This is a genomic window from Acinetobacter sp. CIP 64.2 (assembly GCF_000369645.1).
In the GTDB taxonomy this organism is placed as follows: domain Bacteria; phylum Pseudomonadota; class Gammaproteobacteria; order Pseudomonadales; family Moraxellaceae; genus Acinetobacter.
Map to the genome: position 1 here is coordinate 882,595 of NZ_KB850122.1, position 230,686 is coordinate 1,113,280.

Below are 230,686 nucleotides of genomic sequence, written 5' to 3' on the forward strand. Positions count from 1 at the left end.
AATAAAAAGCGTGTACACAGTGCACTGGGTTATGTATCGCCTTTTGAGTTTGAAGCAATGTACTATGATAAGATTAACCCGTTAGGTCAGGTGGCCTAACTTAAATAAAAAAGTCTCCGACAAACCCGGTACGGTTCAATATTAACTGTAGATAACATAGTTTTATCTGGTCTGCGCACGTTTGAGAATAGCATCCCAATCTATCTGCACGAGATTCGATAATTCAGTTTTGAAGTAACTATCATGGTGCCCGATATATGCGGGAAAATTTATTAATGTATGAATATTCCATTGTTGAGCAAACCATTGCTCTATCAGTGTTGACGCAGTTGCCCAAGGATCAACTTCATCCCATTCTTCATCATTGGCATAATTATCGTAGTCATATATCTCCACAGGAATTGCAATCGTATTATCCATTAGAAAGTCATGTGTATTAGAATTAATAGAATTACCGCACTCATCCATCGCCCATAAGCTCACAGAAAATTGACTATCAAACTGTGATGAATCGTATTCTATAAGCAAGAACTTTGTTGCCTCATGCCATGATCGATTAGACAACATGGCTAACTCTTTGTTTAATTGATGTTCTATAGATGTTAAATGTGCTTGCGCAACCTTAATAAACTTCTTTTTATCAATACTCATTAGGATCGCTCGACATCGATTCAATATGTTTGAAATATTAAGATTTATAAGAACAAGGCAAAACTCTTGACTAAAAAACGATTTCATATTGCCTTCAAGAACATAAGACTTCTCTTGAAGAGGATCTTCTGGTTCTATTTCGTAAACCCTGTAAGAAATAAAATTATATCAAGGAAAGAACCTAAAAAAGCTTCTGAATGTACTAGATTATTGAACAAAATAGGCCATTTAAAAGAAAATATAAAAGCATGGTTCAATGGTTACAAATTGACGATCTCTGACTGTACTAAAGCTTCAGTGATCCAGCACGGTTGAGATAAATGATGGACATCACAATTACTGCCACCACCAATACGATCAACAACTAAAAAATCACTATCTGCTTCCAAAGTAATTAAAGGATGATGCCATACCCCTTGATGGTAGGTAACTCCCTGCTGCCCATTGCTGATAAAAGCTTGAATCCGTTGTTCATCAGGTCCTGTTTGATCAAATGGCAACGCCACAACAACAATAAACTGCTGTTGCTGCAATGGAATAAAAGACTGTGAACCATAAGGATGTCGTTCTAACATCTCAATCTGAAATGGAATGGGAGTTGCAAATAGATTATGAAAAATGCTCATCCCTACAGCAACTTGATCGCCTGATACTTGCGCCAGAGATAAGGCATGATAGCGTTCAGTGAGTCCCTGATTAATCGGAATAAAGTCTTTGTTACTCTTTTCAATCACATCCCCAAAAGCAGCAAAACTGTCTTGAGTTAAAGGCCGAATTTCAATATTTTTTTCATGCATAGCCATTCTCTTTAATACAAAGAAATATTAGCTAAAATCTCACTTATCTAAATGAAAATCATAGTAATATTTCACTATCGTGGTTGGCGGTATGGATGCCGCCTGTTTGGCTGTGGTATCAAGGACGTACCATCAGCCAATGAGCAGCGGCTAAAGCTGCGAAAGATTTTTGCCTTGCGCTGTTTCACAGCTCATCATCCTTAAAAAGTAAAATAACACCTATATAAAAACCAGCTTATAAACTGCCAATTTATGAGATCGTACAATCGTACTAAATAATATAATTTAACTTATTCAACTACTTTCCCCCATAAACGAATCCGACTAATCCCGCCATCAGGAATCATATTGACGCGGATATAATTCACTTTTTGATGCTGAAGCACTTCTGCAACATATTCATGAATATTGTCCATCGTCAAAGGCTGCTGTTCCAATAAAAAAGGCCAGAACATACTCTGCGGAATAAGTTGTGCATCGGTCGCATCTTTAACATAAGCAGCTTGAATCGAACAAAATGCAGGAAAATTGCCTTTGAAATAGGCGGTATCGACGTCAATTTTTTCAATCTGCCCGGTTTGACCCAAAGCAATAATGCACCAATCAAAACCTGGCGCACGACGACGTTTGGTCTCCCAACCATCGCCCATATTTAAACCACGATCAGGGCTGAGTAGATTATTCGGATGCCCAAAATGCGCATCGCTAAAGGCCACAATACGCCCGCCATTTTTTAAACCAATCAAATCCATCTGCTGGGTTGTATCAACATTTTCGAGCAGCACACGACCATAGACTCTTAAACGCGCAATGCCGCCATCAGGGAAAATATTAATGCGAATATGGGTAATTTTCTGAGCAGCGCAGTCGAAAAAATGATGCTGATCTGGAGATAAAACCGAATTTTCTAATAACGTCGTCCAAGTGATACCTTCTAATTGATTATCTGGTGCATAGCAGCCCTCAATAGAAGCAGAGGCTGGATAATTACCTGTAAAGAATGAGGTATCAATATCAAATCCAGATACAAACCCTGTTGCACCTAGACGAACAATGCACCAATCATAACCGGACTCACGTTTACGCCGCGTTTCCCATCCATCCATCCATTTACCATTGTCATCATATTTTCCTTCAATGAATTGAGCGGGTGTGCTTTGCAACATTCTTGCCGCTTCTGCAAAAAACTCATCGGAACAACTTACGATAGTTGCACCAATTCTGGCATCAGCAAGATTGGTGAACGCCTGCAAATGGGTCGGTAAAGCTACGGTTTTAGCAACATGCACTGTCATTGATCATTCCTAAAGGTTTCATTTCTATTCTATTATGCAAGATCCAGTCCAACTGGTCTGACCTGTTGTTAAAAATATAGCTATTTTTAAGCAACAGCACCAACAAAAAGATAAATTTTGTGTAGAATCAAACTGTTTATTTTGATATTTAAGGTACGTTGCAGATGAATCCACAGGCGATGCTCAATGGAAAATCATCTCAGGTGACTGAGCAAGCGGTGGAAGTGATTCATCAACGCATTCAACAAAATACGTATGTAGTCGGTTCTGCCTTACCCTCGCAACGTGATCTTGCGCTCCAGTTGGGAATCAGTCGTGCTTCTTTACGTGAGGCATTAACCCGTCTTGCCGCTTTAGGCTTATTGGAAATCAAGGCAGGTAAAGGGGTTTATGTAATTTCACAGCATAGCCAAGCGGCAGAACAATGGGATGGCGAACACCGTGTTTCGCTTAAAGATTTCTATCAATTACGTTATGTACTAGAAGGTTTCTGTGCCCTGCTGGCCTGTGAGTACTTAACCGAAGCGGATAAGTCGACCCTGCAACAACACTACCAGTCTCTTGCCAATGCAATCAAACAACAGAATTGGCAGGCAGCCTCTGAATTCGATTATGCATTTCATCAACATATTATTGAACTCAGCCATAATCAATCAATTATTCAAACACTTAAAATGCATACCGAATGGATTAAAAAAAGCCAGATTCTGCCTTTTGTTCAACCTAATCTGGCATTTAAAACCATTCAAGAACATGAATTAATTCTGCAAGCCTTATTTAATCAGGATGCAACAGCGGCTGAAAAAGCCATGCAAGCGCATATTATTGGTGCTGCACAACGGGCGGGTGTGTACTTTTCTCGACATGAGAATGTGTAAAAAGTCCCTTATTTAATTTGAATATAAGCATCTATTCACTATCGTGACTGGCGGCATGGATGCCGCCTGTTTAGCTGTGGTATCAGGGAAGTACCATCAGCTAATGAGCAGCGACTCAAGCTGCGAAAGATTTTTTCCTTACGGAATAAATCGTTCCTCTTCAAAAGTAAGGTAAAAAACTATCGTATTAAAGTCTACCGAAGCACATTATTTATAATGTGTTTTAAACATATATACCCTTTCGCAATCACACTCGTTTAAGAAAAATCTTACTTGTGTTTTAGATAAAAACTTGAACTTTTATTCATGCACCACTTTGCCCCATGCTTTGAACCATATCCATGCAGCCTTTCTATTTTTGCTTTTTAATAAAGCAAATTATCTGGTATGACCAGTAAAACCAGTTACTAAAATTGGCACACTTCTCGCTTAGAACTGTTTAGAAACTTATTTATATTTTAGGGTCTGAACGATGAATATTGCGATTGTAGGTGCAGGTATGGGCGGTTTGACTGCTGGTATCGCTTTAAAAAAATTTGGTCATCAGGTCACGATCTATGAACAAGCAGCGGAAATCTTACCCGTCGGTGCAGCCATTTCACTTTGGTCAAATGGGGTGAAGTGCCTCAACTATCTGGGCTTAACCGATCAAATTCAGGCGCTTGGTGGACAAATGGAGTCTCTGGCTTATGTGGATGGACTGAGCCAGCAAACCATGACTCAATTTAGCTTATCACCTTTATATAAAGAAGTTGGGCAACGTGCCTACCCTGTCGCCCGAGCTGATCTACAACAATTACTCATGCAGCAATTTGGTCTGGCAGATATCAAACTGGGCATGAAAATGATCGAGATTGAAAGCCATCAAGATGATGTTACCCTTCATTTTCAAGATGGCTCACAAATTACAGCTGATTTGTTGATTGGTGCAGATGGCACACACTCTCTCACTCGAAAATTTGTCCTCGGTTATCAGGTAGAACGCCGCTATGCCGGTTATGTAAATTGGAACGGTTTGGTTGATATTGATGAAGCGATTGCACCTGCCATGCAATGGACGACGTATATCGGTGAAGGTAAGCGTGTCTCACTGATGCCAGTTGCCCAAAATCGTTTCTATTTTTTCTTTGATGTGCCGTTAGCGGCTGGATTGGAAAATCAGCGTGAGCAGTACAAGCAAGACCTGAAATTCCATTTCAGTGGCTGGTGTGAACCTGTACAAAAACTGATTGAACGTCTAGATGCACAAAAAACCAATCGTGTCGAAATCCACGATATTGAACCATTTATGAATTTTTATAAAGGACGAGTGGTGCTACTCGGTGATGCAGCGCATAGCACCACGCCAGATATCGGACAAGGCGGCTGCCAAGCCATGGAGGATGCGATTTATCTCGCCCGTGCCCTACAAATTAACACCTTTGGTTTAGAGGATGCATTGGCACGTTATCAAAACAAGCGCAATGATCGTACCAAAGAAATGGTACTTCGGGCACGTAAACGTTGCGATATCACCCATATGAAAGATCCACAAGTGACTGAAGAATGGTATCAATCTCTGTATCAAGAACAAGGTTCACATATCATGCAAGGCATCATCAGTAATATTATTGGCAACCCACTCGATTAAATTAAAAAAGGGGGCACTTATCAGCCCCCTCATTTTAAATCAATAACAATTTTTTAAGCCGCCAGTAAGGCTTTTGCTGCAGCACGATGTTTTGCTTTCAGTTGTTCTAAATCCAGCCCTTGAATCTCGCCCTGTTTAACTTGCCATTGGCCTGCAACCATCACATGCTCTGCTTTATCTGCACCACACAAGAGTAAGGCTGCAATCGGGTCATGGCTACCTGAGAATTTCAATTCATCGAGCTTATAACAGGCTAAATCGGCCTGATAATCAGGTGCAAATTGTCCTAAATGCTGTCCACGCCCTAATAGCTGTGCGGAACCATGAGTTCCCCAATGCAAGGCCAACTCAGGAGTAATCTGTTCAGCACCATATCTTAAACGCTGTAAATACATGGCCTGACGAACTTCCAGAATTAAATTTGAAGCATCTCCAGAGGCAGAGCCATCAACGCCCAAACCCACCTTGGCACCTGCCTGCATTAAATCGAGGGTTGGGCAAATCCCTGAAGCGAGGCGCATATTTGAATGTGGACAATGACAAATCCCTACTCCAGCCTGCCCTAAACGCTGAATTTCATCTGCATTAAAATGAATACCATGCGCCAGCCAAGTCCGTTCATTTAGCCAACCCACGTGTTCTAAATAATCCACCGTACGCATGCCAAATTTTTCCAGACAGAAGCTTTCCTCATCCAAGGTTTCTGCGAGGTGTGTATGCAATCGAACATCCAGTGTCTGAGCGAGTTGCGCGCTTTCTCGCATAATCTCCTGTGTGACCGAAAAAGGTGAGCATGGGGCCAAGGCAATATTAACCATACCGTTATCCCCGCGTTGATGATATTTCTGCACCAAGCGTTCACTGTCCCTTAAAATGACCTCCATGCTTTGTACGGTGTGCTGTGGCGGCAACCCACCCTGTTCTTGTCCGAGACTCATCGAACCACGGGTTAACATCACCCGCATTCCCAATTGTTGCGCCGCATTGACTTGAATATCAATCGCATCGGTCAACTGTTGCGGGAATAAATAATGATGATCCGCGGCAAAGGTACAGCCCGATAATAACAACTCCGCCAAAGCCACTTGGGTCGCCACATGTAACTGCTCTGGATTGAGACGTGCCCATACCGGATACAAATTAGCCAACCATGGAAATAAAGGTAGATTAACCACAGGAGTCCAAGCCCGCGTCAAGGTTTGATAAAAATGATGGTGGCTATTCACCAACCCAGGAATCACCACCAAGTCTTTGGCATCGAATATGTCATCACATGGCAGACTGGGTTGCTGATCCTTTGCCAAAACCTCGACAATTTTATTATTTTCAATCACCAAGCCATTACTCGCGTCGAGTTGATTCGCGGTAAAAATTGCGAGTGGTTGTTTAATCCAGATTCTTGAACGGCTATTTAAGCTGGCCATCATGACTATTATCTCGTCCTTTAAAATTTGTAGCTCAGTGCAAAACGGTTTTGTAAGAAATTCTTGTCATAACGCGGAGAAGTCTGAATCCCTGCAAAATTACTGACACTAAAACCTTTCAAAGCACCCGTGAAGTTATAAATGCCAAACAGTATGTATTCAGATTGATTTTGACTGGCAACATTCTCTGCCTCTTTTAAATCCATAATAGATAAAAAGCAGGATGCAGTTTGAACATCCAATCCTGAATCCGTGATGATCAATGCCCTGAATTCAAGGGCAAGCTGGCTACTTGCATTGATTTTTTAGTGAATGGAAGATGATTGAAAATGATGTTAAGTAGAATTGCTGTAATACAGGTTGAACTAATACCAGAGTGTAATAACATCTGCACAGAAACAGGGAACTGCGCATAAAATTCATGGTTTACAATTGGAATCATGCCGATCCCCAATGAGGTTGCGACAATGATCAGATTCTTATGCTCGTTATAATCCACTTTTGCTAAAGTGCGAATTCCACTGGCTGCGACCGTTCCAAACAGGACAATCCCCGCTCCGCCTAATACTGGCATCGGAATCGATGCGACTAAGCGCCCGACAATCGGTAGTAAACCTAAAACAATCAGGATTCCCCCTGCCGTTGCCACCACAAATCGGCTTTTAATTCCAGTAATCGCCACCAGTCCAACATTCTGTGCAAATGCCGTTTGCATAAATGAGCCGAAGATCGGTGAAATTGCACTCGATAGCATGTCTGCACGTAAACCATCCCCAATACGTTTGGAATCGACTTTGCTGCCAACAATTTCACCAATCGCAATAATATCTGCAGTGGTTTCCGTCATCACCACCAATGTCACAATCACCATGGACAGAATGGCAGAAAACTCAAAGACAGGAAAACCGAAGCGGAAAAAGCTCGGCAATGCAAAAATAGAACCTGAACCGACATTGGAAAAATCAGTGAATCCTGCAAAATAAGCCAGTACAGTTCCCAGCACAATGGCAATCAAAATCGCAAGCCGACGTAAGATCTGACTCCGCAACATACTAAAAATAATCACAATCGCCAAGGTCATCAATGCCAAACCAACATTGGCTGGATCACCCCAGTTTTCAGCTTTTGGATTGCCGCCCATAATCCAGCGGATTGCCACTGGTGTTAGCGAAATACCGATCATGGTAATCACACAACCCGTCACCACGGGTGGAAAGAAACGGATAATTTTTGCGAAAAATGGTGTGAGCAACAGGCCAATAATCGACGCAACAATCACAGCACCAAACGCTGAGGCCAAGCCACCGCCTGTGGTCACAATGGCTAGAATGGTAGCGACACCTGCGAAAGAGACCCCTTGAACAATCGGCAATTTTGCGCCGAAATGCTTAAAACCAACAGTTTGCAAAACGGTGGCAATTCCCCCAATAAATAATGCCGCCGCCACCAATAGTCCAATTTCAGAGGCCTGCAAGCCTGCCGCAGCACCAATAATTAATGGCGGTGCAATGATACCGCCATACATGGTCAAGACATGCTGCAAACCATAAATGAGGTTTTTGTTCATGCCTAAATATTGATGTTCTGCTGATCCGTGAGCCTCACGGTCTAGGTTGTCTTGCTGCATGGGTTAATTCCTCTAATTTAATTCATGATGTCCACATTGCTTGAGTTGATTTAGCTGCCACGATAGGTTGAATATGAAAAAGGACTGATTAATAAAGGCACGTGATAGTGCTGTTGAATATCAGCGATCTTAAAATCAATACATACACGTGGATAAAAACTTTCGGTATTTAAAGCTTGAAAATAATCGGCAACTTCAAAAATTAATTGATAATTGCTTTGCGCAAATACCTCGATATTAAATGTTTTAATACGGCCATCTGCATCAGTATATTGTTGGTCCAATAACATATAGTTCTGATCCACTTGTTGCAGTAATTTCACCAGAACCTTTGTCGCAGGCTGACCCAGTGATGCATTTAAAATATGTGTACTGATACCCGCCATTATTGAATCTCCTGATTTAAACGAAGCAGCGCAATTTCAGCCAATTGCTGTTTCACTTCTGCCTGTTCCTGTTCTGCTGTATTTTTAAGTCGGCGTTGCAACTCTGACAATATCTGCTGCCCTGAACGACCTGCCGCACGAATCAAATAGATATGCCCAAATTTGTGCTCATAGTCTAAATTGCCCTGATAAAGTGCCAATTGCAGGACTGCATCTATTTGGATCTGCCCTTGTTCTTGCTGAGAAAACTGCTGTTCTTTTTCAGACAACACCGCTGCTGCTTTTTTCTCGCCAATACGTGGATGTTGCGCCAAAGCCGCAGTGATTTCAGGCCATTGCCAGGTTTGAGCTTGTGCCAGCGCAGTTTGATAAAGCTGTGCTTTAGAGCTGTAAGGACGTTGCTGTAGCAGCTCGGAAATCCAAGTGGGAATGTGCACACAGCCTTGCAAGACCCGTTGGGCCGCATCTGAATCGAGCTGATTGAATGTTTCGAGTTGCATCACTGCTCCAAATTAATGCATTGTCTGACTGGTCTGACCAGATATCATAAATGAAGCAATGAATATGCCAACTCTACTTACCCACACGCAATATCGACTTTCTGACTGTAATGTACGAATGATTTAAACTAGAAAATACGGCATCTAATTATTTATTTTTATTTAAAATAATATTTAAAAATAGAACCCTATATTTATATTAAAACTATTTGACTATCAAAATATCCTCTGCTAGTTTTTTAAATGCTCAAACGATCTTATATATTTAGAGCACTTACATAATAATTTAAGATCAAATAAAAACCAAAAATCATGATTTATTCTAATAATCAAAAGAGAAAATAATATGTGTACCGAGTTTATTCTACCTCAAGCAACAGGCTATCGTATCTCTGGACGTACCATGGATTTTGCCGCCACCTTTACTTGGCAACTGGCTGCAATTCCATTGGCAACCCCCTTAAAAGCAATTGATACTTTAAGCCCAAATGCACCTGCCTATCACTGGACAACAAAATATGGCTTTATGGGAATTGGGATTAAACTCCCATTAAACCTGTTTGACACCAAACTATGCGATGCCATGAACACAGACGGATTTTCCGCAGCTGCACTATGGCTACCGCCCTCCCGTTATCCTAACAAAGCTGGTGCACCACCAAATGCCAAACTGATATCAGCACTGGATATTTGTGGCTGGGCTGCTTCTAACTACAATTTAGTTGAAACACTAAAACAGGATTTATATGCCATTCAGCAAGGACAGCCGACGTCTCTTGGAGAAGTCTTATATTTTTGGGATCCGCTACAGTTTTCTGAACTTAGCGAGTTCAATCACACGGATGAGCTCAAAAATTTAATCCCGATTCATTTCCAGTTTCACGATAAAACTGGCGCAAGTCTGGTGCTTGAATTCCGTGATGGGCAATTAGCAATTACTGACAATACCGATATTGGAGTCATGACCAATACCCCGTTTATTGAATGGCATCGTACCAACTTGGAAAATTATCTGGGCGTTACCAATGTTGAAACGGACAGCCAGACCATTATTGGTCTCAATGTGAATAAAGCTGGTAATGGTGGGGGTTCGATTGGACTGTCTTCTTCTGTATTGCCTTCTGATCGATTCTTACGTACAGCCTTCACGCTGAATTACTCTATTCCTTGGTTAAACCAAACACAACGCCCAAGTAATACTGCTGCGATTGCCCATGTAATGAATGTGATTAAGGGCATCTATGTCACACGCGAACAATGCATTGACCAAAGTGGCAATATCAAAGGCGACTATACTCAATGGGAAATTGTTCGTGATCACAGCAATCAGGTTTTCTATATCTCAACAACCGCAAGCTTAGGTTTCTGGCAAGTTAACTTCTCAGATTATCAACTGGGTCAAAATGCTCAACCACAATTTGCAGTAATTTCTGATGCTGTACAGATGCCCGTGTTAAAAGCGACAGCTTAAGATCAGTTCAATGAAAAAACGGCAATCATAGAGATTACCGTTTTTTAAGTCAGTTTAAACAGCTTAGTTCAAGCTATACGCAATCACATAATCACCATGATCAGGCGACTGGCGTGCACCGCCCGCAGTAATCAACACATACTGTTTACCGTTTTTCGGAGACACATAGCTGATTGGGGTACCTTGACTCCCTACAGGTAAACGCGCTTTCCATAACTCTTTGCCTGAAGACGAATCCAATGCACGTAAATAATAGTCTTGTGTTGCAGCAAAGAAGACGATACCACCTTGAGTTGCCATTGGCCCACCAATAGTAGGCATTCCAATCGGTGCTTTAAGCCCCATTTTGATGCCCATTGGCCCTGTATCCTGCACGGTTCCCATTGGAACCTGCCAAGCAATTTGACGGGTTTTCATATCAATTGCGGTCATGGTGCCATAAGGTGGTTTTTGGCATGGGATATTCAACTTTGACCAGAAACGATCTTTGTTGACTTTATAAGGTGTGCCTTTCATCGGCACTGCACCCATGCCTGTATTGACTTTCTCTCCGCCATTGGCTTGAACAGCCAAATCTTCTGGGGTTTGTTCAATCAGCTGAATCCATAAACCTAAGCGCATATCATTGACGAACATATACTGATGACTTGGATCAAAGGCGATACTGCCCCAGTTCATGCCGCCCAAAGAACCCGGAAAACTTAAAGATTTATCCGTATCTGGCGCAGTAAATAAACCTTCATAACGCATCGATTTAAAGTTAATTCGGCACATCAACTGGTCAAATGGCGTTGCGCCCCACATATCCGATTCGGTTAAGGTTTGATTGCCAATCTGTGGCATTTCCACCGAACGCGGTTGAGTTGGGCTGTATTGCTCACCTTTGATATCAGCAGGTTTCACTGGCTGCTCAATCACTTTGGTGAGTGGTTGGCCTGTGACACGATCCAAGACAAAGAACTGACCTGATTTGGTGCCAATCACCACAGCGGGTTTATTGCTGCCATCTTGCATTGGGAAATCCACCAAGCTGGGTTGCATTGGCAAATCAAAGTCCCATAAATCATTATGAACAGTCTGATAAACCCACTTTTCCTGACCTGTGGTCGCATCTAAAGCCAATACGGATGAGTTGTATTTATGGTCCAATGGTTGACGATTACCGCCCCATACATCAACAGATGAGCTCCCCATTGGCAAGAATACTGTGTTCATTTGCGGATCATAAGACATCGCTGCCCAAGAGTTAGCAGAACTGCGCTTATAGGTTTCACCTTCTTTTAACACATGGTTTGGATCTGGATTACGTGGATCAAAGGCCCAACGTAATTCACCTGTAATGACATCGTATGCACGAATCACCCCACCTGGCATATCGGCGGCAAAGTTATCGGCAATACGACTCCCCACCACGATCACTGTCCCCGCAATGGTTGGTGCAGATGTCACCTCAAAACGTGGTGCAGTTGTGCCCTCACCCAAACCTTTGAGTAGGTCAACGGTACCTTCTACCCCAAAGTCTTTACAACGCTCACCTGTATCTGCATTGACTGCAATCAGGCGACCATCTGGTGTATTGGTATAAACACGGCGTAGACATGAGGTGTTGTTTGCGACAGCTTTTACAGGTGTCGCACCTGCTAAGGTTGGCTGAACCAAGGCTTGGGTAGAATCGAAATACGCAACCCCGCGACAACGTTCCCATGCATCTGACTTGGAGTTGACTTCGGCTTTCCAAAGTTGTTTACCAGAGTCCGCTTCCAAGGCAAAAATATTGTTATGCGGCGTACACAAGAAAATCTTATTGCCTACTTGTAATGGTGTCATTTGGTCTTCTGCACCATTTCCCGAACCCGTGGTGAAATCACCCGTACGGAAACGCCAGACCTCTTTTAATTGATGTACATTGTCTCGTGTGATCTGATCCAATGCAGCAAAACGACTACCACCTGTATCTTGACCATAATGCTGCCAGTTGCTCTGTTTCATATCAGTTTTCACAGGAACCAAAGGCAAGGCCTGTCCAGAGGCCGCAACCGTTGGATGTGGCTGGAACATCTGATAAAAACCGATTACCATGCCAATCACCGTTAATATCCCAAGACCATAAGCAGGTAGATCTGCACTCGGCTGAAATTGATAACGGCGAATGGCAGGTAAAGTAAACATCAGCGCAGCAAATAAGCTAGCTGGGAACATCAGTCTTGAAAATAAAGGCCAGAATTCCCACCCTGCATCGATCAATGACCAGATAATCGTTCCTGCAAAAACCAGACTGAATAACCAGACACCCAGCGCTTTTTTCTTAAAAATAAAAACAGCAGAGATCAGCGTGAATACACCCGAGATCACGAAATACCATGATCCACCCAACGTCGCGAGTTGAAACCCACCGACTGTAGAAAACAAGCCTGTGAGTAACAAAACTAGCGCCAAAATAAAGCACCATATTTTCAGTATAATATGCGAGCTTGAAGATTCAGACATCTGGCATACTCCTGTATTAAAAATTCAGCCCAACTGAAATACCAGCTACCCAGACATTATCACGAGACTGATTGCCGCTTGGCTGATAAACATACTGGATATTGGGACGGAACATCACTGCTGGGGAATAGTTGTAAACATAGTTCAGTTCAACATTCATCTCATCATCACGATCGCGATTGGCTGCCACCTGATCATTAAATTTATAACGCCCTACACCAAAACCGATCTGGTCGGTTGGTCGTGATGGCAAGGCTCCCTTGTACCAGAAGGCGATTTGCTGAGTATCAGAAATATTGGCGGTTTTATCATTGTTCCAGACCAGATTCACGGCGCCATATACCCCCCCCTTTGAATCCGTGGCATTGCTGCTCAACTGTTGCTGGGTATTAAGCCAGATGGCTGATTTTGGATCTTGTCCTGCTTGTGCATCAACTCGATCATAGTCATGACTACTCCAGAAACCGCCAACTTTATACTCGCCCGCCAAACCGTTTAATTTATTGGTTTTCCAAGCCAACTCGACAGGAATCAAGACACCTTTTGCCCGATCCGTAGACAGGTTGAAATTTGCATTGTCCTTCACTTCAGTATTTTCGGGATTATTTTCATAAACGCCGACACCAAATGTCCATTCAGGCATAAACTGGTATTTCACATTTGCAGCCCACCCACTCACAGGGCCGTTATACCAGACATCGCCCTGACTCTTGCCCACTTGGCCACCACATAAAATCAAACTCTGAAAATTACAGTGTGAGCTATTAAAGTCCTCAGACATTCCCATACGCCCCAATTTAAACTGCAGGGTATTGTCTAGAAATCCTGTTTTAATCCATGCTTGCGTCAAGCGCCAGATATTACCGCGCCCATAAATTTCCGTTGGACTACCGTTCATGCCTATATTACTTGCAATATTACGTCCATCCCGTTTGGTCACAGTTAGAGCGGCTGTCGTGTTGGGTAATCCTGCAATTTTAGCCAAATCAAAATTTGCGCCCAATGCCACCTGATTGGCATTTTTGGTGGGATGATGTTCCAGACCGTCCAGCACTGTTGCCGTTTGGTTCATGACATTCAGGTTAAATTTATAGCCCTCTTTTTCCAGTTGCTGACGCTGACCATTCCAGTCGCCGAGGAGCCATTGACGCTCTGGTGACCATGGCTGATCCGCAAAACTAGATTGAGCAACACATACAGTAACTGCCAGACAGCTCAGTTTGAGCAATAATGCATTCGACTTCATATTCGGCCTCCTTGCCGTTTATTTCAGTTTTACAGCTGAACTGAGTTCAGATGTTGCACCTACACGGTCAGTGATCGTTGCTGTCACTGAAGCCACTTGGGTTGTTGGTTTCCAAGTCAGCGTTGCGGTTCCTTGTGCATTGGTTGCAGCAACCGCTGAACCTAAATAAAGCTCTGCTTCATTTGAATTTACTGATGTGTTGCCAAAAAACTCGACCTGATAACGCTGGTTCGGCTGGCCTTTGACTTCGACTGCAATTTGTCCTTTGGACAAGCTTAGTTTCGGTGCCTGAATATTCTGGTTCGGTTGAGCATTACAGCCTTGCTCATCTGGTTTGTTGCAGGTTTTTTGCAAGTTGGCAGGATCAATCTTGACCCCATGACCACGTGAACCGACGAAATGTGCATGCTCTAATCCTGGAACGTCAAAGATAATCGCGCCAACACGTTGATTCGATACGCAACTTCCACCCGCCTCACAACGTTTAATGTCTTTGCCATTATTCCAGATTAAGTTTTTGGTCAGGGTAATGTGTGCATTGGCATCTTTTTCAGAACGGATCGCGATTCCCACCCGATTGCCATGTACTTTATTGCTGTCAAAAATGTTGCCATCACCCGTCAGGTTAAAACCGTTGGAGTTATTGGTCAGCTCGTTATAAGCAATATAGTTGCGTTTGCCCCAGTTGATCTGTAGGCCATCCGAATAGTTTTCAAATTTATTGCCGACGACTGCATTGTCATTGCCCCACAAAATTTCAATCCCTTGTGATGGTTCAGGATTTGCGGCTGTTGATATAAACTGGTTATTGGCAACCAAGTTAAATGCTGCACCACGGGTCAGTTCAAGCCCGTCACCATTGTCCTGAAAATAGTTGTTCAATACTTTGTTGTTATTGGTGGTGGTCGCGGTTGGATTACCCTTGCCATCATCTCCTGTCAACATCACCCCTGCGCCACCATAGTTATGCATGATACGGTTATTTTGAATCAGGTTATTGCTGGCACGGTTCAATAAAATTCCGATACAGAAATGACGGATTTCCAAACCTTGGATGGTGACCCCATTGATATCGCGTAATACGATGCCCGGCAAAGTCGTCGTCCGAACATTGGTCCCGAATTGTCCTTCGACTGCACCTGGGCAGGCTTCGACCCCTGTACCTTTAATATAATTTGATCCATCGACTGCAATAAACTCCCCTGTTTTTGCCCATTGCGTTCCGATAATTTTTACTGGTACTTTGATCTCAGGTAATGGGCTATTCACCTTAATGGCATAAGGGGCTTTGCCGACTGCCTGAATCAGAATCTCGCTGCTTTCTGTCGGCTTGCTGTTGGCTTGTTGAATTGCCCAGCGTAAAGAACCTTGATCCGCATCATCCTGATAACGATCAACAATATACGTTTGTGCTGCTGCCCAACCCGAAACAGCCATCGCGATGGCTAAAGTACTTAAACGTACATAAGTTGCTTTCATGTCTACAAATCCTTTTTGAATTATTGTGTTGGTTGAACCGTTTTTAAAAACTGTTTTAGTGGAGTCACGTCAATCTGCCCCGGTGCAGATGCTTCGCCAATCATGCCAAAGCTAAAGCTACCGCCCATATTGGCCGTCGCGATGCGGGAAATGGTGCCGAGTTTCCCCATCGACATGGTGAGCAATGGCTTTTTAGATTGCTGACTCACTTTTAAAGTCGCATTCATGAGGGTAAATACATCCTGTTTGCTTTGCGGCATCACTGCAATTTTAAGAATATCGGCACCTAACTCATCCTGCTTGAGTAAGCGCTGGATGATTTCGGCCTCAGGTGGTGTTTTTTGAAAATCATGATTGGACATCACAATCAGCACTTTTTTTGCATGCGCCAATTTGACGGTATTCTTCACAACTTGCTGATCACGGAACATTTCCACATCAAGAATGTCCATAAATGGCTGCTGTAAATACGCTTGATAGGTCTTGCCATAATCTGCATCGCTAATGGTTAGCTGTCCGCCTTCGTTATGAGTACGAATCGTGGCAATCATCGGCTTAGCGCCCAGAATCTGTTTTAGCTCTTGCCCCAAGGCAATCACTTGCTTGCTATCATTGGCAAAATTGAGTAAATCAATCCGAAACTCCGCGAGATCAGCATCTGGATTCGCGGCAATCACTTTTGCCTGAGCAATTGCCTGCTCTTTGGTTTTGGCTGTGATTGGCACAATAGTTTTGACAGGCAGCTTTGCCAGTTCAGATAATTCAACCTGCTTTGGCAGATTGTCTTGAGCTTGTATTGTTTGAACCGTAAATAAAGGGCTAGCAAGCAGCATCACCGCTGCCAGTGTTTTCATATCCATGAATATTTTCCTTAGTCAAAATTATTGTGTTGTTACGCTGCGGCGTCTTGCTAAGTTCTCATCCAATTTTCGGATAAGCTTTCAGCTGGACTTACTTTGGTTTCGCCCAAAGTAAGCAAAAGCATTGTCATCCCGTAAGGTTCACTTCTGATACCACATTCGTAGCATAGCTACTCGTCTTGCGCTCAGACAAAGCGTTGCTTTGTTTATCTTCGCTCAGGTTGCAGATGACATTCCCGAGTAGCTAATTTCTACATACGTTTCTTTAATTTATTTAAATATCAAAAAACACGGTTTCATCATCACCCTGAATACGAATATCAAAGCGATACACCACTTCACCCTCCACTTCACTGCGTTTAGCGATCAGCGTTTGGCGACGTACAGCCCACTCAATACTGTTTAAAACAGGATCATTGGCATTTGCGTCCACTTCATCTTCAAAATAAACACGAGTGTGTAAGCCAATATTGATGCCGCGCGCAAAAACGGCGACTGCGATATGCGGTGCCTGAATTGAGCCTTTACGCCCAGCAACAGCGCCCGGTTTTACTGTATTAAAGCGCCAGAAACCTGTTTCAAAATTGGCACCTGTACGGCCCCAACCCTGAAAATGTGGATCGGCTGTTTTGCCTTGGGTATCGGCCTGACTTGGATAAACCCCATTGGCATCTGCCTGCCAGATTTCCAGTAACACATCTCGTAATGGCAAACCCAGCCCGTCAAACACCTGACCTTCCAGACGAATACGTTGTCCTTGAGTTTGCTCATTCACCAACTGGTGATTAAAGTTATGCTCAAATACTTCAATATTGGCTTGTTGCGGTAATAAACCGATATGCACATAAGGACCACCTGTTTGTGATGGGGTTTCCTTTAATTCCTGAAAATTCCATGCATTCATCGTATGTCTCCCTTAAGTCAAATCATTTTCAAAATAAGTCGCACGACGACCACGAAGATGAATATCAAAGCGGTAACAACGACTATCTGCTTCGATGAAGTTGTTTTTATCTTCCAGTGCAATCAAGGCACGACGCTGATCTTCCGACGGAATGGTTTTTAAAATCGGACAAGTATCAATCAGCGTAGCGCCTTCAAAATAGAACTGTGAAATTAGGCGCTGCGCCCAACCATCTGCAATCAGGGAGAAATGAATATGCGCGGGACGCCATTCATTAATCCGGTTGCGCCACGGATAAGGGCCAGGTTTGATGGTACGGAAAATATAAAAACCATTTTCATCAGTTAAAGTACGACCACAGCCCCCAAAGTTAGGGTCCATCGCTCCAATAAATTTGTCATTTGGATGACGATAACGGCCTGATGCATTGGCCTGCCACACTTCTAATAAGGCATTTTTCACAGGACGACCGAACTGATCACGCACATAACCATGCACAATAATCCGTTCACCAACAGGCAGGCCTTCTTTGGCATAGTTCAGGATCAGGTCATTATCTTTAGGACCAAAAATACTCGGTGAAAAATGTGGTGAAGTGACTTCAGTCAAGGTTTCATTAATTGAGATCAAGGCATTCTTTGGCGAGCGTAATACACTGGTCTTATAACCGGGTGTATATGCTGGCGGATGATCATCGGTATTACGTTGTGGGTATGCCCCTAATGTATGCTTTAACATGCCTGTCTCCTTAATCCTGTGGTTGTGCTGCAATAGGCTGCACGTCGATGCCAAGTTCTTTAAAGACGTCTTCGGCCATATGCATGGCTGCATTTGCTGCGGGCAAACCCGCATATAAAGCACTATGCAAAATCAGTTCTTTTAGTTCGTCCTTGGTGACACCATTGTTGAAGCAAGCACGTAAATGCATTCTGAGCTCATCTTCTCGCCCTAATGCCAATAAAATGGCAATCGTGACCAAACTACGGGTATGACGCGGTAAGCCTTCACGTGACCACACTTCGCCCCACGCAAAACGACTAATAAAGTTCTGGAAATCCTGATTGAAATCATTGAGGTTGGCTAAAGAGCGGCCGACATGTGTTTTACCCAACACTTCGGTACGGACTTTTAGTCCTTGTTGATAACGTTGTTCATCATTCATGGATGTTGCTCCTCATCTTGAAAATATGAGCCTTAGGTTGCATCGGTATGAGCAACGAGAGATTTAACAAAAATTGCGATGGCCGCTGCCGTAGCAGGAATCATCAGCAAGCTGAGAATGGCGGTAAAAGACCAGTCATTGCCCAATAGCACTGCACCAATCCATGCACCAAATACGGCACCGAAACGGCCAATCCCTGTCATCCATGCCACACCTGTTGCACGGCATTGGGTTGGATAGAAACGGGCACTTAAGGCTGGCATAGACGATTGCGCACCATTAATGGCAATGCCTGCACAGAGCACTAAGATCGCCAATAAAGTTGGATTACTGAGGCTTTGCCCAACCGCAATTGCAAACAGACCAGCGAGAAAATAGAAACCTGAAATAATGCGGTTTGGATTGAAACGATCCATTGCCCAGCCAATGAATAAGGCACTGAGTACCCCACCAAACTGGAATAAGCCACCAATAAATGCTGCACGCTCCATGGTTGCACCTGTTTCACGCATCAAAGTTGGTAACCAACTGGTGAGCAGGTAAACCACGACTAAACCCATGAAATAAGTAGCCCACAATAAAACCGTACCTTTGGCATATTGTTGGGAGAACAGCATGCCAAATACATTTTTCTTTTCTGCCACAGCAGATTGTTCTTCTGGGATATGAAAGCTTTCGGCTGCTTGTGCTTTCTCAGACGCAATATGATTTAAAATTTTGCGAATTTTTGCTGAATCTCGACCTTTGATAATCAGAAAACGATAAGATTCAGGTAAAAATAAAATCACCAGAACCATGAGAATCAATGGTGTCCAGCCACCCAATAAAAATAAGCTGTGCCATCCAAATGCTGGAATCAGCCAGCTACTGATAAAGCCCCCTGTTGCCATACCGAGGTTATAGCCACAGAACATACAGGTCACCATTAACGAACGTACCCGTGTTGGACAATATTCAGAGAACAAGGTGGCTGCATTTGGCATCGCTGCCCCGAGACCGATCCCCGTTAAAAAACGTAAGACCACCAATTGATTCAGGTTTTCAGCATAAGCAGATGCCAAGGTAAAACCACCAAAAATCAACATTGCAACAGTTAAAACAATCTTGCGCCCAAAACGATCAGCGGTTGGACCTGACACCAGTGCTCCAATAATCATGCCACCGAGTGCTGCACTCATCACCGGTCCAAGCTGAGAACGGTCAATGCCCCAGTCCTGAGTTAATGCTGGTGCAATAAAGCCCATTGCCGCAGTATCGATTCCATCGACAAATACAATGAGAAAACAAATGATTGCGATCATCCACTGATATTTACTTATCGGTGCATTATCAATTAATGCCTGTGCATCTATACTATTTTTTGATACAGCAAATTCCTGTGCCATAGTTGCCTCCTTGTAAGCGAATTCCTTGCTAACCCTGATGGTTATATGTTTTGAATAAACTTGGACAGTGCCTGATTAAACACTTGGGGTTGTTCGATATTGGATAAATGCGACGCCGCCAAGATCTCAAGCTGACTGCTTGCAATGAGTTGGTGCATAAACTCTGCATCTTGAACCGTTGTGACAGGATCGTACTGTCCTGCAATAATTAACGTTGGAATCTGAATCTGGCCAAGTTGCTCCCGAACATCTGCATCAGCTAAAGCACGACATGCATTGGCATAACCTTGTGCAGGTGTCAGCGCAAGACTCTGAATGGTCTTTTGTGCCAAAACATCATGCGCATAATCAAAATGTTCACTAAACCAACGTGTATGCGTGGTCTTTACAATTTCAGCCAAACCGTTTTGTTCAACACTCTCTGCACGGCTATTCCAAGCTTCGGCAGTACCAATTTTTGCAGCTGAATTTGCCACGCTAATACTTTGAAAACGTTCGGGATGTTGAATGGCTAAAGCCAATGCAGTAATCCCGCCCATTGAAATGCCACAGAAATGAACTTTTTCAATGGCTAGGGCATCTAGAATATCGACCACATCTTCAGCCAGATTTTGCAGGGTGCTATTGACAATGACTGCACTCGCGCCATGCCCACGTGTGTCATAGCGAATAATTTGATAATGTTCAGCCAATGCGGCAACTTGCGCCTGCCACATACCGTGGTCAGTTCCCAAAGAGTTGGAGAACATAATGATTGGTACATCTTTTAAACCTTCGACCTGAACAGCTAGAGGATGTCCTTGACGATTATTGATATGCGTGATCATGCACTTACTCTCCTTGTGCTGCGTGTAGTACGGCATCAATTTGCGCCTGAATATTGCCGAGGTAAGTTGCGGGCTGGAACAGCTCATCCAAAGCCTGATTATTAAAATGAGCGTTGACTTCATCCATCGCTGACAAAATGACTTTTAAATGCTGCTGTTGGGCAATCGCTTGCTGACAGGCCTGTTCAACCAGATGATGCGCATGTAAACGTCCAAGCTTTGGTGCCAGTGCCATCATCACCGCTTCGGCCATGATCAAACCTTGTGTGCATTCTAGATTGCGTTGCATCGCATCTGGATTGACTTGCATATGTTCAATCACATCACAACTACGTTCTAAAGCACCTGCACATAACTGGAAAATTTCTGGGATTGCTAACCATTCTGCATGCCAAGCCCCCAAAGCACGTTCATGTTCTTGCACCATGCTTTGATACATACTTGCCATTAAGGCAGGCACACGATTAGCTGCGGCAAGAATTGAGGCTGCTGCTACAGGATTACGCTTATGCGGCATGGTCGATGAACCACCTCGCCCTTTTGCTGCTGGCTCGAAGACTTCTGCGATTTCGGTTTGCATCAGCAATGACCAGTCTTTTGCCATTTTGCCGACATTTCCAACGATCAAAGCAAGCGTACTGGCAAGCTCAACCATACGGTCACGTTCACCATGCCAAGTGCATTCAGGAGCAGTTAAATCGAGTTGTGCAGCAAAAGCTTGAACTACCGCTGAACCTTGATCTTGTAGCGAGGCCAATGAACCTACTGCACCACCGAGTTGTGCAGTCAATACGCGAGGTTTCATTGCTTGCAGACGATCAAGATCACGTTTCAAGGCTGCTGCCCATCGGGCAAATTTATGTCCCAAAGTAATCGGCAAAGCTTGCTGTAACCAAGTCCGTCCAATCATGACCTGATGGCGGTATTGTTGGGCTTGCTTTAAGCTCACTTGATACGCCTGTTGCAATTGCTGTTCAATCAATGCCAAGGCATCACGGCACTGTAAAATCGTTGCCGTATCAATCATGTCTTGACTGGTCGCACCCCAATGTACATAGCGCGAAGCATCTTCATCTTGCTGTTTCACCAAAGCGGTGAATTGCTTGACCAATGGAATCGCAATGTTACCTGCCAGTCCTGTTGCTGTAGCCAATGCATCCATATCGATTTGCGTTACGGCATTGTGTCCAACCTGCTCAACCATCGTTGCCGCTGAAGCGGGAATGACATCGACCTGCGCCTGAGCTTTGGCTAAAGCCACTTCGGCTTGAATCATATAACTCAATAAAGCTTGATCACTAAAAATGGCAGTGACTTCAGGCTGATAAAATAAACTGGCGTATAACTGGCTCATGGCAAACCTCACTCAACACGTTGAATAATCAAGGCAATACCCTGACCGACACCAATACACATCGAACACACGGCGTACTGACCTTTGATCTGTTCAAGCTGATTCAACGCGGTGGTGACTAGACGTGCACCAGAAGCACCCAACGGATGACCCAAAGCAATCGCACCACCATTCGGATTAATTCGTGCATCATCATCACTCAAGCCTAAATCACGAGTCACTGCTAAAGCTTGTGCTGCAAAAGCTTCGTTAAGTTCAATCACGTCCATTTGTTCTAGAGTGAGATTGGCCTGTTTCAGTAATTTCTTGATGGCAGGTGCAGGTGCAAAGCCCATAATCCTTGGCTCAACACCAACGGTTGTAGCAGTAATGATTTTGGCACGGGGTTTGAGCTGGTATTTTTCCACCGCTTCATCTGAAGCAATCAATAAGGCAGCAGCACCGTCATTAATCCCAGAGGCATTACCCGCTGTGACGGTTCCTTCGGCTTTAACCACACCCTTGAGTTTGGTTAAGGCTTCTAACGTGGTTGATGCACGTGGATGCTCATCTGCATCTACCACAATCGCATCACCCTTACGCTGTGGAATCGTCACAGGCACAATTTCATTGCTGAAGAAGCCTTTGGCTTGCGCCGTTGCAGTACGTTGTTGGCTGTTAAGCGCAAACTGATCTTGATCGGCACGATTGATGTTGAACTGTTCCGCCACGTTTTCAGCCGTTTGCGGCATGCTATCGACACCATACATGCCTTTGAGTTTTGGATTGATAAAACGCCAGCCCATAGTGGTGTCTTCAATTTTTTGGCTACGTCCAAAAGCACTGTCGGATTTGCCCATCACATAGGGCGCACGGCTCATGCTTTCCACACCGCCTGCAATGATTAAATCCGCTTCATTGGCTTTAATGGCACGGGCAGCCATCGCAATCGCATCTAATGATGAACCACATAAACGGTTCACTGTGGTGGCGGGTACTTGATAAGGCAAACCTGCTAATAACGCTGACATACGTCCCACATTACGGTTGTCTTCACCTGCCTGATTGGCACAGCCATAGATCACATCATCGACGTGTTGCCAATCGACACTTGGGTTACGTTGCATCAGAGCCTGAATTGGAATCGCTCCCAAGTCGTCAGCACGTACTGGGGCTAATCCACCCGCATAACGACCGAATGGGGTACGAATAGCATCGATGATATAAGCGTTTTTCATTTTAAATATTTTCCTTTATCTAAAATCCCTCCCAACCTCCCTTTAATAAAGGGAGGAGTTCCCCTCTTTAAAAAGAGGGGTTAGGGGAGATTTATTATCCTTACGTCGCATCAATCAACTGGGCACCCGTCAATGCCTGTAACTCTTCAAAGCTCAAACCATCCACTTTCTCAATCACTTTTAAACCGTCTGTAGTCACATCAATCACACACAGATCGGTATAAATACGATCGACACATTTCAATCCCGTTGCTGGATATGAAAGAGTTTCAACAATCTTGGGTTCACCTTGTTTGGTGTTGTGATCGGTGGTGATAAATACTTTCTTGGCACCCACTGCTAAATCCATGGCACCACCCACCGCAGGAATCGCATCTGCTGCACCGGTATGCCAGTTGGCGAGATCACCATTGGCTGCCACTTGGAAAGCACCTAGTACCGCAATATCCAGATGTCCGCCACGCATCATGGCAAAGGAATCACCATGATGAAAAAAGCTTCCGCCCTTCAGCATGGTCACATATTCCTTACCTGCATTGATCAACTCAGGGTCTTCTTCACCTTTGGCAGGCGGTGGCCCAAATGCCAGCAAGCCATTTTCAGAATGCAGGAATACATCTTTATCCGCAGGAAGATAATTGGAAATCTTGGTTGGTAGGCCAATACCGAGATTGACATAAGCGCCATCAGGAATGTCTTGTGCCACACGTTCAGCAATCTGGTCACGGCTTAGTTTTTGATAGCTCATTGTTCTGCTCCTGTGCCAATCGTCGGATCAACAGCGACCACATGCTGTACAAAAATCCCCGGGGTAATGATATGTTCAGGATCAAGCTGACCGAGTTCGACCAATTCAGACACTTGAGCAATGGTGACATCCGCCGCCATCGCCATGATCGGGCCAAAGTTACGTGCAGATTTGTTGTAGACCAGATTGCCCCAACGGTCGCCCTGATGGGCTTTAATCAAGGCAAAATCAGCTTTGATCGGATACTCAAGCACATAGTCTTTACCGTCGATATGACGGGTTTCTTTGCCTTCCGCCAAGAGGGTTCCAAAACCTGTTGGGGTAAACACAGCACCGAGTCCCATACCTGCCGCTTGAATACGGCACGCCAGATTGCCTTGCGGCACCAGTTCCAGTTCAATCTTGCCAGCACGATACAGCTCATCGAATACCCAAGAGTCAGACTGACGTGGGAAGGAACAGATGATTTTGCGTACTGCACCTGTTTTAAGCAGTTTGGCCAAGCCATAATCACCATTACCAGCATTGTTATTGACGATGACCAAGTCCTTGATGCCAAGTTCGATTAATCCATCAATCAATTCAGCGGGTTGTCCTGCGGTGCCAAAGCCGCCAATCATGATGGTGGCGCCATCCTTGATCTGTGACAGTGCCTCGGTGAATGAGGTGCTACTCTTATCAATCATCTGACTACTTCCTGTACGATGTATCACTCGTATTTTCATCCTGAAAACCGATGAAATTAAGTCGAGTGCTTTGTTCGGATTTCTTCTATTTATTCTTGATAAATTCGGCGCTCACTTCTAGGCTTAGAAGTGCATTTTGTTCGATGATTAATTTTTATGTTCGATGATCGAACATTATCCAAGTAAATTGGTTATCTTTCGCTTAGAATGTTTTTGATAGAAAAACCGTTTTAGCAAGGATGTCTAAATTATGGAAAATGATCAGGAAAAGAATCCGCGTTTGATTCATCATACCGAAAACAAAAAAATGATTCGGCACGAGGATTTTATTGCAGGTATTGCAAAAGGTCTCAGCATTTTGGAATGCTTTGGACCTGATCGCCACCGTCTCAACATGAGTACCGCAGCAGAAAAAACAGGCATGACGCGTGCCGCTGCGCGACGGCATTTACTGACGCTAGAATACTTAGGCTATTTGGATTTTGATGGGCACTACTATTATTTATCGCCCAAGATCCTTAAATTCTCTGGGGCTTATTTAGATGGCTCCCCGCTTCCTAAAATCTGTCAGCCTTTATTAAACCTTTTAACCAATCAAACTTCGCTGATTTATTCGGTGATGGTTTTAGATGGTTATGAAGCAATTACCATTGCCCGTAGCGCCGCTCATCAACAAACCGATCGGGTCAATCCTTATGGTTTACATTTAGGCAATCGACTTCCTGCCCATGCGACTTCCGCTGGAAAGATTCTACTGGCACATTTAACCCCTGAAGCACAAAAACGATGGTTAGCAAAATATCCCTTAAAACGTCTCACCAAATATACTCATACCGAGAGTGAGGCTTTTTTAGCCTTACTACATGAAATCAAAGAGCAAGATTGGTGCTATTCCTGTGAAGAACATGAATTAGGCGTGCATGCGGTCGCAGTGCCAATTTACGACTCTAATGCGACCGTCGTTGCTGCCTTAAATATCGTTTCTCCCACCATGCGTACCACCAAAGATTATTTAATTACTCACATCTTGCCCTTATTACAGGAAACGGCGCGTGATCTACGCCAAGTGATTTAACTCACAATCAAAATATTAAGGCAAAAAAAAGCCACATCTGGAAATGTGGCGAAAGGTGTATTGCGACAACAATTGTGTCGGTATGTTTAAGTTAATCACCTTTGCTTAAATGAACATTAATTTTCTGATGATTGTGCTGTTTTATTATTCAGTTATTTCAAAATCCCGAATACTGCTTCATTAAAATAAATAATATTTAAGTGAAATTTTAATTCCCATAGTTTATGAGTTAGATCTAAACGTTTATATTTGATGACAAATATGAAAATTAAATGTTATGAGGATTTAATATTTTTTCTTTAATGTGATATTTATCTCACACTTTATACTTTACGACCCTAAATGTTATGTTTTGTATGTAAAAATTACATATTGTAATTAACACCACAATGTTTAAATTTTCTACCAAATTTCTTCTTAAAGTATTCAAATAAAAAATTGATATATAAATAATTTTTTAAAAAAATAAAGCTAAAAACCAGCTCATTTGTATTAGCGTGAGAAGCATAGTATTTTAAAAAAACATTAAAAATAAATAACTTTAAACCTAAAGATATATCGAATAATAACAGTGAGATCAAATAATGATTGAATGGTTACAAGGCGAATTAAAACATAGTCCAGAGATATTACTGTTCTTGTCTTTGGCAATCGGTTTCTGGATCGGTCAGTTTCAATTCGGAAAATTTCAGTTCGGTGGTGTAGCAGGCTCTCTACTTGTTGCAGTGGTACTCAGCCTCATCGGTGTCCCAGTCGACAACGGCGTCAAGGCCATTTTATTTGCCTTGTTCATTTATGCCGTTGGTTTTGAAAGCGGTCCCCAGTTCTTTAAATCATTAGGCCCTCAATCAATCAAGGAGATCTTGTTAGCCGTATTCATGGCAGTGAGTGGTTTGATTACCGTGTTGGTGTTGGCGAAACTGTTCCACCTCGATAAAGGTTTAGCCGCAGGACTCGCTGCAGGTGGCATGACCCAATCTGCAATTATCGGTACTGCAGGTGATGCGATTTCCCGTCTCGACCTCCCCTTAGCTGAGATTCAAAAGCTGCAAGCCAATGTCGCAATCGGCTATGCCGTGACTTATATTTTCGGTTCATTGGGTGCCATTATTGTCTGCGTGAATATCCTGCCTAAATTTATGGGCAAAGAAATTCATGATGATGCGTTGAAAGCCCAGTCAGAACGGCTCAAAGGTGCTTTTGAATTATCCCCAGGTCAAGAACTGGCGATGCCTGAAATTGTTGGCCGTATTTATAAAGTTAAACAAGCCAGTGGGCAAACTGTGGCAGAGCTGGAAGCAAAACAAGCCAGCATCACCATTGAACGGTTAAAACGTAAAGATCAACTGATTGATGTAGCACCAGAACTGACTTTACAAACCGATGACGTGATATTGCTGGTCGGCCGTCGTGCCAGTGTGGTGGCTGTTTCAGATCAAATTGGTACTGAGTTACAGTCTTCACAAGGCATGGAAATGATTATGGATACCACCGATGTAATCCTGAGAAATTCCAAATATATCAATCGTAGTTTAGGCGATATTAAGACCAATACCCCTGACACTTTAAAACATGGGATTTACGTACTGGCAATTAAACGTAATGATGAAACCCAAACGTTGAGTGATGATACCGTGCTGCAACAAGGCGATGTCATTACTGTTTATGGCACCAAAAGTGATCTTGATCGTTTAGTCAAAGAAGCAGGCACGGCCTTGCCAGAAAGCTTAAAAACCGACTGGATTTTTCACGGTGCAGGCCTTGTGGTTGGCTTACTGATTGGTCTGTTTGTGATTCGTATTGGCGATGTCCCTTTAACACTGGGTGCAGGTGGCGGTGCATTGCTCTCAGGGCTTCTATTTGGTTGGCTACGCAGCCGTAATCAGGTTCATGGCAATATGCCTTTAGCTGCTTCGCAACTGCTTAAAGATTTAGGGCTTGCAGGTTTTGTCGCTGCTGTAGGCTTGCAATCTGGTCTACAAGCCATTCAAACCATTAAAGATAGTGGTCTGTCCCTATTTATGATTGGCGTCGTGGTTACCTTAGTTCCACTGATTCTTTCCATGCTTTTCGCCCGTTATGTGCTGCGTTATGACAATGTTGCGGTTATGGCAGGTGCCTTATCAGGTTCGCGAAGTGCCAACCCTGCCTTTGGTGCGATTTTAGATAAAGCTGGAAATTCCATTCCCACGGTTCCATTCGCCATTACTTATGCACTGGCAAACGTATTCTTGACTTTGCTAGGCCCCCTCATCGTCGGCCTTGCCTAAAGATGATTTGTATTCAACTACTTATTGCTTCAACTATAATTAAGGAGACTTCCCATGGGGAACGTTGATTATTCAAAATACTCAAAACTTAGTCCATTCGAACTAAAAGATAATTTAATCGAACTTGCCCAAAGTAAAACAGACAGAATGATGCTGAATGCAGGGCGTGGCAATCCGAACTTCTTAGCCACGATTCCACGTCGAGCCTTCTTTCAATTGGGGCTGTTTTCCACCACCGAATCAGAGTTTTCGTTCTCTTATATGCCAGAAGGTTTAGGCGGATTCCCTCGCCCCGTTGGTTTACAGTCTCGCTTCGACAGCTTCATTATGCATAATCGGGATAAACCCGGTGTAGTATTTTTAGGCAAAGCCATTTCCTATGTCCGAGATCAGCTCGGCTTAGATCCTGATGCTTTTTTACTGGAAATGGTTGAGGGGATTTTAGGCTGTAACTACCCTGTTCCAGACCGCATGCTACGTATCAGTGAATCCATCATCAAAGAATATATCCTGCGTGAAATGGGCGTCCAAGGCATGCCCAAAGAAGGCTTGGACTTATTTGCTGTCGAAGGTGGAACGGCGGCAATGGCCTATATTTTTAACTCCTTAAAAGAGAATAAAATTATCGCCAATGGCGATCGTATCGCGATTGGTGCACCCATTTTCACTCCGTATTTGGAAATCCCGAAACTGAATGACTATCAACTGGAAGAAGTCCTGATCGAAGCTGATCCAAAGCTAGACTGGCAATATCCAGAATCTGAATTACGGAAATTGGAAGACCCATCGATTAAAGCGTTCTTCCTTGTCAATCCAAGTAATCCACCTTCTGTAAAACTCAGCGATGAAGGTTTGGCGATCTTGGCGGATATCGTGAAAAAACGACCTGACCTGATTATTTTAACCGATGATGTGTACGGTACTTTTGCAGACAACTTCAAATCACTATTTGCGATCTGTCCAGACAATACCATCTTGGTGTATTCATTCTCGAAATATTTTGGGGCAACCGGTTGGAGATTGGGCGTGATTGCGCTCTCAAACAATAATATTCTGGATCAAAAGCTAGCGGCACTCTCGAAAAAAGACAAGAAAGAACTGGAAGAACGCTATTCATCTTTAACTACCGATCCTGCCAAGATCAAATTTATTGATCGTCTAGTGGCGGATAGCCGCAATGTGGCTCTGAATCACACGGCGGGTCTTTCTACACCGCAACAAGTGCAAATGGTGCTGTTTGCCCTGTTCAATATGATGGATTCTCAACAGAACTATAAAAAAGCAGTTAAATCCGTGGTGCGTGAACGTGATGCTGCGCTATATCGCCAGTTAGGGGTTGAAGTGCCTGTCGATCCAAATTCGGTCGATTACTATACTTTGGTGAATTTGGAAAACACCTCTCGAACATTGTACGGAGATGATTTTGCAGATTGGGTGATGAAAAACAAGAATCCGACCGAATTATTATTCCGCGTCGCAGATGAAACAGGTGTAGTGCTGTTACCCGGTTCAGGCTTTGGGGTACAGCACCCTTCTGCCCGTGCGTCATTGGCCAATCTGAATGAATACCAATATGCTGCAATCGGAGACTCATTAAGACGCTTTGCCGAAGAAGCCTATCAAGAGTACTTAAAAACCAAGAAAGGCAAAAAATAAATCTGAATCAAGGTTTCAGTCAATAAAAAGCAGCTTCGGCTGCTTTTTATACTTTAAAAATCAACGTTTAAAATTAAAGATCGAGTACCAGTTTTTTACCTTTGGCACGCGACACACAGATCATCATCGATTGCTGTGAGGCTTTTTCATCATCACTCAAGTACTGATCAAAATGTTCGGCTTCCCCTTCCAGAATCATGGTTTCACAGGTGCCACAAACCCCTTCACGACATAAACATTCCACATCAATATTGAGCAATTCAATTGCTTGTAAAATGGTTTGATTGCCTTGCACTTCGACTTGCTGATTGGATTTTGCCAAGACCACCGTAAACGCTTCACCTTCTTCGGGTACAGTAGATGCAAATTGTTCCGAATGGATATATTCATCACGATAACGATGGTAATTACAACGATCAATCACCGCATCAATCATCGGCTTAGGCCCACACACATAGACGTGCGTGCCTTTCGGCTGAGATCCAATCAGTTGATCTAGATCCAGAGATTTTCCATCCGAATCGATATAGCTAAAAATATGTTCAGCATGTTTTTGCTTGAGTTCTTCTAACAGCGCGGCATGCTCTGGAGAACGATAGGCATAATGCAACTCATAGTCAGCACCACGTGCAGCCAGTTCATCCATTTGCGGCACAAACGGGGTGATGCCAATTCCACCCGCAATCAGAATATGTTTCTCCCCATCTTCTGCTAGTGGAAACAGATTCTTCGGTTCAGAAATCAGAATTTCACAGCCTTTATTGCACTGATCATGCATATAGACTGAACCGCCTTTACCTTCAATATCTTTACGGACACAGACTTGGTAAGTTGAAAGATCTTGAGCACAGCTCATCAGTGAATAGGCATTGGATAGCTGGTCATTCATTTTCACAATGATATGACTGCCACCATTGAATTGAGGGAAATTTTGTCCGTCCTGACGTTTAAATGTAAACCGTTTGATCAGTGGGGTCAGTTGCTCTACGCGTGTGACCACTGATGCAAACATTTCATAATGACTAGCCATGTCTAAATCCTCTTTACCGCATGCTGCTCATCTAAGCATTTTCTAATTTTAAGCGCATATTGCCTGCCGGACCGTCCATCAAGAGAGTCCAAACAGGCATTGTTGCTATAACCCTAAACACATATATTTAATGGTCATGAACTCTTCCAAACCATATTTAGAGCCTTCACGACCAACACCTGATTGTTTCACCCCGCCAAATGGCACCACTTCGTTGGAAATCGCGGTTGAGTTCATCCCGACCATGCCATATTCCAGCTGTTCAGCGACACGCCAAATCCGTGAAATGTTTTCGCTATACACATAAGCGGCCAAACCAAAAATAGTATCGTTGGCTTGTGCAATGACATCAGCTTCCTCAGTAAAGCGGATTAACGGCGCGACTGGCCCAAAAATTTCTTCCTGAACAATCTCCATATCACGAGACACATCGGTTAAAACCGTTGGTTCAAAGAAAGTCTGACCCAGTGAATGCTGTTGACCACCACAAGCGACTTGTGCACCTTTGCCACAGGCATCATCAATCAACTGTTTTGCTTTCAGTACCGCCTTGTCATTGATTAACGGTCCGATCTGCACATTAGATTCCAAACCATTGCCGATTTTGAATTTCTGTACCTCTTGTACAAATTTCTCGGTAAATGCCTGATAAATCTTGTCGTGTACATAGATTCGATTGGCACAAACACAGGTTTGTCCTGCATTACGGAACTTGGCAAAGATTGCACCTTGTACCGCTTTATCCAGATCTGCATCATCAAACACGATCAGTGGTGCATTGCCACCCAGTTCTAAAGCCAACTTTTTAATGGTGCCTGAACATTGCTGCATCAATAAACGCCCCACAGGTGTAGATCCGGTAAAGGTCAATTTTTTGACTTTTTCATGGCTAGTAAATACCGACCCAATCTCTTGTGATTTGCCAGTGACGACATTCACTACCCCTGCCGGAATACCAGCCATTTCCGCCAGTTTGGCAAGCGCAAGTGCACAATACGGCGTTTCATTGGCGGGTTTAATCACGATGGTACAGCCTGCCGCCAAAGCAGGTGCAGCTTTACGGGTAATCATCGCTATCGGGAAATTCCACGGCGTAATTGCCGCAACCACACCGACAGGTTCTTTGGTGATAATAAATCGCTGCTGGCTATTGGTGGTTGGAATCACATCACCATAAACACGCTTGCCTTCTTCGGCAAACCATTGGATAAACGAAGCCGCATATTTCACTTCACCCAACGCTTCAGCTAAGGGTTTACCCTGTTCAATGGTCATCATTCGCGCCAGTTCATCGGCATGTGACAAAACCAATTGATACCAAGCCAATAACAGGTCTGCACGTTTTTGTGCTGTCAAGCCTTTCCACGCTGCTAAAGCCTGATACGCCGCTTCCACCGCGACAGTGGCTTCGTCTGCCCCCATATTGGGAATGACACCAATTTCCTCTCCTGTCGCAGGATTGGTCACAGCAATGGTGGCATCGGATTGTGCACTGACCCATTGACCATTGATCAATCCGCGCTGTTGAAATAACGGACTTGCTTGCAAACTTGACATGTCATGTTCCTATCGATTGAAGCAAGGTACGGCCTGATCACCGCACCTTAAATTATCTAATGCCTGAGACAAAATTACTTGTGATGTTGCGCAACCAGATTCTGGAAATAAGCAATACCGTGTTCACTGATTCCTGAACGTTGCTTGTCGGTCATGATACGCCCCTGACCACGATAACCCCGTGATTTTAAACCACGTTGTACGCTTTCAACCAGTTCAAGGTCTTCAGGGCGGAAGACATTGCGATACCATTCAATCAGATCTTTCTGATCTTGGGTCAGCTCTTCATTGGTGAAGAAAATGTCATAGTGCTGCAAAGTGGTTTCCGCATCCATCGGGAACTCATAGATCACCGTCATGAAGTTTGCACCCGGCGGTACGTTAAACATGGTGCACGGCCACGTCCAGAAACCACTAAAGGTCGGATCTTTAACCGATGGATCAAGCTTGAAAGATTTTTCTGAAGAACGTGCATAACCATATTGCAGCGTCCAGTTTTGATGGGTGGTGTGCCAGTATTTATCCACCTGTACCGAGTCAGCAAAACCCGGATGCGCTGGACCACAGTGATAACATTCTAAATAGTTATCCACGATCACTTTCCAGTTCGCAGGTGTTTCCGTTACAAAACGTGCCGCCAGTTTCAAGTCTTTGATGACCGCACAAGCCTCATTCAGTTTTTGTGCAAATTCAGGCAACTGATCTTCGACACAGGTGGCATTTTCATCCATATTAATAAAGATAAAACCACCGTATTCTTCAACTTTTAACGGCACCATGCTGGAGTTTTGCTTGTCAAAAGACTCAACATGATCACAGTTGCGTGCCAGCGCCAAACTACCATCCAGCTTAAAGGTCCATGCGTGATACGGACAGGTAATCACGTTTTTGGCTTTACCACTGCCGCTTAATAACTCATGACCACGATGCGGGCAGACATTATAAAAGGCACGTAATACGCTGTCTTTACCGCGAATCACGATGATATTTTCCCCAATCACCTTACGGGTAATATAGTCATTCGCTTGGGCAACTTCACTGCCATGTGCCACGCAAATCCAGCTTTTCGCAAAAATTTCTTCTTTTTCGCGCTCAAACACCTGAGATGAGGTATAGAACACCTTTGGAAATGTCCATGCCACATCTGGGTTTGAACAGAAATCTTCTGGTAATTTTTCAACTGCATTCATGGTTTTACTCCATTAAACTGTTTTGTCCTAACGACCGTTTTATCAAAATTGGCTGATGTCCAAATCACTTGAACATTTGCTTTAACGAACTCAGCATGTGCTGATATAAATCCTGCACTACAGGACAGTCCCGTACTAAACGTAAACTGCCATGTAGTAATCCTTTGCCGAGATAAAACTCGGCGGCAATATTGGCTTGCTTTAACTTGTCCACAAAAATACGTCCGTCATCACTTAGTGGATCGTATTCCGCCACCGCAACAAAGCTGCGTGGCATATCACTGAACTCTTCTGCCAAAAGTGGTGCTAAACGTGTGTCCTGCCAGTCACTTTCATTCGGTGCATATTCCTTCAGGTAATAATGCATTTCCTCGAGCGTCAATAACGGCGCATGTGCATGCTGCTGGCAAGACGCGGTATCAAAACTGCTGCCCAAACATGGGTAGATCAAAGCCAAACCACAAGCCTGATTGCCTGTATGCTGTAACTGAACTGCCAGTGCTGCAGCTAAATTGCCACCTGCGCTATCACCTGCTAATACCAACTGCGCTGGATTGATGTTCCAGTCTGCGCCATGCGTGCGAAGCCAGTGATAGACTGTTTCACAATCCTCATAAGCGGCTGGAAAATGATGTTCTGGCACCAAACGATAATCCACACTCAGTACCGCAACATTCAGATCACGACATAAATAACGGGTGATAAATTCATGTGAATCCAGATTGCCCAGCATCCAGCCACCACCATGGATAAACAACACGCAAGGCCAACCCTCCGCGGGTGCTTGGCCTAATGGTGAATACAACCGAACATTGACGGGATGAGTCGCATGCGCAACGGTTTTATCTTCAATATTGACCGTTCCATCTCGTGGCAAGGTGTAGTGCAAGCACATGGCATCATAGGCTGCACGAATTGAATCAATATCGTTATCCGCTGCTGAATAAATGCTGCTCCAGTACACCAGACTTTGCATTTCTTCGCTTAACGCATCGCGCGTGTTCGGTTGTGCTGTCATGACAATTCCTTTTGACTGCTTTTATGCGCAACTTGAGTTGCCGCAATATCAATCTGCATCTGTTGATTGGAGTCAGTGTGCTCAAGCGCTTCCAAGTCATTAAAGCTATTCTGCTCAATCAAATGCGATGGCACTTTGGAGTAATCCTCGATCAGCCATTTCACCAAGCCGTAAGTCTGTACCAGAATAATCACAATAAATGGCAAGGCAGTCACAATGGTGGCGGTTTTCATGGTATCTAATGGCGCTTTAGAGAAAATCATCGCAATCGGCACTAGGGTTAACATCAGACACCAGAATAAACGTGCATTCGGTGACGGGTCTTGCCCTTCACGCAGACCTCGGGTACAAGTGGCAGAGACCGCATAGCCCACTGCATCCATATGTGCTGCGAGGAAAATCACCATAATGCCAAGGAATAACCACATCATCAGCTTGCCTGCGGGCAACAAACCCAGCAGTTGACCAATCGCTACTTCACCACCTTGCTGACTCAAAACTTGCGGTACATTGACCATGCCGTGAATAAAACTATAGACACTGTAGTTCTCAAACACACCGAAGATGAACCATAAACCAACGCTACCGCCGATGACCATGGCAAGAATCACTTCTTTAATGGTGCGACCTTTAGATACACGGGTCACAAACAAAGCCACGCCCGGTGCATAAGAAATCCACCACAACCAATAGAATACGGTCCATTCACGGGTGAACTTTCCATCGCCCATCGGGTCGGTAAATAAACTCATATCGACAAAGTTGGTCGCCATCAGACCAAAACTCATCAATGAATTATTCATAATGAACTGGGTTGGCCCAAAGCACAGCACATAGATCGCAAACAGCACCACGCCCAAACACACCATATGGCTTAAACGCTGCATCCCTTTATCCATTCCAACATAAGAGCTCAGTGCGAATAAGATGGATACCGCCAAGATGATGATGACTTTGGTCACGAAGGTGTTGGGAATACCTGTTAGCTGCGACAGAATGTTGGTAAAGGTCACCGCAGTCAGTACCAGTGAAATGGTCAAGGCACCAAACATACACAGCAAGAACATCAGATCAACCACACGACCAACTGGGCCAGTCGCTTTAAAGCCCGTCACCGCTTCAATCACAGATGCCAGACTCAGCCCTTTATTCTTTCTGACATGGTAGCTGTAGCACAATGAAATCGACGCCAAGGCATAGATCGACCATGCGCTTAGACCAGAGTGAAAGAAGGAATAGGCCACACTGTATTTCAGTGCTTCTGCCGATTCAGGGGCTAAATTCAAACCCGGCGTTTGATAATAATAGGCCCAGTCTAGAAAGCCCCAGTACAAGGTGGAAGACCCAATCCCCGACAAAATAAACATGAAAATCCATGACATGGTGCTATATTGGGGCTTACCTTCACCGAGCTTGATTTTGCCGTATTTACTAAAGGCCAAACCGAAGGTAAAAATAATTGATAAAAAAGCAAATAACAGGACTGGCGTGGTGAACATCGAAGTGGTCCACTGCATCCATTTTGCAGCCAGTTGTATTGATTCAGATGAGTAGATTGCCAGACCAGCTACCGATGTAAACACAACGGCAAGACTGGTGATCGCAAGCGTCTTATCTGTATAAGGTTTTGTAATTTGATTATCCATATCTATTCAATCCATCTCGGATAGTGACTATTCCCTAAGAGATACTTACTCCATCGCGAATAAATCCATTTTCTGCTCAGTCACACAGGAGGCAATCGCATCGCCCACTTCATAGGTCTTGGCAGTACCACCGACATCAGGCGTTTTTGGACCATTTACCAAGACATGTTCAATTGCCTGCATGATTTCCTGTCCTGCCTGAATCACCTGCTCATCTCCATCTGCCAAGAAATCCAGCATCATGGCACCCGACCAGATCGCCGCAATCGGATTGGCAATCTGTTGTCCGTAAATATCAGGTGCTGAACCATGTACAGGTTCAAATAGCGAAGGAAACTTACGTTCAGGGTTTAAGTTTGCCGAAGCCGCCAAACCAATAGTGCCAGTACAGGCAGGTCCTAAATCCGACAAGATATCCCCGAATAAATTCGACGCTACCACCACATCAAAACGCTCAGGCTGCAAGACAAAACGTGCTGCTAAAATATCAACATGCTGCTTATCAGCCTTGATCTGCGGATAATTTTTTGCCATTGCATCGACACGTTCATCCCAGTACGGCATGCTCACCGCAATACCGTTGGATTTGGTTGCAGCCGTGATTTTTTTAGCCTCACGCTGATCCGCAAATTCAAAGGCATATTTCAAAATACGATCGACGCCATGACGGGTAAACACTGCTTCCTGCAACACAAACTCGCGATCGGTGCCTTCAAAAGCTTTACCACCAATGGCAGAGTATTCACCTTCGCTGTTTTCACGCACCACATAAAAATCGATATCGCCGGGTTGTTTGCCAGCCAGTGGACATTTCACCCCAGGCATTAACCGAACAGGCCGTAAATTCACATACTGATCAAAACGACGACGGAACTGCAGCAATGATCCCCACAGTGAAATGTGATCAGGCACCTTTTCAGGCCATCCCACCGCACCAAAGAAGATGGCATCATATTCCTGCAGAACCTCAAACCAGTTATCCGGCATCATTTTGCCGTGTTCAAGGTAGTAATCACAGCTGGCCCAATCGAAGCTATCCATTTGAAGTTGAATGCCATATTTGTCTGCTGCTGCCTTTACAACCTTGATGCCTTCTGGTAGAACTTCTAAACCAATCCCATCACCCGCAATCGTGGCAACTTTATACTTTTTTGCCATAACGCACCCTTACACCTTTGGTTAATATCCTTAGCTGTAAACATGCTGTTTTCAGCAACAATGATCAATAAGAAAACTATCACCCCAATGGACACGGATCGTGAATAATCTACCTAACCTATCGGATTTAAAGGTTTTTTGCACAGTCGCAAAACGCAAGAGTTTTGTCGATTCAGCTGAGGAGCTGGGTGCTTCACCTGCATTTATCAGTAAACGCATCAACATTTTAGAAACCAACCTGAACTGCAAGCTGTTTCATCGCAGTACCCGTCATGTCAGTTTGACTGAAGATGGCAAACTGATTCTGGATCGGGTTTCGAATATTCTGGATGAATTTGATGAAATCAGTGAGCTGGTGAATAACCCCTTAAGCACACCAACAGGTCATCTCGATATTGTCAGCAGCTTCGGTTTTGGCCGTAAACATGTTGCGCCTATTCTGTCTAAATTGATGACCATGTACCCCAAACTGGAAATTCAATTTGATACCATCGACAACACCAAGGACCTGATTCAACACAGCATTGATCTGGATATTCGCATTGGCAACGACATTGCCCCGAATATGATCGCGAAAAAAATGGTCTCAAATTTTCGGATTTTCTGTGCAGCACCCAGTTATCTGTTAAAACATGGCATGCCTGAAAGTCTGGAGGATTTACGTAACCACGATTGCCTGACCATCAGTGAACGCGATCAATCCTCTGTGTTATGGAAATTACGTCATCCTTCGGAAGATCGGTCGGTGCATGTCACACCGCGCTTTATCTCCAATAATGGCGAAATTATTCATCAACTGGCTATTGAAGGACATGGCATTATCTTACGTTCAATCTGGGATGTCGCCGATGAACTGATTAGCGGTGAATTGCAGCATATCTTGCCTGAATACTGGCAAGATGCGGATGTTTGGGCAGTGTATCCTTCGCGCTTAAAAAGCTCATCTAAATTACAGACCTGTATCCTGTTTATTCAGAATGAACTGATCAACCGCTTACAGCATGTTCAGAATCTGACTCGGGGTCAATTGATCCAGCCCATTGAGTCAATCAATCCGAATACGGAGAAAGTATTTCTATAATCGCAATCAGCTGCCTGCTTTCTTTTTTCAACCATATCATGCACATTAGCAAGATCATGAATTAACAGGCAGCTTATGAGCACGGCAATATTTGTCCTTATTTTAATCGCAGCGGTATGCCATGCTACATGGAATGCCATTGTAAAAGCAGGCACAAATAAGTTTCTAACCACGGTATTGGTCACTGCCTCAGCAGCAGTTTTAGCAGCGCTGCTCTTGCCCTTCTTCCCAATGCCGCACAGCGACAGCTGGTCTTATATTCTGGCGTCTACCACTATACAAATTTTCTATTTTGGACTGGTGGCTAAAATCTATCGCATCGCCGATATGGGACTGACCTACCCGCTAATGCGTGGCACTGCACCATTGATTGTGGCAATTCTAGGTACATTTTTGCTGCATGAACAACTACAATTCAATGCATGGCTTGGCATCATCACCATTTCCGTCGGGATCTTATCCATGATCTTGGCTGCTCCCCAAACGGGACGTAAAGGTATTGGTCTAGCTTTGCTGAATGCCGTCCTGATTGCAGGCTATACCTTGCTGGATGGTCATGGGATTCGCCTGTCGGGTTCGCCAATTGCTTATATCCTGTGGAGTTTCGTGCTGTCTGGTCTGATCTTTTTTATGTTTGCCTTGAGAATGCAATATCGTCAGATGGGTGCATATTTCCGTCGTAATTGGCATCTGGGCTTAATCGGTGGCATTGGTTCATTTTTCTCTTATGGCTTGGCGCTATGGGCGATGACCTTTGCGCCTGTTGCCGTTGTGGCGGCACTACGGGAAACCTCAATTCTATTTGCTACATTAATCTCAATTTTTATTCTAAAAGAACGCATCAATGCGGTACGGATTATTTCCTCTTGTCTCATTTTAATTGGGGCTTTGATTCTAAGAATCGCCTAAACAAAAAAGCCAGTCTATCTCAAACAGACTGGCTCATTTTCAGTGCTGAGTTTAGAAGTAATAACCCAACGATAAATAGAACAGTTTATTCCATTGATTGCTGTCCCCTTGCGCTAGTCCATCTGCGCCACTACCCGTCATTGGGTCATTACGGCTCCAGATATATTCGCCCTGTATGCCGACTTTTTTATAGTTAAAATATAGGCCTGCGATTAAGCGATCTGAATCTTGATAGCCTGATTCATCTTTATAAAAACGGCTATACGAGACATAAGGTTTAATATTTTCTAACTGATGGAAAGGTTTGGCAAAGGTGTAGTTAATTTCATTGGCCATATATTTGCCTTTGTTCGCTACTTGATAAGGATAATCAAATGCGCCAATGGTCGAACTTTTCGGTAAAAGATCATCTGCATTTTTAATATTCTGCTCTCCTGCCAAGAACAACCATTGCCATGCCTGATAATTGGTAGTGCTAAAGATACTCCATGTACTACGATGCCCATCTTGGTTGGTACGATTATTTTCCAATTCCGAATACCAATAAGAACCACCAATTTCCGTAGAGAAGTTCTGGGATTGATCGAGCTCAAACTTTCGGGATAAGCGCGTCACCCACATATTCTTTTCATCAATATCGGTACCTTGGGTCAAATCATCGGCTCGAACAAAGTTACCGCTATAACGACTTGAATCTTTGGAGGTGCCTTTGTAATTACCACCATCCGTCGGGTAAAAACCAAGAATGAAATTATACAGATTGTCCTTAAACTGATATTTCACTCCAAGGTTTTGAATGTCTTCCAGTCCAACGGTATTCAGCAAAGTTTCATAATAGCTATTGCCCCATAGTCGTCCAAAGCCAAAATCAACCGATTGAAAACCGACTGTCAGTCGTTGCTGATCTGAAAACTTATAGCCTACCCAAGCATCTTTTAAAAATAGTGCATCACATAAGCGGTCATACTGGTAGCAGCGTACATCCATCGATGCAATCCAGTCTGGGTTTTCATAACTGAGTACCGCTTTAATATCTGCCAGCCGCCAGTCATCATTTTTGGAGCCTTCATTGGCTTCGACAATATAGTCTTTATGGATATAGCGGGTACGGATGGCGCCCGTCAGTTTCAGTTCACCCGCTTGTGTTTTCGGATCACCGATACTGAAATCGGCGGCCAAGACTGGCGTATTTGCCAAGATACCCATTGAACCCAAGAGAAATAGTGCTTTTTTCATTGTTGTACGTCCTTGTTTAACCTCATAAGAAAATGAAGAAATTCATGCAGACAAACAACGCTTAAACTATAAAGTCGGTCTTTACGGAGTGTGTTTAATGAAACAGGATTAAGCTCAGACAAGTATGGAATATCCTTTTAGATAGATAAAATTATCAATAATTGAATTACAGCCAAAAGAGCATAACTGAGCTTATAACTATCGTAGAACCAAAAAAAACAGATAACTTAATATAAAACCATAACTTTTTATGCTGCTCTACCACTCTCATAGCCGAGCTGAAATCCAAGACATAGAATAGTTTTCTTTTTTCAAAAAAAATTTTTAAGCTCTTCTCAGAAAATAAGGAAATTATATTAACAAAAGTAACACTTAAAATTACTGCTTCAATATTAGCAACATCCATTTGCCTGCGTTGTCGAATTTGGTTGGACTACGATGTGCTTCGTGAATCCGACCAACTACAAAGGGAGGATCATTTTCAAAATAACTACTATTAAAAATCAGTTATTTCTCATATTTAATATTGTAAAAACTAAAGTATAAAGAGCTAAAAAAATACACCATAAAATTAAGTAGATATTATGATCAAACTTAACTGTATTAATAATGAGTTGGTTTAAAGGATCACTATCGGTCATGAGTGCACATAAGAACAGGAATACATAAGCAAAAAAGCCAACTCTCAGAACATATATAATATTCTTCACAAAGAACATTATAGTACCAAGAATAACACTTACAATACCGAAGAACCAAAGGAGTACGCTTTCATCTTCGTTTGAGCCTTCCATTTCCCTCAAATAGACAAATCCTCCCCCGCCATGAGGCACGTAAGTGACAAAACCTTTTGTAAGAGATTCAAAACAAATAGCCAAGATACCTGAAAGAATCAGAATAAGCGCCAAGTAATGTTTTAATGTTAAATTTTTCATAGTCCTGAGTAGCGTGTCCAATATTTATATACTGTGCGTGGAGTTGCAGGGCTTTGTTGCACAAACCTATCTGTAAAGGCTTTTTCAGCGATATAATTTTCAAATGAAGAAGCCTACACACAAAATCTACCGCACAACCAATTGGCCCGCATATAACCGAGCACTCATTAATCGCGGAAATATTGCCCTTTGGTTTGATCCTGCTACGCAATGGTATGCTCCATCAAAAGGCAAACAAGGGCGAAATCAAACCTACTCCGACGCAGCCATCCAATGCTGCTTAATGATTAAATCCTTATTCCGTCTATCTTTACGTATGGTCACTGGCTTTGTGCAAAGTCTGATTAAACTTTGCGGATTAAATTGGACCGCACCAGATTACAGTACGCTTTGTAGAAGACAAAAGCATATTGATATTGCAATCAGCTACCAAAAAAGTAGCGATGGGCTGCATCTACTCGTAGACTCTACAGGGATGAAGTTTCTAGGTGAGGGCGAATGGAAACGCAAGAAACATGGAGCTGAATATCGTCGCCAATGGCGTAAACTACATATTGGTATAGATGCCAAAACCCTACAAATACGCGCTATTCAGCTCACAACCAATAATGTCTGTGATTCACAGGTGCTTGGTGATTTACTTAATCAGATTCCACAAGATGAGCAGATTGACTCTGTTTATACCGATGGAGCTTATGACACCAAGCAATGCCGTCAGGTCATTGCAGATCGGCAAGCACATGCGGTGATTCCACCTAGAAAAAATGCGAAACCATGGAAAGATACAAAGAGTAGCTCGCTAGAGCGAAATGAATTACTTCGAACAATTAAACGTTTAGGTAGGACACTATGGAAAAAATGGTCAGGCTATCATCGCCGAAGTTTGGTTGAGACTAAAATGCACTGCATCAAATTATTAAGAGATAAACTCAGTGCAAGGAGCTTTGATAGCCAAGTCAATGAGGTTCATGCACGTGTAGCAGTCCTCAACAGATTTACGGAATTAGGTCGACCACTTACCCAAGTTACGCCTTAAATTTGGCTCAATTAGGGGCGCTTTGCCTTTCAAATCTTTGTGCAACAAAGCCGAGTTGCAGTACAAGCACTGGCTTAGAGTAAATAATTCCTCGTAAAGCTTCATTACGATTCACATATCTTGCTGCTAATTGATGAAAAATAGCCGCAACATTAGCAGATTCAACTTTTTTATTTAGGGTAATCTCTCCAAAATAGCTTTTTTATGTCCTTCAACCGTTTTAAGATAATCAACTCTAGCAACCTGAACTTGCAATAATAAAGCAAATTAAATTCAATCCAGAATAAGGGCTACTATCATAAACACCCCCCAAAGCATTACAAAAAAATATATTAAATATTGGAGATAAAAGAAAATTTTATACTTAGCTAACATTTTATTTAATTTATATTTATCTACTGGATAGTAAAAATCTTTACCATAAAGTTTTTTAAATTTAACTTCTTTTTTTATATTTAAGACTTCACGCCAGAAGACTATTGGTAAAACACTGACAAAAAAGAAATTAAAAGGCTCCAAGGGGACTTTAAAATATTTTTCCTCATTAAAAATAACTTTACACATCCCCTTTAAATGATAAGATACATAAAAATATTGTATAATATAAAAAAAGAAGAAAAGGAATAAAAAAAAGAATGAAAGAACAGAAAATAAAAATTTCCTATCATTAATAAGTAAATCAAAAATATGATTCATTTATTTACTCGCTTTATCATATATATATTCTGAAAGAATACCAGCTCCTTCTCCACCAGCCCATCCAAGAAAAGCAGATGTTCCAGCAGCTAAGCCTAACACAACTAGTGAAGTTCCCCCTGTAGCAACAGTTAATACAATAAAGGCTCCAGCAGCACCTCCAGCAAGTCCTCCAGCAATTTTAGATGTTTCAATTACTGTAGTTTTAGTTTTTTCCTCAGGTTTCGCATTGGCAATTGCATCACCTGCATTATAAACATCAATTGCTAAAAATAAGTATCCCCCACCTTTAATGACTTTGCTCATTCTCCCTAACTCAGCCATTTTTTCTACATACTCTTTCATACCACCTTTATAAGTTGTTCCTCTGGCCAAAGAGGATTGACTAATCATACGTCGCATATTATTAGTTTTGATAGACTGATCCCACTTAAAAATTCCTTTTGAATATTCATGATCTAATTGCTTATATAGATCACTATATTTACGCCTAAAAGCCTTAAAGTTTTTAGGATTTGCTAGTCCTGATCCTTTTGCTCTTTCTTCAGCCATTTTTAATGCTAATTGACCATGAATTTTATTCATTCTTGTGGCTGTACCTTCATGAAATGCTAAAGTTGCATCAATTCCACCTTTAGCAATTGCTCCCCATGCTATTCCGCTATCATTTGAAGGCTTTTCAAATTTTTGGACTAAAGGATGATCGTTATTTTCAAAGATATTTTTATATGTAATCTCCGTTCTAGTATCAATCAAGGCGTCATAAAAAAATTCATAGTTCTGGGCGAAGAATTCTGCATCAAAATTTTTATCTTTTTTCATAAGCTCAATATTAGTCTGAGCTTTTTGTGCATCATTTTTATATTTTTGTAATTCTTTTGCTGATGTTGAATTTGAAAGAATCACTACCATCCCTGGGGTCAGAAGCCGAATAGGTGCTATATTTGAAATATGCGGATTATTGGCCTTTAGCGTATCCCAATCTGATGCAATCAATGGTTTTTTAAAAACTCTTTTCGACCAATCTAACATTGTTTCAGTTTTTTTAATTAAATACCAAGCCACCTCTCCATCATTAAGATAAATTTCCTTAATATTTTCTTTTAGATTTTTAGTTATTTCCGTCGTGGTCTTAATCGTAAACGTACTATGTGTCTTTTTATTAGAATAAGCCTTAACTGCAATTTTTTGAAGAAGTTCTCCACGGAAATAAACAGCATAAATTAAGGAGGTATTTAAATTATATATTTCAGTCCAACCTGTTAAACCTTGCTCATCAAAATTACCTTCAAATGTTGTTGTTTTCTTAGTCGTATTATTAATCACAAAAAATTTATAAGTTAAATCTTTCAATTTGAGAGGGGCTTGAACACTGAGCTTCAGACGACTGAAATAGGTACTCATAGTTGATCTCCCGAGTCTTCTTCTCCAGCTTGCTCAATTTCATTCATCATTACTAAAGTCGTAATTTGTTGAGCAGATGGTGATGTTTTTAGCTTCATAAATCCTTTTTGGTCAGTTTTGCCCTTTTGAACATTTCCCTCTTCATCAAATAATATGTAAGGTTTATCAGCTATGACCTGACTTTCTTTATTTTTTACCAAGTATTGTAAAACATAAGGATTTTCTACATCCGGTAATGCTGAAATAACTGTATTTACTTTCGCCCCACCCATAAACAAATGCTGCCCTGCTTTCACCTCAAACTTGCCACTGGTCACAGGAAAAATACCTGAACCATTAATTTTAATTTGAGCGTCTTTAGTCGTAATTAAAATTTCTTTAGGGCTAGTAATTTCAATCCGATCTTCAGTCGAAATAATCTGAATGCCTTGCTTGGCAAGTAAATCCATACCATCCCCTTGAGCATGCACTTCAAACTTACCTTTGGCGGCAACCTGTTTAATCCCATTCTGCGCTGCAAACACACTGATTCTGTTTTGCGCATGGGCAACCAAATTCTTTTGTGTACTTAGATTGATACTATCGCCTGCAAACTGGTTAATCTGTCCATCGGCAGAGAGATGAATATCTTCATTGCTACTTAAACCAATGCCCGCAGGTGAGTTCAGCAATAGTAATGATTTTTTAAACTGGGCGATTTTTTCTTGAATCTGCTCCGCAAACTCTTTGAGTTGATCCAGCGATTCAATCTCATCGGTCTGCTGGTTCTTAGCCACTTCACTTAAGGCTTTGGCATTGCTCTGGTTGCCTTCAAGCTGTTGCTTGGCAGGTTGGGCATCGAGGTGTTCACCTTGGGCTTGATCCTGTTTATGTGTGGAAAGCAGTAAACCCTCACCTGCTCGTACTGCACCCCATTGGTCGGTACGCAGCTCAAAACCTTCACCGCGGTCTTCACTTTCGGCTTTGTCTTTAGGATGGCTCAGTTTCCCCAGATTCAGTTGACTGGCAGCATGACTGCTTTGCAACTGGGCACTGATCTGTCCTGTGGTGTCATCAAAACGCAGTTGGTTATAGCCTTCACCTTGGTACTCTTTAGATTTGATCCCTGCCAGTTTCTTGGTGTCTGGCAGCTTACCTACATGATCAAACTTGGTTGGGCTACGATGGCCTTCGTGAATTCTTCCCACCACAAAGGGACGGTCAATATTGCCATCAAAGAAGTCGATGACCACGATTTCATCAATACGCGGCAAGAAGCGTGCGCCATAGCCTTCACCAGCCCAAGGCGTGAGTACATCAACCCAAGCTGAATCGGTGTCATTGTCATTGGCACCTGCACCGCCATCATGGCTGTGATCATCGTTACGGGTAAACAGGAAACGGACTTTGATTCGTCCCCATTCATCCACATGGATTTCTTCGCCACTTGGCCCAACTACTTTGGCACGTTGCGGTGAAGCTGCTGGACGGTGTTGTAATGGATTAAATTCGGGTACGGTTTTAATACTGCGGCGTTGTAGCGTCAGTTGATTGGCTTGGCGTTCTTCATTATTGGTTTGGGTTGGCTGCCAGTTGCTTTGTGCTAATAATTGGTTGATTTGCTGATTGAGGTCTTTAGGCAAGTTGTTTTGGTTATAGAAGTTTTTTCCTGTAATTAGAAATTCTTTATCGCTGCCATCGTGTTGATCAATTTCAGGATGTTCGGCCAATTCAAACCAGTAACCGACATGGGTATCGCGGACGGTGCTATCGGCGATAAATTGCTTTGATTGTTGGTCGTAATATTGACCCAAGTTCTGATTCAGTTTTTCAATCTGTGCATTGCCCGATGCGGTTGCACCATCTTCTCCATTCAGGTCTTGCATCCAAGCAGGTGAAAAGTGCCATGCCTGTTCTAGCCCTAAACTGGCATTGTCGTATTGAGCACTGTGTTTATGCGTGCTTTGTACGCTGCCGGCACCATCTTCTTGTTCTAAAGCATCGGCTTGCCAACGCTGTACATGTACGCTACTCGGCTGTAAGCTGCGTTGCCCGACCAAACTGGTCATGCTGTCGTATTGTTCGGTGGCACTGCTGCGGTGGTAACGAATCTGTCGACGATCAAGGGCTTGGTACTGGCTATTGTCATCAATCAGGCGTAGTTTTTGTGGTTGGATTTGTTCATTGATACTACTTACCTTAAGCTGAGCTTCGTCAATTAGCCAGTTAATCCCTTCGCTACGCATCAAGGATGTCAAAAATGCTTCATCTGATTGATTATATTGCATAATAAAAGGACGAATATCGTAGTCTTGACTCAGTCCGCTTAAATCCAGAGTCAAACTGGAAGCGAATAAGGGACTCTTTTGCTGCCACTCCTTGAAGACAATTTGCACGACATCAGGCACGCTCTTGTTCATAAACACGCGACTGTTACGGCGTTGTTTCCACAGTGCGGTTGGATCTTCTAAAGTCAGTTTATATACCGTGAGGCTACCATCCGATTGCCCTTGCAGGGCTTGGGTGATAATGCCCATCAATCCGTTGCAGGAACACTTGAGTATTTAAATTTTGATTGGAAAACTGAATATGGATTGCACGTCTCTGTGCGGTAAGGCCCAAACTTTCCAAGGCCTGAAATATATTACTCAACATTATTTTATAAAAAATCAACTTAAATTTACGCTATTCTATAAACAGCATACAAATCTGTCTATATTTTTAATGTTATATTCTGCAACGAATTTAGGAATAAAGATTTTATTTTAATATAAGTGACTAGAATGACTAGCAATAATTTTTTTAAGACTATCAAATCAAAATACATATTAATCAGTATATTTTATCAAATAAGGCCAATTGTCCTTATTTGATAAAACAGCGTTTACTTTAAACTAAATTGTTGCTTTAAAATAATCCTCTTTGGGCATATCAATCACTTCAACACAGAGCTGAACGGGATAGCTGACCTCAGCTTGCATATAGCTTTTTTGCTCTAGTTGACGCAACAATGCTGCACCCGCGGCTTGCTTCTGTGCCTGCGTTCGTCCACTCAATATATACAGCTTTAAATGAATATAGGCCGCTTCTGTTTCATTCAAACCAATTAAAAACACCTCATCTTTAAATGCACGGGATTTAATATCATGTGCGACAAATAAATCCGTTTCAACCAATGCAATATTCGCATCTTTTAATAACTGATGTGGATTTAATTCAGTTAAATTGGCTGAATAGTTTACAATTAAATGCGGCATTTTTTATCATTCCTATTCAATAAATAATAAGGCTAAACGGACTTGATCATACGCCATTCGCGGACTAGTGGCTTCAACAATAGGACGTAATTTAATTGAACCATCATCGGTAAAATGTTCAGGGTTTTTACGTTTATGCAAACGTTTATAAATCTTACGCACTTCTTCAATCACTTCTTCACCTGGGCTGGCGACTGAAATATCCAAGCCCTGCTCTTTATGCAAACGCGCCAGATGATTGATGATCGTTGCAGGCGTTAAACCACGCTCATGTGCAATATCTTCAATTTCATAACCCTCTTCAAATAAAGTACGGGTTTCATCCAAAGTTGCTGCGGCATAATTCTGTTTCGCACCTTTGGCGATTTTCTTTTCATTACGGGCAATTTCAGTGGCATTCAATGTGCCACCACAATGACGAATAAAAGCATTATGCTGTGTGGTTAAATCAATATTTTCAAAGTTGGCTTCTGCTTCACTCGATAACTCCTGAAAACGGCGATCCGCTTTAATGGCTAAGCTATCCAGTTCAAGCGCCTGTTCATTAAAGCCGAGCAGCTTCAGCCCTGTCAGTGATTTTAAACGTGATAAAGCCACATAGCCCTGACCTTTTTCAAAGGTATGGGTGAGATTGATTTCTGCAGCTTCCAAAGTCATCCCTTGGCTTTTATGAATGGTGATTGCCCATGCCAAACGCAACGGAATCTGTTGGAAACTGGCAATCGCCTTACCCGCTTCATTTTCAATCGACCATGTTTCTGGTTCAACCAAGAAGGTTGTACCATCAGTCAATTTTACTTTTGGCAGAATGCCCTGCTTGTCATCTTCTTCAAAGCCGATCACTTCGCCCAAACTGCCGTTGATATAGCCCATATCAAAGTTGTTTTTGACAAACATCACCTTGGCATTTTTCTTCAAGGTCAGTTCTTCAGGCGCACGCACCGATGATTTTAAGGTTTCCATCAACTTTTCATTGCCATCGACAACCGCATTGAATTGATGGCTCTCATTGTCGATTTCATTGAGGTGCTGATAATTAATATTATCGACATCCATATTGTGCGTATATAAACGAGTAAAGGTCTCGCCAATATCATGCTGGCGCGATTGTTGTAAGGCGGTGATGTGATTGCTTTGAATATTCTGGGCACGAATCGCATTTAAAATCTGATTGAGGATTTCATCATCCTGACGATGCTGTTCCGTTAAATAACAGACACGGAATTTGGCTTCGACCCAAGCCTCCGACATAAAGCAGAATTTATCGCGATTGCTTTCATCCTTTTTACCAACGGGCGGTAACTGAAAGAAGTCACCTGCTACAATCACCTGAATCCCGCCAAAGGCCTCATCACTTTCTTTAAAGTACTTCAGGACTTGATTGACCAGATTCAGTTGCTTGGCATGCAACATGGAAATTTCATCAATAATCAGAACTTGGGCATTTTCTAAATGCTCTTTTAAATATTTACGTTCTTTCATTCGCTTGAGGTCATCATCGCTCAAACGATCTTTAATCCCAATCCCTGCCCAAGTGTGAATGGTCATACCATTCATATGGGTTGCTGCAATCCCTGTCGATGCAGTAATCGCCACAGGTACTTTACGGGCTTTTAAATAATGGATGTATTGATTAAGCGTATAGGTTTTACCTGCACCAGCTGAGCCCGTTAAAAAAACATTTTCCCCAGCTTTGAGTAACTTCAGTGCAGTCTCTTGTTTCATAATTTCTTCAGTCAAAAACAACAGCGCATAGCTTAACGATTTTTTGACTAAAATAAAAATGCAATACGAAATCTCGCCGTATTTCCTCACTGAATCGCCACTTTTTGTGAACGATAGCTATCGCATAATTGCATTGACATACAGATGATTTCATTTAATGTGGTTGTTAATGAATTCAGACTTGATCTATAAAAATGACTACTTCAAATCTCTATACATATCAACCAGATATATTGGGCGAAGATTATCAGCAACTAACCTTAAATTTCGCTGATGATTATGATGGAAAAGTTGTTGCTACTTTGGTTCGCAAGAAGGCTGCTGAAGCGACCAAAAAAGCGGTTTTATATATTCATGGTTTTGCAGACTATTTTTTCCAAAAAGAAATGGCTGAACAATTTAATCAGCATGGCTACGATTTTTATGCCCTTGACCTAAGAAAATATGGTCGCTCTCGCCTCCCTCACCAAAAATTCTACTATGTGCTGGATTTACGTGAATACGATGCCGAAATCAGCAAAGCACTGGAAATTATCGGGCAAGAGAATCACAATCAAGTACTACTAGCTGGTCATTCAACAGGCGGTCTAATTGCCACCTTATATGCGGCACATTATCCAGATCATCGCTTAATCAAAGCAGTCTGGAACAATAGTCCATTCTATGATTTCTATAAAAGTGTGCTTGAGAAAAAAGTGGGCATTCCACTCTTGAGTAAAGTAGGTAAACGCCTACCGAATGGTAAATTTCCAAGCGGTCTAAATCAATGGTATACCCCAAGCTTACATAAAAATTTTTATGGTGAGTGGGATTTCAACCTCGATTGGAAACCGAAAAGCATGCCTTTTGTGCACTTGTCTTTTGTCACGGCGATTCACGAAGCGCAAAAGGAAATTCATCAAGGCGTGACTTTAAATGTACCGACTTTGATCATGCATTCACATCAATCTAACAATCCAAGAAAATGGGGAATCGACGCTCAACAAAGCGATGTGATTCTCGATGTCAAAGACATGACTCAGAATGCCAAGAAAATGAAAGGTGATGTACAAACGCTGTCCATTCAAAATGGTCTGCATGATTTGGTTTTATCTGCACCGCCTGTGCGTGCACAGGTTTATAAAGATCTGTTTGCTTGGTTAGCAGAAAAAATCCAGTAATACTGACGCCCCTTTTAAATATCTGAATGCTCAGTGGTCTTGGTACTTACTGAGCATATTTTTAGCAGGATGCGAAGCTGGCAGTAACTCCAGTAAACGTTCAGCGGCATCAATTGCTTCAGGCGAATAGGCCAAATGCTTTAATAAAGCGTCACTGCCCTGTGTCTGAAAAATGGCATGACTCAAACGGGATTCCAAGCCATCTCGCCATGCACATAAAAATGGACTTTCGGTTTTCGCTAAGAAAATACCGGTATAGCCTTGCAGTGCGGTACTGATATAACCGGCATCCAAGGCTTGCTCAAGTTGCAAGAAATCTGCCTCGACGGCAACGTTGAGACGATAAGGTCGTGAGCCGAGCGCATCGCCTAAACGGTCTCTCAAATGCGACATCTCTGCTTTTAATGTCCCAAGACTGACTTTGCGTTCCCCATACAACGCCTGATGTAAATTCTCTAAATTCAATCCCTGCGGGCACAAGGCTAAAATCACCAGAATTTCAATTTGTCTTGGGGTTAAAGTCAAATTCTGCCCGTTCAGCAAGACCTGTGCCGTATTAAAGGTACGTAAATACAATTGTTGCTGCTGTAATTGCTGTACTGCCATTTGCAAAATTGCGGCACAACGCTCGACGGCCAATAACCCTAAACTATTGTGGTGTTCCCATGTGGTGGATAAATCCACCACACCTAAAAGCTGCTTGGAATAAGGGTCAATAATCGGCGCAGCGTAACAAACCCAATCATGTACCGACGCCATATAATGTTCATTGGAAAATACACAACTGGATTTACGGGTCTTGAGTGAAAGCGCCAAGGCATTGGTGCCAACCAGTTCTTCCTGCCACTGCCCCCCTGCAACAAAGTGAACCTGTTCAGCCGCATTGCGCATCTGTGTACAAGACGCCGTCCAGATAATGGTACTGCCCATATCACCAACAGCAAGCACCATTGAAGACTGTTCTGCCACATGCTTGAGATCTTCCCGACAAGCTTGCAAAGCCAAGCTGAGTGAACTTTTTGTTTCAGTCGATTGATTGGATAAAGGTGCAGCCAGACGTTCTTTGGGAATATCAGCGAGTGTAGAACGCTCCCATGAACTGGCGATACTCTGTTCCATTTTTTCAGCATGTTGCGGATTGAGGCTGCTTTGCGTCCTCAGTTGTTCAACCTGCTTGCGCTGTTGCAATAATTCCTTTTTTGTATGCATTTGTAATTCCCTACATCCTTGACATGCAATTCCAACCTTTTTCCAACCTTTAGCGCGATATGTTCAGTATTAATAACGTACTGGGTACTTTATTTAAAAATATCAAAACACATAAAGGAGTATGTATATGCGCTATGTTGATCCCAATCAATCTGGTTCAAAAATCCATTTCAAAGACCAGTATGAAAACTTTATTGGTGGGCAATGGGTTGCGCCAGTCAAAGGAGTTTACTTTGACAATATTTCCCCTGTCGATGGCAAAAGTTTTACTCGTATTCCTCGCTCCAGTGCCGAAGATATTGAACTGGCACTGGATGCTGCCCATAAAGCCAAGAAAGAATGGAACAAATCCTCTCCAACCACGCGCTCTAATTTGCTACTAAAAATTGCAGACCGCATGGAAGCCAATTTGGAAATGTTGGCGGTTGCTGAAACTTGGGATAACGGTAAGCCAGTCCGCGAAACACTGGCAGCAGATATCCCGTTAGCCATTGACCATTTCCGTTATTTTGCTGGCTGTATTCGTGCTCAGGAAGGTGGCATCTCCGAAATTGATGAAGATACCATCGCCTACCATTTTCATGAGCCACTCGGTGTGGTGGGACAAATCATCCCGTGGAACTTCCCGATCTTGATGGCGGCATGGAAACTGGCCCCAGCATTGGCTGCGGGGAACTGTGTGGTGATTAAACCTGCGGAGCAAACCCCAGTTGGTATTTTATTGGTGGCGGAACTGATACAGGATCTCCTACCAGCAGGTGTCCTCAATATCGTCAATGGTTACGGCGCCGAAGTGGGTCGACCACTGGCCACCAGTCCACGCATTGCCAAAATTGCGTTTACCGGTTCAACCCAAGTTGGGCAATTGATCATGCAATATGCCACTGAAAACATTATTCCTGTGACGTTGGAACTCGGCGGAAAATCACCGAATGTATTTTTTGCCGATGTGATGGATCATGATGATGATTTCCTCGATAAAACCCTTGAAGGTTTCGCGATGTTTGCGCTGAATCAGGGTGAAGTCTGCACCTGCCCATCTCGTGCTTTGATTCAAGAAAGTATCGCCGATCAATTTATGGAAAAAGCCATCGAACGGGTCAAGCGCATCAAACTTGGACATCCACTCGATACCGACACCATGGTCGGTGCACAAGCCTCCTTAGAACAACAAGAGAAAATCCTGCGTTGTATCGATACAGGCCGACAAGAAGGTGCCGAGGTACTTTTGGGTGGCCATGGTCGCCAAGAAGTCGGTAATGGTTATTACATCGAACCAACCATCTTTAAAGGTCATAACCAGATGCAAGTATTTCAGGAAGAGATCTTTGGCCCTGTGCTATCGGTAACCACATTCAAGGACTTTGATGAAGCCATCCAGATCGCCAATGACACCATGTATGGTTTAGGTGCTGGGGTCTGGTCACGTTCAACCCATACCGCTTATCGTGCAGGCCGTGCCATTGAGGCGGGTCGGGTATGGACCAATTGTTATCACATCTACCCTGCTCATGCTGCATTTGGGGGCTATAAAAAGTCTGGGGTTGGCCGTGAAAACCATAAAATGATGCTCGATCATTATCAACAAACCAAAAACTTGTTGGTGAGTTATTCAACCAAAGCCATGGGCTTTTTCTAGGTGATTCAAATCGGTTTGCTGACCGGTATAAGCCTTATCTTTAAAGACTTATACCGGTTTTAAATCGGCAGCTGTTGGTTTATAAACAAAACCTCTATTTTTCACTCAAACTGAATCACCAAAGCAAATAAAAATTAAATTTTGGCACAAGATGTGCAACATCGGCATTGCTTTTGCATCTTGCTGATGAGAACCATACACGGAGCTTTGTATGAACAATCAAGAACCACTTTCTGTACTTTCAGCATCGACAACCTCTTCCGAAGATTATTTTGCCCAGAGAAAACTTAAACAAGGTGCCGTGGGCTGGTTATTGCTGATCGGTCTAGGTGTCGCCTATGTTATTTCAGGTGACTTTGCTGGCTGGAATTTCGGTATTGCACAAGGTGGTTGGGGTGGCATGTTTGTTGCCACCGCAGTCGTTGCCGTGATGTATCTGTGCCTATGCCTTGCTATGTCCGAAATGGCGACCATGCTGCCAACAGCAGGTGGCGGTTATAGTTTTGCCCGTATCGCATTTGGCCCACTCGGTGGCTATTTAACAGGTACCGCAATTCTGATTGAATATGCGATTGCTCCTGCCGCCATCGCGACCTTCATTGGGGCCTATTGTGAATCGTTATTCGGTATAGGTGGCTGGCAGGTTTATTTAGCCTGTTATCTCATTTTTATGGGCATCCACCTGAAAGGTGCAGGTGAAGCCCTTAAAATTATGTTTGCCATCACCTTAGTTGCGGCAATCGCACTGGCTGTTTTTATTGTTGCGATGTTGCCGCATTTTAATTCGCAAAATCTGTTTGATATTCCTGCAGGACAACAATTTGGCGCAAGCAGCTTTTTACCCTATGGCTATTTAGGCATTTGGGCCGCTGTTCCCTATGCGATCTGGTTTTTCTTGGCTGTTGAAGGTGTACCCTTAGCCGCAGAAGAAGCCAAAGATCCTGCCAAATCACTGCCACGCGGATTGATGGGTGCCATGCTGATTTTAACCGCCTTTGCCCTACTGATTCTATTTTTAGGTGCAGGTGCAGCTGGTGCTAGTACTTTACAAAACTCCAGTGCGCCTTTGGTCGATGCCCTTGTCAAAGTCTATGGACAAGGTACTTGGTTGGCCAACTTTGTTAATTTTGTCGGTCTTGCTGGGCTCATCGCCAGTTTCTTTTCAATTATCTATGCGTATTCACGTCAAATTTTCGCCCTCTCCCGTGCTGGCTATTTACCTACCTCGCTGTCATTAACCAATAAAAATCACGCCCCTTATTTAGCCATCATTATTCCCGGCATAATCGGATTCTTGTTGTCCTTAACTAAAGAAGGTGACCTACTGATTTTAATTGCAGTCTTCGGTGCAACCATTTCTTATGTATTGATGATGCTCTCGCATATTAAACTGCGCGTATCTCGACCTTTAATGCACCGTCCCTATAAAACACCTGGCGGTATTTTCACTTCAAGTATTGCCTTGATTCTGGCAGCGATTGCAGTTGTCGCAGGGTTTCTAGTCAATCCTAAAGTGTGGTGTATTGCAGCAGGCATTTATATGGTCTTTATTGCTTATTTTATATTTTATAGCCGTCATCAACTCATCCAAGGAACGCCAGAAGAAGAATTTGCACAGATCACCGCAGATGAAAAGCAATAATCAGGAAGATTAAGGAGAAGCGCATGCGTTACCGTCAAATCGTGGCCCAACAACACTATCAATTTGCTGATCTTAAAACCTTGATGGCAAAAGCCACCCCTTTACGTTCTGGCGATCAACTGGCAGGTGTTGCGGCACAGGATGCAACTGAACGAGTTGCAGCACAAATCACCCTGGCAGATGTGCCTTTAAAAAACTTTTTAAATGAAACCGTGGTCGATTACGAAAGCGATGAAATTACCCGTCTGATTATTGATGAACATCGCGCTGATCTGTTTGCGCCGATTGCGCATTTTACGGTTGGCGATTTCCGTAATTGGTTGCTCAGCGAGGATGCTACCACCGAAAAACTGCAACAGCTTGCAGCAGGATTAACCCCTGAAATGGTTGCCGCTGTGAGTAAAATCATGCGCAATCAAGATCTGATTTATGTCGCAAGCAAATGTGAGGTCATTACCCAATTTCGCAATACCATCGGTTTAAAAGGACATTTATCCACGCGTTTACAACCCAATCATCCCACCGATGATGTACTGGGTATTTCCGCCAGTATTTTGGATGGTTTAATGTATGGCAATGGAGATGCCGTGATCGGAATTAATCCTGCAACTGACAATCTGCATAATTTATCTGAACTGTTAAAACTGATCGATCATGTCATTCAGGAATATCAAATCCCGACCCAGTCTTGCGTTCTGACCCATATCAGTTCAGGCATTCAACTGGCAGAAAAAAATGTTCCAATTGACCTGATGTTTCAATCCATCGCAGGCACACAGAAAGCCAATGAAGGTTTCGGTATTTCGCTTGCCATGCTGCAAGAAGGCTATGAAGCGACGCTGGCTTTAAACCGAGGTACGCTTGGCAACAATGTGATGTACTTTGAAACAGGTCAAGGCAGCGCCCTATCCAGCAATGCGCATCATGGCGTTGATCAGCAGACCATTGAAGCGCGCGCCTATGCAGTGGCACGCAAATACAATCCCTTATTGGTCAATACCGTGGTCGGTTTCATTGGCCCTGAATATCTCTATGATGGCAAACAAATTATCCGGGCAGGTCTGGAAGATCATTTCTGTGGCAAACTGCTCGGTCTGCCAATGGGCTGTGATATTTGCTATACCAATCATGCCGATGCCGACCAAAACGATATGGATGTGCTGCTGACCCTATTTGGTACAGCAGGCATTAATTTTATTATGGGCATTCCGGGTTCAGATGATGTGATGCTGAATTATCAAACCACTTCCTTTCATGATGCACTTTATCTCAGACAATTACTCGGACTACAGCCTGCGCCTGAGTTTGCATCTTGGTTAGAACAGCAAGGTATTTTAAAACAGCAACAACAGCATATTCATTGGGCAAAACAGATGCCTGCTCAATTCTCTAGATTATTGATGCATTGAGGAGAGTTTGATGAAACTTTCAAAAGACATTCAATTTCCAGCCCAAACACATCAAGACCAATGGGAAACCCTGAAACAGTTTACTGATGCGCGGATTGCCATTGGGCGCACAGGTTGCAGCATCCCAACCCGCGCTTTACTGGATTTTCAACTCAGTCATGCTCAGGCCAAAGATGCGGTTTTCCAGTGCTTAAATGTTGAATTACTCACTGAGCAATTACAACAATTGGGGCTTAATCCTATCCATGTACAAAGTCAGGCAGAACATAAAGAGCTGTATTTGAAGCGGCCTGATTTAGGAAGATTACTTTCAACCGATTCGACGCAACAGCTTCAGCAGATGCAACAAGATCAGCAGGATTATGATGTCTGCATCGTGATTGGTGATGGTTTATCGGCTCGCGCCATTGAAGAAAATGCGCTGCCTTTCATACAGGCACTGATCCAACCTTTTGCAGAACAACAGTGGTCTTTAGCGCCTATTGTGATTGCCACAGGCAGTCGTGTTGCGTTGGGTGATGAAATTGCTGAAATTTTTCAGGCACGTATGTTGATTATGCTGATTGGTGAGCGTCCTGGTCTCAGTTCACCTGACAGTATGGGCCTCTATTACACATTCGATGCCTTCAGTGGCTGCCTGGATTCGCAACGCAACTGTATTTCCAATATTCGTCCCGCAGGATTAAGTATTCCGATTGCTACCCAACGCTTACTGGCCTTAATGCATAACTCCAAACGGCTGGGGCTTTCTGGCGTTGATTTGAAGGATGAACATGTGGTACCAGTGGTTGAGGAACATCATCAACGCAAATTGCTTTTTTAACGATACAACACTTGGTCAGCCTTATTTTCAGTACTGTCCAAAGTACATAAGATCAAGACATCGGTCTTAAAAATGATTTAAGATACAAAATAATTTTTATTCATCGGTACTCGGTCATGACCCTCGCCGCTCATCTCAAAACTGTTTATGCCATTCAACATCTTGCTTTTGAAGATCTCGGCTCTTTAGAAGATGTTTTTTATCAGTTCGGCTTCCGTGTCCGTTATTTCGAAGCGGGTGTCGATGACCTGAGTCCTGCACTAAACTATGAAGGGCTAACGGTAATTCTTGGCGGCCCCATCGGCGTCTATGAAACCGAGGACTATCCTTTTCTAGTCAATGAAATTGAAGGCTTAAAACAACGCTTAAAAGCCAACAAGCCGACCATTGGCATTTGCTTAGGTGCACAACTCATCGCACATGCATTGGGTGCAAAAGTCTATGCAGGACATCAGAAAGAAATCGGTTGGAGCCAATTGGAAATTAAGGCTGTTGAGCAGAATCCTTTAGCCGCACTGGAAAATGTGGAAGTATTGCACTGGCATGGGGACACTTTTGATTTGCCCCCAAATGCAACTTTATTGGCAAGTTCTGCAATTTATCCAAATCAGGCCTTTTCTGTTGGCAATAATATTCTCGCCTTACAATTTCATCTTGAGGTGGTTGGGCAAAGTTTTGAGAAATGGCTGATTGGACATACCTGTGAAATACGCCATGCAGGTTTATCAATTCCTCAATTAAGACAAGATAATCAGGTCTATGCGGCACAGTTAGAGAATAAAATTGCCCAAATTATGAGCCATTTTCTTTCTCATCTAGATTGAGGCTAAAATCTGCATGCCAAACCCGTAATTCATTCTACCGACTCAATAAATTGAGACGGTAGAAAAACCTGAAGAAACAAATCTTTAAAAAAACAATAATTATTCTTAAAAGAAATAAATATTAAATTTTGATGACTAAAATATTGAAAAAAAAGTGCAGTTAGTTACAATATTTAATGAAATGTATATTAATTAATACAGTACTTAGTTATATTTTTTGAGTCGGGAAAATGGATATTTTAAAGTTTATTAAAAGTTTTCATACAGTTAACACTTATCTCATGGCTGCTATTTTTTTATTAATTGCGATGATAATTTACTTTTATCATATTAATCCAACTGCATAGAACTTTACTTTAGGTTTTAAGTAACTCAATCATTACAGTTCTACGCAGATCTAAATTGAAAGGGCCTAATAAAGTATTAGGCCCTTTTTTTAATTACTTTTTATCTGCTTTAAAACTATCCTTTAAATCAAGGATACGGTTAAACACGGGTTTGTCAGCTTGATGATCATATTGATCCGCAACAAAGTAACCTTCACGTTCAAACTGGAAACGATCCTCGGATTTCGCTTGTGCTAAAGCAGGTTCAATCACCGCTTGTACTACTTTTAAGGATTCAGGATTTAGATGTGCCAAGAAATCATCATCCGCATCTGGTGCCGCTTCGGTAAATAAACGATCATAAATACGAACTTCTGCAGGTACACCTTGACTAGCTGATACCCAATGAATCACGCCTTTTACCTTACGGCCTTCGGGATTTTTACCCAAAGTTTCAGGGTCGATTGAACATTTAAGCTCGATCACTTCACCATTGGCATCTTTAATCACTTCATCACATTTGATCACATAAGCATGGCGTAAACGCACTTCACCCTCAGGAATCAAGCGCTTGAAACCTTTTGGTGGTACTTCTTCAAAATCTTTACGATCAATATAAAGTTCACGTGTCAAAGGAATGATACGTTCGCCCATATCCACGTTTGGATGACGCGCATGCGTGAGATCCATTTCTTCTGGCAAGTTCGTTAGCGTTACTTTAAGTGGATTAAGTACCGCCATCCCGCGTGCAGCGGTATTTTCCAAAGATTGACGAATACAGAACTCAAGCATTGCCACATCAACAATACCATCTGTTTTAGAAACACCAACACGCTTACAGAAATCACGTAGGCCTTCCGCAGTAAAACCACGACGGCGCATACCAACAACAGTTGGCATACGTGGATCATCCCAGCCTTGTACATAATTGCCTTCAACCAATTTACGCAATTTACGTTTAGAAGTAATCGTATAATCAACATTTAAACGCGAAGACTCGTACTGACGCGGAACGGCTTGCGAGTGAACTTTCTCGACAATCCAGTCATAGAATGGACGATGATCCTGGAATTCCAGTGTACATAAAGAATGCGTAATGCCTTCAATCGCATCTGACAATGGATGCGCATAGTCATACATTGGGTACATTTTCCACTTATCACCAGTTTGGTGATGCTCTGAATGCAGGACGCGATAAAGAATCGGATCACGCATATGTACATTCGGGCTGGTCATATCAATTTTGGCACGAAGTACAGCGCCCCCCTCTTGAATTTCACCATTACGCATTTGTTCAAAACGCGCAAGATTTTCTGTAACAGTCGCATCACGATAAGGTGAGTTTTTACCTGGCTCAACGAAATTACCACGGTTCAACTTAATTTCTTCTGGTGTTTGCAAATCAACATAAGCATCACCTTGTTCAATCAATTGGACAGCCCATGCATAAAGTTGATCGAAATAACCTGATGCATAACGTGGCTCACCATTCCAGTTAAAACCTAACCATTTCACATCATTGGCAATACCATCAACGTACTCTTGTTCTTCGGCATCCGGATTTGTGTCGTCGAATCGTAAATTACATAAACCTTCGAATTCTTCAGCAATACCAAAGTTGAGACAAATCGCTTTCACGTGACCAATATGTAGATAACCATTTGGCTCAGGTGGGAAACGTGTCACCACTTTTTGGGTACGGCCTTCTTTTAAGTCATCTGTAATCACTTGACGTACAAAGTCTAAGCCTGCCTGTTGTTCTTGCTGCGCAGCATCGACAGAGGCATGAGTATTCGGTGTCGGGGTCTTCGGCAGTTCAGAAACAACATCATTTGGCTTCATAGGGTGTAAATCACTTCTTACAGTTAAAAATGGGAAATAAAAACGCAATCTTTGCTTTTTATGAAAGATTTTAACGTTTTTTACTTGCCTTGTAGTTTACAGTTTGCTTATGCTTCTCTCAACCAAAAACCCATGGTCAATTTGCCCATGTTTAGGAGATTAATGTAATGAGTTTTCCTCAAGTCGAATTAAATACCAATAAAGGTCGTATTGTTCTTGAGCTTAACGCTGAAAAAGCACCAAAAACGGTTGCAAATTTCTTAGAATATGTACGTGACGGTTTCTATGACGGCGTAATTTTTCACCGCGTGATTGATGGTTTTATGATCCAAGGCGGTGGCATGGATGAAAACTTCAAAGAGAAAGCAACTCGTGACTCTATCGAAAACGAAGCTGACAACGGCTTAAGCAACGATGAAGGCACGATTGCAATGGCGCGTACTCAAGCTCCTCACTCAGCATCTGCACAATTCTTTATCAACGTTAAAAATAACTCTTTCTTAAACCACACTGGTAAAACAGCGCAAGGTTGGGGTTATGCCGTGTTTGGTAAAGTTGTTGAAGGTATGGACATTGTAGAAGCAATCAAAGGCGTTCGTACAGGCAACCGTGGTTATCATGCAGATGTTCCTTTAGAAAACGTTGTAATTGAGTCTGCTAAAATTATCTCTGAATAAAAATCTCCCCTAACCCCTCTTTAAAAAAGAGGGGAACTCCTCCCTTTATAAAGGGAGGTTGGGAGGGATTATAAAATAGGATAAAAGTGTGACCTACCTGTTTATTTCAGATTTACACTTGTCACCCGATCACCCTCGACTCATTCGAGGGTTTTTGGCTTTATTAAATGAATATCACAATAAAAATACCCAGCTCTATATCTTAGGAGACTGGTTTAATGCATGGATTGGCGATGATTATACTGCACCGTGGTTAGATGAAATTGTCAATGCCTTACAAGCGTTTACCGATGCAGGCAACCAAGTTTACTTTCAGGTCGGTAACCGGGATTTTGCTTTGGGTCAAAAATTCCTATCTCGATTTAACGGCATTCTATTGCCAGACGTTTATAGCCTACAGATTCAGCAGCATACCTTCCGACTGGAGCATGGTGATGCGCTCTGTACCGATGATGTTGCTTATCAACGTTTTCGCAAAGTGATCCGTAACCCATTAATATTAGGGTTATTAAAACGCACCCCATTGAGCTTTAGACAAAAACTGGCCAATGGTTTCCGGAAAAAAAGTAGCGAAACCAAACAGCTGAAAAGCTATGACATCATGGATGTCAATGCTCAAGCAGTCGAATCCGTGATTGAACATGTTGATTATTTAATTCACGGTCATACCCATCGTCCAGAGATTCATCATGTCCTGAATAAACAGCGTATTGTTTTGGGAGACTGGCGAGCAGATTCAGCTTGGATTTTAGAGCTCAACGAGCAAGAAAATTATCAATTAGAGTTTAAACAGTGGAATTATTAACACTCAAGACATATAAGTAAAATCAATAAATTAATATAAATTTCTTTAAATAAAATTTACTTCCAATATCATATAGCTGTAATTTTTAGTTTCATTTTATTTTAAAAAAACTTAACAATGTTCATCTATATTGAATTTACACAACACAATTCAGGATGAATTTTCGATCCTAAAAAGAATGTCTTTTCTCACTTTGTTAATTATTTCGACCAACTCTGCTTTCGCAGATGACTCAAATCTCATAAATGAGGCAGAAGCTTTAGCAATTGATGCAAAATTCTATGCAGCTTCATATGATGTACCTTATGATGAGGCCATACGAAGATTATTGATTATGCATGGGACATCTTCTGATATTTCCAATATTAGAAACAATGTAAAAGGTGATCTACAAGGAATGTATTTTGACAACAGTAAAAATGACTCTGCTTTAAAAGTGAATGTCGCGAATTATGCTAAAAATTTACCAACGTCATTAACGGTTAAACCTAAGACTTCACAAGCAGTCCAAAGCATTATCTCAAGTAAAGGAAATTCTAATTTAAGAAAACAATTTAATATTAGCGATGCAGACATCAGAACAGTGGCTACACAATATTCACAACCATTGTCCGCTCCTATTAATTTTAGTCAACAAAATTATAAAACAAAAGAACAACGTTTAAAGAATATTGAATCTAAACGAGAGCAGCTAAAAAAATCACTCCCAGAACTACAGTTAGTCTATGACGATGAGAAAACAGGAAATGCGAAAGTGTATGTTAAATCGGATAAAGGCAATGCAAAACAAATAGCAGAAGTCCTTTTGGCTGTTCCTGTTGAAATTAGTGTTGTTCCTTTTGGGGGAAGAGTGGCTACTCGAGGAGGATCACCCCTACTAGCAACTGCACCAAATTCTGTAAAAGGCCAAATTGAACCGTACCGGGTTTGTCGGAGACTCAATATTCTGAGAGACTATTCCGATGAAAAAACCAAACTATACCCCCGAAATTAGAGAAAGAGCGGTTCAATTACTAATTGAATCTGAAAAAGATTATCCATCGAATTGGGCAGCAGTTTCCGCAATTGCTCCTAAAATTGGCTGTACTCCTGAAACACTTCGTGTTTGGTATCAAAAATACTTAGATCAACAAAATCCCGCCAAAGTACAACAGGTATCTGACCAAGAAAAAATGAAGCAAATGGAACGTGAAATTAAAGAATTAAAACGTGCCAATGAAATTCTACGTAAAGCAGCCGCTTTTTTCGCCCAGGCGGAGCTCGACCGCCCACACAAATAATGGTGGATTTTATCCATAACAATAAGGCGTTATATGGTGTTGAAGCGATTTGTAGAATTTTACCGATTGCAGCTTCGACCTATTATCGGGCTTTAGATTTCGTTGATAACCCAGAACATCGAGCGAAACGTGCTCTGCATGATTTACATCATGCAGAGCAAATCAAACGTATTTGGAAAGAAAGTTCAGGTCGATATGGTGTACGTAAAGTTTGGCAAAAATTGAAACGTGAGGGTTATGTTATTGCACGTTGTACAGTTGCTCGATTGATGCAAAAGCTAGGTATACAAGGTGTTTGGCGTGGTAAGAATAAACAAACCACCCGTAGCCGAGATGATCAAAAACGAGCAGATGATTTAGTGAAACGGAATTTTAGTGCTGATCGACCTGACCAATTATGGGTCAGTGACTTTACGTATATTCAAACACATTCAGGCTGGGTCTATACCGCCTTTATTATTGATGTGTTCTCACGAGCAATTGTTGGATGGAAAGTATCTACACGGATGAATACAGATATGGTGCTCGATGCATTGGAGCAAGCATTGCACGATCGAGGCATGCCAAAGAATGTGATTCATCATTCCGATAGAGGTGTTCAATATCTTTCTATTCGCTATACCAATCGTTTAGATGCTGCAAATTTACGAGCATCAGTCGGTACGACAGGTGATTCATACGATAATGCTCTGGCTGAAACGGTGAATGGCTTATACAAAACAGAGGTGATTGAATATTTAAAAGCAGATTGGCAAGGTTTAGCAGATGTACAACTTGCGACACTAAACTGGGTAGATTGGTTCAATAAAAAGCGTGTACACAGTGCACTGGGTTATGTATCGCCTTTTGAGTTTGAAGCAATGTACTATGATAAGATTAACCCGTTAGGTCAGGTGGCCTAACTTAAATAAAAAAGTCTCCGACAAACCCGGTACGGTTCAAAATACACGTTCAATCCAGCCCTTTAAGAAAGCAGGAACTGACCACCAATACACAGGAAAAATAAAATAGACAATATCTGCACGATCAAAGCGCGCTTGTTCAAATTGAACATCGGCATCCAAAGCTTGACGACCACGATAAGCTTCAATATCAGAAAGCGTCATCACAGCTTGAAAACCTTCCTTATATAAATCAGCAATTTCTACTGAAATTCCCTTTTCTGTTAAATCACGGAAAATATGCTGTGCAATCTGATGAGAAAGTGATCGTGTATCTGGATGTGTTATGACAATCAAAGCATGCTGGAGTTTATTTGAATTAGACATAGATCAATTCCGAATAAATGATTCACACAAGTTACCAATAGTAACTTATGCTGTCAACTCAGTTCTTGATGCCTGTATTTAGGTCGCTGAATAATCTTGTAAAATAACTAAAAGTGAATTTTCCATCACCTGTTGTGCAGTCAGTGCATCAATTTGATTTTTACTTGCTGCTGTCGATACCGTTTCAATCAGACCCATGATCGCGATCACGATCGCCTCACCCTCTTTTCCATCCAATTGAATAAATGGACGCATGCTTTGTTTAAAAATTTCTGTGAATTTTTGCTGACATTGCTGAAAATAGTTTTGCAAGATATCACTACCAGACAAAGCAGCAATCACCAATCCAACCTCCGGACCCGTTGAAATAAAACAACTTAAATAGGCTTCGCAAAAAATATGAATAGTTTGCTGTAAGGTTTTTGCTTCGGCAGCTAAAGACCGATTAAGCTCTGCAGTCTGTTTATCATCAAACTCTTGATAAATCGAAATCAATAAACCTTCACGGTCGATAAAGTGTCGATATGTAATTGGCTTAGTAATACCAGCTTGCTCTGCTAAATATCCCAGAGTTAGGGCTTCTACACCCTGAGTGCGAATAATTGAACGGGCCACCTGCAACAACTGTTGTCTACGCTCTTCTTTACTCAGTCTCTTACTAGTCATAATTTTACTTCCATCAAATTTAACCAAGTCGCTTTACATCATTGCTTTGGCTAAACATAGGACTGCAACCACCCCACAGATCAATCCAATCCAGGTATAGGCTTTTAAGCGTTCTTTAAATACTACTACACCACTAAGCACGCCAAGTACCACGACAAGAATATTCATACCTGCAAAAACAATCGCTGGGGTTTCTTTAAAAACCATATGGGCCTTGACATATAAAGCGATATTGGCGAAATTTAGCACACCCAAAAACAAACCCATAAAAATGTTTTTAGGCTGCCAGTTCGGCTGAGTAATTGCGATATACGCAATCGAAAAAACGAAAGCCACAATAAATGTTAAATTCAGCGTGACTGCGAACTGCAAACCTAAGCTACTGCTATATTTGAGTAGTACATCAACTGCAGCATAACCGGCCCAGACACTCAACAAAAACAAGGCTGATTTTAAATTTATGCCTTTACTTGCTTGCTCTGTGGCCTGTCCAATAATGATCGCTAAAATCGCAATAATCCCGAGTGCTACACCTATTAATTTTAACTGGCTAAACTGTTCGCCAAAAATAAAATAGGCCGCTAATAACGACAGTATCACGGCTAAGCGTTGCGCAATTTCAGTTTTGAGGATGCCTGCAAATTGCAAAGATTTGGCTAAACATAAAAATATACTGGGCAATAACACCGCAAGAATAAGGATCAACCACCATGGGGTATTATTTAAAGATATATGCGTGATATCAGGTTTAAACCAATAAAAACATAAAAGACTGGCGCTCAAATAATTCCACGCGATCATTTGAAAAACATCAAATCCTTTCGCTTTCAAATATTTCAGCAAGATCGAGACAAGTACACTACAACATGCCGCAGCAACAATCATTTCCATAATATTTATTCTAGCTTTTTAAAGACAAAAAAATGCCAGTCTACGCAGAGACTGGCATTTGATTAAAGATCATTGATCAATTAACGATTATTTTCGTCTTCTTGACCATCTTCAAATTTAGTTTCGCCGTCGAAGCCACCTTGATGACCAAAGCCACCTTGACCACCAAAGCCACCTTGACCACCGAAGCCACCACCTTGACCGCCGAAGCCACCTTGACCGCCGAAGCCACCTTGACCACCGAAACCACCTTGACCACCGAAGCCGCCACCTTGACCACCAAAGCCACCTTGACCACCGAAGCCACCAGTAGAACCTTGACCGCCAAAGCCGCCTGCAGCACCTTGAGCTGGGAAGCCACCTGCAGCACCTTGAGCACCAGCTGGGCGTGGATTACGCGCAGGAACAACTGTAGAAATTGCGTGTTTATAAACCATTTGACTTACAGTGTTTTTTAATAAAACAACATATTGGTCAAATGACTCAATATGACCCTGCAATTTGATACCGTTTACAAGGAAAATAGAAACTGGAATACGTTCTTTACGGAGAGAATTTAAGAACGGATCTTGTAAAGTTTGACCTTTAGACATTTTTAACTCCAAAAAAATTTTTAAATCAGCGCAAAAAAACTATCTTTATTTTTCAACTAAAAATTATAAAAAGACAGCCTGCGAATTTTGCTTTATCCAAAGAAGTTTCGCAAGTCTTCTTTCGCCTGCATTATCGTCATGTAAGTTTTAAAATCGTGTAATTCTTGCAAAGAACGTAACCAAGTGTATTGACGTTTAGCTAATTGCCTCGTCGCAAAAAGGGCTTTGTTCTCCATTTCTACTTTATTTTTGAGACTTAGATCACTTTTTAGTAAAAAATCCAAAGCTTGACGATAACCGACGGACCGCATGGACGGTAAATTATCATTTAAATCGTATTTTTTAATCAATTCCTCTACTTCATTTAAAAAACCAATGTTCCACATTTTGCTTAATCTTTGCTCAATGCGTTGATGTAATTCTAAACGATCAGGCATCAATGCGTAGTTATGAAATATGTAACGATATGGTTGATTTTTAGGCTGCTCAGCTTGTAATTTTGTTATCGGCTCGCCTGTTATTCGATAGACTTCAAGTGCACGAATAATCCGTTGTTTATCTGAGACTTTAAATTTTTGCCCCGCAACAGGATCGACAGCCACCAACTCATCATAAACCGCCTGCCAGCCTTCAAGATCAGCCTTGGCAACAATTGCATCGCGGATTGCTTGGTCAGCATTTGGCAAATTATTGGCCAGACCTTCTAACAGAGCTTTAAAATATAGCATGGTTCCCCCCACCAAAATCGGGGTTTTACCACGTGCATGCATATCATCAATCAATGGGCAGACATCTTCAACAAATTGTGCTGCTGAATAGACCTCCAAAGGGGTAATAATATCAATTAAATGATGTGGATATTGTTGTTGCTCTTCTTTAGTCGGCTTTGCTGTGCCAATATCCATATCTTTATACACTAAAGCCGAATCAACCGAGATCAGCTCAAAATTACCACGCTCATAAAGTTCGCATGCCAATGCAGTTTTACCACTTGCGGTAGGCCCCATTAAATTGATGACGGGCAATTGATTTGACATGTAAAACTACTCTCCTCGAGCAAATAATTTATCTAATTGATTCAGTGGAAATGCCCGCCAAGTTGGACGCCCATGATTACATTGACTGGCAAACTCGGTTTGTTCCATTTGACGCAATAAAGCATTCATTTCAGATAGGCTTAACTGGCGATGTGCACGTACGGCGCCATGACACGCCATACCTGCAAGTAGCTCATCACGTTTTTGCAATAAACCTCGCGCCTCATCATTCGGATCAAGATCATTTAACAATTCAGGAACTAAATTTCCAAAATCAGCTTTATGCAAAATCGCAGGTACACCACGCACAATCACCTGCTCATCGCCATACTGATCAATTTCCAGACCTAAGCGCTGCAATTGTGGTTGTAAATCTTCAACGCGAGTCGCTTGCATTCGCGTAATCGAAACAACTTTAGGAATCAGTAGTTGCTGTGAGGTCCAGAATTCAGGTTTATCCCATGCCGACTTCATCTGCTGCAACAAAATACGTTCATGTGCTGCATGCATGTCCACAATAATCAGGCCTTCAGTATTTTGCGCCAAAATATAGATACCATGCAGTTGTGCGATTGCGATTCCTAAAGGAAACTCATCCACACGTGATGGTCCTTGATCATTTCCATCTTCTGTTTCTTCACGTAAAGGCGCTAAATAGCTTTTGAGTGCATTATTTAACTGTGCAGAGCCGTTATAACGTGGTTCTTGTGATGTTGAATTATACTGCACTGCTTGTGGACGGCTTTGATTAAATTCAGTCAATAAATCTGTCGAAACAGCAACCTGCTGATTGGCTTGTCGCTCAGGCTCAGCGACTGCTCGATGCAAATTAAATTGTTCTTGGTATTTAGGTTGAGGCTGATAATTAAAATGTTCTGCTGAAGCTTCATCTGTTTTCATTGCTTGTGCTAAATCTGCACTGGCGGTCTGAAATTGAGACAAAGTTGCTTTGGCATAGTGACGTACAAATTCATGCACTTCACGCTGATTTAAAAAACGAATTTCATGCTTGGTCGGATGTACATTCACATCAATATTTTCAGGATCAACTTCTAAAAACAATAAATAAGATGAATGTTGATGACCATGCAAAATTCCTTCATAGGCCATACGTAAAGCGTGTGAAATGGTTTTATCTTTGACAATACGACCATTCACATAGACATATTGCATATCCGCCTGCGCACGTGCATCAGAAGGGTGTCCCAACCAGCCCGACAAACGCATATTGATACTTTCAGCATCAATCCAGTAGGCATTTTGAATAAACTGTTGACCCAATAATTGCTGAACACGTTGATAACGTAACTCACCGCTATCCGCCACAGGCAGATTTAAACGAATATTATCGTTATGTTCCAGTACAAAGCGAATATCGAAATGTGTTAAAGCCAAACGACGTACAATTTCTTCAATATGATTAAATTCTGTCGTCGGTTTTTTTAAGAATTTACGGCGTGCGGGTACATTAAAAAATAGATCTTGGACACGAATATGTGTGCCTTTTTGTGCAGCCACCGCTTGAATCTGCTGATGATCAAATGCGGTACCATTCACTTCCACCTGGTAGCCCACGCCCTGCTCATCTTGACTACTCGTGAGAGTCAAGCGCGATACCGCTGCAATCGAAGCCAATGCTTCTCCACGGAATCCCAAACTTACAATCGCATGTAAGTCATCTGCTGTTTGAATTTTACTGGTGGCATGGCGCATCACGGCCAAAGATAAATCATCCGGATGAATACCATTACCGTTATCAATGATTTCTATCAAGGTCGAACCGCCTTGTGCCACACGAATAATCAGTTCGGTTGCACCCGCATCGATTGAGTTTTCTAATAATTCTTTAACGACTGATGATGGACGTTCAATTACTTCACCCGCAGCGATCTGGTTGGCTAAAGCAGCATCAAGGGTATGAATACGACGGGTTGAATCATGCGCCATTCAATTGTTCCTGCAAACTTTGAGATAAAGATTCAGACTGGGTAGTTAAAGTCACGAATCGAGTCAGTTCATCTTCCGATTTTTGCATATCAATCACAATATCGGGTTTTGGAATTTCATCACCACCTTTCGATGGCCATTCAAATAAAAATAGCGCATCTGCTACATCTAAGTAATCACGGATTCCCATCAATTCTAATTCATAAGGATCATTCAAACGATACAGGTCAAAATGAAAAATTTCTTTGCCATGGATGGTATAAGGTTCAACCAAGGTATAAGTTGGACTTTTTACCGAACCTTGATGTCCTAAGTTTTGTAGAAAATAACGGGTAAATGTGGTTTTCCCAGCTCCTAGATCACCAATTAAATAAATAATGCCTGAGTGCACCTGTTCAGAGAGGATCTGCGCAAAACGCTGAGTGTCTTGTTCATGATTTAGAGTAAATTTCACTGAATACGACATGGCAAATAAAACAAAATTGGAATGGCAGCTATGATAACATTGCCCTGCTTTAAAGCCTAATAAAGTCCTTTTAGACTGACTTTTTTTACACCGTTTACCGAGTCGATATCGCTGTATGTCATCAATCATTGAATTTACGCCACCGCTACTCAATGGCGTCAGTGCCAGTAAAGTCTTTTTACCCAATGATGTTGCTGCACATACCGTTTTTGATTATCTCTGCCAGCAGTTTCCACATATTCAGATCAATGAATGGCAACAGCGTTTTGCCGATGGGCTGATTTATGCGGCAGATGGACTCAAACTCCAGTTAGATAGTCTTTACACACCCAATACTCATATTTTTTATTATCGTTTTCTGGCCCACGAAATTCATGTACCGTTTCAGCATAAAATTTTATTTGAAAATGATGAACTACTTGTAGTCGATAAACCGCATTTTTTGACCATGAGTCCAACAGGACAATATGTACAAGAAACCCTGTTAGTCCGACTTAAAAAACAGACGGGCTATGCAGATCTTACCCCCATTCATCGACTGGATCGTGAAACAGCAGGTGTGGTTCTATTCTGTAAAAAAGCGACTGCCAGAGGCATTTATCAGCAGCTTTTTGCCGAAAGAAAAGTACAAAAAATCTATCACGCAATTGCTGCCTATCGCCCTGAACTAGATTTTCCCAAAAATTTGCAGCTGCATTTAGAAAAAGGCCAGCCTTTTTACACCATGCAAATTAATCAAGAAAAAGCAAATAATACAGAAACCTTGATCGAACTATTGGAACATAATCAAGACTACGCCAAATATCAACTAATGCCTAAAACGGGCAAACAACATCAATTACGTGTTCATTTAAATTATCTTGATATTCCAATACTTAATGATTCATTTTATCCAAATATTGAACATAAAGCAGAAGATGATTTTAGCCATCCTTTACAATTACTGGCCAAAGAAATTCAATTCCTTGACCCGATTTTGAAACAGGAAATGCATTTTAGTTCTCACTTTGAACTTGCATTGCCACCACAACGTAATGACAAAAAATCTATTTTTTCGCTTCAAAAATATTGAAATTACATTGCAATGGTTTAAAATACATGACGATAACTAAAAATATGTGGTTACATTCTTCATGCGAAAAACAGAAGTTTATCAGGTTCGCCTCGATTCACAGGAAAAGAAGCAAGCCTTTGCTGTATTTAAACAGTTGGGGATCTCCCCTGCTCAGGCTGTTCGCCTTTTCTTCAAACAAGTGGTATTGACCAAGTCGATCCCTTTTACGATCGAAAACCAAAACATCAACATGGAACAGTTACTCAAACTGCGTAAATCCAAGGCCGTGGCTAATGCTGAAAACCCATCGGCGACCGAGATTGAAGATGATCATGAAGATTTGTTTGAAGAATTGAATGCATTGCTCGGTGAAAGTGACAAAACTTAACAATGTTGCATTTACAAACAAGTTTTTATTTTTCAGCTGAATTTTTTTGGTTATTCTGACAGTCCGAATAAAATTATAAGTGTAAGGATGTGTAGGAATGATTGTTAAGCGAGCCACAAAAGAAGATCTACATCAACTTGCTGTCTTGTTTGACGAATATCGTCAGTTCTACGGAGCATCATCAAATATTGAACAATCTTATCAGTTTTTAAAGCACCGCTTTGACAATAAAGACAGTGTCATTTTCATTCATGTGAAAGATGATGTCTTTACAGGCTTTGTCCTGCTTTATCTCGCCTTTTCTTCCGTTGCTTGTGAAACCTATTACATCCTTGATGATGTCTATGTGACACCATCCTACCGTAAACAAGGCGCCGCCAAACAACTCATTGATACTGCAATTCTATTTGCGCGGCATGAAAATGCTCAACGCATCAGTCTAGAAACCCAGAAAAATAACTATCAATCCCATCGTCTTTATGAACAAATGGGATTTATTCAGGACAGTGAATTCAAGACCTATCACTGCTTCCTTAAGTAATTAATCTTCTCCCGAGATATTTTGGCTCAGCTGCTTTTGCTCATCGCTTAAATACATCCATTCACCTTGTAACAATTCAGGCAATTCGAGTGAGCCTATCTGGTGACGATGTAAAGCTTCAACTTTATTACCAACAGCGGCAAGCATTCTTTTGACTTGGTGGTAGATGCCTTGATGAATGGTCATCGACAGTTGATGGGTTGAAAAAAGTTGCACATCTGTTGCCGCGTAAATCCCTTTTTCATTGCGCAGCTCAACTCCCCGCTCTAGTCTCATTTGCTGTTCAGCTGTGACAGGATCAGCAGTGCTGACATGATAAACCTTAGGTACATGTTTACGTGGATGAGTCAATGCCTGTAAATATTGACCATCATCCGTCAGCAATAATAGCCCTGTAGTATCTTGATCCAAGCGTCCTACACATTGAATACCACGATGAATCAGAATCTCTGGCAATAAACTGAATACACTCTTATGATGTGTGGCTTGATGCGAACACTCATACCCTTGAGGTTTATTTAAGACAATATAAACGTGTTCGCGATATTGATATTCTTCACCAAAGACCTGAAAACAAAGTTGATCTGTCGCAATATTCTGCTTCGGATTATTACAAACCTGCTGATCGATCTGGACAGACCCATTTTTTATTAACTGCTGGCAATACTTACGTGAACCAAAGCCTTGTGATTGCAAAATTTTTTCCAGCAGCATATATGTACCCCAATTTAAACTGCAGCTATTGTACTCGATTCGCACGTGCACCGTTGTTTGTTGCGTATTCATTCTTTATTTTTATAATTTATTCACAATTTCTACACTTGTAATATAAGCCATACAAAAACCTCCTCAAACTCTCTCAATCCAGAGATTGCACTCCATATTTTCACTCAAATCTCTTGTTACATTTATCGCAAGCAAAAGAATACTGTCCAAAAGAATGGATAAGGAGTTTCACCATGAAATCAAATCTGTGGTTATGTAGCGTGGTTCTTGCAGCATCATCGATGATGACTGTGGCACATGCAGATAATACAGCTCGTGTAGCCGCAACTTCCGCTTTAGGCAGTGTAGTGGGTACCGCGTTAGGTAAACAACTAGGTGGTAATACAGGCGCCATGATTGGTTCTGCTTTGGGTGGTGCAGGTGGTGCAGCCGCATCCAGTAACCGACGTGACCGCACAGAAGCCGCGATTGGTGGCGGCTTAGGTGGTGTTGGGGGCTATACTGTTGGCCGTAATATGGGAGGCACAAATGGTGGTTATATTGGCGCCGCTTTAGGTGCTGCAGGTGGTTCAGCTTTAGGCCAAAAAGTTGGTCAGGATCGTGATGCTGACCGCCGTTATGATGACCGTCGCTATGATCGCCGTTATGAAAACCGCCGCCATTATGATGACCGCCGTTATTACAATTCCCGCTATGATGATCGCCATGATAATGGTCGCCACCGTGGTTGGTATAAAGATCGCTAAATTAACAGAACAACAAGTTACCCTTTTAGCGCCTTCGGGCGCTTTTTTTATAGCAACAACACAATATATCGACCAAAAACGATATACAAAATTCAACTTATATCGTATTATCTCGATATACAATTCTGAGAATCAATGATGAAATCATTACAAGATATAAAATTCTCTATACTTGAACTTGCACCAGTTCGGGATGATAAAAGTATCGAGTTTTCACTACGACATGCATTAGAACTTGCACAACATGCTGAAAAGTTAGGCTATGAGCGATTCTGGCTAGCCGAACATCATAATATGGATGGGATTGCCAGTTCTGCAACTGCTGTTTTATTGGGCTTTATTGCCGCAAATACGCAGCACATCCGTCTTGGTTCAGGCGGTATTATGCTGCCAAACCATGCACCATTGGTGGTTGCAGAGCAATTCGGAACCTTGGCAACACTTTATCCAAATCGTTTTGAACTTGGTTTAGGTCGTGCTCCTGGTACGGATCAAATGACCATGCGTGCCCTGCGACGTGGCCGTCAGGAAACTGAAGATCAATTCCCTCAGGATGTTGTGGAAATTTTGCAATACTTTAAAGCACCACAGGCCAACCAAAGAATTATTGCGACACCAGGTCAAAACACCCATGTCCCAGTTTGGCTACTCGGTTCAAGTTTATTTAGCGCACAACTGGCAGCTAGGCTCGGGCTGCCCTATTCTTTTGCCTCACACTTTGCCCCAAGAATGTTAGGCCAAGCAATCGAAATTTATCGTGATAATTTCCAGGCGTCTGAATATCTGGACAAACCTTATGTTTCCATGGGGGTGCCAACCGTAGTCGCAGCAACGGATGCGGAGGCTCAATATTTAGCGACCAGTTCTTATCAACGTATTTTAAATCTGATTCGTGGTCATAGTTTAAAGCTCAAACCACCGATTGACTCAACTCAAGGGCTTGCAACAAGTGCTGAGCAATTGGCTATTCAGAATTTTTATGCCATGGCACAAATTGGCTCTCAAGCTACAGTACAAGCGGGTTTAAATAAAATTGCAGCACAATATGATGTTGATGAGTTTATTTTTACCTGTGATATTTACGATACAGAAAAGCGTTTGGAAAATTTTAGTCTCTTGATGGATCTTAAAGCCCACTAAGCACCACATCTAGATACAAGGCTTTATGATAAGCCTTGTTATTTAATTTTTATGATTGAAGTGATACCACTCATACGCCGTGTTGAAGCATTGCTGTGGCTTGTTGTATATTCACCGCAGGACTAAATAAATACCCCTGCCCAATCGAGCATCCAGACGATTTGAGTAATTCAAGCTGTTTAATATTTTCAATACCTTCAGCAACAATATCCAAAGACAACTTCGGCCCTAAGGCAATAATGGCCTGAACGATTGCTAAAATTGCATCATCTTCGTTCATTTGACGAATAAAATCACAATCAATTTTCAGACAGTCCACTGGATAATCACGTAAGCGGGTTAAAGATGAGTGACCTGTACCAAAATCATCTAACGCAATTTTAACACCTTGCTGTTTTAATAAATTTAATGCCCGAATCACATAATCAGAACCACGGTCATCCAAGATATGTTCAGTAATTTCAATTTCTACCAGATGGTGCGGAATTTTATATAAATTCAAACGCTGCAATAAACGCTCAGCATAATTATCTTTCAAGAATTCGACTGGTGCTGCATTGATTGACACAGGAACAACATCTAATCCTTGTTCAATCCACATAGCAATGTCTTTAAACACTTTATTTTGAATTGCATCACTAATTTTCGTCGCTAATGAATAGTCTTGAAAAGCCTGTTCTATTTTATGAGGCGAATGAATACATTGATCCTCTGTTTGCCAACGCAGTAATGCTTCAAAACCCACAACTTTCGCATCTGATAACCGTACCTTAGGTTGGTAATAGGGAACCATTAGGCCATCACGGATAATATGTCGTGCCTCATTCAATTGAATGGCAATATTCTGTGCCGCGATCTGCATTTGCGGATTAAACATACGGAAACCACCACGACCGGCAGCTTTCAAATCATTTAAAGCTGTATCCGCACACTTCATTAAATTTGAAGAGTCTTTGGCATCACGCGGATAAATCGCACAACCGATACTCATGCTACCGTTAATTAAACTTCCCGCATAAGTAATGGGTGCATCTAGCTGTCGACTCACATCTATAGCCACTTTTTCAAGTTCTGCTTCGGTATCAATACCATTCACGACAATTGCGAACTCATCTCCGCCCAAACGGGCAACAAAGGTATTTTCTGGCAAAATATTTTCGATACGTTTAGATAGAATACGCAGTAAATGATCACCTGCTGAGTGCCCCAGCGTATCATTGATGTGCTTGAAGTAATCCAGATCCAGTAACATCAAGCCAACCAGTTTTTCATCTTTTTTATGTCGATGTAGGGCACGTTTCAACTGGCGTTTCAAAAAACGACGATTATAAAGCCCCGTTAATTCATCTAGTTCACTAGACAAGCGGAGCTGTATTTCCGTTTGCCTCTGTGTCGTTATATCCCGCGACAAACATAAGACCTGCTCAATCTGCCCCTGATCATTTAATATAGGTGTCAGCAAATTATCCCAATATTGCCGCTCTGTGCTCTCGCCACTCATTCCACGAAAGCGAGCCGTTTTTCCTTTGAGTGCTGTTTTCAAGGCATAAGTTGCTTTAGAACGCATTTCTAAAGGCAAAAGTTCAGCCCATTTCATGCCAAATCGAAGATTATTTTCTTGGATATTAAGTGCGATACAGCCTGTTTTATTGACATGTAATAATGAGCCATCTGCTTCTAATAATTTGATACAGTCAATACTATTATCCAGCATACTGGTTTGCGCATTAATACACTTCACAAGATTTTGTTGATATTGTTTGGTTTCATGAATATCAACACTGTTAACAAACCAATAGCCTTGACCCTCAACTTCAGCGTTCAAAAACTTTGCAGACAATGAGAACCAGCGGTACGAACCTGATCGATGTTTCAGGCGGCATTCGAGTTGAAAAGGTAAGCGCGAACAAAAAGCATGCTCCCATTCATTACGGAGCAGTGAAATATCATCAGAATGAATTAAATCCACCCAATTTTCTGCAAAATGCGCTAGATTGTTAAAGCCGATATATTCTTGGCTGACACTATTAAAAAAATAGGCATCACCTTGCTCTGAAAGCAACCAGACCAGACTCGGAATACTGTTATAAATGTTTTGCTGAACTTCACTCATTTGGTGGTTGGAGTGAAAAGGGAACGCGAGATTCACAGACTTCTGTTCCAAACAGAACTCTTTCGATCAAGATATTCAGTCGCAATAAAAGCCATAGAGCACCAACAACAAGAAATAAAATGAGATATAAGTCACAATATTATAGCAGAAATGCAGTCAAATTATCACCTGCTATATGACTGGCCAACCATTTTTATTTATTGTTTAATATCAAAAATTTATTAGTAAATAGTACTTCCATACAAATTTTAAATCTGACTAAGATAGTTTTGAGGCAGTCTAACAGACATTTTTAGACTGCCTGATCCACTTAACCAATACGACGCTTTAAACCCGTCATTTGTAAAACACGTGTTGAAATTTCTTCAATCGACATTTCAGTTACATTTAAATATTTAATTCCCTCAGAGATGTAAATCCCCTCAATGGCGCGCAACTCCATTTGGCATTGGCTAAAGCTAGCATAACGACTATTCGCCTTACGCTCATTACGAATTGCCACCAAACGTTCGGCATCAATCATTAAACCAAAAAGTTTATTTTTATGTTCGCGTAGTACTTTAGGCAAGCGGTTATCATCCAAGTCTTCCTCGGTCAAAGGATAGTTCGCAACACGCACACCAAATTGCAGTGACAAATAAATCGAAGTTGGTGTCTTCCCCGAACGAGACACGCCAATTAAAATGATATCGGCTTTATCATAATGGCGCGTTCTTGCTCCATCATCATTATCCAGTGCGAAATGAACGGCATCGATACGTGCTTTATAATATTCTGAATCAGTTACTGCGTGGGTTTGTCCAACTAGAGTTGTTGGCGGGATCCCGATTTCCTGTTCTAGTTTACTAATTAATCCTTCAAATACATCAAGATTTACAGCCTTGGCCGTGTTAATAATTTCACGGACATGCGGATCAACCAACGTATCAAAAACCAGTGGTAAAGAGCCATCTCGAGATTGACAAGCATTGATCTCCACCACCACATTCATTGCGGCTTCTTCTGTGGTGATATAAGGCATAATATGAATGTCAAAATCAACATTCGGAAATTGCGCAAGTAGTGAATGTCCAAGGGTTTCTGCGGTAATTGCGGTACCATCTGAAATAAAAAAAACGCTCCGTTTAATTTCTTTACTTACGGGCATCAAAATTCTCCTTAAACATTTGTCTTAGTGCTCTATAATCTTTATAGTAAACTCATCTAACATGACTGTCGCTTAGTAAAATACTAAATCTAAGCACTTTTGTATAATTTCATACCAATGATGGTCATTCATACTGCAAAAAAAGTGGAGTAAATACTTTGGAAGCGCGCGTAATCGGTCTGGAAAAATTAGGAAAACACGATGTCGAACTCGTAGGTGGGAAAAACTCATCTCTGGGTGAAATGATCAGTCATTTATCCAATGCTGGTGTATCGGTACCGGGTGGCTTTGCAACAACTGCTGCTGCCTATCGTGAGTTCTTAGATCAAAGCGGCTTAAACGCTCGTATTCAAGCTGAACTTCCTCAGCTTAATGTTGATGATGTAATTACACTTGCTGAAACCGGTGCAAAAATCCGTCAATGGATTGTTGATACTCCGCTCACTGCAACTTTAGAACAAGAAATTCGTGATGCATTTGCAGCACTTTCAAACGGTAACCCAGACATTGCCGTTGCAGTTCGTTCTTCTGCGACTGCTGAAGATTTACCCGATGCGTCTTTCGCAGGTCAGCAAGAAACTTTCCTCAACATTCGTGGGATCGATAATATTCTGATCGCGATTAAAGAGGTTTTTGCTTCTCTTTATAATGACCGCGCCATTGCTTACCGTGTACACCAAGGCTTTGAACATAGTGTTGTCGCTCTTTCTGCTGGCGTACAACGTATGGTTCGCTCAGAAACTGGCGCTGCGGGTGTTATGTTCACGCTAGATACAGAATCAGGTTTCCGTGATGTGGTATTTATCACCGCATCTTACGGTCTAGGTGAAATGGTGGTGCAAGGTGCAGTTAACCCTGACGAATTCTATTTATCTAAACCGCTCTTAAATGCAGGTAAACACTCTGTTTTACGTCGTAACCTCGGTTCTAAACACCAAAAAATGATTTATGGTGAAGAAGGTGCGGCAGGTAAATCTGTGGTTGTGGTTGATGTTGAAAAGCAAGAACGTCAACAATTTGCACTCAATGATCATGAATTACATGAATTGGCTAAACAAGCCTTGATCATTGAGCAACATTATGGCTCGCCAATGGACATTGAATGGGCAAAAGATGGCGATGATGGTCAAATCTATATCGTTCAAGCACGTCCTGAAACTGTAAAAAGCCGTCAAAATGTCGGCACAATGGAACGCTACCTGTTAAAACAACGCGGCACCGTGATTTGTGAAGGTCGTTCAATTGGCCAACGTATTGGTTCTGGTAAAGTTCGCGTTGTGACTTCAATTAAAGAAATGGATAAGGTTCAAGACGGTGATGTACTTGTCTCTGACATGACTGACCCAGACTGGGAACCCGTCATGAAACGTGCTGCTGCGATTGTCACTAACCGTGGTGGTCGTACGTGTCACGCTGCCATTATTGCACGTGAATTAGGTGTTCCAGCAATCGTAGGTTGTGGTAATGCCACCGAAGTCCTTTCAGACGGTCAAGAAGTGACTGTTTCTTGTGCTGAGGGTGATACAGGTTTCATCTATGAAGGTGCATTAGATTTCGAAGTTCAACGTAACTCGATTCACTCAATGCCATCACTACCATTCAAGATTATGATGAACGTCGGTAACCCTGACCGCGCATTTGACTTTGCTCAAATTCCAAATGAAGGGATTGGTCTAGCACGTCTTGAGTTCATCATTAACCGTATGATCGGCGTACATCCAAAAGCATTATTGAATATTGAAAGCTTGCCACGTGAAACACGTGCTGCTGTTATGGCACGTACAGCGGGTTACTCTTCACCAGTTGAATTCTATGTTGAAAAGTTGGTTGAAGGTATCTCTACACTTGCAGCTGCATTTGCAGACAAGCCGGTGATTGTACGTATGTCGGACTTCAAATCGAATGAATATGCGAATTTGATCGGTGGTAAGTTATACGAACCTGAAGAAGAAAACCCAATGTTGGGCTTCCGCGGAGCAAGTCGTTATGTTTCTGACAACTTCCGTGATTGTTTTGAGCTTGAATGCCGTGCCTTGAAAAAAGCACGTGATGAAATGGGCTTAACTAACATTCAAATCATGATCCCATTTGTTCGTACTGTTTCTGAAGCAAAACGTGTGATTGAGTTGCTTGCTCTAAATGGTTTAAAACGTGGTGAAAATGGTCTTAAAGTCATTATGATGTGTGAACTTCCAACCAATGCATTATTGGCTGAGCAATTTCTTGAACATTTCGATGGCTTCTCTATCGGCTCAAATGACTTAACACAATTAACACTAGGTCTAGACCGCGACTCTGGTATCGTGTCTCACTTATTCGATGAGCGTGATCCAGCAGTTAAAGCGCTGCTTTCTATGGCCATTCATGCTTGCCGTAAAGCAGGCAAATATGTCGGTATTTGTGGTCAAGGTCCTTCGGATCACCCTGACCTTGCTAAATGGCTTATGGAACAAGGGATTGAATCTGTGTCACTTAACCCTGACTCAGTACTTGATACATGGTTCTTCCTTGCTGAAGAACAAATCAAGCAAGCCTAGTCTTTTTTAGAAAAAGACCCTCCTTTGCAGGGTCTTTTTTCATCTTTCGTAATTGAGATTTTTAAATTATGCAAATTTACTTGGCTCGTAACAATCAACAAGCAGGACCTTATAGTTTAGAACAAGTGAACCAGATGCTTGCTAGTCAACAAGTTTTATTGACCGATTTAGCTTGGCATGAAGGCATGGCCGAATGGAAAACACTTGGCGAACTAACACAAGGCAAACTTGTCTACGAACCTGTAGGTTACTCTCCTTTTAGTGCTCAAGTTAAAACTGAAACGAATGAACCAACTTACAAAATCAAAGTCGAACAGAAAGTACCTGAACTAGCCCCTTTTCACTCTCGTGCATTGGCAAAGGTTTTTGATTTAATCTTATGGCTACCAATGGCCTCAATTCCATCTTTCTTTTTTAATGAAAGCCAATATCAAGAATTATTCGAGATTCAAAAACAGATGCAAGCAACCCAAATTGCATCGGATAAAGCAGTAGAATTACAGCACCAACTGATGCAGTTAATTCCAAATGAAGCATGGATAATGATCTTTACTTACCTGATTATTATGCTCATGATCCAAGCATTTTTCATTGCAAAATCAGGCCAGAGCCTAGGTAAAAAAATCGCCAAGATTAAAATTGTAGATGTAGAAACCGCTGCGCCAGTCAGCACAATTCGGGCCTTCTGGGTAAGAAGTGTGCTCTTCATTATTCTTAACCTTCTTCTAATCCCAATCATTACCGTGATTGATTACGCTTTATTCGCATTTACTAAAAATCGTCAAACTTTGCACGATAAATTGGCAAAAACCAAGGTAATTAAGCAGTAATCACAAATCAATAAACAAAAGAGGATTTATTCCTCTTTTTTTATATATTAAATTGATATCTATAGAAAAAAAATGTACCGAAACAACAATCCCTACAAGATAAATCGGGTTTTAAAACAAGCAGTTCAGACCACTTTATCAGTAGCTTAGTTTTTCAATATGAGGCATAATGCCCAACAACGTAGCGGTGTCGCGTGATTGCTAAGCATTTTTTATACAATTCTTATCAATCACGCGACACTTTAATCGCTATCCCATAATTTAATTAGGGAATGGGACTCTTCACCGAGGTTGTAAAATGAGACAAACGATTTTAGCTGTATTGTCTTTATCAACGATGGCTGCACTCTTAACTGGGTGCGGTGGTGATATGGTACTTCTAAACAATAAAGGTCCAGTTGGTCAAGGTCAAAGTAACTTGATGATGACTGCGATCTATCTAATGCTATTGGTGGTCATTCCATCAATCGTCATGGCATTATGGTTTGGTTGGAAATATCGCGCGTCGAATAAAGATGCAGACTATAAACCTACTTGGGCACACTCTACGGCAATTGAAATTGTTGTATGGGGCGTACCTGTCATTATTATTGGTATTTTAGCTTGGTTAACTTGGTGGGGTTCCCACAAGTACGACCCTTACCGTCCGTTAGAATCAGATAAAGCACCATTGACTATTCAAGCTGTCGCTGAACAGTTCAAATGGATTTTTATCTATCCTGAGCAAAACATTGCAACGGTAAACGAAGTACGCTTCCCAGAACAAACACCAGTAAGCTTTAAAATCACTTCTAACTTTACGATGAACTCGTTCTTCATCCCACAGTTAGGCGGTCAGATTTACGCAATGGCTGGTATGCAAACTCACCTTCATCTATTAGCCGATGAGCCAGGAGTTTTCCGTGGTTTCTCAGCAAACTATTCAGGTTACGGTTTCTCACAAATGCGCTTTAAAGCACATAGCGTGACTGAGCCAGAATTTGCACAATGGGTAGAAGCAGTTAAAGCTGGTAATGGTACAAGTATCAACCCTGAAGCAATTCAAAAAGGCACACTTGACCAAGCTGAGTTAGCAACGCTTAAAGATGGCGATCGTTCTAAGCATCAGATCGAACATTTAGTGAATCGTGCTAAAGCTGCTGGTGATCAAGAAGCACTTGCTAAAGCTGAAGCGATGAAACCGTTCCCGACTAAGCCACACCCAGTGACTTATTACTCATCAGTTGAGCCAAAATTGTTTGAAACAATCATCAACCATTATATGAGTAACTATCACGGTGCTGACCATTCTGCTGGACATAATGCAACAGCAGAAACTCATGCTGCAGCAGAACACGCTGCTCAAGGGGAATAAGACATGGATATGATTTTTGGTAAATTGGGGTGGGATTCTATCCCGACTGAACCCCTTGTACTTGTCACCATGGTCTTTATGGCACTTGGTGCAATTGCTGTTTTGGGCGGTATCACCTATTTCAAGAAATGGGGATATTTGTGGAATGAGTGGTTTATCACTGTAGACCATAAAAAGATTGGTATCATGTATATCATCGTATCTGTGGTCATGCTTCTGCGTGGTTTCGCCGATGCGATCATGATGCGTCTACAACTTTTCCTCGCGAAAGGCGGCGGCGAAGGTTACTTACATCCTGACCACTACGACCAGATCTTCACCGCGCACGGTGTAATCATGATCTTCTTCGTGGCCATGGGTCTCGTTGTTGGTATGATGAACATCTCTGTACCTTTACAGATTGGTGCTCGTGACGTTGCTTTCCCATTATTAAACTCTTTAAGCTTCTGGTTATTCGCAGGCGCTGCTGGTTTGATGATGCTTTCACTTGTATTAGGTGAATTTGCTGCGACTGGTTGGATGGCTTACCCTCCTCTATCTGGCATTCAATATTCTCCTGGTGTAGGTGTTGACTACTATATCTGGGCACTTCAGGTTTCTGGTCTAGGTACGCTTTTATCTGGTGTTAACTTCTTTGTTACCATCATCAAGATGCGTGCGCCTGGCATGAAATTGATGGACATGCCTATTTTCACGTGGACTTCACTGTGTACGGCTGTATTAATCATTGCATCATTCCCTGTATTAACAGGTACGCTTGCAATGCTTACACTTGACCGTTACTTCGGTTTCCATTTCTTCACCAATGAGCTTGGCGGTAGCCCAATGCTTTACGTGAACTTGATCTGGACATGGGGTCACCCTGAAGTATATATCTTGGTATTGCCAGCATTTGGTCTATACTCAGAAATCGTTGCAACCTTCTCTCGTAAAGCGTTGTTCGGTTATAAATCTATGGTGTATGCAACGATTGCGATTACTGTTCTTGCGTTCGTTGTATGGCTTCACCACTTCTTCACCATGGGTGCTGGTGCGAACGTTAATGCGTTCTTCGGTATCATGACCATGGTTATTGCGATTCCAACAGGTGTGAAAATCTTCTCTTGGTTATTCACAATGTATAAAGGTCGCATCACCTTTACTACTCCTATGTTATGGACGCTTGGCTTCCTGGTAACATTTGGTATTGGTGGTTTAACTGGCGTACTTATGGCTGTTCCACCTGCGGACTTCCTTGTACACAACTCATTGTTCTTGATCGCTCACTTCCATAACGTAATTATCGGTGGTGTGGTGTTTGGTATGTTTGCCGGCATCATCTTCTACTGGCCAAAAATGTTTGGTTGGAAGCTCAATGAAGCATGGGGTAAAGCTGCATTCTGGTTCTGGTTCTTCGGTTTTTACTTTGCATTCATGCCACTTTATATCCTTGGTTTCATGGGTATGACACGTCGTTTGAATACATATGACAACCCAGAATGGGATCCGTACTTGGCAATTGCATTGTTTGGTGCTGTTCTTGTTGCGATTGGTATTGCCTGCTTCTTGATGCAAATCATCGTTGGTTTCTTACAACGTAAGGACAACATGGACCATACTGGCGATCCGTGGGATAGCCGTACCCTTGAATGGGCAACGTCATCTCCTGCCCCATTCTATAACTTTGCACATGTACCGGAAGCTAGCGGTGTTGATCGTTTCTGGACTGACAAAGAAAATGGTGTAGCATACGCACGTAACACTAAATATGAAGACATCCACATGCCGACTGATCGTGCTGCTGGTTTTGTCATTGCAATGTTCATTACATTACTTGGCTTTGCACTTATCTGGCATATTTGGTGGCTTGTTGTTGTTTCATTCGTTTCAGCTGTTGTTAGCTTGATCGTGAGTTCATTCACCAAGAATGTTGACTACTACGTTCCTGCTGCTGAAGTTGAGCGTATTGAAAACGAACGCTATGCTTTACTTGAAAAACACTTGAAGAAGGACTAAGGAAATGGCTGAAGTACTTCATCACGACAACCACGGCCACGATGGTCATCATGAACATGATGATACGGACTTAACGGTCTTTGGTTTCTGGACATACTTGATGAGTGACTTGATTCTTTTCGGATCACTCTTCATTGCGTTCGCTGTATTAAGCAGTCATATCCCGCCAGGAACCCCAAGTGCATATGACCTGTTCCATGATTCATTAGGCTTCGTCTTAACTGAAACATTTGCCTTATTGATCTCATCGGTAACATTTGGTTTTGCTGTACTTGCATCTTATAAAAAGAATGTAAATCAAGTCATCACTTGGTTATTCATTACATTCCTTTTCGGTGCATCGTTCATTGGTATGGAAATCTATGAGTTCCGTCACCTTGTACATGAAGGTCATGGCCCTACTCACAGTGCATTCTTATCATCGTTCTTTACTTTGGTTGGTACACACGGTATCCACGTAACTTCTGGTTTAGTGTGGATGTTGGTATTGATGTATCAAATCAAAAAGAATGGTTTGACCTTACCGAATACACGTCGTCTTGCTTGCTTAAGCTTGTTCTGGCACTTCCTTGACATCGTTTGGATCTGTGTATTCAGCGTCGTTTACTTACTGGGAGTTCTCTAATGAGTAGTCATGACCATAATGCTGCAGGTGCGTCACACGGTAACTTTAAACAATACACTGTTGGATTTATCCTTTCTGTTATCCTCACCATCATCCCCTTCGGGATGGTGATGTCGGGTGGTTTCAGCCGTGGCGTTTTAGTTACAGTAATTGCAATTACTGCTGTTGCTCAGGTACTTGTACAACTTGTGTACTTCTTACACATGAATACATCATCTGAACAACGTTGGAACCTTATTGCATTTATCTACACAATTTTATGTATTGCCGTACTCTTGGTCGGCTCTGTGTGGATTATGAATTACCTACACTACAACATGATGATCTAAACTGATTGTCATGTGGAAAAAGTACTTATTCCTGACTAAACCAGGAATTCTCTTCGGTAATTTTATTACCACCTTGGGCGGCTTCTTCTTAGCCGCCCAAGGCTCTATAGACTGCCTCTTATTATTACTGACCCTACTCGGAACAACTTTTGTTGTTGCTTCAGGTTGCGTCGTCAATAATGTAATTGATCAAGACATCGATCAAAAAATGCAACGCACCATGAACCGTGCCCTTGTGCAAAAAACGATTTCTCCGACTGTTGCCATGTCTTATGCATGGGTTTTAGGCGTAATTGGTTTTAGCATTCTTTGGTTCTATGTGAATGGCTATGCTTTTTTATTTGCTGTCATTGGTTTTGTCGTCTATGTCGGTTTTTATAGTTTGTGGAGCAAACGCACCACCATCCATCAGACCGTCATTGGTAGTATTTCTGGAGCGAGTCCTCCTGTTATTGGTTATACGGCTGTAAGTCATCAGTTCGATGTTGCGGCACTCCTGATCTTTGTTGCATATGCTTTATGGCAAATGCCACATTCCTGGGCCATTGCAATTTATCGTTTTGATGATTACAAAAATGCAGGAATTCCAATTTTACCTGTAGCGCGCTCTATTTTGAGAACGAAAATCGAATCCGTGATTTATGTGATTTTATTTAGCGTTGCAATGAATGCACTGTATGTTTATGGATATACCAACATCATTTTCCTGGTCATCTGTAATGCACTATGTATTTATTGGCTCTATATCGGTATTTTAGGATTCAAAGCTAAAGATGATCAGCTTTGGGCAAAACGCTTTTTCCTTTTCTCAGTAATTCTCGTTACTGTTATCAGTCTAAGCTTTAGTTTTACCTTTAAAAGCCCTGCACCATTCCTCCCTCTTTTTTAAAAAGATAGAGAATGCTCTATCTTTTTATTCTCCCTCGCTGTAATCATTTCGTGCAATAAAAACATTCGCTTCTTTATTGCCTAAATGAAATCTTCCCCTCCCTCGTGATTTTTATTTTCTCACATTAAAATCGGTGGTTACTTACCACAAGATCATTTTGTTTTCAATCCGATCCAACCTACCTCGCTTTTTTTCACGGCTATACCCAAAAACTAAAAATCAAGACCACGCCAGATTTGCTTTATAGCGTCAATTTGAATATAATCCCCGCTTCGCAATTTGCGACATAACTTTTAAGTTATGACTCCTTGCTTCTGATTTTTATAATCAGGGGCTGCTTAAACCGTAAGGAGCTGACAATGCGTCACTACGAAATCGTACTATTGGTACATCCAGACCAAAGCGATCAAGTTGTAGGTATGGTTGAACGCTATATCTCTCAGATCAAAGAAGCTGAAGGTCAAATTCACCGTTTAGAAGATTGGGGCCGCCGCCAATTGGCTTACCCGATTAACAAAATTCACAAAGCACACTACATTCTTATGAATGTTGAATGTGGTCAAACGACTCTTGATGAATTAGAAGAATTGTTCCGTTATAACGATGCAATCATTCGTAACATCATCATCCGTCGTGAACACGCAATTACTGAAGAATCTTTACTTGCTAAGAGTGCTGAAGAAAAACGTGCGCGTAAAGCTCAACGTGAAGAAGCACAACAAGCAGTTCAAGAAGCTGAATAAGGAGAACATCAATGGCACGTTTTTACCGTCGTCGCAAGTTCTGCCGCTTTACAGCTGAGAATGTTGCGTACATCGACTACAAAGATATCGACACTTTAAAACAGTACATCACTGAAAACGGCAAGATTGTTCCTAGCCGTATTACAGGTACTAAAGCTCGTTATCAACGTCAATTAGCGTTAGCTATTAAACAAGCTCGCTATTTGTCTTTGATTCCGTACACTGACAACCATAAGTAAGTGAGGTGAGCTGTGGACGTTATCTTATTACAACGCATTAAGAACCTTGGTAAATTAGGCGACAAAGTATCAGTTAAAGCTGGTTACGGTCGTAACTTCTTGATCCCTCAAGGTAAAGCTGTAGCTGCAACTGAAGCAAACACTGCTGCTTTTGAAGCTCGTCGTGCTGAACTTGAGAAGCAAGAAGCTGAAGTATTAGCTGCTGCGAATGCACGTGCTGAACAATTGAACGAAGTTAACATCGTAATCACTGCGAAAGCTGGTGACGAAGGTAAACTATTCGGTTCTATCGGTACTCGTGACATCGCTGATGCTTTAACGAATGCTGGTCTTGTTGTTGACCGTGCAGAAGTTCGTTTACCAAACGGTGCGCTTCGTCACACTGGTGAATTCAACATCGCAATCCAATTGCATCATGATGTTGTTGCTGAAGTTCTCGTTACTATCGTATCTGAGTAATTTCTGCAAAGAAAAAGAGCATGTTTTACATGCTCTTTTTTTATGTCTAATTAAATACAGAAAATCTAACTCTAAATTAAATTTATATAATTATTTTTCTCTAATAGGGCCCTATATGCAAAAGAAAAATCGTATCATTGCTTTAATACTCGCCATGTTTTTAGGTTTCTTCGGAATAGATCGTTTCTATCTCGGCAAGAAAACCAGTGGTATTCTAAAATTGATCACCTTTGGCGGCTTAGGTTTCTGGTGGTTTATCGATGCTACCCTACTCTTGCTTGATGCTTTCCTCTATTCTTTAGGCAAAGACACGGGCTTTGTTAAAGATGCACAAAAAAATAATCTTCGCTATGGTCTTTCAGCATACCGTTTTAAAAACGGACGCTTTGAACAAGACTGGTTTGTAAAACCTTAATTCAAGACCATCCTCAAAATCACAAGCGTCGATGCAATCACATATATGACTATCTATTGTGCTATTGCATCGCTTACACAATTTTCCCTGAATTAAATTGTCCCGATAGCTTCCATTTGGATTAAGATAGTCAGTCGTTAGGGTTTCATCTTTTTATTAGGTCTTGTTATGTCACAGGCGAATGCCAATTTTTCCAAAAATGCTCCAAACACAGAGAGTAAAGTGAATGACTCTGGTCAACTAAAAGAATTCCGCACCCCACCGCATAATCTTGCCATTGAGCAAGCTGTTTTAGCTGCTTTGATGACAGTTGCCGAATCATTCGAACAAGTCAGTGACTTACTCAAAGAAAATGATTTTTATGCCACACGTCACAAATATATTTATCGTGCCATTGAGAAACTAGCACAAGAGAACTCGCCTTATGATGCAGTTTTAGTGAATGACTGGTTACTCAAACAGAATTTGCTCGATGCTATTGGTGGTGAAGAATACCTGATGCAATTGATGGCAGACTCTCCTTCAAGCTTCTACAATCTTGAAATTTATGCAAATAAAATCAAAGAGTTCTCAACGCTGCGTAACATGATCAAGATCAGCAGTGATATTTTACAAAATGCCTATGACACTAAAGGTCGTCCAGTCAGCGAAATTCTTGATTTAGCAGAAACCAGTATTTTCTCTTTGGCGGAACAGCACAACAACAATAAAAAAGATTCTGGACCAAAATCCATCAGCTCTGTGACTGCTGATGTGATTACCAAATTAGATGAACTATCTAAACTCGATGGTAACATTACCGGTTTAACCACTGGGTTCCTAGAGCTGGACAATAAAACTTCAGGCATGCAACCCGGCGACTTAATTATTGTCGCGGCACGTCCATCGATGGGTAAAACCACATTCGCGATGAACCTTGTCGAAAGTGTACTGCAATATAACCGCCTACCTGCACTAGTATTCTCTATGGAGATGCCAGCAGACTCGATTGCGATGCGTTTGATTTCTGCCATGGGTAAAGTCCATCAAGGACATTTACGTTCAGGTAATCTGGATGCCGATGAATGGACCAAAGTCACAGGAACCATTCTTCAGCTACAAGAAATGCATCTTTACATCGATGACTCATCTGCCCTCCCACCTACCGAACTTCGTGCGCGTGCACGTCGTGTGGCTAAAATGCATGATGGTAAAATCGGCTGTATCATGGTCGACTATTTACAGCTGATGAAAGTCCCAGGTATGGGTGATAACCGTGTGGGTGAGATCTCGGAAATTTCACGAAGCTTAAAAGCACTTGCCAAAGAGATGCAATGTCCTGTCATTGCACTGTCTCAGTTAAACCGTAGTTTGGAGAACCGACCAAACAAACGTCCTGTGATGTCAGACTTACGTGAATCGGGTGCGATCGAGCAGGATGCCGACTTAATCATGTTTATTTACCGTGATGAAGTCTATAACAAAGAATCAAAAGAAGCAGGTACTGCCGAAATCATTATCGGTAAACAGCGTAACGGCCCTATTGGTAGTGTGCGCCTTGCCTTCGAAGGTCAATATACCCGTTTTAGTAACCTCTCGCCTGAGTTCTATGCTCAGTATGAAGATGACGAATAATATCTAAACGATTCCTGCTTTATATATGTTTCAAGTCGACCCAAAGGAGAACTCAGGGTGCGCCAAGCTACAGTTTATATTGACAGTAACGCACTGCAATATAATTTAAACCGTGTTAAACAACTTGCTCCACATTCAAAAATTGTCAGTATGGTCAAAGCCAATGCCTACGGACATGGAGTTAAAAACTGTTTAGCCGCCCTTGAGGCCACGGACGCTTTTGGTGTCGCCTGCTTAGAAGAAGCCTTGGAAATCAGGCAACTGGGATATACTCAACCCATTACCCTGATTGAGGGTGTATTCTCTGAAGATGAAATGGCACAAGTCATTGAACAGAAACTCGAATGTATCGTTCATCACACTCAACAAGTTGAATGGTTGATTCAACATAAAACGGCTTACAATGCATTAGGCCTAAAAGTTTGGGTCAAGCTAAACAGCGGAATGAACCGTTTAGGTTTTAAAGTAGATGAAATTATTAAAGTCATTCATCGCTTAAAAACTGAAGGTTTTACTTGTGTACTGGCCATGCATTTTGCCAATGCCGATGTAGAGCATCCTTTAAACGAGCAACAGAAACAACAGTTCTTACAGGTAAAGCAGGCCTGCGAACCCATCTTGGTATCTTGTTGTAATTCAGCTGCAATTTATAAATATCCCGAACTACATTTTGATTTTGTACGCCCGGGTATTATGCTTTACGGCGCGTCTCCCTTTGCCGATAAAAATGTGCATGAGCTTGATCTAAAGCCCGTCATGACCTTTAGTGCCGAAATCATTGCACTGAATCAGATTCAACAAGGGGAATTTGTCGGTTATGGTTCAACCTATTCAGCCACATGCCCAACAAAAATTGCGATTGTTTCAATTGGCTATGGGGATGGCTATCCACGGACTTATATCAAACAAAACTTTGTTGCGATCAATCAACAACTTGTCCCTGTTGTTGGCCGTGTCAGTATGGACATGATCGCCATTGATATCAGCAATGTGGATGCCGAAGTTGGCACAAAAGTTGAACTCTGGGGGCAATCTCGCTTGGTTGATGAGGTTGCAGCAGCGAATGGAACTCTAGGCTACGAGCTGCTTTGCCGCCTAACTGCCCGTCCTATACGGCAACTAGATCACTAAATACCACTTGATCATTTTCTGTGTTTTATCTCTAATATGGTTTTAACCATTCCAGAATCGAATGCTCAAACTGGTTTACGATAATCCGCTCTATAAAATGCCGATTCAGCAATTCGTGCTATTTCTAATAAGAATTTCAATCGGCATTTTTTTCTTTAGCACGGGATTCAATAAGCTTTTCGTAGAGAAAAACCGATTGATTATGCTGGAAACCATCACCGGAGCTGGCATTCCTTTTCCAGAAATCATGAGTAGCTTTGTTTCTGCCACAGAAATGCTCGCAGGTTTATTGTTGATTATCGGTTTATTTACTCAAATCAGCAGCATTTTACTGTTTGTGATCTGCATGACCGCTTTATACACCGTTGGCATACATACCATTCCTAATGGCTTAGATGCTATGAGCTGGCTGAGTTGGTTCTTCTATGTGCACGACCTGTTGTATATGTTTGTTCTTGCCATACTGATCACAACTCGGCCCACCATCCTGTCACTGGATCGTCTTCTAAGCAAGAACATTTCAAGGGTTTAAATAACTCCCTCTCAAACAAACATCGTTATCAGTCTGAGAGCGAGTCATGATTTACAAACCATAATCGGCAGTTGGCTTGGGCAGCTCTTGCAAACCACGGCGTAAAGTCTCTGACCATTGTTTACTGATCTGCGTAAAGTATGGGTCATCTTCCCCTATGCGCTTACCCTCTGGAATTTTAAAACTGTCTTTATGGTAAACCAAAGCATCTAGGGGTAAACCAACCGATACATTGGAACGTAATGTCGAATCAAAAGAAATCAATGAACAACGTAACGCATCATCCAGCGGCATATCATAGTACAAGGCACGATCCAGAATAGGCTTACCATATTTACTTTCACCAATTTGAAAATAAGGTGTATCCGTGGTTGCACAAATAAAATTCCCTTGTGGATAGACATTATATAGCTGCATCTCTTCGCCTTTAATCTGCCCCCCTACCAAAATACTGCATGAGTAATTCATTTGCTCCTGAGTATCAGTGGTAATATCCTCTAGCACCTTACGTAAGGTTTTACCAACTAGCTCAGTCACCTCAAACATGGTATTGGCACTATATAAGTTTGGTTCTTGATGCAAGGCCAAAGCATTTTGCAAATGTCCAATCACAGCCTGAGTCGTTGCCAGATTGCCCGATGTTTGTAGCGCAATAAAACGCTCACCTTCTACCCCAAAAGTATGCAACTTACGAAATACAGAAATATGATCGACCCCGGCATTGGTTCGAGTATCGCTAATCAATACCAAACCTTGCTCTAATCTTAATGCACAACAATAGGTCATCTTTCTCTCTTTATACTTAACATGCCAAAACTTGTACCACAGACATCATACTTTCCACCCCACCTTGCTCGCGAATACCTCGCACTGGTGCTACATCTAAATAGTCGCGCCCGACCGCAACATAAATATGATTTTGGGGTGTAAATATCTGGTTACTGATATCAAAACAATACCATTCATTCTCCACAAAAACCTCAGCCCATGCATGACTGGCAAGGTGCGGTTGGTTTTCATCATAGATATAACCCGATATATAACGTGCTGGCAACTGTAAAGCACGACACATGGCAATGAAGATATGCGTATGATCCTGACACACTCCCTGCCCTGCATAAAAAGCATCAATCGCCGAGGTGGTTACCGAAGTCGTTTCTGGTTGATATGGGACTTGCTGCAAAATCTTTTCTGCTAACACAATCAAATGCTGGCGATCTTTTAGCTTAACAAACGAATGAGCAAAGTCCGACATGGTCAAATCACAACATGTCATCATTGTACGCTGTAGAAATAGCATCGGCGATACATTCGTTTCTGCATGACCCAACTCAGTTGGGTGTAGATCAACTACCCCCTGTGCCATGATGGTTAAATAACGATAATCATGGCGCTGCGTTGCCGTAATCCACAAATTATTAAATGCATCGCGCTGACAGGAATATTGCCCAGGCACGCTGATCTGCCAGTTTTCAATATGCTGATGCCGTGAACTCTGCGGCATCATTTTAATCGACTGGACACTATTCCTCGCAACCTCCGTATAACGATAATGTGTCTGATGATTGACCATAAGTTTCATGAGGATGCCTCAAATTGATTTTCCAACTTATAAGTAAATGCATAAAACTGATTCAAATAAGGCTGATCTTTCAATATCTCCCAACTTGGTTGTAAATCCTGCCATCCCAACTGAAATAACTGCTCTATTTCAGGATCAATAGCTTCAAATACTTCAGGCACATTGTATTGAAATCTGAAATGTGTATCTATTTGCTCCATACTTTGCCCAATATGAAAGAATAAAAAGATTTCTTCTTGCTCCTTGCTTAGAATATCACAGCAGCTTTGCACGACACTTTGAATCGCCAAGCCATCCGCTACTGTATTTTTAAGCAGATAATTCAACTCAGCATAGGCCTGAGCAGATAACAACCCCCTCAATTCTTGAATATTGTCACGCGCAATCTCAAGTTGGCTTAATAAAGAGTAGGGTTGCTGCCGATCCAACATAAAATAATTCAAGCTCTCGGCATCAGCAATATGCAAACAAAGTGCCTGTGCAAAATCTGTGGCCTGAAGATTATCAACAAAAGGCAATTGCCCAGCCACATGACCGATACGAAACAAATAACGTCCTAACCAATAAATATGTTGAGCACTTGAACTCAGTAAAAGCATACATCTCCTCCTATATATTTGTTATAACGCCACAACACTGTCTTATTTCATCATTCAGACGATGGCATATCATTTAGGAACGTAAGGTTTCAACCACCCATGTATCTTTAATGCCTCCCCCCTGAGAGGAGTTAACAACAAGTGAACCTGCCTGCATAGCGACCCTTGTTAATCCACCAGGTACAATTTCGGTTCGATAAGGTGAACTTAAAACAAATGGACGCAAATCAATATGCCGCTCTGCAACCCCTTCAGTAGTTAGCGTTGGCGCAACAGAAAGTGCCAAAGTCGGTTGTGCTATATATAAATGTGGCGTCTCGATGAGTTTTTGTCTAAATCCGTCAATTTGCTCTTGATCTGCTTGAGGGCCAATCAACATGCCATAGCCACCCGAACCTTGCGCCTCTTTAATCACCAATTTTTCGATATTGGCCAATACATAATCCAGCTGGTCAGCATCTCGACATTGATAGGTGGGTACATTATTTAAAATCGATGTTTCACCTAAATAGAATTGAATCATTTGATCGACATAAGGGTAAATGGATTTATCATCCGCAACCCCAGTTCCTGGTGCATTAGCAATCACTACATTATGTTGTAGATAAGCAGACATTAAACCTGCTACGCCCAGACTGCTGTCAGGTCTAAAACTCAGTGGATCAAGGAAATCATCATCAACGCGGCGGTAAATCACATCGACCTGCTGACGGCCACGGATGGTTTTGACAAAAACTTTCTCATCCTCGACGAACAGATCTCGACTGGTCACCAATGGCACATCCATTTCACGGGCTAAAAATGAATGCTCGTAATAGGCACTGTTAAAACGGCCTGGGGTGAGCACGACAATCATAGGCTGATCAACATAAGCATTTTCTTCCAGAACCGCTTTTAACAAACTTGGATATTGCTCAATGCCCTGCAAATTATTGCTGCTACATAGATCTGGCATCAATTTCTGGCTGATTTTTCGGCTTTCCAGCATATAAGATACTCCTGAGGGCGTCCGTAAATTATCCTCCAAGACAAAGAAATCACCCTGACCATCGCGAATAATGTCAATGCCGCTGATTTGTGAATAGATCTTTCCTTTAAGCTGGTGTTTTAACATATGCGGTTGAAAAGCTTCATGGGCAATGACTTGCTGTTCAGGAATCAATCCTTCTTTTAGAATATGCTGGCCATGATAAATATCATCTAAAAACAAGTTCAGCGCTTTCACTCGTTGCTCACAACCTGCGGCAATCTGTTCCCATTGCTTCTTTTCAATCACACGAGGAATCAGATCATATGGAATGGTTCGTTCTGCACCTGCTTGATCACCGTAAACATTAAAAGTGATTCCTTGGTAGAGAAAATGCTGCTTTGCCTGTGCCTCTAACGTTTTTAAGTCTTCAAGACTACGAATACTCAACCACTGTTCAATTTTTTTCGATGCTTCACCGTTAAAGCTTTTGTCATCCAACATTTCATTAAAAAATTGTGATTTAAGCTGTTCAAATAAATTACTGGTCACATTGAACTTTGGAATAAATGTAGACCTGTCAACGGCGACCGCTGCATTCTGTTCTGGTGCATAATAATCTGTGCTGACATGTAGGTTGTGTTCTTGTTCTGACATAAAAAACCTCGTCTCATCATTTATCTATATTTAGTAAAAGCAATTTCAATGCCACTTATATAAAACGATCAATTTTCAACCAGACTTAGAATATTTATGCAAAAGCATACCCATTTCAGTCGTAAATACGTAATCCGTATCCGATAGACTTGATAAATAGGGAGAGTTTTTTTATTGTGTCTGCTTTAGATCATTAAATTACGTATTACGCTTATGTCATCCGTACAAGAAAAAGAAACCTCCAATAGCCTATATCGCCAATGGCAAATTTTATCTCGTCTTTCGACAGGGAAATGGATGGGCACACGTGAATTACAAGAAATATTAGAACGTGAAGGCATTGATATCAGCTTGCGTACCATTCAGCGTGATTTAAACCAAATTGCTCAACGATTCCCTATTGAAAGCAATAAAACCGTACCACAAGGCTGGCGTTGGCGCTCCGATGCACCAATTCAGAGCTTGCCACATATGACCAGCTCACAAGCCGTCACTTTTATGATGGTCGAAGAACATTTGCGCCACTTGCTTCCCCCCAGTTTATTAGAAGAAATGACACCTTGGTTCGATCTGGCCAAACGTAGCCTATCAACGCAAAACAATGTTAGACAATGGATCAACCGTGTCCGTATTGTACCGGCGACACAACCTTTAATCCCGCCTGTGGTCGATAAACATGCGCAACAGGCAATTTATGAAGGCTTATTGCAAGACAAACAGATCGAATGTATTTATCGTGCACGAACTCATCAAGGTGAAGATAAAACTTATATTTTGAATCCATTGGCTTTAGTTCAAAAAGGTGCAGTGATTTATTTGATTTGTACCCGAAACGATAAAACTGAAGTGCAAACTTTTGCATTACATCGTTTTAAGGCTGCAACTGTATTGGAAAGCCGCGCCTTGCACCCTGTCAATTTTGAGCTTGATAGCTATATCGAATCGGGTGCACTCGGTTTCCGCGTTGACTACAATAAACCAACCGAACAGATCCAGTTAAAGCTGACCATGAGCGAAAGTACGGCCAAAAGCTTCTACGAAAGCCAACTGAGCAGAGATCAAATCATTCAATCCCTAGAGGAGAATATTGTTGAGGTTTCCGCAACAGTCCCGTTCACCTCGCAACTGGTGTGGTGGCTCAGAAGCTTCGGTAAAAAAATCCTCAATATTGAACCTGCAGCGGTCTACAATGCAGTGAAAGAGATTGAACAATAATCCTAATAAAAAAGAGAACCTTTCGGTTCTCTTCGATTTTTTATAAATTTTATTATCAAACACTCAGTATTATTATTGTTTAAATGTTCAAACCAACCTCTCTCCCCGCCTTGATCAAAATTGGTTTGTACCTTTTTAAGCGCTTAGATTTAAATCAACATCGGCACGCCAATTCATAGCCATTGTAGCGAATTCTCTTTTTGGTCATTATTAAAACCCTCTTTGTTTGAACGTAAAGCTAATATAACGAGGATTTTTCAGGCTGTGAAATAATAAAGATGGGAATTCAAAGCTGTTTTTTTGCTATTGCTGGTTTGGGATCAAGAACTCAATTAAATTACTTAGTTTCTTTATGGGGCAATAAAACCTCAAAACGATGTAGATGGGTAAAACGCCCTATCTGTACTTGATATTGATCAATTTGCGGCACTAATCTTTGGAAATGTTCAGATTGCACATGTAAATCCAGTGCTTCACGATTTATCCATTCTTCAATAAAAACAAAATGTCCTCTTTGCTTATGATCATGATAAAGATCATAAGCAATGCATCCTGCTTCGGTTCTAGTTTTCTCAATCAGTTCCTGATAAAGCGGTAAAACCCTATCAATATGTTCTGGTTGAATAAAGTCTTCAGCAATCAGTTTCAGAGTCACACCCTAACCTCTCACTTGAAATTTTCCCCATAAAAAAAGCCCTCAAAATGATGAGAGCTTTTTTATCATCGACTCAGCTTATGCTGAAAACGGATGACGTAATACGATTGTTTCTGCACGGTCAGGGCCTGTAGAAACGATATCAATTGGGCAACCAATTAAAGTTTCGATACGGCGCACATATGCCAATGCATTTGCAGGAAGTTGCTCGATTTGAGTCAAGCCAACAGTCGACTCGCTCCAGCCCGGCATGGTTTCATAGATAGGTTTCAAGCTTTCGAATGAAATCGCATCAGAAGAACCTGCACAACCTGAATCCACATCTTCATAACCGACACAGATTTTTACTTCTTCCAAACCATCTAGTACATCAAGTTTAGTTAAGCAAATACCAGACAATGAGTTCACTTCAACTGAACGACGTAGGATCTCAGCATCGAACCAACCACAACGACGTTGACGGCCAGTAGATGCACCAAATTCATGACCAACCGTACCTAAGTGACGACCAATCGCATCGCCAGTATCTGTTGCTGCATCATAGTGCAACTCAGTTGGGAATGGACCTGCACCGACACGTGTTGTATAAGCTTTAGTGATACCCAATACATAGTCTAAATGCAATGGCCCCATACCTGAACCAGAGCTTACACCACCCGCAGTGGTATTTGAACTGGTTACAAATGGATAAGTACCATGATCGATGTCAAGCAATGAACCTTGTGCGCCCTCAAACATGATTGCCTTACCTTCTTTACGGTAATCATGTAACACTTTAGTCACGTCAATGACTAATGGTGCAAGCACTTCACGCCATTCATTACAAAGTGCAAGAACATCTTCAAACTTAACTTCGTCAACACCATAGAATTGAGAAAGCTGGAAGTTATGAAGCTCAAGCATTTCCTTGAGTTTTTCTTCAAGCAATGCACCGCCACGAATCAAATCTGCGACGCGTACCGCACGTCGTGCAACTTTGTCTTCATATGCAGGGCCGATACCACGACCTGTCGTACCAATTTTGGCATTGCCACGTTTTTTCTCACGTGCTTGGTCAAGCGCGATGTGGTTTGGCAAGATTAATGGACAGTTTGGAGAAACACGTAAACGCTCCTTAACAGGTACGCCTTCTTGTTCCAAAATCGCCATTTCTTTAATTAATGCTTCAGGAGAAAGAACGACACCATTGCCAATTAAGCACAATACGTTTTCACGTAAAATACCTGATGGAATGAGGTGTAATACAGTCTTCTTACCACCTACGACAAGAGTATGTCCTGCGTTGTGTCCGCCTTGATAGCGAACTACCGCAGCCGCTTGATCTGTGAGCAGGTCGACGATTTTACCTTTTCCTTCGTCGCCCCATTGGGTACCAAGTACCACAACATTTTTGCCCATAATAGCCTCATTACATCATGCTGTTAAAATTGGAAACCAAGTCTTGAGTGACTTGGCAATTAAATTTTTTCAATCACCCATTGCCCGTTTTGAGACACCAACTGATGGGTCGCATAAGGCACTGAGCTTAAATCATCATTACCTAACAATTGCACCACACGTAAACCTTGGCTACGCGCATCTACAATTGCATTTAATAAATCTTGGTCTTGGCCTTTTGGGGCAACTACAGTTTCAATTTCAACAAACTGAGTTGCACCTAAAGCATATAAATCACAACTAAAACCGGTTGCTGGACGGGCACGACCAAAGTGCTCACCAATACCATCATAACGCCCACCTTGTGCCAGTGGTGCTGCACGATTTGGTGCATAGATGGCATACATCAAACCTGTATGGTAGTGATAACTACGCAACTCCACTACGTCGATGCCAACATTGAGGTCAGACCAACGCGACTGGATTTGCGCCAATGTCGATTTCAATGCATCCAATGCAGTTTTAAAATCAACATCGCTTAAAATATCTTGGCTTAAATGCGCCTGTAATGCATCAAGGTCACTTGCATAACGACCTAATGCATAAAAATCCGTACCCATTGCTAAATCTTGGGTAAACGCCTCAAGCTCTGGCAATGCTTTACGCTGATATAAATCAGAAAGTTCACTTTCTGTATTTTTATTTAAACCAGCACGTTTCACCAAACTACGGAATAAACCGACATGACCGAGGTCTAAGTGAGCCCCTTCTAAAGTATGGGTATGCTCAATTAATGCGAGCATGACATTGATCATTTCAACATCAGCCTCAATGCTGTCATGACCATACAACTCTGCACCTAACTGTAATGGTGCACGTGTTGCATTAAAATTCTGTGGTTTAGTATGCAAGACTGAACCTGCATAGCAATAACGCGCTACGCCTTCAACTGGGCGTACATGAGCATCGATACGTGCCACTTGCGGTGTCATATCCGCACGAACACCAAGTAGACGACCTGAAAGCTGATCAATGACTTTGAATGTAACTAAATCCAAATCTTGATTAGATTCTGAAAGTAACGAGAGCGATTCGATATACTCAATAAATGGTGTATACACCAATTGATAACCTCGAACTGCGAGGAAATCTAACGCTTCTCGACGCAAGGTTTCAACCACTTGCGCTTGTTCTGGCAATACATCTGCTACCCCGTCAGGGAGCAACCATGTCTCTGAAATGGCCATGTTCCAAACCTAAAATCTGTTCAATGTGGAAGCATCCACACAAAAAGCAACCACATAAAAAAATCGGGAGTACGCCCGATTTCTCTAAGTCTAACACGTTAGTGAATACCATGCACAAAAAATTTAGACTAATCTGGATTTAGCTGTATAAATTTTAAAATCATATTTTCAACATCTTTTCTGCATAAATAATTCAAGCATTAAACTGAGCTGTCCCTCAAGCATGGCTTTTCCAAAATGTATTTGGGTGTGTTGCTCAGCCAGCGTTAATAACTTTGTTTTTTCAACTGTTACAACACATTCTGCCACCATTTTTGCTTTTTTAATTATATCTTCTGTCGTTGGCAATGGATCTGCTTCATTCATGCCAAGCGGAGTTGCATTAATAAGCAAATCAAAATGCTCAACCACTTTTTCATTAATTTTGATCTTAATATTTTTAAATTTCGCCTGTAGATGATGTTTTAATTTTTCAGCCCGTTCATGAGAGCGATTCAAAATATTGAGTTCCAAACATTCTTCAGCCAATAAGGCATATGCAATTGCTGAAGCAGCTCCACCAGCACCCATCAAAACGCAGCGCTTATTTTTCAATACATATCCGTTGCTTTTCAGACCTGCAACAAAACCAACTCCATCAAAGTTATATCCATGCAAACTTGCATCTGGCTGACGGTAGATTAGATTGCATGCTTCGATAAACTTTACTTCACTTTCATATGAATCAATTAAAGAAATAATCTGCTGTTTATATGGCATGGTCACAACTGCTCCAACAAAGTTATGAATTTTTTTGATGCCGTCTATTGCATCCTTTAAATGTTCTGGAGAGATGTGAAAACCAATTGCAATATATTCTCCCAGCAATCCTCTATTTGCTAATAATTGATTCATCAACTCTGGCGTTTTAGCTTTTTCAATCGGATCACCAATTAAAACGATTAACTTTGTTTTCCCATTTATATTGATCAATTTAATCCCCTTATTTTTATTAGTATTATATTAAAAATAGAACCTACTTAAGTTCCACCTTGGGTTTCGCTCCACATAATCTTACAAATGAGCTTATTTTTACTACTAAACACTAAGTCTCAAGATTCAAATTTTAAACTTAGCTATCATCTTTAAGATTTTTAGGTGTCTGTATCAACACCTCCAAAACATTCACCAGCTCAACATTTTGTTTTTCTAAAGCAGTAATATTGACTACAGTGCGATCTAGTACCTCTTGTTGTACATGCATCTTCTTAGCGAGATCCTGCATGATTTCCAGACTCTTTTTCAGGTGTAATTCCAGATGCAGTACTTTTTCTTCAAGTTGTTGCACCTGAACATCTTGGTTTCGTACGTCTACGCTTTTAAACTGAAACCAGAATAAAAAAGCCACCGCCAACAATAAAACAGCAATAAATCCCCAAACCAACATCAATGTCATGCAATACCCCACATTATTATTTATATCTTATTTAAAATATTAATTACAAAAAGATTCACACAAATCCAGCAAGCGATTTGCATATCCCCATTCATTATCATACCACGCAAAAACTTTTGCTTGATGCCCCACCACCATGGTCTGGGTTAAATCAACAATTAGAGAATACGGTGAATGATTAAAGTCACTCGAAACCAGATCTTCATCTGTCACTTGCATAATCTGCGCATAATCAAATTGTGCAGCTTTGCTCAAAACTTCATTGATTTTATGCACGGTAATCGGCGAATGTGAAACAAAAGTAAGATCAATCGCTGCCACATTAATGGTCGGTACACGAATGGAATAACCATTGATCCGATCTTCCATTTTCGGCATGACCTGCTTCAATGCACCCAAGGCACTTGATGTGGTTGGAATAATATTTTGCCCAGACGCACGTGCACGACGTAAATCCCGATGCGCATGATCCAATACCGATTGATCTGCCGTAACTGCATGGATTTCTGTCATTAATGCCGTATCAATACCAAAGGCATCATCAATAATTTTGACCAATGGTACCAATGCCTGTGTAGTACATGAAACACTAGAAATAATTTGATCTGAGGCTTTAACCTCGTTGTGATTGACACCATAGACAATCGCCGCATCGACCGAATCAAAAGGTGCAGCACCAATAATCACTCGCTTCGCACCCGCTTCAACATGACGAGTGGCATCAACCCGTGAGCGGAATAAACCTGTACATTCAAGTACTACATCAATATCTAAGTCTGCCCACGGTAATAATTCAGGCTGGGCCTGTTTAAAAACCTGTAGCTTTAACTGGCGTTGGTTGGACTGAATATTCAGAAAAATATGCTGGTTTTCAATCTGAATCTCAACTTTTCCGGCAAAACGCCCATGCGTGGTGTCATATTTGAATAAATGCACCAAGGTCTGCACATCAGCAATATCATTAATGGCAACGATATCAAACTGAAATTGCTTAGGACTCTCAAACCACGCACGTAATACATTCCGACCAATTCGACCAAATCCATTGATAGCGATACGTTGCATGTAACGTCCTTCTTCATCAAAACATCATCTTTTCTATGCTATATGGTAAAACATCAAGCGCATTGTTGAATATAGATTTTTAGCTTAAACACAGTTTTATATGATATTGCTTGTAAAATCGTTGGTGAGGCGGGTATTTTCCGTTATAATTTAGCACTTTTAAAATCTATGCCACGCACTGGGTTCGATTGTAGAACATTAGACACAACGTACCTTGTTGCAAATAGCCAAATTCAAAATTATGGAGTGTCTTGGTTGTGAGTACTCGCTTTATGACATCAGCTGAAATCCGTGAAGCATTTTTGCGTTATTTCGAATCGCAAGGGCATACACGTGTCGCTTCGAGTTCTCTGGTTCCCGCCAACGACCCAACTTTGCTGTTTACCAATGCTGGTATGAACCAGTTTAAAGATTGCTTCTTAGGTTTAGAAAAGCGCGATTATGTACGTGCTGTTTCATCACAAAAGTGTGTCCGCGCCGGCGGGAAACACAATGACCTCGACAATGTCGGTTATACCGCACGTCACCATACCTTTTTTGAAATGTTAGGTAACTTCTCTTTCGGTGATTATTTCAAACAAAATGCGCTGAAATTTGCTTGGGAATTTTTGACCAGCGAACAGTGGTTGGGCTTACCGAAAGATCGCTTATATGTCACGGTTTATCACACCGATGATGAAGCATTTGATATCTGGAACAAAGAAATCGGAATCGATGCTGAACGTATTATCCGTATTGGTGACAATAAAGGTGGTCAATACGCATCAGACAACTTCTGGGCTATGGGTGACACCGGTCCATGTGGTCCATGTTCTGAAATTTTCTTTGATCATGGAGACCATATCTGGGGTGGCTTACCAGGCACGCCTGAAGAAGATGGCGACCGTTTCATCGAAATCTGGAACAACGTTTTCATGCAGTTCAACCGTACTGCAGATGGTGTCATGCACCCTCTTCCAGCACCTTCTGTTGATACAGGTATGGGCTTGGAGCGTATTTCGGCTGTACTGCAACATGTCAATTCAAATTATGAAATTGACCTGTTCCAACACTTATTAAAAGCTGCGGCTGACATCATTGGTCTAGATACCACTGCAATTGAAGCAGAAGCGAAAGCTCAAAATAAACCAGTTGAATACCCAGCTTCATTAAAAGTCATTGCTGACCATGCTCGCTCATGTTCATTCTTGATTGCTGATGGTGTTAACCCTTCAAACGAAGGTCGTGGTTATGTATTGCGTCGTATCATTCGTCGTGCGGTCCGTCATGGTAACAAGCTAGGCGCAACCGGTTCATTCTTCTATAAGATGTTGCAACCGCTGATTGAAGTGATGGGCGATGCCTATCCAGAGCTTGCTGCACAGCAAGCGCGTATCGAAGCACAATTGCTAAAAGAAGAAGAACAATTCGCGAAAACACTTGAGCAAGGCTTAAAATTGCTCGAAGGTGAATTGGCTCAACTGAAAGGGACTGTCATTCCAGGTGAAACAGTATTTAAACTCTACGATACTTATGGCTTCCCGACAGACTTAACAGCTGATATCGCACGTGAACGTGATCTGACGATTGATGAAGCCGGTTTCGAAGTAGAGATGGCAGCACAACGTCAACGTGCGCGTGATGCAGGTAAATTCGCAGTTGACTATAACAGCATTGTCAAAGTTGAAGGCGAAACTCAATTTGATGGCTATGATGCGACTCAGGGTCAAGGTCAAATTGTTGCAATCTATAAAGATGGCGTTCAAGTTGATGAAATCAATGAAGGCGACGAAGCGCTTATCGTATTGAACCAAACCCCTTTCTATGCAGAAAGTGGCGGTCAAATCGGTGACACAGGTCTATTCAAAAATGATACTGGTATCTTTGAAGTTCAAGATACTAAAAAATCTGGTGGCGCTTTTGTACACCAAGGTATCGTGACTATGGGTAACCTCAAAGCGACTCAGAACGTAGACGCGACGGTTAAAGCGGATATTCGTGCAGCAACAGCACGCAACCACTCTGCAACTCACCTCTTACACGCTGCTTTACGCCAGATTCTAGGTGCGCATGTGCAGCAGAAAGGTTCTTTGGTTGCGAGCGATATTTTACGTTTTGACTTTGCCAATGACCAACCTGTTTCATTTGAACAATTGCAACAAATTGAGCGCTTAGTCAATGCCGAAGTTATTGCCAATACTGCGGTAAGTACTGAGTTGCTTGATATCGAAACAGCCAAAGCCAAAGGTGCGATGATGCTGTTCGGTGAAAAGTATGGTGAAGAAGTTCGCGTACTGTCTATGGGTTCAGTAATTGACGAGAAAAACTTCTCAATCGAACTGTGTGGTGGTATTCACGTGAAGCGTACAGGTGACATCGGCCTGTTCAAAATCACTTCTGAAGGTGGTGTTGCTGCGGGCGTTCGTCGTATTGAAGCCGTGACGGGTACTAAAGCACTTGAAGTCGTTCAAAAAGCTGAAACAGATATCCAAACGATCAATGGCTTATTAAAAGCACAGAAAGATCAAACAGTAGAAAAAGTTGAAGCAATTGTTGAAACTGCTTCTAGCTTACAAAAGCAAATCGAACAACTGAATCAAAAGTTAGCCAGCTTCCAAGCAGCAGAACTCCTGGATCAAGTGAAAGACATTGCCGGTCGTCAAACGTTGATTACCACGGTACAAGGTTTAGATGCCAAATCATTACGCAATTTGCACGATAGCGTGAAATCAAAATTGGAAGATGCAGTCATTATTTTAGCTGGCGTTGAAGGTGATAAAGTGAGTTTAATCGCCTCTGTCGCTAAACAATATACTGCAACTCTAAAAGCAGGTGACATCATCAAACACTTGGCTCAAGAGCTAGGTGGTAAAGGTGGTGGCAAACCTGACTTAGCACAAGGTGGCGCGCCACTAAACGAGAAGTTTGATCAAGTGATTGCAGCATTACCTGCTTGGCTTGAACAATAATCAAGACTTCACTTTTGTGTAACTGACCCTGATGCCTCTCAGGGTCATGGCTTATATGGAACAACTATGGCATTAATCGTACAGAAATATGGCGGTACTTCTATGGGTACTCCTGAGCGCATTTTAAATGTTGCTCGTCGTGTCAAGCGTTGGCATGATCATGGTCACAAAGTGGTCGTGGTTGTTTCAGCAATGAGTGGTGAAACCAACCGCCTACTTGCGCTTGCCAAGGCCATTACCAGCACCCCTGACCCACGTGAATTAGATCAAATGGTGTCAACGGGTGAACAAGTAACGATTTCCATGTTAGCAATGGCACTGAATTCAATTGGCGTAGAAGCGAAGTCATATACAGGTCGTCAAGTTGGGATTAAAACCGACAGCGCGTTTACTAAAGCACGTATTGAATCAATTGATACTGATGTTATGACGGCTGATTTAGATGCAGGTCGTGTCATCGTCGTTGCTGGTTTCCAAGGTTATGATGCCAATGGCAATATCACCACTTTAGGTCGTGGTGGTTCTGATACTTCTGGTGTTGCACTTGCAGCAGCCTTGAAAGCAGATGAATGCCAAATCTATACTGATGTGGATGGTGTTTACACTACTGATCCACGTGTTGCACCAAAAGCAAAAAAAGTTGACCGTATCTCTTTTGAAGAAATGCTGGAAATGGCATCTTTAGGCTCAAAAGTGTTACAAATTCGCTCTGTTGAATTCGCAGGCAAATATCAAGTTCCATTACGTGTATTATCGAGTTTTGATAATGAAAACGATGGTGCATTTGACGAAGATTTCAAACAAAATGTAGGCACACTAATTACCACTGAGGCAGAAGACGACATGGAACAACCAATCATTGCAGGCATTGCATTTAACCGTGACGAAGCAAAATTAACAATTTTGGGTGTTCCAGACGAACCAGGTATTGCGTCTAAAATCTTGTCACCAATTAGTGATGCCAACATTGAAGTGGATATGATTATCCAAAATGTTGAAGAAGATGGTACAACTGATTTTACTTTTACTGTAAATCGCAACGACTTAGCGAAAGCAAAAGCGATTTTAGAACAAACAGCAAATAGCATTGAAGGTTGTGAAGTTGTGACCCGTGACGACATTGTAAAAGTATCAATCGTCGGTGTAGGTATGCGCTCTCATGCTGGTGTCGCGAGTAAAATGTTCACTGCTTTAGCCGAAGAAAGCATTAATATTCTCATGATTTCTACATCAGAAATCAAAGTGTCTGTCATCATCGAAGAAAACTATTTAGAGCTAGCAGTTCGTTGTTTACATACAGCTTTTGGCCTAGATCGTGAACACGGTGAAAGTAGCGCTCGTGCTTAATTATTAGCTGCTTAAACATATTTACTCGCAAGTAAATAAGAAAAAAAACAGAGCCACTATAGTTTTTTTTATAGTGGCTCTGTTATATTAGCTCTGAGGTTTTAAGAAAATTCTCACAGAACTTACGAAAAAGAATGTTTTTTACATATTTCTGTTAGAATTTTCTGTATATTAGGCTGTGCTTTCAAACAATGAATTCCCTGTCGCAAGTTTAAGCGTTTAGCAAGGAGATAAACATGCTGATTCTGACCCGTCGTGTCGGAGAAACATTAATGATTGGGGATCAAGTCAGTGTTACTGTGCTTGGCGTAAAAGGCAATCAAGTGCGTATTGGTGTAAATGCTCCAAAAGAAGTCTCTGTACATCGTGAGGAAATTTACCAACGCATCCAACATGAACGTGCCATGCATGAGCATCTGCAACATCTTGATCAAGATTATCAACATTCTTATGAAGAAGAGAATAACGAGTTCCCTCGTCATAATAACTTCAATCGTTAATGCGCAGAATTCTTCTCGAATAATTAAAGCGACTATCCTTAGTCGCTTTAATTATTTTTATACCCCTAAAGCTTTCTTCACTGGGCCATAGCTGCGTCGATGTTGCTCAATCACACCATGGGCCGCAATCGCTTCAAAGTGTGCTTTAGTTGGATATCCTTTGTGTTTAGCAAAACCATAATCTGGAAATTGCTGATCAAGTTCTTGCATCTGACGATCACGTGTCACTTTAGCCAAAATACTTGCAGCACTGATCTCTGCATGACTGGCATCCCCTCCTACAATCGCTTCACATGGAATCGTTATTCCTTTTGGAATTTGATTACCATCCACGATCACTTTTACGGGTGGAGTATCCAATGCTTCAACTGCACGACGCATTGCCAGAAAAGTGGCTTGTAAAATATTGAGCTCATCAATTTCAGCATGAGTTGCTTCGGCAATTGACCAAGCAAGTGCTTTTTCCTGAATTTCAACAAAAAGCTTTTCCCGTTTTTTTTCGGTCAACTTTTTAGAATCATTCAAACCTTCAATCGGATTATTTGGATCTAAAATAACTGCGGCAGCGACAACAGAACCCACCAAAGGGCCTCGCCCCGCCTCATCCACACCAGCAACTCTCATTTCATCTTTCCATTCACATCTTCAATTCACATATCTCATAGCCATCTCCATCTTATTCAGATTTTTATCCGGCCTTAAATCAAATGACAAAGCCATACATACCCTGACTAGTGCTGTTGAAGTACATTCAAAGTGATTAAATGCACTATAAGCTTGGGTAGAGACATGCTGCCCAACCAATTAACTCAGTCTTGGTCAATCTTATCGTTGTAGATATGGTTTTGAAATATGCGCTGGAGCACATTAAATTTGACCAATTTTCAGGTCTTTTATTCGGTGTACTCATAGCATTCTCACACATCCATTCTACGCAATGTGTGATTTTCAAGAAGCAGGCTGATAACTCAGCCTTTTCCGCTTAACTTGCTTTCTTTAACGTCTCTGCAACACAAGCATTTACGGTCTGTGAAACTACTTGAGTCACAATCGTTGCACGTGCAGTCGGATCAATTGCAGCAGTAGCCAATTCAACAGCTGTAACGCTATTTGGCGCTTTTTCGCTGACACAACCACATACTTCAGTCTGGATATTGTCACGTTGTTCGGTTGTCATCAAACGTGTCGCTGTCTTCCATGCTGGAAGAGTATTGATTTCATTAATACATTTTGCATTTACAGCAACTTTTAGTGCAGCCATACCAAGCTGCTGAGAAGTTGTTCCTGCAGAGTTACTGCCATTTGGCGTAACGCATCCTGTTAAAGCTAAAACAACAGGGGCAACTATAAGCACCAACTTTTTCATGATTTCTAACCTGTATCTAAATTTTGGCAGGCGTATTGTGCCTAAACGGCACATTTTATGATATGACTCTAGCTAATCTTTACATAATATAACAATTATAACTTAAGATTACCCTTTTGACCGTTCCAAGCATAAAACGCTCCGTTACATTTACACTGTAGGAGAACCTCAACGGGATATCTATTATTAAAAATAATTACCTATAACAAAGCCAGGATGTTGCAATGTCAAGCTCAGCACAATATTACACTCGCACGGCACAAGTTATTCATTGGCTCATGGCTGCTATTTTCATTGTCGCCTGGTTGATTGGTTTCTATAGTGGTAACTTCCTCAGTTATGACGTTGATGGAAGCCTTAAGGGCAATGTGATTACCCTACATAAAAATATCGCCACCACCATTATCTTTCTGGTCGTTATCCGTATTTTTTGGCGCTATACCCACCCTGTCCCACAACTTCCCGATACCATGTCACCAATGATGAAAACCTTGGCACATGTTGGACATTTCTTGCTTTATTTAATGCTGCTTGCACTTCCAATTACAGGCTGCTTATTTAGCTGGAGTGCCGGGCATCCCGCACCAGTCTTGTACTTATTCGAAATTCCACGCTTAGTGCAAGACAATCCAGACTTGCTCGCCATTGTAAAACCTTTACACATCTACCTCTCTTGGTTTGCGGGTTTACTGGTGGCTGGACATGCTTTAGCTGCCATTAAACATCACCTGATTGATAAAGATAATGTGTTACTTAGCATGTTACGCCAGCCTAAATAAATTTTAGGCTTTAAAAAAAACCGCTTAACGCGGTTTTTTTAATTTAGATCTTTTTCACTTCTGCAATCCACTTTTGTTTTTCTTCATCAGAAATGAATGAAGCCTCAAAAGAATTAATTGCCAATTGTTTTAATTCATCATTGCTCAAATCCAGAGCCTGCTGAATTGCAACAAAGTTATCATTCATATAACCACCGAAATACGAAGGATCATCCGAGTTCACAGTGACATGCACACCCTTCTGCAATAAACGACGGATGTTGTGATCAGCCATATCATTTACGACACAGAGTTTTAAATTACTTAAAGGACACACGGTCAAAGGCATTTTTTCAGCAATTAAACGTGTCATCAAACGCTCGTCCTCTTCTGAACGTACGCCATGGTCAATACGATTCACTTTCAGCAAATCTAACGCTTCCCAGATATATTCTGGTGGGCCTTCTTCACCGGCATGCGCCACAATCAAGAATCCTGCCTCACGCGCTTTGGCAAAAACACGTTCAAATTTCGATGGTGGATGCCCGACTTCACTTGAGTCCAGACCAATTGCAATAATGTCATCTTTGAATGGCAAAGCTTGCTCAAGCGTTTCAAAGGCCTTTTCTTCGCTTAAATGACGCAAGAAACACATGATCAATTGAGAACTAATCCCTAATCTGTCCTGAGCATCCTTACACGCACGTTTTAACCCCGCCAACACGGTTGCAAACTCAACCCCACGCTCAGTATGCGTTTGCGGATCAAAGAACATTTCGGTATGTACCACACGATCTTCAGCACATTTTTCGAAATATGCCCAAGCAAGATCATAAAAATCTTGTTCATGTACCAGCACGTTTGCACCAGCGTAGTAGATATCAAGAAATGATTGAAGATTATGGAAGTTATAGGCTTGCTTCACTTCTTCCACAGATTGATAAGGAATCTGAATCTGATTACGCTGTGCAATAGCAAACATCAGTTCTGGTTCAAATGTCCCTTCAATATGCACATGCAATTCGGCTTTGGGTAAAGCACGAATCAGCTCGATTTGATTCATAGTAACTCCACGTCTAAAGAAAAAAGGGTGTAACCAATATGGACACCCTTTTCGGGTTCTTTGCTTAAACAGCAATTCAAGCAAAGAATTATTAAAGAATAATAAAGATTGGATTAACCGCCAAATGCAGCAAATTTAAATACCCAAAGCGCAGCAATGATCCAAACCATATACGGTACTGTCTTGGCCTTGCCTGTTAACAATTTCACTAGAGCATAGCTAATAAAGCCCATTGCAATACCATCTGCAATTGAATAAGCAAATGGCATAAATACGATGGTTAAAAATGCTGGAACTGCTTCAGTGATATCATCCCAATCAATGTTGGTAATCCCTTGGATCATTAGCACGCCAATGAACAATAATGCAGGTGCTGTTGCAAAACCAGGTACAGATTGCGCCAAAGGTGCCAAGAACAAACAGCCAATAAACAGGAAAGCAACCACCACAGCCGTTAAACCTGTACGACCACCAGCGGCAACGCCCGAAGCCGACTCAATATAAGGCGTTGTTGATGAAGTTCCTAATGCTGCGCCAGCAACAATTGCGGTTGAATCAGCAAAAAGTGCTTTCTTCAAACGTGGTAACTTACCATCTTGCAGTAATCCTGCACGGTGCGACACCCCAACCAAAGTACCCGTACTATCAAATAAATCGACAATAAAGAATACAAAAATCACGCCGACCATACTGGCAGTAAATAGACCTTCAAAATCCATTTGCATGAATGTTGGTGCAATCGAAGGAATCTCCCCAACCACACCTTTAAAGTCATTTAATCCCATCATTGTTGCAATTGCTGTCACAGCCAAGATACTGATGATAATCGCACCTCGTACTTTAAACTGATGCAGCATAACAATGAGCAGGAAACCAAATAAAGCAAGCAATACGGTTGGTTGTTTAATATCGCCAAGGCCAACCAAAGTCGCTTGGTTTGCCACGATAATGCCCGAGTTTTTCAAGGCAACCAATGCCAAGAACAAACCAATACCACCACCAATGGCAAATTTAAGTGACATTGGAATTGCATTGACGATTGCTTCACGAATTTTGAAGAAGCTGATCGCAAGGAAGATAATCCCTGAGACAAAAACAGCAGCTAATGCAGTTTGCCAAGGCACGCCCATGCCCAAACAGACAGAATAGGTAAAATAGGCATTTAAGCCCATACCAGGTGCAAGTGCGATTGGATAATTCGCAATAATCCCCATGACCAAACACCCAATTGCTGCAGCCAAACAGGTCGCAACAAACACAGCACCATGATCCATGCCTGTTTCAGAGAGAATGAGTGGGTTTACAATGATGATGTAACACATCGTTAGAAATGTAGTTACACCTGCTAGAACTTCTGTTCTAAAGTTGGTTTTGTTATCGCTCAATTTAAATAAGCGTTCTAGCAAACCAGCCGAAGCATTAGGCGTTGTCATAACATAGCACCTGTTGAAATCTAAGATCGTAGAATGTGAAATCTATACGTTTGTGTTTGCAATCTTTTTTGAATGTACACAAAAAGGTACGCAAGGCGAGAAGCAATCTATATGCCAGCTTTGCACTTGCTACGCAGAGAATATGTATAAATCCGATTCCGATATCAAAACGTAAAAAGCCGCATAACAAGATGCAGCTTTTTATTGAATGGCAAATATTTTAACAGATTCTATTCAAAACTTGAGTAGCTCAATACAAAAAAAGCGCATTTCATGCTCAATCTCGGTTCATTGAGTTAAGAATAGTCTCATATACCGTACCAAAACTAATGACTACGCTGATATGAGGATAAATGCGTATGCGGATTATGTTGTATTGTGTTCAAGCTGTTTTCAGCATCTTGAACAATTTTTAGTAGCTCTTGACGTTTCTTCGCTTGGGCATCCACATAAGCAACATAACCCAAAATGAACACAAAAAAGGCCAAAGCAATCGCAATTTTAATCTTCATTATTATTATCTCTATTATAAAGTTTTCTTTAATGCTAACAAAAAAGAAGGTAAACGAGAACAAAAACGCATATTAAAATCACAAATGATAACTACATCACAATTATATAGCTATTTTAATAATTTTTCCGCTTAATTTTCGCTCAATCAAATATTAGAATATTCCAGTTTTTTTAGCAATTACATTTTATATAATTCAATAAGATAGATATAAATCACATCTTTCTTGTAGAAAAAATAGTTTATTTTCAGTATGTAAAAACAAAAGAGCACTTTCCCTTAGAAAAGTGCTCAACGTCACAACAACTATTTAGCTTAGAACTGGTAGTTCAAACGCACTAAAAAGTTACGTGGCGTGCCTGGCATAGATTCTGAACGCCAATACTCTTTATTGGTCAAGTTATTCACAGCTAAAGTAATGTTCCAAGGATTAGCGCTATATCCAATTGCAGCATCTAAACGTCTGAAACCTGCAAAATCGGTTGGTTGTCGATCCAAGTTACCATTTAGATAGATTTTGGCATCCCCAACATAGGTTGCTCCCACCTCACCATAAATTTTATCGGTTGGAAGATAACGAACAAAAAGATTCCCTGTATGACGAGGTGTGTTATTTAATTCTTTCCCAACATTTTGCTGTTTAGGATCTTTAGTAACCTCGGTATCCATATAGCTATAACCACCACGTACAAAAAGATTGTCTAAAGCACGTCCAATAAAGCTAAATTCAATCCCCTTAGATTGATGCTGACCACCCACAGCCCATTCATTTGGCATATTGTCAGGATTTGGTTGATAGCGGATATTGTTCTTACGAATGTCAAACACAGAAAACTGGGTATTTAAACGATCATTTAGCCAATCACTTTTTACACCCACCTCATATTGCTCATTGTATTGTGGTTTCGCATCAAATGTATCTACATCTGTATTTGCAGAGACAACATTTACTCCTACTCTCCCACCAAATGGCGCAAAACTCTTGCTATAAGATGCATAAAAACTCTGACTCTCTACGGGTTGCCAAATAAAACCGATATTGGGGCTAAAGCTTTCACCCTCAATACTACGATGATAATCCAGAGCTTCACTTGATTTTAAACGATTGGTGGTTTCAGACTGATAATAGTCATAACGACCGCCCAACATCATTTTAAAATAATCATTAAAACTGATAAGGTCTTGAATAAACACGCCATAACCTTCGCCTTGATTATAATTATGTGTATTTAAGATTAAGTTGCCAGAACCTCTTGAACTACTTCTTTCACCTGTTAGCGGATTAACATAACCATAAATAGCAGCACCATCTTTCTTATTGGCTAAAAGTGGTTCCCGCTGTTCATAAGTCCAGTCTGCACCGACCAATAGATTATGCTTAATACGGCCTGTACCAAATTCGCCACGAATATCAAAAGTATTGCTGGTAGTTTTATTATCAGTTTTCTGCCAATAATAAATTTGCGAAATATCACCAACATGGCCTTTGCATGTACCCGCATTTGTTATTGCTGTACCGTCTGTCTTACATAAACCACCCGCATAGAAGTGGTCAAAGTTTTGCTCTGCTTGGCGATAACTGAGTGCCCAATGAAAATTCCAGTTGGGTGCAAACTCGTAATTCAGGTCAGAACGTGCAACTTGTAAAACATCATTCACATAGTCGCCGTCTTGAGCAAAACCTGTTTTAATCGAAGTTCCTTTTGGAAGTGCCGTATAAGAGGGGCCACGATCTGGCACGCGATGCAATTTGTCGTAGGTATACTGCATGGTCCAAGTTAGACCTTCATCATTTTTATAGGTAAAACTTGGTGAAAGCATCTCAATCTTATTTTCGATACCCGAACGGAAGCTATTCGATTCGCCATATTCGCCAGTTAAGCGAACAGCAACGTTATCTGTGAGCACTTGGTTTAAATCAACTGTTGTTCCATAGTTATCATATGAGCCAGCATAAATCCCCACTGAGCTTTTTGAATCAAAATTGGCGAACTTACTGACCATATTGATGACCCCACCACCTGAACTACGGCCATAAAGTACAGATGCAGGGCCTTTTAATATTTCAATACGTTCAATATTTGCAGTACTACGGCGAACCTGACCACTTTCACGAATACCATCACGATAAATATCGCCACTATCCGCATTAAAGCCTCTTAGATTAATTCCATCACCACGCATGTCATAACTGGTTGATACCCCTGGCGTCCCCTGTAGCATGACACTCAGATCATTAGACCCATAAATTTTATATTTTTGCACATCGATCGTATCGATGGTTTGCGGAATGTCTTTTTTCTTGAGGCCATTACGGGTGACACTTGCCTGATCATAATCGATATAGCTTTTGATCGGATCCAGCTCACTCATTGCTTCAATTTTAATGGTTGGCATCACGGCAGTTGATGACGTGGCCTCATTTGCAGCAGCATATTGGGCCTGAAGGAGCATCAAGCTAAGCAAGCTAAATTTAAAAGCGGGCTTGCTCATCAAAGTTGGATAAAAATAACGCATAAAATTCTCAAAAAATTCAGACAAAAATTAAAAAAAGATTAAAAATAAAAACAATTACAATTTTAATAAAAATCATTCTCATTTTCATCATTTTTTACATTAAATTTTGACTAAACAGGCCATTTATTATTCATTTAAAATAAAGGCTTGCTTTTTTAGTCTTCTGAAAAATTCTAAAAATATTATTTAAATCTTTGAGTTAGTCCTTATAAATTCCATTTTTCTACACAATTTTACATTAGGCTACAGCCAAAATAATTTGATCTTTTTTTGGGGTTTTAGAATGAAATATTCTGTTTATTGTGGAAAGCTCAGTGTGCTGAGTACAGCGTTATTGAGTATCAGTGCTTCAATTTTTGCATCTGAGCCTCAGCCTGAGGCTCCCTCTTCCACCCCCTCAGAATCAAATACACAAGTTTTGCCAACACTTTCATTCAAAGCTTCAGCAGAGCCTAAAAAAGTAAAAGATGATGACATTAGTGCCGTACCTAAAACGGTTATTACCCGTGAAGAAATGCTTCAATATGGGGATCAATCAGTTATGGATGCATTACGACGCGCTGCTGGCTTTCAGATTTCCGCTTTTGGACAAGGTCCTCGCGGTGGCAGTGGCGCTTCGGGAATGCGCTTTCGTGGTGGTGGCGCGCCCACTTTTTTAGTCAACGGCGAACCTGTTCAAGGTGGCCCACGTGGCGGTATGTCTGTCATTGATACCATCACTCCGGAAATGATCGAACGAATCGAAGTCATCAAACAGCCGAGTGTCGCACAGGCTTCGGTCGCCTCCTCTGCCGTGATCAATATTATTTTGAAAGAACCGCTAGATACCCGTTTAAACGGCACAGTAAAAATAGGCTATGGTTTACGTGATAGCGGTGAACAACAAGCTGAACGCAAACAAATTAACATTCAAGCGGATGGGCGTGAAAACCAGTGGTCATACAGTGTTTCAGCCAATCAAATGTGGATGGATAACACCTCGGTCACCAAGACAGAAACGGCAGCAGGAACGCGTGAGCAACTTCGTACCACTAACCGTACCATGCAAATGTTCTCTCCCCGTTTGCAATATGATCTGGATGACCAACAAAAACTGATTGCAGAATTGTTCTATCGCAATATCAAAATGGATGGCTATTCGGCCAATCAAACTCAGGATGACAAGAATGATAGTATTCGTTTAAACACCCGTTATGAACGTAAAGATAAAGACCTGAGTGATAAGATTCGACTCTCTGTCGAGCGTCAAACGGAGACACAACGGACTCGCTCTATAGCCAGCACTATCTATACAGATGAAACCGTGAACCAGTATGGGTTTGCTTATGATGGTGTACGAAAGTTAGATAAAGATCGCCAAGTCAAATTTGGTTTTGATACCCGTAGTAATGAACTGGACAGCAATGTCAGTAAAAGCCTAGATGAGCAACGTTATGCTGTTTATGCTGAAGGCAGTTGGCGTTTCACCGAGCGTCAAACCTTGACTTTAGGGGCCCGTCAAGAATGGCTCAACCGTTCTGGCTTGGTCGATTATCAAGATCAGCATCTCAGTCCTGTTTTGGCATACCGTTTTGACCTGACTGAACAATGGTCAATTCAGACCAACTTAAGCCAAGCATTTAAAAGCCCCAATACAGATCGGCTTGTCCCGAATGTTACTGTCTCAACCGATAGTGATGCAGGTAGCCTGAATAATCCTGATCGTGGTGGTAATCCAAATCTAAGACCAGAAAAAATTCGTGCAGCCGAATCAACCCTTGCCTATGACTCCGCCAGTGGTGGTATCAGCCTAACCGCGTATCATCGTGAAATTAAAGATTACATCGAGAAAGTCATCGCACTGGAAGGTACACGTTTTGTGGAACGACCACAAAACCAAGATCAGGCCACGACTTATGGGGTTGAACTCTCTGGACGCTATGCGCTAAAACAAACCGAAACTGGGCATTCATTTATGCTTAATGGACAACTATCGACGATTCGCGCCAAAATTGAAGATGGGCAGCATAATGAGCGTCTGGTCAGCGATGTAGCACCTTATAATACCAGTGCAGGCTTATCCTATAGCTATAAGCCATGGCAACTATCATCCAGTATGAATGTCAGTTATACCCCTGAATTTACGCGAGCTTTGGATGGTCAGCCCTATGATAGAACCACCAATCAGCGTTTCAGTTTAGACCTCAGTGCAACCAAACGTTTTACTCATGGCTGGGCAGCCAGCCTCAATCTCAATAACCTATTAAGTACTCACTATAAAGAGCGCTTAACCAACCAAGTCGATGGTAGCCTCTATCAAGCGCGAATCAATGAGAGTATTCCGTCCTTCCAGTTGACCTTAGAGAAAAAGTTTTAAGCCAACTCTCTTAAAATGATTCAAATACTTAAAGCCAGCTGATCCACACTGGCTTTTTTAATTCCAGCGGAACGCTTAAACCAAATGATAACAATCACTTGTATTAAAAATGTTACGCTCTTCTGCCAAATTTATCCTTCAGAATCTAGAGCAATATGAGAGCTGAATTAAAAGCCAAAATCATCGAAGTCTGCGATGAAAAAATAGCAAAAAAAGGCGAAAACGTCGGGCTTTCTTTTTATGCATTTTTCGCCAATAAAAATGATGATCCTGAACGTCTGATGGAAGCTGCCCACTGGTGGATCATGGAACATCGACTGGACCATTTTGAAAAAGCCAGCAAGATTAAAACATTGGTTTTAGCTAAATCCGATTGCCTCTAAGGCTCATACACGACACTTTGATAACACTGTTGAAATGACTGAGTAAGCATAATTAACAAAGTATTTATCTTCACATAAGTACCTTCCTTGCTCGAATTTAAACTCGCTCTATTTCTATATTAAAAAGAACAGCGTATATTATTTCAAAACACATCTTTATCCTGTTTTATGACTTCAAGAAAAACCAGTGATGCAGGTATCTTTTTATGGATGGTCTATCAAACCATGCAAAAAATGGATCTGGATGCCGCCGCTATTTTTGCTCGTGTTCATTTACCTGATCAGCCCCCTGATAAATTTGTTCGACGGGACAACGCCACCCAACAGCGTTTTTGGCAAGCAGCGCAACAGATCAGTCAAGACTCTGATATTGGCTTACATATTGGTGCGAATATTCCACCATTTCGCGGACAAGTGATTGAATATCTTTTTTTGAGCAGCCCCACGTTTGGTGAAGGTTTAAAACGTACCATCCGTTATCAAGCCTTACTTACCGACGCGATGTCCTTCCAACTCGACCTCATTAGCGAAACAACAGCGACGATCTCAGGTCTCAATCACCCTGTACGGCATTACTTGGAATGTGCGATTGGGATTTTACTCAATTTTTTTAAATACATCAGCGAAGGAACTTTTACACCCACTGAAATTGGTCTACCTTACCCTGATGGTGCGCATCAAGAGGAATATCAAAAAGTATGGGGATGTCCAGTCAGGCTCGGCCAAAGTAATGGCTACATTTGCTTTGATCAGAGTCAATTAGCAACCCCCTCTGCTGCACATGAACCTGAACTGTTAAAAGTACATGAACACCATGCTGCCGCACAGCTTGAGTTACTAAACAAACACCAGCTTATAAACGAAATCGAAAAAATCTTGGCCAGTGGTTTACTAGAATCTGGTGAATTTGATCAGAACATCATTGCTGAGTATTTAGGACGCAGTGGGCGTAGTTTAAGGGCTGATTTACAACTGTTAAATACCAGCTATGAAAAAGTCATCGCGCATTATCGGGAACGTCTGGCACGACGATTACTTTCTCAAACCGAAGAAAGCATCGACCAGATTGTTTATCTCACTGGCTTTTCTGAACCATCAGCATTTTCCAGAGCATTTAAACGCTGGACTGGTGAAACACCTACGGCGTATCGTCAACGCAAACAAGTTTGAATTGATTTAACAGGCTGATAAAAGCTGCCAGATGGGTCAAAATAATTCCTTCAAACCGTCTTAAAATCCGAACCATGTATTACAAGGTAATCTCTCATGATCGGTTTTCCAGTCGGTATTTTTATTGCTAATGGTATGGAATGGTATTTTCACAAAGTATGGTTACATGAATTTCCAAGCAAAAATAGAAATAGTCCATTCTTTACCCATATTGCTCACCATAAACGTGCTCGTTTAAATCGCTTTTATGATGAAGGTTATGCCGAATCGATGTTTAAAAACTCGGAAATGTATAATGAAAAATCAGCACTTATCGGTTTAGCTGCTGCATCTACGATTTTTCTGCCTGTTGCACCATTCTTTACCGCAGGGTTGTACTATGGTATCTGGAATTATTGGAAGGTGCATGCCAAATCACACCTAGATCCAGAGTATGCGAAAAAAAGAATCCCTTGGCACTACGATCATCATATGACCAGCAACCAAAATGCCAACTGGTGTGTGACTAAGCCATGGTTTGATTATATTATGGGAACGCGAGTGATGACGGATGCGTCAGAGACAGAAACCAATCCATTGGCAATCAACATGCCAAAGTGGTTAGAGCAAAGGGCGAACCGTGCTGCTCGCCGCTTATTGCCTAAAGCGTATGCTCAAATTGATGCCAATACGCAATTTGATCAACAAAATTTAAAACAAGGGATTGAAGTTAGCTTGTAGATAGTTCGCGGAGTAGAAAAAAACCGAGTATCTCAATCACTCGGTTTTTCTCTTGTTTTATTCAACTTTACCAATCTCGAGTTGCAATAATTTCCTCTTTATCAGCATTCTCAAAACCATAGGCAGCAGCAATAACATCAAAGTCATGACCAATAGCCTCTCTGGCAGCCGTTTCTATTTCACTCTCCTGCTCCCAAAACTCTTCTTGTAATTCATTGAATTGCTCAGTGGCCACATGCGTTAGCTTATATAGCTCGGCTAATGTCTTAGGTTGCGTTAGCTCAATCTGCTGACATAGTGAAATTAGGATTCGCTCACCTTTCTTGACTAAATCATTAGGAAAATATGAATCGGCATACATATCTACTAAAAAAGAATAGTTCGCCATTTTCTGATTACCAAGCTGCATTTATTTTGATCCTTTTCTTAATATTGTTTAATAAAATTAACATATATTTTTATCAAAGCTCAATTTTTAAATAAGCTAATTGAATAGCCTCAGCCTCATCCTGTTCAAAAAAATTTAAGATTCTGGCTGAGGGGAATTGAGTAAAGAAAATTAAAATTCCATGTAAATTAGGGTCTAATGCGAACTCGTTTTAGACAATAAATTTAAGATCAATACGCCACTCATAATCAACACAATACCAATAATGCCCCAAACATCTAGTTTTTGATCAAATACAAACCACGCAACAGTAGTAATCAAAACGATACCCACCCCAGACCAGATCGCATAAGCAACACCCACTGGAATGGTTTTCAATGTTAATGACAAACAATAAAATGCGATGATATAGCCCACCACGACAACAATTGAAGCAAGTGGTTTGGTAAAACCCTCACTGCTTTTTAAGGCTGATGTTGCAATCACTTCCGCAGTAATAGCAATGAATAAAATAACCCAATTGTTCATTTACCTATCCCCTACGATCAATACAGCCGACCCAATGATATATACAAGAAAAAACACCCTTATGATAAAGGGTGTTTTTTAATATTGATGTCAACAAGTTTAAAACAAAATTAAGCTGACTTCTTTGCCATATTATTTTTACGCATCGTAATCATCAGTAACTGTACAGCTGCTGGTGTTACACCCGGAATACGGCTTGCCTGCGCCAGTGTTTCTGGACGAACTGTTTTCAATTTTAAGGTAATTTCACGTGATAAACCTGAAATACCCTCATATTCAAAATCAGCTGGAATTTTGGTTTCTTCAAGGCGCTTTAATTGTGCAACATCTTCATGTTGACGATTAATATAACCTTGGTATTTCACTGCAATTTCAATTTGCTCACCCACATGTTCAGACACGTCTGAACCCGTTAATTCGGCAATTTGAGCAAAGTTGATATTTGGGCGTTTTAATAAATCGATCGCACTACATTCTTTACTAAGATCAGCACCTGTCATTTCAATGAACTTTTTCCCCATTGGATTGTTTGGTGCAGCCCATAGATGTTGTAAGCGAGAGGTTTCACGCTCAACTGCTTCCATTTTTTCGCTATAAGCAGCCCAACGCTCATCATCAACCAGACCCAGTTCACGACCAATAGACGTTAAACGCTGATCAGCATTGTCTTCACGCAACATCAAACGGTATTCCGCACGTGAGGTGAACATACGGTACGGTTCTTTTGTCCCTAAAGTAATAAGGTCATCAACCAATACACCCATATAAGCTTGATCACGTTTTGGTGTCCATTCTTCTTGTTCCCACGCACGGCGTGCCGCGTTTAAGCCCGCAAGCAAACCTTGTGCACCTGCTTCCTCATAACCGGTAGTCCCGTTGATTTGACCAGCAAAGTACAGATTTTGAATCGCCTTGGTTTCAAGTGTGAATTTCAATGCCTGTGGATTAAAATAGTCATATTCAATTGCATAGCCTGGACGCAAGATATGTGCATTTTCCATACCACGGATCGAACGAACCAAATTGAACTGTACGTCAAATGGCAAAGAGGTCGAAATCCCGTTTGGATATAGTTCATGCGTATCCAAACCTTCTGGTTCCAAGAACACTTGATGTGAATCTTTATCAGCAAAACGATGAATCTTATCTTCAATCGATGGGCAATAGCGTGGCCCTACACCTTCGATCACACCAGTATACATTGGTGAACGATCAAGTCCGCCACGAATAATTTCATGGGTTTTTTCACTGGTATGCGTGATATAGCAATTCACTTGCTCAGGGTGCATTGACGCATCACCCATAAATGACATGACAGGAGATGGGAAATCACCCGGTTGAGGGGTCATCACCGAAAAGTCGACAGTACGAGCATCAATACGTGGTGGTGTCCCGGTCTTTAAGCGCCCAACAGGAAGTTTAAGCTCGCGCAAACGGTGCGCCAAAGCAATCGATGGTGGATCGCCTGCACGGCCACCACTAGAGTTTTGTAAACCAACATGGATCACTCCACCCAAGAACGTACCTGTCGTCAACACCACTGTTTTAGTGTCGAAACGAATCCCCATTTGCGTCACAACACCCTTAACGGTATCGCCTTCAACAATGAGGTCATCGGCGGCTTGTTGGAAGATGTCCAGATTGGCCTGATTTTCTAGCGTATCGCGAATCGCAGCTTTATAACGAACACGGTCGGCTTGGGCACGTGTTGCACGCACAGCCGCCCCTTTACGGGAATTTAGAATACGGAATTGAATACCGCCTTTATCCGCTGCAAGTGCCATAGCACCGCCAAGTGCATCGATTTCACGGACAAGATGTGATTTACCAATACCACCAATCGCTGGGTTACAGCTCATCTGCCCCAAAGTTTCAATATTATGCGTTAACAATAATGTTTGTCTTCCCATACGTGCCGCAGCAAGCGCTGCTTCCGTACCTGCGTGTCCGCCGCCAATTACGATAACGTCGTAAACTTTAGGATAGTGCATAGTGGTAAATGTGTATTCAAAAAATGACAGAGCATTATACAGGAGTTTTCAATTAATTTGGAAAAAACAGTCAAGATTGTTATTGATTACAAGCGACTGTTCTGACTACAAAATATACAAAAAGAAACCTTATGTTGCATTTTTCTCTTAGACTCCACACAGCCATTCATCACTATTAACTGGAACACCACTGTTTTATTTGGTCAATTTTTTATCCTAATAGTGAATAACAAATACTTTAGGAAAATGATATGAACACCAAGCTTTTATTGTCATCTCTTATTTGTAGTCTTTGTTTTAGCGTAGCTGCACATGCAGGGACTAAGGCAACCCAAGACCAGCAGGCAAAAAAATATGAACAGGTTTGTAAAGGTAAAAAACAAGGTACACCTGTGTCATTTGCATATAAAGGCGTTGTTTTCAATGGGTCATGCGAGCCCAATGCAGCAGGTAAATTAGTATTCCAGCCACCAATGCCTGCTTCAAATGCCGCAGTAGACACACAAAGCCGTATCTCAGAAACACAATCGGCACCTCGTCCCGTTAGTCAGTAAGTCCTACCTTATTTGGCCACACAACGATATATTTTCTTGATACGAACTATAAAAGAAGGTCGTGAAGACCTTCTTTTTCTTTTCCATAAAATATAAAAAACAATATAATAGCGTGCATGTGTCCACAATATTTCATCTTAAAATTGTAATCTGTCTATTTTATAATCCCTTTAATCGACCCGAATCCATTACAATACCCACAAATACATTTATTTAGGTTTTCCTGTGAACTGGCTACAAATTCATATTACTGTTGATCAAAATCAAGTTGAACTGACCGAAACATTACTCCTATCACTAGGTGCTGTCAGTGTTACTTTAGATGATGCAGAAGACCAAGCCTTGCTTGAGCCATTACCAGGTGAAACCCCACTTTGGAATAAGGTCATCGTTACAGGTATTTACCAACAAGAAGAAAGTGATCCAATTGATGTTGATACTTTAGAAGCCTTTTTAAAAGTACAACTTCCTGATGTGCCTATGCGCCATGAATATCTGGAAAACCAAGTCTGGGAACGCGCCTGGATGGACTATTATGAACCAATTCAAATTGGTGAAAAATACTGGATCGTACCAGAATGGCTAGAACCTCCTGAAGCAGATGCAACCAACATCAAGCTTGACCCTGGTCTGGCGTTTGGTACAGGAAATCATGCCAGCACCTTCCTTTGCCTTCAATGGCTGGGTAAAACTGACGTTAAAGATAAAGTTGTGATTGATTATGGTTGTGGTTCAGGAATTCTCGGTGTCGCTGCCTTGTTACTCGGTGCTAAAAAAGTATATTCGACAGATATCGACCCTCAGGCCGTCCTTGCTACAAAACAAAACGCAGAATTGAATGGTGTACTCGATCGCCTTTATGTAGGATTACCAGAAGAGTTTGATCAAGAATTCAAACCACAACAAGCAGATGTCCTTGTCGCAAATATCTTGGCGGCACCTTTGATGGCTCTTGCGCCTGAATTCTCAACTTTATTGAAAAATGAGGGTGAGTTCGCACTTGCTGGTGTAATCGAAGAGCAAGTTGCTGATGTTTCTAGTGTTTACTCACAATTTTTTGATATATTAGAGATTGAAAAGCGTGAAGAAAACTGGTGTCGCATTTCAGGAAAACGTAAAACAACAATTTGAGAACATTGTTACTTATGAGTGAAAAACAAACCCGCTGCCCTAAATGTTCAACTGTGTACAAAGTGACCCTTTCACAACTCAGTGTTGCACAGGGCATGGTTTGTTGTCCAAAATGCGTTATCAACTTTAACGCATTAACCAACTTATTAGAAACAGATAATGAAGCGATACCGACACCTGTCAATCGCTCTCTTTTTTCTTCAATTCAACCTGACAGCTCGTTTGCAGAAAAACAAATGCAGATTTTGAGCATCTTTGATCAGAAAATTGAAAACTCAAACATTGATTTACTGACCTATCTCAACAACCTGAATTACTTCAATACAGAACCTGTCACCGCATTACCCAATCTAAATCTATCAGAAGATAGCTTGCTGATTGATCATGAAAATAACGACAAACAACATGGCTGGATGTATTACACGCTTTGGGGCATTGGTAATATTGCCTTGATTTTGGTGTTTGCTTTTCAGATTTTATGGTTCAACCCAAAACTGATGCATGAGAGCCCTGCGCTCAATCAAATCTTTAACTATGCTTGCGGCATTTTCTCGTGTAAAACCACCAATGACCAATATAAGTATCTCAGCTTTGAAAAAGTAAAATTAAAGCGTGCAGAAAAAGATAGTACAGTTTTTTCAGGTGTACTTTTAAATCATCACGAGAACAGTGTCATGCTGCCTGCTATAAAGGTGATGCTCAAACAGAATGATGATGCTGTTTTTAATGTCGTCTTAAAACCGCAAGACTATTTGGTAGACAGTTTAAAAACCATTCAACGTATTCCATCAAATAGCCCATTTCGCTTCGAATTTACGGTTCCCAAAAGCAAAAATAGCTTCAATGACTATAGTTTAGAATTTGTACAGCCCTAAAAGATCAAAAAAGTGACAAAAAAACAAAAAAAAGTGCAGTTAATTTGCTCACTTTTTCGCTGACAGTGGTATGATACGCGCCACGAATGCTTTGACCTACTTACACCTCGTAATTTACAGACAATAAAATCGTTAAACGAACTGTGCTTCTATCCCATAAGCGCATTGTTGGTTTTTTTGTTTTTAAAAGTAGGCGGTAACAAATATTTAACTATTGTTACGCTTATTTTTTACACAATTCGAGGATTTGTGGCAAGCTAATAGTCCCATTGTTTTAGAGTCACTGTTTTAGGATCTAAAACAGGACTCAGTAATTTAGACCACATTTATATCACTTTACCCAAGTGATATTTTGATTTTTCGGATTAAAACGCATGAATAGCAAATCTCCTATTTTTACGGCTCAATCTGATGTCGCTCTTCGCATCCATGTAGATCGCGCAGTTCGTCATTATTTTGCACAATTGCAAGGTGAGCAACCATCTCAAGTTTATGACATGGTTTTAGCAGAAATGGAGAAACCTCTTTTATCTGTGGTCTTAGAATATACTCGCGGTAATCAAACACGTGCCGCTGAGATTTTAGGCCTTAACCGTGGAACTTTACGCAAAAAGTTAAAAGCTCACGGTTTAATGAGTGAATAATTGATAAAATGCTCACGTTCTCGTGGGCATTTTTTTTGCCTTTTATTTTCAATCTGTAGACTTCAAACTGTTGACTAAAATCATGACTATCAAACGTGCTTTAATCTCTGTTTCCGATAAAACTGGAATCGTTGAATTTGCTCAAAATCTTGCAGCTCTAGGGGTAGAAATTTTATCTACGGGCGGTACATATAAGTTGCTTAAAGACAACAATATCGCCGTAGTAGAGGTTTCTGAACATACAGGTTTTCCTGAAATGATGGATGGTCGTGTCAAAACACTGCATCCTAAAATTCATGGAGGCATCTTAGCGCGTCGTGGTCTGGACGAAGCAGTGATGCAAGAACACAATATTGATCCTATCGATCTTGTTATTGTTAACCTCTACCCTTTTGCAGCGACAGTTGCAAAACCGAACTGTTCACTTGCCGATGCCATCGAAAATATCGACATCGGTGGTCCAACAATGGTTCGTGCGGCTGCAAAAAACCATGCTTCAGTCGGTATTATCGTGAATGCCACTGACTATGATTCAGTCATCGCTGAATTAAAAGCCAATGGTGCATTGTCTTATGAAACACGTTTTGACTTGGCGGTAAAAGCGTTTGAGCATACAGCACAATACGATGGTATGATCGCATCTTATTTAGGTGCGCGTGTTGGCAAAACTGAAGGCGAAGCTGATTTATTCCCGCGCACCTTCAATACTCAACTGAATAAAGCACAAGATTTACGTTATGGTGAAAATCCACACCAAAACGCAGCATTCTATGTAGAAGCCAATGCCAAAGAAGCGTCGGTTTCAACTGCGAAGCAATTACAAGGTAAAGAGCTTTCTTATAATAATATTGCAGATACCGATGCGGCACTTGAATGTGTGAAATCATTTGCAAAACCTGCTTGCGTCATCGTGAAACATGCTAACCCTTGTGGCGTTGCGGTTTCATTAGATGGTATCAAGGCAGCTTATGATCTTGCTTATGCAACCGATCCTGAATCTGCATTTGGTGGCATCATTGCATTCAACCGTGAATTAGACACTGCAACTGCGCAAGCGATTGTAGATCGCCAATTCGTTGAAGTGATTATCGCCCCAAGCATCGCCGATGGCGTGCTCGAAATCACAGGCGCGAAAAAGAATGTCCGTGTGCTGGTGTGTGGTGAACTTCCAGCAATTGATGCACGTGCAGCACAACTTGACTATAAACGTGTAAATGGCGGTTTATTGGTTCAAGACCAAGACTTAGGTATGATCACCAAGGATGATCTTAAAGTTGTGACCAAGCGTGCACCAACCGAACAAGAGATTGATGATCTAATCTTTGCTTGGAAAGTTGCAAAATACGTGAAATCAAATGCAATCGTGTATGCGAAAAACCGTCAAACGATTGGTGTCGGTGCTGGTCAGATGAGTCGTGTCAACTCAGCACGTATTGCTGCAATTAAAGCTGAACATGCAGGTTTAGTGGTTGAAGGTGCAGTTATGGCATCTGATGCATTCTTCCCATTCCGTGATGGTATTGATAATGCGGCCAAAGCCGGCATTAAATGCATTATCCAGCCGGGTGGTTCAATGCGTGATGAAGAAACAATTGCTGCTGCAGACGAAGCTGGTATTGCAATGGTCTTCACAGGCATGCGTCACTTCCGTCATTAATTATTTTTAAAATCCCCTCTTGTGATGTTGTTGCATCTCAAGGGGGAATTTTCTATTTTTAGTGGATGTATCTGGGATACTTAAAAAGGAAATAACTGAATAATGAATATTTTAGTTTTGGGTAGCGGTGGCCGTGAACATGCACTTGCATGGAAAATCGCACAAGATGCAAAAGTCACTCAAGTTTTTGTTGCACCGGGGAATGCGGGCACAGCAACTGAAGACAAATGTCAAAACGTTGACCTCGATATTTTAAACAACCCAGCCATTATTGAGTTTGCTAAAGCAAATGAAGTTGCACTGGTCATTGTTGGTCCTGAAGCACCATTAGTGAATGGTGTAGTTGATGCTGCTCGTGAAGCAGGTTTAAAAATCTGGGGCCCAACGCAGTATGCGGCACAGCTGGAAGGCTCTAAAGCATTTGCCAAACACTTCTTGAAGCGTCATAACATCCCAACAGCTTTTTACGACGTATTTACAGAAGTTGATGCAGCAAAAGCCTATGTTGAACAAAATGGCGCACCAATCGTGATTAAGGCAGATGGTCTGGCTGCAGGTAAAGGCGTGATCGTGGCAATGAGCAACGAAGAAGCATTTGCTGCCATCGACGATATGCTTGCAGGCAACAAATTTGGTGATGCTGGTTCACGCGTGGTGATTGAGCAATTCCTTGCTGGTGAAGAAGCCAGCTTCATTTGCATGATCGATGGCAACAACATTTTGCCAATGGCAACTTCACAAGATCACAAACGTATTTTCGAAGGTGATGAAGGTCCAAACACAGGTGGTATGGGGGCTTACTCTCCTGCGCCAGTGGTGACTGCAGAAGTCTTTGAACGTGTAATGAACGAAGTGATGCGCCCTACCGTTGACGGTATGGCAGCAGATGGTCATGTTTACACTGGTTTCTTATACGCTGGCTTAATGATTGATGAACAAGGTCAACCACGTGTGATCGAGTTCAATTGCCGCTTTGGCGATCCTGAAACCCAACCAATCATGATGCGTTTAAAATCATCATTGGTCGATTTGGTTGAAGCTGGTATCGACGGTAACTTACCAAGCGAAGCTGAATGGGATGAACGTAAATCGATCGGTATCGTACTTGCAGCTGAAGGCTATCCTGAAACTGTGCGCAAAGGCGATGTGATTTCAGGTTTAGGGCAATCTCCAGAAGACACCAAGATTTTCCATGCTGGTACTGCAATGAGTGCAGATGGTCATGTCATTACTGCAGGCGGTCGCGTACTTTGTGTAACGGCATTAGGTGATACTGTACTTGAAGCACAAATCAATGCTTTAGAAGTCTGTGGTCAAGTCACCTTTACAGGTATGCAATACCGCAGTGACATCGGCTACCGTGCCATTGCACGAGAAAAAGCTGAGTAAGGACTTGTCAATAAAAAGCCTTCTCCGGAAGGCTTTTTATTCCTTAAACAGCATAAATACAATTTCTATATTCATTATTTAAATATAAAATTCAGAAAAATATATATTTATTATTCAATTGATCTGTCTCAATATCTTTTTAGAAAAATTCATAAAACTATCATCTATTTACATTTACCCTATACCTAATTTCCCTTAAATAATCATACCCTTATACGCTTTGACAGCATTTTCTGCACTGTCACCTGCTCTAATTTGTTGGTATGATTGCCGAAATTTTAGATGTTGTTTTTATGTTAACTTGATATTCTTCTTCCATTATTTTCAAATGGTTAGAATATTCACTCTAACAAAACAAATTGCAGCTAAATCCAAATTCGATTAGAAACATAAGATGGACAACGCATGTCTCCTATTTTGAGATATAGAATGGGCACATGAATATTCATCTATTTTTCTGATGTTGTGGAAAGGACTCTTGTTCAAACTTCAAGAATAATTCACGTGATGGTTTGATGCCGATGCCAATTTACAACATACAAACCTATTGCAATCATTAATGCTAGAGAAATGCTGATTTTCTCGACATTATTCCGATTAGGATTTATACATGAAAAAGCTGATTAGTCTTTTTTTAAGTGTATCGGTGTTATTACTTGCTGCATGCAGTAAACAACCAGATACCGCATCGACCGAAAAAAAAGGTGATGCTGCTGCATTACAAACTGTTGTAATCGCTTCCACAGGTTCAGACGCTGACATCTGGCGTTATATTGCGACTTTGCCTGAAACCAAAGCTGCTGGTGTTAAACTCGAAATTAAAAACTTCACTGACTACGTTGCCATGAATACCGCTGCAGCGAATAAAGAAGTCGATTTAAATGCATTCCAATCTTACGCTTACCTTGTTGCTTTCAATGCAGCAAATAAAGACAAGATTGCGCCTGTTTCAACTACATATTTGGAACCAATGGGGATCTACTCAAGCAAAGTCAAGAAAGTAGAAGAATTTGCTGAAGGTGCAACCATTGCCATTCCAAATGACGGTGCAAACGAATCCCGTGCTTTATTACTTTTACAAAGTGCAGGTTTAATCAAGTTAAAAGCTGACTTTGACCCTGTCAAAGGCACCCCTGCTGATATTATTGAAAACAGCAAGAAAATCGTCATCAAGCCAATTCAAATGGCAACAGCAGTCCGTGTCAAAGACGAAGTTGATGCAATTTTATTGGGTAATACCTTGGCAATGGAAGGCGGTTTAAACGTCCTTAAAGATGCGATCTTCTATGAGCCAGTAGATCAAAGCACTAAGTTAAACGTAAACGTATTGGCAACAGCTGAATCTCGTAAAGATGATCCTCTATTGCAAAAAGTTGGTACGCTTTATCATACTGAAGCCGTGAAGAAATATGTTCAAGAACACTTCGCTGGTACTAAAGTTGATGTAAACAAACCGACAAGCTACCTCACTGAAGCAAATTCGTAATATAATAACCTCAAATAAAACAGGCAAAGTGATTTTGCCTGTTTTTTCTTTTCTGCCATAGTACTGACGAACATGATCCAATTTAAAAACATTTCGAAACACTATCAGTTGAAAGGTCAAACGATCAATGCGTTGGATCAGATCAATTTAGAGATCCCAGACGGTAGTATCTTTGGCATTATCGGCTATAGTGGTGCAGGTAAAAGTACGCTTATCCGTTTGATTAATTTACTTGAGCGCCCAACTCAGGGACAGGTCATTATTAATCAAAAAGACTTTACTGCAATGGATGCGCGCACCCTTCGTCAAGAACGTGCAAATATCGGCATGATCTTCCAGCACTTCAACCTGCTTCAGAGCAAAACTGTATCTGAAAATATTGAAATGCCACTTAAATTACTCGGCCATAGTAAAGCTGAGCGTGAAAAACGTCTGGCGGAACTGCTAGATTTTATCGATCTCAAACATAAAAAAGATGCTTATCCTGATGAACTTTCAGGCGGTCAAAAACAACGTGTCGGGATTGCACGTGCATTGGCGAATCACCCTAAAATCTTATTGTGTGACGAAGCCACCTCTGCACTTGACCCACAAACGACAAAATCAGTTTTAGCCTTGTTAAAAAAGATCAATCAGGAACAAAACATCACTATTGTGATGGTGACCCATGAAATGGATGTGATTGAATCTGTTTGTGATTATGTTGCTGTAATGGAAGCAGGTCATGTGATTGAAACTGGCCCAACACTGGATATCTTCAGCCAGCCTCAACACCCCACCACAAAAACCTTTATTCAAACAGTTTTGCAACAACAATTACCAATTAACATTCTGAATAATCTTGAGCATCAGCATCATAATAGTATTTATAGCTTACAGTTCTTAGGGACGTCGGCACAGGAAACCGTGATCCAAGCTGCAATCAAGCAATTTGATATTAGCTTGAATATTTTGTTTGCCAATATGACTGAAATTAACGGTACGGTCATTGGTCAAATGTTTATCCAGCTATTGGGTGATCCGCTCATGATTCAAGAAACTGTGGCGTTTCTTGAGCGTCAAGGGGTGAAAGTTGAACAGTCTGGGGTGGTAAGCCAATGAGAGATTTAATTGTACAATGGCTGACCGAAGTCACAGCACCATTTTGGCATAGCTCGCTATCAATTGACCAGTTTGTCACAGCCTTGCAAGAAACCTTCCAAATGGTGTTTTTCTCGCTACTGTTTGGTTGTATTTGGGGCTTGATTCAAGGCATCACCTTAGTGGTGACACGTACTGGCGGCATTTTACAAAATCGTGCGATTTATTATTTTCTGAACCCAATTGTGAATGCACTGCGTTCCCTGCCCTTTATTATTTTGCTGATTGCAGTTATTCCATTAACCAAAATGTTGGTTGGAACGTCAATTGGGACATGGGCTGCAATTGTGCCTTTAACCATTTATGTCGGCCCATACCTCGGTCGTTTGATCGAAACTTCATTACTTGAAGTAAATGAAGGGATTGTGGAATCCGCTCAGGCAATGGGTGCTTCGCCTTGGCAAATTATTTTTAAGTTTATTATTCCAGAAGCACGTAGCTCGCTGATTTTAAACCTAACCACAGGTACAATTTCCCTGATCGGTGCAACAGCAATGGCCGGCGCAGTGGGTGCAGGCGGTATTGGTGACTTGGCCATTTCGTATGGTTACCAACGTTTTGACACCAGTGTCGTGATTTTGACCGTAATCGTATTATTGCTGCTGGTACAAATGGTACAAATGCTCGGGGACTGGTTAGCAAAATTACGCTAACTTATACTCTATCGATGTGTTATCAAGGAATATATTGAAAACTCAATATATTCCTTTTATTTTGTTCTCAAAAACTGACCAATTGATATAAAATAATGCGCTATTAAAATAAAGTAAAAAATCCATCAATGAGAACAATATGGCATCGCTTGAAATACTAACCTCCTTTTTAATTACTACATTTATTTTTGCTTATATTCCTGGTCCAGCAATGCTATATACCGCCGCACAAACTTTAGCAAAAGGGCCAAAATCTGGTTTCATGGCAACTTTAGGACTTTTTATCGGAGGATGTGCTCATATCATAGCCGCCGCAGTTGGACTTACGACACTGTTTCATTTATTGCCCGTTTTATACACAGTAATTAAAGTGCTAGGCGCATGTTGGCTGATCTGGCTAGGAATAAAACTTATTAAAGATACTGCACCATCGAGCATGCTAAATGCTCCTGACAATATTGCAGAAAAAACATTCAAAGAAAGCATTTTAGTCGAGATATTAAACCCTAAAACTGCAATTTTTTACCTCGCATTTTTACCACAATTTATCAATAACTCTTATGAGTCACCAATTTGGCTACAATTTATCCTTTTAGGTTTAATCGTTAATACGATTTTTATTTCTGCAGATCTGGTATGCGTTTTTCTTGCAGAATTCATCATGACAAAAATCAATAAATCCCAAAGTGTCCAAAAATTTATGTCCATATTAGGCGGGACAATCTTTATTACTTTGGGCTTATTTCTCGTTTTAGGCCAACACTAAATGAGCTGATGGAAAATAAACTTCATTCGCTGCTTTAAAAGTATTCACATGTAACGGCACTAAATCATCCAGTGCCTGATATCCCCCCGCCAACACAAACAACATCGGGATTTTCATTTTTTTCGCCATCTCAAAAACAATCCGATCACGCTCAAATAGCAATTCGGTACTAAACCACTTTGAACCATATTTATCGTGTTGATGGCAATCCATGCCCGCCTGATAAATCATAAGATCTGCCTCCCAACCTGATGCATATTGGAAAGCCTCATAGATCGCCTCACGATATAAGTCAAAATTCCCCTGTTTAGGATGAATATAGCGGGTCAAACTACGTTCACTGGCTTTACAACCAAAGCGAATCCCAAAAATTCCGAAATTGACCAAGTTTGTCATACGGTTGGTAAACACTGCTGTCCCATCCCCACCATGCTGATCACAGTCCAGAACGAAAATGCGCTTTTCTGGATACTGCTTAGCCACCAGAGCTAAGCCATTAAAAGTACAATAGGCTGCACCAGATTCATAGCTAGCGTGATGAAAGCCTTGGGCAATATTGGCAGCAATGCCTTCTTTCAAAGCAATCTCTGCACCCACCAATTGCCCTGCCTGTACTGACAGAATCGCATCCCGAAGCTGCTCATTCCATGGCTTAAAGCCTTGTATGGTGGCAAACGCAGACTGACCAGATAAAAAAGCATCCACATACTGAGGATTATGCAACTTTTTGAGCAACTCGACATCGATCATGCCAGGATCAATCAGCTCAGCTATATGTTGCGCTGCTAACACATCCGCAACGGCGGTGAGTTTTTCCATACTATTGGTGTGCGTTTGGGCAAAATAACGCGGCGAATAACAAGCTTTTAGCATGGATGTCCTACGTAAATTTGATCATGCGCAATGTCCATCAACTGACTTAATTCAGTAGTATCTGGTCGGAACAATCCGTTATCCACCTGTTGTTTAAAATGATATCCAAAAGCACGTGCCCGATTTTCAGGTGACACAGCCAAAGTAGTTAGACGCAAAAACCAAAAACCACTCATTTCAGCAATCGGGATCACATAGCCTTTGTACTGCTTATTTTTGTGTTTAGCCAGTTGCTCAATCTCATAGTCAGCTGAAAATAAACTACCCGCAGGTAAACGCACCCCATTCATCATCAAAGGCACTAAGCTGATACAGGAATGATTATCTCCCATATTGAGCTTTTCCATCATGATTGGTTGTTCGTGCTCATCCACAAAGATATTGATTTCCCCCTGTCTGAGTAAGCGATGATGTGCGATACGCAGGAAGAATTTTTCTGCCATGGGACAAGAACCGACTTTAGGCTTTTCTGCTAAGGATTGGCAATCAATCATATCCTGCACTGCTGCATCTTGAGGCAAAATAATATCCGTCAGCAACTGGCAAATCAGTTTACTTTCTTCTCGCTCGGCATATTGATGTATATGTCTCAGTGTGGACTGAAACTCAATTTCCTGTTGTAAATTCTGCGCAAAGCCCTCTTGTGGATTTAAACGTTGCAAACACTCCTGAACATCAGCGTTAAGATCCAGATTACGCCATGTCTGCAGCACTAAACCATAAGATGAACTTTGATTGAGAAGATTTTTTAACGTCTTGGTATCATAATCTTCAAAAATGCGTAAATCCTGAAACCCCATTGGATCACGTGCCTGTGAAACAAATTCTGCAATTACACGGGTGGCTTGCGTATAACCACAACCGCGTCGCTCAGTTTGGTGACTAAAATGCTCATTCAGCATTTCTGTAAGTTTGGCAGAGAGCGGATATAAATATTTTTTAAAAATAACGACCACTTCATGGTCGACCATCTCAGACATGATTCCCTCTCTTGTTATTCTGATTTATCAATTTTCATCTATCGCAAATGATCTGTACGATGCTTGCTTCATCATCCACATTATTTAGCTTTAATTAACTATTCTTATACGACCAAAGATGAATATAAATCATTAACTTATAAAACTTTAATTCCATCTTCATTGAAAACAGGATGCTTGTCAACGAGAAAGATATCGACTGAATTTTGCTGTCAAGATTTGCCCGAAATCGTCAGCCTTTTGCTTTCAACTCTATTCTACTTTTTTGCACTCAGCAGCATTTACACTTACACTAGAATCAGGCACTAACATTCAGTAGCCAACTCGCAATAACCACCCGGAACAAAAGATTTAGGATTCGGCTATGCATTATAAGATTCACGCAATTGATGTCAAAAATGCCTTAAAAAACTATATTTGGTTATTGGAGGATACCGAGGCGCAAGAGGTGGTTGCAATTGACCCGACCGAAGCAGATTTGGTGATCGAATTTTGTGAAAAAAACCAGCTCAAGCTGAAACAGATTTGGTTGACCCATTGGCATAAAGATCATACAGGTGGAGTCGAAGGTTTACTCGCAGATCAAAATATTATGGTCTATGGCCCACGAGATGAACTCAGTAAAATTTCGCTAATTTCAAACCCTTTGCAAAATGACGATCATTTTCATTTTAATGAGTTAAAAGTTGAAATTATTGCAACGCCAGGTCATACCCTAGGTCATATTGTTTATTTTATTGAAAAAATAGAGACACTGTTTAGTGGCGATACCTTGTTTGCAATGGGTTGTGGCCGCCTATTTGAAGGTACAGCTGAACAAATGTATCACTCATTAAATCGTCTGGCCGCCTTGCCTATTCAAACCAAAGTCTATTGTACACATGAGTACACACTTGCCAATGCAGAATTTGCGGTTACCGTTGAACCGCATAACGCGGCATTACAACAGCGCATCAAACAGGTTCGAGCACTGAGAGCGGCAGATCAAATCACCTTACCAAGTACCATTGAATTAGAACTCGAAACCAATCCATTTTTGCGTACCGAAAGTCCCGAAGATTTTGCACGTATCCGTAGTTTGAAAGATCAGTTCTAATGAATGCATTAAATTTAAACGATTCATTTTCCATTTTTTGTTAAAAGTGGAAAATGAAATTATTTTTTACATTTATCTGGTTCAATTTATAAAATATCCCAGCTTAAATTTCCAAAAAACAAAACCAAATAATCAAATAAAATCAAAAATATAAATAAACACCAGATAACGTTCTCTCTATAAAAATTACGCTCAACTTACATTATTTACATGTGGAAAAATAAATCTATGCAATCCCCCTTTAAAAAATTTTAACCGACCCTTATTAATATTTACATGTTCACAAGGAGATCTGTCATGAAAAACAGAGTTGTTAAAGCAAAAAACGTATTGGCTTTCCGTATTTGGTTAGAAAAATTAGGCTATTCAGTTAAAAATCTGACAGATAATCGTGGTTTTACATTTAGCTTTAAAAAAGAATATGGTCTAGTGACGTGTGACTTATCTGGTAATGCCTTGGCAATGCAGCTTGGCGAAGAATTCGAAGACCACTTAAAAGCTTAATGACAAAATTTCTAAGAGATCAGGATTGCAAAGGGATTTTGCAATCCTGATAGATGAAGTCTAAAAAATTTAAACATTTCTCCCCTTCGATTTAATCCCTCATTTTCTAAGCATTTCATACAAAATATTATTGGAACCAACGCAATTTCCAAGTATCATAATGCCCAGTCGAGGGATGCTGCGACAATTGATCGGCACTAAAGATCAATTTGCCAGGCTCGACGATCGGTTAGACATTCGTTTTTAACCAACAACGGCATCCGCGAACAGAATGATCCATACTATTTTTTCTAGGAGATCCTGATGAACGCGGTGAATGCTTCATTTACAGATTACAAAGTTGCTGATATTTCCCTTGCTGACTACGGTCGTAAAGAGATCAAACTTGCTGAAGCAGAAATGCCAGCTTTGATTGGCTTACGTAAGCGTTATTCAGCAGCTAAACCACTTGCTGGCGCAAAAATTTTGGGTTGTATTCACATGACAATCCAGACTGCGGTTCTCATTGAGACCTTGGTTGAACTTGGCGCAGAAGTGCGTTGGACATCTTGCAACATCTTCTCTACTCAGGACCATGCTGCTGCTGCAATCGCTGCAAGTGGTGTACCTGTTTTTGCTTGGAAAGGCGAAACTGAAGAAGAATATGTTTGGTGTCTAGAACAACAGATCAATGTCAATGGTCAACCTTGGGATGCCAACATGATCTTGGACGATGGCGGCGACTTAACTGCACTTGTTCATGACAAATATCCTGCGCTTTTAGAGCGTATTCACGGTATTACCGAAGAAACCACAACAGGTGTACAACGTCTGTTAGAAATGTGGAAAGACGGCTCGCTTAAAGTTCCTGCAATCAATGTGAATGATTCGATTACTAAATCGAAAAATGATAACAAATACGGTTGCCGCCACTCGTTAAACGATGCGATCAAACGTGCGACTGACATGTTGCTTTCTGGTCGTCGTGCGCTTGTAATTGGTTATGGTGACGTAGGTAAAGGTTCTGCACAATCTTTACGTCAAGAAGGCATGATTGTACGTGTAACTGAAGTTGATCCAATCTGTGCAATGCAAGCATGCATGGATGGTTATGAAGTTGTTTCTCCATACAAAAATGGCGTACAAACTGGTAAGAAAGAAGACATCAATCAAGACTTATTAGGCAATACTGATCTTGTTGTCACGACGACTGGTAACTATCACGTATGTGATTCTGCAATGTTAGATAGCTTAAAAGCGGGTGCTGTGGTGTGTAACATCGGTCACTTCGATACAGAAATTGACACTGCCTACCTCCGTGGTTATAAGTGGGTTGAAGTCAAACCTCAAGTCCACCAAGTCTATCGTTCAGAAGACGAAAATAACTACTTGATCCTTCTTTCTGAAGGTCGTTTAGTAAACCTTGGCAATGCAACAGGTCACCCATCACGTGTCATGGATGGTTCTTTTGCCAACCAAGTATTAGGTCAAATGCATTTATTTGCTGAGAAATTCGCTGACTTACCTGCTGATCAGAAACAAGCTGCAATTCGTGTAGAAGTGCTTCCTAAGAAATTAGATGAAGAAGTTGCTGCTGCAATGGTCGTTGGCTTTGGCGGTGTATTAACGCAATTGACGCAAGTACAAGCAGATTACCTCGGCGTTCCTGTCGAAGGTCCGTTCAAATCTGACGCTTATAAATACTAAGAAAATCAGGGCAGACGTTTTACGGACTGCCCTTTTTTCTAAAATTTCCGAGCGATTTTAAAAAGGATTTGAAATGACAAAACGTGTTCCTATTTCTTTTGAATTTTTCCCACCCAAAACTGATGCTGGTGCGGAAAAATTAAAAACTGTTCATCAAGAATTACAATTATTAAATCCAGAGTTTTTCTCGATTACTTATGGCGCAGGTGGTTCTACTCGTGAGCGAACTTTAGCGGCGATTAATGAATTTAATGGCAAAGGCACGCCTGTCGCACCACATTTGTCTTGTATCGGTGATGATAAGGTTCGTATCGCTGAACTTTTAGATTTATATAGATCTCAAGGTATTGATCGCATTGTGGCATTGCGTGGAGACTTACCATCAGGTCAGGTCGGTCTAGGTGAATTACCTTATGCCCAAGACTTAGTTCGCTTTATTCGTGAACATTCAGGTGATCACTTCCATATCGAAGTGGCAGCCTATCCTGAAATGCATCCCCAAGCTGAAACCTTTGATGGTGACATTCAACGTTTTGTTGAGAAGGTGAATGCTGGTGCGAACGCTGGTATTACTCAATTTTTCTTCAATCCAGATGCCTATTTCTATTTTATCGAGCGTATTGCCAAAGCTGGCGTGAATATTCCAGTCGCACCAGGTATTATGCCGATCACCAACGCAAGTAACCTGATCCGCTTTGCCGATGGCACTGGTGCAGAAATTCCGCGTTGGATCCGTAAGCAACTGGCAGCTTATGGCGATGACAGCGAGAGCATCAAAGCTTTTGGTCATGAAGTGATTGTGAAGCTTTGTGAACGCTTGATTGCGGGTGGCGCACCTACCCTGCATTTCTATTCAATGAATCAAACAGAGCCGACTCGACAACTCGTTGTTGATCTTGGTTTAAACTAATTTGTACGAGCACGACCCAAGCATGAATCGTTTTTATATCGAAACTGAATTACACACTGGCAATACCATTGAATTAACTGAATCGGTATTTCACCATTGGGTCCGTGTACTCCGTGCAAAAGAACAAGAACAAGCCATCTTTTTCAATGGAAAAGGTGGTGAATATATAGTCACACTCACTGAAATCAATAAGAAAAATGCTTTTGTTTCAGTGGATCAGTTTGATGCAGCCGATCGCACAGCGCCTTTTCAAGTTATTCTAGGGCAAGTGATGAGCAAAGGTGATCGCATGGATTATGCGATCCAGAAAGCAACTGAGCTCGGTGTTACAACGATTCAGCTACTCACCAGCGAACGCTGTGAAATGCGATTAAAATACGATCGTGATCAAAAGAAAATCGATCATTGGCAGTCTGTTGCAATTGCAGCATGTGAACAGTGTGGTCTGAACCGAGTCCCTGAAATTCTTGCACCGATCGCTTTAAATGATTGGGTCAATTCTGAATTACCTGCATCACGCTTTGTCCTTGCACCCAACAAAGATCAAGCCAATGTACTGCTTGACAGCAGTCCAGATATCGCATTGTTGATTGGCCCTGAAGGCGGGCTCAGTGAAGCAGAAATTACTACTGCAAATCAACATCAATTTAAAAACTGGTGTATCGGAGACCGTGTGTTAAGAACAGAAACAGCACCTGTAGTTGCTTTATCTATCTTGAATTATCATTTTTCGTTGAAATAACAGAGCCCAAATTCAGTTATGATTGACGTGAATTTAAAATAAAATGCTGTTCTGTTTACAAAAAAACAAAGACTGTAAATATAGATAAAAAACGAAAAGGATTATTCTTTGTATGTTAGCAGCTCAGGAAAAAAATTTGCCACAGTTTATCTATACAGATCAAATCAATTATCCAAATCATGTCCGCTTATTTGTATTAAGCGTGTTTTGTATTTGCCTGTTAGATTATACACTCTTTGGTATTTTTTATTCTTTTGAATCTAATATTTTCACAACCTGGATGAGTATTACGCTCATCATTTTGTTTAGTTTTTTCGGTCTTTGTCATTTTTTATTAAAACGTAACGCCTCAATTCAGTATAGTAGTAAAACCAATATTATTTTTCAGACCGTCTGTTTCCTGACTGGTTTACTGATTGGTGTGAATACCATTGTCATTAACCACTACTTAGTGACTGATGTTCCTCATTTAATTGGATCACATGTTTTAACACTTACTGCTTTATTACTCACAGCATCGCATATTATTGCACTGACTTTTTTAACTCAGCATATTCGTTATTTCTTTTTATTTTTTATTCCAAGTATTACACCATTAATCGTTTCTCAACTGCTACACCAAGATCATGATCATACCCTTTTCTATCTAGCTTATTACTCTTCATTTTTTGCTACAGTTCTATGTGCTCAAGCCACGTTTAAAATTCATAAACGTTTAGCCTTGGTACTGGATAAAAACAAGCAATTGATTAATGTCGCCGAGCAGCACAACCAATGGACTGAAGAACTTTGCCAACAATTGCAACGTGAAGTGAATAAATCTAAAGATATTGAAGCCCAACTACAATTTAATAATCATCTCTTAGAGCAAAAAGTTCGTGAGCGCACGTTTGATCTGACTCAGATGAATGAAAGCTTACAAGAGCATCGTCAAAACTTGAGCTTTGCACATGAAACTGCGGGCATTCGCCCTTGGGATTGGAATCTTGAAAATCATACTGTTGGCGTGACCAATGCACATAGCCAGTCAGTCACACGTAACTCTGAGAACCATTATACTCTGCTGCATAAAATCATCCATCCCGATGATCTCGAGCGTGTCAAAAATACCCTTTATCATCATCTATGTGGTCAGACTAAACGTTATGAAGAAACCTTCAGAATCAAACGTCATAATGGTGAATGGTCTTGGATACATGATGTCGGCCAGGTCATTCTAAGAGATCCAAAAGACAATACGCCATTACGTATGGTCGGTATCCATCGTGATATCAATCAGGAAAAAAGAGATCAGGAGCGTTTAAAACTTGCTGCCAGTGTGTTTGAACAAGCCTCCGAAGGTATTTTCATATTAGATGAGAAATTCAATTATGTTGAAGTAAATCCTAAATATGAGCAACTCACAGGTCTTGATAAACAAGACATCGTGGATAAACATCTATTTGAAATTACCAAACAGAATAAACAACATCATCATAATTTTCACTTATCCATACTCGACACACTTCGAGCAGAACAAGAATATGAAGGCGAGTTCCAAGAAACCTATAGTTCTGAAAAATCATGTTTTTTATGGATGCATATTAACGCAGTGAAAGATGAGCAAGATCGGGTGATCAATTATATTGGTATTGTTTCGGATCAAACTGAGCGTAAACATCAAGAACAACGCTTATCTTATCTGACCAATTACGATACGCTCACCGATCTGCCGAATCGTTTTTATTACCAACAGCAGTTACATCAATATTTAATCAATGAAACATCAATTCAGCACTTGGCTGTCATCCGCCTCAACATTGATCGCTTCCGGGCATTGAATGAAATCATCAGCAATCAAGCTGGGAATGAATTATTGAAAGAAGTAGCGCAACGCTTACGCATTAGCAATATTGATGCACTGTTAGTTGCGCATTTAAGTGCAGACGACTTCGCAATTATCTATGAGATGTCTCCGTTACATCCGCCAATTCATCAACTCTGCAACAACATTGTTGAAGCATTTAGCAAACCCTTCTATCTCGCCGATCAAGAACATTTAGTCAGTATTTCAATCGGAGTCGCGATTTACCCAGAGCATGGCCGCCAAGTTGATAACTTAAATACACATGCAGAATAGGCATTAACCGAAGCAAAACGTTTAGGTGGCAATACCATTCGTTATTATTCCAATGAGCGTGCCAATTTCGTTGCCAAATATACAGACTTGGAGCTTGATCTTAGAAAAGCTATCCAGAACAATGAATTGGTGGTTTACTATCAACCTAAAATTAATGCACAAGATAATCAAATTAATAGCTTTGAAGCCTTGATTCGATGGAAACATCCAACAAAAGGGCTCATCATGCCAAGCATTTTTATTCCTTTAGCTGAAAGTACCAGTTTGATTTCAGATATTGGACAATTCGTTTTACATGAAGCAGCCAAGCAATTACAGACATGGCAACAGCTTGGTTTTAACAATATCAATATTGCCGTCAATATTGTGGCACAGCAAATTTTGCGCGGCCAACTGTTGCATGACATTGATACAGTATTAAACAGTTATGCAATTTCAGGCAAAAATCTTGAATTAGAAATTACCGAATCAGCATTCATTGAAAATACTGAAAGTGTCAAAACGGTATTACTCGCCATTAAAGAACGTCAAATTTCAATTGCGCTGGATGACTTCGGCACGGGCTATTCTTCACTCGCCTACCTCACCGAATATCCAATTGATATTTTGAAAATTGACCGTGCTTTTATCTCAAAAATTGGTAACCCTAAACAAGATGCAATCGTTAATGCCATGATTGCAATGGGCAAGACCATTGGCCTAAAAGTTGTAGCAGAAGGTGTTGAGACAGAGCAACAATATGAGTATTTAAAACGACAAAATTGCGACATATTACAGGGTTATCTATTTTCGCAACCACTAAGCCCAGCTCATGCAACTGAATATCTGCAAAAACAAATGCAGCAGTCAACGGCTAGACCTTCCATTTAAACATGAATTTTAAGCTTTTGAGCTATTTATTTTTCCTTCAAACTCGCCAGTCAATAAGCATACGGTTCAGTGAAAATAAGCTTTTTTGACTGGGCGAAAGCATGAACTAGTGCTATATTCTTGTGCACTTATCTTAATATCGTAATTAGACAGCTAGATGTCTGATTATTATCGGAACAAACGAGACTCAGATGGACGATCAATCTTTAAAACAAGCCGCTTTGTATTACCATGAATTTCCAACACCAGGAAAAATCAGTGTGACACCTAGCAAGCAGCTCGTTAACCAACGAGATTTAGCGCTTGCATATTCTCCAGGCGTTGCAGCTCCATGTTTGGAAATCGAACGAGACCCTTCTGCCGCTGCAAAGTATACAGCACGCGGAAATCTGGTCGCGGTTGTGAGTAATGGTACAGCCGTGCTTGGTTTAGGAAATATTGGTCCACTCGCATCTAAACCTGTAATGGAAGGTAAAGGCGTTCTGTTCAAGAAGTTTGCTGGTGTTGATGTATTCGATATCGAAATTGATGAAAATGATCCAGACAAAATCGTGGACATCGTTGCTGCATTAGAACCAACATTTGGTGGTATTAACCTTGAAGATATCAAAGCGCCAGAATGTTTCTACATTGAAAAGAAACTTCGCGAGCGCATGAAAATTCCAGTCTTCCATGATGACCAACATGGTACCAGTATTATTGTTGGTTCTGCGTTGCTCAATGCTTTGCAACTGGTCAATAAAAAGATTGATGAAATTAAAATCGTTGCATCAGGCGCAGGCGCTGCTGCCCTTTCTTGTTTAGATTTACTTTGTGCTTTAGGTGTAAATAAAGCCAATATCGTTGTTGCCGACTCTCGCGGCCTTCTCACCACCTCTCGTGAAGGATTGGATGAGTCTAAAAAACGTTATGTGCAAGACATTCAAGCAAGCCAACTCCATGAAGTGATGGCTGGTGCAGACATGTTCCTAGGGCTGTCAGCAGCCGGCATCCTAACCAAAGAAATGGTTAAGGAAATGGCTGAAAATCCAATTATTTTTGCTCTCGCAAACCCAGATCCTGAGATCTTGCCTGAACATGCGCATGAAGTACGTCCAGATGCCATCATGGCAACAGGCCGCTCAGACTATCCTAACCAAGTCAACAATGCGCTTTGCTTCCCTTATATCTTCCGTGGTGCTCTTGATGTAGGTGCAACCACCATTAATGAAGAAATGAAAATTGCTTGTGTACATGCTATTGCACGTATGGCACATGTTGAAGCAGATGCAGCAACCTATGGTGAAAAATCAGCTTCATTTGGTCGTGACTATTTAATCCCTCGTCCACTTGATCAGCGATTGATTTTAGAAATTGCACCGGCAGTAGCAAAAGCAGCAATGGACTCTGGTGTAGCCACACGTCCAATTGAAGATTTTTCGGCATATCGCCAACGACTTTCTGAGTTTGTTTATAACTCAGCATTCCTGATGAAGCCAATTTTCTCTCAAGCAAAAACAGATCCAAAGCGTATTGCTTATGCTGAGGGCGAAGATCAACGTGTATTACGTGCTGTTCAGATTGTTGTCGATGAAGGCTTAGCGAAACCAATTCTGATTGGTCGTACCGCAGTCATTGAAGATAACATCAGAAAGCTAGGTTTACGTTTACAGCATGGTATGAACATTGAGATCGTCGATCAGGAAAAAAATCCTTTATATGATGATTTCTGGAAAGAATACCATCAAATCATGCAGCGCAAAGGTGTCACTGTTGAATATGCACAACGTGAAGCACGTCGTCGCTCTACTTTAATCGCAGCGATGCTAGTTAAACTTGGCAAAGCAGACGGTATGTTATGTGGTACCTATTCAAGCTATGACATTCACTTAGATTTCGTGAAAAATGTCATTGGTTTAAAAGAAGGTCGCAGTACATTCTTTACCTTGAATGCATTGATGCTTGAAGATCGCAATCTATTTATTGCAGATACGTATGTCAACACGAATCCAACTGCTGCTCAGCTCGCTGAAATGACCATTTTAGCAGCAGAAGAAGTCCGTCGTTTTGGTATTACACCACGTGTTGCCCTACTTTCTCACTCAAGCTTTGGTAGTGACCAAACGGATCCAAGCGCTCAAAAAATGCGTGAAGTTTATCGTTTACTGTCTGAACAAGCACCTGAACTTGAAGTCGAAGGCGAAATGCACGGTGATGCAGCCCTAGATGAGAACATCCGTCATTTTGCATTTCCAAATTCACGTTTCAAAGGTTCTGCAAACTTGTTGATTATGCCAAATCTTGATTCAGCAAATATTTCATTCAACTTGTTAAAAGCAACTTCTGGTAATAATGTAACCATTGGCCCTATCTTATTAGGTGCTGCAAAACCTGTTCATATTCTTACACCTACAGCAACAACGCGTCGCTTGGTGAATATGACAGCTTTAACGGTTGCGGAAATTCAGCAAAGTCAAAACTAAATCTATTTAAGCTCTGCTTTTCTTGAAAAGCTTCGCTTAACTCTTGAGAAAACCTCTATTCTGTAGCATGATTGTGTGAAGAATAGAGGTTTTTTCATGCAAGTTTATTTAGTAGGCGGTGCTGTTCGGGATCATTTACTCGGCCACCCCTATCACGAAAAAGATTATGTGGTGGTTGGAGCAACGCCCGAGCAATTACTTGCCGAAGGTTATCAACCCGTGGGAAAAGACTTCCCGGTATTCCTACATCCTATGACAAAAGAAGAATATGCACTTGCACGCACGGAGCGTAAGTCAGGCATTGGTTATCATGGGTTTCAATTTTTCACGGACACGACTGTTAAACTAGAAGAAGATCTGATTCGTCGTGACTTGACGATTAATGCTATGGCCATGGATGAAGCAGGTAACATTTATGATCCTTATGGCGGACAACAAGATTTAGAGCAGAAAATTCTGCGTCATGTTTCGGATGCATTTACTGAAGATCCTTTACGTGTTCTTCGTGTGGCTCGTTTTGCTGCCCGTTATGCAGCCTATGGCTTTAAAATTGCGGATGAAACGCTACAATTGATGCAAGATATTGCTCAATCTGGCGAGCTAAATGCCTTAACACCTGAACGCGTCTGGAAAGAAACGTCCCGTGCTTTACTGGAAGATCATGCCGATATTTACTTCCAAACCTTAAGAGATTGTCACGCCTTAAAGATTTTATTCCCCGAGATTGATGCCCTTTTTGGTGTACCGCAACGTCCAGAATATCATCCTGAAATCGACTGTGGTATTCATACATTGATGGCGCTCAAACAAGCTTGTTTAGCAAAATATGCATTGGATGTCCGTTTTGCAGTACTGGTTCATGATCTAGGTAAAGCACTTACCCCTGTAGATGAACTCCCACGGCACATTATGCATGAAGAGCGTGGTATCCAGCCTGTGACCGTGCTCTGTGACCGCTTAAGAGTTCCTACACATTTAAAAAATTTGGCGCTGATCGTCTGCAAAGAGCATCTGAAATGCCATCAGATCAAGAATCTCAAACCAGGCACGTTATGGCGGCTATTACAGCGCTTAGATGTACTGCGTCGTCCCGAGAAAGTCATCGCCTTTGTACAAGCTTGTGAATGCGATGCCAAGGGCCGCTTAGGTTTGGAGCAGCGTCCTTATCCTCAGGCACAGTTTGTTTTAGATGCCATGGAAATTGTGCGCAATATTCGCGCTCAGGACTTACCTGAACATGTCACAGGTCCAGAAATTGGTGAAATGCTGATTCAGTATCGAATTGATGCACTTGCCAAATTTAAGGAGCTGCACAATAACTGATTAATTTTTAAGTAAATAAGGTTATTTTTAAACAAGTTTACTTTAGTTTCGCCAGAAAAGCTTATTAATCAAGCAAACGATTAATTTTCTTTACTATTGTTGTTGACGCATCCGCTTTTCATGCCTAAAATGCGCATCAGATTCTCCAATAGCTCAGTCGGTAGAGCGACGGACTGTTAATCCGCAGGTCCCTGGTTCGAGCCCAGGTTGGAGAGCCAATCTACTATTCTCCCATAGCTCAGTCGGTAGAGCGACGGACTGTTAATCCGCAGGTCCCTGGTTCGAGCCCAGGTGGGAGAGCCAAGATTCTAAAAAGCCCTGATCATTGATCAAGGCTTTTTTTATTCCCAATAAAAATATAAGCCAATAAAAAAGACCTCTGAGATACAGAGGCCTTTTTATCGTAAATTAAGCTGCAACTTTTGCAGGTACACCACTGTGGAAACGGAAGGTATTGTCTGGACTTAAAATCAGATTTTTTTCCACTTCACGAATATGCTCAATACGTTGCTGGATCGTCTCTTCTGGATCTTTAAGTTTCGCCGTTTTTGCAACATCTAAAGCTAAAGCCAGATAGTCCTCAAAATGACGAGATTCAGACTTCAGTAAATAGCGGTAGTAACGCCCCAGCTCATCATCCACAATCGGTGCCAACGCATAGAAACGCTCACACGAGCGTGCTTCGACAAATGCACCAATAATCATCACATCAATTAGAGCCTCAGGCTCATAAGTACGGATTTCTTTACGTAATCCACCTGCATAGCGCCCTGCACTCAAACCCTTCCACTCTTGGCCGCGTTTGTTCATGAATTCCAAAACCTGCTCATAATGCAGCATTTCTTCACGCACCAATTGCGCCAATTTCACTTGCAGGTCTGTAAAGAAACTATAGCGGAACATCAAGTTCATTGCTGTACTCGCCGCTTTTTTCTCACAGTTGGCATGGTCTTGCATTAAGATGTCCAGATTATTAATGGCTTCATCCAACCATGCCTGAGGAGTCATACAACCCAAAAATGCGATGACAGGTTGCATCAACTCATCATAATTTACACTACTCATCAACTTATCTCGCAGCAGCCTGAATTGCTGCTTTCATATCTTTTACTGCTTGAGTCAAACCAACAAATACGCTATCTGCAATGATCGAATGACCAATATTTAATTCATGAATTTGTGGAATCGCAGCAATCGCAGCAACATTGTCCAAATTCAAACCATGACCAGCATTCACCACCAAACCTTTAGCGGCAGCATATTCTACACCTTTGATAATACGCGCCAATTCAGCTTTTTGCTGCTCATCTGTCTCGGCATCAGCATAAGCGCCCGTATGGATTTCAATGGTCGGCGCACCACATGCCACAGCGGCATCAATCTGAGCCAAATCTGCATCAATAAATAAAGAAACATCACTACCAATCGCTTTGAGCGCTTCAGTTGCAGCCTTGACCTTTTCAAAATTACCAACCACGTCCAAACCACCTTCCGTGGTGACTTCCTGACGACGCTCAGGCACGAAACAAACATGTTGTGGCTGTATCTCTTTGGCAAATTCAACCATTTCATCCGTCACGGCCAATTCGAGATTCATTCGTGTTTTTAATAATGGACGCATACGACGTACATCATCATCTTGTATATGGCGGCGATCTTCACGTAAATGCAAAGTAATCCCTTCAGCACCCGCTTCTTCACAAACCAAAGCAGCCTGAACCGGATCAGGGTAAGTTGTACCACGTGCCTGTCTTAACGTCGCAACATGATCAATGTTTACACCTAAGATTGCAGCCATAAAAAATATCCTATCGTTTATCTCTTTGTTTACACCATCAATGCATCAAAGAAATCAAGTTTGCGTATTTTGAATCCAGAGTTGACGGCTTTTCAACGGCCGATCACCTAACAATGAGCTAATCATTTGGCGATATAGTTTACCTAATAATTGCAGTTGTTCGGGAGAAAAATTCTGACCATCTTCATAACATTGCATTGATGCAATCAAAGCCCCTGCAAGCGAAGAGCGCGAAGCTTGTGAAACTGGTAAAAAACCGTCATTGAGCTGAAATTGATAGTACCGAAACGGCAAGATTTCCTGCTGATTTGCATCAACTGAAAAATCAATTGCATAACCTAATTCTTGCAGCAAAACATGCTCAAACTGACGTAATATTTGCCGCAAAAATAAAGCCGCTTGCTCATGAGAAGCCAATTGCTGTAATTGTAATAATATCAATTGATATTGTTCAAAGCTTTGTGGCATGGCCTCTTCTAGAGGACATAATCGCAATAAAATTTCATTTAAATAAAAACCGGCAAAAAAAGCATCACCATGAAAAAACACAGGCTGATTCAGAATTTCAAGTTTGGTGAAATTCTTCAGTTCAGATTTTCCTGTAGCTTGCAAACGAATCGGCTGATATTGCGGTGGTGGAATTTGTCTTAAAATTCCATCCACCCGACCAAACTCTTGTGTGTATAAATGCACAATATGGCTTTTTTCACGATATTTACGATGATGAATCAAATAGCCATGCAGGACTTCATTACGCATCATAGAACGATACTAGTCCTTTTCTTTTTCATCCTTTTTATCATCACCATCTGGGATTACAGCACCCACAACCGCAGCTGTTCCCTTTACGACCCCTTTCGTGGTTTTATAAGCCACTTTGACCGGGACGGTAACAACTTTAGTAATACATCCTTGTAACAAAAAGATGCAGGATAAAACCATGAGTGCTTTAATCATTCCGAATCCTTTTAAATATCGCTATAACCCAAGCTTTTTAAAGCACGCTCATCATCAGACCAACCACCTTTGACTTTCACCCAAAGTGTAAGCATGATTTTCTGTTCAAACATTTTTTCCATGTCTGCACGTGCATCCATTCCGATACTTTTCAGCTTTGCACCTTTATCACCAATTACAATGGCTTTTTGACCTTGACGCTCTACGAAAATGGTTGCATCAATATAAGTACAAGGTGGCTTTAAACGACCTGTTTTTTCATTTACAGTCGCTTCTTCAGTTTTAAACGATTCGATTTGTACGGTCAAATCATATGGAAGCTCTTCACCTAACTGACGCATGATTTTCTCGCGAATGATTTCACTCGCAAGGAAACGTTCAGAACGATCAGTAATCTGATCTAATGAATACAAAGGCGGCTGATACGGCAAATATTTCTCAATGGTATCGCGCAGGTGTTCCAGATTCGCTCCACGTAGTGCAGAAACAGGAACAATCTCAGCAAAGTTCATTAACTTTGCACGCTCGCGAATCAGTGGTAAAGCTTCATTTTTATTTTCAAAAGTATCTAACTTATTGATCACAAGAATAACAGGCATTTCTGCATTTTTAAGTTTTTCCAAAACCAATTCATCGTTTTGAGTCCACTTCTGTGCATCCACCACAAATAAAACCAAGTTCACATCACGCAATGCTGAGTGCGCAGCACGGTTCATCATCTTATTGATGGCACGTACTTCTTTTTTGTGCATCCCTGGCGTATCAACAAATACTGCCTGAGATTTCTCGCGTGAATCAATTCCCACAATCTTGTGACGCGTAGTTTGTGGCTTACGTGAAGTAATCGATAACTTTTGACCCAGTAAATGATTCATCAACGTAGATTTACCTACGTTTGGGCGACCGACAATAGCAACAAAACCGCTTTTGAAATCTGAAGGAATGGTAGTTCCTTGAGAACTAAAAAATTGATCAATTAAGTTATTGCCATCTTGCTGTTCAATTGCTTCTGGCTTATTTTCATTTGATTGAGACATCAGGTTATTGCTCCAATAATTTTAAAATCTCTGCCGCTGCCGTTTGTTCGGCAAAACGACGACTTGAGCCCTCGCCTATAATTTTTGGCAATCCCGTTACATCACATTCCACTTTGAAATGTTGGTTTGGGGCATCACCTTGAATATCTACAACCTCGTAAACTGGGAGAGGTTTTTTACGTGCTTGTAAATACTCTTGCAAACGTGATTTCGGGTCTTTCAGTTGATCTGTCGGTTCGATATGATCCAGATAGGGTTCATACCATTTTAGCACAATGCGTTCCAGCAAGTTGAGATCATTACTGTCTAAATAAATAGCACCAATGATGGCTTCTACGGTATCCGCCAAAATCGACTCTCGGTGATGTCCACCAGATTTTAACTCGCCTGTGCTTAAAATTAATGACCGGCTTAGTTGCAAATCATTTGCGATTTTTCCCAACGCTTCCTGTCGAACCAAAGTCGCACGCATTCGCGTTAAACGACCTTCATTTTCCAATGGATAGGCATTGTACAAATAATTTGCGACGATCATCCCTAATAATGAATCGCCTAGAAACTCTAGGCGTTCATAATTATGTTTATGGCTAACCGAGCGATGGGTCAAAGCCAGCTTTAACAAGTCAAACTGTTTAAACTGGTGACCTATGCGCCCTTGCAGCCGTGTATCATTGAGCTTGTTTTGCAGATTTTTGGTCAAAAGTCTTCTCAAAGGTCATAACTAAACTGATATTCAGCATGAAAGGCTTACGTATTTCATACTTCTTCATCACCACAAGATCATCTTTATAAGTCACTTGCGCAATATCTTTAAAACGCAGATCACGAATCCCGTTCATATCAAAACGCTGATCCATCTGAGACGCGAACTTACTTGGCGTAGTATTCGGAGGGCTATCTTTTAATAAGCCCTCAATCTGAGTATTAATCAGTTTATCGTCCCAGTATGCTGGCCAAATCGCAATTGCTGCCTTAACAGCAACTGCAAATAAAACCACCCCAAATAAAATTGCAATATACGAAGTCCCTTGTTGAGATTTACGCATCTATCTATTTCCTATCTATTTTTATTAGTCAATCTTACCATTTCGGTTAAAACTTGGAAGATTAAAACCAGGTTCTTTATGCATCCATACATAAAAAGCTCGACCTGTTAAATTCGCCTCAGGTACAAAGCCCCAGAAACGACTGTCTGCACTTTGATCACGGTTATCACCCATGGCAAAGTATTGCCCCTTTGGCACAGTCACTTCCCAATCTTGACCATTACTTTGAATAAACACATCATTTTCTTTGGCCACAAATGGGATTAATGCTTCAGCACCTCGCAATTGTGCAAACTGGAATTGCTCAACCAAAGGATTTCGCCCTTCCAAGTAACGGACTAAATGCTGATGCTCACCTAAGGTTTCTTTGAAGTAAAGTGCAGTTGGCGTATCTTGCTGGTCTTTCTCACGCGAGTATTGTGTTTCTACCTTTGCGACTTGCTGACCATTAATAATTAATTGCCCATTTCTGAATTGAACATGGTCACCAGGCACACCAACTACGCGTTTAATATAGCTAATCGTTGGTTGTGGCGGATAACGGAATACGATCACTTCTCCACGTTTTGGCTCACTAACATCAATGATTTTAGCGTTCACGATGGGTAAACGCACACCATAATCAAACTTATTCACCAAGATAAAATCACCCGTTTCTAAGGTAGGAACCATAGAATCTGATGGAATATTAAATGGTTCATATAAGAAAGAACGTAGCACCAGCACAACAGCTAACACAGGCCAAAAGTCATATGCCCATGTAATGACAAAATTCTCTTGATTACGCCCTCGTGTTGCACGCTGTTTCAATACCAACTTATCTAGTAACCACACCAAAAAGAAAATTAGTGTTGCTGGTACCAGAATCAAGTTAAAATCAAAATCCACAAACCCTCTCTTGCAGTTTCACTGCTCGTCGTTCGACTGGGTAAAGCAGTATGCCTCCCCAGCCTCATGTTTCTTTATCGATCAACTTTCAATACAGCTAAGAAAGCCTCTTGTGGGATCTCGACACTTCCCACTTGCTTCATACGCTTCTTACCTTCTTTCTGCTTCGCGAGAAGTTTCTTCTTACGTGAGACATCACCGCCATAACATTTTGCCAATACGTTTTTACGCATGGCTTTCACGGTAGAACGGGCAATAATTTGCGCACCAATCGCCGCCTGAATCGCAACATCATACATTTGGCGAGGGATAAGATCTTTCATCTTCTCAACCAATGCGATACCACGATGGCGCGCATCTTGACGGTGACAGATCATTGCCAAGGCATCGACCTTTTCGCTATTGATTAGAACATCAACCTTAACCAGAGCTGAACTCTCAAAACGTACAAAGTTATAGTCTAATGATGCAAAACCACGTGAACACGATTTTAATTTATCAAAGAAATCCATGACCACTTCTGCCATTGGAATTTCAAAAGTAATTGACACTTGATTACCCAAGAACTTCATATCTTTTTGCACGCCACGGCGCTCAATACACAAAGTCATGACATTACCCAGATATTCTTGCGGCACCAGAATATGACATTCAGCAATCGGTTCACGTAGATCTTCAACCGTTGAACCATCTGGCATTTTTGAAGGGCTGTCGATATAAATAATATCGCCTTTCTTGGTCAATGCTTCATAAATAACCGTTGGCGCAGAACTGATCAGATCAAGATCGTATTCACGTTCTAAGCGCTCTTGTACGATTTCCATGTGCAGCATCCCCAAGAAGCCACAACGGAAACCAAAGCCCAATGCATCCGAACTCTCAGGTTCGAAAAATAAAGCCGAGTCATTGATCTGTAATTTTTGCAGCGCTTCACGGAATGGCTCGAAGTCACTCGAATCAATCGGGAACAGGCCCGCATAGACCTGCGGCTTAACCTTTTTAAAACCTGGTAAAGTTGTAACTTCTGGTGTTGCTGCAAGGGTAATGGTATCCCCCACTGGCGCGCCAAAAATATCTTTAATCCCTGCAATCACGAAGCCCACTTCACCCGCTTCGAGGATGTCAGTTTCGGTATGCTTCGGATTAAATACCCCCACTGAAGTTACTGGATGTGTTTGGCCTGTCGATTTCACCAACATCTTGTCGCCCTTACGGATACGACCTTGTTTGATACGAACCAACGATACAACACCAAGGTAATTATCGAACCATGAGTCGATAATCAACGCTTGTAAAGGCGCATCACGATCACCTTCTGGTGCAGGAATCACATCTACCAAACGCTCTAAAACACCCTCAACCCCCAAACCTGTTTTTGCTGAACAGGTTGGCGCATCAGTCGCTTCAATTCCGATAATTTCTTCAATTTCGTGAATTACACGCTCTGGTTCTGCTTGCGGTAAATCAATCTTGTTTAAGATCGGTAAAACTTCCAGACCTTGCTCAATTGCGGTATAGCAGTTTGCGACAGACTGTGCTTCAACACCTTGCGCAGCATCTACGACCAACAATGCACCTTCACAGGCTGCTAAAGAACGTGATACTTCATAAGAGAAGTCAACGTGCCCTGGAGTATCAATAAAATTCAATTGATATTCTTGACCATTTGGATGCGTGTAGTACAAGGTTACCGATGCAGCCTTAATGGTAATCCCACGTTCACGCTCAAGCTCCATAGAGTCTAATACTTGAGCTTGCATCTCACGATCTTGTAAGCCACCGCACATTTGAATAAAACGGTCAGCCAAAGTCGACTTACCATGGTCAATATGAGCAATGATCGAGAAATTGCGTATATTTTTGATATCTACGGATTTTTTAGCTTGCGCCATGGGTTACCTTAATAATATGTACACAACAATGTACTCAATTAAATAATTGCTTATTGCCGTGAAAAATAATGTTCGAAAAGTTCGGCACAGTATAAGCAGAACAATGTTAAAAATATAGTGTTAAAAGTGTGTGTAGTCTTTAGCGTATTACCATGGAGAGCACTATGTATATGCAAACTATGAAGCTATTACAAAATCAAGAGTTCAACTTTTAGATCTGCTTAAACCTAACTTTGACTATAAGACAGTTATCTTCCCCAATTATGCTGCTCCTATCCTTTTTTAAGAAAAAGCGATATTGAATAGTGTTTGGATAGATTCAGATTGGCATCTCCTTTGTACCTAATCGGAATTGATCTATGAATCGAGATAAATAAGAAAAAATCCATTTAAGCGGGATGAGCTGCTTAAGGTCAAATAGTCTTCAATAAATTAATAAAACTAATTCATTTATGTTAGGCTGATGAGTTTTTCTTAAGAAACAGCCGCTATGTCGTATGAACGGAAATTTAGGGCAGGAAGGTTTCATTGGTCATTCTTATTACCAAAATATTGGGGGATATGGATAGCTGTAATTCTTTTAATGATTTTTGCAATTCTTCCCTGGGCTATTCAATGGCGGCTTGCAGAAAAACTATCAAAACTAGCTTGGAAAGCTCTCAAATCAAGACGTAAAACCACTCTTAGAAACCTACAGCTATGCTTTCCGGATAAAACCGAACAACAAATACAAGCAGACGCAAAACAAGTTTTTTTTAATATGATGTTAGGGCTATTTGAAGCATTAAATGCTTGGTACAGTCCACATTGGTTTCGGAACCGAATGCATATACAAGGTTTAGAGAATCTTAAGAATGCTGAAGGAAAAGGAGTTTTACTCCTAGGCACGCATACCACGTTATTAGATGCTGGTGGTTATATATGTGGTTCGTTTTTCAATCTAGATGTTGTGTATCGCCCCCAAAATAATCCTCTCTTAGATATGCTTATTAATCGATGCAGATCTACAATTTATCAAAATCAGATTTCCAAAGATGATATGAAAGGATTGATATCAAATCTAAAGCATAAGCATGCTATCTGGTATAGCCCGGATCAAGACTTTGGACTCAAACAAGGAATAATGGCTCCTTTCTTTGGCGTGCAAGCAGCAACAGTAACTGCGCATAGACGGTTAATCAAAATAACCAAAGCAACAGCAATTCCCTTATTTTTTTATCGTGATGGCGACATTCGCAACCCTCAATATCACATTTTACTAGAACCGGCTTTGGAAAACTTTCCAAGTGTTAATGAAGTTGAAGATGCAATACGAGTCAATTTAGTGATTGAGAATCAGATAAAAATGCACCCTACACAATATATGTGGTTTCACCGTAGATTTAAAACTCGTCCAGATGGTGAAAAAAGTCTCTATTAACTTTTTAAGGTGGTCATAAAGGTCCGATCGGTTAATTTTATAAGAGAATAAAAAAAGCCCACTTTATGTGGGCTTTTTCACTAGTCTAAAATATTAGATAGCAGTGATAAGTGTTGCTTGCGGTCCTTTTTTACCTTGTCCAGGTACATAAGAAACACGCTGGCCTTCATTCAAAACCTTGAAGCCGCTGCTTTGAATTTCGCTAAAATGAGCAAATAAATCTTCGCCAGAATCAGCTTGAATAAAACCAAAACCTTTAGTTTCATTAAACCACTTAACAGTACCAGTAGCTTTATCAGACATATTTTTTAAACCTTTTATATTTTACTTAGAGGCCAAATCAAAGTTTTTGCGATGACTTGACCCAATTAATCTTTATTAAAGAGCTCAAATGATTTGCTTTATTTACTATATACTAGACAGATAAGATGGAAATAACTGAATTTCTAGAATTTAATAATTTATAGCTTTATTTAGGATTATATAAGCTAATGTAATTGCTATTTGTTCTTTCCAAAATAGCAACTATAAATACATCACAGAGCAAAATTAATTAAGTCAGTTGGTAGCGGGAGCTGGATTTGAACCAACGACCTTCGGGTTATGAGCCCGACGAGCTACCAGACTGCTCCATCCCGCACCGACGAGTTAGCTTTATAGGCTCTTTACCCTAAATTAGCAAGCTTAATATTGATTAATGTTGAAATGAGTTCAATATACGCACTATTTTTTTATATTAGTGCCTTTCAGCATACTTTTACCATAGATTGCGTTAGTATGGTTTTCCATCAGAGTTAGGATAGGCCATGTTAAGTAGGCTAGAAATAATAATAAAACAACCTGAGCTTCAGAGGGATTTTACTTTTCAAGAGTTTTCCGATCCAATTATGGAGTTTTGGGATTTTTTTGAAGTTAATTCTAAATTTACCTTGTTACGGTATGAACATGTTATTGATGGTATAAGAGCTATCTATTATGAATAACATCAAAAGCCCTCATTAGAGGGCTTTTACACAAACTCTAACATGACATTATTATTCATCGTATGAGCTGCGCATAATAAAAAATACAGAGCACAGATACTTACGTCTATAAAAATTTATAGCGTATATTATTCGATTGTTAAAAGAACTACAGAGATTACAAAATGGAAGTTGATCATATTTTTATATGTACTGAATACAAAGCTTCAGAAGCTGAAATGCTTAAGAATTTTGGATTAACAGAGGGAACTTCCAACACACATCTGGGACAAGGTACAGCAAACCGCAGATTCTTTTTTAAAAACTTCTTTCTCGAATTACTGTGGTTAGAAAATGTAGAAGAAGCGAAAAGTGAAACAACTGCACCTACTTTACTATATGATCGTATTTCATCAAAAAGTGATGATATCTCACCATTTGGAGTTTGTTTCAGACCTAAGAATCCAGAAGATAAAGACGTAAAATTTACAAGCTGGAGTTATAAACCATCATACCTACCAAATGGCTTAAAAGTTGATGTTGCAAAAGATTCATCACTTTCAGAGCCAATGTGGTTCTTCTTATCTTTCGCTTCAAGACCTGATCAAGCATCCCCAGATAAAGCACAACCACTTACCCATTCTAATGGGATTTCTGAAGTAACTTCTATTGAAATTACAATGCCTGAATTCAATGAGAAATTTAGTTTACCAGACTCGAAAAGTCTTGGAATGCTAAACATTATTAACGGAAATGAACACTTATTAAAAATCACTTTTGATGAAAACAAGCAAGGACTTTCCCATGATTTTAGACCAACTTTACCATTGGTTCTTAAGTACTAAATGCTCTTAAATAGCTTTAACACATATCCCAACATTAACATTATTGTTGATCGTATGTGCTGTGCAGCTGGGTAATACAACGAGAATACAGGCGCTTATGATCAATGTAATCACTGAGCGCCTGCAGTGATAAATTACTTTTTTAAGAACAACTCACGTTCATCCGCACGGCGATGAACTAAACCTTTCATGACTTTACCACCGCCTTTATTCCATTGTGGGAACTGATCAGCGGCACCTTGATAGTCCTTTGCATTTAGCTTTTTAAGCAATGTAGATCCTTTAAATGCAGCTTCGCCGATGTTGTATGCAAGACTCACCAGTGCGTCAAACTGATTTTGAGAAACAGGAACTTTAACAGCACTGTTTACAGCATTTTCAAAACGCTTAAGATCGTATGCAAAGTATGCTTTCGCTTGATCAAGCGTACAAACATCACCTTTTTTAACCTTAATGCCAGTTGGATATACCGTAGTACCATAGCCGATCGTCCAGACTCCAACGCCGTCATCATAAGCATTTAGGCGCAGATCTTCAAAACTGGTAATTAAGTTGATACCAACCGTACTTGCTTTCATACCATTCCCCTGATATTCATCAAGAAGTTCATTAAATTTATTTACTTGAGCTTGTGAAATTCGCCCACCTAATAACTCACGTGCAGCATCAAAAAAAGCTTTTCTGTCCATTTCGATTTCCTCTATGCAATAAAAAACCGCCCTAAGGCGGCATCTAATTTCTGGATCTATTAAAAATTGTCTTTGAAGTCTTTAATTTCTTTACCAACCTCTAAAATGTTTTTTCCTTCTCGGTCATTCACATATTTAAAGAACCATCGAGCAATCGCCCAGAATGGCAATCCTGATGCAAAGAAAATCCCACCAATCGCGCACATCCCTGCCCAAGTAGTCGCATAATCATGCATTGCAAAATGATGGATGATGAACCCACCCCCGCCCACACTTCCAATCACAGTCGTTACTAAACTCACAACCCATTCACTACGTGAGCGCGGCATCCGAGTCATCACAACAACCAAATACCCCAATGCAATCACAATTGCGATCATTACCCCAAGACCGTACATTTTGATTGCTACTGCCCCTGCGCTACTACTAACTGGCTCTGCCATTTTTACATTGCTCCAAATAAAAAACCGCCGTAATGGCGGCCTAAGTTATGTTTTAAAGTTAAACTTCGATTTGATATACCACGCCTGTCGGCGCACTTCTCTTTATTTCATTTCCACTGATATAAACCCGATCCCCTACGTTAAAAGTCGTTGAACTGGTACAAAGCACAAGCCCGGTACCATCCACCACCAGCACTTTATAATTAGGATGATCAGCACTCTGCACCGTTGCGATAAATTCGGGTGTCTTTGGCAGTAAGTCTAAAAGCCGTGATAATGCATTACTCATGATTTACCCGCTCCACTGCTACTGTTTGAGTGACTTTCCCTTCCGAGAAAGAACCACTAACACTATCTGCCACGCCCCACCATTCAGCATTAAATGCAATTAGGTCTGACGGCGTGCACAAGCCGATTTCATTCGCTACTGGCATTAACAGGCTGTGATTTTCAACCATGCCTGCCTTTGCAAGCACAGAGCGCCCTTTCTCATGCATGGCGCTTACTGAAGTAAACAGCGGATCGTTGATTGGCTCTAACTTCACGTCACCTGCAGTGTCACGCCGTTTTACCGTGCCAGTTTCACCCGTTCGATCGTTCGTTAGAAATACGCCGTTATAATCTGGGTAAAGTGCATAGTCAGTGGATAGGTCAGTCACTACGGATTCAGGAATTAGCCGATCAAAATCAGACTGCTGAATAGCATCCCAGTACACTTTTTTATAAAGTGGCTTAATCGTCAGTGTGTTGCTGTTAGGCTCACTATAGACAAAACCACCTGCAGCATCGGCAATCAGCTTAATAGCGGCCATAGGCGTTAAATTTGAATAACTGAGGCTGTTAGCTGGTAACACCCACCCTAATGCATCAATCAACTCCCAATTAAGCACAATGTCGCTATTCACCCGGTCAAGCTCAGCTTGCACCAGTTGAACCGAAGTCCGTTCATTTTCCTGTGTGAAAGATCGTGTCGGTGAATACGGCGCATCAAGCAAGGCTGAAGGACTGCGGCCTGTAAGTTTATAAACATCTTTACCGAACTGTCTGGATCTCGAAATGTTCTCAAGCAGCATTCTGTGCTCATTGCCATTAATCAGGATCTTTAAAATAACCGGCTTGCCATCCACTGGCTCAAGCTTTGGCTTTTCATAAAATGGGATAGTCAAATTATATGACCAGCACCATGAGCTACGGTCACAACGATAGTCGCCGTTGTTCACTTGAATTGCTTGGCCATTATCAAGGCGCGAAACTTTTAATTCATTCACGATATACCACCAGTCTTTATTATGAGGAAATGGTAAACAATCGCTTGCACCAAAATTTAGAAAGACATTGTGAGAATCAACCTCTACACAATGACAAGAAAAATTCAGATCGGTTAAACCAACATATTTAGGCTTTGGCTGTGGTTCGATTGGATCTACAGAGGACTTGCGATAATAAACGGCCTGTGCAACATCCCACGGGATTGAGTCAGTGGTTACCAGCTCTAAACCATTGTCGTGCTTGAACGTGAACCATTTTTCAAAGACTGCGGCAACTTCATGACTAAACGTAATTTTCTTACGCTTTTTAATCATTTCATCCCAACTTGTATTGCGATTAATCAGCAGCTTTTCAGACACTTCAAAGAACATGGTTCGAGAAATGAAATACTTTTCATTTTCTTGCCACACCATTTTTGACGCACTCGACAATCTGGATGTTTCTTCAAAGACCGTTTTAATTGAGTGCTGTAAAGTGTCAGATTTATCAAAGCCACTTAAAACGGCGTTTGATAATGTCAAACCACGCTCAAAAATAAAGGCGCTGTTATGCGCCTTAAATAGTGGTTTACCAAACCTCATTTTATTTTCGAGAAGTGCTGGTAATGTTCTTTGATACTCCAAAACACTTAGATGACTTAAACCAAACGCTGAATTGATATCAAAACGTGCATTAATAAACGGATTGATACTTGTTGAAATCACAGCTTCAACACGACAAAACTGATTTACAACTATCGCTTGGATATCAGCAGAAAATGCAGTTTCAACAACAGTGCTTACTTGGGCAGCTTCACCAGGCAATACACCAATGGCAGCATCAAAAGCAGCTTGAACAACAGCTTTAACAGAATTATATGTGTATTGAGTGGCAACGATTTCAGCAATAAAAGAGGTTGCAACCCCTGCATTTACTGCAGCATTGATTTGCTCATCAGCACCAAAGTTTAAAATGAGATTATGAGAATCAATTGACCCCAGCTCATCTTTAAAATTTAGGCTGATATTATGTGCATCTGGTGGGATGTAATTTGACACATGCACACCTCAATTTAGGTTATCGGTTTTAATACAAATGAATTGATCATCAAAGTACTGCCCAAAGCAAGATTGGGCTGGGCCAAAGTAATTTCGGTACCCACGGCGAAATCAGCCACTGCCTCACCTTTGCCGTTATAGATCCGCGCCCATGTCGCCGTGCCTGCTTTTATGACCAGTGCCGCATCCGTTTGATTCAGTTCAATACCATCAGTATTAAGCTTCTTAAAGCACGGTTTTGGGAAAGTCAGTGTCACAAGCTTTGCGCTGGCATTAGCGGCAACATTCACACTTGAAGGTTTAGCATCGTCATAAAAAATAAAGGTAGCGTTAGTGCTACCCGTATCCAAAAAGTTTGCCAGTGCTTGAAGCTGCGCTAAGCCTGCGGCCAAAGAAGGAATTACACTCATTTAGGGACTACTCCATCTTGAATGACAGCGTTATATTGCTTTTTATTGTCAAAGGCGACAATGAAACAATTAATTGAATTATTTAACCCATTGAAATGGTAAACACCATTAATATCAGGTTTTCTTATAGCAATAGGGCTAAGGTTTGCTTTGTTATATAAGGCAACACGCGCATCTTCATAATTTACGGATAGCTTCTTAGTAGTTCCCTTAATACTTGCAACAGTATTTTTTGAACCAAATCCTAAATTCTGGATAAAATAATTACTCAGCGCTACATTTCTTGATACTGGCCTCATGTTTCTAATTCCCCCAAATAAAAATACATCCCACCAGCATACCCACCTAAAATCATAAATGATTCTGCAACATACATTGAATTTTCGGAGATTATAGGTGTTGTATGAATTTCACCTTTTGAATTGCCAGAAAATAATACATGTTTAAGAGTTCCACGAAGAAAACCAGAGTTATCAAAGAATGGGATTTCTAATGCTGAAACTTGCGAACTGCCAAAAGCATTACTTCCTGTTGAGTAATTATAAAGAATAGGCTTTGCGATATCTGTGTTGGCAATACGTGCAAGGACATCATACTTCGTTGTTAGAAATCTGGATTGAGCCTCGCCGTAAGTTAACGGCAATGCACCTTCAATAGTACTAAAGTCCTGCCCAGTACTGGCATTAACAGAGTTGTAACTGGTCATTAAAAACCAGTTTGGAATCATAGTTGTGTCTAGGGCTGTGTTAAATATGCCGCATCCAGAAATTACCTTTCTATTATCTGATAAAAATGGCCTGCAAAAATAAAAGGCATCCCCACTACCACACAAAGTAAATTGTCTATTACCCGTTGTAGGACTTGAGGTGTCTGGTGATCCATAGTAGGCGCCGGATGCTCGTGCCCAATACCATCTAGACCAACCGCGAACAACTGTATTGCCAGTACCGTTGATTTGCCAGTTACGTTTTAAATTAGAAGTATCTAGAGGTAGCTGTAATTTATTGGGATCTTCATAATCATCAATATGTGACATGCTCTCAAGAAGCCCAACCATCGCGTATTTAGCGTAATCTGAATTATAAGAATTTGTCCCATCAGAAATTGATTCATCTACCCGAATGAATGGATGTACTGAACTTGGATTTTTAGCTCGATATACCCTCTTAACATCGTTAGAATCACGAAAAATAATGTCATAGCCAAGTGCTGCTAATTTCGCAGATCCATTCGCTGAGATTGATTGACCTGACAACTCAGCTTTAAGAATCATTTGAGTTGAAGTCGGCAAGCCTTTGATTCGATATTTTCCATTGATATTTGACGGCGAGAAACCTGACAGCTCAACAATCTGGAATAACACCGCATTATGTGCAGCGTAGAAAGTCAAATTGATATCGCCGTTTGCATCGATACTTGCCGCCGTTACGTTAGTGAATGGCAATCCGTTTACAAGACAAATATCCAGCATTCGGATTAAATCGCCCCAGTTATTACCAAGATTAATGCCATTTAGATGGCTAAAAAACTGCACTTTGATATCTGTAGCCATGTTTTATTTACTCAATAAAAAAGGCTGCATGTGCAGCCCTATGGGTTAAATGTTTTAGATCACTCGATCAATGTCACCGCGGTACATGATTTGAAAGTTATCACTTAGAACTGTCGGCTCAGATTGCTTCACTGTGCGTATGCACCAGATCGGCTGCATTGCTGCAACTGTATTGAAGCGTAAAACATTGCCACTCGCCCAACCTGTGCCCCAACCTTCTTTCTTAATGATAAAGTAAGGCTCATTAGTAATAGGATTAGTCGGCTTACAATCCATGGTTGTTGTACCAGTAGCAATCTGGCCAGAAACTTCGCCAATTACTCGAAATGATGAAATATCAGTGAATACAATCGCCCAGCGTTCTTGTATTGCACCTTTATTTGTAATCTGGATCGGGTACAAAGCATCGTTATAGTTCGGCGTAATTGGCTGACCTGTCGGCTCATCAGCCCAGACGCTGTTCCATGTACCTTGAACAAACTTGGTTGAATAGCGGCTGAACATATCGCCAACAACGACAACAGATCCAACAATTGAATCCGATGCACTGTAGTTATGCGTTAAAGGCTTGGTGAATGTCACTTGACCGCTGATCTGTACATCATTGATCAAGCCAATATCTTGATAACGATATGCAGCAACAATCGGTGCAACAAGACTATTCAAAGCAAAGTCACCGCTTAAAGTTACTTTGCCGTAATCATAGTTAACAGTGTACATGTCATGCGGCACTTTAACGCCGTTGCTATCTTCAAGCTCACACCAGGAGATCCGCTGATCATTCAAATCGTATGTTTGACCTGCAACGTGGCTCGGCAACTCTTGTTTCTTTGATGAGGCAATGACACCTGTATCGCCCACGCGAAAAATTGGCACACGACCATCTGGTGGTAAACGTGTCGCAGATAAACCAAGGATCTCGCTATCAAGTGGGATATACGTGTAAGCAATGGCGTTATAGCGTACGCTGGTCGGATCAATCCAAAATGGCACATTGATATAGATTGCTCCACCTTCGGTGTACTCCAATTCAGGACTGTACCAAGGCTGATTTACAACATCAGGAATTTCTGATTTTCGCTTTTTCTCATAAAAGTATATATCAACAAACCCAGTGTCGTAATTGATTTTACCGTGTGCCTGCGGTGTCTCAATTACCCCTGCTTCATTCGCTGTCACGGTTAATTGCCCCCCACTCAACGGCGCAACTACCACCGTTAACGAACTAGGGCGAATCGGGATAGTTGGCGTGCGGAAACTGACATGATGCACGGGCAGCATATCAGTCGTTGTTGTCATTGACTGCAGTGTTAATTGATTATCCACATTCGGTGTCCATGTATCGAACTCAGCAACACCGGTACCATATTGAATGGTCCCTGATTGTGTGCCGCTGCCTGTTGAACTATCGACATTACGATATAACAAGCCTGTTCGATCGATAAACGTATCCGCACCCAACTTAAAGCGGATCGAATTAGAGAGGATCTGCTCATCAAAGCCTTGTGTTAAATCAAAACTAAGCTTGTCTGCATTAATCGTTTTAGTATCACTGCCTGAGCCTGATGTATCACGGTACCGCACACTGATCGTTGTTGGATCAAATGCTTTTAATGTTTCAGTGCTTGATACCACTTTTGATTTTTGCGGTAAAAGAAGTTCCGTCATATTAACCACTCACATAGAAAACCAAAGGTTCATAAACAGTTCGATAAGAAGTACGTTGTAAAACGGGTGTGACTTCACAAGCGCCAGTTGCATAGATAATCTTGCCCTGCACCTCACCAAATTCGTTGACCAAATTCCCAGTGCTGGCATCAATAGGTACATCGTGCAAGGTCACTATCCGCTTATCTGCGCTACCTGTAGTCGTATTAACAGGTATCTCAAGCCCAACTGATGACGGTTGAATTGCCGACCCGGTACCAATCGTGAAAAGCAATTTTTGATTTGAATCAGGATTAACATTCGAAACAGTTTGGGTTTTTCCAGTTCCATAGTTATAGGCCAAAGTAAAAGCTGTGTTTTTCTGCGGCAACTTCTTAGGAATGATGCGGCCTTTGCCGTTGTTGAATGTCATCGATCCGATGGCATCACCAGTGAACTGGCCAGAACTATCGACCATTGCCGTCTTGGTCTCTCCTTCAAGTTGCCATGTCGCCGTGAGGCTTGTAATCCCGTTTTGGAATAACTGAAAGTCAAAACCTGCAGGAAGTACTGGCGAATTTGCTCGAGCAAACGTGCTGATCGGGCTACCCCATTGCAGTAAAATCGGGGTACCGACATCAGGCAATGCACCCGTGGTCAACAACCAAGTTCCCGTTTGATAGTTGATTGAACCGCTACCAATTGAGTCGGTGGCACCAGATAAACGCCCTGTTCCGTTATCCCGAATCACATAGAACTTACCCTGAGACATATAAGAGATACTGAGTGCACCAGGTGCAGGGATTGGAGTTAATACCCCTGTCCATTTGGTACCCTGATTTGCGGCTGTTACGGGTAAAGCAAATGATTCAAAAGGCTGAACCGGTGCGGCAGCGGGTGTGAATGTGATATTCACAATCGCATTACCCGAGCCAATAGCGTTGGTCCATACAATATGACCTACTTGGTAATCAATCGTACCAATTTGAGTGCCGTTAACTGTGCGCAAGGTACCGCCGTTATCCGTGATTATCTGACCAAAGAGCGTAAATGAAACACTCGCAGGCAGCACACTCGAACCTATGTACAAGCTTTGGTTGTTGTTCACATTTGTCGTGAACTGCGCCGTAATGGTTCCGCTATTACCAGCTACCAATGCAGGATTTTCACTGACTGCATTTAGATCTAACAACGGCGTTTCTGTCTGGGACGAAGGGATAAGTTGACTAAAGATAGTCTTTGCTTGAATCGTAAAGCTTCCCACCCCAACGTTTTGAGCCACCCCGACACTGGCATAGTATTTACCAGAATCAGCAATTACAGTATTTCGGATCAAAGTCGGTGATTTACTGTTTTGCCACCACTGCAGAATGCTTAGACCCACAAAATCACGGGAAAGCGGATCATTGAACGTATAAGTTGCAATCTTGCATTCTTTTTCACCCTCAGAACCGCCGCCGCCACTACCAGCACGGAACTTTTGAATACGTGTTTCAACTTTCGTGATTCGAAAGAATTGAGTGAATTCATTTACTGTACCTTCATTCACCACAAGAACGAGGGTGTCGCCGACACTATTCTCGGCTTCATTGATTCCCATCACAGCCTGTACAGACTTCATGCCGATATACGCTGTATCAAGCAATGTTCCAACTGCTTGACCGCCCTTGGCCAAATAGCTTTCTATGCGATTAGCAGCTGCCGTACGCACATCTGTATGGGACCGGGTACTAAACAGCAATGCTGAAACATTTGGATCATCTGGATTCTTGGAAACAAAAACCGTGGACCCCATTAATGCCGCTGTATCGTTGTTATTAATACCAGCAAAGATTTTCCGAATTGACACACGGCCCATAGTTCTATCAAGTTCCGACACATCAGGAAAAAGGTTATTACTCTCCCCATCTACCACAACTTGACCTGAATACTTGCCGCCGCCGTCTGGTGTATCAGTCAAACGCTCAGACTTATATAAAATTAGATTGTTAGTTTGTACCGGCATTTGGCACCTCTAAAAATTTTAAAGTGACTTCATAGAAATCACCGTCAGATACAGTTGGAAACCCCAGCACTGGCTTTGCCTCGATAGCACCTTCCGCATGATTGAAAATCACATTGAATTGGCGTGTGTCATGTGGGTATTCAAAAATAAGAGTGAACTGCTCATTTTGTAGTGCAGACCAATCTTTAATGATTGATAGAACCGAGCGCTTTATCCAACCTTGTTCTGGTGGCGGCGTTAAAGTGATTGGTCTGCCTGACTTCTTTTTTCCTTCCTGAACAATCAAGGTGCCGTCAATTGCGCGCTCTTGTGATTGCTCAATGGGCTTCCAGTCAAATTCGTCAGACCATAAAAAACCGTCCTCAAGTGGGACGGCTTCATTTGTTAAATTGCGCTTGAGCTTCATTATCTTGCCCTGTTCAATAGTTCAAGTTCGTTTAGAAAGTCATTCATCATGTTTTGCTGTGAAGGATCACCTTTCAGGTCTATTTCTTTGCCCATAAACTGGATTTTGTAAGTCACAGTTTTTGGATTTGAGATATCAGAGCTACTTGGTACCTTAGGCGACTCAATTGACGGCGGCTGAATGTTTGGAACGTTCACTGATGGCGATTTACCACCGACCAAAACAGAGCTGCCACCTGATCCAGATTTTTTACCCTCCCAATATGCCAGGGTGTCATCCATCTTCTTAAGCAACGGCGTACTGAAGTCAGTAACAGATCCCATTTTTAACGCTTGAGAGTAAGCAAACATCATGCTGTCTAAAGCGTCTTTGCCAGCTTTTTTGGCCTGCGCCGCATCCATGCCAGCAGCTGCAAGGCGATTTTCATAGTCCTTGGCTTTCGCAGCCATATCATCCATAGCTTGACCCATGCCTTTCGCCGTAGAAGCCGCCTGCGCTTTACGTTCAGCATCAACCTTTTTCATTGCTGCTGCCCATTCATCTGCTGTGCTTTGAGCTTCTTCACGAGCTACACGGCCAAGATCACGGAAACCTTGGGAAGCAGAGCCACGCGCCGTATCACCAACCCTATAAAGTGCATCTACAATCTCTTGGGTTGATTTAACTGATGCCTTGCCGGTCTCATCGATCTGAGCTTGTAGTCCAACAGATGCGCCTCTTGCTTTGGCGTTTGCAATTACAGCTTGATCACCAGATGCGGCAGCGGCTTGCATCACACGTTCATAGGCCTGTTTAAGTCCTTCCGCCGTTGCTTTACCACTGGCTTGGATGGTGTTGAAATCAGCGAGCGCTGAATCCGCAGCAAGCTTTAATTGCTCTTTAGTCTGGATGCCAAGGCGTTTAAAAGCTTGTGTCACTTCATCAGTAGATTCTGCAACTTTTTCAGTCTGTTGTTTTAATGCAAGCATGCCGTTTTCGACTTGCTTAGATGAAAACACACCTTGAGCCTCAAACTCTTTTAATTTCGCCTGAGCTGCATCAAGTTCGACTTTACTGTCTGCTTTCTCAAGCCAAGCTTTCCAACCTTGGTACAAAGTATTTGATGCATCTTGGCCAACGATCCCTGACTCTTTAAGTTTTGCCTTAAGGTCATCTAATGCAACACTTCCCTGGCCAAACCCTTTAGACATGATATTTGCCGTTTTATCAATATCTATGCCTAATGCATTCCCTGCTTCACGAGCTGCATTAAGCGTAGGATTCAAGTCTTTGGCTGCGGCATCAGCAAGCTTAAAACCCGCATTGATTTGTTCGCCAGATACTTGACCAGCAACACCCATTTCCATGAGTTTAGATTTAGCTACGTCAACTTCAGCTGTATTTTTTGCCTGACTCAACCACTTTTGCCATGCTTCATATGTCATATCAGCGGCTTGAGTTCCAGTGATACCTGAATCTTTCAACTGAATGATAAAGGCTTCTAATTTTCCTGAAGTATCACTGAATCCAGTTGATATTTTATTAGTTGATTTTTCAACATCAATCCCAAATGCCTTCCCTGTTTCGGATGCATTCCTAAATGCCTGTTCTTGCCTTTTTGTTTCTAGTGTTGCTGATGCAGTGGCTTTTTCTGCCTCGGATAAACGAGTGACTACAACCTTGCCGCCCTCATCTACAGATACAAAATACCCACTCTGGGCCATCTCCAATTCTAAAGATGAGTCTAGAACTCCTTCATTAGCCTGAACAGCTGCGGTAACGTAATCAGTAACAGCTTTTAGTTTACGAGATTGAAGCTTGTCATTTTTTTGGCCTTCTTCCTCCTGTAACGCTAACAGATCATCAAGTGCCTTTCTGTTTTCAGCAAGAATTCTGGCGTTTTTTTGCTCTTCACTCTCTACCGCCTCATCCAGCCGTTTTTTAGCTTGCGATTCATGTGATAAAGCAAGTTTATCAACTTCATCATAAAGTTGCCTTGCTTTCATCATCATCTCATTTGCATTATTAACAAACTGTTCTCTTACATCACCCCATGTAAATGCCATAACACCAACATTTGCTGCGGCAGCTAGGTCATAGAAAACACCTGCCAAAGTCATGACAACAAGACGTAGAGCGAAAAATATATCTGATATGGCCCCAAATGTGACACTTAAGCCCTGTCCGACACGTGTTAGAAAACTGACCTGTTCCCCTGCTTTAGTCACCTCACTGCTAAAAGAACCAAGAACAGCAACAATGTTATTTAGACTATTAAAAACCGCAGTCAGAACAACATCACCAAGCTCATACAACCCCACGCTAATTTGTTTAACTGCATCATAAGCTGAGGAAATAGCTTGTTTAAGAGATTCAAATATAGCTGGATCTAAGTTGCTAAACTCTTGAGACAGAGCATCAACCGCTGCCATAACATCACCGAATAATACGGCGATCCAGTCAAGATCTCCACCAAGTGATTGAATAACCTCTGCAAGTCGGCTAGAAACATTATATTGCTCATTCATTTGACCAATGAGCGCCGTGATATTGTTTCTTACTTTTTGCATTGCATCAGCAGTGGAATTTTCCATTGCATTTGCTAGATCAAAGTTTCGGTCTCTTGATTCGATTAATGCCTTCGATAGTTCATTTACAGAGATTTTCCCTTCTGCGCCTAACTTCCGGATCTCAGATTCAGCACGTCCTGTGCTTCTCGCCATGTCACCAACAACGTTGTCTGCACCAGTGATGATACTCATCCAAGCATCAGCATCGACTGAGCCCTTTGCAAGAGACTTTGCTAATGCATCCTGTGCCGCTTGTGCCTGATCTGCTCGCGTTGCATTATGCGTGAAAGACAGTGATAGGCTTTCAGTCATGGTTAGCACTTCATTTGTGCTATACCCCAAAGACTTCATTGTTCCAGCCGTGGCTAAATAAACCTCTTGTGCTTCGGAAAGTGGCCGAAATGTAGCATTTGCAAGCGTTAAAAGTCGCTCTTGTACCTGGTTGTATTCTTCAACACTATCTGTTGCATTTCTCAAACGCGCCGCCATTTGCTGCGTTGCATCTGATGTGGCAATTAGCTCTTTGATTGTTAAACCTAGACCAAGGGCCGCCAATCCAGCTGTTAATGTTCCAATTGTGGTTTTAAGTACAGAGAAGCCAGCTTGAGCACGTTCAGACGTGCTTTCAGTTTCCTTTAACTCTTGATTAGCTTTATTGGAGGCATTTTTAAAACCATTAAAGGCCTGTTCAGCTTGATTTACTTCTTTTTCTAATTTATCGACCTCTGCTTGTGCATTCGCAATATCTTGCGGCGTTGCATTGGTTGCTGAGAAAGCTTGTAATTTTTGTTTTGCTTGATCTAAATCAGATTTCAGTACACCCAAGGACTTTTCTGAGTCTTTACCGAATTCAGAAAAATTTTTTGCTGTTTTGCCTGCATTTGATCCTGCATCTTGAATGGCTTTTGTTGCATCGTTTAGCTTGTTGGTTAAAGTACTGGCTAGTTCTAAAGTTCCTTTTGGAATTACTTCGCCAATATTTTTAGATGCGGAATCAGCATCCTTTCCAGCATCTTTTAACTTGTCGCCTAGCTCACCAACTGTAGCAGAGGTTTCGCCTGATTTTTTGTCTAGATCCTCCGCCGCTTTGGTTGTTTTAGAAATTGAGGAAGTTGCATCCGTAGTCTTAGACTTCAAATCATCCGGAACAATTTGCCCAACTTCTTTTGCAGTTTTCTCCGAGACATCCCTCAACTTGTCAGCTTCTTCTTTGATTGCTTCAACAATTGCTTTGGTGACATCTTCAGACTGTTTTACGTTAGACACATAATCTTTTGTATCAGCCTGAAGTACGACTTTAAACACCAGATCTTTAGACATATACACACCTCATTACCAATAAAAAAAGACCAAATAGGCATGCGGTAATGAACACACCTGATTGGTCAAACTAAAAGTTAGGCAATAAAAAACCCGACACTTGGTCAGGTTTAAAATTTTGCTTATACTATTCCAGCATACTATTGCAATGTTTACACTTTATCGCTGTTAGGCGTATTAGTTCATGGCAAAATGGACAAGATTTCATTTCCACTGAATCCATATTCGCCTTCTCATTGTAATCAAACAGATCAACTACTACTTTTTTATTTTTCTGATCAATAACTGGTGGCTGAAATTGATCATTAAGTTGAGATACCTCTTCACTCTTATCATTATTTTGTAAATATGGAGTAATAATTAGGATAATGCAGCCTATAAACAAAATTACCCACCCATACTGTAGCTGAATTGAGCTCATCATCGCCTCAGCAAGACCGCCAAAAGGATTCCCTTGTAATTTTGAAGTCACTTCAGCTTTAGTCTTCGAAATAGTAGACGCAATAGTGTAAAGGTCATAACTAAGTAATAAAAAAGAAATACCACCTGAAAGCCATAAAAGCTTTATCCTCTTTAGTGCGATAATAACGAATGATAAAATTGCAAGGCCGCAAATAATCATTCCGTCACCCTTTCCATTATTTATCAATGAAACTGTGCCAATTAGTGGTGCACTTATTACAGGAAGAAAAACTCCTATTAAAAGCAAAAATGCCCCAAAGAAACCTATTAGTTGTTGTTTAGAGAATTCCATTTCATATACTCATTTATTAGTCACATCGATTTTAAAAATTTTGCCGCGACAAATCAGCACTGTATATAGCGACATATCAACTTCATATTTATATTCAGTTGCAGCACAAACAAAACCATCATTGTTATAAACAAAATAACGAGGCTTAGACTTACCAAGTTTTGACAGCATGCTTTCCTCAGTATCACCTAAGAAAACCGCTTCTGTTGTTGTTCTTATAGATTTTGTGTCATAAGCAAAAGCGCTAACTGACAGAAACAAAGAAACAACCCCTAATATTAAATACTTCATAAATTAAACCATTTGTTATATATCGCACATAATTTATCAAAAGGCTGAATTGAAGTCATTAAAAAACCCGCATACGGCGGGTTTTACTATGCTCATGTCAATGTTTAAACACTTATTTAATCATTCCTAATCAACCAATTCGTTTAAGTTAACGATACTGAGTTTAACACCGTAACTACCTTCGCTATCATCATCAAGCCAACCACCAACAATTACAGCAGGAACACTTTTACTTATGATTTTTCCTGTGAGGGTTTTTGCTTGCTCTTTACTTATAAAGCCTACCAACAATCCATTTATCTCAACTTTTATGGCATTTTTGTCATACTTGTTGAGTGGGTCTGATGATACTTTTGCAATAACCTCTACAAATTTAGCCTCTTCTTCTTTCTCCCCAGCAATACGCTGCAAATTATGTTGATACGCTTGTTCACCAACTATTTCAAAAGCATAAAGTTTATTATTCTTAGGAAAACTAGTATTCTCTAAAGGAACATCTGGTGAGTCACTCGCTCTTTTAACTAATAAAAATAATCCAACGCAAATTCCAATTATTATTAAGATCAACCACATAAAAATACCCTCAAAGAAGAGGGTATTTATAACATGGATTTATTTGTTATTTCTTTAGAAATGATGAGCTGTTTTCACTGGGGCTGCAGTTCCAGCTTTTCTTGGGCTTTCTTTAGTTAAAGATGTAACCAAAAACTTATCACCTTTTAATTCTTGATTATTAATAAACCATTCACATGCGCATTCATCGTGATTAACCCAACGAACAGTCATGGCTGGGCCACCAGATTTTAAATAAACAACATCACCTGCTTGAAAACTCATCATTCTTACCTTATTAAAATAGTTGAACTTATTGTTTGAGGGTAGTTAATTTTTTTTCAAGTGAAAAACATTAAAAAACCTCCCGAGGGAGGTTTGGCTTGAACCTATAATTTCACTTTAAACTTTACAGATACAAGGGAGTAATCATCACTTGGACCATTTTTCTCAATGCGTTTTTGTAAGCTGGTACTAAAAGCAGTTGGACTATTCATAGTATTTAATGAGAATTTAGGACGCTTTTCCCAAAATTCATGTGCTCCATCAGACATAACATAAAGTAAAATATTACCTTGCTCATCGACTAAATCCTTAACACTATGAAATGAATACTGATATTCAAGATTAATATTTTTGGACAATGCTGTAACTAAGACATTTTTACCAGACATTTTTTTCAATTGACGTTCAGTATAAAGACCCGCATCCAATAATTTCTGATGTTGGGTATGATCTTTAGTAAGGCTTAAAAGTTTCTGTTCTTTTTTTAAATAAAGTCTACAATCTCCAACGTGAATAATATGTAGGCCCTCATCTTCTACCACACCAATAGTTAATGTTGTAGCCGCTTGGAAAAAATCAACATTTATTGAATCCAACTCTCCAATTTTATTTCTAATATTGAGAAGAATTTTATCGATTTCAGTTTCATTAGGTATGGATTGAATTTTAGAAAATATTTTAATTGCTAATTTTGATGCAAAATCAGCTCCTAGATAAGATCCAACACCATCTGCGACTCCAAATAAATAACCTCCTTCTATTTTTGAAGGAAGTAATATGAAATCCTCATTAGTTTTCTCAGGAGATTTAGAGTGCGTGAAAGCAGCTACATTTGTTAATTCAAGCATTTAACTCCCCCTCATAAATAGGCATAAAAACATTTAGAATCTGCTGAATATTTTGGAATCTATGTAGAGGTTGATTCTCTCTACATTTATTTATTAAAGGAAAGAGTGTATTTCCAAGAGTCTCATCGTCATAACATACTTGCTCGATAAAAGTACCAATAGCATAAATATCAGTAAGATAATCATAATGACCAAAAGCCACCTCAGGCGCTGCGAAACCTCTAGTTCCCATAGCTTGCCCAATCGCCGTCAACTGAGTCGACCCAGGATTTGGTTCTGTATTTTTGATTAAACCAAAATCAGCAATTTTATAAATGCCATTTACTCTTACCATGTTTGAAGGTTTGATATCACGGTGTAAAAGCTTCAAGCCATGTATGTGAACCATACCTAACAATAAATGTAAAATACACTTCAATTTTTCTTCTCTAGGGAAAGGCCCTTCAACTATAAGCTTTTGGACATCTTTATCACCTAACTCCATTACAAACCAAGGTTCAACATTATCAAGATCGCAAATATATATACTTACTATATTTTGATGACTACATTTAGCCTGTAAATACCCTTCTCGCTTAAATCTTTTTCTAAAGGAATCTATTTCTCGGGCATCTGATTTCATTGTTTTCATTGCAAAAAAACCGCAAAAATGATCTTTTTGATTAAAAACTTTTACTAACTGAACCTCCCCAAATGTTCCACCTCCCATCCCATCAACTGGTTGAATCTTGTAATTTCCCCTATGAAGCATTTTACATTCCACAACAAATATTTATATATTAATAAATTATAATTTTATACATATTATAATCAATAGCTTTAAAGACACTTCCAATGTTTTAACAATATATATTTCTAAATTAATTAGAGATTATAAAAAACATTATTAAAATATCTAACAATTATTACTTATAAAATATAAACCATGCTTATCAACAACAGTTTCTATTAATCCACTTGCTTAATATATTTTTCAAATCCGCTTTTATCAGTATGGTTCGCAACACGCGTTGCCACGGCGTAGGATTTAATTTGCTGTCTTTCTAGGGCTTGCGCCTCCTTCAAATATCGCAAAAATGCACCATAAGTCAGATTCATAAGATCATCGTGCCTATGGCCATTCCTCACCAAATATGCAAAAGCATAAAACCAACTTGGGTTATCAGTCTCATCTCTTGAACGATTGCGCCGTTCTTCTTTTTTAAAAAATGCATCGTTCACTTGGATGATCTTTAAAACAAGCTCAGCAATCGCGCTGGTTTGCGCCATGTGCGCTTGAAATACATCTGGGCTAATATCCGTAACCAATGAGCACAAACCCATGATGTTGAGCAATTGTGGCTCAATTAACGGCGTGATTGTTTCTATTGAATAACTTTCCAAAGAGTTTTTAATCTCATTGGCATATACGGCGAATCGTTCCAAGTTCTTCACTTGGATCTGCAATATATGGATTTCATGATCAACAAAAACATGGGGCAATGATTCATTGTTCGCTAGAAAAAAGTCATTCATAGAAAGAATCCTGAAAGGTACAGGCACAAAAAAAGACGCTTATGCGCCCCTGTGCCTGTAGTTCTGTTTTACGGTGTGGTTACTTTGAAACGTTCAATGTGACCAAAAACACTGAGCTCTGCATCATTCGCTTTGCTATTGTCTGCGATCGTATCGCCTGAGATTGAGAACTTATTAAAATCCTCATTAATCAAGTCGAACTCTGTCTCTGGTGAGAACGTCAAACGATGTAGTTCTACAACAACTTTATCACCAGTGTAAGTATCAATGCCCTTAAACAAAGCTTTGTACTCGGTACCAATGTTATTGGCAATCACTGTTCGTGTTTTTGCAGCTGCGGTACCTGACCACTTTACAGCACCACTAACGGTTTCAACAAAAGTTACAGTGCCAAATACTGAATCAAGAACATACTTGCTTGCATCAATAGCAGCATCGGCACTGTCTTTAAAGGTAACACCAGTTAGATTACGCAGACCAAGGTCAATCATTGAGCCAACTGTAATTGTCCCTAATGAAACATCAGTAATCGTTTTTGAAGCAATTTCAATACTCTTACCACTCATAACAAGTGCAAGACTATCTTTATTCACTGTATCAAGCTCGCCGTCAATCTCGACACCAGTTTGCTTATATAACGTTGCATCCTTAGCGCGATAGCCATAGCGACTATCAAAATGATCAGTTTTATCTGATTTAATCTTCAATTTTAAAGATGGCATATTGCCAATTGCTAATAATGGACCTGGTACACCATTAACGTATTTTGCTAAATGCAGTTCGCCTTGTAGCGAGAGTAAATCAGGCTTCGACATTGTTTTCCCCTACCTGTTTTTTGTTTGGTTGTTTTACCTCTGCTTTGGGGATCTGCTCTTCTGAAGCTTTTTCCTCAATTGCTTTGATAATTCCATCACTTTCTAATTGAAGGATTTGCGCAATCGGCAAAGCTCCAATTGTTTCACCCTCAGCCCAACGGCCAAGAGGCTTTAATGCTTTGTATTGTTTACCTGCCATGAAAGCAGCTCCTAAATAAATCGTTTTGATTCGAAGATCGCCGTGTAATACACAAAGCTCGGCCCATATCCGTCTTTGATATCAACCAACTCTAATGGACGTACACTGCTGGCAGGCTTCCAACCTCCTAAAAGCTGAATAACTTGGTCTAGCAGTTCACCCGCTTCATCTGCTACGGCGGAAATATCATTTAGCTGTGATTGAGCGTTACGGCAAGCAACGGTAACTGCCCAATGCAAAGACAATGATGTCGCCCCGCCACGGTTAGCATCATCAGCTTTTCGAACACGTTGAAAATTGACATGCGCAGATGGCGTTACTTGAGCCATTTCAGTGACGCTCACTGAGTTCAACGGCGTGTAAATCTGCTTAAACTCAGTAATTTCCTTGAGCTTTTCAGCTATTTCAGCACGTACGGCGAAAAAATTAGCCACTTAAATGCCTCCCGATAATGTCTAAGATTTCCTCATCATCATCTTGATTAATACCTAAAAATGATCGTGGTGGGTTGGTTACTTCCTTAACCTTTCGCCAGTTACCTGCCACATTAAAAACAAGATACTGGCCAGTTTTAGGCAAAATGTGAGATCCAAAATGCATCGGGATGGCATACTCAATATTGGTTCCCCACTCAACACCATTTTCAAATGCATTGTGAGTTAAGCTATTCATGAGTAGCCCCTTATCACGCAATGTTTGGCCATTCTGTAATTTGGCTCGCCACGATTGCTTCCACGGGTTGCCATCAACATCAGACTGATCAACAAAACGCAATTGAGTAGAACTAACGCCGTAAGCTCCTATTTCGTCAAACATGGCTTTTTGGTCATAACCAATCAGGTGTTCAAACATCTTTAAAACTGGTGACTCATTTTCAGCTTTGATTGTTATCGATACCGGCATAACTACCTCACTTTAAGTCTGGCATTTGATTAAGGATGTCATCTGCAAACATGCCGCCACGGTACGTGGTACCAATTGGCATCGTTGCGGGTGCCTGTTGTGGAAGTTCCCCAGTCGGTTGCTCTTCATCATCAAGAATTGGTAAATAAGCTTTTTTATCAGCAATCCGTTTTAAATAATTAACTTCGGATTCATATCGCTTTTCTACTTCCTCTGTTGGTTGTTGAAAGTAAAGCCGGTACCGCGCAATATTGCAGGCAACTCTCTCCAATGTACTTGGGGTTTTCGGTAGAGGTAATTTATATGCAACAGCAACATAGCTATCAATTTCCTCAGATGCATCCTGAAGCGCTCTTTTGACCGCCTCAGGTTTTGATTGCATCGCTTCCAGATTTGCTATTTCTGCCGCACCAAATCTATCCTCAAGATCTTCTCTGGTCGCATACATAGATCACCTTACTTAGTTGATTCTGGCGCACCTTTCTCGGCAGTTTCATCTGCAGTGGCTTTACCAGTCTTACTTGACTTGGCCGTTGCTGCCGCCAGATCCGTTTCAAGTTTTGTGATTTTGGCCTTCAGATCCGCCACTTCGCCAAAAGCTTTCGTATTTTCTTCCGTAAGCTGCGTATTGGTTGCCTTCAGATCCGCCACTTCGCCTAAGAGCTTTTTCAAATCGCTTGGTGATTCATCTGACGGCGTTTGCTCTGGTGCTTTGTATTCTTCAATAGCCCCAGATGCTAAAAGGGCTTGAATACGTTCCGCATCAAGCCCTTTGATTTCATCACCCGGTAAGAAGTGGCCTACCGATTGTTTTGCAATATACTTTGGCATGCTGTTCCCCCTTACACAATAAAGCCTTTACCACCACAAACACCGTTCTTGTTAGAAGGCACTGTCAGAGGCGCTGATTCGGTCATTAAGAAAATACCGCTTGGATCTTCGTTATACCATTGACGATCGAAGTACTTAGCAATTAATCCATTTGCCAGCATGTTCTTAATTTTACATTGGGCAACAGAGCCATCTTCATCTGATATCGCACCGAAGTAATCATCTGGAATAAAGCGTTTTTTGCCAGATTTCAATCGATATGTAGCGTCATACACCCAAAGTTCTTTTTCATCCAAATACCCTTTGAATGATGCGCCATCCTGAACGTTCAGACCTGGTTTAAATGGAACAGAAATACCTGCATAAGGTTTAACAAAGCGTTCTTTAAACTCATCATTAGCCGATAAAGCCGCCCATACCTTGCCAGACATCAAATAGGACTTTGAAGCACCACCGTCAGCATCGAGTAAACGCTTTTCCATGGTTTCAATATCTGTTACTGGCGTTGCACCTGCTTGATTCCATGGAATAGCAGGCGTAAAGGTCAATGAAGCATCGCGCTCATAGTCAACCATATTGTACTCATAGTCATCTGACTGCAGTAAATACTTACCATTTAAGAGCAATTCGGTCGCCATTAATAAGATTGAATTATCAATAGCATCATGGTTACGTTTCATTACTGCAATTTGGGCAATAATCATCTTTTCCTGATCAGACAGTTGTTGACTACCAGATGAGATAATCCCCGCTTGTTGTAAGCGTGTAATCAATGCTTCATCGTATGAAGTTGCAGGGGTAACCATATTCTTTGGTTTGTAATAGGCAGGCTTCACAAACTCCACTTTTGCAGAACGCGAAGTATCGAAAGGCTTACCCGGTTGATGTGGCGAAACCAAAGGTGCAAGATCATGGACCACATTTAATTCTGCCATTGGCACTTCATCGCGATCAAATGAAGGACGATTAGGGAAATACTTGTCTAAAATCCAAGTGTTCATTGGCTTATAGTTGCTATGCACTAAAGCTAATTCGCCAACATCTAAGAGTTCGAGTGGCGCGCCGTTTACTGTAAATGTTTGTGGCATGATTCTTACACCTTTGATAATTCGATTTTGTTTTTGGTTGCTTTGGCACGTGCAGCGGCATATTGATTTGCCAAAAGTAAAGTGCCGCTAATTGAAACCCCTTCTACACTGAATACACCACCGTAATAGATCGGAAGTTCCACCCCTTCGGCAGCCATTTGCGTTGCTTGTGCTGCAGTAACATCCTGCCCACAGATCACATCCCAAGTGGATGCATCAGCAGCATGTGTTAATACATTTGTATTTGAGAGCGTCAGCAAATCACCTTTCTTATATGCTGTTGCTGTAGTCGGCAATGCATTAGCACGGCGAAGCTTTTCCACATCCAAAATTAATGGACGTGTTGAGCGTGTTGTGTTCGGAAAATAAGTAGTATTACTCATGAATCAATTTCCCTTATTTTGAGCCGCAAATGCTTTAGCACCTGCAGAGAATTGATGTTCTTGATTGCCATTCCCGCCGTGGCCTTGATTGCCACCATTTGCCTGATGCGTAAACAGGTGTGCCAAAGGGTTTGGCTGGGTTGACGCTGGTTGCTGCGAATGTTGGTCACCCTGACCACCTACTGAAAATTGGAGTAATTGTTTAGATGCAAAAGCAAATGTTGTGTCATCCATCGCCGTATATGCAGTTTTATCCTCTGCACTGAATTGAGTTTTCAGTTCAGTTTCAAGTGCTGCGATATCTTCAGTACGTTTAGTTGCCTTGAACTGTTTTAACTCAGTTACAGCGTTGTCACGTTCGGTTGTAAGCTTTTGATTATCAGCTTTCAGTTTTTCTAACTCGGTCACGTCTGAGTCCTCTTGCTTGTTAAATTGTTTAGGGGTGTGACTTGCCGCTACTGCAGACGTATTGTCATCAGCACCAAGCGCACAAAATGAAACTTCACGGATAACGCCGTTACGGAAAACTGTGATTGGGGCTTTTAGTGTTTTGCCGTTTACAACAACTTCACCGCGATCTACTTCTTCAATTGAACCAGGCACGATATAAACTGACATTTCCCACGGATAACCCTCGTCACTATCTTGAGCAACTTCTTGCCCATTCTTGTTAGAGAGCAAATCACCTGAAACTTTAAGACCACCTTGGTTATCTTTGGTGAAACTACGGACCACACCGGCACGGCGACCAGGATCATGATCGATCAATGCGCCTAAGGGTGTTTTCATTTGGATTGTGTCTAAGTCAAAGATCACATCTCCCCAGTAATAATGGCCTTGTATCACTTCGCCACTGTATGCAACACCAATAAAGGTTCGTTTCTTCCCTTCCTCCGTTGATTTCGATACATCAAAGGGGTTCGTCTTAAACTGATACGCTGAGATTGGCGGATCTGGCTTTTCATTTGTTCCTGCCACTTTTCTTTCTCCATAAAAAAACCGCCCATAAGGACGGCTTTAATATTCATAAAGTTAATTTAATAAGGCTCTTAGAGTGTAAATAAGCTGCCCCTTGTTGGTTTCAATTGATACCACCTCTAAAGACAGACCAATTTCAAATAACACCCCTTGACCTGCATTAAGCTTGGCTAAATCAATGCCTGCGCCATTTGCATTAATAACTTTGATCACTACATCAGATCCACTGCCAGCAACAAGCAAAGGCGAGTTAAGCGTTACTATTTGTCCTATTTGATAAGCAGCGACCTCAGTTAAAGTCGCTGCTCCCGTCACGGCGGCCGTGGAATTAGATGCAATAGACTTAATCTGAGCCATATCACCTTTAACCCAACGGCGCAGTACATCCTCAGCTAAATTAATTGGATCTTTGTTTAAAACCGCCGTGAGAGCTTCGTCATTACCGGCAACATAGTCAATGAAGGTCTTTACAGCACTCGGTCTGATTGTTGGATCTAAAGGAATTACAGTATCAACAACAGTATTGAATAGATCTCTACTTTTTCCATTCATCGGGGCTAATAAACTTCTTAACTTTTCGCTGGCTTTCCATTCAGCTTGAATTACTTGTTTCTGATTTAATAGTTCTTCTTTGCTTAAAACAGACTCCCCTATTTTTTGGTCCACCAAATCAGACAAATCACCAAATTCGGCGGGATTGGTTGACCAACCAAGATCAACGGCGACATCAGGCAAATCCTCATCTGAGGTTATGCCGTATTTAAGCGCCTGCTTCTCTGTAAGAGCTATTACAGTGCAACGACAACGGAACCCATTAGGCGGATACCAAATCAACCAGAATGGATCATCTATGTGTCGAATAATTCGATTCATAGCCAAGTGGCTTGGCCTCACTCGACTGTCATCAATCGCTGAATACATCAGATAAGGTCTAGCCGCTTTATTGCGCTGTTGTTGCTGCCATCGTCCATGTGCATAAGCTGACTGGACGTTAGTACGGAAAACGTTGTCTAAGTAAGACTCAGGCAACGCTATACCGCTATCAGCTACCAATTCTTTAAAGTCGTTAAAAGTAGATCCTTCAGCAATTGATTTATTAACTGCCTGCATCACCGTATTGATCTGCTCAAGACTTGATAGAAAGCTAACTGTGCTTGCGTATTGCCTAGTGCGCAAATCCAAGGAATAGAACTCATCAGGCAGCACTATCTTTTTTAATTGGGCATATCGCATGGCCTCAAGAAATGGGACTGGCTGCATTTTACCCTCCACTTGAAAGAACATACCCAAGCACATCACCCGCATACAGTGCCCGTTCTAAGTTCGCCGTGAACTCAGTTTTAGATGCATTGGGAATTAACTTCTGTAAATTGAATGCAAGAGCCTCTGGCGATTCACTTTGCTTTATCAATTCAACAATCTGATTCTGATTAAGTAAGTTTAATGTCCCCTGTGCATCGGTGAGCTCTTCCACTTCTTTTTGATGCGGGCTGAGCTTTCGCACATCAGCAGCAAAACTGAATGAACTATTCGGCAAAGCTCTAAACTGCTTAACTGGAAGAGCCTGAGGCGTATCTGCTACATCACCTTCCTGTAAGCCATATTCGCGCAAAAAGTATTGTGACGTTAAATTGGCACCAGCATTCTTTATCTTTTCATCTCGTCCAGCTTTATCTATGTTTAGAGACTTTTCATCACCGATAATAATCTTGTGACGGTCCCACCCGTTGATATAACAAAGTGCATCAACCAAGGCTTGCATTGTCGAGGTAATCATTCGAATATCTGCATTCACCTTATTGTTTTGCACTTCTAAATGTACTTCTCCTAATGCTCTACTGCCTCCCCCATCCGTGCTGCTTGTAAGAGTCTGACCTAAAATCACTTTTTGAATACTTCGTTCAATTTTCTTGTCAAATGATTCAAACGCCCCAGATCCATTCTGGCTATTTGAAATCGCTTCAACTGAATCCGCAGAGTTAATAGATAAAACAGACTGTGCATGAGCATTAAGCAAAGCCTTAAGCATTGCCTCAACGCCGTGGGCGGTTTTACCAACTAACAAAGGATTGCCAAACCGCTCAACATATTTCGCCCACATCTTGTGTGTGCCATTCTTGAAGAAGTGCAACCAATAAAGTCGGCTAAATAAAGCTTCGCCGTATGGATTTTCATAGCTCGGCTTACATTGTGTTAAGAAGTATTTAAGTTTCTGATCACACTCAATATCACGGCGTTGATCATTGTAGTTTTGCCCCAAGATCAAACGACCATCATTTTTAGGCTCAAACCACTGCATAGGTTTAACACCTACCCATTTCCAACCAACATAAGGCGTAATTATTGCCCCTTCAAAATGAGTTGCTGTCTGGTCGTATACAGCCTCAATAACTGAGTAACCATACCATCGAGCATTTTGTGCACCTAAAACGAGCTCAGACCACCATTTACGAAGCTCATCTGCAAGAATTTTAGATGCTGTTGAATCATTTGGTTCTAAACGGAACGGCGAGCTTTCAAGTTTATCTTGTCGCTTTTCAACACACTGATAGATTTCATCGTCATACATCAAAATGCTTAAACGATTTCGAGAAACCCCTGCCTTTCTTAGAACCTCATCAATATCAGGCATCCGAGTAAGAAACTTGATAAAAGCTTGTTCCGCTTGTTGCGTATACAAATAACCCCCAGTCGCTGATGACTGAGGGCTATTTGTTTTCTTTGATTTGTCTTTCTTTGCCATATCTTAACCGCCCATTGGAGCCTCATAGTTCTGTTTAACAGTAGCCTCTTCGATTGCATCAATCAGGGTGTCTACTTGGTCATCATGATCATGTGTCATATCCGCCGTGAATGCTTCACACTCCTCAATAAACGCAGCAACCCAAGGCTGACCAATTGGGAGCATAACCAATCGATCATTAGGTTTATTTTCATAGTCATTTTCTAAATGAACTTGAACATCCATGAAGCGAGTGAGTTTGTCAGTACCACGTTGAATGGCAATACAAGGAACACCAGCATAAGTACCAAGGTTCTGTATCAGCTGGGTACCATGGGCTTTATCTTCGACATTCATCCAGCGGATTGGCCTTGTTTCGTATGAATAAGCCTTATGCTTATCAATGAATGCTTTGGCCTGCCTGTTCATCTCAGGGGCTTCCCATTTCCCCCTTAGCAAGTCAATGATGTAGATCTTGCCGTCCACTCCCATGCCAACGAGCAAAAACACCGTGTAATCATTGTGCGTTTTAATTTTTTGCGCCGTATCGACATAGATGGCTCGCCATAGCAGTGCAGGTAACTCTTTGTAGCGCCCAAACCACTCAGTCTTAATAAGATCGCCACCAAGCTTTTTAGGACTCTGCATGTACTGACTTGCAAAGGTATAACGAGAAACAATTGCGCCGTCTTTATCCTCGCCCCCTTTTTCAAGCTGCAGTAATGATTGGAGTGATTCTTTAAGCGGCCAATAACTTTGGCGACCTAATTCATCACGTTCTGCATCCTTCGGTACCTTATCTTGTATATGCTCAGGCAATTTACTGATGTAATCATCATCGATCAACGCAGGAATGCAGATCTGTTCCCATTCTCCAGGCACATTACCAGTCATCACAAAATTGGTTGGATCTTCAACGTGCAAACGCTGCATGATCAGAATAATTGGAGTGTCAGACTTGGCCTTACGCGAGTTGACCGTGTTCAGTATCTTACGGTTGGCTTTCTTTCGTGCCGATTTACTAAATGCATCCTCAGGCTTTAAAGGGTCATCAAGAATAATGGCTCCTGTAAAGCCATCATTTGCCAAGGTACCGGCACGGCGACCTGTGACTTGCCCACCCATTGACGCAGAATAAACGTGCCCCGCATCATATCCATCTACAGTGGTTTTCCAGTTTGATTTTGAGTCCGTGCTGGTTGAGATTTTAACTGGCCACAGATTTTGAAAATCAACTGATTTGACAATGTTCCGCGCCGTTGCTGATACATCTTCAACCAATGACTGAGAAAACGACAAATACAGAAAGCGGGAACGTGCGTTACGCGCTAAGCCACGGGCAATAAGGTTTGTTAGTAGTTCGGTTTTGCCCGAACCGGGTGGAACGTTAATAACAAGGTTTTTTACCTTTCCCGATATGACTTGATCAATCTTGTCTGCAATATATTCATGGTGCCAATTGACAGAAAACTTAAAACCCATACGAGGCAAGAAGAAACGCCGCGTGAAGAACAGATGATTTTTCTCACAAAGTTGTCGCTCAATCTCAGCTGATAAAAGGCTAGTATTTACCTTCGAGTTCATCTAATACCTGCCTTACCACCTCTGGTGTTGCTACAACATGGGTTACATTCTCAGGGTTAAGAGGCTCACCACCAGCACCGGTTAATTCAGTTTTGTTTGTATATTTCCCACCAATATCTTCTGCCGCCTGTTTTAAGATGCTTAAAGCAGCCACTCGATTTCTACTATGTTTTTGGTATTGGTTTTCATATCGTTGTAACCGCACAGCCAAATTAGCAATTGGAATTGCCTCAGGCTTGCCTAAAAACATTTCACGAGTCTTTTCAAAATCAATTCTTAGTTCTTCGCTAAGATTCTCACCTGCTCGTTTTGTGGGGTCGTATTTTTCACATTGCTGCTTAGTAACTTTTACCCCGTATTCTTGGTTGACGAGTTCAGCAGTTTCAGTGGGTGTATTAAATACGGCAAGTGAGCGAACTATAAAGAGTTTTACCTCTTTTTTTAGAGCCGCCATATCCTCAATCCTGTCAACCTACGTCAACCTAAATAGCCAAAAAAAATGAGCCAATCGGCTCAACTAATAACGCATGTCCCGCAGCACTTGGTAATAGTTAAATCCGATACAAACGGCGCTTGCTTCGCTACTTCTACAAGTCGCTTAACGTTCTCGCTTGCGCCATGTCGTTTGACCACACCTATAAACTCTTCTACGTCATGTCCTGCTAAATAATGCTTTGGTAATCCAGTATTATCGCTATAGATCGTTTCGCCGTCTGCATCACGCTCTACGCCTATGTGGTACAGCTCATGCTCAATCAATGCACAAAAGTTTCTATCAGTAGTTTGTTCGCAAAAGCTTGCATCGATAGTGATTAAATAAATCGGAACAAAGCCAAACCAGTCGCGCATTTGTTGTTCTTGTCGCGCCTTACGCCACCCACCAACGTTGAACATCACTTTTTCACACTGACCAAGCACCATTTGCTTTTTAACAGTACAAGCCTGTGAAGCCCATGCAAATGCCAAAAATTCTTCATTGTCGTGCAGCAGCTCGGCTATGTGGTCATGATCCGGATTATAAAGATCAGCTTCAGCAGTGAGGTAATTAGCAATAACCCATTCTTTTAAATCTGGTGCAGGTGCCAGTCGGATAGCCTCTTCTTCCTCTGCTTTGTCTAAGAGCTCAGTCGGTGGAAATGGTCTTATCTGGTTCATTAAATTTCTGCCTCTTTAAACTTTTAAGCCACTGGTCTGCATGACTGGCATCGATTTGAGTTGGCCCAGACTCATCAATCTTATATCTGCTTGAAGATTCAATCCTTACAACGGTATAGTCCTTCTCCCAAGCCTGATCATATTTATCCAAGCTCCATGCTTTAAAAGCTAATTTACCCTTGCGACCGCCAGACCAAGGGCCGCCAGAAATCTCAACCAAGATTCTTTGCTCAATGAGGTGAAAGTCAAAACGCCAGTGTTTTGTAGAATTAAATTGGAATAATTTTTCGTACTTTATTTCAAAAATCTGTAGTGCACGTTCAAAGTCCTCAAATGCCTCAAGATATGCTTGCTTAGCCTTGGGCAACGGCGTATTGCGCGGCTTTGAATTATGCTCCCGCTTTCTTGTGAGTTCAAAATATTTAGAAGTATCCATATTTAACCCATTAAAAAACCCTCCGAAGAGGGTGATTTTCATTGTATATAATAGCTATTTCCATCTGAACTATTAAAAATCCAGTCTAACGTAGGGTAAATAATTTCACCCTTTATCAAAATATATTCAACTTGTGGACTTTTCACTTTCCCAGACTGAAGTAAAATTGCTTCCGAATAATTTGCCTGAGCTTTTTTTTCACTACCTTGATAATCAACAACTGTAATATCTTTTAGCATTAATATGCTCCAGTTTAATTGATCATATTATGCCTAATAGGCCATCTTTACAAACAATAAATATTTTGATTACAAGTTAATCCCTTACAGATTTCTATAACTTTTTATCGTCACTTCTGAATGAAATTTTACTTTATCTTACTAAGAATATCTTCAACACGGCACGTCACTTCATCTGCATTCAAATCTTGGCAAATCCAAAAACTGTAAACTCTATCGTTTTTTACATAGATCTGCTTAAAGTAAGCTGATGACTTATTACTTTCGATCTCTCCAGCTTTAATTTTTTTTTTGTTTAAATCTACTCTCTTTCCGTCTAAATCACCACCAATACATAATTTCAATATCATCACCATTCACATTGAAGCATCACTATATGATATATGCTTCTAATTCATTGGGTCTTACCTAGACCTGGACTTCTCTCAATCAACTTATGTATTCAAATGAAGTCTTTCACATCAAAATACACTACTCGATTATGTTTGTAACATCTGCTCAGTTTTTTCAAGCATCTGATTGAACCATTCAATTGACAGTGATCTATTCATCTTTTGGAACTGATTAAATTCAATATGATGGTTCCTACATAGAGGAATGGATAAAGATTCACCTAACTTAATAGTTACTCCTTTCAAATAAGCTGAATGATTACTGTCTGTTGAGCTAACTGGCAAATTGCCACATACCACACAAGGGAGCTTTCTTATGCCACTTAACATTTGTTGTGAGTACATTTTGATTAACCTCACTTTGATGACTTATCACAAGGCATTAAAAAAATATGACTTCTAACCAAACTAAATATTCTTCATTTGTCTGTAACGCTTATAGAGACCAAGAATTTGTTTTCTAGCTTTGATTTCATTTTCACTAAATGGGAGATACAACATTACTTGATCAATAGTTAGAGAATTATTCTCTATGAGGTATGAATCTTGATCATTCGACCAATTGGATTCATTCATCTTCAAATCTTTTTGCTTTCTTCTCATCAATTGCAAACACTTTTGAATAATACTCAATAAATATCACATTTATGCAATTAAATTAATTGAAATATGATATTTGTGATCTTTATGTACCTGCCCTTGAAATTCTCAGGAGCTGATAGTGGTTTTTAAACATTAGCAATCAACAACTAATATTTATTTGATTTTATTTAAGAAACATTTCAGAGATATATTTTTTATTTCATCTACATATCCCTACAAATACCTCTTAAAGCTACCGTAGTGTAAGTAAAATAACAGCGTACTATGGGCTCTCCATAACGAAACAAAGAAGATTAAAATGTCAGGTTTCAAAAGTTTTTCGCAAAATACAACAAGCCATGCAAATGTTACTAAAGCTCAGGTAAATGAGCATTCTGAAGTAATCCCTCCAGCAGAAACTGAAACATCACCGAAGCCAGCTTCTGAAAATGATCAATCTGCAAACAATGAGCAACCAGATCCGAATAACAAATAATTTCTTATTAGCCGAATCTTAGAGCATGATTTAAGACTCCGTTACTATAAAGAATAAATTAGTGCACTGATTTATTTTACTAATAATTACATTTATCCCTTTGATTGATATAGTTGTTTGAGAAATTTCAACTAGCCAATAACTAAGGATGATATAAAAAAGCCTCTCAGATCTGAGGGGCTTTTTAAATTATAAAAAGTAATATTTAGATAATTTAACACAATAAAAAAGCCCACCAATAATGGTATTGGCGGGCTTTTAAGTGCCGATACACCGGCTATTTCAATACTTTTTTAAAATTAAGGCACAGCAAACAAGTACCATTCATCTCTATGATCACCAGTATGGTTCAAAGTGGCATATACCTGATGACTACCCGATTCGCTTTTTGCAACGCCAGATTTTAAGTAATATCCTCTTCCATAAAAACTATCGTCTCCTACAGTTATATAATGGCTTATCGGAGCAGGTGGACCACCATCATGCAATACAGGTATAGGCATTATGTCAAATTGGGTTCGTTTCTTTCTATCATCATGCCATTCTGACTCCCCATAAATCGTGTAATCCCCCTGATCTCTATCCGCCCCACGGAATAAATAAAATTCTTCTCCAGGAGCACGTTCGTTTTTAAAGTAATAACCTTCAGGTGCTTGGCTAATTTGCCAAATACAAGTACTGTCTCTCATCCATTTTTCATAGTCATCTGTTTCATATGCAACAGCTATTGTATCGCCAACTGAATCCAAACCACTCCCAAGGCTTAAGAATCCAAAGTAAGCTCGATTAATAATTACACACATTCCATCGTGATTATTAATGACTTCTTCAAGTGAAAGTGTTAAATGTGGAAAGCACTTAGACATAATATTTCCTTTTTTATATATTTTTAAAATGATTTATGAATTTTGCTATTTTATAGCAAATCCAATATATCAAGAAAATAATCTATTAAAAATACTTTATTTTTATCTTTGTAAATATGAATCAACCAGCAATCTAATATTTTAAGAATAAGCCATATGAAAATATATTTTTATAAAAAAAGCCCAACTTTCGATGAGCTTTTACACAGTAATCACTTATGTGATATTTAAGAATCTGCATTTGCAAACGTACTTCAATAAGAACTTCTTAATCACTTGTGTGATATACAGTGAATTACTATAACTTCTTCCACTATAACAGAAATATAGCATTCGTCGGTATACCAGTCAATAGTCCTCAAATTTTCAACCGATTATCTCTTGAGTGAAGGAAAAAACGCCCACAATTAATCATCATATGTGCAATCGGCTTGCTCTGATTGGTTAGAGTAGCAACACCACTTAATGATCTGTTCTCGACCTTATGTTTGATTAAACACATTACTGCATACTTGGCTTGATAATCTACTGAATCAGACTTAAAAATACTTCGCAATAAAGCCTGCACTTGATCTGCTTCATAATCGTTGATCTCACAACGAATATAAGACTTGCTTTTTGGTAAATCCTTGCCCGCTTCACGCATCAACCAGTAGATTTGATTGATATGCAAACCATCTGGTAAATCACCTCCCTTCATGCGCACAGTTTCACACCAAGCGCCGAACTGCTCTAACCATCCGTCAATTGTGTACTTAGACCAGTCCATGGTTTTATTTGTAGTGATTGCATTCATTGTTCATACCTCTTTAATATCAATGCCGTGAACCGTTTTCATTAAGTGTTTTTTAGTGCGATAGCTTGGTAAATTTCTAGTTGCTACTGACTTCACATCTTCAACTATGTATTTATCTGCTATGTAGTATGTGAAATCAACAAAATAACGTAATGCTGGCTTTGCCCGTTTCTCACCTTCCAATTTCGTTTTAGGTGCCAGTTCAAATTTAGTGTGATGCTCTAGACTGGTAATCTCCCCACGTTGCTGCAAGGCTTTAAGCTCGATGTACCGCTTGTGTTCTTTCTTGCTATCAAACGTCATTCCATCCAGTTCCACCTTTTGGGCATTGAATTTGTTGCGTTTAGCGGCCTTAGGCTTTTCACATTGCTTAAGAATTTCACGGCGGTACTGATCGATGCTCATTGTATTCATGCAGTTTTCACCCATACTAAGCACTCAAGACGCTTAGAAAAGTACACACTTACGCCGTGTCGTTTGCGAAGCTTGCGTGCACGTTTGCGTGAAATTGGACGTTCTTTTGCCCACTGGTGATAAACACGCTTCCCATCTACAGTGCCAAAACCGCAAAGCAAGCAGGTAATGTCATATCCGTGTTTGCATTTTTGATTGTCAATTCTGTGGCCTGCTGCGATTTCTTCTTGGGTGGCGTGTCTAAAGTTGGACTCATGCGAAAATGAATATTCGTTTTTACTCCAATAAGCCCGAATAAACTCATCGTTGTATGCTTGAATCTTCATAACCCTGTTTTGACTGCTGTTCTTTAAAACTACTGATTCCCCGACCTTAAACATGCTCACCTCATTCTTATTGATCGCATTAGTCATTTTTTAATTCCTTTAATCTGGCCTAGCTGATTGCCAATCTCACGCAAGTAGCTCTTTGTTGTGCTTTCCAGATGATTCTCTGAAATGCAAAAGCGATTCATAACCACTTTGAAAAACTCATAAGCTTCTTGTGCATGTTTGAGTGTTTCTTCTAATTCCGCTTTGGTTGCCGATACATCTTCTGATTGACCTAACTTGTATGCCTCATCAATGGCCCAATTTGAATGCCTTGCCAATTCTTCCTGTTGATCTGCAACACTAGATTTAAGTTGATTGATCGCGTTCATTGGCTTTGCTCCCACTTTTCGAAATGAAAAACGATCTGGCTTGTTGTCTCTTGAACTTGACCAAACATTAAAGCTAGACGGTAATTAGCCACGTAATCACGTAACTTTCGATTTGAATCTTCAAGCTGCTTACGCCAAAACTCCAAAGTAAATGAGTGTTTATTCTTGTTGCAAATAGCACAGGCAGGCATAAGGTTCTCAATCACATCATGTTCAGGGTTCATGCAGGTGCCATCACCATTTCTACGAATTGGAATCAAATGATCAGCCTGCCATTTCTCTCCAAGCAACTCGCCGCAATAAGAGCACTTGCCACCAAACTTCATTTTTATATCTGCTCTTTGAGCTTTGGTTAATTTCATCGCCCTTCTCCGTCATGTCTGCTCAAATCAGCAAGATTTAATATTTCTGTTTTAAGTTGATGTTCTGTGTTGTAGTGAAATGCGTTGATCACTTGGCGAACAACGATTTTTTCGTAGTGTGGACGGCGTTTAATGTTGGCCAACATCACTAAAAAGAAACGAATGTCGGAATTTGTGAGGGTTATCTTCATAGGCCACCCCCCACACGATTATCAGCCCAGTTGCATTCCACAATCGTTAGGCCATCATGTTGAAAGCGAGACCACAAGCGATCACCCAAGCTTTCTTTCAATTGAGCTTCTGTCCAGTTTGAAATAAGCAAAGTTGGTTTTTTAGCGTCATAACGTGCATATAAAACTTTGTGGACCAACTGCAGTCGGCTTTCGTGCTGATCATGCAGACCATATTCATCAATGATTAAAAGATCATAATCAGTGAACCTCCATACGGCTCTTGCTTCACTGTCGTCTGCCTTTGTCCAAGCATTTGCTATATCGTTTGCCATGTCTTCAGATGTCGTATAACGAACATAGCTACGTTGATCTAAAACGTTGCGAGCAATCGCACATGACAAATGAGTTTTACCCGTCCCTGTACGACCAACCATAATCAGGTTGCGCTTGACTCCGGCATTGAAATCTTTTGCAAATGCATGGCATTGAGCTTTGGCATTTTTCTGTCCATCGTTGCTAACCGAATAATTCTTAAATCCACTTTCAGCGTGGCGAACAGGAAGCATTGCACCTACGAAGTGTTTTTCACGAACCATTTGGTTTACAGACTGGAAATGCTCTTTTTGAGCGCGATCATAAGCAGCCGATGCACATGTTTTACAGAAATCACGCCCACCAACACTAATCATTCGCTCTTTGTGTTTTTCACAAAAGCGATCAGAATTTGTGATTTTTTTAATTAATTGATTTGCAAACGCATTCATACCATGCCTCCTAGATCAATATCATCAGAAGCAGGCGCATATTGTTTTACATTGCCCCATGCGTCGTTGACATTTCGATGGTTGTTTGATGATGGTGTGCTTGAGTGGGATTCATGTTTTGGTTGAAATACACCTTGATAATTCCCAATGATTGAGTTTTCCAGAGATTGATTTGCCAAAGCTCCAAATGACTCAAGTTTTTTAAGAATTAGATTTACGGCGTTTTCAGTGAGTGGTTTTTTAATCCCAACTCGCATATCAACAAATTGGTTCCATAGATTACGGTCTACCGAATTTGGCAATTCAATCGTTTTTGCATCGTAAGAATTCTGCTTCTGTTTTTTAAGTTTTTCAGGAACACTTTTGGTTTCTACGCGTGTATTAATATTTGTTTTTATATTAGTTGTTTTATAGTTGTTATTGTGGGTCGATATTTTAGAGTGCACGCTATCTAAAATATCGACTGTGCTCTCTAAAGATTCGACTGCAGAATCAGATTTGCTATCTATATTTTCGCCTGCGATTTTTTCGCTATCTAAAATATCGACTGCAAAAATACTGTCAGTTAGGTCGTATTTTGCTGGCTGATTTGCAAATGATGTTCTGACAATAATCCCTAGATCGACTAACTTTTCACAGCCTTTTAGAACAGAATCCTTGTTATACCCAGTACCATCGACAAGCTGAGAAACACTAATACTATCGGTTGATTTATTCCACCCACGTGTTTTCCGGGCGATATACAAATAACAAGCCAATGCAGGCCCTTTCATTAGCGCCATATAACCCTTATCAATCAGGTCATTAGGAAGCATAAATGCATTAGAGATAAAATTACTCATGCAACTCGCCTCCTAACTTTACCAAACCACGGTATGCAAGCTGACGAATAATTCTTGGCGGAATAAACTCGTTGTTGATCTTGTATCGTGTACGTGACTTCTCTTTTACTTGAATCAACAAATGCCCATCTTCCATAAGACGGCGAACTCTTATAGCTTGCCCCCCCATATGCGTAGTTTCTTCAAGCATGTAAAATTTTTCTTGAGCCTCAATCGCAGTATTCATGACAGACAAAGGCATAGCAGCAAGTTCTTTCGCCGTGAATATTTTTACTGGCTGCTCAAGAGCTATCGTTGTTTCAATAGGTGCTGATGAAACAGTGATGTCCTGTTTTTTTTGTTTAAGTTTTTTCATGCCTCACTATCCTTTGGCTTAACATAGCCACCAAATGATTGAACACAATCAGCCTTAACCAAGCTTGTTACTACTTGCTGCGCTAGCCATTGTGTAATTCTGAATTGACGCGCCATGGACTGCACAAGCTCTTCTTTTGAGACGGCAGCATTGTTTTCGTCATAGCCTTTACTTCGTAAACTTTGCTTCTTCATCTCAAAAATATGACCAAGTAAATGCAAAGCAGGCTCATAAAATGATTGAATTTCGCTCTGTTGACGAGAATCCTTCATTTGCTGTGTGAAACTGGTCATACAGCCCCCTGAATCAAACGTTTTTTCGCTTCTCGTTCAGCCTTGGTTGCTAATCGAATCTCTGTACTGGCTACCGTTACAATTCGCCCTTCTGTTAAAATTTTGATCCCGCTTGCCTTAACTTTTAAAACGATAAAAATTTCATCCGTATCGATAGTACGGTCCACTAACTCAAGGGATGTTTTAATCACTACGGCGTTACCAGGGCGAAACCCAATGCTCTTGTCCGCCGTTTCTTGATTTGATATATTTGTCATGTTCTTGATCTCATCGGTTAATGAACATTGAAGCCTGATCTAGACCATCAGGCTTTTTCTTTGTATCCAAGCTCAAAACACATGCCGAAATCTTCAATGTCATCTTGAAAAAGATCGTCAATTGTTTGCTTGCTTTCCATCCACGCTTTTGACATCACAAAAAGTGCATTCAACTTTTCCTCACTAATCATTCGATATTTTTTGAGGACTGTTTTAAATCCAAGAACGTCCAACAGAACTAAACAGTTCTCAAGCTCAGTCAAACCATTGGATTTTCTATCATTTTTCATTCTTGATAATGTGCTTGGATCAATCCCCATTTGCTCAGCAACCTGACTTTGGTTACTTGATGCAAGGGATTGCAAAACTCTAGAAACTTCATTTCTAGCCCTTGCGGATAATTCTGGTGATACTTTGCTCATGATTGTTCCTAAGCTGCTTTTTCATTATTTGTACGAGATTTCTTCTTTAAAAAAATCTCAGGATGTAAAAGCTTTTCTTTTGGCGGAATACCTCTAACTGTCCAATTTTGAACACGTTGGGTTCTATATTTGAGTTTTCGTGCAAGTACAGAAGCCCCGCCATTCGCTTCTATTAACTCGCGATCTGCTTGGATTGAATCCATAAGTAAATCCACATAAAACAATTTGTTTTATAAATATAAAACAGTTTGTTTTTATGGTCAATCACTTTGTTTGACACAGATTGTGTTTTTTTTGAGAAAATTAATTTAATTGTTTTTGGTTGTTTTATTATGAGTGATAAAGAGCTACACCCGACCATGCAGCGCATTTATGATGAGACTGGTCTGAATGCAAATTCATTAGCCACACTTTTAGATGTTGATTCTCAACTTGTGTATAACTGGGATAAGCGAGGGATTTCCAAAAAGGGGGGGTTGCAAGTTTCTCAAAAATTAAAATTAGACTATGCATGGATACTTACAGGTCAAGGTACACCATCTATAGAGAAAGTTTGTTCAGAAAAGAAAGTGAATCATTCGCCAAGAGTTGGGGGATGGGTTCCAGTTAAGTCTTATACAAAAATGGGTTATGACGGTTATTACACAGAAATGGGATATGGTGGTAATGGTGGAGATGGTTATGTTCCTTCTCTCACAGCAGGTTTACATGCCTATGCCGTAAAAGGAACAGGTGATTCAATGTATCCAGCAATCCGTAACGGTTGGTATATTGTTTGCGATCCTGATGCAACACCAACACCAACGGAATTTGTCGAGGTACAATTAAAGGATGGACGCAGAACAGTTAAAGAATTTATTGGTATAGTGAATGAAGTACTCCATTTATTAGCCGTGAACGGAGAAAAGAGAACAACTTTTGATATGGATGAGGTTGAAGCAATTGTTGCAGTAACTGATATTGTTCCACCAAGTAGGCATGTACATGACTACCCTACTTTGCCACTTCAAGATATTCATTACGATTAAATGAACTTCTACAGATACCGCCTTATGGCGGTTTTTTTTCGCTTATAAAAATCAACACATTTTGTTTTATAAAAATCTTGACCTTTTAAAACGGTTTGTTTTATATTGTCATAACACATTTTGTTTTAACCGTAAAAAAGCCCTTCCAGACTAGACATCAAAAAAAGGGCTTTTACTCAAAGAGCGAGAAGATTATGAAACAAATTGCTTTTAACAACAACCCTTCTTTCCAGTTCGGGAAAGTAATGCTTACTTCATGGGCAATTGCCACTGGCTTTGTTGGAGGTGGTGCTTTAATCGGTACCAAACTAACCCACTCTCAGCCTCAACCAGAAGCACCTACTTATAGCTTCGGAAATACACATTCTGATTACGGCGTTCTGGCTGTACAAATCACATCTGAATCAACTGGTAATGCAGTGGTCAATCTTGATGGCTTTCGTGTGTATTCAGGTTTTGACTTTGAGGTTGTAGCAGATGATAACGGAATGCTTGGCAGCAAAGATGAAGCGGTATTTATCAATAACTTTGCTGTAGAACGCATTCTCACACCAGATGGCAAAGAATATAACGTCTTCACAAATAAAGATGACATCAGAAATATGATCACCGTCATCACAGCTCACATCGAAAAAAACAAAATGGTTGAAGGGGTGTAATCATGGCTATCAATATCATTAGTGCTGATCAACCTTTGCAGGTTAATGCAATCATCACATACATTTATGCTGATCCGGGTCTTGGTAAAACCTCAATGGGCTTTACTGCAGACAAGGCCATTTCATTTGACTTTGACCGTGGTTCACATCGTACCGGTGAGCTACGCCGTGGCGCAGTGGTTCAAGTTCAGCAATGGAAAGATGTTGTTGACCTAACACCAAGTGATTTGGCTGCATATAACACCGTGGTAATCGATACAGTTGGGGCCATGCTTGAAAGCATTAAGACTCACCTACTCTTAACTGCAAATAACCGCCAGAAAGATGGCGCACTTAAATTAAAAGCTCAGGGATTGGCTAACCAAACATTTAAGCAATACATCAATACATTGATCAGCCTTGGGAAAGACGTTGTTTTCATTGCTCATGCCTCAGAAGATCAAAACGGCGATCAAGTTATCTATCGTCCAGATCTAGGCGGTAAAAACCGTAATGAGCTTTACCGTATTGCTGACATTATGGGGTATTTAACAACTGTCACCACTGGTGAAGGAAAGAATGCACGTGTTATCAGCTTCAAGCCATCACCTACCCACCATGCAAAAAACTCAGGTGCTTTAGGTGGTGAAACTGGTGAAGTATGGGTACCTGATCTCAAAGCTAATCCAACATTCCTAGCTGATCTTATTAAATCGGCTAAGGACCATATCAACACCCTTACACCTGAACAATTAGCACTGACTAAGGCTGTCGAGGATTTAACAAACTGGCAACAAAGCTGTGCTGAAGCTGAGCATGCTGGCGATCTAAATCAACTCACTGAGTCATTAAGCAAAGATCACATGTATTACCAAAACATGCGTCAAATCATGCTTGCTCGATCTAAAGAACTTGGGTGCACATTCGATAAGAATCAAAACAAATGGATCGGTCAGCCTGAGTTTCAAGGCATTAACAATGCTCAACGTGATGAGCTGCTTGGGTTCATTGATGAGCGTGGTCTGGATACCAAAACTGTCTGTGAACATCTAGGCATCGACAACCTTTTGCAAATCGAAGTTAAAACCCTTAACGCCGTAAAACAAGACATCGAAAAGATGGCCAAAGAAGGTGTTAAGTCATGAAATTCAACTACTCCACTCTAACCCGAATACTTTATGTATTCGGGGGAAATATGACTCACATTTTTCAAAATGTGAATGAATCAGAAGTAACGGCGTTGGTTGCCAATGTCAAATTTAAAGAATCAATTTGGAGAAAATAACGTGAATAACATAATTGATGCATCAGCATTGGAAAAAAAACAGTCATTCTGGAAAGAACAATTGTCAGCATTTGAACAACACTATTGGCTTCCTAATCTCTTTGAATTTCTAAAGTTCGACATGGATCTAGGGAATTATGTTCTCAAAAATGTAAACACTTCATTCAATGCAGAGCAATTTGATGATTCAGCTTTTGATAATGAAGCACAACATGCTTATGAGTTGGTGAATACAGCATGGTCGATGTGGATTAAAGCTGTAAGTCACATGAATAAAATGCTTGAAGGGTGCGTGGTGGTGCCAGTAAACAACGCAACAATCGTTGCTATTGAAAAGATGGTTGAACAACAAGTCGAAGCAAGCGGAATCACTGCGGATGTATTTCGGTTAGATGGTGAAAAGATTTTGAATGCAGCTGTAGAAGCAGCAAGGGGCGGAAAAGATGGCTTATGACTTTAACTGTCCATATTGTGCCTATGGTCATAATATCGAAGATTGTGCACATGAGGATGATTGGAATAAACCTGGTGAATTTGAATGCAAATGTAAGCACTGTAAAAAAGAATTCATTATTGAAGCTGAGGCAATCATTGACTATGACACAAGAAAGAAAGCAGATGCGGAGGGTAAATAAATGGCTAGTTTTCAAGGTATGACAATTGAAGAGGCTTTGAAGTCAGAACCAGTATTAAAAACGTCGGATCTTGAGCAAATTCTTAAACGCTCATCACGTACATTATGTCGCTGGCAAGATGAGGAAGAATTTGAGAACCCTATGCCTAAGCCATTCTCTGCTTGTCGTAATTCAGGCAACAATTATGACTCAGGTAAAATCCTTACATGGTTTCAATCGTTACCACTTCGCAAAAAGAAAAAAACGCTAGCCCGCTAGCGTTTCATCTTTCCATATATTTTCTAAACGCTCCACCCATTTTGTATAGGCTTGATATTGCTCGTCTAAATAATCATGCTTATCGTATGTTCCCCAAATTTTAGGCAATGCATGCCCTAGCATAATCTCACATACATGCGGCTGTGCGATCGTAGACATGTTCGTTCTCATGGTACGTCTTAAGTCATGCACTGACCAATGTTGGATTTCTATGTCTTTATGCCGCTTTAACCATTGAAAAATGTTATATGGCATTGTCAGGTGTGATGATTCACCAAGTGGCTGATCTGAACCATCTGCAGTGAATAGATAAACTGATTTAGGTGATAACTTCATTGCTTGAATCAAATATGGTTTGATGTTTTCTGTAATTGGTCTAATTAAAGGCTTTTTGGTTTTTTTCCCAGTTTTATGGTTTGCAGCAGGTACTGACCAAATATTCTTCTCAAAATCAAAATCTGATTTCTTAGCTAATTTTAACTCACCCACCCGGCATCCATATACCAATAGCATCGTTAAAAATAACTTATTCTTTTCGGCCATTCTTGTATTTTTCAACGCATCAAATGAAATATGAATTTCATAATCACTTAATGCCCTCTCTTTTACGTTCTTCTCGATTCTAAGGTCATGTTTTGCTGAGACGTTGGCTAAGTGGTTAGAAGTCACTAAACCCCGCTTACCGCCCCATTTTAAGCACTGATTAGCATTCAAAAGTAAACGTGCTGCAATTGATGGACTATGACGAACAACATCCTCTAATAATGAGATCCATTGATAAGCTGTAATGTCATCACTATTTTGGCTTCCAAATTTTGGTAGAACATAAATTTCGAATGATCGCTTAATATCATGATGACTAGCTTTGTTGGGAAAACAGAATTTTTCATACCATTCAGAAAATAGTTTTTCAAATGTATAAGCATTCTGAATACTGGAAAGCTCTTTTAATTTTACTTGTTTAGGGTCATGGCCTTTTTCCAATAGAGCACGTAAACGATCCGACTCTAAACGGGCTTCTTTTAAAGTGATGTTAGGATATGAACCAAGATCAAGCCGGTGTTGTTTCCCGTTATAGCGGTATCGTAATTGAAATATAACTTTACCCTTAGGTGTGATTCTCACCCCCATGGCATCACGATCTGAAAATTCTTCTAGCTTATCTCTATCCCTTCCGAGCTGCGCTTTTAACCAAGATTCTGTAAGAGCCATAAATACTAACACTAAAATGAAGGAGCAGTGAAAAACCCTCAAATATGTACTCATTTGTGTACATAATTTGCTTTGCTTATAGGTTCGCTTAGTGTCTGATTATGTCCGATAGTGACCGTGAAAAAAAGCCCAACATGTGGGCTTTACTTGATTTCTTGACTTATTGTGTCCGATAGCGACTTTTAGCTACTCCACTTCAATCATAAATATGAGCAATGATCGAGAAATTGCGTATATTTTTGATATCTACGGATTTTTTAGCTTGCGCCATGGGTTACCTTAAGAAAAATAGAACGCTCTATACTTCAGAAAAGTAAGGAGCCAAATGGTTTAATAAAATTGCTCGGGATTATAACAGAACAGCTTTTCAAAGTATTCAAAATAATAAAAGCTTTCATTGCGAAGACTGAACAATTTACTCACATTTAAGTCAATCAAACTGCTTCATATGAAATAGAGAAATCCATTGGATCTAAATCAGCAGCAATTGGCTGGTAAGCTTGGCTAAAACTCGGTGACATCCGCTTTGGTCGCCCTGAAGCAATTTCAATGCACGCCCATTTGGTATTGCCAACAAATAAAATGCTCTGATCTTTAGGGCGATAGAACGCATACTGGCGGAATGAATAGAGTGCATTAATATCATCCAGCCATGTCCGTAGAATGATTTCCTCACCCTCCAGTGCTGCCTTGCGATATTGTACGTGATGCTCAACTGCCACCATGGCGTGTTTCAGCTCGAGATATTGAGCTAGGCCTAAACCCAATGTCTCGATATGCGCTGAAGCAACATCTTGCATCCACTGGATATAAATGACGTTATTGACATGCCCCAATACATCGATATGTTTAGGCTGAACCTGTATTTTTAAATCAAAAATCGTACTCATAATTTTGCGTATTTCATCACGACCAACGTTTCGCTAGCTACACTAGTCTAAACACAACAGGATTTCAAAATAAAAACCACCCTAATTCTAGAGTGGTTTTTATTTAAGTAGTATTCAATAAAATTTAAATCTTAAGGTAAACGCAACCCAAGGATTGCACGTTGGCCTTGGCGAATAATCGTTACACGCGCAACACTATTCTTCGGCAAAGCCGAAACCGTTCTTGCAAACTGCTGGCTATTGGTAATTGCTGTACCATTCACTTGTACAATCACATCACCAGCAACCAGATTGGATAATGAAGCCGTACCACCACGTTTCACATCTTGAATCAAGATACCACCACGCACATCTAAGCGCGCTTGTTCAGCTGCGCTTAAATCACGAATACTCATACCCAAACCACTAGTCGGGTTATTTTTCTCAGCATCCGCAGCCGTATCATCTGGCGCAGTACCCAATGTTGCTGAGATCGTACGTGTTTTATCATCACGCAGAATTTCTAACTGAACCGTTTGATTTGGCGCAATACGGTTAAGGGAATAAAGTAAATCGCTAGTACGTGAAATTGGAGCACCATTGGCTTTCAAAATCACATCACCCGATTTTAGACCTGCTTTTTCAGCTGGCGATTTCGGTGCAACCTGAGTAATCAGTGAACCTTCTGGTTTTGGTAATTTATAGGCTTCAGCCAGGTTACGATCAATATCCTGCATCATGATACCTAAATATGAGCGAGTCACCTTACCTGTTGTTTTCAACTGCTGTACAACATCCATCGCCACATCGATTGGAATCGAGAAGGATAAGCCCATATAGCCACCCGTACCACTGAAGATACGTGAATTCACCCCAACGACTTCACCACGTTGGTTGAACAATGGCCCACCTGAGTTACCCGGATTCAGCGCAGCGTCAGTTTGAATAAAGGGAACAGACGTTTCACCACTCATATTACGTGATTTCGCACTGACAATTCCGGCTGAAGCAGAATAGTCAAAACCAAATGGTGAACCAATTGCCAATACAGGTTCACCCACACGGAGCTGATCAACATTACCAATTTTTAACTCTGGAAAGTTATTTCCATTGACTTTAAGCAGCGCAATATCGGTACGCTCGTCACTTCCCACAAGTGTCGCATCAAGCTCCCGACGGTCATTCAGGATAATACTGATACGGGAAGCATTTTCAACCACATGACGATTCGTTAATAAATAACCGTCCTTACCAATAAAAAACGCACTGCCATAGCCAGTTTTTTCTTGAGGCCCTTGCTGTTGTGGGATAATCACTTGATTGCCAAAAAAGCGCCGTAAAATTTCAGGGACTTGTTGTTGCAATAACTCTTCCTGAGTCATTTTCTTGACAACATTGACACTCACAACTGCAGGGCTGACCTGCTCAACCAGATTTGAAAAATCTACTGGCGATGCAGCATTGACTTGAGATGCTGCTATCGTAAATACCGCAGCATACATTCCTTGTTGTAAATAGCGACTTTTCATGAAGCAAGAACCCACATACTGATGATTAAAATAAGATTTAGGTCTATGTTTTTAGCATAACCCTACCATTCTTTTCGTAAAAATATGTTTATATTTTCAATGCATACAACGATCTAGAATGATGAAATGTGAATAAACTATGGAGAAACACGCCATGATCCACTGTCTAAGAATGGTTTTATCTTGGGGAGCTTAATCACAGATTAAAACAATGTACTGAAACGTAATCATTTTCACATTCATACAGTTGGGGCAAAAATTAATAAGCAAATAAATCGCATTCGCTAAAAATTCATTCAATTCTAGGCAGATTAGCCCTTGCCTTTTTGATCAAAAAGCGGTGTCATTAGCGAACGTTTAAAACTGAAGCAGATCGACGACATGCCTGATTTAAAAACAATTCACCATTTTGATGTGATTATTGTGGGCAGTGGTGGTGCAGGTTTAAGCCTCGCACTCTCTTTACCAAGTCATTACAACATTGCAATTTTAGCCAAGGCAGCCTTGACAGAGGCCAGTACCTTCTATGCGCAAGGCGGTGTTGCTGCAGTCTTAGACGAAACAGATTCTATTCAACAACACATTAATGACACTATGATTGCAGGCGGTCATCTTTGCGAGTTGGATGCAGTCCAACATACCGTTGAAGGCGGTAAACCTTCGGTTGACTTCCTGCTTAAACAAGGTGTGCAATTTACGCTAGATGAAGATGAACAACTTCATCTCACCCGTGAAGGTGGTCACTCACAACGTCGCATCATTCACTCTGCCGATGCCACAGGTAAAGCCATTTCAACCACCTTAGTTGAACGTGCCAAAGAACGAAAAAATATTACGATTTTTGAAAATTATATTGCGATTGATTTAATTACTTTGCATAAACTTGGCCACCAAAACCAAGCCAATCGTTCAATCGGCCTTTATGCTCTAGATGAATCCAACGAACAGGTTCATACCTTTTTAGCGCCTTTTACCGCTTTGGCTTGTGGCGGTGCGATGAAAGCATACCTCTACACCTCAAACCCAGACATCGCAACAGGCGACGGGATTGCCATGGCTTATCGTGCAGGATGTCGTGTAGCGAATATGGAATTTAACCAATTCCATCCAACTTGCTTATATCACCCCAAAGCCCGTTCTTTCCTGATTACCGAAGCAATGCGTGGCGAAGGTGCTTATTTACGTTTACCGGATGGCGAACGTTTTATGCTGCGTTTTGATGAACGTGCTGAACTGGCGCCGCGTGATATTGTGGCACGTACCATCGACCATGAAATCAAGCGTTTAGGTATTCGTCACGTCTGGTTAGACATTACCCATAAATCACCCGAATTTATTACTGAACACTTCCCGACACTGTATGCCCGTTTGCTTGAACTCGGTATTGATATCACCAAAGATATGATCCCTGTTGTGCCTGCAGCACACTATACCTGTGGCGGTGTGGTGGTGGATGAACATAGCCAGACTGATTTAGATGGCTTGTATGCCATTGGTGAGACCTCTTATACAGGCCTACATGGTGCTAATCGTATGGCGAGTAACTCCTTACTTGAATGTTTCGTTTATGGCATGAGTGCAGCAGAAGATATTGAACAGAAGTTTGATACTGAGTTTAAATTCCCTGATGTTCCAACATGGGATGAAACCCAAGTCACCGATGCTGATGAAGATGTAGTGATCTTACAAAACTGGGACGAACTACGTTCGACCATGTGGAACTATGTCGGTATTGTGCGTACCACTAAGCGTTTACAGCGTGCCTTACACCGTATTGAAATGTTGAAGCATGAAATCACTGAGTATTATCAGGATTATCGCGTCAGCAAAAACTTGATTGAATTGCGTAACCTAGTGCTGGTTTCAGAAATGATTGTACGTTGTGCAATGGAGCGTAAGGAGTCACGCGGTTTGCATTACACACTGGATTATCCTGAACTTTCGAATGAAATTCGCAAAACGGTGTTAACGCCACCGAATTTTAAAGTGGAACAGCCGTTGGTGAATGACTGATACTTTTAAGTTTTTGAGCCTTTCAAGACGACTTAAAGTTATGATTAGCTATCGCGGTAGGCGACATGGATGTCGCCCGTTGAGCTGCGGCATCAAGGATGTACCGTCAGCTCAACAAAGGATTTTTGTTACTTTTCATCCTTGAAAAGTAAGGCATAAGTAATAGTGTTCAAAGCGTGATTTCAAACTTTTTAACAATAAAAATTGAGAATATAGCTGTTTTTATTTCAAATATTGCAAAGCATCTTCAAACACAACATCCGCATTCTGTGTCGCATCCAATCGCTTCATCCGTTCAGGCTCTGCTTGCCATAAAGTCTCATAACCCGCACGAACTTTAGCAAAGAAACTCAATTTCTCTTGTTCAAAACGATCCAATGCCCCGCGCTCCCGAGCACGGGTCATCCCCAACTCAATCGGCGCATCCAGCCAAAAGGTAATATTCGGCATTTTCGCGACAAAGGTTTGATTTAACAGTTGCAACTTTTCCTGACTCAAACCACGTCCAGAACATTGATAAGCAAAGCTGGCATCAGTAAAGCGATCACTCAACACAATCTTGCCTGCCTGCAATGCTGGTAAAATCACTTGCTGTAAATGCTGTGCACGTGCGGCATAAATCAAAAGTAGCTCAGTATCATGACTCATCTGCTCTTCATGATTCACGGCCAATAATAATGAGCGGATCTGCTCAGCTAAAGGCGTACCACCCGGTTCACGGGTCAATACCACCTCCTTACCTTGCTGTTCAAAGTACTGATGAATTTTACGAATCAGTGTAGTCTTACCTACACCTTCCGTCCCTTCAAAACTAATAAACATCATTCGCCCTGCTTTTTCTTTGAACGTAGTACAGTTAAATATTCTTGTACTGCCCGATTATGATCGTCTAACGACGCTGTAAATTTATGCCCACCATTACCTGTCGCAACAAAATAAATATTTTTGGCATCATCAGGATGCATCGCTGCTTCAATGGCTTTTTTGCCTGGTAGAGCAATTGGTGTTGGTGGTAAACCATTGATCGTATAAGTGTTATATGCAGTTGGGGTACGCAAGTCATTACGGGTGATATTGCCTTTATAGTTATCACCCATGCCATAAATCACGGTTGGATCTGTTTGCAAACGCATTCCGATTTTTAAGCGACGAACAAATACGCCTGAAACCTGTTCTAACTCACTGTCTAAACTGGTTTCTTTCTCGATAATCGAAGCCATGATCAACGCTTCATACTTATCCTTGTACGGTAAATTCGGTGCTTTCTTTGCCCATGCTTCATCCAGCGATTTTATTTGACGGCGGTATAAATCGGTTAAGATTTTTTTATCTGTTTCACCTTTGGCAAAGAAGTAAGTGTCTGGTGCAAACAGACCTTCTGGATGTGTATATGGAATATCTAACTGCTTTAATAGCTCACTGTGTGGAAGATCAAGTAAGGTATTAGTGACATTCGGATCTTTTTTCAGACTCTGGATCAGCTGTGAAAAAGTCGTTCCTTCAATCACCAAAATACGATTCATCTGCGCATTATCTGCATCGGCCAACATATCCATGACCTGACGAATACTCATTCCCGCTGTCACTTCATAAACACCTGCTTTCATGGTGTCATGAATCATAAACTTCTGATACAGCTTTAAAACTATTGGAAAGTTCACTTTATTTTCTTTGGCTAAACGATCGATAAATCGTGAGTACGTATCACCAGAAGAAATCACCAGAAGCTGTTTCTTACCTTCTACAGGATAATTTTTAAATAAACTTGACCATACAACGCCAAAGCTCCCCAATAGCACAATCATAACGACGATTAAAAAGGCTTTAAAAAAAGAAAATCTGGCTTTCGGTTTCGCTTTAGGCTTTTTCTTACTTTTGCTGGAATTAGGCTGCTTTGGCATATTAATCAATCTGGCTAAGTTTTAAAGTTTCAAATAAATCAAGATAGGGTTGTTGCTCTAAAGCCCGATCATTGAATCGAACAACCGCTTTCATGGGATGTAAGGCATTACAAAAAAATAGATTCTGGATGTGCCCAATCTCATTGATATCGATACATCGCTGCTCACATTCAATCTGGTATTGCTGCATTCTCGATAAGATTCTGGCTCTCATCACACCATGGACGCCATTATAACGAAGTTCAGGCGTAATCCATCGGTCATTTATACGAATAAAACAATTACTGCTCACCCCTTCAACAATATAACCTTGTACATCACTCACCAACGCTTCCAGCCAACCATGTTGATCCGCTTCTTGCTTGAGTAAAACCTGCTCTAATCTATTCAAGGTTTTTAAACCCACCAAATGTGGCATATTCAAACCTAAGGCATGATGCAACATCCCGCTTTCTATCCATTCAGGCTGAAAAACTTGAGTTGCACGCGGGTAATACCAAACATATACATCAGCAGCATGTAATGGAAGGCTATAGCCTCGATCTCCGATACCTCGACTGATCACGACTTTTATGGTGCCATTGAGACGTTCATTCTGTTTCGCTAAGTGCTGTAAAGAGCTTTCAATAAAACTCAGATCAGCCTCAAGGCTTAAATTTTTACAAGCCAACTGCAAACGTGCAAAGTGTAATTCTTTTAGTTCAAAAATTCCGTGAAAAATACGTGCTGTGGTAAAACAACCATCGCCATAATGAAAAGCTCGATCTAATAAAGGAATGGAATCAATCAATTGTCCATTTTTATAACATTGCATGACCTAAGTACCTATTCACTTTCTGTGAGCCTGATAACAAATACTAAATAACCACTTGATTTTAAACAAGGATGTTAATTTAATTTTCGCCAAAAAAAACAAATCTATATCAATAATTCAGCAAAGCTTAGCTGTTTTATGCAATTGCATTTTTTTCATATCAAATTCGATTTTAATTATTTTTTTTGCAAAAAAACTGACGTTATGCTGCGTACATATTCCAAACAGTGATTTAGTTTTTAAGGGGTCTTTCATGCGTTTATCTCAAGTTAAAGTTGGCATCATTGCCGCACTACTCTCAGTTTCTTCATTTGCTGCACAAGAATTTTTAAATGTGTCTTATGATCCAACTCGTGAACTTTATACAGATTTCAATAAACAATTTGGTACATTCTGGAAACAACGTACAGGACAAGACATTGATTTTAAACAGTCTCATGGCGGTTCAGGTAAACAAGCGCGCGCGGTAATTGACGGCTTAAATGCAGATGTCGTTACGCTTGCACTTGCAGCGGATATTGACGAAATTGCTAAAAATGCAAAATTACTTCCTGCAGACTGGCAAAAGAAATTACCAAACAACTCTACGCCATACACTTCAACAATTGTATTCCTTGTTCGTAAAGACAATCCAAAGCAAATTAAGGACTGGGGTGATCTGGTTAAACCTGGTGTAGAAATCATCACACCAAATCCAAAAACATCAGGTGGAGCACGTTGGAACTATTTAGCAGCATGGGCATGGGCGAAACATCAAAAAGGCGGTAATGACGCTAAAGCACAAGAATTTGTCCGTCAAATTTATAAGCAAACCAAAGTGCTTGATTCAGGTGCTCGTGGTGCAACCACGACATTTGCTGAACGCGGTATCGGTGACGTATTACTGGCTTGGGAAAATGAAGCTTATCTTGCTGTACGTGAACAGCCTGGTAAATTCGAGATTATCACGCCATCCCTCTCAATTCTTGCTGAACCACCTGTTGCAGTCGTAGAAAAAAATGCCGAGAAAAAAGGCAACTTACAAATTGCTCGTGGTTATTTGAACTACCTCTACTCACCTGCGGGCCAAGAGATTGCGGCACGTAACTTTTACCGCCCGCGCAATGCAGCGGTATTAAAGAAATATAGCAATGTATTCAAACCCCTAAAATTAGTGACGATTGATCAAGAATTCGGTGGCTGGACCAAAGTGCAAAAAACTCACTTTGATAATGGCGGTATCTTTGACCAAATCGTCAAGCTCAACAGCACAGGCAAATAAAAATCTCCCTTGCGCTGCTATAAACGCAGCTCACCTCTTTAAAAAGAGAGGAATTACACGGATCTTCGTTTAGTTACTAAATTCGTGTCACTTCTCTCTTTCTTAAAGGGGGAGGTTGGGAAGGATTCTAAGGAGAATAGACATGATTCATACCGTAATTGTTCCTGGTGTAGGTGGTAGCGAAGCACAACATTGGCAGTCTTGGTTACAACAGCAACTCGTGTCTAGCTCTCGCGTTGAACAGAAACATTGGGATCGTCCTGTGCTCAGTGAATGGGTTGCTCAGTTTGTCAAAACGGTTTCAGTTGCGCCAGCACCTGTGCAAATCGTTGCCCACAGCTTTGGTTGTTTGACTAGTGTCGCAGCGCTTGCTGAACACCCTGAACTCCGAGCAAAAGTGAAAAATCTGGTTTTGGTTGCTCCAGCAAATCCTGCACGTTTTGGTGAAGCAGGTTTTGCTCGGCATAGCTTGACGGACTACCAACAGTACTTTCAGCAACTCAAAATTGATGTACCCAGCACTTTACTGATCAGTGAAAATGACCCTTGGTTAGGTTATGTCGATGCCTTGCAATTGGCTCAGGCATGGAAATTAACTCCTATCAATTTAGGTGCTGTTGGTCATATCAATGTCGCATCTGGATTTGGACCCTTCCCTGAGATCCTGAACTATTTGCTTCCTGAAAAAAAGATATCACCCATCGTCCGAATGAGTCAGGCAAATTTTAATTTGAAATTTGCCTGACTCCAGCTTTCCGTAATTTTAGTATTCGCATTATTTATTTGCTTGTTTTAGCAAAAATTTCTCTTTGAGGAAATATCATGTCGCAGCGTTCCCGAGTGCTGCCTGGGTTTGGTCTCTCATTAGGCTTCACCCTCGCTTACGTGTCTTTGATTGTGCTTATTCCTTTATCTGCTGTCTTTATCAAATCTTTAGGGATTGGATGGGACGGCTTATGGGAAATCTTAACCTCAGAACGAATTTTAAAGTCTTTACAACTTAGCTTTAGCGCCGCACTGATTGCCGCTTTGGTCAACGTAGTATTTGGTCTCCTACTCGCATGGTGTTTGGTTCGCTATAGCTTTCCAGGTAAACGCATTATCGATGCTTTAGTAGACTTGCCATTTGCCCTACCAACAGCTGTTGCAGGTATTGCATTAACCTCTTTATACGCACCAACAGGCTGGATTGGACAATATCTTTCACCGCTAGGGATTGAAGTAGCTTATACCCCCATTGGGATTACATTAGCCTTGATCTTTATTGGCCTACCTTTCGTGGTTCGTACTGTACAACCTGTATTGAGTGATATTGAAACCGAATTGGAAGAAGCCGCTTCTGCCTTAGGTGCAAATCGTTGGCAAACCATTACCAAAATCATTTTGCCAATTTTATTCCCAGCCTTACTGACAGGCTTTGCTTTGGCCTTTGCCCGTGGGGTCGGTGAATATGGTTCAGTCATTTTCATTGCAGGTAACCAGCCCTATAAAACAGAAATCGCCCCCCTAATGATTATTTCGCGTTTAGAAGAATATGATTATGCGGGCGCAACCACCATCGCTGTAGTCATGCTTGTCCTCTCTTTCGGGATCTTATTTTTAATTAACTTGGTACAAGCATGGGCAAGCCGCCGCACAGGGAGAGTTGCACAATGAGCTTAAATACCAATGGCAATGCTTTAGCACTGAAATTACAAACCAGAGATGCAACCCGTGAACCGACTTGGGTTCGTTATAGCCTAATCAGTGTTGCATTAATCTTTTTTTTGAGTTGTTTACTCCTTCCTCTGATTCTGGTTTTTGTTGAGGCGTTTAAGCAGGGTCTCACAGTTTATATTAATGCTTTAACTGATTCGGATACCTTATCGGCAGTTAAGCTGACCTTGCTCACTGCTGCAATTGCAGTCCCAATTAATGTGGTATTCGGGATTGCAGCAGCTTGGGCGGTTGCGAAATTCCAGTTCCGTGGTAAAGCCATTTTGACCACTATTATTGATATACCATTTTCGGTTTCTCCTGTCATTGCAGGTCTAATGCTAGTACTCATATTCGGTGCGCAAGGCTGGATGGGTGGATGGTTAATGGATCATGACATCAAAATCTTGTATGCCGTACCTGCAATTGTATTAGCCACCATTTTTATTACGGTTCCTTTCGTTGCTCGTGAACTCATTCCATTGATGGAAGCTCAGGGCACAGAGGAAGAAGAAGCAGCCATTGTTCTTGGAGCTTCAGGTTGGCAAACCTTCTGGAAAGTAACCTTACCCAATATTAAATGGGGTCTGATTTATGGTGTGATTCTGTGTAATGCCCGTGCAATGGGCGAATTTGGTGCCGTCTCTGTGGTTTCAGGACATATCCGAGGCCAAACCAATACACTGCCGTTGCATGTTGAGATTCTCTATAACGAATATACCTTTAGTGCTGCATTTGCTGTGTCTTCATTACTGGCATTTTTAGCGATCATTACTTTGATTTTGAAAACTTGGCTAGGAGTTCGCCAAGACCAAGCAAATGAACATCAACCCAATCACTAAGGAATGAACACATGAGTATTCAAGTTAAAAATATTGAAAAACACTTTGGTGCATTCCATGCGCTGAAAAATATCTCTTTAGACTTTCCGGAAGGTGAATTGGTTGCCCTGCTTGGCCCTTCTGGTTGTGGAAAAACAACCTTACTACGCATTATTGCAGGTTTAGAGTCTGCAGATGACGGTCAGGTTTTACTTGAAGGTGAAGATGCCACCAATATCCATGTACGCGAACGCCAAGTTGGTTTCGTATTCCAGCATTATGCCCTGTTTCGCCACATGACTGTTTTTGACAATATTGCCTTTGGTTTACGCGTGCGTCCGCGTGCAACACGCCCATCAGAAGCTGAAATCAAAAAACGTGTCACTCGTTTACTCGATTTAGTCCAACTCGGCTTTTTGGCAGACCGCTATCCAGCTCAGCTTTCAGGTGGCCAACGCCAACGTATCGCCTTGGCACGTGCCTTGGCAGTTGAACCTCGTGTTTTATTACTCGATGAGCCATTTGGTGCATTAGATGCCAAAGTCCGTAAAGAATTACGTCGCTGGTTACGAACGTTACATGATGAACTTCACATCACTTCAATCTTCGTAACACACGATCAGGAAGAAGCCTTAGAAGTTGCAGATCAGATTATTGTCATGAACAAAGGTGACGTCGAACAAATTGGTTCACCACGAGAAGTGTACGAAAAACCTGCAACCCCATTTGTTTTTGATTTCCTTGGTCAAGCAAATCGTTTTGAAGGTGAGCATACTGGCGGTATTATTCGTATCGGTGATGATCGTATTCAGCTACCAACTAGCCTAGAAGCGCCGCAAGGGAAAGTGATTGCCTTTGCGCGGCCGAATGAATTACATATTCATACTCAGCCTCAAGCTAATACCATTGAGGCAACCTTCTTGCGGGAAGTATGGATTGCAGGTCGTGTCGTAGCTGAATTACAAGATCGTAGTGGACGAACGATTGAAATTTTATTAACTGTAGAAGAGGCGAACTTACATCAATTCAAACCAAATCAAACCGTTTGGATTAGTGCGGCTCAACTTCATTTATTCGCAGATCAAACAACGCAAGTTGCTTAAAATAATATTGATGGGGTAAAACACGCCCCATCCTCTTATGAGGAAAAACTTTTATGAACTTCCAACAACTCAGAATTATTCGAGAAACTGTTCGCCAAAACTTTAATTTGACTGAAGCATCTGCGGCACTTTATACCTCCCAATCTGGTGTCAGTAAACACATTAAAGATTTAGAAGATGAATTAGGTGTACAACTATTTGTCCGTAAAGGCAAACGTTTGCTTGGCCTAACCGAACCGGGTCAGTCCTTATTAAGCATTGTAGAACGCATGCTGGTCGATGCCGACAATATTAAACGTCTGGCCGATGATTTTAACAAAGTCGATGAAGGGACGCTCACAATTGCCACAACACATACACAGGCACGTTATGTCCTTCCGCCAATCGTTAACCAATTTAAAAAATTATTTCCAAAAGTACATTTGGTTTTACAACAGGCCAGTCCTGTTGAAATTGCAGAAATGTTGCTACAAGGTGAAGCAGATATCGGCATTGCAACTGAATCTTTGACCACAGAAGAGAATTTAGCCAGCGTGCCTTATTATGAGTGGCACCATAGCATCATTACGCCAAAAGATCACCCACTCACAAAACTAGATAAAATCAGCTTAGACGTATTAGCTGAATATCCTTTAATTACCTACCATGGTGGTTTCACAGGACGCTCTAAAATTGATAAAGCGTTTGAAGATGCACAATTGCATGCTGATATTGTGATGTCAGCGCTCGATGCCGATGTTATCAAAACCTATGTTGAGCTTAATATGGGGGTTGGAATTGTCAATGATGTCGCTTACGATGCGGAGCGCGACTATCGTTTACAACAGATTAAAACCGATATTTTTGGGGTAAATACCACTTGGATTGCGGTGCGTAAAGGACATTTACTCCGTGGCTATGGCTATGAGTTCATCTCACTGTGCTCACCACAAACAGATATTAAAGCCTTGAAAAAAGTGGCTTATCCTGAAGAGTAACCCTCTAAAAAATAAAAAGGCTCATCTAGAGCCTCTTTGTTTGTCTTTGATCTGATATCAGAACATAAAAAAACGAGCATGCTGCTCGTTTTTTTATGTTGAATGCATGGATTAGAACTTGAAGCTCACACCCACTTTTGCAACTGGCATCCACTCATAGCGGCCTTTATTCTCAAGCTTATGCGCATCACGATCCGCAGCAACTTGACCATCTTCAATACCACCTACTTTTTGTAAACCTGTCGCTTTTAAATCAACATCAGGGTTACCAGTATAGTAAGTACCAACTTCACCAAATAAGCCTACATTCTTATAAACAGGTGCGTTAATACCAACACCTAAGTATGGAGCAAGTTGATTGTCATACTTTAAATTACCATCGACCGAACCATTACCACCCGGTGCATAATAGTTTGAGCCATCAATTTTAATCGTATCATTTGAATTAGATACAGATTTTTTCAAGTCATATTTACTATCGATATAGCCCACACCAGCAGCTACATAAAGCGAACGTGCCAGTGTATTTTCACTAACACCCCATGGATGAACCTCAGCATTCAAATATGCATTTTTATTACGCATTTTAGTGTCATATTTCGTGCCATCAATTTTTACATCAGACCAAGAAATTTTCCCGCCATCGTAACCCGCTGTTAATCCCACATAAGGGTTAACACGATAAGTTACGGCGCCGCCGTAGCCTGTCGTACCTACTTCAGCACGAACTGAAACTGGAGCTAAATATGAAGGGAATGCATAAACTGATTCCCTAACCACTTGCTCATCTGCTGCAAATGCAGTACCTGCAATTGCTGTTAATGCACCTGTTGCTAACATAACACGCAAAGCTTTCATTGAAGTCTCCTCAAAAAATGCTTTTATTTAAATAAATATATAATTGTTGCTTGTGAAATAAGCATAAAAGAATGATCGCTATTTTTTTATACAAAAACTGATTACTTTTTGTTATTTTTTGATACAAATTCGAAGTAATTATGTATTTATAAAATATAGATAAAAAACAATAAGCTCCATTTTTATTACAGTTTTATTGCTCAAATTTAAAACAAAATATTGTAACTACTTTTTTCAAAGATTCTGAGGGGCTACTAGCTCTTTATCCATGGTCTCGACATGAGCCCTATACGACACAAGATTTTTTAGGCGATACAAGGCCTTAGCCACTCTAAATGAACAAGACACAACGATGTAGCGACAAAAACACCCCGATCCTTGAGCTTCGCCCTGCGTTGCGATCAAAGCAGTACTTTGCTCTTGCCCAGGTTATGGCTAAAATTTCCTCACACTGCGTTATGAAACTTGGCAAGCGCATAGTCATTCCCTGCGTTTCATGCCTCATTTCATAAAATTTTAGCCTATAACGCAACCTATTTAGAAAATGGCAACAGACCCTAAAAAATTAGTGTAAAATCTACAAAATTTTTTTGGAAGAAGGAAGATCATGTCTCAGCTTTCTACAATCATTGAGCAAGCATTTGAAGACCGTGCCAACTATAGTGCAGCGGACTGCCCAACAGAAATCCGTCAAGCCGTAGAAGAAGCATTGACTGGTTTAGATAACGGTACCCTCCGTGTTGCAGAAAAAATTGATGGTGAATGGGTTGTTCATCAATGGTTAAAAAAAGCAGTTTTACTTTCATTTAAACTCAACGACAATACGCCGATTGAAGCGTGCGATCTTCGTTTCTATGACAAAGTAGCAACCAAATACTCAGGTTGGACAGAAGAACAGTTCAAAGCTGCTGGTGTGCGTGTTGTACCACCTGCAGTCGCACGCCGTGGTAGCTTCCAAGCAAAAAATGTAGTGTTGATGCCTTCATATGTCAACATTGGCGCGTATGTTGATGAAGGTACCATGGTTGACACATGGGCAACGGTCGGTTCATGTGCACAAATTGGTAAAAATGTTCACTTATCAGGCGGCGTTGGTATTGGTGGCGTATTAGAGCCATTGCAAGCAAACCCGACCATTATTGAAGATAACTGCTTCATTGGTGCACGTTCTGAAATCGTTGAAGGTGTGATTGTTGAAGAAGGTTCTGTGATTTCAATGGGCGTTTTCATTGGTCAATCAACCAAGATCTTCGATCGTGAAACTGGCGAAGTTCATTACGGTCGCGTACCAGCAGGTTCTGTGGTTGTTGCTGGTAGCCTTCCATCGAAATGCGGTACTTACAGCCTTTATGCTGCAATCATCGTCAAAAAAGTAGATGCGAAAACTCGCGCTAAAACCAGCTTGAACGATTTATTACGCGCTGACTAATTTGTAATATTTATTGTGGAACTTGATCGTTCCTCGGAGCTTCAATTGCTCCTCGTCTCTACGATCAGTCATGGTCGTAGAGATTTTGTTTTTTATGTAGCATGCTGCTTATGCGGCACCTGTTTGTGGTAACTGTTTATGGCTTCCTTACGTTCTTCGGCAATTCCTGTCTCTGATCCTGCGGCTGGTTTACGCATTACGGAGATCTTTTACTCTTTGCAAGGCGAAGCGAATACGTTTGGTCTACCGACTGTTTTTATTCGTTTAACAGGCTGTCCTTTACGTTGTAGTTATTGTGATACCACCTACTCTTTTGAAGGCGGTGAGCGTTTATCACTCGAACAGATTATCGAAACTGCTAGCCAGCATAAAACACCCTATATTTGTGTCACAGGGGGCGAGCCACTTGCTCAACCGAATTGCCTGATCTTATTACAGCGTCTGTGTGACCTCGGTTTCGACGTTTCCTTGGAAACCAGTGGTGCTTTAGATGTCTCTAAAGTTGATCGCCGTGTTTCTAAAGTACTGGATTTAAAAACACCGACCTCCAAAGAAGATCATCGAAATCTGTACAGCAATCTTGACTATTTAACCCAGCACGATCAGATCAAATTTGTGATCTGTAATCGTGAAGACTATGAATGGTCAAGACAACAACTTGAACAGTTTCAATTGCAAAACAAAGTGAGTACGGTCTGGTTCTCCCCCGCTTTTGCAGTTGAAAAAGGTGCGGTCGCCCTGCCTGCATTGGCGCGCGATTTAGCACAGTGGATTTTAGAAGACCATCTCCCTGTTCGCTTCCAGCTCCAGTTGCATAAACTGTTATGGAATGATGAATCTGGTCGTTAAAACTCATGAAACCATTCTACTCATCAGAATGGTCTTCTCCAATTTAAATTTAGGTTAAATAATGGAAAATAATATGCGTTCCCGTGCCATCGTATTATTGTCTGGCGGTTTAGATTCAACAACGTGTCTAGCTTGGGCACAAGCAAACTACGAATGTATTGCTTTAAGCTTTATGTATGGTCAACGTTCGACCACAGAACTTGATGCAGCCAAAGCACTGGCTCAACGCGCAGGTGTCGAACACCGTATCATTAATATTGATTTGGGTAATTTAGGTGGGTCTGCACTTACAGATCATAACATTGAAGTCCCAGAACAATTACAAGAAGGCATTCCTGTAACTTATGTTCCAGCACGTAACACCATTTTCTTATCTTATGCGCTCGCAGCAGCCGAAGTATTTGACGCTGAAGCCATCGTCATTGGGGTCAATGCTGTTGATTATTCAGGGTATCCAGACTGCCGTCCAGAATTTATTGACGCTTTTGCCAATTTAGCTCGTCTTGCAACAAAAGCGGGTGTTGAAGGAAAACCTCTTAAAATTGAAACACCTTTGTTACATTTATCCAAAGCGAATATTATACGCTTAGGCATCGAACATGGCGTAGACTATAGTCAAACGGTATCCTGCTATCAGGCAGATGCTCAAGGACGTGCATGTGGCAAATGCGACAGTTGTCGTCTACGTCAACAAGGTTTTATCGAAGCAGGTATTGCAGATCCTACGCGATACGCTGAATAACCGATATAGGGTAAAAAATTAGGTACATTATATGAAGTTTTCTAAATCAAATCTTATTCTTTCTACCATGATGTCAGCTGCTGCATTATTTGCAACAGCAACTCACGCAGCTGATAATCCATTACAAACTGCGTATAAAAGTACCAATGTAAAAGCAGCATTGGTCAATGTATGTAAAGATCAAACTGCGAAAGGCGGTAAATTAACAGCAGCAGAAGTCAGCAAGTTCTGTGGTTGCCAAATTGACGCACAAGGTAAAGTAACCGAAGCTCAGAAATGGGAAATCCAAAGCGCAATTAACGCGAAGAAAAGCCCAAGTTCTTTAGCTTTTGTACAACAGCAAAATAAAGACCTACAAGCATGCTTAGGTGCGCCGCTTGTCAGCAAACTTGAAAAGTTAACTGAAGAAGCAATGAAAGCTGCTCAGCAACAGCAGCAACAAGCTCCTAAAAAATAAGCTTGGATTGCCTAGAAAAAGCCTGCATTAATGCAGGCTTTTTTATTGGGTTTTGTTAAAATCCCTTTTATCTAGAATCAGTTGAATAACAGTATGCAAGACCAGTGGAGAACCAATGCTGATCAACGGCGGTCGATTGTGTCATTTAGTGGTGGCAAAGACAGCTCCCTAGCCCTCTACCATACGATGCAGACAGGCGTTGCTGTTGGTCTAATCGTGATGTTAGAAGAACAAGGTCAGCGCTCTCGTTCACATGCCATGCCACTCGATATCATTCATGCACAGGCAAATGCGGTTGGTTTACCGGTGTTTATGGCCTCTTCCAGTTGGGCAGACTATGAAAATAAATTTATTGCTCTACTCGATCAAGCCAAACAACAGGGTGCCGAAGTTCTGGTAACGGGTGATTTAAATATGCCTGAACATGGCTGTTGGCATGATCGTGTGACCCAACAGGTTGGACTTAAACTAGGCATGCCGCTGTGGTTACGTCCACATAAAGAAGTGGTAGAAGAGTTTATCAATCTTGGTTTCCGCAGTGTGATCGTCACCGTCAATCTTAAACTTGGGATGAAAGTCGAAGATCTGGGCAGAACCCTCACCTTAGACTACATCCAAGAACTAGAAAATCGAGGGGTTGATCCATGTGGTGAAGGTGGTGAATTCCATACAACAGTCATTGATGGACCAATTTTTAACAAAGCTATTCCTGTACGTCACGGCGATATTGTTTATCATGAGGAATATGCTTTTTTAACACTTGAGCTTGAAAACAATTAATTTTATCGAAGGATAAGCAATGTCTGAGAATATTCAATTACCGAATCACAGCTTCCCAACCACACAAGGTGAAGTCAATCTTACTGAACTGAGCAGCGAATGGTTGATTCTTTATTTCTATCCAAAAGACTCAACTCCAGGCTGTACCACACAGGCAGTCGGGTTTTCATGCTTAAAAGATCAATTCGATGCCTTAAATTGTCAAATCATTGGTGTGTCACGAGATTCCGTTAAAGCACATCAGAACTTTACTGAAAAACAAGCGCTCACGATTGATTTAATCAGCGATAAAGAAGAAGTACTCTGTAAACATTTCGATGTGATTAAAGAAAAAAATATGTATGGCAAACAAGTGATGGGCATCGAGCGCTCTACTTTTATTTTCCATAACAAGCAATTGGTCAAGACCTATCGTAAAGTTAAAGCTGCTGGTCATGCCGAACAAGTGCTTGAAGACTTAAAAGCATTACAAAAAGCATAATCATGGTGAGTAACAAAAAAGCGAGTTCAATACTCGCTTTTTTGTTGAAGCAAATTACGTTTGACGTATGATAAATAGATTAAAAAAATTAAATGAAAGACATTAACAATGAATTATTCCCATGTTTTTTGGCCATTCGCTTTGGTGTTTTTTTTAGTAGCATGTAATTCCAACACACCAACAACACCCCAAGATCAGCCACCTCTAGTGCCACAAATTACGATAACAGCGACTGAAATTCGCTGCCAAGATCTACAGAACCCAGCCTATCAGCGCATGCTGCTGCAAGCGATCAATGAAATTAGACAACATCCTCAGCAATGTGGAGAACAATATTTTCCAGCAGTTGCACCACTCAAATGGAATAATCAACTCTATCAAACTGCTTTGAGTCATGCTCAGGAAATGGCTCAACACAATTTTATAGGACATGTCAGCATCACAGGGCAAGATTTTAGAACCCGTTTGAAACATTCACAATTTAGCGGTCGAGGCGGTGGAGAAAATGTGGCACGCGGACAAAAAAACCTGCATGCTGTTATGGCAACCTGGTTAGCCAGCCCTGTCCATTGCCATAATTTAATGCATCCAAAATTTACAGATTACGCCATTGCTTGTACCACCGATCAATCCGCTCGGCAAAAAAACTATTGGGCGCAACACTTCGGCGTTCGTTAAAAGGAAAAACTAATGCAATCAGGTTCAATTACCCCGATTTTTCGTATTTTTGATCTTCCACTTGCCCGATCATTTTATCTTGATTATTTAGGCTTCCAACAGGATTGGGAGCATACCTTTGCGGATAACTTCCCTATTTATCTACAAATTTCTAAAGGTGATTGTATTATTCATTTATCTGAGCATTTCGGTGATGCCAGCCCACACAGTGCAATTCGGATTTATTGGCAAGATCTGACACAGCTACATGCTGAAATTGCTGCACAAGATTATAAATTTGCCAAGCCACAAATTGAAAAAACGGATTGGGAAACTTTAGAACTCATTATCACCGATCCATTTTCCAATCGACTTATTTTTTGGGAAGATGCTTAATCCTCTTCCCCAACCTCAAGATTCATCGATATTGGAACGATCATTTTGATCAAAACGTTGCTGCAACTTCTGATAAGCCGATGACTTTTGAAATTCTTCCAGGAAGCGTATCGTCCCTGCGGGGAAAAATTCAGTTTGAATCTCGCCACGATAATAGGCTTCACGCATCGGTGTTGCTGAAATCGAGTTCTTTAAACTGTCTAGTTCCAGCATTTGCCACTCAGGGAATAAACGTAAATAATACGAAGATTCATCCTTGAAATGACCGATTAAACCAACTTTTGCATTTGGCTGAATAACGCCATTGACCAAATCTTTGACCTGTTTAACCCATTTCTCATCATTATACACATCGACCACATGGACAAAATGAATCCGCTTTTGATCTTGTTCAGAAAAGTTCGACAGAATCATCTGTTCACGTTCAGTGGCTAAAAAGGGATTTTTGATATTCCGTTCAGATTGAGCCGAGCCCAAAGCCAAGATCACGTTCTGACTTTTTTCTAATGCAATTTCAATGGTTTGCATATGTGCCAAATGAAAAGGCTGAAAACGTCCAATAAAAACAAGATAGTCAAATGTGTACATAGTCGTAATTTCACTTTTTGTGAACTCATCAGTTGTGTCATTCAGACAAATATGCGACATAATGAGGGCACTTAAAAATCAATCTGGATTAAAGCAAGGATAGTACGATGACACTTAGCTGTATTCAACAACCTCATCAACATTTGCAAGCAAATTTAGAAGATGGCGTACTCACCTTAGCCATTAACCGTTCAGAAGCAAAAAATGCACTCTATGGCGAACTTTACCTTTGGATCGCAAAAGCTCTAGATGAAGCCGATGCAAACAAAGACGTTCGTGTGGTAATTTTCCGTGGTGCAGAACAAGACTTTACTGCGGGTAATGACATGAAAGACTTTATGGGTTTTATTCAAAAACCACATGAAGGCAAAGCGGGTGATCAGCCTCCTTTTATCTTATTAAAAGCGGCTGCTCGTTTTTCTAAGCCGTTGATTATTGCGGTTAAAGGTGTCGCAATCGGTATCGGCGTAACGATCTTATTACATGCTGATCTGGTTTTTGCAGACAATACTGCTCTGTTCCAAATTCCATTTGTCAGCCTTGGTCTATCTCCAGAAGGTGCTGCAAGTCGTTTATTGGTCAAACAAGCGGGCTATCAAAAAGCTGCTGAATTGCTCTTCACTGCGAAAAAATTTGATGCAGCAACTGCGGTTAAAGCCAATCTGGTGAATGATGTGGTTGAAGATGTTTATGCCACGGCGCAAAAAACAGCGCAACATTTAGCAGCATTACCATTGGCTTCGATCAAACAGACTAAAGCCCTAATGAAACAAGACTTGACTGAGATCATTCAGTGCGTGGATGATGAAGCTGAAATCTTTATGCAACGTGTACGCTCACCTGAAATGATGGAAGCGGTACAAGCCTTTATGCAAAAACGTAAACCTGATTTTTCTCAGTTTAATTAATGCAATAATCGTTGATTAAACCAAGCCACTGAGTTGATACAATTCAGTGGCTTTTTTGTTTTTGGCATTCATCTAGCTATTCCACACCAGACCGACTAAGCTCAGGTCAGAACAAGATGAAGATACAAAGAATTTATGAAAGTTGTGATTGCCCCAGATTCTTTTAAGGACAGCCTATCTGCACAGGAGATTGCTCAAGCAATTGCTTCAGGCTGGCAAAAGGTGTTTCCTGATGCAGAAATCATTCAATGCCCCATGGCAGATGGTGGTGAAGGCTCTATAGAAGCGGTACTGGAAGTCTGTTCAGGGCAATGGCGTGAGCAGTTGGTACAGGGCCCACTCGGTGAACCTGTACTGGCGAAATGGGGCTGGTTAGCCACAGAAAAAATCGCCATTATTGAAATGGCACAAGCCAGTGGTATCCAACTGGTTAAACCCGCTCAACGTGACGCATGTAACAGCAGTAGCTATGGAACAGGACAGCTGATTCTGGCTGCCTTAGATGCAGGTGCAAAGGAAATTGTACTGACTGTCGGCGGCAGCGCAAGCAATGATGCTGGTACAGGTTTATTGACTGCATTAGGGGCAATGTTTCTGGATGCAGAGCATAATCCCCTAGCCGCTGGCGGCATTGCACTGCAAAACTTAGCTAAAATCAATTTAGATCAGCTTAATCCAAGGATTAAACAAACCCAATTTTTATTAGCCGCCGATGTGACCAATCCGTTGTGTGGGCCCAATGGTGCTTCACATATTTTTGGGCCTCAAAAAGGCGCTTCACCTCAACAAGTGTTGGAGTTAGATCAAGCGCTCTCCCATTTTGCCGATGTCACGGCACAATTGCTTGGCGTCGATCAACGTCATGAAGCTGGTGCAGGAGCCGCAGGCGGACTTGGTTTTGCTGCTAAAACATTCTTAAAAGCCGAGTTTCGATCTGGAGTCGAAGTCATTGCTGAACTGAATCAACTTGCCACTAAAATCCAAGGGGCAGATTGGATGATTACAGGCGAAGGCAAGTTTGATGCACAAACTCTAAATGGCAAAACTCCATTCGGTGTCGCCAAAATAGCACAAGCCGCCAATGTCCCCGTCATTGTAATAGCAGGAGCACTTGGAGAGAATTACCAAGCACTTTACCCACATGGTGTTACTGCTGCCTTCTCTTTAACCTCAGGCCCAACCAGTCTAGAAGAAGCCTGTCGTAATGCAGCAGAACTGGTGAGCGCACGAACAACCGATATCGCCCGATTGATTCAAAGCAGTATGCTTAAAAATAGCTAGGCGCATTCAATATCTAAAATCTGGATAAACTCAAAAGCAGGTTCTTCATAAGGATGGCTTGCTTTTAAGGCTTTTGCCACAGCACTGGCCTTTTCTTCTGTGACAATAGTTTCAACGCGCCATTCTTCGAGCTGCTCTAATCTATCCAATTGCCCTAAAAATGGATTTGCACTTTTTACGGGCTTAAACTGCCCAATGCCTTTGACTTGCCAAGCACAATGCTCGTAATTGCCAATACCACCCGCCCCAGCAGCAAAAATCGCTTGTTTAGTCGATTCCAAATGAGACTCAGGCACGTAATAAATCAGTTTTAGCATCGCTTAAACAGCTCAAATCAAATAGATAAGATCTTAATCATAACGCGACAAAAGCTGAATAATCAAAGCGAAATATTGATCACCAAATAGCTCACCACAATAAATAACATTTGAATCGCCACCGTTAGACCAAACCAAAACCAGCCTCGATCTTTGGTATGCACTGTTCTTAAATAATTTGCATTTTTCATCATCAGACTTCTCATATTTTGTTCATTGTCTAAATATAAGAAGCAAGAATTGATCCAATCCTAAAAGGAGAAAAATTTATAGATGTCATAAAGGTAAATAAAATTATTTGTGGATTTATCTTTTTAGCTCTATCCAATAATATATATTTTTCATAAAATTTTTATACATTAATATGCCTTATTCTTTTCAATCGCAATGGGAGCTTTTTTATCCCGTCAAACTTCCCATTTCTCACTATTTAATCCAAGATTTTCCTCAATTTTGGTTTAGGATTCATAGCCTACCCGAATCAAAAAGATATGCCGATACGGCTGCTGAATATGAATTGTTATTAAATCGACATAATAAAATTATTACAGACTGCTTTGGAGATGATACTTCTATATTCATTGTCTCAGGTCACTATTTTAGCCATTCCCGTAACAATAAAGCCTATGACCCAGCCTTTATACTCCCCTACCAATTTCATTTAGAGCAAGAAATAAACTTAAAGCTACTCAATCCTGAAGATTATGATGATGACGAAGAGAATTCTTTTTTTAGGCCATATTCTATAGAAACAATTTGGCAACCTAAGACTCACAATGAGTTATTGAGAAAAATTGCTGATGATGAGTTGAGGGCTTTTATGATTTCTTTCGAGAAAAATATAATTGTTGCACCTTATGATGGTGGCATTGATTTTATTATCTTGGATGAAGTGAAAAGAAATGATTTAAGAAATAAATATCAAGATTGGCTTTCACCCAGAGCAGATGGATTATGACGACGTTAATAAATTTCTTAAAAAGCTTAAAGCTTCTCTAAAAGTTTCATGCCAATGAGCATCTGGTTGTTGATCTAAAGAATACCAAAAGAAGCTAAAGTCTAAAACACCGTCATCCTGACAATGATGGCGCCACCTACAGCCAATTCACACCTCACCTCGTATAAATAGAAATACCAGTTTTGCTGATTAATACTCAGTATGAGATCACCTATAAACTAGGGATTAGGCTGAGCAATCAACCCTGTTTCTTCAAACAATTCATCAATCATAACCTGTTCATATTGCTCATCATATTTAATAGTGCCTTTAACTAATTGAGTCTCAGCCACCAGTGGATGATGGAAAGCCAATATTTCTCTACCTTGATTTGAATGTCTTCAAATTACAGGGACAACTTTTTTCATCGTTTTAAAAAATGTAAAAAAAACATGCATGAATTAAAAAGTCATCATCTTCAACATATTAATCTTTAATAACAAACATCATAGGACAACTTTAACCTTTCAGCATGCACTCTGCTTTTAACAACACTAAAAAAGCGATATAAAAAGATCATTCAAGGGCAATGATGGTTTAGCAACCATGATAGGGCTCCCCCAAAAATTTTAAATAATCATAAATCTAATTTTAAAACTAGCAATCCAAGTTCACAAGATAAGAGTATTTCTATGCAGCCAAAACTAATGATGACTTTACTATTTACAATCGGTGTGTTGGCCGAATCTAATATTGTTTATGCAAATGAAACTTCTGAACATGTATCCCAGAAAAATAGTACATTCAGCCTGGAACAGCATCATGTGATCGCACGAAGCATGAAGCAAATCTATCAAGATGAGAATGGTACATGGTTCCTCTCTAAACATAAGGGCAGAAAAGGTGGCTGTGCCGTCACTTATAGCTCCGATTTAAATCAACTCACCCTATTGGGTCCTTCAGAGAAAAGTACAGGAGCATTTGCCTTTATCGGTCCGCTTATACCAACACCTCAACACAATAAACGACTCAATATCATCATGCGCACTGATAAATCTGAAACGCCAACTGCTGCAACACTGGTATCAAGCCAGAAAAAAGGTGTATTGCTCGTTCCAGTTATTATGGAACAAACAGCAGCTCATATGGATGATGCTGGAATAATGGAAATTTTATTAGATGGAAAAACAGTCTATTCTTCCTCAATTAGTGGTGGCTTTAAAGCACGAGATGCGTTGGTCAGTTGTATTAAAAGCTAAGTCAATTACTCTATCTAAATTATTCAATCTGACGTATTTCCAAGAATTTTTAAATGTCTTTTCTCATACTGGGTCATCAAGAAAGCTAAGCCACATAAGATCACGAAGCCACTGGTCATTGGAATTAAAGTGCCATTATACAACTGGCCTATAATCGAGGCCAAAATGAGAGATAAAACTGAAGACGATGCCCCAATAATTGCAGAAGCCATGCCCGCAACATGTCCCATCGGCTCCATGGCAATCGCATTGAGATTACCAAACAAAGTTCCAAATAATAAAAATAGGATGCAGGCATAGAGCATAAACATCCAGAAGGAAATAGATACACCTGCAAGCTGGATCACAAGAAACAGCAAGGAAATGAGGCTAAGACCTAGAAAGCCATAAATACAGATAGGCCGCATCCCAAATTTCAGAACAATTCTAGAGTTGGTAAAAGATGCAATCCCCATCACACCTGCCAATAATGCAAAGTAGGCACTAAACTCCTGTCCTGTTTTGCCAAATTGCTGCATAAAAATTTGCTGTGAAGTGCCGAGATAGCCAATAAACCCACCAAAGCAAAAGCCTGCACATAACAAATAACTCATGGTGGTTTTATTACTTACCACTTCTTTAAAGCCATCCTTAAATGCTTGTGCCCGCATCGGCAAACGATTTTCAGGAATTAGCGTTTCTTCCAGTCGTAAAGCGACCCATGCTCCAACGACTGTGGCATAGATCATATACAGCACAAAAATATCACGCCAGCCAAAGAAATGGATGATCAGCTGTCCCAAGCTCGGCGCAACTGCAGGTGCCACCATAAATACCATCATGATCAGCGACATAATACTTGCCATTTGAGCACCACTGTATTTATCCCGAACAATCGAAATCGAAGCCACATAAGGCCCAGAAACACCAATACCTTGAATAAAGCGACCAACTAAAAACCATTCAAAACTTTGAGTGGAATAGCACAATAAACTGCCCAAAAAGTAGATCAGGATGCCTGTAAATAAAATCCGTTTCCGCCCAATCGCATCGGACAATGGCCCTGCAATAAGTTGCCCAATGGTCATTCCTGAGAAAATACTAATAATGACCCATTGCGCCTGATTATTATTTTGTAGACTAAAAACTTTTCCAATTTCACCCAGTGCAGGTAAAACTGCATCAATCGAAAAAGAGACAATGGACATCAGCAATGCCATCAGTAATGCAAACTCGCGGAAATGGATTTTTGATTTCATTGTGCTTCCCATTACTGGCCATTTTAGCTGCATGAACTAAGTTACTTAGGTCAATACACATCATTTTTGCTTGATTCTAGCAATAAAACGATATCAAAAATCGAGGTAAAATTTCACTCATCCTAATATGATTTTTACCATTATCGTTCCGAGAAACAATTTATCTTGCAAACATTTAACCTAGATGAATGATACCTATAAGTTTTTTAAATATGTAGTTATCACAGCATTGCATATAAATAGGATTAAACTGATATAAAAATAGTTTAGGTTTAAAAAGTTATTTCTTTGCCTTTTATAGACATAGACTGGGAATAAGATAAACCACTCCCATGCAGGACAAAAGGCGTGTTTTTCCTTCAAAAATTTTCGATCTTTTATAAAAATAATAATTTGTAAGATGACGCAAGCTAGATAAAAAATATAAATCACCTGAAAGCTGAATCCTGCCTTTGCCAATAGCAGACTTCCAAGAAAATTGATCAGTGGTAAAAAAATTAGTAGCTTAAAACTTAAGCTATTTAGTTTTTCTAATTCTTGAAGGTTATTCATTTTTTCTGAGTGTCCGGCTCTCTTTTCTTTTAATATTCCATGATTTTATTCATGCATCCATGATAAAGAAAATGCCACTCAAGAGTGGCATTTTCAAGCATTTATATTTTAATTAACCAATAAATTTACGTGCATTGCGGAACATACGTAGCCAAGCACCATCTTCTGCCCAATCTTCAGGCTTCCAAGAGTGCTGTAACGCACGGAAGTTACGCTCAGGATGCGGCATCATCACGGTTGCACGACCATCTTTAGAAGTTAAACCTGTAATCGCTTCAGGTGAACCGTTCGGGTTCAATGGATAGTGTTGCGTTGGTTGACCCAAGCTATCCACATAACGCAAGATCACTTGGTTCTCAGCATTTAAAGCAGCAATTTGCTGTTCAGTTGCAACCAGACGACCTTCACCATGTGCAACTGCGATTGGTAAAATCGAACCTTGCATATCTTCAAGTAAGACTGAAACTGATTTTTCTACGCGAACATTGACTGCACGCGCTTCGAATACTTCTGATGTATTGCGGTGGAAACGGCCCCAATGCTCAGCACCTGGAATTAGTGGTGCAAGTTGCGACATCATTTGACAGCCATTACATACGCCTAAGCTAAAAGTGCTCTCACGATGGAAGAACTGCTCAAACTGGTCACGCAATTTTGCATTGAACAATACTGATTTCGCCCAGCCACCGCCAGCGCCCATCACGTCACCGTATGAGAAACCGCCACATGCCACTAAACCTTCAAAGTCGCTCAAGCTCACGCGACCTGCAAGTAGGTCACTCATATGCACGTCGATGGTATTAAAACCGACTTTATCAAATGCAGCCGCCATTTCAACATGACCGTTGACACCCTGCTCACGCAAGATGGCCATATTTGGACGACGGGTATTAATAAACGGTGCTTCAACAGGCTCATTCAAATCATAAGTCGCTTGTGCAATCAAACCTTTATGATTTTTGTCTGCAATTAATGCAAACTCTTGATCAGCCGTCTCAACATTGTCACGTAAGCGTTGAATTTGGTGTGACACTTCTGCCCATGCTTGTTGTAATTCAGCACGTTCTAAAGTTAAGCCATTGACTTCCAATTGATCCGTTGTATTGACACGACCCACAACCGCAATGGCATCTTTCAGACTTGACGCTGCAACTTCAACTTCTAACTGTGCCCAATCAGCCGCTGTAATTTGCAGTACCGCACCAATTTCTTCAGCAAATAAGCTTTCAGTGGTTTGATTTTCTAATGCCACACCTAAACGAGATGCAAACATCATTTCCGCAACAGTTGCCAATAGACCGCCATCACCGATGTCATGGTAAGCCTTGATCACACCACGATTGTTCCAGTCTTGAATCAAGGCAAAGAATGCTTTGAAGTCATCAAAACTATCGACGTCAGGGGTTACTGAACCAATGGCTTTATACACCTGCGCAAGGATCGAGCCGCCTAAACGGAACTGCCCTTTAGATAAATCAATACGAACCAATACTGAATCGGCTAAGTTTTTCAATTCAGGCGTTAATGTTTTACGCACATCTAACACTGGCGCAAATGCAGTAATGACACCTGACATCGGTGAAGTCACCGCTTTGTCTTCACCATCATTCCATGTGGTACGCATTGAAAGTGAATCTTTACCAACTGGAATTGCAATGCCTAATGCAGGGCACATTTCCATACCAATCGCTTTCACGCCTTCAAACAAGGCTTGGTCTTCACCTTTTTGACCCGCCGCAGCCATCCAGTTTGCAGAAAGTTTGATATCGCTGATTTGTTCGATGTTGGCACAAGCAATGTTGGTAATCGCTTCAGCAACCGCTAAACGAGCCGATGCAGCAGGATTTAACAAGGCCACTGGTGGACGTTCGCCCATGGCCATTGCTTCACCTGTAAAGCCTTGTAAACTTGTGGTGGTGACTGCTGCATCCGCAACAGGTACTTGCCAGCGACCGACCATTTGGTCACGAGCAACCATACCGGTAATCGAACGGTCACCAATGGTGATTAAGAATGATTTAGATGCAACCGTTGGATTTTTCAAAACGCGGAAAATCGCATCTTTCAAATCAACTTTTGCAGCATCAAAGTCATTACCTATGCGCTCAATCGTTTCATAAGCACGTTGCATCCGTGGCGTGCCACCCAACATCACTTGCATTGGGATATCAACCGCATTGTTTTCAAACAATGGGTCTTCAACGGTTAAGTGACGCGCTTCAGTCGCTTCACCCAGTACCGCAAACGGACAACGCTCACGTGCACAAATTTCTTCAAATTGTTCTAAAGATTCTGGACGAATCGCAAGGACATAACGCTCTTGTGCTTCATTTGACCAGATTTCCATTGGGCTCATACCCGGCTCTAAAGATGGAATCTTACGAAGATTCAATACTGCACCTAACTCATGATCATTCACAAGCTCAGGCATAGCATTGGATAAACCACCCGCACCGACATCATGTACAGACACGATTGGGTTAAAGTCTTCTAAACGCCAGCAGGTATCAATCACTTCTTGGCAACGGCGTTCCATTTCTGGGTTTTCACGTTGTACCGAAGCAAAGTCCAAGCTCTCGCCCATGGTACCGCTGTCTACAGAAGATGCTGCACCACCGCCAAGACCGATCAACATTGCAGGGCCGCCCAATACAATGAGCAAGTCACCCGGTTGAATCGCATCTTTTTCGACATGGTCAGGACGAATGTTGCCGTAACCACCAGCAATCATGATTGGCTTGTGGAAGCCTTTCACTTCGCCATTGACATTCTGTTCGAAGGTACGGAAGTAACCATTCAATGCAGGGCGGCCGAATTCGTTGTTAAACGCAGCACCACCCAATGGCCCTTCAATCATAATTTGTAATGGCGATGCCATACGTGAAGGTTTACCGTAGTTTTCTTCCCAAGGCTGTTCAAAACCAGGAATATTGAGGTTTGAAACCGTAAAGCCAGTTAAACCTGCTTTAGGTTTACCACCACGACCTGTAGCACCTTCGTCACGGATTTCACCGCCCGAACCTGTCGCAGCGCCCGCAAATGGAGCAATTGCAGTTGGATGGTTGTGTGTTTCAACCTTCATTAGGATATGAGCGGCTTGGCTCTTATATTTATAAACGAAGTGACCATTTTCATCCGCTTTCGGATAAAAGCGCATGGTGTCATAACCCACGATCACAGACGCGTTATCTTTATATGCTGACAACACATCCGTTGGAGATTCTTTATAAGTATTTTTAATCATCTGGAACAAAGATAATGGTTGTTTTTCACCATCAATTGTCCATTCAGAACCAAAGATTTTATGACGACAATGTTCAGAGTTTGCCTGAGCAAACATCATCAACTCAATATCATTTGGATTACGGCCGAGCTTGGTAAATGCTTCAGTTAAATAATCAATTTCTTGCTCAGATAAAGCAAAGCCAAACTCATTGTTGGCTTTAACTAACGCTTCTTTTCCTTGACCCAAGATATCAATTGAGTTCAATGGCTTCGGTGCGGTTTCTGAGAATAAAGCTTTTGCATCATCAATATGAGCAAAAACACTCTCTGTCATACGGTCATGTAAAGCCAATTTCACTTCATTCGAAATCTCTTTTACACCTTTCAGTGTAAACAGTAGACCACGTTCTAAACGGTGAATTGGGGTATTACAGTTTTGGAAAATATCGGTTGCTTTAGATGACCACGGCGAAATGGTGCCAATACGTGGTGTCACTAAAATCTGGATTTCATCACTTGCAGCTTGGCGAAGTTCGAAAGATTGACCATCGTTTAAAAGTTGTAATGCCGATTGATGTTGCTGCTCGCTGAGCGCTTGATCAAACAAATAAACCCACTGGCTGTCAAAAGATTGAACAGAACTCATTGACGTTAAACGGTTTAAGAGTTGAGCTTTCTTAAAAGAAGAATGTGCTGATGCACCGGCCACGATAAACATGTTGAGTTTGGCTCCACGGGCAGGTCTAACGATCCCACCGCCATGTGACTTATGAGAGAGCGCATATTCTACTGTGAAAGGCGCATTTCAGCTAGCCATATCCATCTTAAAAATCAGAGTTTTCTGCTTCAAATCGCTTAATTTATTGTAGCTTTCCCAATTTTACTTTATTCGTAACAATTCATTTAAATTAATCTAACTAAGCTATATGTTTAAGTTTGGTTGCTTTTCCCTATATTTTTTGACTTTATTATTTCTTTTCAGTTACCCAAATCGTGATATAACCTTTTACAACCGGCTGCCCATCATTTCGTTTGGCGATGACTTCTACCTGCATATCCCCCACCTTCCAATCCTCGTTAATCTTTGCGCTCAGTTGAATATCAGAATTCGCCTTAGAGACATAATCAACATGCATCCCTTTGGGTAACCATCGAAGATGTGCTGGAATTGACGCCTCTACAGCAACGCCCATCACAAACTCTAAACCATTGCAGATTGCAATCACATGTACTGTTCCGATGTGATTTTCAACAGCTCTACGTTTAGACATAACTGCTTGGCAAAAATCAATCTCTAGCTTTGTAATGACCGGGTTAACTGTACGGAAATAAGGAGCAACTCGACTAATGACATTTGAAAGTACCGTTAAACCACCCGGTATTTTTTGTAATATCTGATAGGCAAGCAATACTGTGTTTGATTGGAGCTGTGTGTACTTTTTTATCTTGCCATTTAAATCATGGATTGAATTTTTCATTTTAGCTACAGCATGTTCAAATAGCCCACAAAATAACATGTGTATATTAATAGCTATATCGCCCACTAAGCTCTTATAACTGTCAAAAAAGACAGATCAGTGCTTTTACAATTAAGCAGCCAAATTAATTAAGACAACTTATGTCGCCCTACTCTAGTGCTTTAATCTTTTTTTTGGCATGATAAAACTG

General features: G+C 41.1%; 228 protein-coding genes, 3 tRNA genes, 7 pseudogenes and 1 other annotated feature. Of the genes and pseudogenes, 96 read left to right on the plus strand and 142 right to left on the minus strand.

What is annotated here, in order from left to right:
- Positions 1–162: 162 nt before the first annotated feature.
- The 3 genes from F895_RS06985 to alc form a co-directional block, all read right to left on the minus strand.
- Positions 163–651: a hypothetical protein gene (locus F895_RS06985; protein WP_005242184.1), complete on the minus strand. Its 489-nt coding sequence runs from the start codon at positions 649–651 to the stop codon at positions 163–165.
- Positions 652–911: 260 nt separating this feature from the next.
- Positions 912–1,448, minus strand: a complete 537-nt coding sequence (locus F895_RS06980; RefSeq protein WP_005242185.1) for an ureidoglycolate lyase — start codon at positions 1,446–1,448, stop codon at positions 912–914.
- Positions 1,449–1,738: 290 nt separating this feature from the next.
- Complete coding sequence (gene alc / locus F895_RS06975; RefSeq protein WP_005242186.1) at positions 1,739–2,743, minus strand: allantoicase; 1,005 nt, start codon at positions 2,741–2,743, stop codon at positions 1,739–1,741.
- A gap of 164 nt (positions 2,744–2,907) precedes the next feature.
- On the opposite strand from alc, the gene F895_RS06970 reads away from it, so the two are divergent.
- Together F895_RS06970 and hpxO are read left to right on the plus strand one after the other, a co-directional pair.
- Entirely contained in the window at positions 2,908–3,621 is a 714-nt protein-coding gene (locus F895_RS06970) for a FadR/GntR family transcriptional regulator (protein WP_005242187.1), read from the plus strand.
- Between the two features lie 472 nt (positions 3,622–4,093).
- Positions 4,094–5,251 carry an FAD-dependent urate hydroxylase HpxO gene (hpxO, locus tag F895_RS06965; protein ID WP_005242189.1) on the plus strand — a complete coding sequence of 386 codons (1,158 nt, stop codon included), beginning with the start codon at positions 4,094–4,096 and terminating at the stop codon, positions 5,249–5,251.
- A gap of 53 nt (positions 5,252–5,304) precedes the next feature.
- Here hpxO and F895_RS06960 read toward each other — a convergent pair whose 3' ends face one another.
- The 5 genes and pseudogenes from F895_RS06960 to uraD form a co-directional block, all read right to left on the minus strand.
- The gene (locus F895_RS06960; protein ID WP_005242205.1) at positions 5,305–6,678 is read right to left on the minus strand and encodes an 8-oxoguanine deaminase; all 1,374 of its coding nucleotides are present in this window, start codon (positions 6,676–6,678) and stop codon (positions 5,305–5,307) included.
- 17 nt (positions 6,679–6,695) lie between these two features.
- Positions 6,696–6,887, minus strand: a pseudogene (locus F895_RS06955) (hypothetical protein); the annotation flags it as partial.
- Positions 6,888–6,934: 47 nt separating this feature from the next.
- Positions 6,935–8,302 carry a nucleobase:cation symporter-2 family protein gene (locus tag F895_RS06950; RefSeq protein WP_005242208.1) on the minus strand — a complete coding sequence of 456 codons (1,368 nt, stop codon included), beginning with the start codon at positions 8,300–8,302 and terminating at the stop codon, positions 6,935–6,937.
- A 50-nt stretch (positions 8,303–8,352) separates the two neighbouring features.
- The gene (gene uraH / locus F895_RS06945) at positions 8,353–8,688 is read right to left on the minus strand and encodes a hydroxyisourate hydrolase (protein WP_005242211.1); all 336 of its coding nucleotides are present in this window, start codon (positions 8,686–8,688) and stop codon (positions 8,353–8,355) included.
- A complete protein-coding gene (gene uraD, locus F895_RS06940; RefSeq protein WP_005242213.1) occupies positions 8,688–9,188 on the minus strand; it encodes a 2-oxo-4-hydroxy-4-carboxy-5-ureidoimidazoline decarboxylase in 501 nt (166 codons plus the stop codon). Before uraD ends, uraH begins: the two co-directional genes overlap by 1 nt.
- Before the next feature lie 346 nt (positions 9,189–9,534).
- Between uraD and F895_RS06935 the strand changes: the two genes are divergently transcribed.
- Entirely contained in the window at positions 9,535–10,659 is a 1,125-nt protein-coding gene (locus tag F895_RS06935; protein ID WP_005242216.1) for a linear amide C-N hydrolase, read from the plus strand.
- Positions 10,660–10,722: 63 nt separating this feature from the next.
- Here F895_RS06935 and F895_RS06930 read toward each other — a convergent pair whose 3' ends face one another.
- From F895_RS06930 to F895_RS06870, 13 genes are all read right to left on the minus strand, one after another.
- A complete protein-coding gene (locus F895_RS06930) occupies positions 10,723–13,146 on the minus strand; it encodes a glucose/quinate/shikimate family membrane-bound PQQ-dependent dehydrogenase (protein ID WP_005242218.1) in 2,424 nt (807 codons plus the stop codon).
- A gap of 16 nt (positions 13,147–13,162) precedes the next feature.
- Positions 13,163–14,392 (minus strand): carbohydrate porin, encoded by a 1,230-nt coding sequence (locus tag F895_RS06925; RefSeq protein ID WP_005242219.1) that lies wholly within the window; start codon positions 14,390–14,392, stop codon positions 13,163–13,165.
- Between the two features lie 18 nt (positions 14,393–14,410).
- Positions 14,411–15,871: a right-handed parallel beta-helix repeat-containing protein gene (locus tag F895_RS06920; RefSeq protein ID WP_005242227.1), complete on the minus strand. Its 1,461-nt coding sequence runs from the start codon at positions 15,869–15,871 to the stop codon at positions 14,411–14,413.
- Positions 15,872–15,891: 20 nt separating this feature from the next.
- The gene (aroD, locus tag F895_RS06915; RefSeq protein WP_171057888.1) at positions 15,892–16,725 is read right to left on the minus strand and encodes a type I 3-dehydroquinate dehydratase; all 834 of its coding nucleotides are present in this window, start codon (positions 16,723–16,725) and stop codon (positions 15,892–15,894) included.
- Positions 16,726–17,005: 280 nt separating this feature from the next.
- Positions 17,006–17,635, minus strand: a complete 630-nt coding sequence (pcaG, locus tag F895_RS06910; RefSeq protein WP_005242238.1) for a protocatechuate 3,4-dioxygenase subunit alpha — start codon at positions 17,633–17,635, stop codon at positions 17,006–17,008.
- 12 nt (positions 17,636–17,647) lie between these two features.
- Complete coding sequence (gene pcaH, locus F895_RS06905; protein WP_005242240.1) at positions 17,648–18,373, minus strand: protocatechuate 3,4-dioxygenase subunit beta; 726 nt, start codon at positions 18,371–18,373, stop codon at positions 17,648–17,650.
- A 10-nt stretch (positions 18,374–18,383) separates the two neighbouring features.
- Positions 18,384–18,797 (minus strand): 4-carboxymuconolactone decarboxylase, encoded by a 414-nt coding sequence (pcaC, locus tag F895_RS06900; protein ID WP_005242241.1) that lies wholly within the window; start codon positions 18,795–18,797, stop codon positions 18,384–18,386.
- A gap of 32 nt (positions 18,798–18,829) precedes the next feature.
- Entirely contained in the window at positions 18,830–20,182 is a 1,353-nt protein-coding gene (locus F895_RS06895; RefSeq protein WP_005242242.1) for a 4-hydroxybenzoate transporter PcaK, read from the minus strand.
- Positions 20,183–20,223: 41 nt separating this feature from the next.
- Positions 20,224–21,009: a 3-oxoadipate enol-lactonase gene (gene pcaD / locus F895_RS06890; RefSeq protein WP_005242243.1), complete on the minus strand. Its 786-nt coding sequence runs from the start codon at positions 21,007–21,009 to the stop codon at positions 20,224–20,226.
- A 4-nt stretch (positions 21,010–21,013) separates the two neighbouring features.
- Positions 21,014–22,363 (minus strand): 3-carboxy-cis,cis-muconate cycloisomerase, encoded by a 1,350-nt coding sequence (gene pcaB / locus F895_RS06885; protein ID WP_005242244.1) that lies wholly within the window; start codon positions 22,361–22,363, stop codon positions 21,014–21,016.
- A gap of 8 nt (positions 22,364–22,371) precedes the next feature.
- A complete protein-coding gene (pcaF, locus tag F895_RS06880) occupies positions 22,372–23,580 on the minus strand; it encodes a 3-oxoadipyl-CoA thiolase (protein ID WP_005242245.1) in 1,209 nt (402 codons plus the stop codon).
- A 100-nt stretch (positions 23,581–23,680) separates the two neighbouring features.
- On the minus strand, positions 23,681–24,328 hold the full coding sequence (locus F895_RS06875) for a 3-oxoacid CoA-transferase subunit B (RefSeq protein WP_005242246.1): 648 nt from the start codon (positions 24,326–24,328) through the stop codon (positions 23,681–23,683).
- Positions 24,325–25,014 (minus strand): 3-oxoacid CoA-transferase subunit A, encoded by a 690-nt coding sequence (locus tag F895_RS06870; protein WP_005242247.1) that lies wholly within the window; start codon positions 25,012–25,014, stop codon positions 24,325–24,327. The genes F895_RS06875 and F895_RS06870 overlap by 4 nt, the downstream gene beginning before the upstream one ends.
- Before the next feature lie 250 nt (positions 25,015–25,264).
- On the opposite strand from F895_RS06870, the gene pcaU reads away from it, so the two are divergent.
- From pcaU to F895_RS06855, 3 genes are all read left to right on the plus strand, one after another.
- Positions 25,265–26,089, plus strand: coding sequence for an IclR family transcriptional regulator PcaU (pcaU, locus tag F895_RS06865; protein ID WP_005242248.1), 825 nt, complete (start codon positions 25,265–25,267; stop codon positions 26,087–26,089).
- Between the two features lie 584 nt (positions 26,090–26,673).
- Complete coding sequence (aspT, locus tag F895_RS06860; RefSeq protein WP_005242249.1) at positions 26,674–28,359, plus strand: aspartate-alanine antiporter; 1,686 nt, start codon at positions 26,674–26,676, stop codon at positions 28,357–28,359.
- 54 nt (positions 28,360–28,413) lie between these two features.
- The gene (locus tag F895_RS06855; RefSeq protein ID WP_005242250.1) at positions 28,414–30,015 is read left to right on the plus strand and encodes a bifunctional aspartate transaminase/aspartate 4-decarboxylase; all 1,602 of its coding nucleotides are present in this window, start codon (positions 28,414–28,416) and stop codon (positions 30,013–30,015) included.
- Positions 30,016–30,088: 73 nt separating this feature from the next.
- On the opposite strand, the gene cntB is transcribed toward F895_RS06855, so the two are convergent.
- From cntB to F895_RS06825, 6 genes are all read right to left on the minus strand, one after another.
- Positions 30,089–31,045, minus strand: coding sequence for a carnitine monooxygenase, reductase subunit CntB (gene cntB, locus F895_RS06850; RefSeq protein ID WP_005242251.1), 957 nt, complete (start codon positions 31,043–31,045; stop codon positions 30,089–30,091).
- 105 nt (positions 31,046–31,150) lie between these two features.
- Positions 31,151–32,602, minus strand: a complete 1,452-nt coding sequence (locus tag F895_RS06845) for an NAD-dependent succinate-semialdehyde dehydrogenase (protein ID WP_005242252.1) — start codon at positions 32,600–32,602, stop codon at positions 31,151–31,153.
- A 74-nt stretch (positions 32,603–32,676) separates the two neighbouring features.
- The gene (gene cntA, locus F895_RS06840; RefSeq protein WP_005242253.1) at positions 32,677–33,792 is read right to left on the minus strand and encodes a carnitine monooxygenase subunit alpha; all 1,116 of its coding nucleotides are present in this window, start codon (positions 33,790–33,792) and stop codon (positions 32,677–32,679) included.
- Between the two features lie 64 nt (positions 33,793–33,856).
- Positions 33,857–34,810: an alpha/beta hydrolase gene (locus F895_RS06835; protein ID WP_005242254.1), complete on the minus strand. Its 954-nt coding sequence runs from the start codon at positions 34,808–34,810 to the stop codon at positions 33,857–33,859.
- The gene (locus F895_RS06830) at positions 34,807–36,462 is read right to left on the minus strand and encodes a BCCT family transporter (RefSeq protein WP_171057889.1); all 1,656 of its coding nucleotides are present in this window, start codon (positions 36,460–36,462) and stop codon (positions 34,807–34,809) included. Before F895_RS06830 ends, F895_RS06835 begins: the two co-directional genes overlap by 4 nt.
- A 39-nt stretch (positions 36,463–36,501) precedes the next feature.
- Complete coding sequence (locus tag F895_RS06825; protein ID WP_005242257.1) at positions 36,502–37,614, minus strand: tartrate dehydrogenase; 1,113 nt, start codon at positions 37,612–37,614, stop codon at positions 36,502–36,504.
- 100 nt (positions 37,615–37,714) lie between these two features.
- Between F895_RS06825 and F895_RS06820 the strand changes: the two genes are divergently transcribed.
- Both F895_RS06820 and F895_RS06815 read left to right on the plus strand, forming a co-directional pair.
- Positions 37,715–38,695 carry a LysR family transcriptional regulator gene (locus F895_RS06820; RefSeq protein WP_005242265.1) on the plus strand — a complete coding sequence of 327 codons (981 nt, stop codon included), beginning with the start codon at positions 37,715–37,717 and terminating at the stop codon, positions 38,693–38,695.
- Positions 38,696–38,770: 75 nt separating this feature from the next.
- Positions 38,771–39,604, plus strand: coding sequence for an EamA family transporter (locus tag F895_RS06815; RefSeq protein ID WP_005242267.1), 834 nt, complete (start codon positions 38,771–38,773; stop codon positions 39,602–39,604).
- A 51-nt stretch (positions 39,605–39,655) separates the two neighbouring features.
- Here F895_RS06815 and F895_RS06810 read toward each other — a convergent pair whose 3' ends face one another.
- Positions 39,656–40,840, minus strand: coding sequence for a porin (locus F895_RS06810; protein WP_005242269.1), 1,185 nt, complete (start codon positions 40,838–40,840; stop codon positions 39,656–39,658).
- Positions 40,841–41,343: 503 nt separating this feature from the next.
- Positions 41,344–41,775, minus strand: a complete 432-nt coding sequence (locus F895_RS06805) for a hypothetical protein (RefSeq protein WP_005242271.1) — start codon at positions 41,773–41,775, stop codon at positions 41,344–41,346.
- A gap of 103 nt (positions 41,776–41,878) precedes the next feature.
- Between F895_RS06805 and F895_RS06800 the strand changes: the two genes are divergently transcribed.
- Positions 41,879–42,811 (plus strand): IS5 family transposase, encoded by a 933-nt coding sequence (locus F895_RS06800; protein WP_000743262.1) that lies wholly within the window; start codon positions 41,879–41,881, stop codon positions 42,809–42,811.
- A 273-nt stretch (positions 42,812–43,084) separates the two neighbouring features.
- Here F895_RS06800 and F895_RS06795 read toward each other — a convergent pair whose 3' ends face one another.
- From F895_RS06795 to F895_RS06775, 5 genes and pseudogenes are all read right to left on the minus strand, one after another.
- Positions 43,085–43,507, minus strand: coding sequence for a hypothetical protein (locus F895_RS06795; RefSeq protein ID WP_005242274.1), 423 nt, complete (start codon positions 43,505–43,507; stop codon positions 43,085–43,087).
- Entirely contained in the window at positions 43,508–44,911 is a 1,404-nt protein-coding gene (locus tag F895_RS06790; RefSeq protein ID WP_005242276.1) for a hypothetical protein, read from the minus strand.
- Positions 44,908–47,545, minus strand: a pseudogene (locus F895_RS06785) (DUF2345 domain-containing protein). The gene F895_RS06790 and the pseudogene F895_RS06785 overlap by 4 nt, the downstream one beginning before the upstream one ends.
- Positions 47,546–47,784: 239 nt before the next feature.
- On the minus strand, positions 47,785–48,147 hold the full coding sequence (locus tag F895_RS06780; protein ID WP_005242280.1) for a 5-carboxymethyl-2-hydroxymuconate Delta-isomerase: 363 nt from the start codon (positions 48,145–48,147) through the stop codon (positions 47,785–47,787).
- Between the two features lie 12 nt (positions 48,148–48,159).
- Positions 48,160–49,872, minus strand: coding sequence for an AAA family ATPase (locus F895_RS06775; protein ID WP_005242281.1), 1,713 nt, complete (start codon positions 49,870–49,872; stop codon positions 48,160–48,162).
- Positions 49,873–50,066: 194 nt separating this feature from the next.
- Here F895_RS06775 and F895_RS06770 point away from each other — a divergent pair, with 194 nt between their 5' ends.
- Positions 50,067–51,032, plus strand: coding sequence for an alpha/beta hydrolase (locus F895_RS06770; protein WP_005242282.1), 966 nt, complete (start codon positions 50,067–50,069; stop codon positions 51,030–51,032).
- Between the two features lie 30 nt (positions 51,033–51,062).
- On the opposite strand, the gene F895_RS06765 is transcribed toward F895_RS06770, so the two are convergent.
- Positions 51,063–52,241, minus strand: coding sequence for a hypothetical protein (locus F895_RS06765; RefSeq protein WP_005242283.1), 1,179 nt, complete (start codon positions 52,239–52,241; stop codon positions 51,063–51,065).
- 127 nt (positions 52,242–52,368) lie between these two features.
- Between F895_RS06765 and F895_RS06760 the strand changes: the two genes are divergently transcribed.
- The 5 genes from F895_RS06760 (at position 52,369) to F895_RS06740 (ending at position 58,578) form a co-directional block, all read left to right on the plus strand.
- A complete protein-coding gene (locus F895_RS06760; RefSeq protein WP_005242284.1) occupies positions 52,369–53,880 on the plus strand; it encodes an acetaldehyde dehydrogenase ExaC in 1,512 nt (503 codons plus the stop codon).
- 211 nt (positions 53,881–54,091) lie between these two features.
- A complete protein-coding gene (gene eat, locus F895_RS06755) occupies positions 54,092–55,522 on the plus strand; it encodes an ethanolamine permease (RefSeq protein WP_005242285.1) in 1,431 nt (476 codons plus the stop codon).
- 23 nt (positions 55,523–55,545) lie between these two features.
- Complete coding sequence (locus F895_RS06750) at positions 55,546–56,931, plus strand: ethanolamine ammonia-lyase subunit EutB (RefSeq protein WP_005242286.1); 1,386 nt, start codon at positions 55,546–55,548, stop codon at positions 56,929–56,931.
- A gap of 10 nt (positions 56,932–56,941) precedes the next feature.
- Entirely contained in the window at positions 56,942–57,754 is an 813-nt protein-coding gene (gene eutC, locus F895_RS06745) for an ethanolamine ammonia-lyase subunit EutC (protein WP_005242287.1), read from the plus strand.
- Positions 57,755–57,870: 116 nt separating this feature from the next.
- Positions 57,871–58,578 carry a glutamine amidotransferase gene (locus F895_RS06740; RefSeq protein WP_005242289.1) on the plus strand — a complete coding sequence of 236 codons (708 nt, stop codon included), beginning with the start codon at positions 57,871–57,873 and terminating at the stop codon, positions 58,576–58,578.
- Between the two features lie 440 nt (positions 58,579–59,018).
- On the opposite strand, the gene F895_RS06735 is transcribed toward F895_RS06740, so the two are convergent.
- Entirely contained in the window at positions 59,019–60,746 is a 1,728-nt protein-coding gene (locus tag F895_RS06735; RefSeq protein WP_005242293.1) for a glutamine--tRNA ligase/YqeY domain fusion protein, read from the minus strand.
- Positions 60,747–60,913: 167 nt separating this feature from the next.
- On the opposite strand from F895_RS06735, the gene F895_RS06730 reads away from it, so the two are divergent.
- The 4 genes from F895_RS06730 to F895_RS06710 all read left to right on the plus strand — a co-directional run bounded on the left by F895_RS06730 (position 60,914) and on the right by F895_RS06710 (position 64,410).
- A complete protein-coding gene (locus F895_RS06730) occupies positions 60,914–61,423 on the plus strand; it encodes a peptidylprolyl isomerase (RefSeq protein ID WP_004654349.1) in 510 nt (169 codons plus the stop codon).
- Between the two features lie 88 nt (positions 61,424–61,511).
- A complete protein-coding gene (locus tag F895_RS06725) occupies positions 61,512–62,228 on the plus strand; it encodes a UDP-2,3-diacylglucosamine diphosphatase (protein ID WP_005242295.1) in 717 nt (238 codons plus the stop codon).
- Positions 62,229–62,406: 178 nt separating this feature from the next.
- A complete protein-coding gene (locus tag F895_RS06720) occupies positions 62,407–63,222 on the plus strand; it encodes a hypothetical protein (protein ID WP_005242297.1) in 816 nt (271 codons plus the stop codon).
- Positions 63,191–64,410 (plus strand): IS3 family transposase gene (locus F895_RS06710; RefSeq protein WP_107114716.1). Its coding sequence is split into 2 segments (ribosomal slippage): positions 63,191–63,467 and positions 63,467–64,410, totalling 1,221 coding nucleotides; the frame shifts between segments, so codons are not numbered across the junction. The genes F895_RS06720 and F895_RS06710 overlap by 32 nt, the downstream gene beginning before the upstream one ends.
- Positions 63,466–63,582 (plus strand) — a sequence feature (AL1L pseudoknot). Its footprint overlaps the gene before it by 117 nt.
- A gap of 39 nt (positions 64,411–64,449) precedes the next feature.
- Here the strand turns inward: F895_RS06710 and F895_RS06705 are convergent.
- The 7 genes and pseudogenes from F895_RS06705 to tsaE all read right to left on the minus strand — a co-directional run.
- Positions 64,450–64,776: pseudogene (locus F895_RS06705) on the minus strand (NAD(P)H-dependent oxidoreductase); the annotation flags it as partial.
- A 78-nt stretch (positions 64,777–64,854) separates the two neighbouring features.
- Positions 64,855–65,442, minus strand: coding sequence for a TetR/AcrR family transcriptional regulator (locus F895_RS06700; RefSeq protein ID WP_005242302.1), 588 nt, complete (start codon positions 65,440–65,442; stop codon positions 64,855–64,857).
- Between the two features lie 33 nt (positions 65,443–65,475).
- Entirely contained in the window at positions 65,476–66,333 is an 858-nt protein-coding gene (locus F895_RS06695) for an EamA family transporter (RefSeq protein WP_005242303.1), read from the minus strand.
- 80 nt (positions 66,334–66,413) lie between these two features.
- A complete protein-coding gene (gene hfq / locus F895_RS06690) occupies positions 66,414–66,926 on the minus strand; it encodes an RNA chaperone Hfq (RefSeq protein ID WP_005242305.1) in 513 nt (170 codons plus the stop codon).
- Between the two features lie 92 nt (positions 66,927–67,018).
- Complete coding sequence (gene miaA, locus F895_RS06685) at positions 67,019–67,963, minus strand: tRNA (adenosine(37)-N6)-dimethylallyltransferase MiaA (RefSeq protein ID WP_005242306.1); 945 nt, start codon at positions 67,961–67,963, stop codon at positions 67,019–67,021.
- Between the two features lie 6 nt (positions 67,964–67,969).
- Positions 67,970–69,910, minus strand: coding sequence for a DNA mismatch repair endonuclease MutL (gene mutL / locus F895_RS06680; RefSeq protein ID WP_005242308.1), 1,941 nt, complete (start codon positions 69,908–69,910; stop codon positions 67,970–67,972).
- A complete protein-coding gene (gene tsaE / locus F895_RS06675) occupies positions 69,900–70,376 on the minus strand; it encodes a tRNA (adenosine(37)-N6)-threonylcarbamoyltransferase complex ATPase subunit type 1 TsaE (protein ID WP_005242311.1) in 477 nt (158 codons plus the stop codon). The genes mutL and tsaE overlap by 11 nt, the downstream gene beginning before the upstream one ends.
- 115 nt (positions 70,377–70,491) lie before the next feature.
- On the opposite strand from tsaE, the gene F895_RS06670 reads away from it, so the two are divergent.
- The 3 genes from F895_RS06670 to F895_RS06660 all read left to right on the plus strand — a co-directional run bounded on the left by F895_RS06670 (position 70,492) and on the right by F895_RS06660 (position 72,359).
- Positions 70,492–71,448: a pseudouridine synthase gene (locus F895_RS06670; RefSeq protein ID WP_005242313.1), complete on the plus strand. Its 957-nt coding sequence runs from the start codon at positions 70,492–70,494 to the stop codon at positions 71,446–71,448.
- A gap of 61 nt (positions 71,449–71,509) precedes the next feature.
- Entirely contained in the window at positions 71,510–71,818 is a 309-nt protein-coding gene (locus tag F895_RS06665; protein WP_005242315.1) for a type II toxin-antitoxin system RelB/DinJ family antitoxin, read from the plus strand.
- 97 nt (positions 71,819–71,915) lie between these two features.
- Positions 71,916–72,359: a GNAT family N-acetyltransferase gene (locus F895_RS06660; RefSeq protein WP_005242317.1), complete on the plus strand. Its 444-nt coding sequence runs from the start codon at positions 71,916–71,918 to the stop codon at positions 72,357–72,359.
- On the opposite strand, the gene F895_RS06655 is transcribed toward F895_RS06660, so the two are convergent.
- Positions 72,360–73,073: a pseudouridine synthase gene (locus tag F895_RS06655; RefSeq protein WP_010589716.1), complete on the minus strand. Its 714-nt coding sequence runs from the start codon at positions 73,071–73,073 to the stop codon at positions 72,360–72,362.
- Positions 73,074–73,318: 245 nt separating this feature from the next.
- Between F895_RS06655 and F895_RS06650 the strand changes: the two genes are divergently transcribed.
- Together F895_RS06650 and F895_RS06645 are read left to right on the plus strand one after the other, a co-directional pair.
- Positions 73,319–73,831, plus strand: coding sequence for a hypothetical protein (locus F895_RS06650; RefSeq protein WP_005242321.1), 513 nt, complete (start codon positions 73,319–73,321; stop codon positions 73,829–73,831).
- 138 nt (positions 73,832–73,969) lie between these two features.
- Positions 73,970–74,971: an LLM class flavin-dependent oxidoreductase gene (locus F895_RS06645; protein WP_005242322.1), complete on the plus strand. Its 1,002-nt coding sequence runs from the start codon at positions 73,970–73,972 to the stop codon at positions 74,969–74,971.
- 70 nt (positions 74,972–75,041) lie between these two features.
- Here the strand turns inward: F895_RS06645 and F895_RS06640 are convergent, their stop codons facing one another.
- Positions 75,042–77,120: a sensor domain-containing protein gene (locus F895_RS06640; protein ID WP_010589717.1), complete on the minus strand. Its 2,079-nt coding sequence runs from the start codon at positions 77,118–77,120 to the stop codon at positions 75,042–75,044.
- 274 nt (positions 77,121–77,394) lie between these two features.
- The gene (locus F895_RS06635) at positions 77,395–78,231 is read right to left on the minus strand and encodes a posphoenolpyruvate synthetase regulatory kinase/phosphorylase PpsR (protein ID WP_005242327.1); all 837 of its coding nucleotides are present in this window, start codon (positions 78,229–78,231) and stop codon (positions 77,395–77,397) included.
- 158 nt (positions 78,232–78,389) lie between these two features.
- On the opposite strand from F895_RS06635, the gene ppsA reads away from it, so the two are divergent.
- The 14 genes from ppsA (at position 78,390) to F895_RS06565 (ending at position 91,923) form a co-directional block, all read left to right on the plus strand.
- On the plus strand, positions 78,390–80,768 hold the full coding sequence (gene ppsA / locus F895_RS06630) for a phosphoenolpyruvate synthase (RefSeq protein ID WP_005242328.1): 2,379 nt from the start codon (positions 78,390–78,392) through the stop codon (positions 80,766–80,768).
- A 68-nt stretch (positions 80,769–80,836) separates the two neighbouring features.
- Positions 80,837–81,598, plus strand: a complete 762-nt coding sequence (locus F895_RS06625; protein WP_005242330.1) for an RDD family protein — start codon at positions 80,837–80,839, stop codon at positions 81,596–81,598.
- Positions 81,599–81,896: 298 nt separating this feature from the next.
- Entirely contained in the window at positions 81,897–82,952 is a 1,056-nt protein-coding gene (cyoA, locus tag F895_RS06620; RefSeq protein ID WP_005242332.1) for a ubiquinol oxidase subunit II, read from the plus strand.
- Positions 82,953–82,955: 3 nt separating this feature from the next.
- Positions 82,956–84,947 carry a cytochrome o ubiquinol oxidase subunit I gene (gene cyoB, locus F895_RS06615; RefSeq protein WP_004771587.1) on the plus strand — a complete coding sequence of 664 codons (1,992 nt, stop codon included), beginning with the start codon at positions 82,956–82,958 and terminating at the stop codon, positions 84,945–84,947.
- 4 nt (positions 84,948–84,951) lie between these two features.
- Positions 84,952–85,572, plus strand: a complete 621-nt coding sequence (cyoC, locus tag F895_RS06610; RefSeq protein WP_005242334.1) for a cytochrome o ubiquinol oxidase subunit III — start codon at positions 84,952–84,954, stop codon at positions 85,570–85,572.
- The gene (locus F895_RS06605; RefSeq protein ID WP_005242336.1) at positions 85,572–85,901 is read left to right on the plus strand and encodes a cytochrome o ubiquinol oxidase subunit IV; all 330 of its coding nucleotides are present in this window, start codon (positions 85,572–85,574) and stop codon (positions 85,899–85,901) included. The genes cyoC and F895_RS06605 overlap by 1 nt, the downstream gene beginning before the upstream one ends.
- Positions 85,902–85,911: 10 nt before the next feature.
- Positions 85,912–86,790 (plus strand): heme o synthase, encoded by an 879-nt coding sequence (gene cyoE, locus F895_RS06600; RefSeq protein WP_005242339.1) that lies wholly within the window; start codon positions 85,912–85,914, stop codon positions 86,788–86,790.
- 359 nt (positions 86,791–87,149) lie between these two features.
- Positions 87,150–87,533, plus strand: a complete 384-nt coding sequence (rpsF, locus tag F895_RS06595) for a 30S ribosomal protein S6 (protein ID WP_004638540.1) — start codon at positions 87,150–87,152, stop codon at positions 87,531–87,533.
- An 11-nt stretch (positions 87,534–87,544) separates the two neighbouring features.
- Positions 87,545–87,772 (plus strand): 30S ribosomal protein S18, encoded by a 228-nt coding sequence (rpsR, locus tag F895_RS06590; protein WP_000090661.1) that lies wholly within the window; start codon positions 87,545–87,547, stop codon positions 87,770–87,772.
- Positions 87,773–87,784: 12 nt separating this feature from the next.
- Positions 87,785–88,231: a 50S ribosomal protein L9 gene (rplI, locus tag F895_RS06585; protein WP_004654410.1), complete on the plus strand. Its 447-nt coding sequence runs from the start codon at positions 87,785–87,787 to the stop codon at positions 88,229–88,231.
- Between the two features lie 115 nt (positions 88,232–88,346).
- Complete coding sequence (locus F895_RS06580) at positions 88,347–88,646, plus strand: TM2 domain-containing protein (RefSeq protein WP_005242342.1); 300 nt, start codon at positions 88,347–88,349, stop codon at positions 88,644–88,646.
- Between the two features lie 168 nt (positions 88,647–88,814).
- Positions 88,815–90,260 (plus strand): replicative DNA helicase, encoded by a 1,446-nt coding sequence (dnaB, locus tag F895_RS06575; protein ID WP_005242346.1) that lies wholly within the window; start codon positions 88,815–88,817, stop codon positions 90,258–90,260.
- 57 nt (positions 90,261–90,317) lie between these two features.
- Positions 90,318–91,391, plus strand: coding sequence for an alanine racemase (alr, locus tag F895_RS06570; protein ID WP_005242347.1), 1,074 nt, complete (start codon positions 90,318–90,320; stop codon positions 91,389–91,391).
- 61 nt (positions 91,392–91,452) lie between these two features.
- Positions 91,453–91,923, plus strand: coding sequence for a DoxX family protein (locus F895_RS06565; protein ID WP_005242348.1), 471 nt, complete (start codon positions 91,453–91,455; stop codon positions 91,921–91,923).
- Positions 91,924–91,974: 51 nt separating this feature from the next.
- On the opposite strand, the gene F895_RS06560 is transcribed toward F895_RS06565, so the two are convergent.
- The 4 genes from F895_RS06560 to F895_RS06545 form a co-directional block, all read right to left on the minus strand.
- The gene (locus tag F895_RS06560) at positions 91,975–92,709 is read right to left on the minus strand and encodes a proteasome-type protease (protein ID WP_005242361.1); all 735 of its coding nucleotides are present in this window, start codon (positions 92,707–92,709) and stop codon (positions 91,975–91,977) included.
- A 16-nt stretch (positions 92,710–92,725) separates the two neighbouring features.
- Positions 92,726–93,505 (minus strand): transglutaminase family protein, encoded by a 780-nt coding sequence (locus F895_RS06555; protein ID WP_005242364.1) that lies wholly within the window; start codon positions 93,503–93,505, stop codon positions 92,726–92,728.
- Positions 93,502–94,104 carry an alpha-E domain-containing protein gene (locus tag F895_RS06550; protein ID WP_005242365.1) on the minus strand — a complete coding sequence of 201 codons (603 nt, stop codon included), beginning with the start codon at positions 94,102–94,104 and terminating at the stop codon, positions 93,502–93,504. The genes F895_RS06555 and F895_RS06550 overlap by 4 nt, the downstream gene beginning before the upstream one ends.
- 73 nt (positions 94,105–94,177) lie before the next feature.
- Positions 94,178–95,728, minus strand: a complete 1,551-nt coding sequence (locus tag F895_RS06545; protein WP_005242366.1) for a circularly permuted type 2 ATP-grasp protein — start codon at positions 95,726–95,728, stop codon at positions 94,178–94,180.
- Positions 95,729–95,941: 213 nt separating this feature from the next.
- On the opposite strand from F895_RS06545, the gene F895_RS20170 reads away from it, so the two are divergent.
- Positions 95,942–96,943 carry a helix-turn-helix transcriptional regulator gene (locus tag F895_RS20170; protein WP_005242370.1) on the plus strand — a complete coding sequence of 334 codons (1,002 nt, stop codon included), beginning with the start codon at positions 95,942–95,944 and terminating at the stop codon, positions 96,941–96,943.
- 337 nt (positions 96,944–97,280) lie between these two features.
- Here F895_RS20170 and F895_RS06535 read toward each other — a convergent pair whose 3' ends face one another.
- The 6 genes from F895_RS06535 to F895_RS06510 form a co-directional block, all read right to left on the minus strand.
- Complete coding sequence (locus F895_RS06535) at positions 97,281–97,598, minus strand: putative quinol monooxygenase (protein ID WP_005242372.1); 318 nt, start codon at positions 97,596–97,598, stop codon at positions 97,281–97,283.
- 78 nt (positions 97,599–97,676) lie between these two features.
- On the minus strand, positions 97,677–98,996 hold the full coding sequence (locus F895_RS06530) for an adenylosuccinate synthase (RefSeq protein ID WP_005242374.1): 1,320 nt from the start codon (positions 98,994–98,996) through the stop codon (positions 97,677–97,679).
- 59 nt (positions 98,997–99,055) lie between these two features.
- Positions 99,056–100,222: an ATP phosphoribosyltransferase regulatory subunit gene (locus F895_RS06525; RefSeq protein ID WP_005242376.1), complete on the minus strand. Its 1,167-nt coding sequence runs from the start codon at positions 100,220–100,222 to the stop codon at positions 99,056–99,058.
- A 168-nt stretch (positions 100,223–100,390) separates the two neighbouring features.
- On the minus strand, positions 100,391–101,194 hold the full coding sequence (locus F895_RS06520) for a shikimate dehydrogenase family protein (RefSeq protein WP_005242379.1): 804 nt from the start codon (positions 101,192–101,194) through the stop codon (positions 100,391–100,393).
- 139 nt (positions 101,195–101,333) lie between these two features.
- Positions 101,334–101,657 (minus strand): hypothetical protein, encoded by a 324-nt coding sequence (locus F895_RS06515; protein WP_005242381.1) that lies wholly within the window; start codon positions 101,655–101,657, stop codon positions 101,334–101,336.
- Positions 101,658–101,696: 39 nt separating this feature from the next.
- Positions 101,697–102,722 carry a type I glyceraldehyde-3-phosphate dehydrogenase gene (locus F895_RS06510; RefSeq protein ID WP_005242383.1) on the minus strand — a complete coding sequence of 342 codons (1,026 nt, stop codon included), beginning with the start codon at positions 102,720–102,722 and terminating at the stop codon, positions 101,697–101,699.
- Between the two features lie 257 nt (positions 102,723–102,979).
- On the opposite strand from F895_RS06510, the gene alaS reads away from it, so the two are divergent.
- The 3 genes from alaS (at position 102,980) to csrA (ending at position 107,517) form a co-directional block, all read left to right on the plus strand.
- Complete coding sequence (gene alaS, locus F895_RS06505; RefSeq protein WP_171057815.1) at positions 102,980–105,670, plus strand: alanine--tRNA ligase; 2,691 nt, start codon at positions 102,980–102,982, stop codon at positions 105,668–105,670.
- A 66-nt stretch (positions 105,671–105,736) separates the two neighbouring features.
- Complete coding sequence (locus F895_RS06500) at positions 105,737–107,017, plus strand: aspartate kinase (protein WP_005242387.1); 1,281 nt, start codon at positions 105,737–105,739, stop codon at positions 107,015–107,017.
- 236 nt (positions 107,018–107,253) lie between these two features.
- Positions 107,254–107,517, plus strand: coding sequence for a carbon storage regulator CsrA (csrA, locus tag F895_RS06495; protein WP_004654447.1), 264 nt, complete (start codon positions 107,254–107,256; stop codon positions 107,515–107,517).
- Between the two features lie 57 nt (positions 107,518–107,574).
- Here csrA and rnhB read toward each other — a convergent pair whose 3' ends face one another.
- Entirely contained in the window at positions 107,575–108,141 is a 567-nt protein-coding gene (gene rnhB, locus F895_RS06490; protein WP_005242390.1) for a ribonuclease HII, read from the minus strand.
- 358 nt (positions 108,142–108,499) lie between these two features.
- On the minus strand, positions 108,500–108,883 hold the full coding sequence (locus tag F895_RS06485; protein ID WP_005242392.1) for a hypothetical protein: 384 nt from the start codon (positions 108,881–108,883) through the stop codon (positions 108,500–108,502).
- A gap of 224 nt (positions 108,884–109,107) precedes the next feature.
- On the opposite strand from F895_RS06485, the gene F895_RS06480 reads away from it, so the two are divergent.
- Positions 109,108–109,662 carry a cytochrome b gene (locus F895_RS06480; RefSeq protein ID WP_005242394.1) on the plus strand — a complete coding sequence of 185 codons (555 nt, stop codon included), beginning with the start codon at positions 109,108–109,110 and terminating at the stop codon, positions 109,660–109,662.
- Between the two features lie 43 nt (positions 109,663–109,705).
- Here the strand turns inward: F895_RS06480 and F895_RS06475 are convergent, their stop codons facing one another.
- The 4 genes from F895_RS06475 to F895_RS06460 all read right to left on the minus strand — a co-directional run bounded on the left by F895_RS06475 (position 109,706) and on the right by F895_RS06460 (position 115,165).
- The gene (locus F895_RS06475; protein ID WP_005242396.1) at positions 109,706–110,704 is read right to left on the minus strand and encodes an adenosine deaminase; all 999 of its coding nucleotides are present in this window, start codon (positions 110,702–110,704) and stop codon (positions 109,706–109,708) included.
- 113 nt (positions 110,705–110,817) lie between these two features.
- Complete coding sequence (locus F895_RS06470; protein ID WP_005242399.1) at positions 110,818–112,137, minus strand: NCS2 family permease; 1,320 nt, start codon at positions 112,135–112,137, stop codon at positions 110,818–110,820.
- Between the two features lie 326 nt (positions 112,138–112,463).
- Entirely contained in the window at positions 112,464–112,649 is a 186-nt protein-coding gene (locus F895_RS06465; RefSeq protein WP_005242401.1) for a hypothetical protein, read from the minus strand.
- 314 nt (positions 112,650–112,963) lie between these two features.
- Positions 112,964–115,165 carry a TonB-dependent receptor gene (locus tag F895_RS06460; RefSeq protein WP_005242403.1) on the minus strand — a complete coding sequence of 734 codons (2,202 nt, stop codon included), beginning with the start codon at positions 115,163–115,165 and terminating at the stop codon, positions 112,964–112,966.
- Between the two features lie 283 nt (positions 115,166–115,448).
- Between F895_RS06460 and F895_RS06455 the strand changes: the two genes are divergently transcribed.
- The 4 genes from F895_RS06455 (at position 115,449) to F895_RS06440 (ending at position 119,794) form a co-directional block, all read left to right on the plus strand.
- Complete coding sequence (locus F895_RS06455) at positions 115,449–117,521, plus strand: TonB-dependent receptor plug domain-containing protein (RefSeq protein WP_005242405.1); 2,073 nt, start codon at positions 115,449–115,451, stop codon at positions 117,519–117,521.
- A gap of 155 nt (positions 117,522–117,676) precedes the next feature.
- A complete protein-coding gene (locus F895_RS06450; RefSeq protein WP_005242407.1) occupies positions 117,677–117,904 on the plus strand; it encodes a DUF6500 family protein in 228 nt (75 codons plus the stop codon).
- A 168-nt stretch (positions 117,905–118,072) separates the two neighbouring features.
- The gene (locus F895_RS06445) at positions 118,073–119,074 is read left to right on the plus strand and encodes an AraC family transcriptional regulator (protein WP_005242410.1); all 1,002 of its coding nucleotides are present in this window, start codon (positions 118,073–118,075) and stop codon (positions 119,072–119,074) included.
- Positions 119,075–119,170: 96 nt separating this feature from the next.
- On the plus strand, positions 119,171–119,794 hold the full coding sequence (locus F895_RS06440) for a sterol desaturase family protein (protein ID WP_005242412.1): 624 nt from the start codon (positions 119,171–119,173) through the stop codon (positions 119,792–119,794).
- Between the two features lie 67 nt (positions 119,795–119,861).
- Here the strand turns inward: F895_RS06440 and F895_RS06435 are convergent, their stop codons facing one another.
- The 3 genes from F895_RS06435 to mnmG form a co-directional block, all read right to left on the minus strand.
- A complete protein-coding gene (locus F895_RS06435) occupies positions 119,862–120,203 on the minus strand; it encodes a DUF5713 family protein (protein ID WP_005242415.1) in 342 nt (113 codons plus the stop codon).
- Positions 120,204–120,377: 174 nt separating this feature from the next.
- A complete protein-coding gene (locus F895_RS06430; protein ID WP_005242417.1) occupies positions 120,378–120,710 on the minus strand; it encodes a DMT family transporter in 333 nt (110 codons plus the stop codon).
- A gap of 110 nt (positions 120,711–120,820) precedes the next feature.
- Positions 120,821–122,701: a tRNA uridine-5-carboxymethylaminomethyl(34) synthesis enzyme MnmG gene (gene mnmG / locus F895_RS06425; RefSeq protein WP_005242420.1), complete on the minus strand. Its 1,881-nt coding sequence runs from the start codon at positions 122,699–122,701 to the stop codon at positions 120,821–120,823.
- 251 nt (positions 122,702–122,952) lie between these two features.
- Here mnmG and F895_RS06420 point away from each other — a divergent pair.
- The 10 genes and pseudogenes from F895_RS06420 to F895_RS06375 form a co-directional block, all read left to right on the plus strand.
- A pseudogene (locus tag F895_RS06420) lies at positions 122,953–123,249 on the plus strand (hypothetical protein); the annotation flags it as partial.
- Between the two features lie 231 nt (positions 123,250–123,480).
- Entirely contained in the window at positions 123,481–124,386 is a 906-nt protein-coding gene (prmA, locus tag F895_RS06415; protein ID WP_005242424.1) for a 50S ribosomal protein L11 methyltransferase, read from the plus strand.
- 14 nt (positions 124,387–124,400) lie between these two features.
- Entirely contained in the window at positions 124,401–125,261 is an 861-nt protein-coding gene (locus F895_RS06410) for a DUF3426 domain-containing protein (protein WP_005242426.1), read from the plus strand.
- Between the two features lie 374 nt (positions 125,262–125,635).
- Complete coding sequence (gene fis / locus F895_RS06405; protein WP_001086304.1) at positions 125,636–125,905, plus strand: DNA-binding transcriptional regulator Fis; 270 nt, start codon at positions 125,636–125,638, stop codon at positions 125,903–125,905.
- An 82-nt stretch (positions 125,906–125,987) separates the two neighbouring features.
- Positions 125,988–127,562 carry a bifunctional phosphoribosylaminoimidazolecarboxamide formyltransferase/IMP cyclohydrolase gene (gene purH, locus F895_RS06400; protein WP_005242436.1) on the plus strand — a complete coding sequence of 525 codons (1,575 nt, stop codon included), beginning with the start codon at positions 125,988–125,990 and terminating at the stop codon, positions 127,560–127,562.
- Positions 127,563–127,664: 102 nt separating this feature from the next.
- Positions 127,665–128,951 (plus strand): phosphoribosylamine--glycine ligase, encoded by a 1,287-nt coding sequence (gene purD, locus F895_RS06395; protein ID WP_005242438.1) that lies wholly within the window; start codon positions 127,665–127,667, stop codon positions 128,949–128,951.
- Positions 128,952–129,561: 610 nt separating this feature from the next.
- A complete protein-coding gene (locus F895_RS06390; protein ID WP_005242440.1) occupies positions 129,562–130,437 on the plus strand; it encodes a MetQ/NlpA family ABC transporter substrate-binding protein in 876 nt (291 codons plus the stop codon).
- A gap of 72 nt (positions 130,438–130,509) precedes the next feature.
- Complete coding sequence (locus F895_RS06385) at positions 130,510–131,538, plus strand: methionine ABC transporter ATP-binding protein (protein ID WP_005242442.1); 1,029 nt, start codon at positions 130,510–130,512, stop codon at positions 131,536–131,538.
- Entirely contained in the window at positions 131,535–132,230 is a 696-nt protein-coding gene (locus tag F895_RS06380; RefSeq protein WP_005242445.1) for a methionine ABC transporter permease, read from the plus strand. Before F895_RS06385 ends, F895_RS06380 begins: the two co-directional genes overlap by 4 nt.
- 139 nt (positions 132,231–132,369) lie before the next feature.
- Entirely contained in the window at positions 132,370–132,996 is a 627-nt protein-coding gene (locus F895_RS06375) for a LysE family translocator (RefSeq protein WP_005242450.1), read from the plus strand.
- Here the strand turns inward: F895_RS06375 and F895_RS06370 are convergent.
- Positions 132,982–133,869 (minus strand): arginase family protein, encoded by an 888-nt coding sequence (locus F895_RS06370; protein ID WP_005242452.1) that lies wholly within the window; start codon positions 133,867–133,869, stop codon positions 132,982–132,984. The two genes, F895_RS06375 and F895_RS06370, sit on opposite strands and share 15 nt — an antisense overlap.
- Entirely contained in the window at positions 133,863–134,849 is a 987-nt protein-coding gene (locus tag F895_RS06365; protein WP_005242453.1) for a hypothetical protein, read from the minus strand. Before F895_RS06365 ends, F895_RS06370 begins: the two co-directional genes overlap by 7 nt.
- A gap of 364 nt (positions 134,850–135,213) precedes the next feature.
- Here F895_RS06365 and gloB point away from each other — a divergent pair, with 364 nt between their 5' ends.
- The 10 genes and pseudogenes from gloB to F895_RS06320 all read left to right on the plus strand — a co-directional run bounded on the left by gloB (position 135,214) and on the right by F895_RS06320 (position 146,864).
- The gene (gene gloB, locus F895_RS06360) at positions 135,214–135,945 is read left to right on the plus strand and encodes a hydroxyacylglutathione hydrolase (RefSeq protein WP_005242456.1); all 732 of its coding nucleotides are present in this window, start codon (positions 135,214–135,216) and stop codon (positions 135,943–135,945) included.
- 297 nt (positions 135,946–136,242) lie between these two features.
- Positions 136,243–136,449, plus strand: a complete 207-nt coding sequence (locus F895_RS06355) for a hypothetical protein (RefSeq protein ID WP_004654498.1) — start codon at positions 136,243–136,245, stop codon at positions 136,447–136,449.
- 303 nt (positions 136,450–136,752) lie between these two features.
- On the plus strand, positions 136,753–138,135 hold the full coding sequence (gene ahcY, locus F895_RS06350) for an adenosylhomocysteinase (protein ID WP_005242458.1): 1,383 nt from the start codon (positions 136,753–136,755) through the stop codon (positions 138,133–138,135).
- Positions 138,136–138,208: 73 nt separating this feature from the next.
- Entirely contained in the window at positions 138,209–139,045 is an 837-nt protein-coding gene (gene metF / locus F895_RS06345) for a methylenetetrahydrofolate reductase [NAD(P)H] (RefSeq protein WP_005242459.1), read from the plus strand.
- A 22-nt stretch (positions 139,046–139,067) separates the two neighbouring features.
- Complete coding sequence (locus F895_RS06340) at positions 139,068–139,787, plus strand: 16S rRNA (uracil(1498)-N(3))-methyltransferase (protein WP_005242461.1); 720 nt, start codon at positions 139,068–139,070, stop codon at positions 139,785–139,787.
- 112 nt (positions 139,788–139,899) lie between these two features.
- Positions 139,900–142,776 (plus strand): annotated as a pseudogene (locus F895_RS0119010) (EAL domain-containing protein).
- Positions 142,777–142,967: 191 nt separating this feature from the next.
- Entirely contained in the window at positions 142,968–145,238 is a 2,271-nt protein-coding gene (locus F895_RS06335) for an NADP-dependent malic enzyme (RefSeq protein WP_005242467.1), read from the plus strand.
- A 96-nt stretch (positions 145,239–145,334) separates the two neighbouring features.
- The gene (locus tag F895_RS06330; protein WP_005242474.1) at positions 145,335–146,561 is read left to right on the plus strand and encodes a multifunctional CCA addition/repair protein; all 1,227 of its coding nucleotides are present in this window, start codon (positions 145,335–145,337) and stop codon (positions 146,559–146,561) included.
- Between the two features lie 142 nt (positions 146,562–146,703).
- Positions 146,704–146,779, plus strand: a tRNA-Asn gene (locus F895_RS06325).
- Positions 146,780–146,788: 9 nt separating this feature from the next.
- A tRNA-Asn gene (locus F895_RS06320) sits at positions 146,789–146,864 on the plus strand.
- A 105-nt stretch (positions 146,865–146,969) separates the two neighbouring features.
- Here the strand turns inward: F895_RS06320 and F895_RS06315 are convergent.
- The 9 genes from F895_RS06315 to lepA form a co-directional block, all read right to left on the minus strand.
- Positions 146,970–147,626: a MiaE family protein gene (locus F895_RS06315; protein WP_005242475.1), complete on the minus strand. Its 657-nt coding sequence runs from the start codon at positions 147,624–147,626 to the stop codon at positions 146,970–146,972.
- A 4-nt stretch (positions 147,627–147,630) separates the two neighbouring features.
- Positions 147,631–148,359 (minus strand): pyridoxine 5'-phosphate synthase, encoded by a 729-nt coding sequence (pdxJ, locus tag F895_RS06310; RefSeq protein ID WP_005242477.1) that lies wholly within the window; start codon positions 148,357–148,359, stop codon positions 147,631–147,633.
- Positions 148,360–148,413: 54 nt separating this feature from the next.
- Positions 148,414–149,121 carry a DNA repair protein RecO gene (gene recO / locus F895_RS06305; RefSeq protein WP_005242484.1) on the minus strand — a complete coding sequence of 236 codons (708 nt, stop codon included), beginning with the start codon at positions 149,119–149,121 and terminating at the stop codon, positions 148,414–148,416.
- A gap of 9 nt (positions 149,122–149,130) precedes the next feature.
- Positions 149,131–149,316, minus strand: a complete 186-nt coding sequence (locus tag F895_RS06300) for an NF038104 family lipoprotein (protein WP_005242486.1) — start codon at positions 149,314–149,316, stop codon at positions 149,131–149,133.
- An 11-nt stretch (positions 149,317–149,327) separates the two neighbouring features.
- The gene (gene era / locus F895_RS06295; protein ID WP_005242488.1) at positions 149,328–150,353 is read right to left on the minus strand and encodes a GTPase Era; all 1,026 of its coding nucleotides are present in this window, start codon (positions 150,351–150,353) and stop codon (positions 149,328–149,330) included.
- A 4-nt stretch (positions 150,354–150,357) separates the two neighbouring features.
- Positions 150,358–151,053, minus strand: coding sequence for a ribonuclease III (gene rnc, locus F895_RS06290; protein WP_005242490.1), 696 nt, complete (start codon positions 151,051–151,053; stop codon positions 150,358–150,360).
- Positions 151,022–151,399, minus strand: a complete 378-nt coding sequence (locus F895_RS06285) for a DUF4845 domain-containing protein (protein ID WP_005242492.1) — start codon at positions 151,397–151,399, stop codon at positions 151,022–151,024. Before F895_RS06285 ends, rnc begins: the two co-directional genes overlap by 32 nt.
- 24 nt (positions 151,400–151,423) lie before the next feature.
- Positions 151,424–152,287, minus strand: a complete 864-nt coding sequence (gene lepB, locus F895_RS06280) for a signal peptidase I (protein ID WP_005242498.1) — start codon at positions 152,285–152,287, stop codon at positions 151,424–151,426.
- A gap of 74 nt (positions 152,288–152,361) precedes the next feature.
- A complete protein-coding gene (lepA, locus tag F895_RS06275) occupies positions 152,362–154,179 on the minus strand; it encodes a translation elongation factor 4 (protein ID WP_005242499.1) in 1,818 nt (605 codons plus the stop codon).
- Between the two features lie 490 nt (positions 154,180–154,669).
- Between lepA and F895_RS06270 the strand changes: the two genes are divergently transcribed.
- Entirely contained in the window at positions 154,670–155,599 is a 930-nt protein-coding gene (locus tag F895_RS06270; RefSeq protein ID WP_010589722.1) for an LpxL/LpxP family acyltransferase, read from the plus strand.
- Positions 155,600–155,692: 93 nt separating this feature from the next.
- On the opposite strand, the gene F895_RS06265 is transcribed toward F895_RS06270, so the two are convergent.
- Both F895_RS06265 and F895_RS06260 read right to left on the minus strand, forming a co-directional pair.
- Positions 155,693–155,902, minus strand: a complete 210-nt coding sequence (locus F895_RS06265) for a cold-shock protein (protein ID WP_005242501.1) — start codon at positions 155,900–155,902, stop codon at positions 155,693–155,695.
- A gap of 260 nt (positions 155,903–156,162) precedes the next feature.
- A tRNA-Met gene (locus tag F895_RS06260) sits at positions 156,163–156,239 on the minus strand.
- Between the two features lie 166 nt (positions 156,240–156,405).
- Between F895_RS06260 and F895_RS20085 the strand changes: the two genes are divergently transcribed.
- Entirely contained in the window at positions 156,406–156,582 is a 177-nt protein-coding gene (locus F895_RS20085) for a hypothetical protein (protein WP_005242502.1), read from the plus strand.
- Positions 156,583–156,746: 164 nt separating this feature from the next.
- A complete protein-coding gene (locus F895_RS06255) occupies positions 156,747–157,406 on the plus strand; it encodes a VOC family protein (protein WP_005242504.1) in 660 nt (219 codons plus the stop codon).
- A 134-nt stretch (positions 157,407–157,540) separates the two neighbouring features.
- Here F895_RS06255 and F895_RS06250 read toward each other — a convergent pair whose 3' ends face one another.
- From F895_RS06250 to F895_RS06080, 35 genes are all read right to left on the minus strand, one after another.
- Positions 157,541–158,095, minus strand: a complete 555-nt coding sequence (locus F895_RS06250) for a lysozyme (protein ID WP_005242505.1) — start codon at positions 158,093–158,095, stop codon at positions 157,541–157,543.
- Positions 158,096–158,154: 59 nt separating this feature from the next.
- Positions 158,155–158,538, minus strand: a complete 384-nt coding sequence (locus tag F895_RS06245; RefSeq protein ID WP_005242506.1) for a hypothetical protein — start codon at positions 158,536–158,538, stop codon at positions 158,155–158,157.
- 58 nt (positions 158,539–158,596) lie between these two features.
- Entirely contained in the window at positions 158,597–158,827 is a 231-nt protein-coding gene (locus F895_RS06240; protein WP_005242507.1) for a hypothetical protein, read from the minus strand.
- Positions 158,820–160,844, minus strand: coding sequence for a hypothetical protein (locus tag F895_RS06235; protein WP_005242508.1), 2,025 nt, complete (start codon positions 160,842–160,844; stop codon positions 158,820–158,822). The genes F895_RS06240 and F895_RS06235 overlap by 8 nt, the downstream gene beginning before the upstream one ends.
- A 14-nt stretch (positions 160,845–160,858) precedes the next feature.
- Positions 160,859–161,254, minus strand: coding sequence for a hypothetical protein (locus F895_RS06230; RefSeq protein WP_005242509.1), 396 nt, complete (start codon positions 161,252–161,254; stop codon positions 160,859–160,861).
- Positions 161,251–161,553, minus strand: coding sequence for a hypothetical protein (locus F895_RS06225; protein ID WP_005242510.1), 303 nt, complete (start codon positions 161,551–161,553; stop codon positions 161,251–161,253). Before F895_RS06225 ends, F895_RS06230 begins: the two co-directional genes overlap by 4 nt.
- Positions 161,550–162,806, minus strand: coding sequence for a hypothetical protein (locus F895_RS06220; protein WP_005242518.1), 1,257 nt, complete (start codon positions 162,804–162,806; stop codon positions 161,550–161,552). Before F895_RS06220 ends, F895_RS06225 begins: the two co-directional genes overlap by 4 nt.
- Positions 162,807–162,860: 54 nt before the next feature.
- The gene (locus F895_RS06215) at positions 162,861–164,474 is read right to left on the minus strand and encodes a hypothetical protein (RefSeq protein ID WP_005242520.1); all 1,614 of its coding nucleotides are present in this window, start codon (positions 164,472–164,474) and stop codon (positions 162,861–162,863) included.
- A 1-nt stretch (position 164,475) separates the two neighbouring features.
- Entirely contained in the window at positions 164,476–166,458 is a 1,983-nt protein-coding gene (locus tag F895_RS06210; RefSeq protein WP_005242522.1) for a hypothetical protein, read from the minus strand.
- Positions 166,442–166,864, minus strand: a complete 423-nt coding sequence (locus F895_RS06205; RefSeq protein ID WP_005242524.1) for a hypothetical protein — start codon at positions 166,862–166,864, stop codon at positions 166,442–166,444. The genes F895_RS06210 and F895_RS06205 overlap by 17 nt, the downstream gene beginning before the upstream one ends.
- A complete protein-coding gene (locus F895_RS06200; protein ID WP_005242527.1) occupies positions 166,864–170,733 on the minus strand; it encodes a tape measure protein in 3,870 nt (1,289 codons plus the stop codon). Before F895_RS06200 ends, F895_RS06205 begins: the two co-directional genes overlap by 1 nt.
- Positions 170,734–170,860: 127 nt before the next feature.
- Positions 170,861–171,487: a hypothetical protein gene (locus tag F895_RS06195; protein ID WP_005242528.1), complete on the minus strand. Its 627-nt coding sequence runs from the start codon at positions 171,485–171,487 to the stop codon at positions 170,861–170,863.
- A gap of 9 nt (positions 171,488–171,496) precedes the next feature.
- Positions 171,497–171,778 carry a hypothetical protein gene (locus tag F895_RS06190; protein WP_005242529.1) on the minus strand — a complete coding sequence of 94 codons (282 nt, stop codon included), beginning with the start codon at positions 171,776–171,778 and terminating at the stop codon, positions 171,497–171,499.
- Positions 171,779–171,904: 126 nt separating this feature from the next.
- Positions 171,905–172,351 carry a hypothetical protein gene (locus tag F895_RS06185; protein WP_005242530.1) on the minus strand — a complete coding sequence of 149 codons (447 nt, stop codon included), beginning with the start codon at positions 172,349–172,351 and terminating at the stop codon, positions 171,905–171,907.
- Positions 172,352–172,405: 54 nt separating this feature from the next.
- Positions 172,406–172,615, minus strand: a complete 210-nt coding sequence (locus F895_RS06180; RefSeq protein WP_010589723.1) for a YodC family protein — start codon at positions 172,613–172,615, stop codon at positions 172,406–172,408.
- A 104-nt stretch (positions 172,616–172,719) separates the two neighbouring features.
- Positions 172,720–173,463 carry a PP2C family protein-serine/threonine phosphatase gene (locus F895_RS06175; RefSeq protein ID WP_005242539.1) on the minus strand — a complete coding sequence of 248 codons (744 nt, stop codon included), beginning with the start codon at positions 173,461–173,463 and terminating at the stop codon, positions 172,720–172,722.
- Positions 173,456–174,214, minus strand: coding sequence for a serine/threonine-protein kinase (locus F895_RS06170; RefSeq protein WP_005242542.1), 759 nt, complete (start codon positions 174,212–174,214; stop codon positions 173,456–173,458). Before F895_RS06170 ends, F895_RS06175 begins: the two co-directional genes overlap by 8 nt.
- A 197-nt stretch (positions 174,215–174,411) precedes the next feature.
- Complete coding sequence (locus tag F895_RS06165) at positions 174,412–174,978, minus strand: hypothetical protein (RefSeq protein ID WP_005242543.1); 567 nt, start codon at positions 174,976–174,978, stop codon at positions 174,412–174,414.
- A 68-nt stretch (positions 174,979–175,046) separates the two neighbouring features.
- Positions 175,047–175,793 carry a phage tail tube protein gene (locus F895_RS06160; RefSeq protein WP_005242544.1) on the minus strand — a complete coding sequence of 249 codons (747 nt, stop codon included), beginning with the start codon at positions 175,791–175,793 and terminating at the stop codon, positions 175,047–175,049.
- Complete coding sequence (locus F895_RS06155) at positions 175,780–175,992, minus strand: hypothetical protein (RefSeq protein ID WP_005242546.1); 213 nt, start codon at positions 175,990–175,992, stop codon at positions 175,780–175,782. The genes F895_RS06160 and F895_RS06155 overlap by 14 nt, the downstream gene beginning before the upstream one ends.
- An 11-nt stretch (positions 175,993–176,003) precedes the next feature.
- On the minus strand, positions 176,004–176,426 hold the full coding sequence (locus F895_RS06150; protein ID WP_005242548.1) for a phage tail terminator protein: 423 nt from the start codon (positions 176,424–176,426) through the stop codon (positions 176,004–176,006).
- Positions 176,419–176,895 (minus strand): phage virion morphogenesis protein, encoded by a 477-nt coding sequence (locus F895_RS06145; RefSeq protein WP_005242550.1) that lies wholly within the window; start codon positions 176,893–176,895, stop codon positions 176,419–176,421. The genes F895_RS06150 and F895_RS06145 overlap by 8 nt, the downstream gene beginning before the upstream one ends.
- A gap of 7 nt (positions 176,896–176,902) precedes the next feature.
- A complete protein-coding gene (locus F895_RS06140) occupies positions 176,903–177,343 on the minus strand; it encodes a gp436 family protein (protein ID WP_005242552.1) in 441 nt (146 codons plus the stop codon).
- Between the two features lie 8 nt (positions 177,344–177,351).
- Entirely contained in the window at positions 177,352–177,726 is a 375-nt protein-coding gene (locus tag F895_RS06135; protein ID WP_005242554.1) for a hypothetical protein, read from the minus strand.
- Positions 177,727–177,737: 11 nt separating this feature from the next.
- Positions 177,738–178,814, minus strand: coding sequence for a major capsid protein (locus F895_RS06130; RefSeq protein ID WP_005242555.1), 1,077 nt, complete (start codon positions 178,812–178,814; stop codon positions 177,738–177,740).
- 5 nt (positions 178,815–178,819) lie between these two features.
- A complete protein-coding gene (locus F895_RS06125) occupies positions 178,820–179,197 on the minus strand; it encodes a hypothetical protein (RefSeq protein WP_005242557.1) in 378 nt (125 codons plus the stop codon).
- 3 nt (positions 179,198–179,200) lie between these two features.
- Positions 179,201–180,175: a hypothetical protein gene (locus tag F895_RS06120; protein WP_005242564.1), complete on the minus strand. Its 975-nt coding sequence runs from the start codon at positions 180,173–180,175 to the stop codon at positions 179,201–179,203.
- A gap of 54 nt (positions 180,176–180,229) precedes the next feature.
- Positions 180,230–181,435: a phage head morphogenesis protein gene (locus F895_RS06115; RefSeq protein WP_005242566.1), complete on the minus strand. Its 1,206-nt coding sequence runs from the start codon at positions 181,433–181,435 to the stop codon at positions 180,230–180,232.
- A gap of 1 nt (position 181,436) precedes the next feature.
- Positions 181,437–182,918: a phage portal protein family protein gene (locus F895_RS06110; protein WP_005242568.1), complete on the minus strand. Its 1,482-nt coding sequence runs from the start codon at positions 182,916–182,918 to the stop codon at positions 181,437–181,439.
- Between the two features lie 3 nt (positions 182,919–182,921).
- Complete coding sequence (gene terL / locus F895_RS06105) at positions 182,922–184,481, minus strand: phage terminase large subunit (protein ID WP_005242570.1); 1,560 nt, start codon at positions 184,479–184,481, stop codon at positions 182,922–182,924.
- Positions 184,459–184,935, minus strand: coding sequence for a DUF2280 domain-containing protein (locus F895_RS06100; protein WP_005242572.1), 477 nt, complete (start codon positions 184,933–184,935; stop codon positions 184,459–184,461). The genes terL and F895_RS06100 overlap by 23 nt, the downstream gene beginning before the upstream one ends.
- A 59-nt stretch (positions 184,936–184,994) precedes the next feature.
- Positions 184,995–185,636, minus strand: coding sequence for a putative metallopeptidase (locus tag F895_RS06095; RefSeq protein ID WP_005242574.1), 642 nt, complete (start codon positions 185,634–185,636; stop codon positions 184,995–184,997).
- Positions 185,605–186,072: a hypothetical protein gene (locus tag F895_RS06090; protein ID WP_010589725.1), complete on the minus strand. Its 468-nt coding sequence runs from the start codon at positions 186,070–186,072 to the stop codon at positions 185,605–185,607. Before F895_RS06090 ends, F895_RS06095 begins: the two co-directional genes overlap by 32 nt.
- 38 nt (positions 186,073–186,110) lie before the next feature.
- Positions 186,111–186,311 (minus strand): hypothetical protein, encoded by a 201-nt coding sequence (locus F895_RS06085; RefSeq protein ID WP_005242578.1) that lies wholly within the window; start codon positions 186,309–186,311, stop codon positions 186,111–186,113.
- Between the two features lie 128 nt (positions 186,312–186,439).
- Positions 186,440–186,661, minus strand: coding sequence for a hypothetical protein (locus F895_RS06080; protein WP_032865322.1), 222 nt, complete (start codon positions 186,659–186,661; stop codon positions 186,440–186,442).
- Between the two features lie 943 nt (positions 186,662–187,604).
- Here F895_RS06080 and F895_RS20090 point away from each other — a divergent pair.
- On the plus strand, positions 187,605–187,781 hold the full coding sequence (locus tag F895_RS20090) for a hypothetical protein (protein WP_005242581.1): 177 nt from the start codon (positions 187,605–187,607) through the stop codon (positions 187,779–187,781).
- A 299-nt stretch (positions 187,782–188,080) separates the two neighbouring features.
- Here F895_RS20090 and F895_RS06075 read toward each other — a convergent pair whose 3' ends face one another.
- From F895_RS06075 to F895_RS06010, 14 genes are all read right to left on the minus strand, one after another.
- Positions 188,081–188,647 carry a hypothetical protein gene (locus F895_RS06075; protein WP_005242582.1) on the minus strand — a complete coding sequence of 189 codons (567 nt, stop codon included), beginning with the start codon at positions 188,645–188,647 and terminating at the stop codon, positions 188,081–188,083.
- A gap of 358 nt (positions 188,648–189,005) precedes the next feature.
- Positions 189,006–189,443: a hypothetical protein gene (locus tag F895_RS06070; protein ID WP_005242583.1), complete on the minus strand. Its 438-nt coding sequence runs from the start codon at positions 189,441–189,443 to the stop codon at positions 189,006–189,008.
- A gap of 3 nt (positions 189,444–189,446) precedes the next feature.
- Positions 189,447–189,857, minus strand: coding sequence for a DUF1064 domain-containing protein (locus F895_RS06065; RefSeq protein WP_010589728.1), 411 nt, complete (start codon positions 189,855–189,857; stop codon positions 189,447–189,449).
- Positions 189,854–190,270 (minus strand): hypothetical protein, encoded by a 417-nt coding sequence (locus F895_RS06060; RefSeq protein ID WP_005242587.1) that lies wholly within the window; start codon positions 190,268–190,270, stop codon positions 189,854–189,856. The genes F895_RS06065 and F895_RS06060 overlap by 4 nt, the downstream gene beginning before the upstream one ends.
- Positions 190,267–190,557, minus strand: coding sequence for a hypothetical protein (locus F895_RS06055; protein ID WP_005242589.1), 291 nt, complete (start codon positions 190,555–190,557; stop codon positions 190,267–190,269). The genes F895_RS06060 and F895_RS06055 overlap by 4 nt, the downstream gene beginning before the upstream one ends.
- Positions 190,554–190,919, minus strand: a complete 366-nt coding sequence (locus tag F895_RS06050) for an HNH endonuclease (protein WP_005242591.1) — start codon at positions 190,917–190,919, stop codon at positions 190,554–190,556. Before F895_RS06050 ends, F895_RS06055 begins: the two co-directional genes overlap by 4 nt.
- Positions 190,916–191,110: a hypothetical protein gene (locus F895_RS06045; RefSeq protein WP_005242599.1), complete on the minus strand. Its 195-nt coding sequence runs from the start codon at positions 191,108–191,110 to the stop codon at positions 190,916–190,918. The genes F895_RS06050 and F895_RS06045 overlap by 4 nt, the downstream gene beginning before the upstream one ends.
- On the minus strand, positions 191,107–191,856 hold the full coding sequence (locus tag F895_RS06040) for an ATP-binding protein (RefSeq protein ID WP_005242601.1): 750 nt from the start codon (positions 191,854–191,856) through the stop codon (positions 191,107–191,109). Before F895_RS06040 ends, F895_RS06045 begins: the two co-directional genes overlap by 4 nt.
- Positions 191,853–192,698 carry a replication protein gene (locus tag F895_RS06035; RefSeq protein WP_005242603.1) on the minus strand — a complete coding sequence of 282 codons (846 nt, stop codon included), beginning with the start codon at positions 192,696–192,698 and terminating at the stop codon, positions 191,853–191,855. The genes F895_RS06040 and F895_RS06035 overlap by 4 nt, the downstream gene beginning before the upstream one ends.
- Complete coding sequence (locus tag F895_RS06030; protein ID WP_005242605.1) at positions 192,691–193,053, minus strand: hypothetical protein; 363 nt, start codon at positions 193,051–193,053, stop codon at positions 192,691–192,693. The genes F895_RS06035 and F895_RS06030 overlap by 8 nt, the downstream gene beginning before the upstream one ends.
- The gene (locus tag F895_RS06025; protein ID WP_005242607.1) at positions 193,050–193,346 is read right to left on the minus strand and encodes a hypothetical protein; all 297 of its coding nucleotides are present in this window, start codon (positions 193,344–193,346) and stop codon (positions 193,050–193,052) included. The genes F895_RS06030 and F895_RS06025 overlap by 4 nt, the downstream gene beginning before the upstream one ends.
- Positions 193,343–193,603 carry a hypothetical protein gene (locus F895_RS06020; protein ID WP_005242609.1) on the minus strand — a complete coding sequence of 87 codons (261 nt, stop codon included), beginning with the start codon at positions 193,601–193,603 and terminating at the stop codon, positions 193,343–193,345. The genes F895_RS06025 and F895_RS06020 overlap by 4 nt, the downstream gene beginning before the upstream one ends.
- Positions 193,604–193,650: 47 nt before the next feature.
- The gene (locus F895_RS06015; RefSeq protein WP_005242610.1) at positions 193,651–194,025 is read right to left on the minus strand and encodes a helix-turn-helix domain-containing protein; all 375 of its coding nucleotides are present in this window, start codon (positions 194,023–194,025) and stop codon (positions 193,651–193,653) included.
- A gap of 8 nt (positions 194,026–194,033) precedes the next feature.
- Positions 194,034–194,228: a hypothetical protein gene (locus F895_RS06010; protein ID WP_005242613.1), complete on the minus strand. Its 195-nt coding sequence runs from the start codon at positions 194,226–194,228 to the stop codon at positions 194,034–194,036.
- Between the two features lie 129 nt (positions 194,229–194,357).
- Here F895_RS06010 and F895_RS06005 point away from each other — a divergent pair, with 129 nt between their 5' ends.
- From F895_RS06005 to F895_RS05980, 6 genes are all read left to right on the plus strand, one after another.
- Positions 194,358–195,053: a LexA family transcriptional regulator gene (locus F895_RS06005; RefSeq protein WP_005242622.1), complete on the plus strand. Its 696-nt coding sequence runs from the start codon at positions 194,358–194,360 to the stop codon at positions 195,051–195,053.
- Between the two features lie 194 nt (positions 195,054–195,247).
- Positions 195,248–195,712, plus strand: coding sequence for a hypothetical protein (locus tag F895_RS06000; RefSeq protein ID WP_005242624.1), 465 nt, complete (start codon positions 195,248–195,250; stop codon positions 195,710–195,712).
- 2 nt (positions 195,713–195,714) lie between these two features.
- The gene (locus tag F895_RS05995; protein WP_005242625.1) at positions 195,715–196,836 is read left to right on the plus strand and encodes an ATP-binding protein; all 1,122 of its coding nucleotides are present in this window, start codon (positions 195,715–195,717) and stop codon (positions 196,834–196,836) included.
- Between the two features lie 105 nt (positions 196,837–196,941).
- Positions 196,942–197,430, plus strand: a complete 489-nt coding sequence (locus F895_RS05990; protein ID WP_227501346.1) for a hypothetical protein — start codon at positions 196,942–196,944, stop codon at positions 197,428–197,430.
- Complete coding sequence (locus F895_RS05985; protein ID WP_005242629.1) at positions 197,420–197,611, plus strand: hypothetical protein; 192 nt, start codon at positions 197,420–197,422, stop codon at positions 197,609–197,611. Before F895_RS05990 ends, F895_RS05985 begins: the two co-directional genes overlap by 11 nt.
- Complete coding sequence (locus tag F895_RS05980; RefSeq protein WP_005242631.1) at positions 197,612–197,869, plus strand: hypothetical protein; 258 nt, start codon at positions 197,612–197,614, stop codon at positions 197,867–197,869.
- On the opposite strand, the gene F895_RS05975 is transcribed toward F895_RS05980, so the two are convergent.
- From F895_RS05975 to F895_RS05965, 4 genes and pseudogenes are all read right to left on the minus strand, one after another.
- A complete protein-coding gene (locus F895_RS05975) occupies positions 197,858–199,081 on the minus strand; it encodes a tyrosine-type recombinase/integrase (RefSeq protein ID WP_005242633.1) in 1,224 nt (407 codons plus the stop codon). The genes F895_RS05980 and F895_RS05975 overlap by 12 nt on opposite strands.
- Before the next feature lie 205 nt (positions 199,082–199,286).
- Positions 199,287–199,352: pseudogene (locus tag F895_RS20485) on the minus strand (hypothetical protein); the annotation flags it as partial.
- Between the two features lie 163 nt (positions 199,353–199,515).
- Positions 199,516–199,971 (minus strand): acyl-CoA thioesterase, encoded by a 456-nt coding sequence (locus F895_RS05970; RefSeq protein WP_005242634.1) that lies wholly within the window; start codon positions 199,969–199,971, stop codon positions 199,516–199,518.
- 131 nt (positions 199,972–200,102) lie between these two features.
- A complete protein-coding gene (locus tag F895_RS05965) occupies positions 200,103–201,479 on the minus strand; it encodes a Do family serine endopeptidase (RefSeq protein ID WP_005242636.1) in 1,377 nt (458 codons plus the stop codon).
- 381 nt (positions 201,480–201,860) lie between these two features.
- Here F895_RS05965 and nadB point away from each other — a divergent pair, with 381 nt between their 5' ends.
- Positions 201,861–203,492 carry an L-aspartate oxidase gene (gene nadB / locus F895_RS05960; protein ID WP_005242639.1) on the plus strand — a complete coding sequence of 544 codons (1,632 nt, stop codon included), beginning with the start codon at positions 201,861–201,863 and terminating at the stop codon, positions 203,490–203,492.
- Between the two features lie 222 nt (positions 203,493–203,714).
- Here the strand turns inward: nadB and tmk are convergent, their stop codons facing one another.
- Genes tmk through pabC form a run of 3 tightly spaced genes read right to left on the minus strand, consistent with a single transcriptional unit; the run spans position 203,715 to position 206,207 of the window.
- Entirely contained in the window at positions 203,715–204,314 is a 600-nt protein-coding gene (tmk, locus tag F895_RS05955; RefSeq protein ID WP_005242641.1) for a dTMP kinase, read from the minus strand.
- A complete protein-coding gene (mltG, locus tag F895_RS05950) occupies positions 204,314–205,393 on the minus strand; it encodes an endolytic transglycosylase MltG (RefSeq protein ID WP_005242642.1) in 1,080 nt (359 codons plus the stop codon). The genes tmk and mltG overlap by 1 nt, the downstream gene beginning before the upstream one ends.
- 1 nt (position 205,394) lies before the next feature.
- The gene (gene pabC, locus F895_RS05945) at positions 205,395–206,207 is read right to left on the minus strand and encodes an aminodeoxychorismate lyase (RefSeq protein WP_005242650.1); all 813 of its coding nucleotides are present in this window, start codon (positions 206,205–206,207) and stop codon (positions 205,395–205,397) included.
- 253 nt (positions 206,208–206,460) lie between these two features.
- On the opposite strand from pabC, the gene F895_RS05940 reads away from it, so the two are divergent.
- The 6 genes from F895_RS05940 to F895_RS05915 all read left to right on the plus strand — a co-directional run bounded on the left by F895_RS05940 (position 206,461) and on the right by F895_RS05915 (position 212,064).
- A complete protein-coding gene (locus F895_RS05940) occupies positions 206,461–207,468 on the plus strand; it encodes a sulfate ABC transporter substrate-binding protein (protein ID WP_005242651.1) in 1,008 nt (335 codons plus the stop codon).
- A 142-nt stretch (positions 207,469–207,610) separates the two neighbouring features.
- On the plus strand, positions 207,611–208,213 hold the full coding sequence (locus tag F895_RS05935; protein WP_005242652.1) for an RBBP9/YdeN family alpha/beta hydrolase: 603 nt from the start codon (positions 207,611–207,613) through the stop codon (positions 208,211–208,213).
- A 77-nt stretch (positions 208,214–208,290) separates the two neighbouring features.
- Positions 208,291–209,124, plus strand: coding sequence for a sulfate ABC transporter permease subunit CysT (gene cysT, locus F895_RS05930; protein WP_005242653.1), 834 nt, complete (start codon positions 208,291–208,293; stop codon positions 209,122–209,124).
- The gene (gene cysW, locus F895_RS05925; RefSeq protein WP_005242654.1) at positions 209,121–210,005 is read left to right on the plus strand and encodes a sulfate ABC transporter permease subunit CysW; all 885 of its coding nucleotides are present in this window, start codon (positions 209,121–209,123) and stop codon (positions 210,003–210,005) included. Before cysT ends, cysW begins: the two co-directional genes overlap by 4 nt.
- Before the next feature lie 11 nt (positions 210,006–210,016).
- Positions 210,017–211,087: a sulfate/molybdate ABC transporter ATP-binding protein gene (locus F895_RS05920; protein WP_005242655.1), complete on the plus strand. Its 1,071-nt coding sequence runs from the start codon at positions 210,017–210,019 to the stop codon at positions 211,085–211,087.
- A gap of 53 nt (positions 211,088–211,140) precedes the next feature.
- The gene (locus F895_RS05915) at positions 211,141–212,064 is read left to right on the plus strand and encodes a CysB family HTH-type transcriptional regulator (protein WP_005242656.1); all 924 of its coding nucleotides are present in this window, start codon (positions 211,141–211,143) and stop codon (positions 212,062–212,064) included.
- Between the two features lie 111 nt (positions 212,065–212,175).
- On the opposite strand, the gene carO is transcribed toward F895_RS05915, so the two are convergent.
- A complete protein-coding gene (gene carO / locus F895_RS05910; RefSeq protein WP_005242657.1) occupies positions 212,176–212,922 on the minus strand; it encodes an ornithine uptake porin CarO in 747 nt (248 codons plus the stop codon).
- Between the two features lie 607 nt (positions 212,923–213,529).
- Between carO and dapD the strand changes: the two genes are divergently transcribed.
- The 8 genes from dapD to F895_RS05870 all read left to right on the plus strand — a co-directional run bounded on the left by dapD (position 213,530) and on the right by F895_RS05870 (position 218,713).
- Entirely contained in the window at positions 213,530–214,351 is an 822-nt protein-coding gene (dapD, locus tag F895_RS05905; protein WP_005195842.1) for a 2,3,4,5-tetrahydropyridine-2,6-dicarboxylate N-succinyltransferase, read from the plus strand.
- Between the two features lie 138 nt (positions 214,352–214,489).
- Positions 214,490–215,200, plus strand: a complete 711-nt coding sequence (queE, locus tag F895_RS05900) for a 7-carboxy-7-deazaguanine synthase QueE (protein ID WP_005242659.1) — start codon at positions 214,490–214,492, stop codon at positions 215,198–215,200.
- Positions 215,201–215,273: 73 nt separating this feature from the next.
- The gene (gene queC / locus F895_RS05895) at positions 215,274–215,942 is read left to right on the plus strand and encodes a 7-cyano-7-deazaguanine synthase QueC (protein WP_010589729.1); all 669 of its coding nucleotides are present in this window, start codon (positions 215,274–215,276) and stop codon (positions 215,940–215,942) included.
- A gap of 31 nt (positions 215,943–215,973) precedes the next feature.
- A complete protein-coding gene (locus F895_RS05890; RefSeq protein ID WP_005242661.1) occupies positions 215,974–216,399 on the plus strand; it encodes a hypothetical protein in 426 nt (141 codons plus the stop codon).
- A gap of 93 nt (positions 216,400–216,492) precedes the next feature.
- Positions 216,493–217,179: a Dph6-related ATP pyrophosphatase gene (locus tag F895_RS05885; protein WP_005242662.1), complete on the plus strand. Its 687-nt coding sequence runs from the start codon at positions 216,493–216,495 to the stop codon at positions 217,177–217,179.
- A gap of 19 nt (positions 217,180–217,198) precedes the next feature.
- Positions 217,199–217,660 (plus strand): peroxiredoxin, encoded by a 462-nt coding sequence (locus F895_RS05880; protein ID WP_005242663.1) that lies wholly within the window; start codon positions 217,199–217,201, stop codon positions 217,658–217,660.
- Between the two features lie 108 nt (positions 217,661–217,768).
- Positions 217,769–218,338, plus strand: coding sequence for a CAP domain-containing protein (locus F895_RS05875; protein WP_005242664.1), 570 nt, complete (start codon positions 217,769–217,771; stop codon positions 218,336–218,338).
- A 12-nt stretch (positions 218,339–218,350) separates the two neighbouring features.
- Complete coding sequence (locus tag F895_RS05870; RefSeq protein WP_005242665.1) at positions 218,351–218,713, plus strand: glyoxalase superfamily protein; 363 nt, start codon at positions 218,351–218,353, stop codon at positions 218,711–218,713.
- A 15-nt stretch (positions 218,714–218,728) separates the two neighbouring features.
- On the opposite strand, the gene F895_RS05865 is transcribed toward F895_RS05870, so the two are convergent.
- Positions 218,729–219,301, minus strand: a complete 573-nt coding sequence (locus F895_RS05865) for a nicotinate-nicotinamide nucleotide adenylyltransferase (RefSeq protein ID WP_010589731.1) — start codon at positions 219,299–219,301, stop codon at positions 218,729–218,731.
- Positions 219,302–219,408: 107 nt separating this feature from the next.
- On the opposite strand from F895_RS05865, the gene F895_RS05860 reads away from it, so the two are divergent.
- On the plus strand, positions 219,409–220,209 hold the full coding sequence (locus F895_RS05860; RefSeq protein ID WP_005242667.1) for an enoyl-CoA hydratase-related protein: 801 nt from the start codon (positions 219,409–219,411) through the stop codon (positions 220,207–220,209).
- A 135-nt stretch (positions 220,210–220,344) separates the two neighbouring features.
- The gene (locus F895_RS05855) at positions 220,345–221,490 is read left to right on the plus strand and encodes a glycerate kinase (RefSeq protein WP_005242670.1); all 1,146 of its coding nucleotides are present in this window, start codon (positions 220,345–220,347) and stop codon (positions 221,488–221,490) included.
- On the opposite strand, the gene F895_RS05850 is transcribed toward F895_RS05855, so the two are convergent.
- Positions 221,487–221,807 carry a YqfO family protein gene (locus F895_RS05850; protein WP_005242671.1) on the minus strand — a complete coding sequence of 107 codons (321 nt, stop codon included), beginning with the start codon at positions 221,805–221,807 and terminating at the stop codon, positions 221,487–221,489. The two genes, F895_RS05855 and F895_RS05850, sit on opposite strands and share 4 nt — an antisense overlap.
- 62 nt (positions 221,808–221,869) lie before the next feature.
- Complete coding sequence (locus F895_RS20390) at positions 221,870–222,001, minus strand: KGW motif small protein (RefSeq protein WP_005242680.1); 132 nt, start codon at positions 221,999–222,001, stop codon at positions 221,870–221,872.
- A gap of 170 nt (positions 222,002–222,171) precedes the next feature.
- Here F895_RS20390 and F895_RS05845 point away from each other — a divergent pair, with 170 nt between their 5' ends.
- Positions 222,172–222,765, plus strand: a complete 594-nt coding sequence (locus F895_RS05845; RefSeq protein WP_005242682.1) for a DUF3885 domain-containing protein — start codon at positions 222,172–222,174, stop codon at positions 222,763–222,765.
- On the opposite strand, the pseudogene F895_RS0119020 reads toward F895_RS05845, so the two are convergent.
- A pseudogene (locus F895_RS0119020) lies at positions 222,760–223,121 on the minus strand (NUDIX domain-containing protein). The gene F895_RS05845 and the pseudogene F895_RS0119020 overlap by 6 nt on opposite strands.
- Before the next feature lie 315 nt (positions 223,122–223,436).
- Between F895_RS0119020 and F895_RS05840 the strand changes: the two are divergent.
- Positions 223,437–224,003 (plus strand): hypothetical protein, encoded by a 567-nt coding sequence (locus tag F895_RS05840; RefSeq protein WP_005242683.1) that lies wholly within the window; start codon positions 223,437–223,439, stop codon positions 224,001–224,003.
- 23 nt (positions 224,004–224,026) lie between these two features.
- Here the strand turns inward: F895_RS05840 and F895_RS05835 are convergent, their stop codons facing one another.
- The 3 genes from F895_RS05835 to F895_RS05820 all read right to left on the minus strand — a co-directional run bounded on the left by F895_RS05835 (position 224,027) and on the right by F895_RS05820 (position 230,496).
- Complete coding sequence (locus F895_RS05835; RefSeq protein WP_005242684.1) at positions 224,027–225,241, minus strand: multidrug effflux MFS transporter; 1,215 nt, start codon at positions 225,239–225,241, stop codon at positions 224,027–224,029.
- Between the two features lie 664 nt (positions 225,242–225,905).
- On the minus strand, positions 225,906–229,736 hold the full coding sequence (gene purL, locus F895_RS05825; protein ID WP_005242686.1) for a phosphoribosylformylglycinamidine synthase: 3,831 nt from the start codon (positions 229,734–229,736) through the stop codon (positions 225,906–225,908).
- Between the two features lie 250 nt (positions 229,737–229,986).
- The gene (locus F895_RS05820) at positions 229,987–230,496 is read right to left on the minus strand and encodes a hotdog fold domain-containing protein (RefSeq protein WP_026040125.1); all 510 of its coding nucleotides are present in this window, start codon (positions 230,494–230,496) and stop codon (positions 229,987–229,989) included.
- Positions 230,497–230,686: the final 190 nt, after the last annotated feature.

What these genes read in the sequence shown, in the direction of transcription:
- F895_RS06070 (WP_005242583.1), bottom strand. Translation starts at nt 189,443, where the DNA reads ATGAATGCAATCACTACAAATAAAACCATGGACTGGTCTAAGTACACA.
- terL (WP_005242570.1), bottom strand. Translation starts at nt 184,481, where the DNA reads ATGAACTCGAAGGTAAATACTAGCCTTTTATCAGCTGAGATTGAGCGA.
- F895_RS06285 (WP_005242492.1), bottom strand. Translation starts at nt 151,399, where the DNA reads ATGCGTAAATCTCAACAAGGGACTTCGTATATTGCAATTTTATTTGGG.
- F895_RS06770 (WP_005242282.1), top strand. Translation starts at nt 50,067, where the DNA reads ATGACTACTTCAAATCTCTATACATATCAACCAGATATATTGGGCGAA.
- F895_RS06735 (WP_005242293.1), bottom strand. Translation starts at nt 60,746, where the DNA reads ATGAAGCCAAATGATGTTGTTTCTGAACTGCCGAAGACCCCGACACCG.
- F895_RS06465 (WP_005242401.1), bottom strand. Translation starts at nt 112,649, where the DNA reads ATGAAGATTAAAATTGCGATTGCTTTGGCCTTTTTTGTGTTCATTTTG.
- cysT (WP_005242653.1), top strand. Translation starts at nt 208,291, where the DNA reads ATGTCGCAGCGTTCCCGAGTGCTGCCTGGGTTTGGTCTCTCATTAGGC.
- F895_RS06545 (WP_005242366.1), bottom strand. Translation starts at nt 95,728, where the DNA reads ATGTCAGAACAAGAACACAACCTACATGTCAGCACAGATTATTATGCA.
- F895_RS06560 (WP_005242361.1), bottom strand. Translation starts at nt 92,709, where the DNA reads ATGACCTATTGTTGTGCATTAAGATTAGAGCAAGGTTTGGTATTGATT.
- F895_RS06160 (WP_005242544.1), bottom strand. Translation starts at nt 175,793, where the DNA reads ATGTCGAAGCCTGATTTACTCTCGCTACAAGGCGAACTGCATTTAGCA.
- uraD (WP_005242213.1), bottom strand. Translation starts at nt 9,188, where the DNA reads ATGCAACTCGAAACATTCAATCAGCTCGATTCAGATGCGGCCCAACGG.
- F895_RS06530 (WP_005242374.1), bottom strand. Translation starts at nt 98,996, where the DNA reads ATGGGCAAAAATGTTGTGGTACTTGGTACCCAATGGGGCGACGAAGGA.
- F895_RS06835 (WP_005242254.1), bottom strand. Translation starts at nt 34,810, where the DNA reads ATGACAGCACAACCGAACACGCGCGATGCGTTAAGCGAAGAAATGCAA.
- F895_RS06125 (WP_005242557.1), bottom strand. Translation starts at nt 179,197, where the DNA reads ATGAGTAATACTACTTATTTTCCGAACACAACACGCTCAACACGTCCA.
- pdxJ (WP_005242477.1), bottom strand. Translation starts at nt 148,359, where the DNA reads ATGGCTGCAATCTTAGGTGTAAACATTGATCATGTTGCGACGTTAAGA.
- recO (WP_005242484.1), bottom strand. Translation starts at nt 149,121, where the DNA reads ATGATGCGTAATGAAGTCCTGCATGGCTATTTGATTCATCATCGTAAA.
- F895_RS05995 (WP_005242625.1), top strand. Translation starts at nt 195,715, where the DNA reads ATGGCTATCAATATCATTAGTGCTGATCAACCTTTGCAGGTTAATGCA.
- F895_RS06445 (WP_005242410.1), top strand. Translation starts at nt 118,073, where the DNA reads ATGACTTCAAGAAAAACCAGTGATGCAGGTATCTTTTTATGGATGGTC.
- F895_RS05865 (WP_010589731.1), bottom strand. Translation starts at nt 219,301, where the DNA reads ATGTACACATTTGACTATCTTGTTTTTATTGGACGTTTTCAGCCTTTT.
- F895_RS06960 (WP_005242205.1), bottom strand. Translation starts at nt 6,678, where the DNA reads ATGATGGCCAGCTTAAATAGCCGTTCAAGAATCTGGATTAAACAACCA.
- F895_RS06045 (WP_005242599.1), bottom strand. Translation starts at nt 191,110, where the DNA reads ATGAAGATAACCCTCACAAATTCCGACATTCGTTTCTTTTTAGTGATG.
- F895_RS06080 (WP_032865322.1), bottom strand. Translation starts at nt 186,661, where the DNA reads ATGATATTGAAATTATGTATTGGTGGTGATTTAGACGGAAAGAGAGTA.
- pcaH (WP_005242240.1), bottom strand. Translation starts at nt 18,373, where the DNA reads ATGTTAAAGCATACATTAGGGGCATACCCACAACGTAATACCGATGAT.
- pabC (WP_005242650.1), bottom strand. Translation starts at nt 206,207, where the DNA reads ATGCAATGTTATAAAAATGGACAATTGATTGATTCCATTCCTTTATTA.
- F895_RS05890 (WP_005242661.1), top strand. Translation starts at nt 215,974, where the DNA reads ATGAAGTTTTCTAAATCAAATCTTATTCTTTCTACCATGATGTCAGCT.
- F895_RS06825 (WP_005242257.1), bottom strand. Translation starts at nt 37,614, where the DNA reads ATGGCAAAAAAGTATAAAGTTGCCACGATTGCGGGTGATGGGATTGGT.
- F895_RS05985 (WP_005242629.1), top strand. Translation starts at nt 197,420, where the DNA reads ATGGCTTATGACTTTAACTGTCCATATTGTGCCTATGGTCATAATATC.
- F895_RS06375 (WP_005242450.1), top strand. Translation starts at nt 132,370, where the DNA reads ATGGCATCGCTTGAAATACTAACCTCCTTTTTAATTACTACATTTATT.
- F895_RS06605 (WP_005242336.1), top strand. Translation starts at nt 85,572, where the DNA reads ATGAGTAGTCATGACCATAATGCTGCAGGTGCGTCACACGGTAACTTT.
- F895_RS06950 (WP_005242208.1), bottom strand. Translation starts at nt 8,302, where the DNA reads ATGCAGCAAGACAACCTAGACCGTGAGGCTCACGGATCAGCAGAACAT.
- F895_RS06430 (WP_005242417.1), bottom strand. Translation starts at nt 120,710, where the DNA reads ATGAACAATTGGGTTATTTTATTCATTGCTATTACTGCGGAAGTGATT.
- F895_RS05820 (WP_026040125.1), bottom strand. Translation starts at nt 230,496, where the DNA reads ATGAAAAATTCAATCCATGATTTAAATGGCAAGATAAAAAAGTACACA.
- gloB (WP_005242456.1), top strand. Translation starts at nt 135,214, where the DNA reads ATGCATTATAAGATTCACGCAATTGATGTCAAAAATGCCTTAAAAAAC.
- F895_RS06200 (WP_005242527.1), bottom strand. Translation starts at nt 170,733, where the DNA reads ATGTCTAAAGATCTGGTGTTTAAAGTCGTACTTCAGGCTGATACAAAA.
- F895_RS06485 (WP_005242392.1), bottom strand. Translation starts at nt 108,883, where the DNA reads ATGAAAAAGTTGGTGCTTATAGTTGCCCCTGTTGTTTTAGCTTTAACA.
- pcaC (WP_005242241.1), bottom strand. Translation starts at nt 18,797, where the DNA reads ATGAATGATGAACAACGTTATCAACAAGGACTAAAAGTCCGTACCGAA.
- F895_RS06775 (WP_005242281.1), bottom strand. Translation starts at nt 49,872, where the DNA reads ATGAAACAAGAGACTGCACTGAAGTTACTCAAAGCTGGGGAAAATGTT.
- F895_RS06730 (WP_004654349.1), top strand. Translation starts at nt 60,914, where the DNA reads ATGAGTTTTCCTCAAGTCGAATTAAATACCAATAAAGGTCGTATTGTT.
- F895_RS06875 (WP_005242246.1), bottom strand. Translation starts at nt 24,328, where the DNA reads ATGAGCTATCAAAAACTAAGCCGTGACCAGATTGCTGAACGTGTGGCA.
- F895_RS05965 (WP_005242636.1), bottom strand. Translation starts at nt 201,479, where the DNA reads ATGAAAAGTCGCTATTTACAACAAGGAATGTATGCTGCGGTATTTACG.
- ahcY (WP_005242458.1), top strand. Translation starts at nt 136,753, where the DNA reads ATGAACGCGGTGAATGCTTCATTTACAGATTACAAAGTTGCTGATATT.
- F895_RS06695 (WP_005242303.1), bottom strand. Translation starts at nt 66,333, where the DNA reads ATGGAAATGATTGTTGCTGCGGCATGTTGTAGTGTACTTGTCTCGATC.
- F895_RS06330 (WP_005242474.1), top strand. Translation starts at nt 145,335, where the DNA reads ATGCAAGTTTATTTAGTAGGCGGTGCTGTTCGGGATCATTTACTCGGC.
- F895_RS05835 (WP_005242684.1), bottom strand. Translation starts at nt 225,241, where the DNA reads ATGAAATCAAAAATCCATTTCCGCGAGTTTGCATTACTGATGGCATTG.
- rpsF (WP_004638540.1), top strand. Translation starts at nt 87,150, where the DNA reads ATGCGTCACTACGAAATCGTACTATTGGTACATCCAGACCAAAGCGAT.
- F895_RS06255 (WP_005242504.1), top strand. Translation starts at nt 156,747, where the DNA reads ATGGAAGTTGATCATATTTTTATATGTACTGAATACAAAGCTTCAGAA.
- purD (WP_005242438.1), top strand. Translation starts at nt 127,665, where the DNA reads ATGAATATTTTAGTTTTGGGTAGCGGTGGCCGTGAACATGCACTTGCA.
- F895_RS06215 (WP_005242520.1), bottom strand. Translation starts at nt 164,474, where the DNA reads ATGACGGAACTTCTTTTACCGCAAAAATCAAAAGTGGTATCAAGCACT.
- F895_RS05990 (WP_227501346.1), top strand. Translation starts at nt 196,942, where the DNA reads ATGTCAAATTTAAAGAATCAATTTGGAGAAAATAACGTGAATAACATA.
- mutL (WP_005242308.1), bottom strand. Translation starts at nt 69,910, where the DNA reads ATGGCGCATGATTCAACCCGTCGTATTCATACCCTTGATGCTGCTTTA.
- F895_RS06815 (WP_005242267.1), top strand. Translation starts at nt 38,771, where the DNA reads ATGAGCACGGCAATATTTGTCCTTATTTTAATCGCAGCGGTATGCCAT.
- F895_RS06450 (WP_005242407.1), top strand. Translation starts at nt 117,677, where the DNA reads ATGAGAGCTGAATTAAAAGCCAAAATCATCGAAGTCTGCGATGAAAAA.
- F895_RS06440 (WP_005242412.1), top strand. Translation starts at nt 119,171, where the DNA reads ATGATCGGTTTTCCAGTCGGTATTTTTATTGCTAATGGTATGGAATGG.
- cyoB (WP_004771587.1), top strand. Translation starts at nt 82,956, where the DNA reads ATGGATATGATTTTTGGTAAATTGGGGTGGGATTCTATCCCGACTGAA.
- F895_RS05980 (WP_005242631.1), top strand. Translation starts at nt 197,612, where the DNA reads ATGGCTAGTTTTCAAGGTATGACAATTGAAGAGGCTTTGAAGTCAGAA.
- uraH (WP_005242211.1), bottom strand. Translation starts at nt 8,688, where the DNA reads ATGGCGGGTATCAGTACACATATTTTAAATGCATCACTGGGTCAGCCT.
- F895_RS06270 (WP_010589722.1), top strand. Translation starts at nt 154,670, where the DNA reads ATGTCGTATGAACGGAAATTTAGGGCAGGAAGGTTTCATTGGTCATTC.
- F895_RS06895 (WP_005242242.1), bottom strand. Translation starts at nt 20,182, where the DNA reads ATGGCACAGGAATTTGCTGTATCAAAAAATAGTATAGATGCACAGGCA.
- F895_RS05845 (WP_005242682.1), top strand. Translation starts at nt 222,172, where the DNA reads ATGCCTTATTCTTTTCAATCGCAATGGGAGCTTTTTTATCCCGTCAAA.
- F895_RS06985 (WP_005242184.1), bottom strand. Translation starts at nt 651, where the DNA reads ATGAGTATTGATAAAAAGAAGTTTATTAAGGTTGCGCAAGCACATTTA.
- F895_RS06510 (WP_005242383.1), bottom strand. Translation starts at nt 102,722, where the DNA reads ATGCAACGTATCGCTATCAATGGATTTGGTCGAATTGGTCGGAATGTA.
- F895_RS06315 (WP_005242475.1), bottom strand. Translation starts at nt 147,626, where the DNA reads ATGAGTAGTGTAAATTATGATGAGTTGATGCAACCTGTCATCGCATTT.
- tmk (WP_005242641.1), bottom strand. Translation starts at nt 204,314, where the DNA reads ATGTTTATTAGTTTTGAAGGGACGGAAGGTGTAGGTAAGACTACACTG.
- eutC (WP_005242287.1), top strand. Translation starts at nt 56,942, where the DNA reads ATGAAACTTTCAAAAGACATTCAATTTCCAGCCCAAACACATCAAGAC.
- F895_RS05870 (WP_005242665.1), top strand. Translation starts at nt 218,351, where the DNA reads ATGCAATCAGGTTCAATTACCCCGATTTTTCGTATTTTTGATCTTCCA.
- rnhB (WP_005242390.1), bottom strand. Translation starts at nt 108,141, where the DNA reads ATGAGAGTTGCTGGTGTGGATGAGGCGGGGCGAGGCCCTTTGGTGGGT.
- cyoC (WP_005242334.1), top strand. Translation starts at nt 84,952, where the DNA reads ATGGCTGAAGTACTTCATCACGACAACCACGGCCACGATGGTCATCAT.
- F895_RS06635 (WP_005242327.1), bottom strand. Translation starts at nt 78,231, where the DNA reads ATGCCCGTAAGTAAAGAAATTAAACGGAGCGTTTTTTTTATTTCAGAT.
- F895_RS06225 (WP_005242510.1), bottom strand. Translation starts at nt 161,553, where the DNA reads ATGAGGCCAGTATCAAGAAATGTAGCGCTGAGTAATTATTTTATCCAG.
- F895_RS06205 (WP_005242524.1), bottom strand. Translation starts at nt 166,864, where the DNA reads ATGAAGCTCAAGCGCAATTTAACAAATGAAGCCGTCCCACTTGAGGAC.
- F895_RS06010 (WP_005242613.1), bottom strand. Translation starts at nt 194,228, where the DNA reads ATGGATTCAATCCAAGCAGATCGCGAGTTAATAGAAGCGAATGGCGGG.
- F895_RS20085 (WP_005242502.1), top strand. Translation starts at nt 156,406, where the DNA reads ATGTTAAGTAGGCTAGAAATAATAATAAAACAACCTGAGCTTCAGAGG.
- F895_RS06810 (WP_005242269.1), bottom strand. Translation starts at nt 40,840, where the DNA reads ATGAAAAAAGCACTATTTCTCTTGGGTTCAATGGGTATCTTGGCAAAT.
- F895_RS20170 (WP_005242370.1), top strand. Translation starts at nt 95,942, where the DNA reads ATGTCATCCGTACAAGAAAAAGAAACCTCCAATAGCCTATATCGCCAA.
- F895_RS05920 (WP_005242655.1), top strand. Translation starts at nt 210,017, where the DNA reads ATGAGTATTCAAGTTAAAAATATTGAAAAACACTTTGGTGCATTCCAT.
- F895_RS06130 (WP_005242555.1), bottom strand. Translation starts at nt 178,814, where the DNA reads ATGCCACAAACATTTACAGTAAACGGCGCGCCACTCGAACTCTTAGAT.
- fis (WP_001086304.1), top strand. Translation starts at nt 125,636, where the DNA reads ATGAATAGCAAATCTCCTATTTTTACGGCTCAATCTGATGTCGCTCTT.
- F895_RS06155 (WP_005242546.1), bottom strand. Translation starts at nt 175,992, where the DNA reads ATGGCAGGTAAACAATACAAAGCATTAAAGCCTCTTGGCCGTTGGGCT.
- F895_RS05860 (WP_005242667.1), top strand. Translation starts at nt 219,409, where the DNA reads ATGACACTTAGCTGTATTCAACAACCTCATCAACATTTGCAAGCAAAT.
- queE (WP_005242659.1), top strand. Translation starts at nt 214,490, where the DNA reads ATGGCTTCCTTACGTTCTTCGGCAATTCCTGTCTCTGATCCTGCGGCT.
- F895_RS06020 (WP_005242609.1), bottom strand. Translation starts at nt 193,603, where the DNA reads ATGACAAATATATCAAATCAAGAAACGGCGGACAAGAGCATTGGGTTT.
- F895_RS06115 (WP_005242566.1), bottom strand. Translation starts at nt 181,435, where the DNA reads ATGCAGCCAGTCCCATTTCTTGAGGCCATGCGATATGCCCAATTAAAA.
- F895_RS06700 (WP_005242302.1), bottom strand. Translation starts at nt 65,442, where the DNA reads ATGACTAGTAAGAGACTGAGTAAAGAAGAGCGTAGACAACAGTTGTTG.
- F895_RS06075 (WP_005242582.1), bottom strand. Translation starts at nt 188,647, where the DNA reads ATGTCTAAGTGCTTTCCACATTTAACACTTTCACTTGAAGAAGTCATT.
- F895_RS06390 (WP_005242440.1), top strand. Translation starts at nt 129,562, where the DNA reads ATGAAAAAGCTGATTAGTCTTTTTTTAAGTGTATCGGTGTTATTACTT.
- F895_RS06720 (WP_005242297.1), top strand. Translation starts at nt 62,407, where the DNA reads ATGTCTTTTCTCACTTTGTTAATTATTTCGACCAACTCTGCTTTCGCA.
- F895_RS06455 (WP_005242405.1), top strand. Translation starts at nt 115,449, where the DNA reads ATGAAATATTCTGTTTATTGTGGAAAGCTCAGTGTGCTGAGTACAGCG.
- F895_RS06300 (WP_005242486.1), bottom strand. Translation starts at nt 149,316, where the DNA reads ATGATTAAAGCACTCATGGTTTTATCCTGCATCTTTTTGTTACAAGGA.
- F895_RS06335 (WP_005242467.1), top strand. Translation starts at nt 142,968, where the DNA reads ATGGACGATCAATCTTTAAAACAAGCCGCTTTGTATTACCATGAATTT.
- pcaD (WP_005242243.1), bottom strand. Translation starts at nt 21,009, where the DNA reads ATGATCACGCATATCAATAATCGTCAAGGACATCCTCTAGCTGTTCAG.
- F895_RS06930 (WP_005242218.1), bottom strand. Translation starts at nt 13,146, where the DNA reads ATGTCTGAATCTTCAAGCTCGCATATTATACTGAAAATATGGTGCTTT.
- F895_RS05935 (WP_005242652.1), top strand. Translation starts at nt 207,611, where the DNA reads ATGATTCATACCGTAATTGTTCCTGGTGTAGGTGGTAGCGAAGCACAA.
- F895_RS06805 (WP_005242271.1), bottom strand. Translation starts at nt 41,775, where the DNA reads ATGAAAAATTTAACATTAAAACATTACTTGGCGCTTATTCTGATTCTT.
- dnaB (WP_005242346.1), top strand. Translation starts at nt 88,815, where the DNA reads ATGTCACAGGCGAATGCCAATTTTTCCAAAAATGCTCCAAACACAGAG.
- F895_RS05880 (WP_005242663.1), top strand. Translation starts at nt 217,199, where the DNA reads ATGTCTGAGAATATTCAATTACCGAATCACAGCTTCCCAACCACACAA.
- hfq (WP_005242305.1), bottom strand. Translation starts at nt 66,926, where the DNA reads ATGTCTAAAGGTCAAACTTTACAAGATCCGTTCTTAAATTCTCTCCGT.
- F895_RS06180 (WP_010589723.1), bottom strand. Translation starts at nt 172,615, where the DNA reads ATGAGTTTTCAAGCAGGTGATGTTGTTTATTTAAAATCTGGTGGCCCA.
- F895_RS05840 (WP_005242683.1), top strand. Translation starts at nt 223,437, where the DNA reads ATGCAGCCAAAACTAATGATGACTTTACTATTTACAATCGGTGTGTTG.
- F895_RS05885 (WP_005242662.1), top strand. Translation starts at nt 216,493, where the DNA reads ATGCAAGACCAGTGGAGAACCAATGCTGATCAACGGCGGTCGATTGTG.
- F895_RS06015 (WP_005242610.1), bottom strand. Translation starts at nt 194,025, where the DNA reads ATGAGCAAAGTATCACCAGAATTATCCGCAAGGGCTAGAAATGAAGTT.
- F895_RS06250 (WP_005242505.1), bottom strand. Translation starts at nt 158,095, where the DNA reads ATGGACAGAAAAGCTTTTTTTGATGCTGCACGTGAGTTATTAGGTGGG.
- csrA (WP_004654447.1), top strand. Translation starts at nt 107,254, where the DNA reads ATGCTGATTCTGACCCGTCGTGTCGGAGAAACATTAATGATTGGGGAT.
- cysW (WP_005242654.1), top strand. Translation starts at nt 209,121, where the DNA reads ATGAGCTTAAATACCAATGGCAATGCTTTAGCACTGAAATTACAAACC.
- F895_RS06365 (WP_005242453.1), bottom strand. Translation starts at nt 134,849, where the DNA reads ATGTCTGAGATGGTCGACCATGAAGTGGTCGTTATTTTTAAAAAATAT.
- F895_RS05970 (WP_005242634.1), bottom strand. Translation starts at nt 199,971, where the DNA reads ATGAGTACGATTTTTGATTTAAAAATACAGGTTCAGCCTAAACATATC.
- F895_RS06245 (WP_005242506.1), bottom strand. Translation starts at nt 158,538, where the DNA reads ATGGCAGAGCCAGTTAGTAGTAGCGCAGGGGCAGTAGCAATCAAAATG.
- F895_RS06030 (WP_005242605.1), bottom strand. Translation starts at nt 193,053, where the DNA reads ATGAAAAAACTTAAACAAAAAAAACAGGACATCACTGTTTCATCAGCA.
- F895_RS06135 (WP_005242554.1), bottom strand. Translation starts at nt 177,726, where the DNA reads ATGCCAAAGTATATTGCAAAACAATCGGTAGGCCACTTCTTACCGGGT.
- F895_RS06090 (WP_010589725.1), bottom strand. Translation starts at nt 186,072, where the DNA reads ATGGATACTTCTAAATATTTTGAACTCACAAGAAAGCGGGAGCATAAT.
- F895_RS06410 (WP_005242426.1), top strand. Translation starts at nt 124,401, where the DNA reads ATGAGTGAAAAACAAACCCGCTGCCCTAAATGTTCAACTGTGTACAAA.
- F895_RS06980 (WP_005242185.1), bottom strand. Translation starts at nt 1,448, where the DNA reads ATGCATGAAAAAAATATTGAAATTCGGCCTTTAACTCAAGACAGTTTT.
- F895_RS06655 (WP_010589716.1), bottom strand. Translation starts at nt 73,073, where the DNA reads ATGCTGCTGGAAAAAATTTTGCAATCACAAGGCTTTGGTTCACGTAAG.
- F895_RS06665 (WP_005242315.1), top strand. Translation starts at nt 71,510, where the DNA reads ATGCGAAAAACAGAAGTTTATCAGGTTCGCCTCGATTCACAGGAAAAG.
- F895_RS06765 (WP_005242283.1), bottom strand. Translation starts at nt 52,241, where the DNA reads ATGCATACAAAAAAGGAATTATTGCAACAGCGCAAGCAGGTTGAACAA.
- F895_RS06095 (WP_005242574.1), bottom strand. Translation starts at nt 185,636, where the DNA reads ATGAACCAGATAAGACCATTTCCACCGACTGAGCTCTTAGACAAAGCA.
- pcaF (WP_005242245.1), bottom strand. Translation starts at nt 23,580, where the DNA reads ATGAAAAACGCTTATATCATCGATGCTATTCGTACCCCATTCGGTCGT.
- F895_RS05875 (WP_005242664.1), top strand. Translation starts at nt 217,769, where the DNA reads ATGAATTATTCCCATGTTTTTTGGCCATTCGCTTTGGTGTTTTTTTTA.
- F895_RS06110 (WP_005242568.1), bottom strand. Translation starts at nt 182,918, where the DNA reads ATGGCAAAGAAAGACAAATCAAAGAAAACAAATAGCCCTCAGTCATCA.
- F895_RS06340 (WP_005242461.1), top strand. Translation starts at nt 139,068, where the DNA reads ATGAATCGTTTTTATATCGAAACTGAATTACACACTGGCAATACCATT.
- F895_RS06760 (WP_005242284.1), top strand. Translation starts at nt 52,369, where the DNA reads ATGCGCTATGTTGATCCCAATCAATCTGGTTCAAAAATCCATTTCAAA.
- F895_RS06650 (WP_005242321.1), top strand. Translation starts at nt 73,319, where the DNA reads ATGAAATCAAATCTGTGGTTATGTAGCGTGGTTCTTGCAGCATCATCG.
- F895_RS06855 (WP_005242250.1), top strand. Translation starts at nt 28,414, where the DNA reads ATGGGGAACGTTGATTATTCAAAATACTCAAAACTTAGTCCATTCGAA.
- F895_RS06380 (WP_005242445.1), top strand. Translation starts at nt 131,535, where the DNA reads ATGAGAGATTTAATTGTACAATGGCTGACCGAAGTCACAGCACCATTT.
- F895_RS06385 (WP_005242442.1), top strand. Translation starts at nt 130,510, where the DNA reads ATGATCCAATTTAAAAACATTTCGAAACACTATCAGTTGAAAGGTCAA.
- F895_RS05850 (WP_005242671.1), bottom strand. Translation starts at nt 221,807, where the DNA reads ATGCTAAAACTGATTTATTACGTGCCTGAGTCTCATTTGGAATCGACT.
- F895_RS06165 (WP_005242543.1), bottom strand. Translation starts at nt 174,978, where the DNA reads ATGAATGACTTTTTTCTAGCGAACAATGAATCATTGCCCCATGTTTTT.
- cyoA (WP_005242332.1), top strand. Translation starts at nt 81,897, where the DNA reads ATGAGACAAACGATTTTAGCTGTATTGTCTTTATCAACGATGGCTGCA.
- F895_RS06185 (WP_005242530.1), bottom strand. Translation starts at nt 172,351, where the DNA reads ATGTGGTTGATCTTAATAATAATTGGAATTTGCGTTGGATTATTTTTA.
- F895_RS06175 (WP_005242539.1), bottom strand. Translation starts at nt 173,463, where the DNA reads ATGCTTGAATTAACAAATGTAGCTGCTTTCACGCACTCTAAATCTCCT.
- purL (WP_005242686.1), bottom strand. Translation starts at nt 229,736, where the DNA reads ATGTTTATCGTGGCCGGTGCATCAGCACATTCTTCTTTTAAGAAAGCT.
- F895_RS06920 (WP_005242227.1), bottom strand. Translation starts at nt 15,871, where the DNA reads ATGAAAGCAACTTATGTACGTTTAAGTACTTTAGCCATCGCGATGGCT.
- F895_RS06750 (WP_005242286.1), top strand. Translation starts at nt 55,546, where the DNA reads ATGCGTTACCGTCAAATCGTGGCCCAACAACACTATCAATTTGCTGAT.
- F895_RS06005 (WP_005242622.1), top strand. Translation starts at nt 194,358, where the DNA reads ATGAGTGATAAAGAGCTACACCCGACCATGCAGCGCATTTATGATGAG.
- F895_RS06435 (WP_005242415.1), bottom strand. Translation starts at nt 120,203, where the DNA reads ATGCAGCTTGGTAATCAGAAAATGGCGAACTATTCTTTTTTAGTAGAT.
- F895_RS06230 (WP_005242509.1), bottom strand. Translation starts at nt 161,254, where the DNA reads ATGAGTGTAATTCCTTCTTTGGCCGCAGGCTTAGCGCAGCTTCAAGCA.
- F895_RS06470 (WP_005242399.1), bottom strand. Translation starts at nt 112,137, where the DNA reads ATGACAACGCCTAATGCTTCGGCTGGTTTGCTAGAACGCTTATTTAAA.
- F895_RS06525 (WP_005242376.1), bottom strand. Translation starts at nt 100,222, where the DNA reads ATGGCCATTTCAGAGACATGGTTGCTCCCTGACGGGGTAGCAGATGTA.
- F895_RS06065 (WP_010589728.1), bottom strand. Translation starts at nt 189,857, where the DNA reads ATGAATACAATGAGCATCGATCAGTACCGCCGTGAAATTCTTAAGCAA.
- F895_RS06480 (WP_005242394.1), top strand. Translation starts at nt 109,108, where the DNA reads ATGTCAAGCTCAGCACAATATTACACTCGCACGGCACAAGTTATTCAT.
- F895_RS06370 (WP_005242452.1), bottom strand. Translation starts at nt 133,869, where the DNA reads ATGCTAAAAGCTTGTTATTCGCCGCGTTATTTTGCCCAAACGCACACC.
- F895_RS06845 (WP_005242252.1), bottom strand. Translation starts at nt 32,602, where the DNA reads ATGTCAAGTTTGCAAGCAAGTCCGTTATTTCAACAGCGCGGATTGATC.
- F895_RS06050 (WP_005242591.1), bottom strand. Translation starts at nt 190,919, where the DNA reads ATGAAATTAACCAAAGCTCAAAGAGCAGATATAAAAATGAAGTTTGGT.
- F895_RS06460 (WP_005242403.1), bottom strand. Translation starts at nt 115,165, where the DNA reads ATGCGTTATTTTTATCCAACTTTGATGAGCAAGCCCGCTTTTAAATTT.
- F895_RS06740 (WP_005242289.1), top strand. Translation starts at nt 57,871, where the DNA reads ATGACCCTCGCCGCTCATCTCAAAACTGTTTATGCCATTCAACATCTT.
- hpxO (WP_005242189.1), top strand. Translation starts at nt 4,094, where the DNA reads ATGAATATTGCGATTGTAGGTGCAGGTATGGGCGGTTTGACTGCTGGT.
- pcaB (WP_005242244.1), bottom strand. Translation starts at nt 22,363, where the DNA reads ATGAGCCAGTTATACGCCAGTTTATTTTATCAGCCTGAAGTCACTGCC.
- metF (WP_005242459.1), top strand. Translation starts at nt 138,209, where the DNA reads ATGACAAAACGTGTTCCTATTTCTTTTGAATTTTTCCCACCCAAAACT.
- mltG (WP_005242642.1), bottom strand. Translation starts at nt 205,393, where the DNA reads ATGCCAAAGCAGCCTAATTCCAGCAAAAGTAAGAAAAAGCCTAAAGCG.
- F895_RS06190 (WP_005242529.1), bottom strand. Translation starts at nt 171,778, where the DNA reads ATGAAGTATTTAATATTAGGGGTTGTTTCTTTGTTTCTGTCAGTTAGC.
- cntB (WP_005242251.1), bottom strand. Translation starts at nt 31,045, where the DNA reads ATGGCTAGTCATTATGAAATGTTTGCATCAGTGGTCACACGCGTAGAG.
- F895_RS05915 (WP_005242656.1), top strand. Translation starts at nt 211,141, where the DNA reads ATGAACTTCCAACAACTCAGAATTATTCGAGAAACTGTTCGCCAAAAC.
- F895_RS06555 (WP_005242364.1), bottom strand. Translation starts at nt 93,505, where the DNA reads ATGAAACTTATGGTCAATCATCAGACACATTATCGTTATACGGAGGTT.
- mnmG (WP_005242420.1), bottom strand. Translation starts at nt 122,701, where the DNA reads ATGCACTATCCTAAAGTTTACGACGTTATCGTAATTGGCGGCGGACAC.
- F895_RS06085 (WP_005242578.1), bottom strand. Translation starts at nt 186,311, where the DNA reads ATGCTAAAAGATATTACAGTTGTTGATTATCAAGGTAGTGAAAAAAAA.
- eat (WP_005242285.1), top strand. Translation starts at nt 54,092, where the DNA reads ATGAACAATCAAGAACCACTTTCTGTACTTTCAGCATCGACAACCTCT.
- dapD (WP_005195842.1), top strand. Translation starts at nt 213,530, where the DNA reads ATGTCTCAGCTTTCTACAATCATTGAGCAAGCATTTGAAGACCGTGCC.
- F895_RS06515 (WP_005242381.1), bottom strand. Translation starts at nt 101,657, where the DNA reads ATGACATTGATGTTGGTTTGGGGATTTATTGCTGTTTTATTGTTGGCG.
- purH (WP_005242436.1), top strand. Translation starts at nt 125,988, where the DNA reads ATGACTATCAAACGTGCTTTAATCTCTGTTTCCGATAAAACTGGAATC.
- era (WP_005242488.1), bottom strand. Translation starts at nt 150,353, where the DNA reads ATGTCTCAATCAAATGAAAATAAGCCAGAAGCAATTGAACAGCAAGAT.
- F895_RS06925 (WP_005242219.1), bottom strand. Translation starts at nt 14,392, where the DNA reads ATGAAGTCGAATGCATTATTGCTCAAACTGAGCTGTCTGGCAGTTACT.
- F895_RS06000 (WP_005242624.1), top strand. Translation starts at nt 195,248, where the DNA reads ATGAAACAAATTGCTTTTAACAACAACCCTTCTTTCCAGTTCGGGAAA.
- F895_RS06170 (WP_005242542.1), bottom strand. Translation starts at nt 174,214, where the DNA reads ATGCTTCATAGGGGAAATTACAAGATTCAACCAGTTGATGGGATGGGA.
- F895_RS06100 (WP_005242572.1), bottom strand. Translation starts at nt 184,935, where the DNA reads ATGGCGGCTCTAAAAAAAGAGGTAAAACTCTTTATAGTTCGCTCACTT.
- F895_RS06265 (WP_005242501.1), bottom strand. Translation starts at nt 155,902, where the DNA reads ATGTCTGATAAAGCTACTGGTACTGTTAAGTGGTTTAATGAAACTAAA.
- F895_RS06210 (WP_005242522.1), bottom strand. Translation starts at nt 166,458, where the DNA reads ATGCCGGTACAAACTAACAATCTAATTTTATATAAGTCTGAGCGTTTG.
- F895_RS06870 (WP_005242247.1), bottom strand. Translation starts at nt 25,014, where the DNA reads ATGATTGATAAGAGTAGCACCTCATTCACCGAGGCACTGTCACAGATC.
- F895_RS06055 (WP_005242589.1), bottom strand. Translation starts at nt 190,557, where the DNA reads ATGAACGCGATCAATCAACTTAAATCTAGTGTTGCAGATCAACAGGAA.
- F895_RS06625 (WP_005242330.1), top strand. Translation starts at nt 80,837, where the DNA reads ATGCAAATTTACTTGGCTCGTAACAATCAACAAGCAGGACCTTATAGT.
- F895_RS06550 (WP_005242365.1), bottom strand. Translation starts at nt 94,104, where the DNA reads ATGCTTTTACTGAGTTCAAGTGCTCAACATATTTATTGGTTAGGACGT.
- F895_RS06795 (WP_005242274.1), bottom strand. Translation starts at nt 43,507, where the DNA reads ATGAATCATATTTTTGATTTACTTATTAATGATAGGAAATTTTTATTT.
- aroD (WP_171057888.1), bottom strand. Translation starts at nt 16,725, where the DNA reads ATGAAAACACTGGCAGCGGTGATGCTGCTTGCTAGCCCTTTATTTACG.
- F895_RS06670 (WP_005242313.1), top strand. Translation starts at nt 70,492, where the DNA reads ATGTCATCAATCATTGAATTTACGCCACCGCTACTCAATGGCGTCAGT.
- F895_RS06240 (WP_005242507.1), bottom strand. Translation starts at nt 158,827, where the DNA reads ATGAGTAATGCATTATCACGGCTTTTAGACTTACTGCCAAAGACACCC.
- queC (WP_010589729.1), top strand. Translation starts at nt 215,274, where the DNA reads ATGCGTTCCCGTGCCATCGTATTATTGTCTGGCGGTTTAGATTCAACA.
- F895_RS06475 (WP_005242396.1), bottom strand. Translation starts at nt 110,704, where the DNA reads ATGAATCAAATCGAGCTGATTCGTGCTTTACCCAAAGCCGAATTGCAT.
- F895_RS06800 (WP_000743262.1), top strand. Translation starts at nt 41,879, where the DNA reads ATGAAGAAGCCTACACACAAAATCTACCGCACAACCAATTGGCCCGCA.
- cntA (WP_005242253.1), bottom strand. Translation starts at nt 33,792, where the DNA reads ATGAATGCAGTTGAAAAATTACCAGAAGATTTCTGTTCAAACCCAGAT.
- F895_RS06040 (WP_005242601.1), bottom strand. Translation starts at nt 191,856, where the DNA reads ATGAATGCGTTTGCAAATCAATTAATTAAAAAAATCACAAATTCTGAT.
- pcaG (WP_005242238.1), bottom strand. Translation starts at nt 17,635, where the DNA reads ATGAATGCATGGAATTTTCAGGAATTAAAGGAAACCCCATCACAAACA.
- F895_RS06780 (WP_005242280.1), bottom strand. Translation starts at nt 48,147, where the DNA reads ATGCCGCATTTAATTGTAAACTATTCAGCCAATTTAACTGAATTAAAT.
- rpsR (WP_000090661.1), top strand. Translation starts at nt 87,545, where the DNA reads ATGGCACGTTTTTACCGTCGTCGCAAGTTCTGCCGCTTTACAGCTGAG.
- nadB (WP_005242639.1), top strand. Translation starts at nt 201,861, where the DNA reads ATGCCTGATTTAAAAACAATTCACCATTTTGATGTGATTATTGTGGGC.
- F895_RS06660 (WP_005242317.1), top strand. Translation starts at nt 71,916, where the DNA reads ATGATTGTTAAGCGAGCCACAAAAGAAGATCTACATCAACTTGCTGTC.
- F895_RS06195 (WP_005242528.1), bottom strand. Translation starts at nt 171,487, where the DNA reads ATGGAATTCTCTAAACAACAACTAATAGGTTTCTTTGGGGCATTTTTG.
- F895_RS06500 (WP_005242387.1), top strand. Translation starts at nt 105,737, where the DNA reads ATGGCATTAATCGTACAGAAATATGGCGGTACTTCTATGGGTACTCCT.
- F895_RS06565 (WP_005242348.1), top strand. Translation starts at nt 91,453, where the DNA reads ATGCTCAAACTGGTTTACGATAATCCGCTCTATAAAATGCCGATTCAG.
- aspT (WP_005242249.1), top strand. Translation starts at nt 26,674, where the DNA reads ATGATTGAATGGTTACAAGGCGAATTAAAACATAGTCCAGAGATATTA.
- F895_RS06790 (WP_005242276.1), bottom strand. Translation starts at nt 44,911, where the DNA reads ATGAGTACCTATTTCAGTCGTCTGAAGCTCAGTGTTCAAGCCCCTCTC.
- F895_RS06060 (WP_005242587.1), bottom strand. Translation starts at nt 190,270, where the DNA reads ATGACTAATGCGATCAATAAGAATGAGGTGAGCATGTTTAAGGTCGGG.
- cyoE (WP_005242339.1), top strand. Translation starts at nt 85,912, where the DNA reads ATGTGGAAAAAGTACTTATTCCTGACTAAACCAGGAATTCTCTTCGGT.
- tsaE (WP_005242311.1), bottom strand. Translation starts at nt 70,376, where the DNA reads ATGTCGTATTCAGTGAAATTTACTCTAAATCATGAACAAGACACTCAG.
- F895_RS06140 (WP_005242552.1), bottom strand. Translation starts at nt 177,343, where the DNA reads ATGTATGCGACCAGAGAAGATCTTGAGGATAGATTTGGTGCGGCAGAA.
- F895_RS06220 (WP_005242518.1), bottom strand. Translation starts at nt 162,806, where the DNA reads ATGGCTACAGATATCAAAGTGCAGTTTTTTAGCCATCTAAATGGCATT.
- F895_RS05855 (WP_005242670.1), top strand. Translation starts at nt 220,345, where the DNA reads ATGAAAGTTGTGATTGCCCCAGATTCTTTTAAGGACAGCCTATCTGCA.
- lepA (WP_005242499.1), bottom strand. Translation starts at nt 154,179, where the DNA reads ATGGCGCAAGCTAAAAAATCCGTAGATATCAAAAATATACGCAATTTC.
- F895_RS20090 (WP_005242581.1), top strand. Translation starts at nt 187,605, where the DNA reads ATGTCAGGTTTCAAAAGTTTTTCGCAAAATACAACAAGCCATGCAAAT.
- F895_RS06355 (WP_004654498.1), top strand. Translation starts at nt 136,243, where the DNA reads ATGAAAAACAGAGTTGTTAAAGCAAAAAACGTATTGGCTTTCCGTATT.
- miaA (WP_005242306.1), bottom strand. Translation starts at nt 67,963, where the DNA reads ATGTCAAATCAATTGCCCGTCATCAATTTAATGGGGCCTACCGCAAGT.
- F895_RS06970 (WP_005242187.1), top strand. Translation starts at nt 2,908, where the DNA reads ATGAATCCACAGGCGATGCTCAATGGAAAATCATCTCAGGTGACTGAG.
- F895_RS06025 (WP_005242607.1), bottom strand. Translation starts at nt 193,346, where the DNA reads ATGACCAGTTTCACACAGCAAATGAAGGATTCTCGTCAACAGAGCGAA.
- alc (WP_005242186.1), bottom strand. Translation starts at nt 2,743, where the DNA reads ATGACAGTGCATGTTGCTAAAACCGTAGCTTTACCGACCCATTTGCAG.
- F895_RS06935 (WP_005242216.1), top strand. Translation starts at nt 9,535, where the DNA reads ATGTGTACCGAGTTTATTCTACCTCAAGCAACAGGCTATCGTATCTCT.
- F895_RS20390 (WP_005242680.1), bottom strand. Translation starts at nt 222,001, where the DNA reads ATGATGAAAAATGCAAATTATTTAAGAACAGTGCATACCAAAGATCGA.
- F895_RS06580 (WP_005242342.1), top strand. Translation starts at nt 88,347, where the DNA reads ATGCAAAAGAAAAATCGTATCATTGCTTTAATACTCGCCATGTTTTTA.
- F895_RS06645 (WP_005242322.1), top strand. Translation starts at nt 73,970, where the DNA reads ATGAAATCATTACAAGATATAAAATTCTCTATACTTGAACTTGCACCA.
- F895_RS06145 (WP_005242550.1), bottom strand. Translation starts at nt 176,895, where the DNA reads ATGCCGGTATCGATAACAATCAAAGCTGAAAATGAGTCACCAGTTTTA.
- F895_RS05940 (WP_005242651.1), top strand. Translation starts at nt 206,461, where the DNA reads ATGCGTTTATCTCAAGTTAAAGTTGGCATCATTGCCGCACTACTCTCA.
- F895_RS06035 (WP_005242603.1), bottom strand. Translation starts at nt 192,698, where the DNA reads ATGAGTAATTTTATCTCTAATGCATTTATGCTTCCTAATGACCTGATT.
- pcaU (WP_005242248.1), top strand. Translation starts at nt 25,265, where the DNA reads ATGGAAAATGATCAGGAAAAGAATCCGCGTTTGATTCATCATACCGAA.
- carO (WP_005242657.1), bottom strand. Translation starts at nt 212,922, where the DNA reads ATGAAAGCTTTGCGTGTTATGTTAGCAACAGGTGCATTAACAGCAATT.
- F895_RS05975 (WP_005242633.1), bottom strand. Translation starts at nt 199,081, where the DNA reads ATGGCTCTTACAGAATCTTGGTTAAAAGCGCAGCTCGGAAGGGATAGA.